Here is a 224,704-nt window from a genome sequence, read left to right on the forward strand (position 1 = left end):
CCCACGCCGCTCGGGCCCACGAGCAGGAACACGCCGACCGGCTTGCCCGGATCGTCCAGGTCGGCGCGGAACGTGCGCACGCGGCGCGCAATCGCGTCGAGCGCTTCGTTCTGGCCCACCACGCGTTCGGCCAGTTTGTCCTGCAGATAGAGCACCGTGTGCAGTTCGTCGGCGAGCATGCGGCCCACGGGGATACCGGTCCAGCCCGAGATCACTTTCGCGACGGTGGCCGAATCCACGCAAACGGGCACCATCGGCTCGTCGTTCTGCACCGCTTCCAGACCTTTCTCGAGACGCGAGAGGTTCGCGCCCAGCGATTCGGCGTCTTCGCCTTCGGCGGCGCTGGCCGCATCGGCAAGATAGCCGCGGATCTTCTTGCGCCACACGAGTATCTCGTCCACGGCGCGCTTTTCGGTGCCGAGCTTGTCCGAAAGCCGCGCGTGCTGCGCGCGCTCGTCTTCCAGCTGCTTCGTGAGCGCGGCGATGGCGTCGGTGCGGTCGGTGCCCGTAGCGGCCTCGTGGCGCAAGATGCGCAACTGGTTCTCCGCACTTTCGATGGAGCGGCCAAGCGCTTCGATCTCTTCGGGCACGCCGTTCTGGCCGATCGCCACGCGTGCGCATGCGGTGTCGAGCACGCTGATCGCCTTGTCCGGCAACTGGCGCCCCGAGATGTAGCGATGCGAGAGCTTCACCGCGTCGCGCACGGCTTCGTCGAGAATTTCGACACCGTGATGCTCTTCGAGCTTCTGCACCATGCCGCGCAGCATGTCGATGGCAACGGCCTCCACCGGCTCTTCGACCTTCACCACCTGAAAGCGCCGGGCAAGCGCCGGGTCGCGCTCCACGTACTTCTTGTATTCGGCCCACGTCGTGGCGGCGATGGTGCGCAGCTCGCCGCGCGCGAGTGCGGGCTTGAGCAGGTTCGCGGCGTCGCCCTGGCCTTCGCTGCCGCCCGCGCCGATCAGTTGATGCGCTTCGTCGATGAAGAGGATCACGGGAACGGGCGACGCCTTGACCTCGGCGATCACCGATTTCAGCCGGTTCTCGAACTCGCCCTTCACGCCCGCGCCGGCCTGGAGCAGCGCGAGGTCGAGCGAGCGCACCGAGACGTTGACGAGCGCAGGCGGCACGTCCCCCTGCACGATGCGCTGCGCGAAGCCTTCCACCACCGCCGTCTTGCCCACGCCCGCTTCGCCCGTGAGGATCGGATTGTTCTGGCGGCGGCGCAGCAGCACATCGATCAACTGGCGGATTTCGGCATCGCGGCCGCGAATGGGGTCGATCCGGCCTTCGCGCGCGAGGCCCGTCATATCGACGGTGTACTGCTCCAGCGCGGACTGGCGGCCGCTCGCGCCCACAGCGCCCGCCGTCATGCTGGGCATGGCCGCCGCACCTGGCGCAGAGGACGGCGCGGCGGCGGGCATGCCCGTGGACATTCCCGAGCCCGGCCCGCCGGACCGACCCGCATCAGAGCCAACACCCTGGCCGCGCATTTGCGAGCCGCCCGCATCTTCGGACGACCCCGCGAGAATCGCCGCGAGCCGTTCGCGCAGCGCCGCACGCGGAATATTGAGCAGCGCAGGCGCGGATTCGAGCAACAGGCCGCGCAGGCTATCCACTTCGAGCAGCGCGAGCGCGAGCGTGCCCGAGCGGATCTGCTGCTCGCCGAGCAGCATCGAACTGAGCAGCCACGCCTCCTGGAAGAGCGGCGAAAAATTCGGCGAAAGCGCGGGCGTACGGCCATTGCCGCGCTTGAACGAATCCACGGCCTTTTGCAACTGCGCCGTGAGCGTGTCGGCCTTGATACCGAAGTGCGAAAGAATGGCACCCAGGTCGGGCGCGTCGGATTCGAGCAGCGTGAGCAGCAGATGCTCGACATCAACGTTGTAGTGCGTCTGCCGCACGCACAGCTGCGCGGCCTGCTCCATGGCGAGCTTGCATTCGGGGTTGAGACGGCTCAACAGCGTGCGGATATCGATGTCCATGCGCAACGTCCTTAGTGATGCTTCGGCGCGGGCACGGCGGCCTCGCGCATCGCGAGGCGCACGGGTGCCGGCGCGTGAGTGAGGTGACGCGAACCGCCCAGCCAGGTGGTCCAACCAAGCTTCGCCGCTTGCGCACCGCCGGCTGCGCAGACCGTGGCCTGCGGTGCAGGATCGGGCGCAAGATGCAGCACGAACTGCACGTCGAAATCCTGTTGCAGATAGGTGCGAACGAGCCACGCGGCGCGCGCGTGATCCGCGCCGCCAGGCAGAAGCGCCTCGAAACGCGCCTTCGAAAGACGCGGAAATTCGAGGCGAATGCCGCTCGCTTCGTCCCATGTGCGTCGCCCGAGCACCGCCACACCGGTGAGTCGTGTTGCACCGGAATCTGTTTCTGAAGCAGTTGCTAAACCGATGCCGGCGAGACGCAGCGAATCGGCGCGATTGATCTCACGCCAGCCGCCCACGAATTGCACGCCGCGTACTTCGATTCCGAGCCGGTCCGCAAGCACCGCGACGAGACCCGTCATCGAGCGCGGCGCGGCGCTCAGGAGCCCTGCGTGGCGCAGCCACAGACGGGCGTCTTGCGGGCCGCGTTCATCCGCGCGCAGACCCAGATTGCTGAGCGCGTCGAGCGAAGTTGCAATCGCGCTCGCATGCGGCGAACGCCAGTTCAGCGCCGGCGCGTGCTTCTTGCGGCTGCGATACAGGAACGACAGAAAGCGGTGATTGAAAATGTCGAGCAGGTCTGTTGTCGCCGTATCGCGTTGCGCACGGCGCTCCAGCACCAGTTCGGTGTAGGCCCTCGGCAACGGGCCGTTGGCGCCCGCGAGCGTGAGCAGAGGCGTGGACAGCGTCCACGTGGGTCGCTGTGCGTAAGAGACGCCGGGCGCGCTGTCGTGATCGGCCGCAGTGTTTTCGCGCACGCTGTGGATGTCGCTCGGCTGGAACGCGAGCGAGACGTGGCCCGTCAGACGCACCGCCTCGGCAAGCCCGTTGCCGCGCCCGAGCGGACGCGCCCACGGCGCCGACCGTTCCAGCAGACTGATAGCCTGGAACAGATCGAAGCGCTGCGGATTCGCCCGGAGACGGGCGATCAGAGCAGCTGCTGGCAGCCTGTCATCGGCTCCCATTGCTTCCATATCTCGTCTCCACGGCGCACCACGAGCCGTACAAAGGAATTGACCGACGTGTACATCGCGAAGAAGCGCGCGAGCACGGCGCCCAGCAGCAGCGGCGAGCCGCCTACGAAGGTGTCGGGATCGAACTCGACGCAGACCTCGGTGCCGCGGCAATAGCCGCGCCACGCATCGCCGCCCACATGTGCCGTCGCGCTGCGCGCGTCCACACTGCGAATGCCTCGAATCTGGTCCTGTTCGCGCGTGCTGTCCGATGCGAAGAGACGCAACATCTCCTGCAACTGTGCGCGGCCCGTCGCGCCGCTCACGAGCGAGTGATAGTTGAGCGTGAGCAACGAGATCAGCCGCCACAGCGTCTCGCTGCCGAGTGCCGGGCTGCGCTGTGCGGTGGGTTCGTAAAGGCAGCGCACGCGCGCGTTCTGCGAAACTTTCTCGACCAGCATGCGCGCGCCCACCGGCACACGCTCGGCGAGCCGCCGGTTCGTGCAAAGCACGTTCGCGTAGATCACGGGCGCACCAGGATCGGCGAGCGTGTTGGCCGCGTCGACGAAACTCAGGAACATGTCGGTGCCTTGCACGTGCTCGCGCAGGCTGCGCTCGCGGCGCGCCGACCAGAACACGGTGTCGCCTTCGGCCGCTACGTGGTCGATGGCCGAGAAGCACGGCACCGCGGACTCGCGCCCGAGCGTCGGGTGCGACGCCACAACGGAATCGATGGAATGGATTTCCGTAATCGACTCGCGCCGCTGGTCGGCAACGAGCCGGTATTCGTAGTGGCGATGATCGATGACGATCGGCTCGCTCGTCTGCGAAAACAGGTTGATGACGGGCGTGCAGCCAAGCTGGAAATGCCCGGGGTTGAGCATGCCGAGGCCACGCGGCGTGCGCTTCAGATGCAGCACGATCTCGCAGCGGCGGCCCTTGCCGAGACGCCCTTCGAGATGGTGCAGATCGAAGAAATGAAACTTGCGCGGAAACGCAAAGTACTCCTGCATCAACGCGTAGGCAGGCTGCGCGTTCGGCGGCCGCGGCAGCACGTCGTCCGCTTCGCCGTAGCCCACTTCGCGCCAGGCGCGCGCGGGCAGCAGAGCCGGTACACGGCCTTCGGGCTGCACCGAGACGTCCCTCACGCCCGATACGAGCAACTCGTAGAGCGGCATCGTCACCATCCAGTCGCCGTACAGATGCAGGCGCAGTTGCCTGATCTCCAGTTCGGAGAAGTCCACACCGTCCGCGCACTCCAGCGTGAGGCGCAGCGTGGCGTCTTCGCCGAACGCGGCGTGGACAATGGAAAGCGGCCACAACACCGTCTCCCACGCCGTGCGGAAGCGGCATGCGTCGCCCGTTTCCGTGCGTGCCTGCAGGCCTGTGTGACGCGGCACGGCGAAGCCTGCCGTGACCTTGCCTTGTGCGGGATCGAGTTCGAACCGCGCAACCGTCATCGAAGGCACGGGTTGAACGAGCGACGGACAAACGTTGTCGAGCAGGGCCGACGCGACCTGCGGAAACTCCTGGTCGAGATCGCGATGCACGCGCGCAGCGAGAAACGCCGTGGCCTCGATAAGACGCTCGGTGTGCGGGTCGAGCGATTCCGTGCCGTGCAGGGCGAGACGCGACGCGATCTTCGGATAGCTGCGCGCAAACTCCGCACCTTGCAGACGCAGGTACGAAAGCTCGCGTTTGTAGTACTGAAGGATGTCGTCGGTCGCCATGTCAGCCCCGGTTCGCGCCTCGCGCATCGGCGAACGTATGTCCGTTGGCCGCAAGTTCGAACGCCACGTGCGTGACGCCCAGGCCCGCGCGCATCTGCCCCGCAATGGTCAACGTCGCGTGCTGCGCGTGACCTGCGGGAAAGGCGAACGTCACCGTTGCATCGGCGAGGCGCGGCTCGAACAGCGATACCGCGCGCACGATGACAGCGGCAATCGCGTCACGGTCCGGTCCGGATTGCAGCGAGCGCTCCGAAAAATCCGGCACGCCGTAGTCGAGCACGGTCCCCTCGCAACCGGCGAATTCGCCGAACGTCAGGTGCGAGCGCGTATTGAGCAGTCTCATGAGGTCGCGCGCGATCGAGTCCCGCAGCGCATCGGCGCTGGAAAGCTGCGCCTCGCCGCTGGCGGCGAGGCGGTCGAACAGGGGCATCGGTGAACCGCTGACGATTGCCGGCATGGCACGAAAACTCCAGATAGTGCGGACTGCCGATCTCCAGCATCCGACAGCGGCGCGCAGCCGATGCTCAGGCCGGTGCCTCGGCCTTGTTTGCGGCCAGATCCCAGCCGAACGAAGCCGTGCCCTTCTTCGTCGAGTCCACGTTTTGCTGCGTATAAACGGTCGTGATCTTCGAGAAGCTGATCGTCACGCTGTCGGTCGATTCGCCGCCGCCCGACGTATTGATCGAAGAGATCATGGCGTCGCTCAAGGTGTACTCCAGCAGCGGCATGAACTTGCTGCCCTCGTTGCGCCCGATCGAGATCTTGGCGTCGCCGAGCTTCGTACCGCCGGCACAGGCACCGTAGAGTGCCGGCGTGGACTGGTCGGACGCCTTCGTGACGACGAAGTCCTGGAAGTTCGGGCGGCCGAGCGTACGCTCCGTGCGGCCCACGTCGTGATTCATCGGCATCGCCACGCCCAGTGAGTACGAATACAGCACGATGTGGTCAGTCGCGCCTTCCAGCGTCGAATTGCCCTTGATGTCCTTGAAATGCAGCAGAACGGTATCCATGACTGTCTCTTGTCGAAAGGTGACTCAAAAGATGAAAAGCGAAGTTGCGGCGTGCGGCCGGTGCCGCACGCGGGGACGTCACGCCGCGGCGGCCGGCAGTTCGGCCACGAGCCGGATCGACGCCGTCAGTTCTTCCATCTGGAAATGCGGCTTCAGGAAACACGTTGCGCGGTATGCGCCCGGCTTGCCCGGCACTTCGGTCACATCCACGCGGGCTTCGCCCAGCGGGAAACGCGCCTTCTGCGCATGCGAGGCCGACGGGTTGATCAGCACGTAGTCCGCAATCCAGTTGTTGAGAAACGCCTCGATGTCGCTGCGCGCCTGGAAGCTGCCCACCTTGTCGCGCATGATCACCTTCAGGTAATGCGCAAAACGCGATGCCGCGAGCACATAGGGAAGACGTGCCGAAAGCTGCGCATTGGCATTGGCCGCGTCCTTGTTATAGACCTTGGGACGATTGGTCGTCTGGCCGCCGAAGAACGTTGCGAAGTTCGAACCCTTCGAGTTGACGAGCGCGATGAAGCCCAGATCGTTCAGTTCCTTCTCGCGGCGGTCGGTAATCGTCACTTCGGTGGGGCACTTGAGCACGACGTCGCCCTCGCCCGTCTTGTACGCGTGCGCCACCATGTTTTCGACCTTGCCACCGCCTTCCACGCCGCGAATAGCCGTGGCCCAGCTGAACTTCGCGAACGAATCGGTAATGCGCAGGCCGAGTTGATAAGCCGAGTTGGCCCACAGGTACTTGCTGTGATCGGTGCCGTCCACGTCTTCTTCGAAGTTGAAGCTCTCCACCGGCTTCGTCTTCGCGCCGTAGGGCAGGCGCGCCGCGTAAGACGGCAGCACGAGCGAGACGTAGCGCGAGTCTTCCGAGTCGCGGAAGCTGCGCCATGCGGCCAGCTCGGCGCTCTCGAAGGTCTTGGACAGATCGCGCGTCACGCCGAGATCCGTGAACGACTTGAGGTCGAAGAGGCTCGGCGCAGCGGAGGCGACGAACGGCGCGTGGGCAGCGGCCGCCACCTTCGAAATGCGCTCGAGCAGTGCGAAGTCCTGCGGATGACGACCGAACGAGTAGTCGCCGATCAACATCGAGTACGGCTGGCCGCCGAACGTGCCGAACTCTTCTTCGTAGATCTTCTTGAAGAGCGTGCTCATGTCGTGATCGACGGCGGTTTCGAGGTCTTTGAGCAACTCTTTCTTCGTCACGTTCATGAGGCGAAGCTTGAGTTGCGGGCCCGTTTCCGTGCCGAACACCATGTCGTGCAGACCCGTCCACGACGCTTCGAGCGCCTGGAATGCTTCGTCATGCATGATTGCGTTCAGTTGATCGGTGAGCAGCCGGTCGATCTCGGCCACGCGCTCGTTGATCATCGCGACGACGCTCTTGTCCGGGCTCGTACGCATGCCCTCGTCGAGAATCTGCGATGCGAGCTGGCCGATCAGCTTCTTCGCATAGCTGTTCTGCGAAGGCTCGACTGCCATGTTCCCTTCCTGAACGATTTGCTCGAGCAGGCTCAATTCGCCGCTTGTCGCGTCGAGAGCCGTGGTTTCGCGCGCGGCCGCGCCGGCCGCCTGATTGCTTGCCATTCCGATCACCTCAGAAAATTCGTTGCGCCCCGGTCAGAGGCAGATTGAGCAGTCTTTCGCGATGCGTCACGCTGCCGGAGCGTCTTCTGCGGGCGCAGCCGGCTCGGCCGATGCTGTCGCCGGGGCATCGCTCGATTGCGCCTGGCTCTGAACCTCTTTCAGCGCCTCACTGTTCTGCACGATGCGTTCGAGAATCGAATCCAGCTCGTCATTGCCATCGAGCTTGGCAAGCAGATCGCGCAACTGCTGGCGCGCTTCGAGCAGCTTCGCGAGGCGCGGCACCTGGTTGACGATGCTTTCGGGGTGAAAGTCTTCGAACTTGCGGAAATTCAGTTCGATCTTGAGATTGCCCTCACCCTTCGCCGTGTCGGGCACGGAGAGGTCGAGACGCGGGGCGATCTTGCCCATGATCTCGTCGAAGTTGTCGCGGTCGATCTCGACGAAGCGACGTTCCTTGAACTTGGGCAGCGGCGTAGCCGGCTGTCCGGACAGGTCTGCAAGCAGACCGACCACGAGCGGAAGCTCGCGTTTTTCCACGGCATCGCCCACTTCGACGTCGTAGGTGATCTGGACACGCGGCGGACGGTTGCGCCCTACCCACTTCTGCAAACTGTTCGACATGGATCTCTCCGAAAACGCTCAGCTATTTAGTGTTACTAAGTGAATGCCACGCTCGCCGCGAGGCAGGCAGTACGAAGCGAAATGGTTGGTCGAAGCGCGCGGAAGTCCGTTTGCGACAGCGAGGCGGCAGGCCGCTGGCGCAATGCCGCTAACGTGAGCGCTTTTCTTCAGACTCCTGCGAACCAGGGCACTCACACACGGCGGTGGCGAACCTTGCGCGGATGGCAGGCTGCCGTATCGAACGCCGGGGTCATGTCGGCGCTCGTCCCCGCGATTCTTCCGGGCCGTGAACGTCACCCTGGTCAGGGGTATGGCTGCACCGGAAAGAACCGTGACATCTATGAGTTGATTTGAGCCGGAGCACGATCGGCGCTCAGCCTCAGGTTTGTAGTGTCTCCAAATTCAGGCGGCATTTAACCATAGACTTTTTGCGTCGTACTGCCTGGTTCAGCGAAAATCGGACCGCGCAAAACAACGTATCAGGGTGTCTCAAATACTTGTCGTTCTGTCTCACTCGCGGCGGCCGTCGACGTGGTGGCGGACTCTGCCCGAATGCATACGTCAATACGCCTTACTCAATGTGACATCAGGATGACACTCGACGAGTGCGGCACCCCTCTGCCCTTTGCCGCACGCCGGTAGATCTGCCGCTCTAAAGTATTGGGCCGCGCGGCCGTTAGCCCTGTTAGCCCGGCGAGGTATCTCACGTTCAGCTCCTGCCATGCCCGCCCGGGACGTACAACGATCCAGTCCAGAACGCAGCCGGAACCCACGTGGACCATGAACCCAACGCCGAACGCTCTGCCTCATTCTCACTTCGATACCAGCGGCCTGCCGCGCGCCCAGCAGTTCGCGGCCTGGCGCGAAGCGGTCAACGTCATCTTCGACACCGAAACCTCCGAGTCGCGCGACGCCGGCTTCAAGACCCGCGTGAACGGATATCAGTATGGGGACGTGGTGCTGGGATCGATACAGACCGGGACGCAGCGCTACAACCGCTCCAATGCGAAGATCGGGCGTGATGGTCTGGACCACTATGTTCTGCAGTTCTATCTGGACGGCAGTTGCCGCGCCCGCGACGGCGGCCCGGAGTCGTGTACCCGGCCAGGCGACCTCTTTATCGTGGATGCGGCCCAGCCGCTCGCAACCGAAACCACGCAAAGCAACTTTCTCAATCTGGCCGTACCTCGCCGTCTGCTGTCGCCGCTGCTGGACGCGCCGGACCAATACAGCATGCGGGTGCTTCGCGGCACCGATCCCACTGTGTCTCTGCTTCGCGAACATCTGACGTCGCTATACAAGCACGGCCCCGAGATGACGATCGCAAGCGCGAAAGCCGTACTGCCGGCCACGTTGCAGCTTGCCGCTTCGGTCATGAATGCGAGCGTGAAACCGGAACATGCGGCCGCCGTTCAGCAGTGCGTGTTCGTATCGATTTGCCGCCACCTGGAAGAGCGGCTGAACGATCCGCAATTGAGTGCGGAGCAAGTGGCCTTCGCTTACGGCATATCGCGCGCTACGCTCTATCGGTTATTCGAGAAGGAAGGCGGTTTCGCGACATACATTCGCGAACGACGCTTGCGCCGCTGCCGCGAGATGCTTGCGGACCCAGCACGACGTGGCATATCGATTGCCGACATCGCTGCCGAGCATGGATTTTCGAACGCGGCGAACTTTGCCCGCGCGTTCCGCCGGTCGATTGGCTTGTCTCCGCGCGCGGTGCGCATGCTGGCGTTGAGCGGCGACGCCGCGCGAGTGCAAACGGCGAGTGCCGACGATTGGCACGACTGGATTGCGCGGATGCGGTGAGGTAGGCGTCGCAGACAGGCACATGGGTCCGCCGGGCTCGAACCAGCGGGCCGTCATCCTGGAAGCGTCCAACACACGCGTCACTTCTTGCGTCGCGTACGTCGCATATGTCGCATATGTCGCATATGTCGCATATGTCGCGTACGTCGCGTATGTCACATATCGCGGCGCGGCTCCGGCTCAACTGCGCGTGCGAATGAGCACCTTGCCGCACGCATGCCCCGTCGCGAGCTTTTCGAGCGCTGCGCGCACTTCCTCCAGCGGGAAGACACCCGTCGTAGCCAAAAAGGAAGCAGTCAGGTAAGCCAGGCGATATCCATCACGTAATCCGGCAACCAGGATCAGACCGTCGCCAAAACCAGACGCGTGGGCGCCACACCGATATTCAGCCCGTCCGTGCGGTTGGCGAGATAACGCTGGTTCAACTCGTCTGGGGTCCAGGTTTCGCTGCTGCTGAACCCCAGCGTGCCGAGCATCCCGGCGAGCGCGGCAGGTTCGAAGAAGCTCTTCCATGGCTCGCCGCGCTGCGCGAATTGCGCCGTCAATTGCTCCATGGCGATGCGCATCATGGTGGGCATGCTCGACAGCGGCAGTGCGTATTCGAACAGCACCGCGCTGCCTTTGGCGCAGCCGGCGATGAAACGTAGAGTCTCGGCAACTGCCGCTTCGTCGAGATACATGGTCACGCCGAGCCAACTGAAAACGGCCGGCGCGTCGGCATCGAAACCCGCGCGCGCCAGGCCCTCGGCAAGTCCCACGCTCTCGAAGTCGACCGGCACGAAGCGAAGCGATGGCGGCACCGCAATGCCGGCCTCGCGCAAGCGCGTCTGCTTCCATGTCTGCGTGGCGGGCAGGTCGACTTCGAAGAGTCGACCGGGCGCATCGGGATGCCTGTACGCAGTCGTATCAAGCCCCGCGCCGAGCACGACGTACTGGCGCACGCCGCGTTCGATCGCGGCGGCCCACACGTCATCGGCCAGCCGGCTGCGCACGACCACCGAACTTCGCATCCCTAAAGACGTTGGTTGACGGAACGTTTCGAGGTTGTCGCGAAGCGCCTGTATTTCTTCTGCGTCCAGGATAGTCAACGCGACAGGATCGTCCAGCACGAGCGGTCGGTCCAGCAGTTGATGTGCAGCCCGCTGCACGGCCACCTTCAACGCGCTGGGCTTGGGCGCTGCCTGAACCGGCACCGCCGTGTCGTTGCCGACGAGGTGTGCCTTGTGCAGATAGGCCAGCAGCGCATCGTCCAGACCCACGCCCAGTTGCAGATCGGGTTCCTGCATCAAGGCATTGCGAATACGCGCCTCCAGGGCCGCATCGTCTCCGCAGAAGCTATCGCGAAACAGCTGCTGCCAGCGCCTGACGATGGCCTGTACCGGCTCGGCGCCTGGGTCGACGCCCGCCTGCATGTGCGTTCTCAGTTCGATCACCAGTGCCGGCCATGCCTGCCGGTTCGTGGCGGCGAACTGACGCCGCCGCACTTCCTCGGTCTGCGGCGCGCTGAGATGCTTCGCGAACAACGCGCAGCGCGCGTGCGTGAATGCTTCGTCGATCCACGCCAACATCTGCGCTGTAATGCCGACGATCTGCTGGGCGCGCGGTTCGCCGAGCTGCATCAGCATCAACCTCGTGGCCAGTGCCGGATTGTTGCGGGTCATTCGCACCACCTGCCGGATCCAGCGCCAGGCCAACGCCTGCGCGGCGCTGCTTTCGGCCGGCAGCGATTGCTCCACGGCGCGCCGCACCTCGTCGATGAGTTCGGTCCATGACGGGTCAGTTGGCGCAACCGTATCCGGCCCGGATGCGAGCAGCGTGTCGAGTTCGTCGTCGTTCAGGTGTTTGCGGTACATGTCCATCAGCTCCAGAGCGTCCAGCCAGTCGATCGCCGTGGTCTCGCTGCCGGCGGCGATCATGTCGACCAGGTGCTGCAAATGGCGGCCAAGGCGTTGCGCGCGCAGTGCCTGCGCATCGAGTTCCGCGATCTGCCGCTGCAGAATGTGCAGCGGTGCGTCAGCCAACGGGCCGTCGAGGCTGGACATGATGTCGGCAAGCGAATAGCCGTACCGTTTCAACGCCTCGATACGGTGAAGCCGGATCAGGTCGTCGCGCCCGTACAGGCGCGCGCCGCCGTCCGTGCGCTGCGACGGTGACAGCAAGCCGATTGCGTCGTAGTGATGCAGGGTCCGAATGCTCAACCCCACCTTCTTCGCCAGTTCGCCGATTTTTAGTTGCATGGCCTTCCCAGTCGTCGGGCTAACCATAAAAGGTAACGTAACGTCAGGTGCAAGCGAAACGCCACGCGTTTCAGCTTTCGTGCGGCGACTGGCGCGATGGTCGCGCGGCCCCGCCGCTCGCACTGCCCCGCTGCTCCTGCAACAAATCAATAAACGCACGCAATCCGGCGGGAATATGCCGGTTGCCGGGAAAATACAGAAACAGCCCCGGAATCGCCGGGCACCAGTCGCTCAGCACCGCGACGAGCCGCTTTTTTGCCAGCGCCTCGCGCGCATAGGGCTCCGGCACGTAGGCGATGCCGAGTCCGTCCAGTGCCGCTTCGACCATCAGCGTGTTGCTGTCGAGCGTCAACGCACCTGGCGGATCGATCGTGATCGCCTCGCCATGACGCGCGAATTCCCAGCGATAACGCCTGCCGCCCGGCAGCCGTTGCCGGATGCAACGATGCGCCTGCAACTCCTCGGGCACGGCAGGCCGCCCGTGTTTGCGCAGATAGCGCGGCGACGCGACGGCCAGAAAACGGAAATCCTCGCTGACACGAACCGCGATCATGTCCTTGTGCACTGCTTCGCCCAGCCTGATGCCGGCATCGAAACCTTCCGCGACGATGTCGACGAACCGCCCTTCGGACACGAGATCCAGCTCCATCTGCGGATACATCGCCAGAAAACGCGGCACGACGGTCTGCAGCAGTTGCCGGATCGCGCCATCGCTGCCGTTGATGCGCAGGGTTCCGCGCAACGCCTTGTCGTCGCGCGCAACGTCGTCCAGCACGTGATCGAGGTCGCTGAGCACGGGGCGCAGCCGCGCGAGCAGACGCTCGCCCGCTTCCGTCAGTGACACGCTGCGGGTAGTCCGATGCAGCAGGCGCACGGCCAGATCGTCTTCGAGGCCGCGCATGGCATGGCTCAGCGCCGAGCGCGACAAGCCCAGTTCGCCGGCCGCCTGCACGAAGCTGCGCCGCGCGGCGACCACCATGAAAGCCTGCAGATCGGCGAGCGTCGGTTTGCCCATTGGTGAATTTCCTTCAACACGTGATGCGGATTGGCGGCACTTCTGCGGCGAATCATACCGCTCTAGCATGAACGCTCAAACCTTCAACGGAGCGGGAGCATGGCGAAGAACTGGCTGATAACGGGCGCGTCGAGCGGTCTGGGGCGCGCAATGGCAGAACAGCTGCTTGCGCGGGGTGACAGCGTCGTGGCGACGCTGCGCACGCCGGGCAGCCTGGACGATCTGCGCGAACAATACGGCGACCGGCTGCATGTCGCGCAATGCGATCTGACGCGCGTCGATACGATCCGCACCACCGTCGCACAGGCGTTTGCTGCGCTTGGGCACATCCACGTCGTCGTCAGCAACGCGGGCTATGGGCTCTTCGGCGCGGCCGAGGAACTCGACGACGCGCAGATCGAACGGCAGATCGCGACCAATCTGACCGGCTCGATCCAGCTGATTCGCGCAGTCGTGCCGCGTCTGCGGCAGCAAGGCGGCGGACGCATCGTGCAGGTGTCGTCGGAAGGCGGGCGCGTCGGCTACCCGGCCTTCAGCGCGTACCACGCGACGAAATGGGGCATCGAGGGCTTCATCGAAGCTGTTGCGAAGGAGGTTCTGCCGTTCGGCATCGATTTCGTGATCGTGGAACCCGGCGCCACGCGCACCCACTTCGGCGCCGGCCTCGACCGCGCACAACCGATGCCGGTGTACGACGCGACGCCCGTGGGCGACATCCGGCGTGCGCTCGAAAACGGCTACTTCGAATTTGCAGACGCGGAAAAGACGGTGGACGCGATGATCGCGACGATCGACAACCCATCTGCCCCGTTGCGGCTGACGCTAGGCAGGTTCGCATACGAATCGATCCGCACGTCGCTGATGAAACAGCTCGAGATCCTGGAGGCGCAAAAGGAGATCGCCTTTTCGGTGATGGGAGATGCCTAGACCACTATCAGGCACTGCGGTCGACACGCGCCTGCGCAAGCGCGAGGTACGTGTCGATTGCCTTCAGGTCGTTGGCGCGCGGCGGCGAGTCGGCAATGACGTCCTCGAAGTCCGCGAGATGGAAGGTGCCGTCGCGACCGATCAGAAACTGAATGTCGGGAATCCGAACCTTGCGCTCAATCATCCAGTTTTTGATCGCAGTGAGACTCTCGACCGATCACTGCGTCAGGAGCTTCACGTCGTACACCTGCCTCGAGTGATCTCCCAGAACCGTCGTTCCCGTGATGGACCGGGTCGCAGCGCTGTACGTGTCCATTACGAGCGCTTCATTGCCGTAGATGTGCGTGATCCCATGGATCTTCGCAACATAGGGTGCGCCGAGCGCTTCGACTTGTTTCGTTTTTTCCATCATGTCGAGTGGATGGTCGACCGCGGTTGGTTCCTCGTCTTCGTCCTCCGTCACTTCACGCAGATCGCGGTAGACCACGACTGTCAGTTGTCCCAGATGAAATGCGGTCTTGTAGCCGCCGTACCCGGCCATCCCGCCCAGATGGGCTTCGGGATCAATGTGCCGCCGGACACCGTCCGCGCCGGAGACGTGAAACGCGCCTGTCTGCGCATCGAATTCAACCTCTCATAGGCGGGCCGTCTCGCGCGGCGTTGCGCTCGAAGTTTCCAAGTCCCGCAAGCACGCCGTACACAGGGCTGCGCTTCTGCATGAGTTCGGGGGCACCGCTGCGCTCGCCCGCGACGTGTTCCCCGCTCGGCGGGCTGACAGGTATTCCTTGCGAAGTTCGGAAAATGGACGGCGGCGACATGTGACGATCGGCATCCGTTACAGGAGAGATCGCACCACGTATAGCGGTTGAGCGCCGCTGCGATCACGCCGGGCGCGAAGTGGCGATCGGTACGCCGAAGCGGTCGCTGTGTGATCCTAACGAGCCGCCACCATCAACACGAAAAGCGCGTTATTGAGGGCATGGAACGCTATTGGCATCGCCAATCCTTTCGTTTTCCTCGCGAGCCACCCTGCAATCAAGCCAAACGCAGCAAGGTAGACGAAGTGCTGGCCGTCGTGGTGCAAGCCCGCAAACAGGAGCGCTTGCAGGATATTGGCCCAGCCGAAGCTCAGGTGGCGTGAAAGCCCGCCCAGCAGGCAGCCGCGAAAGACCAGTTCCTCCATGATGGGCACCCAGACCGACATGATCGCCAGCGCAAGCGGTATGCCGCCGAGCGACTGCGCGCCATGGACGAGCGCAACCGACCAGGTGGCGTCGGACCAGACAGGCGGCATGGCAGCGCGGTGCCGCAACCACTGATAGGCGGCCACCCCGAGCAGCGCCGCCGGAAGCAGAAACCACCGCTTGTTCCACTGGCCGCTGCCGGTCCATTCACGCCACGAAAGCAGCCTGCCGACCGGAATGAGCGCGATGGAGCAAAACAACAGCGTCCACAGATGCGACACCGCGACGCGCTTCGGCCACCCCATGCGGCCAACACCGCTTCCCGAAGGCGATATCGATGTGTGGCCTCCGAAACGGAGCATCGCCACCGCGTAGAGCGCGAGCAACAAGATCGCAAGCGCGAGCCATGCATGCCGCAATCCGATGCGCTCGAACAGCGGCACGCAGGGCTTACCGATGCGTTGCCGAACGGTGCCGCGATAGTGGACCGGAAAAACCAGCAGCGCCGGAGCCGCGACAAAGGCGAACAGACAGCCGGCAAGCGCCCACGCGAGCGGAATGAGATCCGCGCGCGCGGCAAGTGACGGATCGAGCCGAAGCAGACGGGCGTACGCCGAAACGAGGTGGCCTGCATCTTTCGTTGCCGCGTACTGATCGCTGATGACGTCGGCGGCGGCTTTCGCGTCGGCGGCAGCGAAGGCCACGTCGAGGCGGAATTGCCGGTCCTGAGGTGTGCCGATCTTGCGTGACGCCTTGTCGGCGCTCAGCAGAGCGTCCGCGCCGGCGGCGTCTCCGGTACGCTCCAGGGCACGCGCCGCCGTATAGGAATCGATCTTCAACCCGGCGCGCTGCGCGCGATGCAATTCATCGATTGCGGCATTTCCGGGAAGAATCTCCGTCGCCGTGCGGATCCGCGATGTTTCCGCCCACGCGAACTTCGGCAACGGCGCCGCTTCGAGCAACCGGGTCGCCGCGGCGGGGTCGCCCTTCTTGACGAGATAGCGCATGGCGGGAACGAGTTGCACGCTGGCGGGATCCAGCTGCGTGGCGAGAACGGCCTCCTGGCCCGCGCGTTCGTCGTTCTTCACGTAGGCGTAGGCGCGTGCAAGCGCGGCATGCAAACGTGCCTGCTGCGATGAAGACCAGTTCCGGGCGCGCGGCACGAGCGGCTCACCGAACGCAATCGCCGGCTCGCCGAACTTGTGTTCGAGCAGGAACAACTCGACTTCCACATCCGACGCATGCTGTCTTTCGAGGGTTTCCCGGCAGGCATCGAAGTCTTTTCCCGCCGCGTCGGCCCAGGTCAATTCTTCCGACATGCCGAAATGCTCACTGAATTGGCATGCCGACAATGCCAGCGCGGCATCGGCCGGGTGTTCAAGCATCGCTCGCCGATACGATGCCAGCGTGTGGTCGTATGCGGCCTTCTCGCTGTTCTCCACGACGCGGGCTGCCTCGCTCGACGCGCGGAGTTCGTCGACCCGCATATCCGTACCTTCCGAAGCGGCGGCGCTGCCAATCGATAACGCAGCGAAAGCGCAAAGCGCCATGAATCTGGATGTTGTTTTACGCATGATCGACGAACCCTATGCGATGAACCCTATGAGCCATCTGCCATTAACGGCATCCGGCAGGCAATCTTGAGCGGGGAAATCTCGCACGGCGTTATCGACTCCGCGCCCTGAAAAACGATGCGAATCGGATTGCAGGGCAGCAGCGAAGCTCATCCGGCGATTGATAATCAAATCACATCAATCGTTCCGAAAATCGCACTTATCGTTTTTCCGGCTTCGGGCGAACATTGCCCAAAACACAAACACCCAGACCCCCGCGCATTTTCCGGATTTCAGGAGACACCTCGATGCACCCCTCGTCTAGCCTTCCGACTGGACATCCGAAGGCCGCCACGGTCTTTCGCGTCACGGCCGGCAATTTCCTCGAGCAGTTCGACTTCTTCCTGTTCGGCTTCTACGCCACGCAGATCTCCAAAGTCTTCTTTCCCGCCGAGAGCGAGTTCGCCTCGTTGATGATGACGTTCGCCGTCTTCGGCGCCGGCTTCCTGATGCGCCCGCTAGGCGCAATCGTGCTGGGCGCCTACATTGACGAAGCCGGCCGCCGCAAGGGCCTCATCGTCACGCTCTCCATCATGGCGAGCGGCACCATCCTCATCGCGTTCATCCCCGGTTACGCCACGATCGGACTTCTCGCGCCGGCGCTCGTACTGCTCGGTCGGCTGCTGCAGGGCTTTTCGGCAGGTGCCGAGCTGGGTGGCGTGTCGGTCTATCTGGCCGAAATGGCCACGCCTGGCCGCAAGGGCTTCTTCACGAGCTGGCAGTCCGCGAGCCAGCAGGTCGCGATCGTCATCGCAGCGGGCCTCGGCTTCGCGCTCAATCAATGGCTGAGCGTCGCGGCTATCGCCGCGTGGGGCTGGCGCGTACCGTTTTTCGTCGGCTGCATGATCGTGCCGTTCATCTTCATGCTGCGCCGCAATCTGGCAGAAACGCAGGAATTCAAGATGCGCCAGCATCGCCCCGGCATGAAGGAAGTGTTCGGCACGTTGCTGCAAAACTGGGGCGTCGTGATCGCCGGCATGTTGCTGGTGGCGATGACCACCACGAGCTTCTACCTCATCACGGTCTATGCGCCCACCTTCGGCAAGACAGTGCTGCACCTGAGCACCGCAGACAGCCTGCTCGTCACGCTGTGTGTCGGCGTGTCGAACTTCGTGTGGTTGCCGGTGGGCGGTGCGCTCTCCGACAAGATCGGCCGCCGGCCGCTCCTCGTCGGCATGACGGTGCTGACCATCGCCACGGCTTATCCGGCGCTCTCGCTGCTCGCTCACGCGCCGTCGTTCGTCAACATGCTGCTCGTGCTCCTCTGGCTCTCGTTCATGTACGGCATCTACAACGGCGCGATGGTCGTGGCGCTCACGGAAGTGATGCCGGTCCAGGTGCGCGTTGCCGGCTTCTCGCTGGCCTACAGCCTCGCGACAGCCGTGTTCGGCGGCTTCACGCCGGCCATCTCGACGGCGCTCATCCACATGACCGGCGACAAGGCTGCCCCTGGCTACTGGATGAGCCTCGCCGCGGCGTGCGCCCTCTGCGCAACGTTCGCGCTCTATCGCCGCCGCGCGGCGACGCTGACGCCGGCACACTAATGCCGACGCACTGATGCCCAGACCGTCCGTATCCTCGCGAACCACACACACGACACCCCCCACCTCAACCATGAAAAATCTGCTTCTGAAACTCGGCACGGCCGCGCTCGTTGCCACCTCCGCAGCGGCGGCGAACGTGCAGGCCGCCGACCTGCACGTCATGAGTTCGGGCGGCTTCACCGCCGCCTACAAGGTGCTCGGCCCACGCTTCGCCGCCCAGACGGGCGACACGCTGGAAACCGCGCTCGGCCCGTCGATGGGCAAATCGCCCGAAGCGATTCCGAACAGGCTCGCGCGTGGCGAGCCCGCTGACGCCGTCATCATGGTCGGCTACGCGCTCGACGATCTGATCAAGCAAGGCAAAGTCATTCCCGGATCGCGGGTCGAGCTGGCCGATTCGCGCATCGGCATGGTCGTGCGCGAGGGCGCGGCGAAACCCGACATCAGCTCGCCCGAAGCGCTCAAGCAAACGCTGCTGCATGCGAAGTCGATTGCCTACTCGGACAGCGCGAGCGGCGTCTATATCGAGCGGGAGCTGTTCAAGAAACTCGGTATCGAGGACGAAGTGAAATCGAAGGCAAAGATGATTCCGCGAATTCCCGTGGCGTCGGTGGTCGCGAACGGAGATGATGAAATCGGCTTCCAGCAGGTGAGCGAGTTGCTGCCCGTGCAGGGCGCGACCTTCGTCGGCAAGATTCCGGAGTCTCTGCAGTCGGTCACGCGCTTCGCCGCGGGCATCCCCGTCGGGGCGCAACATCCGAAGGAAGCGAAGGCGCTGCTCGACTATCTCGCCTCACCCGGCGTGCAGCCCGAAGTGAAAGCGACCGGTCTCGATTCCGTTTCCGCACATTGAGACAAGACCGCGGGAAGGCTTGCGTCAGCCGGCTTTTCCGTCACGCCGGGCGGGGGTTGCGGCGGGGGTTGCGGCGGGGGTTGCGGCGGGGGTTGCGGCCGGGGTTACAGCCTGGGTCACAGCCTCATCACCGGCATCATCGCCGCCGCCCGAGCCGCCCGGCGCGGCCCCGCTGAGCCTCTGCTCAAGCCGCGTACGATCGCACGCGCCTTCCCACAACGACACGAAGATCACCGCGCAGGCATTGCTGATCACGCTCGTCAGGGCGCGCGCTTCGGACATGAAGCGATCGATGCCCACGAGAAGCGCTACCCCGGCAACGGGCAGATCGGGAATCACCGCGAGCGTAGCGACGAGCGCAATCAACCCGCTGCCGGACACGCCCGCTGCGCCCTTGGACGTGAGCAGCATGACGGCGAGCATCGTCGCGATCTGCGTCGCCGAAAGCGGCACGTCGCACGCCTGCGCAATGAACAACGAGGCGAGCGTCAGATAGATCGCGGTGCCGTCCAGGTTGAACGAGTAGCCCGCGGGCAGCACGAGCCCCACAACGCCCTTGTCGCAGCCCAGCGACTCCAGCTTGACGATCAGGCGCGGCAATACCGGCTCCGTAGACGACGTCGCGAGAACGATGAGCAACTCCTCGCGCAGGTAGCGCAGGAGCCGCCAGAGCGAGAAACCGTGCAGTCGCGCGAGCGACGCCAGCACCAGCGCCACGAAGAGCCCGCATGCCACGTAGAACGACACCATCAGCATGGCGAGCGAGCCGACCGAGCCAATGCCGAAGCGGCCCACCGTGAACGCCATCGCCCCGAACGCGCCCAGCGGCGCGAGCCGCATGATCATCGCGAGAATGCGAAACACGATCTCGGCGATGCCGTCGATCAGCGCCAGCACGGGCCGACCGGCCTGCGGATGTGCGTTCAGCGCGAAGCCGAACAGCACCGAGAGCAGCAACACAGGCAGCACGTCACCCTTCGCGAAGGCGGCGAACATCGTGTCCGGGATCACGCTCAGCGCGAAGTCCACGAGCCCGTGCGCCTGCGCATGCTTCGTATAGGGCGCGAGGATGCTCGAATCCAGACGATGCACATCGATGTGCATGTCGGCACCAGGCCGCAGCACGAATGCGGTGACGAGCCCCAACAGGAGCGCTGCCGCAGTCAGGAGATAGAAGAGCGCCAGCGCCCGCACGATCGTGCGTCCGATCGCCTTGCCGTTGGCCAGCGACGCGATGCCCGAAACGATCGTGCAAAAGACGACCGGCGCGATCATCATCCGCACGAGGCCAACGAATGCATCGCTGAGCGGCTTGAACATCGCGCCCGCAGTCGGCCAGAAATGGCCGACGGTCACGCCAAGCACCATGGCCACGAGGACCTGCACGTACAACGAACCCGGCGGTCTTGCCCACCTCACGATGCTGTCTTCCTTCCAGTCTTTTCTATCGTCGTCGCGTTCATGCAGCGCTGCGGGCCATGCCGCCGCGCTTCGCTTCGATGATCGCCCGGTGAAATTCCTCTGCGGCCGGCGTGAGCGGCCGTCCGCGCCGCTTCACGATGCCCACGCGCCGTTTCACTGCCGGTTCGACGAGCGGCACGCTCGTGAGAACAGGGTGATCCTGTCCGGGCATGGCCATCGACGGCACCGCAGCCACGCCGAGCCCCGCTTCCACCAACCCGAGCATCGTGGTGACGTGCCGCGTCTCGCACACGCTCGGCGCACGCGGCGCCACGGCCGAAAGCGCCTGGTCGAGCAACAGGCGGTTGCCTGAAGTCTTGTCCACCGACACGTACTCGTGCTCGTAAAGCTCGTTCCACGTGACGCGCTTCTTGCGCGCGAGGGGATGGTCGCGGCGACAGGCCACGACAAAGCGCTCCTGCAGCAACAGCTTGAACTCGATGTCGGACTCCTGGCTGCCCATGAAACTCACGCCGAAGTCGGCCTCGCCGCTGATAACAGCGCCCAGCACTTCGTTCGCGCTCGAATCCAGCAGCTTGACCCTGATGCGTGGAAAGCGGCGATGATAGTTCGCGATGACGTTCGGCAGGAAATAGTAGGCCACCGAAGGCACGCACGCGATGGTCACGTGGCCCAGGCGGCTCGACGAAACATCGCGGATGCCGAGCAGCGCGACGTCGAGATCGTCGAGCAGCTGTTCGGCGCTGCGGGCAAATACGCGGCCCACGGTGGTGAGCGTGACGCTGCGCGTGGTGCGCTCGATGAGACGCACGCCGAGCGCTTCTTCGAGTTTGTCGATCCGACGGCTCAAGGCCGGCTGGGAAATGCTGACCGCCTCGGCGGCCTTGCGGAAGCTTCCCAACTCCACCACGGCGCGAAACGCCTGCAAGTCCGTCAAATCAAAGTTAATCGCCACGGGGCCAGTCTCCGCATCCTGGATCCCGGGTATTTTGCCCGATTGAGCCGGACGCACCGCGCCGAGGGGTCTTTCGTCTGCGCGCAGTGCTGAACCCGTCGATGGCTTGCGTCGATGTGTCTGTCTCGTCGCGATCAGCCGGGTGGGTCCGCCATGGCGCACTGGCCGTCGGCTGCCGGATTCGCGCCGTCAGGCGCGGCGTCCGGCACCCGCCCAAACAGCGCCGCCCTGCCGCACGGCGATGCGTACATGCGGGTGCTGCTATGTCCAACGCCTGGCACCTCGAGAACGCGCTGGCCGAGATGCCCGCCGCTTTGGGTGCGCAGCCAGGCGACGTAGTCGAGCCCGCGTGCAAAGCGCGTAGGGCCCTGTGCCTCGGCGGCGCATGAACGGTCCAGTTCCTTGTGGTTCGGATCGATGTCTGCCGTACCGAGGAGATACACGATGTCCTGCGCCAAGTAATGCGCTTCGACGGCGGACACGGAGACGGGTTGCTGGACATAGGGCGGCAGACCGCCATCGAGCCCATATTCCCAGCGGTTCAGGCGCGGGCACGACGCGGCTGACGTAGCAACGGGCCGCGCCTCGCCGAAATACAGATACGACGACGGATTGGCCACCACGTAGCGGATCGCGATGCCTTGCGCGAGCAGCGGCGCCTGCCCGCGGCCCACTGCCGCATAGCGCTGCACGTACTGTCCGCCGGCCGAGTGCCCGGCGAGCACGACCTGTTCGAGCGACGGAAAGAGCCGCCGGTCGGCAAGGCGCGCGAAGATGGTGTCGACCACGCTGAACGAACTGATGGGCGCGGGCCCGTGGGCGTCGTAGCCCGTCTTCCAGCCGTCCCGGCCCCAGCGCAGCATGTCGCCGGGCAGGTGATGCGCCTCGATGTCCGCGGCGATGAGGAACTGCGGCGTGATGATGACCGTGTGCTGCGCAGCCGGCCCCGCCTCGACCGCCGCCCGCTCCGCCGACGTCAGGTCTCGCCGCGGCCAGCCGTGAATGACCACAACAGCACGCGTCACGTCGGGCTGCGGCACCGACCAGTCGCGCGTCACGTGAATCGGGACAACGCCCCGGCCCGCCGGCGTCGCGACCTCGAGCCGGCCGTCCTGCACGACCGGCACTGGCGTGAGCACCAGCGGATCGGTCCTCGGCTGCGCGGGCGCGGCCGCTTCGACAGACGCCGCCTGCCCGGCGCATCCCGACGCAACCTGCAGCAAGAGTCCGAGGGCGGCAGCAGCCAGCACGCGTGAGCAGGGGGTGGAGCGCATGTTCGTCCTTTCCGTTATCCGGGCATGAATTCCTTTAACGCACGCGGCGGGCGAATCCGTCGCGGGCCGCCGTAACTTCCTCTGGCCCCCTGCTCGCGGTCAAGCCCGGTCTATCGGCGCAGTCACCCGATCTCGAACTGCCGGTTGCGGTACCGCCGATCCGCTGGGGCGCTCCTCTTCCTGTCGTTTCTCGATATGCGTCAAGTGGCGCCTGGAAGCCCTGCGGACAAAGACATTCCGCGCGATTCGCTGTTTCAGCGAATGCTCCATTGCGCTGCTTGCCCGCCTTTGAGTTACGGAGCCTTTCTTCAGGAAATGCGTCGCAAAAAAACGCACGTGCGTGCGACCTTTCGGTCGTTTGCCTGGAGCAAACCCTGAAGCAAACGATTTGCGCGCGCATTGCGATTTAGGAAATGCGCGACGGCGACGAAATAGCAAGACAAGAGATCGTTCAATGCGAACCACAGGAGGACACGCGTATGAACTTCAAGGAAATGACGGTGCGAGCCAAACTCACCGTGACCTTCGGCCTGCTGGCGTCCCTCGTTCTTCTCGTTTCGGGGATCGCGCTGCGTGCGCTTGGCGACGCGAACGAACGGTTTTCGGACTACGTGAGCGGAATCAGCGCCCGCGCGGAACTGGCCGAACAGGTTCGCACCGCAGTGGATCGGCGCGCGATTGCCGCGCGCAACCTCGTGCTCGTGACCAAACCCAGCGACATCGAAATCGAAAAGGCGGCCGTCACGCAAGCCCACGAAGATGTGCAGGCGCGGCTTCGCCAGTTGAAGGAAGCGGTGGCGAACAGCGCGAGCGCAACTCAGCAGGCGCGCGAACTCGTGGCCGGCATCGACCGCGTCGAAACGCAGTACGGCCCTGTCGCGCTTGCCATCGTCGACGCCGCCCTGCACAACCAGCACGATCATTCCATCGCGATGATGAACGACCAGTGCCGCCCGCTGCTTGCCGAACTCATCAAGGCAACGAACGCCTATAGCCATTACACGCGTAGCCGCGCGCAGCAGATGATGCAGGAGTCCGCCGAACACTATGCGAGCCAGCGTGTCCTGCTGATCGGCATCTGTCTCGCCGCCCTTGCGGCTGCTGTGGTCGCGGCGCTGCTCATCACGCGCGGCCTCACGCGCTCGCTTGGCGCAGAGCCGTCCACGCTCAGCGACATCACGCGCCGCGTGGCCGCAGGCGATCTGAGCACGGTTGCCGGCGCCCAAAGTGCGCCGAAGGGCAGCGTGCTCGCCTCGATGAGCGAGATGCAGGCAAGCCTCGTGCGGCTGATCGCCCTGGTTCGCACTGCCGCCGACGGCATCGCCACAGGCTCCAGCGAAATTGCTTCGGGCAACCAGGATTTGTCATCGCGTACGGAACAGCAGGCGTCTTCGCTGCAGGAAACGGCTTCGAGCATGGAAGAACTCACCTCCACCGTGCGTCAGAACGCAGAGAACGCGCAGCAGGCGAGCACACTGGCCGGCAATGCGTCCGAGGTCGCGCACAAAGGCAGCACCGTGGTGGGCCAGGTCGTGGAGACCATGACCGACATCAGCCACAGCTCGTCGAAGATTGCGGAGATCACCGGCATCATCGAAGGCATCGCGTTCCAGACCAACATCCTCGCACTCAACGCCGCCGTGGAAGCGGCGCGCGCCGGCGAGCAGGGCCGCGGCTTCGCCGTGGTGGCCAGCGAAGTGCGCAGCCTTGCGCAACGCTCCTCGAGCGCGGCGAAGGAAATCAAGGATCTGATTGCCGCCTCCGTGCAGAAAATCCAGGAAGGGTCCCGTCTTGCCGACGACGCGGGCAGCACCATGGTCGAAGTCACCCAGGCCGTGGCGCGCGTGACCGACATCATGGGCGAGATCGCGGCGGCCTCCACCGAACAGAGTCGCGGCATCGAGCAGGTCAACGTCGCGATCACGCAGATGGACGAAGTCACGCAGCAGAACGCGGCGCTCGTGGAAGAAGCAGCGGCGGCTTCGAGGTCGCTTGAAGACCAGGGGCATCAGTTGACCGAGGCCGTGTCGTTCTTCCGTCTGGGTTCGAACGAGGAAGCCCGGTATGGCCGGCTCGCGGTGGCCCCGGCCGCGCCAGCCGCAACGGCCGCAACGGCACGCAAGCCGGCAGCAAAGCGCAGTGCGGCTGACCGGCCTGCGGTTTCGAGCCGCACGCCGGTGGCGGCGCCCGCGTCCGCTCCCGCCCTTGCGAGCGCGAATGCCGCTCGCGACTGGGAAACCTTTTGACGCTCGCATGCCGCTTCATCACGGGAGAATGCAATGAACGCAGTCATGGAGTCCGCGCGGCTCGCGGGCGCCGGGCGTATTGGGTGAGGCTGCGCAAGCTCACGCTTTCGGCTCTCCACGTTGCGTTGCGCGGCCCGCTTCGACAGGCGCGCAACGATCAGGTATCGCGGGCAGCCCCGTCTGCCCGCGAGCCATACGGGTTCCAGTGAGAACACCTGGCATGCCGCGGCGATGCGGCAATCTCGGGCCCAGGTCCAATTCTGTTGATGTCCATCCCGCCTGGTTCCGCCAACGGGCGAGCAGTGACAAGGCGAGTTGCAGACGCCTTCGGCACGCCGCCAGGGATTACCCCACCTATAACCGCACGGAATAGCCCACGCCAATCCCGGTCTTTGACAGTCGAATTTGACGGTCCTACCGTAGGGCCACCCATAACGATGCGTTCTAAACAACGCATTTCGACTCAAGAACGGACTACATGAACAGTCGACTCTTCCCCTTGCTTCTCGGCATGCTGGCTGCGGCGGGTGCCGTGTATCCGTTCGCCGCTCACGCGCAGGCCGATTCGCGCCCGGTGATTCGTGCGGCCTCCGGCGCCGAGGACATCGCGACGCTCGACCCTGACCGCGCCACGTCGACGAACGACGTCACCGTCGTTGCCGAGATATTCAATGGCCTCGCGCGTTTCGCCCCCGGCAGCGCGGATCCGAAATCGCTCGAAGCGGATCTTGCCGAAAGCTGGCAAGCCTCGAGCGACAGCAAGGTCTGGACGTTTCATCTGCGTCACGGCGTCCAGTTCCAGGGCGGCTGGGGCGAGTTGACCTCCGCAGATGTCGTCTACTCGCTCAAGCGCGCCGCAGACCCCAAGCGTTCGAGCTTCGCCGCGAGCTTTGCCGAAATCGACGGCGTCGAAGCCGTTGACCCCTATACCGTGCGCGTCACGTTGAAGTACCCGGACGCCAATTTTCCCGGGCGCGTGTCGAACTATCACGGCGGTTATATCGTCAGCATGAAAGCAGCCGAAAAATACGGCAGTCAATTCGGCAATCATCCGGTCGGCACCGGCCCGTTCGCATTTGGCGAGCACGTCACGCAGCAGTACGTGAAACTGGTCGCGAACGACCAGTACTTCCGCGGCAAGCCGAAGCTCGCGGGCATCACCTGGCGGATGATTCCCTCAGACAGCGATCGCGAGCTGGCCTTCGCTTCCGGCGAACTCGACGTCATTTACGGCAAGCGCGAGCAGCGCTGGGTAGAACGCGAGCGCAAGCGCAACGGGGCGCACGTCGACATCTTCCAGCCGGCGGAATTCCGCACGCTGTTCATCAACCGCACCATCAAGCCGCTCGACAACCTCAAGGTGCGTGAAGCGATTGCCGAGTCGATCAACATCGACGAGATCATGCATTACGTGGGCGCCGACGTAGCCGTCAAGGGATGCTCGGCCGTTCCGCCGGGCTACCTCGGAGAAGACTGCTCGAGCGGCGGCTACGCGTACAACGTCGAGAACGCGCGCAAGTTGCTGGCGCAGGCCGGCTATCCGAACGGAGTCACGATCAAATCGATCGTGTCGAACATCTCGGCGCAGCGGCCCATCATGGAAATCATCCAGGCACAGCTGGCCAAAGCCGGAATCAAGCTGGACATGCAGATCGTCGATCACTCGACTTACCAGGCGCAAAGCCGGAAAGATCTGAGCGCGCTCGTCTTCTACGGCGCGGCGCGTTATCCGGATGCCGATATCTGGCTAAGCGAGTTCTACGATTCGGCTGCCTCGGTGAATACGCCGACAGCGATGTCCAACTTCTCGCATTGTTCGGTGGCCGACGCCGATATCCGCGCGGCGCGCGTCGAGCCGGATCTCAACAGAAAGCTCGCGTCTTGGAAAAGCGCGCAGCAGAAGATTCACGACGACGTGTGCTCCGTGCCGCTCTTCGGTCTGCTCCAGGTCTGGGTGCACAGCGACAAGGTGCAGTATGGCTACGACCTGAAAGGCTCGCTGAACCTCGCCCCGCTCATTACCGAAAAGACCACGCTGGCTGCTCACTGAAACCGGTAATGCGTCGAACTGTTTCATTCATCGCGTACGCTCATGAAACCAGTTAGTGATCCAGAATATAAACGCGATGCGCAATCCAGCGATGCCATCGTGGTGGGCGCGGGCGTAGTCGGAACCGCCATTGCTTACGGCCTCGCCCGGCAGGGTTGGCGGGTGCTCGTGCTCGACGGCGCAGATGGCGACTTGCGCGCGGCCAAAGCGAATTTCGGTCTCGTATGGGTGCAGGGAAAGGGCTTCGGTCAGCCGGCCTATCAACAGCTTTCGCGTCGGAGCGCCGCATTGTGGGCCACCTTCGCGCAGGAATTGACGGCGGACAGCGGCATCGAAATCGACTACCGGGCGAATGGCGGCATTCACTTCTGCGTCGGTCAGACGCAATGGGAACAGCGGGCCGAGAAGCTCGCGCGCTGGCACGAGCAACTGCCAGGGCAAGCAAGCTGTACGGAGATGCTCGATCGCGCGCAGCTGCAGCGCCTGTTCCCAAAGGCGCAATTCGGGCCGGAAGTGAGCGGCGCAAGTTATGGACGCATGGACGGCCACGTCAATCCGCTGCGTTTGCTCGCCGCTTTACAGCGCGGGCTGCAAGTACACGGTGGCACATTGCGGACCAACAGTCCGGTCTCGCGCATTGCGCCGCTCGCCGGTGGCGGCTTCTCGGTTCATGTCGGCGCACAGCGTTTCGAAGCGCCTCGGGTCGTCGTCGCTGCGGGTCTGGGTTCGTCGGCGCTCGGTCCCATGGTCGGGCTGGACGTTCCGTTGCGGCCGCAGCGCGGTCAGCTGCTTGTCACCGAGCGCCTGGCGCCCATCCTGCCGCTGCCCGCGAGCGGCCTGCGGCAGACGGCGGAAGGGACCGTGATGATCGGCGTCACGCAGGAAAACGTCGGCTATGACCTGAGTACGACGACGACTGCCGCAGCCCGCATGAGCCGCCAGGCCGGCCGGATATTGCCCGCGCTCCGGCAGGCGCAACTGGTGCGGCACTGGTCGTGTCTGCGCGTGATGACGCCGGATGGTTGCCCGGTTTATGCCGAGTCTGCCCACTACCCTGGCGCCTGGGTCGCGCTGTGCCACTCCGGCATCACGCTCGCCGCATTTCATGCCGGACCGCTTGCCGCCGCGGTGGCGCAAGCACGGATTCCAGACGAACTACAGATCTTTCACCATGGACGTTTCAATGTTCCGCAAACTGCATGACCCCGGGGAGCAGGCCCCCGTCATGACCTTGACGGTCGATGGACAGACGGTCAGCGCAGAGCCGGGCGAAAGCGTGGCCGCCGTATTGTTGCGGCTCGCTTCTCCGATCTCGCGCACAACGCCGGTGAACGGCAGCCCGCGCACGCCGTATTGCATGATGGGCGTATGTTTCGAGTGCCTCGCGAACGTGGACGGCGTGGCTTCGGTTCAGACCTGCCTCGTCCAGGTACGCGACGGCATGCGCGTGGAGCGCCAGCACGGTCGGCGGGTACTCGCCGCGACCGTGCGCGACGATGCGGTGGCCGGCGCTGTCGCCTCTCCCGGCGCGACGGCGCAAGGAGCGCCGCGATGAGCCGCTCAGTCGACCTGTTGATTGTGGGAGCCGGGCCAGCAGGCATGAGCGCCGCGCTGCGCGCGCGCAGCCTGGATCTCAGCGTGATCGTCGTCGACGAACAGCAGGCGCCGGGCGGCCAGATCTGGCGCGCGGTCGAAGCACGGGCCGGCACCCGGACCGGCGACCTGCTGGGTGACGAATACGCCGCGGGTCTGCCGCTTGTCCGCGCATTTCGCGCGAGCGGTGCGCTCTACGAGCCGGGCACGCAGGTCTGGCAGATCGAACCCGGCTGGCAAGTCTTCATGAGCCGTGGCCAGCAGGCGGAGTGCGTGCACGCGGCCAACGTGTTGCTGGCCACGGGCGCGCAGGAACGCCCCGCCCCGTTCCCGGGCTGGACCTTGCCTGGCGTGTTGACGGTTGGGGCCGCGCAGATTCTTCTGAAGACCGCGCGTGAGATTCCACAACCGGCACCGTGGATCGCGGGCAGCGGTCCCCTGGTGTTGCTGTACATGGTGCAACTGCTGCGAGCCGGCGGCCGGATTGCGGGATGGCTCGATACGTCCCCTGCCGGCGGCTGGCGGCGCGCCCTGCCACACATGGCGCAGGCGTTGCCTGCGTGGAAAGACCTGCTCAAAGGCCTCGGCTGGACGCGCGAGTTGCGGCGTGCCGGCTTTCCCATTGTCCGCGGCGTGACGCAGTTACGCGGCGAAGGACAAGAGCGCCTCGCGCACCTCGTCTATCGCACCGCCGACGGACAATCGCGGCGGCTCGACCTGGATCTGCTGCTCGTACACGAAGGGGTGGTGCCTTCCATACACATGACCCAGGCGCTGGGCTGCCAACATGCGTGGCGCGCCGACCAACGATGCCTCGCGCCGGAACTCGACCCGTGGGGACAGACGAGCAAACCAGGGATATTTTCAGCCGGCGACGGCTCCGGCATCGGCGGGGCGCGCGCAGCGTGCACACGTGGCGAACTGGCCGCGCTCGGCATCGCGCTGCGGGCCGGCAAGCTGACCGACGAGGCGGCGCAGCGCATGGCGGCGCCGTTGCGGCGAACCCTGGCTGCACAACTGTCGATGCGAGGCATGCTGGACGCGCTGTATCCGCCGCGTGCGGAACTCTTCGCACCGGACGACGACACGGTCGTGTGCCGTTGCGAGGAACTGACCGCCGGCCAGATCCGTGCGGCGGCCCGCATCGGCCAGCCCGGCCCGAATCAGATCAAGGCCTTCACGCGCGCAGGCATGGGGCCGTGCCAGGGTCGCCAGTGCGGCTATACCGTTGCGCATATCCTGGCCGCGGCACACGGCAAGAGCGTCGAGCAGATCGGTTTCTATCGCATCAGGCCGCCTTTGAAGCCGTTGACGCTCGGAGAACTGGCATCGCTCGACACCGGGAGCGACACGTGACGAGCCAGGCCGTATTCGACGTTGCTGTGATCGGGAGCGGGTTGCACGGCCTGTCGGCGGCGTTGCACCTGGCGCGCGCGGGCAGGCGCGTCGTCGTGCTCGAACGCGCGTGGGTCGGCAGGCATGCCTCGGGGGCGTCGGCTGCGGGCGTGCGCACGCTGAATCGCGACCTGCGCGAACTGGATCTCTCGCTCGAAGCCATGGAGATGTGGCATCGCATCGCATCGCTCGTCGGCGACGATTGCGGCTTTCACGCGCATGGCCAGATTTGCGTCGCGGAAGATGCCGCGAGCTTGTCGAAGCTCGAGGCACACGTCGCCGACCTCAACGCCAGGGGATATACGCACGAGGCGATCATCGATGCCAAAGAACTGCGCCGACGGGTTCCCGTGATCAGCCCGCATTGCGTCGGCGCCTCGATTGCGGCGGACAACGGAGCGGCGGATCCGCATCGCACGCTGGCTGCGTTTCGGCGCAGCGCGCAAGCGGCCGGCGTCGTGATTCGCGAAGGCTGCGGCGTGCGCGGTATTGCGCGGTGCGGGTCGGACTGGGCCATCGACATGGACCACACAGCGGATGGCGCCAACCAGCAAGCCGGCACGCTCGTCGTGCCGGCCGTCGTCAACACGGCGGGCGCGTGGGGCGCGCGCATCGCGGCGATGGTCGGCGACACGATTGCACTCGGCACGAAAGCCTCCATGATGATCGTCTCCGAACGCATTGCCGCCATGATCGAACCGGTCGTTTCGATCATGGGGCGCCCGCTGTCCTTCAAGCAGTCGGATCAGGGTACGCTCGTGATCGGCGGGGGCCTGCAAGGCGTGCCCGATCTGGACCGCGAGACCGCGGAGGTGCGCATGGGTGTTCTGTGCAAAGGCGCCCGCGCGGCAACCGACCTGTTCCCCTGCGTACGCGACGTTCGGATCGTGCGCGTCTGGTCCGGTCTCGAAGCGAGGACAGTGGACATGCTCCCCGTGATCGGGCCTGCGAAGAACGCGCCGGGCGTGTTCCACGCCTTCGGGTATTCGGGCCACGGCTTTCAGCTCGCGCCCGTGGTGGGCGCCGCGCTGGCGGACCTGATCGTCCATGGTTCGACGCGCCGCGCCATCGCGGCGCTCAGTGCTCACCGCTTGATGGTTGTCCCGCCTTCGGAGGTCTGCGCATGATCCGATACACCCTCAAGCGCCTGTTGCTTGCGGTCCCCACCCTGCTCGCCATGCTCACCGCGGTGTTCGTGCTCGTTCGGCTCGTGCCGGGCGACCCGGCCGCCGCCATGCTCGGCGACCAGGCGAGCGCACAGGCGCTGGCAGCCCTGCGCAATCAACTCGGTTTGAACCTGCCGCTGCACACGCAATATCTGCACTTCCTCGCCGACGTGCTGAGCGGCAATCTGGGCCGCTCGCTTGCGAACGGCCACAGCGTGTTGCGCGAAGTAGCGGCCGTGCTGCCATGGACGTTGCAGCTCACCGTCGCCGCGATCGTGATCGGCATCGGGCTCGGCTTGCCGCTCGGAATCTGGGCCGCACTCCGGCGCAATGCCTGGCCCGACTACGTCACGCGTCTGCTTTCGTTGGCCGGCCTGTCGTTTCCGGCGTTCGTCTCGGGCATCCTGATGCTGCTCGCGTTCGCGATCGAACTCGACTGGTTTCCCGTCATCGGCAGTTCGACCTCGGGCAACCCATGGGGCCAATGGCGCGGTCTGGTGTTACCGGCCTTCAACCTCGGGCTGATCATGACGGCCTATGTGACGCGCGTCACCCGCTCCTCGATGCTGAGCGTGCTGGGCGAGGACTACATCCGCACGGCCCGGGCCAAAGGGCTGCGACCGGCCCAATTGATCCTGCGGCACGCCTTGCGCAACGCGCTGATTCCTATCTTGACGGTGGTAGGCCTCTATTTCGGCACGCTGATCGGCAACTCGGTGCTGACCGAAATCGTCTTCAACCGGCCCGGTATCGGAAAACTGATTCTGGGCGCCTTGAATTCGCGCGATTACACGCTGCTGCAAGGCCTGATGATCGTGTTCGCCTGTTGCGTCATCGTCGTCAATCTGGTGACCGACCTCGCCTACGCGTGGGTCGACCCTCGGGTGAAATTCAAATGAGCACTGTGGCCACTTCGTCTCCTCCCGCCACGCCCGCCGCCCGTTCTGGCGGGCTGTGGCGAACGCTGCTAGGCAATCGCATCGCATGGATCGGTCTGATCGTGCTCGCGACAGTCACGCTCGCGGCGGTATTCGCACCCTGGATCGCACCGCACGACCCCATCAGCCAGCACATCGCCTATCGGCTGGACCCGCCTTCGGCGCAGTACTGGCTAGGTACCGACAGCTATGGCCGCGATGTCCTGTCGCGGCTCATCTACGGCGCGCGCATTTCGCTGCTGGTGGGTTTTCTCGCCGTGTTGATCGCGATGGTGGTGGGCCTCGTGCTCGGCATCCTGGCGGGGTATCTCGGCGGCTGGGTCGATCAGCTCGTGATGGGGCTCGTCGATGTGCTGCTTTCGTTTCCCGCGCTGCTGCTGGGCCTCATGGTGGCGGCCATGCTCGGCGCCAACCTGCAGAACCTGATCGTGGCGATCGCCATTACGGAGATTGCGCCCTTCGTGCGCGTAGCGCGCGCACCAACGATCGCGCTCAAGCAGCGCGACTTCATCGAGGCCGGCCGGGCCCTGGGCTACGGGCCGATTCGCCTGATGGCCGTGCATATCCTGCCCAACATGATTTCGGAAGTGATCGTACTGGGATCCATGTGGATGGCCACGGCGATCCGTACCGAAGCCTCGCTCAGCTTCATCGGGCTCGGCGTGCCGCCTCCCATCGCGACATGGGGCGGCATGATCCGCGATGGCTTCGACAACATTCTCGACGCCTGGTGGCTGATCGTCTTTCCCTGTCTCGCCATTCTTGTCACGGTGCTCGCCTTGAACCTGCTGGGCGACGCCCTGCGCGACGTGCTCGACCCCAAACTTCGCGGAGAGAACAGATGACGCAGCCTTCGCCCGTTCTGGAACTTCGCGCGTTGCGCACCGAATTCCGCATCCGCCGGCAATGGCGCGCCGCCGTGCGCGATGTGTCGCTCTGCGTGGCGCGCAACGAAACGGTGGCGCTCGTCGGCGAGTCGGGTAGCGGCAAAAGCGTGACCGCGCTATCCATCCTGCGGCTGTTGCCGACAGCGGCGGCACGTCACGGCGGCGGTCAGATCCTGTTCGAGGGGCGCGACCTTTCAGCGTTGTCCGAGGCGGAGCTTACCCAAGTGCGCGGCAATCAGATCGCCATGATCTTCCAAGACCCCATGACGTCGTTGAACCCGACGATGAAGGTGGGCGATCAGATCGTCGAAGCGATCCGCCAGCATCACGACGTTCCGTATGCCGACGCGCGCCGCCAGGCGCTCGCGGCTTTGCGCGAGGTGGGCATCCCGGGTGCTGAGAATCGCATCGACGACTATCCGCATCAGTTTTCAGGCGGCATGCGTCAACGCGCCATGATCGCGATGGCGCTCGCGTGCAAGCCGGCGCTGCTCGTGGCCGACGAACCCACCACCGCGCTCGACGTCACCATCCAGGCGCAAATCCTGGCGCTGCTGGCGCAGCTCAAGGCCGCGCATGGCATGTCGGTGCTGTTCATCACGCACAACCTGGGCGTCGTTGCGCAAATCGCCGACCGCGTGGCGGTCATGTACGCGGGCGAGATCGTCGAGCTGGCGGATGTCGACGCGCTGTTTGCACGGCCCACGCATCCCTACACGCAGGCCTTGCTGCGCGCGATGCCGCGCGTCGATCTCGACATCGACGCCTTCCAGGGCATTCCGGGGCAGGCACCTACGCTCTCGACGATGCCCTCCGGCTGCGCGTTCGCGGCACGCTGTCCGCACAGGCAGGCTCGGTGCGAACACGAGCATCCCGACTTGCTGCCGGTGCCGGGCGGCGCCCGCGATCATGTCGCGCGCTGCCCGGTGGCGCTGACACCGTTACGAACGAAGGGGGAGACGTCGCTATGAGCGAACTGCTGCGTGTAGACCGTCTGGTCAAGCATTTCGTGAGCGGCGGCGGGCGCTTTGGCGCACCACGCCAGGTCGTGCGGGCCGTGAACGAGGTTTCCTTCACGCTGGAGCGAGGCGGCTCGATGGGGCTCGTGGGCGAATCCGGCTGCGGAAAGTCGACGGTTGCGCGCACGTTGCTGCGCCTCATCGAACCCGACTCCGGCTCCATCGTGTTCGACGGAATCGATCTGAGGCAGGCGAGCGCCGTGCAAATGCGCGCGTTGCGCCAGCGCATCCAGATCGTGTTCCAGGACCCCTACGCGTCGCTCAACCCTCGCCGCACGGTACGCCAGACGCTCGAAGAACCGTTGTACGTTCACCGCCGGGGCAATGCCCGCACGATCGCGGAGAAGGTGGCGAAGACCTTGCTCGACGTCGGGCTGCCGCTCGACGCGCTCGACCGCTATCCGCACGAATTCTCCGGCGGCCAGCGCCAGCGTGTCGGGATCGCGCGTGCACTCGTGCTCGACCCCGAACTCATCATTGCCGACGAGCCCGTGTCGGCCCTCGACGTCTCGGTGCAGGCGCAGATCCTTCAACTGCTTGCGAGCTTGCGCAAAGAGCGTGGGCTGTCGTTCGTTTTCGTCTCGCACGACCTCGGCGTCGTCCGGCAATTCTGCGACACCGTGAGCGTCATGTACCTCGGCCGCATTGTCGAAAGCGGTCCAACCCGCTCGCTGCTCGATACGCCGGCGCATCCGTACAGCGGCGTGCTCAGGGATTCGTCGCCGGTGCCTGACCCGAGGGAACGGCTGCACCTGGCGAAGATCGAGGGTGAAATTCCATCGCCTACCCGGCTGCCTGCCGGCTGCGCTTTCCATCCGCGTTGTCCGCGCGCCAGCGGGCCTTGCATGGAGAAGACCCCGAATCTCGACGCGGTGGCGGCCGGGCGCAGCGCGGCCTGCCATTTTCCGTTGACGGCGCACGAGTGCGCGTAGCGATACTCAACGAATCGGTTCCGCACATCATGGTTGCATCAAGTGAACATTCTCAGGCGGCCGCCCAACCCGGGCAAGCAGCCTCGGACGCCGCCCGCGCACACGGAATGACGACGCACATTGCGCAGTACGTCGTAACGGCCCGCGAGCAGCGCGCGAACGAGCCTGCAAGGCAAGCCGCCTTCCGCTGCATCCTCGACCTGTTGAGCGCGGCTGCGGCGGGTCTTCACGAGCGAGGCGTCGTGGCGGTGCGCGGCATGGCGCTCGACACCTTCGGCGCGGGGCGATCGTCGATCTGGTTCGCGGGACTGGCCGGGTCCGCTATCGGCGCGGCGTGGGCCAATAGCGCCGCGGCGTCCGTGCTCGACCTCGACGACGGCCACCGTCTCGCACGCGGCCATCCTGGCGCAGCCGTGATCCCGACCGCCTTCGCCGTTGCCGAGGAAACCGGCGCCACCCTGGAAGAACTCATTAGCGCCATCGTCATCGGCTACGAGGTCGGCGTGACGATCGGCGCGGCACGCCTCACGTATGGGAACACGGGCACGTGGTCCGCCTACGCTGTCGTTGCCACGGCCGCGGCGTTGCGCAAGACGCCGCGTGCCGTACTCGAGCATGCACTCGCCATTGCGGGAGAAAGCGCGCCAAACCAGGCGTTCGCGAGTGCCCCTGCGCCTCGCACGACGAACCCGGAGGGAAGCGACGTCAAGGAGGGCATCCCCTGGTCGGTGGTCACCGGTCTCATGGCGCTCGGCTTGGCCCAGGCCGGACATACCGGGCCGCGCAATATTCTCGACAGCGCCCGTCATTTCCGCTTTCCCGACGCGTTCCGTGCGGGCGAGGCCGCGCACATCCGCAACGTCTACTTCAAGCTCTATGCGTGCTGCCGCCACGTGCATGCACCGGTCGATGCCCTGTTGGCGCTGATCAGCCGACACGGCCTCGACATGCGCAGCGTCGACGCCATCGAGGTCGCGACTCATAGCGGCGCGCTGCGCATCCTGAATACGCCACGTCCGGCGAATCTCGTCGAAATTCAATACAGCATTCCCTACTGCCTCGCCATCGCGGCGATAGCGGGCCCGTCGGCATTGCTGCCTCTCACGCACGAGCAGCTGTTTCGGGAGGACATCAGCGCGTTGGCGGAAAAGGTGACGCTGCGCCTCGCCCCCGAACTCGATGCCTGCTTTCCGGCGCAGACGTTGGCTCGCGTCACGGTGACGAGCGCAGGGCGACGCGTCACCTCCGATGTCACCGCCCCGCGCGGGGAAGCGACGAAAGCCCTCACCTGGGCCGAGCTGGAGGCCAAATTCCGCGCAGCGACAAGACTGATCTCCACCGAAGAACAGCAAAGCCGGCTGCTCGATGCCGTCGATGCGCTGGCTTCCGGCGACCTGGACGGCCTGCTGGCGTGCCTCGGTACGTTGGTGTTCGACCATGCGCCATCGGACGCACCGACGGATGCCCCGGCAGCTGGCGCCCGGTAGGCTGCGAAGCGACCGCGCCGTCCCTTCATCACCCCTTCATCGCCCACCGTGCGGTGAACGGCAAGGGTGCGGAATCTCGCGTTGCAGGCGCCGTCGCCTTCGATGCATCATCCTGAACTTCAGCACTGGCTGCGATAAATCGATCCCATAGGGTGATGGCATGAAGCGTCAGGTGAATCTGCGACAGATCGAAGCGTTCAAGGCGGTCATCGAACAGGGCACAGTCAGCCGCGCCGCCGAGATTCTCTATATCTCCCAACCCGCAGTCAGCAAGATGCTGACCCACCTGGAAGACGACTCCGGCCTGACCTTGTTCGATCGCGTACGCGGCAAGCTCGCGCCGACGCGCCAGGGAATGCGTTTGTACGGCGAGATCGACCGCATCTTCGCCGGCCTGCGGCAGCTCGAGCAGGCTATCGACTCGATTCGCCGCGACGAGCAGCGCCATTTGACCGTGGGCACCCTGCCCGCGCTGGCCGGCTCGTTCATACGCCGGGTCTCGCTCAATTTCCTGAAAACGCACCCGGACGTCACGTTGGCCATCCACTCGCGCAGCTCGCAGATCGTGACCGAATGGCTCGTGACCCGCCAGCTCGATCTTGGCCTCGTGAACGGTCTGGTGGACAACACCTACATCGCGCGTGAACCACTGATGGAACATGCGCTCGTCTGTGCGCTGCCACCCTCGCATCCGCTGTGCAAAAAGAAGGTGATTCGCCCGCGCGATCTGGACAACGTCCCGTTCGTCACGTTCTTTTTCATGAGCCAGACGCGCCAGCTGGTGGAAACGGTTTTCGAGGAGCACAACGTCCACCTGAACGTCGTGCTCGAAACCGACAATGCGCCGAGCGTATGCGAGTTCGTCGCCTCCGGCCTTGGCGTCTCATTGATTCATCCGCTGTTCGGCGGCGGCATGCAGGACCGCATCGTGCTGCGCCGCTTCGAACCGGAGGTGCATTTTCGTTTCCAGCTGTGCCGCATGCCGGCGTCGCAGAATTCGAGTCTGGTCGAGGCGTTCTTCCACGAAGTACGGCAGGTGGCCGACGAAGTCTTTCACGAGACGTTGAATGCGTGAGTCCTGCGGCAACCGCGCCGTCACGAATTCGCAGGCTTGGCGAGGCCAAGCTTTTCCATCGCCTCGTGCGCATCGATCACCATCGTCGCAATCTCGCCCACGGTGATGCGCAGGCTCGTGGCACGCGCGCGCATATGTTCGTACGCTTCGTTTTCGCCGAGCCGTTGCGAATCCATCAGCAGGCGCACGGCCTTCTCGATGTGCCGGCGAGCCTTGATGGCTTCCTCCAGCTTGCCGATCTTGCTGTGCAGCCGCTGCTGGTAGCCCGACGAGGCGCGTGCGAGCACCAGCGTGCTGAGAATGCCGGTGGAGCGATACGGTTTCGTGATGACGCCATGCGCCTGGGTGTCCACCAGCATCTTCAGCGCGGTCGGGTTCTCGTAGTCCGACAGCGCGACGAGCGTCGCGCTGCTATCCGCCGCGCACCAGTTGCCCGCACTGCGAAGCTCGGGACCGACGAGAAAGAAGATGACGTCCGTATCGGCCGGCAGGCGCGCGGGGAACGGCCAGATCACGCGCACCGGGCAGCCGATGCGGCGCAGTTGCTCTTCCAGCACGCTGCGGTCGTCCCCCGGTGGATGAATGACCGTGACCCGCAGCGAACGCAGGTCGTCGAACAGGCGCCGTGCGCTGCCGCTCATGCCGTTTCCCCATCGAGCCAGAATTCGCCGAAGCCGTAGGCGGTCAGATACGGGTCGGGCTTGACCACGCCACGGCTTTCCCACACCACGTCGAACGCGCCGTCCGGCCGGCAGACGGCGATGCGCGGCGTCAGGATCGCATGGTTGTTGGCGGGGTCGATCTTCAACGGACCTTCCGGCGAGTCGAATTCCACCTCATGAATCGCTTCGACCAGCTTTGCCGTGTCGAGGCTGCGGGTCTGTTTCAAGGCCGCCGCGAAGAGCTGCACCTGGTTGTACGCCATCTCCGACCACATGCTGGCGGGCCGGTCGCCGAAGCGCGCTCGCCACGACGTCAAGAAACGCCGGTTACTGTCGTTGTCGAGCGTGTTCAGATAAGTGGCCGAGACGATGTGGCCACCGCACAGCGCGGGGCCGATCATGCGCGTTTCGCCCTCGGTCATCGTCAGGCTCGCAATCGGCATGCGCGCGGGGTCGAGCCCGTGCTCGCGGTACAGCGCGTAGAACGCCCGCGCCGAGCGGCCGATCAGCGTGGAGAAGACCACGTCCGGTTCGACCGCCCGAATGTCGCGCAGCACGCGTTCGAGCGAGGCGGCATCCGCGTCGCTCGGCAGATAGATCTCTTCGACAATTTCGCCGCCGTGATCTTCCACGATGTCGCGCATGATCCGGTTCGACTCGCGCGGATAGATGTAGTCCGCGCCGATCAGGAAGAAACGCCGGCCCACGTGGCGCAGCAGCCACGCGGCAAGCTGCATGCTGTTCTGGTTCGGCACCGCGCCGGTATAGATGACGTTCGGCGAATACTCGAACCCTTCGTAGATCGAGCAATACCAGAGCAGCGCGTTATTGCGCTCGATCACCGGCAGCACCGCCTTGCGGCTCGACGACGTGGAGCAGCCGAAGATCACGTTGACGTCGTCCTCCTGCAGCATGCGGGTGGCGAGCCGGCGGTATTCGTCGGCGTCGCTCTTCGGGTCGTACACGACCGGGTCGAGCAGCCGCCCGTCGATGCCGCCCGTCGCGTTGATCTCTTCGATGGCGAGCGCGGTGCCGAAAAAGTGCTCGGACTCCGTCGCTGCGGTGATGCCGGTTCGCGAATAGAGCACGCCGATGCGCCAGCTTTCGTCGTGGCCTGCCCGCGGCGGCTCGCCGCCCGATGGGTCCGGCGCATGCTTCGCCGCGTCGTCGCGTGTGACCGCCCCGCGGGCGGCGCCGATGGAAGCACTCACGGCGCCACCTTGCCCGCGCTCGCCATCGCCTGCTCGACGAAGGCCGCTGCGGCGAGCGTCTGCGCGTCGTCCCACGGCCGGCCGATCACCTGCACACCGACCGGTGCGCCGTTGCTGCCACGCAGACCCGGCACGTTCACGCACGGACACCCGAGCAGCGTCCAGTTGCGGTTGAACGCGGGGTCGCCGGTCGTGCCCAGGCCCTCGGGCGCTTCGTCGGGCGCGCTCGGCGTGAGGAGTGCCGTCACGCCGTCGAACAGGTCGTCGAGCCGGCCCTGCGCCCGGTGCATCTGCGCGCGGGCGTTCGAGTAAGCCACGACGTCCACCGTGCCGGCACGCTCCAGAAACTCGCCGAGCAGCGCGGAGAGCGCAGCGCGATGGTGGTCGTACTCATAGCCGAGCGTCTGCCATGCTTCATAGCTCTGGATCACGCCGTGCGCGGCCACCAGTTCCGCCATCCACGCCTCGAAGCGCACTGGCCTGACACTGCCGCCTGCCTGCTCGACCGCGCGGATCGCGGTGTCCATGGCCGCCACAGCGTTCGCCGACGGCGCGGTCCACGGGTAGTCGACAGGCACGCCGAACACGGGCCGCTGCGGCCCGGCCGCGACCGACAGCTCGCGCCCGGACAGCGCCTGCCCAAGAAACGCGACGTCGCGTACGCCGGCCGCGAACAGCCCCACCGTATCGAACGACCACGAGAAGCACTTCATGCCCACGGTGGGCAGCATGCCGAAGGTCGGCTTGTAGCCGGCGATGCCGCAGAAGGAGGCCGGCCGGATGGTGGAGCCACCGGTTTGCGAGCCGATGGCGAATGGCGCGATGCCGGCCGCCACCGCCGCCGCGGAGCCCGACGACGAACCGCCCGGCGTGCGCGCGAGGTCGGCTGGATTGCGCGTATCGGTGGGCGCCATGTACGCGAATTCGGTGGTCGCGGCCTTGCCGAGCACCACGGCGCCAGCGCGGCGCAGCAAGGTCACGATCACCGCGTCCGCAGCCGGCCGATGGCCTGCGTAGATCGGCGAACCGTAACTTGTCGGCAGATCGGCGGTGTCGAAGATGTCTTTCACCACGACCGGCAGGCCGGCCAGCGGCCCGCGCGCAGCCGCCGCGCAGGCCAGCGCCTCTTCGCGGCCGAGCACGGCGGTCATCGCGCGCAGGTCGGCGTCCACCGCTTCGATGCGCGCGAGCGCTTCCAGCACCGCACCGCCCCGTTCTTCCGGTGTGTCGCCGCTGCGCTCGCGCAGCGCAAGGCCGGACACCGGCCGATAAAGCATGTCTGCATTCATGTTCGAAGCACTCTCCTGGGTGTCGCTCATACGCGCAGATGATCGAAGATCGATGCCGCGGCGGCGGCATCTTTCGCGTCGCCGTGGTCGATAATCTCGCCCTGCTTGAGGATCGCATAGCGGTCCGCGACCCGCAACGCGAAGGGCACGTGCTGCTCGATCAGCAGCACCGTCGTGCCATGGCGGCTACGCTCCCACAACAGCGCTTCGGCAACGCGGTCGATTACCGAAGGCTGCAGGCCCTCCGTAATCTCGTCGAGCAGCATCATCGACGGTCGCGTCATCAGCGCCCGCGCCACCAGCAGCATCTTTTGCTCGCCGCCGGACAGCGTGCCGGCATGCTGCTTCAGGCGGCTCTTGAACACGGGAAACAGCGGTTCGAGGTCCGCGAAGCGTTCGTCGAACACGGAGACGTCCGGCAGCCCCAGCCGCAGGTTGTCGCGAATCGACAGATCCTGAAACAGGGCATGCTCCTGCGGCGCATACGCGATGCCCGCGCGCGCGATGCGGTGCGGCGGCAGTCGCGTGACGTCGAGACCGTTCACGTGGATGGAGCCGCCCTGCTTCGGCAGGTAGCCCATGATGGTCTTCAGCAGCGTGGTCTTGCCCATGCCGTTCTTGCCGAGCAGCGCAACCGCCTCGCCGGCCGCCACGCTCATCGACAGACCGCGCAGTACGACGGACGCCTTGTACCCGCTCGTCACGCCGCGCAGCTCCAATGCGTTTGCGCTCATGCTGCCTCCCCGCCCGCGGCGGCGATGCCGTCCGCCTGTGGCTGCGCCGTACCGGCATAGATGGTGCGCACCAGCTCCGAATGCACGACTTCGTCGAAGCTGCCTTCCATCACGATGCGCCCCTGGTGCAGCACGACGATGCGCGTGGCGATCTCCGCGACGAAATCCAGGTCGTGTTCGACCAGCAGACAGCACAACCGGTACCGATGCGCCAGCGCGGCAAGCACGTTGCCGATCTGCGTGCGTTCGGTCTTGGTGAGACCCGCCGTGGGTTCGTCGAGCAACACGATGCGCGGCTCCAGCGCGAGCACCATCGCCAGTTCCAGCGCCTGTTGCTCGCCGTGCGAGAGGTCTTTCGCCACGGCCGCCAGTTTCTGGTCGAGGCCCGTGGCGCGCACCACGTCGAGCGCGTAAGGCGGCAGCGCCAGCGAGTCCGACACGCGCAGCAGCGAAGGCCGCTCGAGCAGCGTGCCCGCGATCCGCAGGCATTCGGCGACCGTCAGCGTGTCGAAGATGTTCGCGTTCTGGAATTTGCGGCCCAGGCCGAAACGCACGCAGCGGTCCGCAGGCAAGCGCCGGATGTCATGGCCGCACAGCGCGACTTCGCCTGCCGAGCGCTCCGCGCCGTCGCTCATGCAGCGCATCAGCGTGGTCTTGCCCGCACCGTTCGGCCCGATCAGCCCGACCAGCTCGCCTGCCTGTGCGCTCAGATCGATGCCCTGCAGAACCTTGAGGCTGCCGAAATGCCGCGCCACGCCCTGCATGCGCAAGGCCATGCCGGACTCGTCCCGCGTGCCGGCATCGTCGCGCACGGGCCGCTCGACCAGGGTGGGCACCCGGCGCGTGGTGGCGAAGCCGCGCAACGGACGCATCAGCAACGGCACGAGCCCTTGCGGCAGCAGCACGATCACCGTGACGAACGCCGCACCCAGGATCAATTGCCACGCGAACGGCAGACTGCCGCTGAGATAGGACGTCACAACGTTGATCAAGAGCGCGCCGGCCACCGGCCCCCACAACGTGCCGCGCCCACCCAGCGCCACCCAGATGATCAGTTGCGTGCCGAGCACGAAGCCGGTCAGCTCGGGCGCAACGACGCCGCTGAACGAGCCGTAGCCGAAGCCTGCCATGCCCGCGACCACCGCCGTCACGATCAGCAGCACGATCTTGACGCGCGACGTGTCGATGCCGAGATACGAGCAGCGCGATTCGTTGTCGCGAATCGCCATGAGCACCCGGCCGCCGTCGCTGCGCACGAACACCCACCCGACCGTCGCCACGATGGCGAGACCCGCGCCCGCGATCCAGTACCAGGCCTGCAGCGAGAGGTCGAAGGTCTGATAGCCCGTCAGGCCGGAACTCGAGCCGGTCCATTGGCCGCCCGACAGCACGAGTTGCGACAGCACGATCGGCAGCACCAGCGACATGACGGTTGCGAAAAACGGCGACGCGCCCCGGTAGAACGAGAGCCAGCCGAGCAGCGCTGCCACCGTCGCGCTGGCCGCCACGGCCACCAGCAGCGCGAGCAGCACAAAGCCGGGCGAGAAGCCGCCATGCGTGAACACCACGCCGGCGGCATACGCGCCAATGCCGAAGAACGCCGACTGCCCGAACGTCAGATAACCCGTGTAGCCCCAGAGAATGTCCACCGTCACCGCGACGATCGAAAAGAAGAACGCCTGGATCAGCACATTCAGCAGATACGTGCCGAACACCAGCGGACCCGCCGCGAGCAGCACCAGCGCCACCGCGGCCAACGGCAGCGCGCGGCGCACCAGCGGCATGCCCAACCCCACCGGCCGGAGCGGACGCGGCATCGCGTCGTGGCCGGCGCGGCGCTGCGAAAGATTGCCCTTAGCCATGCGAGAACCCCCTCGGCCGGATACGCAGCGTGAACGCCGCCAGCACGGCGATGGTCAGTCCGCCGAGCACCGGACTCACGAAGGTGCTGACGAGCACCTGGCACGCACCGAACACCAGACAGGTGAGCAGCAGGCTCGTCATCGAATAGCCGGACACCATCACGAGCATGAACGCGTTGACGAGATACGGCAGCCCCATATCGGGATCGACGCTGGACAGCGGTGTAATCAGCATGCCCGCGAGCGAGCCGAGCGCCGCGCCAAGACTGAAGGTAATGAAGCGGATGCGGCCGGAATGAATGCCGAGGCCGCGCGCCAGATCCTCGTTCATGATGACCGCGCGCGTCTTCACGCCGAAGCGGGTGCCCGACAGCAACGCGACGAGCGCCGCGCAGAGCGCGAGCGCCACCGGCACCAGCAGCAGGCGATACGCCGAATAGTCCGTGCCCGCCACGGACACGGCCCCTTTCAGCGGCGACTCGACGAACTGCACCTCGCGCCCGAAACCCATCACGATGAGCTGGCCGATCACGATGCCGAGCCCCCACGTCGCGAGAATCGCATCGAGCGGGCGCCTGTAAAGCGGCCGCACGATCACCCGTTCAACGAGCATGCCGGCCGCGACCCCGACGACGAGCGCAAGCGGCACGCCAAGCCAGGGGTTTAGCTTGAGTTGCGTGACGACGAAGCTCGCATATGCGCCCATCGTCAGCAGCGCGCCGTGCGCGAAATTGACGATCTTCATCACGCCGAAAATCACCATCAACCCGGCCGTCACGATGAACAGCACCGCTGCCGTGGTCAGGATATCGAGTACCAGAACCATGCCTGCCTCCGCTCGCACGCGTGCGCCTGCCGTTGCAACGGCGGGCGCACGGAGCGCGTTGAATCGCTACTTGATGTTCGGGCACTGCTCTTGCGGATCGACGCTCGGGAAGGTCTGCAGGATCTTCACCGACCCGTCGGGCTGAATCTGGCCGAGACGCATCGCGAGCGGCGTATGGCGGCTGCGGTTCATGCTCACCGGCCCGCGCGGTCCGTCGAACGACACGGTGCCGAGCGCCGCGATCACCTTCGAGGCGTCGGTCGAGCCCGCCTTTTCGACCGCGCTCTTGTACAGATAGAACGCCTCGTATTGCGGTTCGGACAGCTCGTTCGGCGTCTTCATGTCGTTGCCGAAGCGCTTGTGCAGCGCGGCCATGAACTTCTTGTTGCCCGGGTTATCGATACCCGTCAGGTACGAAGCCGACATGTAGATGCCCGTGGCCACATCGCCCATGCTCTTCGCCGTGCCCTCGTCGATTGCCAGGTTGCCGTACGGCAGATCCAGCCCCGAGCCCTTCAACTGCTTCGCGAGCGACACGTTCGGCGCGCCGCCCGCCGTTGCGCTGATGAGCGCATCGGGATGCGCTGCGCGGATCTTCGAGAGGATCGGCGTCCAGTCGGTGCCGTCGATGGGCAGGAACTCCTCGCCGATCACCTTGCCGCCGTGCTGCACGATGTACTTCGAGGTGAAGTCGAGCATACCGCGGCCGAAAGCGTAGTCGTTGCCCACGAGGAAGAAGTTCTTCGCGCCCTTCGTTTTCATGAAGTAGTCGACGACCGGCGCCACCTGCTGGTCGGGCACCCAGCCGTTCACGTACATCCACGGGCTGCACGAGCGGCCTTCGTAGAACGACGTGTAGATGAACGGCTTCTTGCCGCGCGCAACGATGGGCAGCGCCGCGTTGCGCGCCGCGCTCGTTTCCATCGAGATCACGGCGTCGACGTTCTTCTGGAACACCAGCGTGTCGTAGGCCTTTTGCGCACCGACGGCGCCGGACGCGTCGTCGGCAATATCGAGTTCGACCTTGCGCCCGAGGATGCCGCCCGCGGCATTGATCTCGTCGACGGCAAGCTGCGACGACTGCACCACGGCAGGCGCCACCACGCTGTTCGCGCCGGACAGACCGACGGCAACGCCGATCTTGATGGGCTCGGCGGCCCACGCGCCGGCACAGACGATGGAAGCGACGGCCGCCAGAACGGCTCCGGCCGCCATGCGATGCTTAAATGGGTTCATGCGATCTCCTTCAGGTGTGGTCGAGGTACTGCAAAAGGGAATTGCAAAAGGCAATTGCGGAAGGGAACGGCGAAAGGAACGACGCAACGGCACGGGCATTGCCGGCTCAGCCCGCATCGCGCGGTGGCGAGCCGGTGCCGGCAACCAGCTCATACACGTCGGTGCGGCGGTCGCGCAGCACGTGATTGAGCGGGCCGAGCGAACGTCCGGCGCGAATGCGCTCGAGATCGATCGGCGCGTAGAGGATCGCTTCGCGGTCGTGGCTCGCGGGGCCCGCGAGCGGCAAGCCGTTGCCGCCCACGATCAGGCTCTGGCCGAGGAATGGCTGTCCGCGCTCGGTGCCGATCCGGTCCGCGCACGCAATCATCAGCCCGTTGCTGTGCGCGGCGGCCATCGCGAGGGTTGTGGCGAGGGCGGGCTCGTCGGGCCGCTGCCCCGGCATCGGCACCCAGTTGGTCGGCACGCAGACCAGATCGACGCCCTGCGCGGACGCTAGCCGGTAGACCTCCGGAAACCAGCCGTCATAGCAGATCGCGATGGCAAGCCTCCCGAAGGGAGTGTCGAACACCGGCAAGCCGAGGTTGCCGGGCTCGAAGAAGCGCTTCTCGTCGTTCCACAGATGCAGCTTGCGATAGCGGCCGATCAGGCCGGCCGGTCCGACGAACACAGCGGAGTTGTAGAGATGCTCGCCTTCGCGCTCGGCAATCCCGGCGACGAGATAGATGCCGAGGCGCCGCGCGGCGTCGCACCAGAGGCGCAGCGTGTCGCTCTCGTCGAAGGCTTCGGCGAGCGCCGCCGCTTCGGCGCGATCGGCAAAGACATAGCCGGTGTTGACGAGTTCGGGCAGCACCATGAGCGACGCCCCGTGCGCGGCGGCGGTTTCCATCCGCTCGACGGTGCGCGCAACGTTGTCGCGCTTCTCGCCGACGCGAGGTTCCATCTGGATGCAAGCCACGACCGGCAGGCCGGGACGTGCATCCGGGGTGTTGCGTGAGTCGATTGCCAAGTTCGTTCTCCAAAAGCAAAAAGCCCCCGAACTGGCGTTGAACGCAAGTTCGGGGGCTACGTAGCCGTCCATGTGTCGCGCGGCATCGTTGCCGCGGGTTGCCGCCGCTAAGGGCCCGCAACCAGTGATGCGAATTTAGGAAGCCAGTTTTCTGCTGTCAACCTATTTTCAAAATACCGGGAAAAACACGAAGCAACCCGGCACCGAATCCCCGCGCCGGATTCGCCCCGCCAGACCGATCAGCTGCGATGCGTGCCCTGAACGACGCGATCCTTCTGGCCTGCCCGGCGGCTCAGGCAAACCCGACGGGGGCGTGCTCGCGCTGCGCGCCGTCGGCCAGCCTGAATATCGCCACGACCTGCTTCAGGCCGGCTGCCTGTTCCCTGAGCGACTGCGCAGCGGCAGCGGCCTGCTCGACGAGGGCCGCGTTCTGTTGCGTGACCGTGTCCATTTCGTTGACGGCCAGATTGACCTGTTCGATGCCTCGCGCCTGTTCCTCGGATGCGCTCGCAATCTCGCTGACAATGTCCGAGACCCGCTTGATCGCCTCCTTGACCTGCCCGATGGTCTCGCCCACGTCTTCCGCCTGCTTTTCGCCGGCCTGAATCATCGCGACCGAGGTGCCGATCAGTTCCTTGATCTCCCTCGCCGCATTGGCCGACCGTTGGGCGAGGCTGCGTACCTCGCTTGCCACCACGGCGAATCCACGGCCCTGCTCGCCTGCGCGCGCCGCTTCGACAGCCGCATTCAAGGCCAGAATGTTGGTCTGGAATGCGATGCCTTCAATCACGCCGGTGATCTCGGAAATCTTGCTGGAGCTGCCGCTGATACGGGAAATCGTTCGAACCATGCCGAGCACCGCATCGTTGCCGGCGTTGGCCACCTCTGAAGCGCTCGCGGCCAGCACGTTGGCCTGCCGGGCGTTGTCCGTGTTCTGCCTCACGGTCTCGGTCAACTGCGTCATGCTCGCCGCCGTTTCCTCCAGCGAACTGGCCTGTTCCTCCGTGCGCGAAGACAGATCGTCGTTGCCGGCGGCTATCTCGTCGGACGCCGTTGCGATATTGTCGGTGCTGGTTCTGACCTGGGCCACGATGCGCGACAGACTCCGGTTCATGGTTTCCAGACTTCGCATCAGACGGCCCGTCTCGTCCGTGGACGCCACTTCCATGCGCGCCGTCAGATCGCCCTGAGCCACGCATGTCGCAAGCGACACGGCGCGTTGCAGCGGACGCGAAACAGCGCGTGCAAGCCAGGTTCCCGCGAAGATGGCCGCCATCAGGGCAAGCGCCGACGTCACGAATATCGTCACGTACATTTTCGTACGCAGCGATTCGAGTTCCCCCTGACGCGTCTTCATCAGCGCCCGCTCATAAGCATCCAGCCTGTCGATAGACGCGATCAGTTTCTCCGTGCCCAGGTAAGCGCCGAATCCTTCTGTCATGTCCGAAAGATCGCTTACGTTGGTCGCGAACTCATCCACCTTCTTTCGCATGGCCACAAGGGGATTGACGACGGTCTGCAACCACGCGTCGTATTGTTCCTGGCACGCCGCAGCAAGCGTCGCACCCTGCGCCGAGCCGTCTATGGCGCGCAGCGCAGCGAGCCTCGTGCCGAAATCGCCGCCGTGCTTGACGATCCATTCCCGGTGCCCCGCTTTACCGTTCAGGTTGTTCGCCAGAACGGCCCATACGATGTTCAGGTAATCCGCAGTGCCATCCTTGAGCAGGAGAAGAATCGCCTCTGATTTCGCGATCTCCTTTTGCCTGAGGTCGATCGACCGGATACTGGAAATGCAGACCAGCGCGCTGATACCAAACATCAGGACGATGCTCGCAAACGCGACACCAATCTTTCCGGCAATGGGGAGGTTCTTGATTGTTCTCATGATGGTCATCGTAAAGACGCGCCATACAGCCCCACGGAAGACCGTATAGCGGCGTGCAGAAAGCGGCAGCGCGGCGCGCCCTACACCGCACCGCGCACGTGTTCCCCGGCCTGGGCCCGTTCGTGGGCCTGCTGCAAAAGCCGCCCGGCAATCGCGGCGACGCGCGCCACGTGCGCCGTTGCCGCATCGCGGGCGCGTATCGCGTCGCGGCAACGAATTGCGTCGAGTATCTGGTTCATCTCTTCCACGGCTTGACGGCCGCGGTCGTCAGAGGCAATGGTCATCGCGCGCAAACGGTTGACGCGCGCATTCAAGGTCTGGGCAATTTCCCAGGCGACCTTCTTGCCGCCGCCCTCGAACATCTGCTCGTAGAAACGCGTCGTGAGTTCGCGGACCGCCGCATGCTCGTGCGCCTCGAATGCCCGCTGGATGTCTGCGATGCAGGCGGCCAGACGCGACACCACGCCGTCGTCCGCGGACCGTGCGCACGCCATCGCCGCGTCGCCCTCCAGCAGTGCGCGGATCTCGTAGATCTGGGCGGCTGTTTGCGCATCGAGCACCGCGACGATCGGCCCCTGGTTCGGAATCGAGTCCACGAGCCCTTCCGCCTCCAGGTGCCGCAACACCTCTCGCACCACGGTCCGGCTCACGCCCAGTTCCTCGCACAACGTGCGCTCGACAAGCCGCTCGCCTGGCGCGAAATGCGCATCGAGAATCGCCGTGCGCATCTTGTCCAGCGCGAGCTCACGCAACGTTGTCGTATTGCGTTCGACCTTCAGCGAGACAAGCGTGCCGCTCATCGTCGTCATGCCTGCGCAAAGAGGCGCACGTCGCGCGCATCCCAATCGACCAGCGCTTCGGTCCCGATCACGAGGCCGCTGTCGTGGCGATGGGCCGCCGGCATGCGAATGGAAATCTCCTGCTGCCAGGGCGTCGCGACCGCGTAATGCATGGCGTCGCCCAGATAGGTGATGTCGCGCACCGTGACGGGCAGCCCCGCCGTGCCATGGGCTTCCTGCAGCGCGCGAATGCGCATCTGCTCCGGCCGGATCATCAGCGTGCCGTCGTCCCCGGCCGCCAGCACCGAAGCGAGGTGCGCAGCCGTCACCGCATGGCCATTCGGAAACACGCCGTTCATGCCGCGTTCGTTGTTGGACATCACGCGCACCGGCAGGAAATTCGAGTTGCCGATGAAGCTCGCAACGAAGCGCGAAGCAGGGTTCGCATAGAGCTCTTCGCCTGTACCGACCTGCTCGATGCGCCCTTTGTTGAACACTGCAATGCGATCCGACAGACGCAACGCCTCTTCCTGGTCGTGCGTCACGTAGAGAATCGTGACGCCGGTCTCCTGATGGATGCGGCGCAGTTCGAGCTGAATTTCCTCGCGCAGCTTCTTGTCGAGCGCCGAAAGCGGCTCGTCCATCAGCAGCACGGGCGGGTCGTAGGCCAGCGCGCGCGCAATCGCGACGCGCTGCTGCTGGCCGCCCGAGAGTTGCGCCGGCATGCGGTCGCGGCAGTCGGAAAGATGCACGAGCTTGAGCATCTGCTCGACCTTCGCCTGCACCTCGCGGTCGGAACGGCGGCGCACGCGCAGCGGAAACGCCACGTTCTCGCCCACCGTGAGATGCGGAAACAGCGTGTAGCGCTGGAACACCATGCCGATGTTGCGCTTGTTCGGCGCCACCGAAAGCAGCGGCTTGCCGTCGAGCAGCACGCGTCCCTCGCTCGGCTCCTGAAAGCCCGCCACGATGTACAGCGTCGTGCTCTTGCCCGAACCCGACGGCCCGAGGAACGTCATGAATTCGCCCTTGCGAACGTCCAGTGACACATGGTCGATGGCGACGACGTCGTCGTACGTTTTACGCAAGCGCTGGATTTGCAGGAATGCGGCAGTCATGGCTCATGCACCTCCTTATCGGGCGCGGCGCAATACTGCGCCCGCCAACATCAATACGGTCGTCAAGCCGACGAGCAACGAAGACGCTGCCGCGACGACAGGCGTCAAATCTTGCCGCAGCGTGGTCCAGATTCGCACCGGCAGCGTCTGCAACGTGGGGCTCGCCATGAAGATCGAGATGACCACTTCGTCCCACGACGCGAGGAACGAGAAGATCGCGGCAGCAAAAAGCCCGAGCCTGATGGCGGGCAGCGTCACGCGCAGCTTCACTTCGAGCGGCGACGCGCCGCAAATCAGCGCGGCGTCTTCCAGCGCGGTGTCGAAGCTCACGAGCGAATTGCTGATGGAAATGATCGAGAACGGCAACGCGATGATGAGATGGCCGATCACGAAGCCCACCATCGTGCCGTTCAGGCCGATACGCAGCGTGAACGCATACAGCGCGACAGCCAGCACGACGACGGGCAGCACCATCGGCGTGAGGAAAAACGCCTGTACGGCGCCGCGCCCGCGAAACTTGCCGCGCACGAGAGCGAGCGAAGCAAGAAAACCGATCACGACGGAAAGCACCGTCACGATTGCCGCAAGCTGCGCGCTCGTCAGCAGCGAGTTGAGCCAGCCGGCGTCGGTGAAGAGCTGCCGATACCATTGCAGCGTCCAGCCAGGCGGCGGAAAGATCAGCCATTGCGAATCGCCGAACGACAACGCGACGATAAACACAATAGGCAGCAGCAGGAACACGGCGACGGCAGCGCCCACCGCCAGCAGCAGCCAGCGCACTGCGCCGAGGCGATCGAAGTCGAGCAACATGTCAGCGCCCTCCCGGATTCGTGCGCCCACCGCTCGTGAAGCGCAGCTGCAACGCGTACAGCGAAAGGGTCACGGCGAGCAGCACGAATGCGGCGGCGCCCGCGAGCCCCCAGTTCAAGAGTTCCTGCACGAGCTGCGCGATCAGTTCGGCCAGCATCATGTACGACGGTCCGCCGAGCAGCGCCGGCGTGACGAAGTAGCCGAGCGCCATGACGAACACCATCAACGCACCGGACGCGACGCCCGGCAGCGCGAGAGGCACCAGCACGCGCCAGAACGCCTGCCAGCGGCTTGCGCCGCAAATCGCCGCCGCGCGCAGCGTGGACGGATCGATGCTGCGCAGCGTCGCATGCAGCGGCATGACGAGAAACGGCAGCATGATGTACGTCATGCCGATCGTCACGCCGACGAGGTTGTTCACCAGGGCGAGCGGCTCGCGGATCAACCCGAGCGCCATGAGCACACGGTTGATGGGACCTGTGGCCTGCAGCAGCACCATCCATGCGAACGTGCGCGCAAGCAGATTGGTCCACATCGAGAGCAGCAGGATCGCGAACAGCACGGAGCTGAGCTTGCGCGGCGCGACGGCCAGCAACCACGCAGTGGGGAAGCCGATTGCAACGGTGGCCACCGTCACGACGGTCGCCACGAGGAACGTATTGCCGAACACCCGCAGATACGTCGTGGATCCGAGCAGCTGCGTGTAGTTGTGCAGACCCGGCGTCGGTTCGAGCACGCTGCGCAGCAGCAGCGAAAGCACCGGCAGCAGAAAGAAAACCGCGAGCAGCAGCAAGGCCGGCGCGAGCAGGCGAAAGCTGCGCCAATCGCGCCGCCGGCGCGAAGACGTTGCGGGCGGCTGGGCGACGGTACTCAAGACGTTAGGCATGGTGACTCCCAATCACACTGTGCGGCGCCCGCTGCGGGGCGCCGGGGTCATGCTTGCTTCATGCTTGCTTCATGCTCACTTCGACTGCCACGCATACCAGCGCTTCGCGATCTCGTCGCGATGCTCGGCCCAATACTTCATGTCGAGGTCGATCTGCGACGACTTGTACTGGTCGGGAAGCGTCTTCGCGACCGCAGCGGGCATCAGTGCCGGCGCTTTCACGTTGATCGGCGCATAGCCCGTATCCGCGGCAAATTTCGCCTGCGCCTGGGCGCTCGTTGCGGCGGCGAGATACTTCATTGCCTCGTCGCGATGTTTCGCGCCCTTCGGGATCACCAGCAAGTCGGCCGCGGTCAGGTTCTGATTCCACGAAATGCCCACCGGTACGCCGGTCTGTTCGAGCGCATGCAGTCGACCGTTCCAGAACATGCCGATGGGCGCCTCGCCCGATGCAAGCAGCTGCTGCGATTGCGCGCCGCCGCTCCACCAGACGATGTCGCTCTTGATGGTGTCGAGCTTCTTGAATGCACGGTCGAGATCGAGCGGATAGAGTTTGTTGGCCGGCACGCCGTCGGCGAGCAGCGCCAGTTCGAGCACGCCCGGCGCGGACCACTTGTACAGCGTGCGCTTGCCGGGGAAACGCTTCGTGTCGAACAGGTCGGTCCATGTCGAGGGTTGCGCACCCGTGTACTTCGCCTTGTTGTAGCCGAGCACGAACGAGTAGTAGAAGCTGCCCACGGCGGCAGGCGACGTGAAGCGCGGATCGAGTTCGTCCTTCTTGACGACGGAGAAGTCGATCGGCTCGATCAACCCCGCCTTCTGTGCGGCGTACGCGAAGTCGCCTTCCACGTCGACGACGTCCCAGGTCACGTTGCCGCTTTCGACCATGGCCTTCAACTTGCCGTAGTCGGTCGGGCCGTCCATCAGCACGTTGATGCCCGTTGCCTTGGTGAAGGGCTGCGCCCAGTCCTTGTCCTGCGAAGACTGCGTCGTGCCGCCCCAGCTCGTGAATACGATCGGCTCGGCCGCCGTAGCGCTTGCGGTTGCGAAGGCGGCCGCGCATGCCGTGATCAGCGCTGCCGTTTGAAAGACGTTCCTGCTGTTCATGTTGGTCTCCTGCCTCAGGCAGTTATCAATCGTGGAGTGGGGACATCCGTGAATTACGTGGCCTTCATCCGAGCGGCGAGAAAGGCGCGGGCTTCATGATCTTGCTTTCCATTTCTTCCATCAGCGCCTGAATCTTCGGCGCAAAGGACTGCCAGGCCGGGTCTGCGGCAAGTTGCGCGCGGCGCCGTTCGCGCTCGTCCAGACTCGGGTAAGCCCAGATGTGAACGATCTGGTTCAGCGGACCGATTTCCGAATAGAAATAGCCGATCAACTGGCCCAGATACCGCTTCTGCAACCCAATGCCCTCTTCCTCCACGAGCTTCAGATACGCGGGCACGGCGCCCGTCTTGATGCGATAGGTGCGGACTTCGTAGAACATGGCGGCTCTCTCTTGAACGCTTGAATGCTTCAACGCATGACGAACGGGTCTGCAATAGGCTCGTCCGACGTGCGAATCCATACCGACTTCGTGCGCGTGTAGTCGAGCACCGCTTCGAGGCCGCCTTCGCGCCCGAGGCCGCTCAGACCATAGCCGCCGAACGGCACGATCGGCGACACGGCGCGATACGTGTTGACCCACACGATGCCCGCGCGCAATGCACGCGTGAGCCGATGCGCGCGCGTGAGGTCCCGCGTGAACACGCCTGAGGCGAGGCCATAACGAGTGTCGTTCGCAAGCGCAATGGCGTCGGCCTCGGTGTCGAATGCGACGACGCTGAGCACCGGGCCAAATAGCTCCTCCGTCACACACGGCACGTGCGCGTGCGGACAATCGACGATGGTCGGCAGGAAGTAGTGGCCGGTAGTCATGCCGTCCGGCTGCGCGCCGCCCGCCACGACGCGGCCGCCGGCTTCCACGCTCGCGCCCAGTACCTGCCGGATGTGGTCGAGCTGACGGCGGGTGGCGAGCGGCCCCATCTCCGTGGCCTCGTCCTGCGGGTCACCAATGCGGATGGCGCCCGCCCGCGCGATCAGACGCTCGACCAGCACGTCGTGAATGCCGCGCTGCACGAGCAGCCTGGAACCGGCCACACAGCTTTGCCCCGTGGCCGCGAAGATGCCGGCCACCACGGCGTTACATGCGCTGTCGAGATCGGCGTCGTCGAACACGAGCACGGGCGACTTGCCGCCCAGTTCGAGCGACGTCGCAGCGAGGTTCTCCGCGGAATTGCGCACCACGTGTCGCGCGGTGTGCGGACCACCCGTGAACGCGATGCGCGAGACGAGCGGATGGCTCGTCAGCGTGCGTCCGCATTCGTTGCCGAAGCCCGTCACGATATTGACCACGCCCTGCGGAAAACCGGCTTCGTGAACGAGTCGCGCGAATTCCAGCAGCGGCGCCGGGCCGTCTTCGGAAGCCTTGAGCACCACAGTGCAGCCGGCCGCGAGCGCCGGCCCGATTTTCACCGCCGACAGGAACAGCTGCGAGTTCCACGGAACGACCGCGGCGACGACACCCACCGGCTCGCGTCGCAGCGTCACTTCCATGTCCGGTTTGTCGACGGGCAGCCACGCCCCCTGGATCTTGTCGGCCACGCCCGCGTAATAGCGGTAGTACTCGGCGACGTAGCCAATCTGGCTGCGCGTCTCGCGAATGATCTTGCCGGTGTCCCGGGTTTCCAGTTCGGCAAGACGCGGCGCATGCTGCTCGATCAAGCCGGCGAGCCGGTACAGGAGCTTGCCGCGCGCGCTCGCGGTGAGATCGGCCCATGCGGAGCCTGTGAGCGCCCGATGCGCCGCGCACACGGCGCGGTCCACGTCCTGCGCACTCGCCGCGGGCATCTGCGCCCATACGCTGCCAGACGACGGATCGATGCTGTCGAAATGCTCTGCGGCGTCTTCGAAGGCGCCGTCGATGTACTGCTGGAACCGTTGCAACATGGTCAAGCCGCTCCATTCATGAAGTTGGCTTAGAGGCTGAGGGGCTCAGGGACTCAGGGACTTCGCGTCAGCGCACGCCGAACGCGGGCATCACCTCGGAGATGAACAGCTCGAGCGACTTGCGCTTGCGCTCGAAGCTCATGTGGCTGTCGAGCCAGAAGCTGTACTGGTCGTAGCCCAGTTCCTCGTAGTGCTTGAGCCGCCCGATGACGTCCTTCGGCTCGCCGATCACGAGGTTCTTGCGAATCGCCTCGCGCGAATACTGCGGGAACATCTCGACGTCGGCATCCGTGAGCGGCTCCATGAAGCCCTGCGTGACGGGGCGTTCGTTCTTGAACCACTTGGAGAAGCACCGGTAGAAGTCCGCCAGGTCTTCAACGGCCGCGTCCACCTCGGCTGCATTGGCCCCGACGAACGTGTGCATCAGCATCATCACCTGCGGACGCGGCACGTCCGGATGCGCGGCACAGGCGGCATTGAAGCGCTCCATCAGGCTCACGACTTCGGCGTCGCCCGCGGCGAGCGACGTCACCTGCACGTTGCAGCCGTTGGCCACCGCGAACGCGTGCGAGTTCGGATCGCGTGCGGCGAGCCACATGGGCGGATGCGGCTGCTGGATGGGGCGCGGCACCGGCGTCGTCGCGGGAAACGACCAGAATTCGCCCTGATGCGCGTAGTCGCCCTCGAACAGCTTGCGCAAGGCCGGCACGAGTTCGCGCATGCGAGCGCCGGCGCTCATCGCGTCGAGCCCTGGCAACAGGCGCTCGTACTCGAACGAATACGCGCCGCGTGCCACGCCCAGATCGAGCCGGCCGTTGCTCGCCACGTCGACCATGCCGGCTTCGCCTGCAAGTGCGATGGGATGCCAGAACGGCGCGATGACGGTGCCGGTGCCGAGCCGGATGCGCTCGGTCTTCGCGGCGAGATACGACAGATTCACGAACGGATTGGGCGCGATGGTGAACTCCATCGCGTGGTGCTCGCCGATCCAGGCGGTCTCGAATCCGCCGCGTTCGGCAAGCTGCACGAGTTCGGTCATCTCGTCGAACAGTTCGCGATGCGACGTCTTTGTGTCGTACCGCTCCATGTGCAGGAACAACGAAAATTTCATGATGTTTGGCTCCGACAGGCCGGCTGCCCGGCAGCGTTTCGTGCGCGTCAGCCGCGATGTTTGAATGCGTTCAGTGAGTGGTTGCGAGCGCCTGGACCGTGCCGGCTTCGCTGTCGCCGACATACACGCCGAAGGCGTCCTCGCTGCGCTCGCGCATGTAGCGCTCGAGCATGGAGCGCTCCGCTTCGTCGTGTAACTCACTCCAGGGAATCTGCATCAACGGAACGATGCGGATGGGGCCGCCCGATTGCGGCGCAATGTCGTTCTTCACGCGGCCGCGGTAATAGATCTGCACACCCGGCGTGGGCTGCCTGTCGGACTCGAACACGGCGAACAGGAAGTCCAGATGCGCCTTGATGCCGAGCTTCGCCAATACGCCCGCAAGGCTCGCGGCATCGCTCTGCGGTTCGAGCCGCGCGCCCGTAGGCAATTGCAGGCCTTGCGGCGTATCGAGCAGCACGAGCCCGTCGCGATGTTCGAGAATCGCGCCCACCCGCGCGCGCGTGCCGGCCGCGGCGACTGCGTCGAATGTGAGGCTGAAGTTCACGTAGGCACCCCGGCAGTAGCCGAGCGGCGAAGAAGGCGTATGAACGAAATCGAGCACGCGGCCGATCAGGATGATGTGGTCCCCCGCATCGATCACTTCATGGGTCGCGCAATCGAAGCTTGCCGCGGCGCCTTCCATGACCGGAGCGCCGGTCACCCGGGCGCGCCATGCGACCTGCGAGAACTTGTCGGCGGCCTTCGAGGCAAATACACCGGACACGGCCTTCTGGTCTTCCGCCAGCACGCTCACCGCGAAATGGCGCGTTTGCGAGAACACCGGATAGCTCGATGCCGTCTTCGCGATGCAAACCAGGATCAGCGGCGGATCGAGCGAAACGGAGGTGAACGAATTGGCCGTGAAGCCGCGCGGCGAGCCGTCGGGCTGGATCGTCGTGACCACCGTCACGCCCGTTACGAAAGCGCCGAGCGCACGGCGGAATTCGGCGATATCGATGGTCTGTTCGTGGATCGGCTCAGTCATTGCATTCTCCTGATATCGGACCGCGGCTCGCCGTTCACACCTGCTTTCGACGTGCCGAGCAGGAATTCCAGCAACCGTTCGTTCACTTGCGCCGGATTGGTCACGTTCATCATGTGGCGTTCGTTCGCGATGATCGTGGCGTGGCCGAGCGGCGCGGCCGCCGCCATGGCATGCGACATGGCCGGGTTCGAGTTCGCGTCGCATTCGCCCGTGAGAAACAGTGCGGGCACGGCGAGATCCGCAAGCCTGCCGACATGCGCGTCGTCCGAGCAGGCAAAGAGCTGATAAGTGCGCGCATAGCCGACCGGATCGACGTTCACGAGCAGCGCGCGTATCGCCTGAGCCGCCTGCGCGAGATGCGCGGGAACCGGGTCGCCGAACCAGCGCGCAAGCGTCACGTCGACGCCCGCTTCAATGCCCGCTGCAATGCCCGCTTCAAGCCCGGCTCCAACGCTTCCTTCCGTGCCCGCCTGGCTACTGCGTGCAGGCGGCGTATCACCGAGCATCGCCGCGCGGCTCATCACCGCAGCCCGTTGACGAGGCGTGCGGTTGTACACCGCATTCAACGCCGCCACGCTCAACGCGCGCTCCGGATGCGTCAGCGCGAACTCAAGCGCGACGAGCGCGCCCATCGAATGCCCCACCACATGCACGCGCTGAATCTGCAACGCGTCAAGCAGCGCTTCGAGCTGAGCGGCGTACTCGCCGAGCGTGGGCGCCGGCGTGGGCAAGCCGCTACCGCCGTGTCCCAGCATGTCGTACGCAACAACCTGGTAGTGCTGCGTCAAGGCGTCGATCTGCGGCGCCCACACGCTGTGGTTCATGCCCACGCCGTGAATCAGCACGACCGTCTCGCACGCGAGCGCCCCCTGTGGCGGGTAGACGCTGTAGCTCGTGCCCGCGGCAACGCCGCGCGTCACGGTACGGTCGAGCACAGGGTCAACCTTCATTGGACGCAAGCTCCTGGAGGTCCTTCAGATCCTGATACCGGTCACCGATACGGTGATGCGGCCGGCCGCCCACCGATGCGCCCAGCGCGATCACCAGTTCGTCGGGCGCGGGCGCGTCGGTGATCGAAAATTGCACGGTGAGGTAATGCGAGCGCATCCCTTCGTCATCCTTGTGCATCAGCGGAATCGAGATCGGGCAGTTCGGACCGCCGCGCAGGTTCGTAAAGCTCAGATAGCTCTTTGCGCCCACCGCCTGGCGATAGTGATTGCCGAATCGCAGCGTATGGATCAGCGCGGAAGCGTGCTCGAGTTCGCCCGACGTGCCGACGATCGCCGCCTTGCCATAGCCTTCGACCGCGTCGCCAGACCCCGCCGCGCGCAGGATCTCCGCCGTCAGCAATTCGCCGAGTTGCGGCGCGAGCGCGTGAATTTCGGGCTTCAGGTCTTCCACGAAGCCGCGGCCAGCCCACGGATTGCGCAGCACGGCGGCCACGCTGAACAGCTTCAGCGGCCGGGGCGCAGCCTTGCCGCCTTCAATGAACGTTTCTTCGACGTAGCTGACCAGCTTGCGCACTTCTAGCTTCATAGCGTTCTCCTGACTTGAACGATGCCCTGAATGTCATCGTTGAGATTATGGTATACCAAATTACGGTGCACAAAAATCCATAGATACTATGGAATACCATAGTACGAACTTCATATTTTGGGCACGATCCTTGCCGGGAGTTCAGCTGACTGCAAGAAGTGGCGGCATAACGGTCGCGTGCGGGCGTAGAAGATCGGCGATAATACGGAATACCACGTGCCGGACGTCCGAGCCAACCGTACAAAAAACCTGTCTTCCTTTTCTACGCCATGCCCGACCTGAAAATAAATCGAACGGCCAAGACTCTGAGAGAACTCGCGCTCGACAAGCTGCGCGGCGCCATCGTGCAGGGCTATTTCAAGCCGGGCACCCGCCTTGTCGAGCGCACCCTTTGCGACGAACTGGGCGTGAGCCGCACGGTGGTGCGCGAAGTGCTCCGGCATCTGGAAACCGAAGGTCTCGTCGAGACCGTGGCGCGGCAAGGCCCGATCGTTGCGCGCCTCGATCCGAGCCAGGTGGGCGAGATCTATGAATTGCGCAGCCTGCTCGAAGCCAACGCCGCAAGCGCCTGCGCCACGAGTGCGACGCCGGAGCTGGTTGCGCGCCTGCGCGGCATCCGCCGCATGATCGAAGCAGCCTTCGCCGCGGGCGACGCGTCACGCGTACTCGAGCACACGGAACAGTTCTACGACGCCATGTTCGAGGGCGCGGGCAAGGTCGTCTCGCTGGGTGTCGTCAAGTCGCTGAACGCGCGGATCAACCGGCTGCGCGCGCTGACCATCGCCACGCCGGGCCGCAGCGACGAATCGAACCGCGAGATGAACGCGTTGCTCGACGCAATCGAACGCGGCGACGGGCAAGCAGCGGCAGAGGCTTCGTGCACCCACATCAAGCGCGTGTCCGAGCTTGCGCTGCGCGCGCTCGCCGAACAAGGCGAGGCGAGCGGCAGCACGTGAGTCGCGCGCACTGCCGGCCAGCCGCCCGCCCTCGCCCTTGACGCGCTCACGGGTGGTAAGCCGTCTCGCCGTGCGAGCTGACGTCGAGCCCTTCGCGCTCGCCGTCCGTATCCACACGCAGCCCGATCGTGAGGTCGACCAGCTTGAACGCAATGATCGAGACGACCGCCGACCACACGAGCGACGTGCCCACGCCCCAGCACTGCGCGATCAGTTGATCGGCGATGTGATAGTCGGCCACCTTGTTCGCGGTGTAGTCGTAGATGCCGGTGCCACCCAGCGACGGCGACGCGAACACGCCGGTCAAGAGCGCGCCGGCAATGCCGCCGATGCAGTGCACGCCGAAGACGTCCAGTGAATCGTCCACGCCGATCAGGCGCTTGAGTCCGTTCACGCCCCAGTAGCACAGCGCGCCGGCCACGCCGCCCATCACGAGGGCGCCCATCGGACCGACGAAGCCGCACGCGGGCGTGATGACGACGAGGCCGGCAATGGCGCCCGACACCGCGCCGAGCATCGAGGGCTTCTTCTTCAGCATCCATTCGACGCCGGTCCACGACACCGTGGCCGCACACGTGGCGAGCAGCGTCGTGACGAACGCGAGCGTAGCCGCACCGCTCGCCTCCAGCGCTGAGCCCACGTTGAAGCCGAACCAGCCCACCCACAACAGCGAGCCGCCGATCATCGTCATGGTCAGGCTGTGCGGCGCCATGGACTCGCGACCAAAGCCCACGCGCTTGCCGATCATCACAGCGCCGACGAGCGCCGCGATGCCCGCGTTGATGTGGACGACGGTTCCGCCCGCGAAGTCGATGGCACCCTTCTGGAACAGGAAGCCGGCCGTCGCATTGGCCTTGTCGGCCGCGGCGGCGCTCGTGTACGCATCCGGGCCCGGCCAGTACCAGACCATGTGCGCGATCGGCAGGTACGAAAAGGTGAACCAGAGCACCATGAACATGAGCACAGCGGAAAACTTCGCGCGCTCCGCGATGCCGCCCACGATCAGCGCCGGAGTGATCGCCGCGAACGTCAGCTGGAACGAGACGTAGATGAATTCGGGAATCACCACGCCCTTGCTGAACGTGGCAGCGACCGAGTCCGGCGTGATGCCCGCGAGAAACGCCTTGCTGAGTCCGCCGAAGAACGCATTGCCTTCGGTGAACGCGATGCTGTAGCCGTAAAGCGCCCACAGCACGCCGAGCAGGCAAAAGACCACCAGCGTCTGCATCAGGATGGACAGCATGTTCTTGGCGCGCACCATGCCGCCGTAAAAGAGCCCCAGCCCCGGGGCCGCCATCATCACCACGAGAAGGGTCGCGACGATCATCCACGCCGTATCCCCCTTGTTCGGCACGGGGACAGCCGGGCCGGTCTGGGCCCAGGCGGGCATCGCGAGGACGAGCGTCCCGATCAATGCAAGCAAACCGATCATTCTTTTCATTTGCCGATACCTTGAACAAAAGGGGAGCCGGCGGTCCCCCGCAGGGGCCGCGCCGAAGCAAACACATGCCAAAAGGAATGTTCCTGTAGCCGGGGCCGCCTCGACGTTAGTCGAGGCAACGGGCGCTAGTCGCGAACGCCCGGAATCCACGACGTGCCGGCGAGCGGCACGCGCGCCATGGCGGCCGCTTCGACCGTGAGCGCAACCAGATCCTCCCGTTCGAGGTGATGCACGTTCTGCTTGCCGCACGCCCGCGCGATGGTGGCCAGTTCCATGTTCAGCGTCTTCAGGTAGTTCCGCACACGACGCGCGCCTTCCTCCGGCTCGAGACGCCGCTCGAGCAGGGCGTCCTGGGTCGTCACGCCAACCGGGCACTTGCCGGTGTGGCAGTGATGACAGAAGCCGGGCGACGTATGCAGCGCCGCGTAATCGGCCACGGCCGAATGCAGCATGCCGTCCTGGAAGTACGTTTCGCCGTTGCAGCCGAGCGCCATCAACACGCCCTGCCCGATCGCGACGGCGTCCGCGCCAAGCGCCAGCGCCTTCGCCACGTCCGCACCGGTGCGAATGCCGCCCGACACGATCAGTTGCACCTGGCCCTTCATGTTCAGGTCTTCGAGCGCGTCCACCGCCTGACGGACCGCAGCGAGCGTCGGAATGCCGACGTTCTCGATGAAGCAGGTCTGCGTAGCCGCCGTGCCGCCCTGCATGCCGTCGACCACCACGACATCCGCGCCCGCATGCACGGCGAGCTTCACGTCGTTGAAGGTGCGCGTGGCGCCCACCTTCACGTAGATCGGCTTTTCCCAGTCGGTAATCTCGCGCAGTTCCTGAATCTTGATCGCGAGATCGTCAGGGCCGGTCCAATCCGGGTGGCGGCTCGCCGAACGTTGATCCACGCCGGCCGGCAGCGTGCGCATGGCGGCCACGCGCGGGTTCACCTTCTGCCCGAGCAGCATGCCGCCGCCGCCCGGCTTCGCGCCCTGCCCGATCACGACCTCGATCGCGTCGGCACGGCGCACGTCGTCGGGGTTGAACCCATAGCGCGAAGGCAGGCACTGGTAGACGAGCGTCTTCGACGAAAGGCGCTCCTCCTGCGTCATGCCGCCGTCGCCGGTCGTGGTGGACGTGCCGGCGGCCGTCGCTGCGCGACCGAGCGCCTCCTTCACGTTCGCCGACAGCGCGCCGAAGCTCATCCCTGCCACGGTGATCGGGATGTCGAGCACGATGGGCTTTTTCGCGAAGCGCGTGCCGAGCACGGTCTGCGTCGAGCACTTCTCGCGATAGCCTTCCAGCGGGTAACGCGACAACGACGCGCCGAGAAACAGCAGGTCGTCGAAATGCGGCACGTGGCGCTTCGCGCCCAGACCGCGAATCTCGTAAAGACCGCGCTGTGCGGCCGTGTGGATGTAGTCGATCGTCTTGCGGTCGTAGCCGTACGACTCTTCCTGCTGCAAGCGTGCGAAATGAACGGGTTTGACTTCCATGGCGTCTTCTCGGTGGAGCGTGGATTCAATATTCCTGGTCCGCATCGGCGTTCCAGTGGTAGAGCGTGCGCGCCGACGCAATGCGCTTGAACGCACGCGGATCGTGGTCCAGTCCGGCTGCGTCGAGCAACGCCGCAACGGCACTCACGTCGGCGTCGGTCATCGGTTCGAACTGCGCATCGGCGCCGAGCGACTTCACGTCGCCCTTCACGTAGAGCACGGCCTCGTACAACGAATCGCCCAGCGCGTCACCGGCGTCGCCGCAGATCACCATGCGCCCGGCCTGCGCCATGAAGGCGGAGAAGCTGCCCACCGAGCCGCCCACCACGATGTCGCCACCCTTCAGCGAGATGCCGCAACGCAGCCCCGCGTCGCCCTCGATCACGAGCAACCCGCCGTGCGCGGACGCCCCCGCGCCGTTCGACGCAAAGCCTTTCACGTGCACCTTGCCGCTCATCATGTTTTCCGCGACGCCGGTGCCCGCGCTGCCTTCGATGACGATGGTCGCGTGCTTGTTCATGCCGCCGGCGTAATAGCCGGCGTGGCCTTCGATGGTCACCGTCACGTCGGCATCCACGCCCACTGCGATGTTGTGCGCGCCGTTGGGCGAGGTCACGACGATGGCCTCGCCGCGCAGCGTGTCGGCGCCGCCGTGCAGATACTGGTTGACCTCCCGGACGGTGGTGCGCTCAAGGTCGAATGTCATGCGTTCCATACGTACATCTCCTCGGGTGCGGGTTCGAAGACCTTCGCGTTCTTGATGTCGGGCAGATGCGCGAGCGAGCGGAACTCGGACGCGATTGCCACGTAGTCGTCGTTCTCCGCCACGACGGCGGGCTTGCACGCGAACGGGTCACGAATCAGCGCGAGTTCGGTGGGCGTGCCCATCAGGAAGGTGTAGAAGCCGTCCAGCTCCTCGAAGCCCCGTTGCAGCGCGACGGGCAACGTGTCGCCTTCGCGCAGGCGCCATTCGAGGAAGCGGCACGCGGCCTCGGTGTCGTTGTCGGTATCGAAGTGGATGCCCTTGGGTTCAAGCTTGCGGCGCACGCCGTATGGATTCGAGAGCGAGCCGTTGTGCACGAGGCAAAAATCTTCGCCGGCCGTAAACGGATGCGCGCGATCAGGCGTCACCGCCGACTCGGTGGCCATGCGCGTGTGGCCGACCAGGTGCGATCCCTTGAGCTCGCTGAACGCGTAGCGCGCGGCAATGTCTGCGGGCAGACCAATGTCTTTGTACAGATCGATGGACCGCCCCGCGGACAAGACGTAGAGGCGCGGGTAATGCTCGTTCAGCCATTTCCTCGCCATGTCGGCCTGGGCGTGCACCGTGAGCACCGCATGATTCTGTTTGGCCTCGACGTGCGCGCCCGCATCGACGGACGCCTTCACGCGGTCGAGCAGCACGTCCCACGGGAAATGCTCGCCTTCGTCCGTAAAGCCCGAGTACAGGCTGAGCTTGCGCTGGTCCGCATCCACGGCATCCGCGAACACCGCGAGGCCGGCCGAATCCGGGCCCCGTTCGGTCATGCCGATCAGCATCGGCACCATCAGTTCGCCAAGCCGGTCGCGCAATGCCGGTGTCTTGACCAGCAATCCCACGATTCCGCACATGTTGCTTTCTCCTCAGAAAAATTCGACGTACTGCCTGATTTCCCAATCCGACACGTGGCGCATGTATTCGAGCCACTCCATTCGCTTGAGCTTGATGAATTCGCCTACCACCGGCCCGAGCGCATCGCAGAGGGTCTGGTCGGCTTCGAGTGCGTCGAGCGCTTCGCCCAGGTTCTGCGGCAGCACGCCGATGCCATGCTCACGCAGTTTTTGGGGCGACCATTCGTACAGGTTCTCGTTGGCGGGCGTGCCGGGCGAAAGACCACGGTCGATGCCGTCGAGGCCGGCAGCGATCACGGCCGCCGTCGCGAGATAGGGGTTGCATGCGCCGTCGGGCAAACGCAGTTCGATGCGCCCGCCCGGCATGCGCACCATGGTCGAGCGGTTGTTGTCGCCATAGCTGATATAAGCGGGCGCCCAGGTCGCGCCCGTCAGCGAACGGCCCACGACAAGCCGCTTGTACGAGTTCACCGTGGGGTTGCACAGGGCCGTCAGTGCGGGCGCATGGGCGAGCAGGCCAGCCGTGAACTGGTAGCCGAGCGCCGAGAGGCCCATGCCGAGCGCGTCCGCCTTGTCGGCAAAGAGGTTGCGCTCGCCGTCGCCAATCGACATATGCATGTGCATGCCGTTGCCAGGCCGGTTCGCAAACGGCTTCGGCATGAACGAGCAGATCATGCCGAGTTCGTTGGCGATTTCCGATGCGGCCATCTTGAAGAACACGTAGTGGTCGCACGACGTCAGGCAATCGGTGTACGTGTAATTGATTTCGAACTGGCCGTTCGCGTCCTCGTGATCGATCTGGTAGACGTCGATGCCGACCGCCCGCAGCGATTCGGTGAGCCGCTCCAGAAACACGCGCGTGCGCGACAGCCCCTTGTAGTCGTAGCAGGGCTTGGCAAGCGTGTCGCTCGCGTCGCAAGGCTCGAGCACGCCCGACGCGCTGCGCTTCAACAGCGAAAACTCGGGTTCGAGGCCCGTGTAGAGCGTCCAGCCGCGTTCGGCAACACGCGCCACCTGCTTCTTCAGCGTCACGCGCGAATCGAACGCCCACGGCGCGCCGCTCACGTGACCGTCGCAGACGATCCGCGCGAGGCCCGCCTGCCACGGCACCGGCGTGAGCGTCGCAAGGTCGCCGACCGCCATGTAATCCGGCCCGTTCGGCTCGATGCCCACGCCCCAGATCGCAAAACCCGCGAAGCCCGCGCCCGCCTCCAGCACGCTGCGCAGATGCGCGAGCGGCACGGACTTCGCCTTGGCCACGCCGTGAATGTCGACGAATTGCGCCAGCACGTACTTCACGCCGTGTTGCGCGAGGTATGCCTGGGCTTCTTCCGCACTACCAAAGCGGGGCACGCTTCCGAGCGCGTTGACGGGCAACTGGCTCGCATCGTTCAGGTTCATCGCCACTCCTTCCTGTTGCATGGTTCGCTGATTTGAGGAAGCCGCCCGGCAGACGAGCGGCCCGACTTCGCGACATGGACAGGTACCGCGCACGGCACGCTTGAACCACATCTTCAGTATGTGGAGGAATTTATTGTCATGCAACAATTATTCCCTCCATGAAACTTTCGGCGTACACGCCGGCGTCAAGGGCAGCCGCCTGCGCGAATACCGCAATCTGCTACTCTTGCCGATTTACCGAGGTCGACGATGCCCACCGCAGACGACAGCAAGACACCGCTCGAACGCTATCTCGGGGCCACCATCCGCGAGCTGCGCCAGAGCCACGACCTGACCATCGCGCAGGTCGCCGAACAGGCCGGCATCAGCCGCGGCATGCTCTCGAAGATCGAGAACGCGCAGACCTCGGCCGGACTCGACGTGCTCAACCGGATCGCCCAGGCGCTCGGCGTGTCCATGTCCACGCTATTCCGCAACTTCGACGTCCCCCAGGGCGGCGCCCAGCTCGTGAAGAAAGGCGCGGGCATGGAAGTGGTTCGCAAAGGCACGAAAAGCGGCCACACCTATCACCTGCTCGCTTACGACCAGGGGCCGCGCAAAACTTTCGAGCCGTTCCTGATCACGATGGAAGACAAGGCCGAACGCTTCCCGGTGTTCGAGCACCCCGGCACCGAGTTCATCCACATGCTCAGGGGCGTGATCGAATACCGGCACGGACAGCAGACCTACGTCCTGCATCCGGGCGACACCCTGACGTTCCGCGGCGATGTTCCGCACGGCCCGGAACGTCTCATCAAAACCCCCATCCAGTTCCTGTCGATCTTCGTCTACGGACAGCCCACCGAAGAGTGAGTCGCCCGCCCGCCAATACAGTGCAAGCTTCATGCCATGTTTATTGATGGGAACCAAAGATTCCCATGGATAAACACTCTGGGCGGCAATGCTGCGGGTCGTCATCGAAGGTTTGGGCTGTTTCTGCGAGTTGAGGGTGCGCTGGAGCAACGATTCCGGTGCAGCGCCGCACTATTACGGAAAGCGCGGTTACGAAGGTGTATCACCCTTCCTTATGCTGCAACCCGGCCAACGCAGCCAGCGCCGCATCGACCATGGCGCGCACCGTGCCCTGTACCGCCGCCGCTCGCGCCGGCTCGTAGGCGAACGGATGGGTCTCGTTCATGTACGTCGACTGACACATCTCGAGCTGCACCGCGTGCACACCGTCCGAAGGGTTGCCGAACGCGCGCGTGATATAGCCGCCCTTGAAGCGGCCGTTCGCCACCCACGTATGCGGGCTGGCGGCCGCTTCGCGCTCGATGGCAAGTTGCACGGAGGGCGCGACCGTCCGGCCGTCCTGCGTGCCGATATTGAGGTCCGGCAGCTTGCCGTCGAATAGCCGCGGCAGCACGCTCGCAATCGAATGCGCTTCCCAGAGCAGCACGTGCGCGTGGCGCTCGCGCAGCCGGGCCAGTTCGGCCGCGAGTGCCGCGTGATAGGGCCGCCAGTATTCGGCCACCCGCCGGCGCTTCTCCTGCTCGTCCGGTTGGCAACCGTCGCGATAGAGCGGCTCGCCGCGAAATGTCTCGGCTGGGCACAGGCCGGTGGTGGTTTGGCCCGGGTACAGGCTTTCGTCGTTCGGCGGCCGATTGAGGTCGATGACGTAGCGCGACACCGTCGCGCCCAGCACCGTTGCACCGAGTGACTCAGCGAACGCGTACAGGCGGTCGAGATGCCAGTCGGTATCGGCGAGCGTCAAGGCGGTGTCGGTATAGCGGCTGCGCAGCGGTGCGGGAATCGCCGTTCCCAGGTGCGGGATCGAAATCAGCAACGGCGCGTTGCCGCGTTCGAGCGTGTAGAGGTCGCTCATGCAGGGCTCCTGGTGGATCAAAGCAATGCGTCGTCGGCAAGTTGCGGCAACGCGCGGGCGAGCGCAGGCCGGATCGAGTGGTCGAGCACGGATCGCGTCAGTTCCACGATCTCCCTGACGAAGTCTTCCCACTCGCCTTGCCTGTGCAGCAGAAAGAAATCGCGCCGCCCAAGGCGGCCGGACGGCAACGGCAGGATCGCGATCTCACCGAGGTAGTGCCGCGCCTGCCACAGACACAGCGGCGTCGAGATGGCGAAGCCCACCCGCGCGGCAACGAGGCTCAGCAGCGGGTCGGTCGCGTCGAATTCGAAACGCCTTGGGCTGTCGATACCCAGATGGCGCGCAAGCCGTTCCACCTGCTGGCCGATCACCGAACGCGCCGTGTAGCGGATCAGCGGCAGTTCGGCCGCGAGCGCGCGCCAGTCCACGTTCGGGCGTCCGGCCAGATGGCTGCGTGCGACGACGGCGACGAAGGCCTCCGAGAAAAGCGGCACCTCCACGATGCGCGCATCGCTCAGCGCGGTTTGCGTGCACACGGCGACGTCCAGTTCGCGGTCGTGCAATTGCTTGCTCAAACCCGGCGTAATGCCGGACCACATCGAAATCTGCCGCGACGTGCCGGACACCGCGCGGATCAGTTCGGGGCCCACGGTCGCCGCGAACGAATCGACACAGCCGAGGCGCACCGGCAGGCGTCCCGAATCCGATGCGTCGCCCACGCGCGTGCTGACCATTTGCGCGTGCTCGAGCAACGGCCCGGCGAGTTCGAGCAGCGCGCGGCCGGCAATGTTGGGCCGCGGCGGGCGGCTGTCGCGATCGAACAGCACGGCGCCCTGCTCGCGTTCGAGTGCCGAAACGGCCTGGCTGATCGCGCTCTGGCTCACGCCGATACGCTTCGCCGCAGCGGTCATCGACCCGGTCTCGCACACGGCAACGAAAGCCTGCAGCGCGCGCAGGTCGATTGGCGGTGGGGTGCGTCGCATCTTCTCTCCAGTTGCCGTCGCATACGGCCGTTCCGGCAAGGTGGCAGGAATGATGCGCCGGTTCGGTCGGCCCGCGCTCTGGATGAGCACTTCCGGGCGAGCTTCATAAGTTTGCCTAATACAAAATTCGGCAGGGCCCCCGCTGCCTAGAATCGGCTCACCGTCTACCCAGAGGACCCTGAGGGGAACCATGAGCCACTTCGACTTCATCGTGATCGGCGCCGGCGTGATCGGCACGTCGGTCGCGCACCACCTTGCCTCGCTCGGTGCCCACAGCGTGCTCGTCGTCGAGCGCGGCATGATCGGCGCCGGCACCACGTCGCAATCGTCCGGCCTGTTGCGCACGCATTACTCGGTGCGCCAGAACGTCGAGCTGGCGCGCGCGTCGTGGTGGGCATTCAACAATTTCGCCGACTACGTGGGCGACGACGAAGCGTCGTGCGGGCTCGTCAAGTGCGGCTACATGATCTGCGCGCCCGACGGCCCGAAGCTCGATCCACTGCGCGCCTCGCTCAACGCCCAGCGCGCGATGGACATCGAAGTCCAACTGCTCGAACGGGACGAGGCACGCGAGCGCCTGCCCATCGCGCAGTTCGACGACGCGGCGCTGATCGGCTTCGAGCCGGAAGCCGGCTTTGCCGATGCGTACCTCGTCGCGACGAGCTTCGCCAAATCGGCACGGCGGCGCGGCGTCAAGATTCTCGAAGGCACAACGGTTACGGGACTCGTGCGCGAAGGCCGCCGCGTGGTTGGCATCGAGACGAGCGCGGGCCGCTTCACCTGCGCCACGCTCATCAGCACCCAAAACATCTGGACGCCTGAACTGTCGGGCTGGATCGGCGTGCCGCTGCCCGTCGCGCCCGAACGGCACACCGTGCTGGCGCTCGAATGCGACGAGGCCCGGTACTCGTATCTGATGCCGGCCTTCAAGGACCTCGGTTCGGCCGGCATGCTCTACTACCGCAGCTACGGCGGCAGCCAGATGCTGGTGTCCGAGGGCGTGGTGGGCGAAACGCTGAACGCGCCTGAAACCGAGCAGGGCGACATCTCGCTCGATTACGTCGCCGAAGTAGGCGCGCAGGTCGCCGAGCGCTTTCCCGCCTACGAAACAGCGGGGCTGGCATCGTCGTGGACCGGGGTCTACGACGTGACGCCGGACTGGAATCCGGTGCTCGGCAAGGTGGGCGACATCGAAGGGCTCGTGGTGGGCTTCGGCTTCTCGGGCCACGGCTTCAAGCTCTCCCCCGCCATCGGCAAGCTGCTCGCCCAGCACGCGCTCGGTCAGCCGACCGACGTGTCGCTCGCGCCCTACGCGCTCGAACGCTTTGCGACCGGCGCGCTGCTGACCGGCAAGTACGGCCTGGGTGCTGTGTCCTGATTGTCCTGATTGTCCTGACTGCCCCCCGCTTACCCTCCATTCCGTTTCAGACAGACATCCATGTCCCTCAAAATTCTGGTGCCGGTCAAGCGCGTCGTCGATCCGAACGTGCGCGTGCGCGTCGGTTCGACCGGCAGCGTCGAGACCGCTGGCCTCAAGATGTCCCTCAATCCGTTCGACGAATGCGCGCTCGAAATGGCGCTGCGCCTGCGCGAAGCCGGCCACGCCTCGCATGTGACAGTCATCACGTGCGGCCTGCCGGTCTGCCAGGACGTGCTGCGCACGGGCCTCGCGATGGGCGCCGACGACGCGGTCCTGATCGATACGGGCGATGCCGCGCTGGACCCGGTTGGCGTCGCCCGCCTGCTGCACGCCTGGCTCGACACGTCGCCCTACGATCTCGTGCTCTGCGGCAAGCAGGCCATCGACGACGACACAGGAGGCGTCGCGCCGATGCTCGCCGGCCTGCTCGGCTGGCCGCAAGGGCTCGACGCCACGGCGCTCGCACCCGAAGCTGACGGCTGGCGCGTGGTGTGCGGCGACGACAGCGGCACCGCAACGTGGCTGCTCGCCGGGCGCGCCGTCATCAGCGCCGACCTGCGTCTTGCCGAACCGCGGCGCGTCACGCTGCCCGGCATCGTCAAGGCGAAACAGAAGCCGCTTGCCGTCGTCGACGCGAGCCGGTTCGCCGTGGATCTCGCACCCGCATCGCGCACTGTGCGGCTCGATGAACCGTCCGTGCAGCGCGCCGGCCATCGTGTCGCCGATGTCGATGCACTGCTCACCGCGCTCGCCGCACACCACGTCTTTGCCCGTTCAGGAGCCAGCGCATGAGAACGCTCGTCGTCGCAGAACCGACTGCCGACCACACGCTGCCGGAGGCCGTTCGCCGCCTCGTGAGCGCGGCACATGTGCGCCGCGGTCCGGTCGATGTGCTTGCCCTCGATCCCGCCATGGCCGCACAGGCCGCGCTGATCGATGGCGTGGACTGCGTCATCCAGCCGGATACGCCGGCCTCCGCCAACGCGGCATTGCCCAACGACATCGCGCCGGAAAGTCTTGCCGCACAGCTCGCCGGCCTGGCCCCGCGCTATTCGCTCATCGTGGCCGCCCATCGCACGCTGGGCCGCAATGCGTTGCCGCGCGCCGCCGCGCTCGCCAACGCCGCGTTCGTGGCCGACGTGACCGCCCTCACCGACGACGGTCACTTCGTGCGCGGGCTCTACGCGGGGAGCATCGTCGCGACGGTGGCCAGCACGCGGGAGACGACCTTCGCGACCGTTCGTACGTCGTCGTTCGCGGTAGCGGGAGATCGCTCCGAACCCGCGCCGATCGCCTCGCTCGAAGCACCGCCTGCATTCGCCGCGACGACCTTGCTCGAACGCAACGGTGCAGAGGCCACCGGAATCGACCTCGCGAATGCGCCGATCGTGGTGTCGGGCGGTCGCGGTCTCGCATCCGGCGAAAACATGGCGCGGCTTGGCGCACTCGCCTCGCGGCTCGGCGCGGCCCTGGGCGCCTCGCGTGCGGCAGTCGATGCAGGCTACGCGCCGAACGCCATCCAGGTGGGGCAAACCGGCAAGACCGTGGCACCCGACGCCTATCTCGCATTCGGCATTTCCGGCGCCATTCAGCATCTGGCCGGGATGAAAGACTCGAAGCTGATCGTCGCCATCAACAAAGATCCCGATGCGCCGATCTTCTCGTTTGCGGATGTGGGCTTCGTTGGTGACCTGTTCGATGTGGTGAGCGCGCTCGAGCGCCACGTCGGGGCCGGAGACGGCGCATGACGCACGCGAGCTACGAAGGCGGCGCGTCGTTGCACGGCGCAGCAGTTGCGCCTGCCGCCCGCGCGACGAACAGCGTGCCGGCATCGCGCTATCCGTGCGTCCGGTTCGTCGATTGCGCGCAGATTCCACCTGAAGCGTGGGCCAACGGCGCGGGCGTCACGCGCACGATCGCGAGCCGCACCGGCCCTCACGGCGAGGTCGACTGGCGCATCAGTCTTGCCACGCTAGAGGGCTCGGCCGCGTTTTCGCGCTTTGCGGGCATGGACCGCGTGCTCGTGCCGATGGACAACACGAGCGTCGAACTGCACGCACAGGACGGACACCTGATCGCAAGCCCCATTGCGCCCGCGCACTTTCCGGGCGATTTGCCGGTGTGGGCGCGCGACATCGTCCGGCCAACACACGTGCTCAACGTCATGACGCGGCGTGGCGCCTGCGAGACCACCGTCGTGGTGGCAACGCATTCGCATCGCGTCACACCGGCGCCCACGCAGATGCTGATCTGCGCGTCGGGTCACTGGCGCGTGGGCAGTACGCTGACAGGCGCCCACGACCTGCACCCCATGCACGGGCTGTGGCTCGACGGCCGCAGCGAAGAACTCGACCTGACACCCATCGCGCCCGAATCCCGGCTGATCTCGATCGCCATCGCTGCAGGTTCAGCCGGACGCTAACCCTTCTCTCTCGCATCCGCTCATGTCTCATGCCTCGCTGATCGAACCCGGCGAATCGTACATTTCGCACGTTTCGCGCGATTCGATGGAATACGACGTGGTGATTGTCGGCGGCGGGCCCGCCGGGCTCTCCGCGGCGATCAGGCTCAAGCAACTCGCCGCCCGCACGGACGCCGCGATAAGCGTGTGTGTGCTCGAAAAGGGTTCGGAAATCGGCGCGCACATTCTTTCCGGCGCCGTGATGGACCCGCGCGCGCTCACCGAACTGATTCCCGACTGGAAGGAACGCGGCGCGCCGCTTACCGTCGAGGTCACCGAAGACCGCTTCCTGTTCCTGTCCGAAACGCGCGCGCGACAGACGCCGCACTGGGCGTTGCCCGCCAACTTCCGCAACCATGGCAACTACGTGGTGAGCCTCGGCAACGTCACGCGCTGGCTCGGCCAGCAGGCCGAAGCGCTGGGCGTCGAAATCTTTGCGGGTTTCCCGGCGGCGGAAGTGCTGTACCACGCCGACGGTTCGGTGAAAGGCGTCGCGACGGGCAACATGGGCGTGGGCAAGGACGGCCAGCCAACCGAAAATTTCCAGGCCGGCATGGAACTGCACGCGAAGTACACGCTGTTCGCCGAAGGCTGCCGGGGCCACCTCGGGCGCCAGCTGATTGCGAAGTTCAGGCTGGACGCGGGCCGCGACCCACAGGCGTACGGAATCGGCATCAAGGAACTGTGGGAAATCGATCCCGCGAAGCACCAGCCGGGGCTCGTGATTCACACGGCCGGCTGGCCGCTGAAGGCCGACACGTACGGCGGCTCGTTCCTGTACCACCTGGACGGCAACCAGGTCGTGGTCGGCTTCGTGGTGGGTCTCGGTTACACGAACCCGTACCTGTCGCCGTTCGAGGAATTTCAGCGCTACAAGACACATCCGTCGATCCGCGCGTTTCTCGAAGGCGGCAAGCGCCTCTCGTACGGCGCGCGCGCCATGACGGCGGGCGGACTCATGTCGCTGCCGAAAACGGTGTTTCCGGGCGGCGCGCTGATCGGCGACGACGCGGGCTTCCTGAACGCCGCGCGCATCAAAGGCAGCCACGCAGCCATCAAGACCGGAATGCTTGCTGCCGAAGCGGCGTTTGACGCCGTGCAAGCCGGCCGCCGCGCCGACGAACTCAGCGCGTACACGCAGGCATTCGAGCAGTCGTGGCTTTACACGGAGTTGCACCGTGCGCGCAACTTCAAGCAGTGGATGTCGAAGGGACTGTATCTCGGCACGCTGATGGTCGGCATCGAGCAGAAGATCATGGGCGGCAACGTGCCGTGGACGCTGCATCACCGGCACGCGGATCACGAAACGCTGAAGCCCGCATCGCAATGCAAGCCGATCGAGTATCCGAAACCGGACGGCGCGCTCGCTTTCGACCGGCTTTCTTCCGTGTTCATTTCCAATACGAACCACGAAGAGAATCAGCCCGCGCATTTGACGCTGAAGGACGCTCAGGTTCCTGTCGACGTGAACCTGCGCACCTACGCGGGGCCGGAGGCGCGTTTCTGCCCGGCGGCGGTGTATGAGTTCGTGAAGAACGACGACGGCACCCACAGGCTGCAAATCAACGCGCAGAACTGCCTGCACTGCAAGACCTGCGACATCAAGGATCCGACACAGAACATCGTCTGGGTGGCCCCGGAAGGCGGCGGCGGGCCCAATTACGCCGGGATGTGACCGCCCCGCCGAATGCCCGGTTCAATGCCCCGCATAGCAGATGTACCGCTACTCCGTTAGGGGTATATCTTCGTGAAGGTTGATTTCGATTTATTGGTTGACGATCTTCAACGTGTGCAAGCTAGTTTGCATATCGTCGGAGACACTACATGAGTTCAATCAACGATGGGGCGCAGACGAATCTATCTGGACTCCAGACTGAAATTTCGGGCCTGCATCGAAAGATAGGTTGGGCAGGCGCCTTCTGGGTAGCGAGCGGTGTTCCTGCGCTCGTACTTTTCTCGATCGGTTCGATCGCGGCGACTGTCGGCAAGCCGTCGTGGATCGTCTGGATGCTCTCGATCGGATTCGGCTTCATCCAGGCCTTCTCTTATGCAGAAATCGCGGGGCTCTTTCCGCACAAGTCGGGCGGCGCCTCCGTCTACGGCGCCATCGCCTGGGTCCGCTACAGCAAGCTGCTCGCACCGCTCTCGGTCTGGTGCAACTGGTTCGCATGGTCGCCGGTGCTGGCCATCGGCTCCGGCATGGGCGCAGGCTACGTGCTGAACATGCTGTTCCCGGCCACGGCCGCCATCAACACCTGGCAGATCACCCTGCTCGATCTCGGCTGGCTCGCGAGCGGCCTGACGCTGCGTATCAACGCGACCTTCCTCATCGGCGCCGTCATTCTGCTTGCGGCGTTCGCCATTCAGCACCGCGGCATTCTGCAGGCCGCGAAGCTCCAGATGATCCTCGCCATCGCCGCGCTGCTTCCGCTCTTGATCGTAGGCGTCTATCCGATCCTGAGCGGCGATCTGCCGAAAGATCATCTGCTGCCGCTCTATCCGCTCGCGAAGGATGCAGCCGGGCGCGTCATCGACGGCACGTGGAACGCGGGTGGGTTGCAGCTGATGGCGGGCGGGCTCTTCATCGCCGCATGGTCCACGTACGGCTTCGAAACGGCCGTCTGCTACACGCGCGAATTCCGCGACCCGCGCCGCGACACCGTCAAGGCGATTCTCTACTCCGGCCTGCTGTGCATCGTGTTCTTCACGATGGTGCCGCTCGCCTTCCAGGGCGCGCTGGGTCTCGGCCAGCTCGTCACGCCGGAAGTACGGGATGCCGCCGGCAACGTCACGCAGGCGGCCGTCTACGACGGCGTGCTGTCGCCGGGCATCTACAGCGGCATGGGCGTTGCCGAGGCCATGGCAAAGATCACGCACGTCGGCTCGTGGGGCGAATACATTCTCAAGCCCATGCTCGTCTTCGCACTCGTGCTCGCCATCATGACCTCGATGGCCGGTTCGTCGCGCACGCTGTACCAGGCCTCGGTGGACGGCTGGCTGCCGAAATATCTTTCGCACGTCAACGAAAACGGCGCACCGACCCGCGCGATGTGGACGGACCTCGTGTTCAACCTGTTCCTGCTGATGATGTCGGACTACACGGTCGTGCTCGCGATGTCGAACGTGGGCTACATCATCTTCAACTTCCTGAACCTGAACTCGGCGTGGATTCACCGCATCGACCGCGCGTCCTGGAGCCGGCCGTTCCGCGCGCCGACCTGGCTGATCGCGGCGGGCACGCTGCTGTCCTTCGTCAACCTTGCGCTGATGGGGTTCGGTGCGGACGTGTGGGGCAAAGGAACGCTCGTCTCCGGACTGGTCTTCGCCGCACTGATCATTCCCGTCTTCGTCTGGCGCCACTACGTGACCGACAAAGGGCGCTTTCCCGACCAGATGCTGGAGGACATGGAGCTGTCCCGCAGCCAGCCCTCGCGCAAGGCGGGCTACCTGCCTTACGCAGTGCTGGCGCTCGGCGTCGCCGTGGTCGTCGTGACCCACCTGCTTGCCCCCTGACGCCGGGCTCGCCCGCTTCGATTCACCCCGTAGTGACTCCGTAGTTCACGCCGTTATTCGCCCCGACCCGTCTCGGGGAACAACCCACAGGAATGCGTATCAACCGCCAGCCCCGCCGATGCGCGCGGAGCCGGCGGCTGGCGCACGCCCGTCACGCTACACGATCAACCATTCACTCTATTTTTCGGAGAACCAGGTGAAATACATTGCCCTGCCCTCGCTGTCGTTGACCATGTTCGCCATGAGCGCCGCCATGCTCGCCGCCAGCGGCGTCGCTCATGCGCAAAGCAGCGTCACGCTGTACGGCGTCATCGACGAATCGCTCGAATACGTGAGCAACGCCGGCGGTCCCGGCGCCGCGGGCGCGCAGCGCCGCTACGGGCTCGACAACAGCGCGGTCGGCGTCAGCCTCTGGGGTCTCAAGGGCAAGGAAGATCTCGGCGGAGGCCTCGCCGCGCTGTTCCAGCTCGAAAGCGGCTTCAACACGACCAACGGTTCGGTCAGCGGCCAGCAGCCCGCCGCCTCGCTCTTCAGCCGCGATGCGTTCGTCGGCCTGTCGTCGGAGCGTTTCGGCACGCTGACCTTCGGCCGCCAGTACGACGCCGTGACCGACATGGTGCAGCCCTTGACCGGCGACATGTGGGGCGCGTCGGCATTCGCGACGCCGGGCGACGTCGACAACAACGACGACGGCACGGTGGTCAACAACGCGGTGAAGTACGTGTCGCCGGTGTTCGCCGGGCTGCAGATGGAAGGCGAATACGCGTTCGGCGGCGTGGCGGGCGCGACGGGCGCGGGCCAGTCGTGGTCGGTCGCGGCGACCGGCACCACCGGCGGCCTGACCGTGGCGGCCGGCTACTTTCGCGCGAGCTACAACCAACTGACCGGCAACTGGTCGAGCGCCACCGCCCAGCCGCTGCTCGGCGGCGCGCTCGGTTACGATCCGGCCTCGTATCGCTCGGCCGGCATCGCGCAGGCCGCCGTGCAGTACGCGACGGGCCCGTACACCGTCAGCGTGCGCTACAGCAACGCGCAGTATCACGGCGCAAACGGTGCGCCGTCGGTGCACTTCAACGTGGGCGCCGCGCTGTTCCAGTACCAGGCGACGCAGGCGTGGACGCTCGGGCTCGGCTATGCCTACGTGCACGGCAGCGCGCCGGCGGCCGTGCAAGGCGTCGATCCATCCGCGACAGCGGCCTCGATCCATCAGATTTCGGCGGGCGCGCAGTACGCCCTGTCGAAGCGCACGACGCTCTATGCGGTGGGCGCGTACCAGCACGCGAGCGGCGCGCTCGCATCGGCCGGCGACATGTACTACACGTCGAGCAACGGCGCGCAGGTCATCGCCAACCTCGGCATCCTGCACCGGTTCTGAAAAGTCCGGCGATACCGCTGCGTCCGCTCACGGGGCGTCGGGTGTCCATGCCTGCCGCCCCGAGAAAGGCAAAGCCCGGCCGCCTGGCCGGGCTTTCGCTATCCGGACTCAGCACGTGCTATCGCGATAGCCCGGCCGCACCTCGAAGATCACGCCCTCCACGCCCAGCACTTCGCCGCTCGCCGAATAAATGCCGACGCCGGTTTCCCACACGCGCTTGATCTGTCCATCTGCGCAGCAGATGCGATAGCGCAGTTCGAACACGCCTCGCACCGCCAGCGCTTCCTGCACGCTGCCCCACACGTAGTCGGCGTCGTCGGGCACGATCAGCTTGCCGAAGGTATGTTCCTGGCTGTCGAGAAACCACTGACGGGAATAGCCGGTCACGTTCTCGCAGCCCGCGCTGACGAACTCCATTGTCCAGAGCCGGTTGTTGCGGCCGCGATAGACCATTCCCGGAATGTTGTCGAGCAGGCCCAGCGCGCTACGCAGATGCGCCTGCGCCGACGTCTCGCGCCGCCGGTCCGCGGTAATGTCCGACAGCGCGACGAAGAAACGGTCATCGGCCACACGCACGGAAACGTCGTACCACAGCAGCCCGCCGTCCGGATGAACCAGTCTCAGCCGCTCCCGTGCCGTGCCGGCGACGCCGGCCTTCGAACGCTGCAGCATGGCGCACCAGACGCACCGGTCTTCCGGATGAACGTAATCGGTCATCAGCGTATCCGCGGCCGGTGCCTCTATCGCTTCCACCCATGCCGGATTGCAGCCCTCAATCCGGCCCTCAGCCGACACGCGGATCAGCGAGACCGGAAACACGTCCGCATCGAGTCTCTCGCCGCGCAGGCGTTCCATGATTTCGCTCTCACGACTCATCGCCACTCTTCCCCAACTGCGGCCCCATCCCGCTTCGATGCACCGATGCAGCAAGTTCGAGCCGGCTTCTCACACCCAGCTTGCGCAGCAGGTTTTTCACGTACACCTTCACTGTTCCCTCGCTAATACCCAGTTCGCGCGCGATCTGCTTGTTGCTCATGCCCTCTGCGATCAGCGCGAGCGTCTGTCCTTCACGGCCGGTCAGGTCCGACACCCGGAGCGGCTCCGCGTCGTCGCCCGCTGCGCGCGTCTGCGCGAGCAGACGCACCAGCTCGTCGTCGAACACCACCACGCCCTGCATGCAACTGCGCACGTACGCGAGCAGCGCCTCGGGCTCCGACTCCTTCAGCATGTAGCCGTTCGCCCCGAGGCGAATGGCGCCGATCAGTTCGTCCCGGCTCATCTCCGCGCTCAACAGCACCTTCACGCAATCCAGTTCCAGTTGCTGCAACTCGTCGAGCACCTGCAACCCGTTCAGGCCCGGCATGTGCAGATCGATCAGCACCAGCGCGGGCCTCAGCTCGCATGCCAGCGAGACGCCCTGACGCCCGCTCGATGCGTCGCCCACGACGCGGAACTCGCCGGTCGAATTGAAGAATTCCGCCAGCCCTCGACGAAACAGCGGGTGATCGTCGATCAGCAGCATGGTCGTCGGGCTCATCAACGAACCTCCTTCGCAGACAAGCTGCCGGGCACGAACAGATTCACGCAGGTTCCTCCGTCCGTGCCGCTGCCGAACTCGAGCGTGGCGCCGATCGCCTGTGCGCGTTCGCGCAGGATGGTCAGCCCATAGTGATTCTCTGCAACCGAGGCACAGCCGAGGCCGACGCCGTCGTCCATCACGGACACGTGGAACCCTCCCTCACCGTCGCGCAGCACGACCCACGCATGATTGGCCTGAGCATGGCGAACGACATTGGACAACGCCTCGCGGACGATCTGCAGGATGTGCAGTTCGACCCCAGGTTCGAGACGCAGATGCGGCAGGCGATTGTCCAGTTCCAGCACCACGCCGCACCGGCGCGAAAACTCCACGATCGAATCGGCCAGCGCCTGCTGGAGAGAACGTCCGTCGAGCGTCAGTCTCGCGCTCGTGATGAGTTCGCGTACCTGGCGTTGCAGCCGCGTCGTGAGCGCGCGAATCTCCACCAGAAGCGGATCGTGGCGCGCGCCCTGTTGCGGCAGGCGGGCCACCAGCAGCGACAGGAAGCCGAGCTGCTGCGCAACCGAATCGTGCAGTTCGCGCGTCAACGCCTCCGCCTCGCCGACACCGCGGCCTGCTGTGCCCACTGTGCCCGCCGTCCTGCCTGCCGCGAGTTCGAGCGCACGCTCGACCATGTTCACGACGCGATCGATATCGTCCAGCACCCCGGGCTCGGCAGGAGCCGGCACGTCCAGCACCAGCACGACATCGGCGAGCTTACGTACGGCCCTCATGAAACCGGTCGACGGGCTGCAATCGGGACACCATCCGGCTGGCGCGCGCGCGGCCTTGCTGAACTGGCAGTGCGCCCCCTGCGTGCAGCACGCCGCCGCATCCTGCGTCGATTCATGGCGATCGCGTCCGCTTCCCGCCAGCTCGATACGGCTTCCCGGCAAGACGTTCCTCAAACCACAAGCCAGAACCTGCAACGCCGTGGCCTGTCCGGAATCGCTCAACAACTCCGCGAGGCACGCCAGCAATACGTCACGGAAACGCGCCGCTACCGGCGTGTTTCCGGCAGCCGGACAAGCATCACCGACCAGACTGGCATCCGCGATCACAGGGCATCCGCTTCGGATTGAAAAAACGGCTGCATCAAGCAAGTTTCGCGCCTTTGTCCGCTTGCGACGGACATTTACCTCTTTCTGGATACCTCGTCTTCCGGATTGATGGCTGATTACTGTCGAGAAACCATGTTTCCCAACAAGAAATGAGCACGTGCGCTCAGCAGGCCGTCCGCAGAGCGCCCACGAATGAATACGCGTGCTCGTTCATGGGACAGGCGATGCACTTTTTTTGAACCTGGCCGGCCACGCGTGCACCGCGGCGCGCGGCATCCACCCTTGCGAGACATGTCATGTCGATCAGCCCTCTGGATCATCCGCATAGCGTTCCGCGCTATGCCGCCTTGCAGCTCGATGCATCGGGAACAGCCCATCTGCTGGTGGCGCAGGCTGAAGCGTTGAGCGAGCAGGCGGCATTCGCTGCGCAACTGTCCGGCAACGCGCAGGCGAGCGCGCTCGTGCTGGGCGCATCCGCTGAACCAGGCGAACCAGGCAAACCAGGCGCTCAGGTCGGCGTCACGGCGCAATACGTCCGGCAGCAGGACGAACTCGAAGATGCCGTTCGCCAGACACTGGCCGCCGCCTCGGTCGGCACGCGCCTTTACCTGTGCGGTACCGAAGCCTTCATCTGGCGCGTGCGCCGGATCGCCGCCGCAGCCGGCATGCGTGCGGAAGAGATGCGCGCATCGGTGCATGGGGCGTCTCGAAACGTCTATTGCGTGCACTGCGGCGAGACGCACGGCTATCCATCGAACGACGAAGTGATCTGCGCCGGCTGCGGCCTGCGCCTCGCCGTGCGCCAGCATTTTTCGCAGGCACTCGGCGCGTACTTCGGCGCGTGCGCAAATCCCGATCATCCCTACGCGGAGAACCAACCATGAATACGCTCGATGTTCGCGTCTGCGCGATCCGCTCGCTGACACCCGTGATCCGCGAACTGACGCTCGAGCCGGTCCACGCCGGGTTGCCGCCCTTCTCGGCGGGCAGTCACATCCAGCTCTGGATGAACGACGGCACGCGCACCATCCGCAATGCCTACTCGCTGCTCGGCGACCCGATGGACCGCCGGACCTGGCGCATTGCCGTGCGTCGGCAGGAACGCTCGCGCGGCGGCTCCGCCTTCGTGCACGAACGCATTCATGCCGGCATGACGCTGCGCGTGACGGCGCCGGCCAATCTGTTCGCGCTCAATGCGACGTGCCGGACTCACATTCTTGTCGCAGGCGGAATCGGCATCACGCCGTTCCTCGCGCACATTGCCGAACTCGAACGCAGCGGCGCCGACTTTGAACTGCACTACGCCTGTCGCCCCGGCCTGACCGATGCCTATCTCGCCGATCTGTCGGCGCGACTCGGCACGCGCCTGCACAGCTACGACGGCAGCGAGCGCGTATTCGACGCGCGGCGCGTACTCGCCGGCCGGCCGCTCGGTGCGCACGTCTATGTCTGCGGCCCCGAACGCCTGCTGGCCGACGTGCGCAACACTGCACGCGCGCTCGGCTGGCCCGAAAGCCGGGTGCACTGGGAAGCGTTCGTGGCCGCCGCCCCGGGCACACCCTTTACCGCGCAACTCGGGCGCAGCGCACGCAGCATCGACGTCGCGTCGGACCAGAGCCTGCTCGAAGCGCTCGAAAGCGCCGGCCTCCATGTTCCGAACCTGTGCCGCGGCGGCGTATGCGGCCAGTGCGCGACACGGTACACCGACGGCGAGGTCGAGCACCGCGACGCGTATCTCACAACAGAGGAACGCGCGACCCATCTGATGCCCTGCGTCTCGCGTGCGTGTGGCCGAACCCTGACACTCGATCTCTGAGAGCCGAACCATGAGCCTGCCCATCGAATCCGTCGAAACGTATCGCGACGACTTCACGTTTCGCAACAGCGAACGGGCCATTGCCCGCTTTCCCTTCCCGTTTCCCGAGGACAACTACATGTACTCGGTCAACATCGAGCCGGCTGTCTCGCGCAACCCCGGTTCGGTCTTCGAGCATAACTTCGACATCGACGAACACTACCGCGCGGAAGTGGCCGAACGCGCCATCGTGCTCGAACAGGACCCGCGCCGGTGCATCGTGATGCCGCATATGGAAACGGCCTCGTGGGACGCGCTCGACATGATCATGCATCACCTCGCGGCCGACTACCCCGCGTGGTTCGCGCTCGAATGCGACGGGGACCGCTGGCACTGGACCAACCGTCCACTGAACATTCAGCAAACCTTCACGTTCGGCGACGCAGCGACGCTGCCCTGCCCGCCGCTCGAATACATCATGCGGCAGACCCAGGGCGACATGGCGCTGCTCGATCAGCGCGACGGCGATCTGTTCATGGATGCCGGCGTGATTACCGGCCCGGCGGACTGGTCGCTCGCGTTCGATGCCGGCATGAGCTTCAGGCAGTGGCACTCGCCGGTTCCGCTCGCGCACCAGGCCGGCATCTTCGAGCGGGCGCTCAAATACCTGCTCGCGATCCAGCCCGGCAGCCCGGTGCGCCGGCTGAACTGGACGCTCACCATCCATCCGCGCCTCGATACCTCGTCGGAAACCTCGCACCTGTGGGGCAGCGAGCGCGGCCACGTCACGCCGGAAAACGTAGGCGACATCGTGCACCTGCGCGTCGAGCTGCAGTTCATGGCCCGCCTGCCGCGCAGCCATGCGCTGATGTTCGGCATCCGCACCTTTCTATGCAGCATGGCCGACCTCGCGACCAACCCCGAGTGGGCGCGCCGCCTGCACCGCGTGATGCGCGACCTGCCCGACCCGATCGCCGAATACAAGGGCATATCGCGGTACCGCACAACGTTGGTGGACTGGCTGAGCCAGTTCGACAGGTAAGCACCGTGCAGGACATTCAACCCATCATCTTCTTGTCGGAGCATTCAGCATGGCAACTTCCTGGCGCATTTCCGCACTCGCCGACCGTCACCGCGCACTCGGCTCGAACCTCGAAGACTGGAACGGCATGGGAACGGCGTGGACCTACTCCAGCGATCTCGCCGACCACCACGAGGCCATCCGCACCCGCGCGGGACTGATGGACGTCTCGGGCCTGAAGAAGGTCCACTACGTCGGCCCGCACGCGCAAAGCCTGCTGGACTGGGCGACCACGCGCGACATCGGCAAGCTCTATCCGGGCAAGTCGGTCTACGCCGCTATCCTCAACGAGGAAGGCAGGTTCATCGACGACTGCATCGTCTATCGCACGGGTCCCAATGCGTTCATGGTCGTGCACGGTTCGGGAACGGGCTATGAACGCCTCGTCCGTTCTGCTTACGGACGGCAGGTTGCCGTGTTGTTCGACGACGATCTGCACGATCTGTCGCTGCAAGGCCCGGCAGCAGTCGACTTCCTTGCCGAATACGTCCCCGGCATTCGCGACCTGCCGTACTTCCACCACGTGCAGACCCGCCTGTTCGGGCGGCCGGTGACGATCTCCCGCACGGGCTATACCGGCGAGCGCGGCTACGAAATCTTCTGCAAGGCTGCGGATGCCCCGCTGATCTGGGACACCATCCTGGAAAAAGGCCAGCCGCTCGGCATCATCCCGTGCGCGTTCACGGCACTCGACTGGTTGCGTGTCGAAAGCTACCTGCTGTTCTATCCGTACGACAACTCGGAAATGTATCCCTTCGCCGACGAAAAGGCCGGCGACACGCTGTGGGAACTCGGCCTCGACTTCACTGTTTCGCCGGGCAAGACCGAATTCTGCGGCGCGACCGAACACTTCCGTCTCCAGGGGCGCGAGCGCTTCCGGATTTTCGGCATCGAGATCGACTCGCAAAAAGCCAGCGCGGGAGGCGACACGCTCTGGCACGACGGCAGGCAGGTCGGCGTCGTGACCTGCGGGATGTACTCGCGTCTGACCGGGCGCTCTCTCGCGATCGCGCGGCTCGACGTCCCGCAGGCGGTACCGGGCACGCCGCTCGTGGTGAGGGGCAGCATCGAAGCCACGGCCCGCGCCGCGGCGCTGCCGTTCGACGATCCGGAAAAGAAGAAACGCACCGCGATCGGCTAGGCGATTGCCCGCGTGCAAAAGACGCGCCCGGCCAGGCCGCGCGCGCCGCCCGGTTTTCCCTTCACATGGACTCAAGGACTCAGCGTGAGCCAGAACTACATTTTGACGGTGAGCTGCCCCGCCACATCCGGCATCGTGGCAGCGGTCACCTCTTACCTTGCCGCGTCGCACTGCTATATCGGCGAACTCGCCCAGTTTGACGACGAGACCAGCGGCACGTTTTTCATGCGGGCGGTATTTCGCTTCAACGAAGGCGCCAAGAGCGACATCGATCGCGTGCGTCATGAATTCTCCAGCATTGCGAACGATTTCTCGATGCAATGGAAACTGACGAATGCCTCGGAGCCCATGAAGGTTCTCTTGATGGTCAGCAAGTTCGACCATTGCCTCGCCGACCTGCTTTATCGGCTGCACAAGGGCGAACTGCGCATACGCATCACCGCGGTTGTCTCCAACCATCTGGACCTGCGCCCGATGGTGGAGCGCGAAGGCATCCGCTTCGTCTATCTGCCCGTCACGCCGGAAACGAAGGCCCGCCAGGAAGCCGATCTGCTGCACATCGTCGAGGAAACCGGCACGGAGCTGGTCGTGCTGGCCCGCTACATGCAGATTCTCTCCAACGATCTCTGCTCGAAGCTGGCCGGCCGCGCCATCAACATTCACCACTCGTTCCTGCCAGGCTTCAAGGGGGCGAGGCCGTATCACCAGGCGTTCGACCGCGGCGTCAAGCTGATCGGCGCCACGGCCCACTACGTGACGTCCGATCTCGACGAAGGGCCGATCATCGAACAGGAAGTGCAGCGCGTGGACCACGTGCTCAAGCCCGACGATCTGGTAGCGATCGGCCGTGACACCGAAACCGTTGCCCTCTCGCGCGCCGTGAAATACCACACGGAGCACCGCGTATTCCTGAACCAGCACCGCACGGTGATCTTCCGATGAGCGCGGCACACGTGATCGACGGCAAGGCCGAGGCCGCACGTCTGCTCGACGCGCTGCGCGCAGACGTATCGCGTCTGCGCGCGCAGGGCGTGACGCCGCGCCTCGCCGTCGTGCTGGTGGGCAACGATCCGGCCAGCGAGGTCTACGTGCGCAACAAAGTGCTGCGCGCTCGCGAAACCGGTATCGAATCGCTCGAATACCGGTTGCCGGCCAACACCGACGAGCCCGCGTTGCTCAGCCTGATCGCGAAGCTCAACGCCGATCCCGCCGTCCACGGCATTCTCGTGCAGATGCCGCTGCCCGCAGGGCTCAACGAAAGCGCCGTGATCGACGCGATCGCCCCCGGCAAGGACGTGGACGGGTTCCACCGCGAAAACGTCGGTCGGCTCGTGCTCGGCGAACCGGGTCTGGCGCCCTGCACACCGGGCGGCTGCCTGCATCTGCTGCGCCTGGTCGCGCAAGACCTGAGCGGCAAGCACGCGGTGGTGGTGGGCCGCTCGAACATCGTCGGCAAACCCGTGGCGACACTGCTGCTCCAGGCGAACTGCTCGCTCACCGTCGTGCATTCGCGCAGCGTCAATGCGGCGCAACTGTGCCGGCAGGCCGACATCGTGATCGCCGCGGTCGGCAAGCCGCAACTGATCGACGCGAACTGGGTCAAGCCAGGCGCAATCGTCATCGACGTGGGCATCAACCGCATCGAAGTGGACGGCAAACCGAAACTCGTCGGCGACGTGGACTACGACAGCGTATCGCGCGTCGCCAGTGCGATCACGCCCGTGCCGGGCGGCGTCGGGCCGATGACCATTGCTTTCCTGATGAAAAACACGATTGCCGCCGCAGCCACGCAGCATGGCCTGCGGCAGCAGGCTCCCGCGAGCAGCCTGATCACTGCCTGATTTCTTTCCAGCAAGGTGAACACTATGAACAAACGCGTTGCAATCATCGGCGCCGGTCCTTCCGGTCTCGCGCAACTTCGCGCATTCCAGTCGGCCGCGGCGAAGGGCACGGAAATTCCGGATCTCGTCTGCTTCGAAAAGCAGGCCGACTGGGGCGGCATGTGGAACTACACGTGGCGCACCGGCACGGACGAGCACGGCGAGCCGGTACACGGCAGCATGTACCGCTACCTGTGGTCGAACGGTCCGAAGGAATGCCTGGAATTTGCCGACTACACGTTCGAGGAACACTTCGGCAAGCCCATTGCCTCGTACCCGCCGCGCGAAGTCCTGTGGGACTACATCAAGGGCCGCGTCGAAAAAGCAGGGGTGCGTTCCCACATCCGCTTCAACACGGTCGTGCGCAACGTAAGCTTCGACGATGCGACCCGCCAGTTCACCGTCACGGTTCACGACTTCGACCGGGACGTCACGTACAGCGAGACCTTCGATTACGTGGTCAACGCGTGCGGACACTTCTCGACTCCCGACGCCCCGACGTTCCCCGGCTTCGATTCGTTCAAAGGCCGCATCCTGCACGCACACGATTTCCGCGACGCGATGGAATTCCGCGGCAAGGACATTCTGCTGATCGGCAGCAGCTACTCTGCCGAAGATATCGGTTCGCAATGCTACAAATACGGCGCCCGCAGCATCACGAGCTGCTACCGCACCCAGCCGATGGGCTACCAGTGGCCGCCCAGCTGGGAAGAAAAGCCGCTGCTCAAGTACGTGAACGGCAACACAGCCTTCTTCGCGGACGGCTCCACGCGCAAGATCGACGCGATCATTCTCTGCACCGGCTACAAGCATCATTTCCCGTTCCTGCCGGACAGCCTGCGCCTGCGCACCAACAACCGCCTGTGGCCGCTGAACCTCTACAAGGGCGTGTTCTGGGAAGCCAACCCGCAGATGATCTATCTCGGAATGCAGGACCTCTGGTACTCGTTCAACATGTTCGACGCCCAGGCCTGGTACGTGCGCGACGTGATTCTCGGCCGGATTGCCCTGCCCTCGCGCGAAGCGATGCACGCGGAAGATCTCGCGTGGCGAGCCCGCGAAGAGAAGCTCGTCACGAATCAGGAGATGTTCGAGTTCCAGGGCAGCTACATCCAGGAGCTGATCGACGCGACGGATTACCCGAGCTTCGACATTGCCGGCGTCAACCGCACGTTTCTCGAATGGAAGCACGACAAGCACGAGAACATCATGGCTTATCGCAACAAGTCGTATCGTTCGCTGATGACCGGCACCCAGTCCCCGCCGCATCACACGCCGTGGATCAAGGCGCTGGATGACTCGATGGAGGCCTACCTCGGCGAGCCGGCACCCATCGCCAAAGCCGGTTGAAACGCGGATCCCGCTCATGACGATTCGCGCACCTTCCGTCTCCCGCCCGCACGAGCCGGCTCTCGCCGGCCATTACGACGGATGCGAACGATACCGCGTGGCTGGCGGCGGCCTGAGCGTCGTCGAGCTGCAACGTGGCGACACGTTGCAGGTCATCGACATCGAAGGGCTCCAGCCGGCGGAACTGCTCGCCGTGCATGCCGGAGACGGCCGCTGCGCGCTGGCCGCCCTCGGCCTGCGGGCGGACGCGCGCGCGACCTTCATTGCCGGTTCGCTCGGGCAGGCAACGCAGCACAACGTCAAGATATCGGCCATCCTCGCCCGCCGTGGGCTCGATGTCCGGCGAGCGCAGGCCGCCTTGCTGTGGCCGCCCGGCACGGCCGCCGGTCATGCCTGCACCATGACGGCGAGCGAGCCCGTGGTCGTGTTCGTGGCCGCGCCGGGCAGACCGGGCACGCCCGACGAGATCGGACAGCAGGCGACGGAGCTTCGGCTCGTCGTGCGCCGAGCCCATCCCCCGTTGGTGCGCCAGCCGCAAGAGAGCGTGCCGCTGGCCGACGCGCTCGACGACTTCCTGATCCGCCCCGGTACGGCGCGGGCCTATACCGTGCAGGCCGGCGAGTACGTGCAGATACTCGACGTGGCAGGACGGCAATGCGCAGACTTCGTCGCGTTCGATCTCGCCGCGCTCGAGCAAGGCGACGTGCTCGATCTCGACCCGACCGTCACCCGTACCCTGAACGGCAGCGCCTGGCCTGCACCGGGCCTGTTCTCCCGCTTCTACGATCGCAACATGCGACCGATGCTGGAGGTGGTGCGCGATACGGCAGGCCGGCATGACTCGTTCTCGCTCGCCTGCACGGCGCGGTATTACGAGTCGCAAGGCTACCCCGGTCACCCGAATTGCAGCGACAACATCAGTGCCGCCCTCGCGAATTTCGGCGTACCGGCGCGCCCCGGCTGGCCGGCCATCAACTTCTTTTTCAACACGAGCATCGACGCCCGTCAGCAGATCACGATCGACGAACCGTGGTCGCGGCCCGGCGACTACGTGCTGTTGCGCGCGCAAAGGGATCTCGTCTGCGTCAGCACGTCGTGCCCCGACGACATCGACCCGGCCAACGGCTGGAATCCGACCGATATCCAGGTTCGCACCTATTCGAGCAAGGAGCGCATTTCCGTGTCCATGGCCATCCGATCCACGCCCGACGCCCCGGCGGTTCTCACGCAGGAATCCGGCTTTCATCCGCGCACTTCCGCGCTGACGCGCCGCTTCACGCAATACCGCGGCTGGTGGCTGCCCTCGCAGTTCGACGGCTACGGCGCAATCGACGAATACTACGGCTGCCGGGAACGTGCCGCGATCATGGACCTCTCCGCGCTACGCAAATTCGACATCCTCGGGCCCGATGCCGAAGCGCTGCTCCAGTATTGCCTCACGCGCGACGTGCGCAGGCTCGCGGTCGGGCAAGTGGTGTATGCCGCCATGTGCTACCCGCACGGCGGCATACTCGACGACGGCACGCTGCTGCGCTTCGGCCCGGACAACTTCCGCTGGATCTGCGGCGAGGATTACGCCGGCATCTGGCTGCGTGAACAGGCCGAAAAACTCGGTATGAAGGTCTGGGTCAAATCGGCCTCTTCGCAGATTCACAACATCGCCGTGCAGGGACCGCAGAGCCGCGCGATCCTGCAACAGATCGTCTGGACACCGGGAACCCAGCCTACGCTTGCTGGTCTTGGCTGGTTCCGCTTTCTGGTCGGCCGCATCGGCGGGTACGACGGGCTGCCGGTCTGTGTCAGCCGCACGGGCTACACCGGCGAGCTTGGCTACGAAATCTGGTGTCATCCCGATCATGCGGCAGCCGTGTGGGATAGCGTGTGGTCGGCGGGAGAGCCGTTCGGACTCGTACCGCTCGGCTTCGATGCGCTCGACATGTTGCGCGTGGAAGCCGGGCTCGCGTTTTCAGGCCACGAATTCAGCGATGAAATCGATCCTTTCGAAGCCGGCATAGGCTTTTGCGTGCCGCTGAAAACCAAGAGCGACGATTTCATCGGGCGCGAAGCGCTGCTGCGCCGTAGCGCGCATCCGCAACGCAAGCTCGTCGGGCTCGAACTCGCCGGCAACGAGCCCGCCGCGCATGGTGATTGCGTGCACACAGGACGGGCCCAGACAGGCGTCGTGACAAGCGCGACCCGCTCGCCGGCCACGGGCCGCAACGTCGCGCTCTGCCGGTTGGACGTGGCTTACGCCGAACCGGGCACTGTCGTGCAGATCGGCAAACTCGACGGCCAGCAGAAGCGCATCGACGCCACGGTCGTGGCGCCGATTTTCTACGATCCGGAGAAGTCCCGCGTGCGGAGCTGACAGCCGGCTAGCGCTGCAATTGCGTCGACGACGCCGACCATGAGCAACCCTGCATCTGACGCTCACGCCGGCGCGTCGGCTGGTGGCTGCTTTCCGCTCGGTGATTGACCCGCGCCGAGGCCTTCACGAAGACGTGCTTCACGCTGGCCAGCTGCGGCACCTCGGCTCTTGCCGCCGGATAGCTGTGCAGCCGGTCGGTGACAATCTTCCGGGGCACCGGGTATCAGCGCAGCCTCTTTCCGAAGAAGCGCCTTGCCGCAGTTTTGTCGCGGCGCTTCTGCAGCAGCACGTACGGCTTACCGCGCAGTTTGACGAACAGCTCATCGAGATGCCGCGTCGTGCCCGGCCGCGGCTGGGCCGCTTTCACCTGGCAGGCATACATCGCGCCGAACCGGTCGCACCCGTTGCGCACCGACTCGTAGCTGACCACGACGCCGCGCTCGAGCAGCAATTCCTCGATGTCATCCCCCAACTCTACCCAGCGCGGCCTTCACGTTGACATTGCCGGATGGAGTGATCTCCGCCCGTGCGAAAACTCAGGCCGCTTTGTGGCAAACCACTTCGATGTTGTGCCCGTCCGGACCAATGACGAACGCGGCAAAGTAGTTCGCATGGTAGTGCGGGCGCAGACCCGGTGCGCCATTGTCTTTGCCGCCTGCGGCGAGCGCTGCGCGATAGAAATCTTCGACTTGCTGGCGAGTCTCGGCCACGAACGCCAGGTGAAGATGCGCCGGCTTTTCCCCGGTCTGGTACAGACACAACGACGCCTTGCCCGGCGGGCTCAGCTCGACACCGTACGTCGGCACCCCCTCCCCGACAACCGCTACGCCGAGCGGTTCGAGTGCCTTGAGGAAGAACGCTTTGCTGGCTGCATAGTCGCTGACGCCGAATTTGACGTGGTCGAACATGGGTTCTCCTGGAGTGTGGGACCTGCGCGAGGCCGGACGCGATCAAGCGCTCACCGCGATGTTGCCACACGTCGCCGACAGCGCTATGCCGCCGGGCAGCCGCCCCCATCGAGCTGCGCGCAATCGGGCGGTACGACTGGGAAAGCCGTGCGCTTGCACGGTATGCGGTGCCACCGGGGGATCAGAACAGCGAGCCGGTTTTCGTGCCGCGACGCAGGGCGACAGCGGAAGACGACGGATGGTTGCTGTGTTGCGTGTACCGCCACGCGACGGATACCAGCGACGTTGTCGTGCTCGATGCGCGCGATCTTGCCCGGCCAAAACGCAAAGCCGTGCACAATACCGCCCATGCCAGCCCCCGACCTCGAACGCCTTGTCACCCTCGCCATGCCCTTTGGTAAATACAAAGGTCGGCTCATTGCCGACCTGCCCGGGCATTACCTCAACTGGCTGGCCCGCGAAGGGTTCCCGCGCGGCGAGATCGGGCGGCTGCTCGCGCTGATGCACGAGATGGACCATAACGGCCTGAGGGGCCTGCTCGATCCGCTGCGCAAGCGCGAATAGCGCAATCGCGTCGATGCGGCCCGTCGGCGTTCATCACGCATCCGGCAAGCTCTCGACAGATGCGCTCCCCGCCGCTCAACGCGCCGCGTGCACGTGCAGCAGTTCCCGTACGCGGTGTGCGCGCGCATCGAGCGGTTCTGCGCCACGCCCCGGCAGCAGCGCGCGCGTCGTCATGGCGCGCGACTCGCCGCTTCGCACATCCACTTCGCGAATCACGCGGCCGCTCTCCACGATGAACGCAACGTCGGCCAAGGCCAGCACGTCGTCGATGTCGTGCGTGATCATCACCACCGGCATCTGCCAGCGCGCGAACACGTCGCCCAGTTGCCCACGCAACTCGTCACGCAGCAGCGGGTTCAGCGCTGCAAACGGCTCGTCGAGCAGCAACAGACGCGGTCTGCACGCCAGTGCGCGTGCCAGCGCGACGCGTTGCTGCTGCCCGCCCGAGAGCGTGGCGGGACGGCTCGACGCCAGTGCCGCGAGCCCGAACGTCTCCAGCAGTTCGTCCACGTGCCGGGCGTCGTCGTGCGAAAGCCTGCGCCGTTGCCACGTCGTCAAGCCAAACGCAATGTTGTCGCGCACGTTCAGGTGCGGAAACAGCGCGTAGTGTTGAAACAGATAGCCGACGCTGCGTTGCTCGGGCGGCAGGTCGATGCCCTGTCGCGAATCGAACAGCACGCGCGCGCCGATGCGCACATGCCCATGCTGCGGTTTCAGCAGCCCCGCCATGGCCTGCAGCGTCATCGACTTGCCACCGCCCGAGGGGCCATAGAGCGCGACCACCTGCGCATCCGAGATGAACCGCGTGGCGAGCGTGAAACGCCGTGCGCCGTCGCAAACGGTGGCATCAAGATCGATATCGATCATCGCGTGCAGGCAGTCACGGCTGCGAGAAGCCGTGGCGCTTCAGGATGTCCTGCGCGGCGGGACTCAGCAGGTAGTCGATGAACGCCTTCGCAAGTGCCTGCTCGTGGCTCGCGCTCACGGCGACCACGGGATACGTCACGGGGTCGTGCCCGCCCACGGTCTGCACGATCTCCACCTTGCCGGGCATCAGCACGGCGTCGGTGCGATAGACGAAGCCGGCTTCGGCTTCGCCGCGCGAGACGTAATCGAGCACTTGTCGCACGCTGTCGGCCTGCACGAATTTCGGTGCGAGCGCATTCCAGAGCATCGCTTTTTCAAGCGCCTGTTGCGTGTAGCGGCCCACCGGCACCGTCGACGTCTTGCCGATCGCGATGCGCCGCACGGCCGGGTTCGAAAGATCAGCCACGCTCTTCACGGGCGAGCCCTGCGCCGCAGGCACGATCAGCACGAGTGCGTTTGCGGCGAAGTCGCGCCGCGTGGAGGCATCGAACAAGCCGGCTTGCACGCCGCGCGTCACCGTCTGCTCGTCTGCGCTTGCAAACACATCGACAGGCGCGCCCTCGCGAATCTGCTGAAGCAGCACGCCGGAGGCCGCGAAATTGAAGCGCACGGTCACGTCCGGATGCAACGCCTGGAATTTCGCGCCCACCTCGTTGAACGCTTCGGTCAGACTGGCCGCAGCCGAAACGGTGAGCTGCTGCGCGAGCGCGGCAGAGGGCAGCGCGACACAAGACAGCACTGCAATCAGGATGGCGAACAAAACAGCGCGAAGACGGTTCACAAATCACCTCAAGAAGTCAGCGAAGAGAGAGAAAGCGGCCGGACAACACCAGCACTGCGATAGAAAGCATCGACGTGACAAACACCAGCAGCAAGGCAGCGTGATCGCGGCCGTCCTGCATGGCGTCGTAGATCGCCATGGAAAGCGTTTGCGTCTGGTGGGGAATGTCGCCGGCCACCATCAGCGTCGCGCCGAACTCGCCCATGGCGCGCGCAAAGGCCAGCAGCGTGCCGGCGAGGATGCCGGGCCACGCGAGCGGCAGCGTGACGCGCACAAACACGGACCAAGGCGACTGGCGCAGCGTGCGCGCCGCGGCTTCGAGCGAGCGATCCACACCAGCGAACGCAGCGTTCGCGGACTTCAGCACGAGCGGCAACGCGACGATGGCCGACGCGAGCACGGCCCCGTGCCAGTTGAAGACGACCGTGTAGCCCACCTGCCGATACAGCCAGCCGCCCACCACGCTGCGCCGACCAGCCGCGACCAGCAACCCGTAGCCGATCACCGTGGGCGGCAACACGAGCGGCAGCATGAAGACCGCCTCCAGCATCGCGCTGCCCGGAAAGCGCCGGCGCGCGAACAGCCAGCCCAACGCAATGCCCGCCACGAGCGCGAGCACCGTCGCGATGCCCGCCACGCGCAGCGAAAGCCAGAATGGCGACCAGTCCATCGAATGTAGGGAATCCGACATTTCCGACAATCCGTGTGAAGAATCGGGCGATGCGTGAGGCAGTGCAAGATGCAAGCCATGCACGGCGGCCATCGTCGTGTCGCGCGATCACGTTCAGCCCAGCCCGGCCGCACGCGCGAACAGCGCGAGCGACATGCGCGCCTTCGCCGCGTCGTGTGTCGCGGGCTTGAGCAGCAGCCGATGCGGACCGAGCCGCTCGCTCATCGACTTCACACGCGCAATGCACTGCTCGGGGTCGCCGATGATCGCGTTCGCAAGAATCACGTCGTTGGGCGCATCGGGCGCGAACATCGGCGGCAGCTTGCCTGGCGGAAAATGCACGCCCATCAGCCGCGGGTACGCGCGCACGGCTTCAATGCCGTGCTCCACGGCGCGACGCCCGTCTTCGTCGCAATGAAAGAAGCGCGCAATCGCGAACGGAAAAGCGCCGCGTCGCTCACGCTCAGCCGCCACCTGCTTTGCGACCTGATCGAGATCCGCAGAAGGTGCGGCCATCAGGCCATAGCCGTGTTCCGCGGCAATCTGCGGCGACGCTCCGCTCAGGCTCGCCAGCCACACCGGCACCGGCTGCTGCAACGGACGTGGATAGACCGCCACGCTTTCGTAGCGAAAGAAGCGCCCTTCGAAGTGCGTTTCGGGTTCGGCCCACAACCGTTCGATCAATGCGAGCGCCTCATGCATGCGCTCGCGTGCAACGTCCCCGGACGCAATTCCAGACGGACGATACTGCGCAGGAAACGGCCCACCCCGCGCAACGCCGAACTCGATACGCCCGCCGCTCAGTAGATCGAGCGAGGCGATGTCTTCCGCCACGCGCAGCGGGTCGTTCAAGGCGAGCAATGATGCGCCCGTGCCGAGCCGGATGGCCGACGTGCCCGCCGCAATCTGCGAAAGCAGCACCGTGAGCGCACTGCCGACCGCGAACGGACTGTAGTGATGCTCGGCCACCCACACATCGTGAAAGCCCATCTGCTCCGCCGCCACGCCGGTGCGAACGGTCTGCTGCAGGGCATCGCGCGCATCGCCGTGGGGATTTTCGACGTTGAGAAACACGCCGTATCGTGGTGGGAAATCCGACATGGCTCAGGTCCTGCGATTCAGGTCTCGGCAAGGCGTCGCAAACCAGCTGCGCACCGTGTCGTAGGCATAGCGCGTGAGCCCATCGTGACGCGCGCGCGGCGCGAGCAGATGAACCGAAAGCGGCTCGGCCCAGCCCCAGAAGTCGGCGCGCAGCGCAGCCGGAAAATCCACGTCGTCGAACGCATGCCACAACTGCACGAGCCATAACTCGCGCCCTTCTTCATCGAGCAATAGCGGCAGGCCCGCGCCCGCCTGCAAATGCGCATGACGCTGGCTGTAATAGAGCGGGCCGCCGCACGCTTCCACGACATAGTCGGCCACACGCTCGGTCACGCAGTCGAAGCAGTCGCCCGCATGAATGAAGAGCGGCGTGGTTCTGAGGCGGTGCATGTGCTGCCGCACGAGTTCGCGCAAACCCGCTTCCTCGCAGATGGCGAGCAGACGATGCGGCGGCGCCGGCATCGGCGGACAAATGGTGTGCCCGCCGTGCAACGCGTGATCGCGCGACGATTGCGCAACGGGCCAGCGCAAGGTCCGGTAGCAGGCGCGCGTGCACGGTGTCCAGCGCGCACGCGGCGTGGCCGCAGAAGTGGGTTTCATGAGCGTGTCGGATGTCTTGTCCAGTTTGTTGGCTATATATCGCGATACATAACGGTGGGCACGACAAAGCGAGTACCAGGCCGGAACCGGCCGGCCACCTACTCGGGCCCGAAGCAGTGCGCGTAGTCCGTGCACACGCCGCAACTCGGCGCCTTGCAGACGAACAGTCCTTCACGCTCGCACAGTTGCTTGTAAAAGAACTTCTTCCACTTCATGTCGTGGACGTTCTTTGCGGCGAGCCGCGGATACCAGTACCCCATCAGCGCGGAAAGCTCACGCCGCGACGGCAATCGCAGGTCCTGCCAGAGATGATTGGCACCCAGGCACGCGCACGCCAGCGCATGCGCCACACAGGTGGCTTCCTCGCGCGTGCCCGCACGCGGATCGACGTGATCAGCGAACAGCGTCACGAGGTCTTCCACTTCGTCGTAGCGCGAGCCGCACTGCGATACGTGCTCCGATACCTGAACAGAAACCGCGGCCCACGCAGGCGCAAGCGCCGCCTCTGCGCCGGGAAACCAGCGGGCGAGCAGCCATTGCGTTTGCTGCACATCGAGACCGCGAATGGGCAGTACGTGCACGCCGTCCCGCTCGAACGCGGACGCGAGCACCCCGGCAAGCGCCAGCACCGTCGGGTTGTCGGTGCTAACCGCGTGGCGCATCAGCGTGGCGTGGAAGTTCATGATGCGATGCGCTCAGATCTGCGCGGCCGCGTGCGTATAGCACTTCTTCGGGCAGATCTTCGCGCACGCCGTGCAGCCGATGCACAGCTCGCGATGCGCGATCGTCATGACCTTCTTTTCGTACTCGTCGTCTTCGTCGTCGCCGTCGAGGCGAATGTGCGCGCCTTCGTCGTCGAGCCCCACGAGTTCGAGCACGCCACGCGGGCACACGCGAAAGCACCGTCCGCAGCCGATGCATTTTTCCTCGTCGAGCGTCGACACGAAGGTCGGCGTCCAGGTCTCGCCGCTTGGCAGCGTCACGCTGAAGGTATCGCTCATGGTCGCCTCTATGGTGGTTTCGGCCGGCTCACGCCGAGGCCGCGGCTGCGGCCTTGCGTGCATCCATGAGCGCCGCGTGCGCGTCGTGGCAGCGCTGCGCGACGGCGAGAATCTGTTCCCAGTTCGTCGGTAGTTCCTCGGAAAGATCGTGCAGGTCCATCTTCGCCTGCGTGGCCTGCGCGTTGAGCTTTTTCAGGCGCGCCTTCAGTTCGTCGGCATCGGTCATCGTGTTCTCCCCTTTCACGCGCCGTATTGCGCGACAGCCGGATACGTGCGGATCATTTCCACCGCTTCATTGAGAAACTTGCCGCCCGCCTCGGCCAGCTTCGCGAGCGACGGAAACCCGAAGCGATGCACGTCGCGCAGCTGCTTGTTGACCACCACGAGCCGCCCCGCAATCAGCACCATGCGGCCGAATCCTTCGTGGCTCATCTTCATCATCGGCGACACCATCTGCCCCGTTTCGCGCTCGATCGCCACCGCGATCGCGTTGTAGAACAGCTCCAGATGCCAGAGCGTTTCGGGGTCCGGGTCGCCCATGATCGGAATCGCACGGCGTTCCTCGGGCGTGAGGATGTACCGCTTCAGCAGTTGCAGATCGCTCTTGCCTTCCCACGTGCCGTGCGTGTCCTGCGCGCGCAACTGGCGGATGAGCTGCTGGACGAACGGCGTGGCCAGCAGCAGCGCGTCGTCTTCCGTGTCGGCGCGCGTTTCATTGGTGATGGCTTCAGCCATGAGATACCTCGTCGTTCTCTTCGAAATCGTATGAGCGTGCCCCGTCTTTCGCGAGCGCCTTGCGCAGCCACGGCGGCGGCGTGCCTTTCAGCACGTCGCGCAGCTTCACGAGAATGGCTTCGATAGGCTCCGGCTGCGGCACCTTGATGGGATGAATCTTCAGCGCCACCACGCGCGCCGCGCCGGAGCCGCCAATCGCGGCAACGTACAGAATCGCGCAGTCCTTGACCGCTTCGAGCTTGGGTGCGAGCTTGTCTTCGTCGCCGTCTTCTTCCAGCTTGCCGCCGAAGTCGAACGTTTCGACGAACGTGTGGCCGTCCGCCGTTACGTCGTAAGTGACGATGCTTTTGGCCCAGCCGAAGTGCGCATCGACGTGCACCTTGTCCTGGGTCGCAAATGCGATTTTCATGAGTGGGGCTCCTCGTGCCGTTGGTTCACGCACCGGCCGCAACGACCGGAATCTTCACTTCACGCGCGGGGTCGCGCGCGGCCAGATCCACCGACGCCTGCGGCAGCGGCCAGTCGCCGGGATGGTGATGGGCAATCTGTTCGATCATGAGATTCGCGACTTCGAAGATCAGGTTCATCGTGCCGCGATAACCCACCTGGCAGCGGTGTGCATTGCCCACGCGGTCGAACACCGGAAAGCCCACGCGCATGAGCGGCTTGCCGAGCCGCTCCGCCATCTGCCGGCCGTGCGAATGCGTGATGAGCAGATCGCAGTCGCGTGCGGCGCGTTCCATGTCTTCCAGGTCGCCCAGCACCACTTCGCTCGCCGGTAGCTGTTCGTGCGAAGGCGACGCCGTGGTGCTGATGCAGACGGCAAGCTCCGCGCCCATTTCATGCAGCAACGCGCCGAGCGCGAGCAGCAGGTCCGGCTCCGCGCCAATCGCAACCTTGATGCCGCCCGTGTAGAAGTGGCCGTCGAGCATCGCATCGAGCAACTGGCTGCGCTGCCTGCGGTATTTCGCGGGCACCGGCCGCCCCGACAGTTGCGCGAGGCGCTGAAGCAGGCGGTCGTTAGGTTCGAGCCCGGTCAGGCGCCCGAATATCTCGAACGGCGTGCCCGCCACGTCCTGCAACGCCTGCGCGCCTTCGCGCGTTTGCTCGCCCACACCGATCGTGAACGCCGACGCCCCGGCCGCACGAATCTGTTCGAGCGTCGTGCCGCCCAGTGTGGTGCCGCGCCAGTCCGGCGCAATGTGGCCATCGAGCGAGCCCGAGAGATCGGGCAGCACGATGACGTCGAGCCCGAATGCGGTAACGATCTCGCGCAGTTCGTCGATATCGGCCGGCGAAAGATGACTGCCGGGCAGCAACGTGATCTGCCTCGCGGCCACGGGCAACGGCTTGACCAGCGCCTTCACGATGGCCGTAACGGCGTGCCGGTAGCCGTCTTCGAAACCACCCACGTAGTCAGGCGTGGACACGTAGACCAGTTCCGTATCGTCCAGCTCGGGCTTGCGCTTGCGCACTGTCGTGAGATAGCCCTCCACGTCGTCGCCCTTCGTTTCGGTGAGACCCGTGGAACAGATCGCGATGATCTTCGGCGCCGCGCGCTTGCGGATGTTGAGCAGCGCCGTCTCCACGTTTTCGTAGCCGCCCAGAATCGTGGTGACCTCGTTCATCGCCGTGGTCTGTAGCGGAATGGCTTCCTTGAAGTGCCGCACCAGCAGCACGAGACCGAACGACGTGCAGCCCTGCGAGCCGTGCATGACCGGCATGCACGCGTCGAGCCCCATGAACGCGTAGCTCGCGCCAAGCGGCTGGCTCATCTTGAGCGGATTGACCGCACAGGCTTTCTTCGATTCGACGACCACGGCCATGATTCTCAGCTCCCCTTGCGCTCGCTTGCATTCAGGCCGGCACGCCGGGCTCGAGTCCCATCGCCCATGCGCGCACACCGGCAAAAGCGGCGGGCTCGACAGCCGCAACAGGCGCACGTACAGCGTTCAGCGTTTCACCGTCGTCACCCCAGGGCGCGGGAATGCGCACCTGCTGCCACACGGGGTTGTGAATCGCGCGGTCGATCTCGTGCACGAGTTCCACCATCCCCTCGTACGCCCCATACGGGTGATGCCGCTCCTGGTTGATGTCGAGCCACGGCATGCGCGCCTTCAGCGCGACGAATTGCGAGCGCCCGCCGGACAGCATGATGTCCGCCTTCGCATCGCGCAGCATGGTGTACATCTCGCGCGGCGTCATGTCGTCGATCATGTGGGCGTCGTCACCCATGATCTCCTTGATCTTCTCCTTGTCCTCTTTCGTGCTCTTCTTGACGCTCGTGCCCACAATTTCGAGCCCGGCTTCCTGCAGCGCGGCGACCACCGACCACGATTTCACGCCGCCCGTAATGAGCAGCACACGCTTGCCTTTCAGCCGCTCGCGATAGCGCGCAATGCGTGCCCACGCGCGCGCCTCTTCGGCGGCAATCAAACGTTCCGTGCGTTCCAGCAGGGCTTCCGGCGCGCCCTGCTGCACCAGCAGCTTCGCGATCTGCCGCAACGTATCGCTCATGTCGCCAATGCCGTAAAACGAGCCCTCGAAATATGGAATGCCGTAGCGCTGCTGCATCTTCGTCGCGATGTTGATCATCGACTTCGAGCAGACCATCATGTTGACCTTCGCACGATGCGAGCCGGCAATCTCGTTGTAGCGGCCATCGCCCGAAATACACGAGAGAATGCGGACGCCCAGCGCGTCGAGCAGCGGCTTGGTCTGCCACAGTTCGCCCGAGAGGTTGTATTCGCCGATGATGTTGATGTCGTACGGCGTCGTATATTCCGGCTCGCGCGTGCCGATCACGTAGTCGAGCAGCGCCTCGCCTCCCAGCTTGTTGCCCAGATTCTTCGGTCCCGCGAAGCCCGGTGAATTGACGGGAATGACGGGCTTGCCGAACTTCTCCGATGCGCGTTTGCAGACCGCTTCGATGTCGTCGCCAATGAGCGCCGTCACGCAGGTCTGATAGACGAACACGGCAGGCGGATCGTATTTCTCGATGATCTCGCGCACGCTTCTGAAAAGCCGCTTCTCGCCGCCGTACACCACGTCGAGTTCGTTGATGTCCGTCGTAAAGCCCGTGCGGTAAAGCGTGGAACCCGACGACGCTGCATGGCGGTTGTCCCACGAATTGCCTTCGCATGCGATAGGCCCATGCACGAGATGCGCAACATCCACCACGGGCTGCAACGCGATCTTTGCACCGTCGAATGCGCAGCCGCCCGCGGCCGCGCCAGGCGAGAGTTGCTTCGTGCAGCCCTTCTTGCGCTCCTTTTCGCTTTTGCCCTGGTTCTTGTCGCAACCGGGCTCGTCGAAGACTTCGGCAATCTTGGCCTTGAGCGAAGCGGACATGACGGGCTCCTGACGATGTGGGGTGAATCGAAACTGGCAAGTTCCGTACCACGGGTTGATTGCCTGCAACGCGCGCTACGGCCGTGCTTGCGGCGAGAGACGTGCATGCCGATTGTCGTCATCGAAACGCAGATTGGCCGCTTTGAAGGAATTGCGACAGACAGTGGACCGACTACTCCGCCCCTTCCGCCGCACTCTTCGCCCACACCGCGAAACGGATGCGCTGTGTAATGCCGGCCGGGCTCGCATCGAACGCACGTTGTGACGCGGCCATGGCCCCCTGCGCAATGGCCGCTTCGGCGTGGTTCAACGGCAACCGTCCCGCCACGTGCGTGGCGCCCGGCACGTTGCGCGTAATCGCCTGGCGGTTCGGATGCTCGATAACCGGCACCAGATGGTCCGCTTCACGCACGCCAGCCAGGCAGACCCAGCCGTCGATCACCTCGACCTTGCGGCCGTCCCGCGTAACCTTGACGAGTACCGGGTCTGCCATTGCTGCGCCCCTTCAGCGAATGATGTCGTAGCTGTAGTCGGTCTTCGCGGGCACGATGGTGTTCGCATCGAGCGTCTCGAAGAACTCGTCCAGCAGCATGACCAGCACGCGCAGCGCACCGTCGTAGCCCCACGTCGGGTAGCGATGGTAGTGATGGCGGTCGAAGATCGGGAACACCATGCGAATGAGCGGCGTCTTCGTATCGCGCTCCAGATACTTGCCGTAGGTGTTGCCGATCAGGAAGTCCACCGGTTCCGTGTACAGCAGCGAACGCATGTGCCACAGGTCGCGCTTCGGGTACACCTTGCAGCCTGCGCCGTAAGGCGAGGCGTCGAAGAGCGCCTGCACTTTCGCGGCCCAATCGTCGTTGCCGTTGGTCGCCAGCACGTGCGCCGGTTCCGCGCCCAGTTCGAGCAGGAACTGCGTGTAGCCGAGCATCTGGTCCGGGTCGCCGTACAGCGCGAAACGCTTGCCGTGCAGGTGGGCCTGGCTGTCCGCCATCGCATCCACCAGTTGGCCGCGCTCCTTTTCGAGTTGCGCGGGAATGGGCTTGCCCGTCACACGCGAAATTTCCATCAGGAAGCGGTCGGTGCCCGCCACGCCAACCGGCGCGTTGAGCACCACGACTTCCTGCCCGTGTTCCGCGATGAACTTCGCGGTCTTCTCGCAGCAGTATTCCTGGAACACGAAAGTGGCCTTCGCGTGCAGCGCGCGCTCCACCTCCTCCTTCGTCGTGCCGCCCTCGTACATGCGGAATTCGCCGTCGGTGGGCGTATTCCACGTTTCCGACGGGTCGCAGATCACGTTCACCTGCACGCCGAACAGTTCGAAGATGCGGCGAATTTCCTTCATGTTGCCCACGACGAAGCCGTCGAAGCCGCCGATGAAGTTCACGCTCTCGTCCGGCACGCGCACGAGCGGCGCAGTGGTGCCGGCCTTGCCGCCCCAGAAGTGCTTAAGAATGCCGAGCAACGCGTTGTCGTAGCCCGTCACGTGGCTGCCCACAAAGGCCGGCGTGTGGGCGAACGGCACGTCGTAGTCTTCCGGCACGCTGCCCTTCTGCTTGCTGTTCTTGATGAAAGCGTCAAGGTCGTCGCCGATCACCTCCGCCATGCACGTGGTCGAAACAGCGATCATCTCGGGCTTGTAGAGGTTGTACGCGTTCGCGAGGCCGTCGATCATGTTGTTGAGGCCGCCGAACACTGCGGCGTCTTCCGTCATCGAAGAACTCACGCACGACGTGGGCTCCTTGAAGTGCCGCGAGAAATGCGAGCGGTAGTACGCCACGCAGCCCTGCGAGCCGTGCACGAACGAAAGCGTCTTGTGAAAGCCGTTGGCCACGTAGACCGCGCCGAGCGGCTGGCATGCCTTGGCGGGGTTCACCGTGAGCGAATCGCGGGCGAAGTTCTTCTGCTTGTAGTCTTCGGTCTTGGTCCATTCGACGATCTGCTTGACTGTCTCGTCGGGATGGTTGAACTCGAAGTTCTCTTTCTTGGTACGGAATATTTCCTGATACTCCGGCTCGCGGAACAGCAGCTCGTGATCGAGAATCCTGTCGGCGGATTGGGGCATGACGTCACTCCTGAATCGGTATCGATGAGGTCGGCGACCGAAGCGGCGGCCTCGCCGGCCGCCGACCGCTTGCGCCTGAAAACTGCTGTTTTATGCCGCGTTTTTCCAGGGCGCCTTCGCAAGTCCCCACACGGGGCTCGAAATCGCCATGTCCATGTCGCGCGCGAAGATCGCGAAACCGTCGTAGCCGTGGTACGGGCCCGAATAGTCCCAGCTGTGCATCTGGCGGAACGGCACGCCCATCTTCTGGAACACGTACTTTTCCTTGATGCCCGAGCCCACCAGGTCCGGCTGCACCTGCTCGACGAACTTCTCGAACTCGTAGCCCGTCACGTCGTCGTAAATCAGCGTGCCGTCTTTCACGTAGTGCGTGGTGCGCTGATAGTCGTCGTTGTGGCCGAACTCGTAGCCCGTGCCCACCACGTCCATGCCGAGGTCTTCATACGCGCCGATCACGTGGCGCGGACGCAGCCCGCCCACGAACAGCATCACCTTCTTGCTCTGCAGACGCGGCTTGAACTTCGCAATCACGGCGTCCACCAGCGGGCGGTACTTCGCGATCACGCGTTCCGCGTTCGCCTTGATGGTGTCGTCGAAATGGCTCGCAATCTCGCGCAGGCTCTTCTCGATCATCGAAGGGCCGAAGAAGTTGTATTCGACCCACGGAATGCCGTACTTCTCTTCCATGTGCCGGCTGATGTAGTTCATCGACCGGTAGCAGTGCAGCACGTTGAGCTTGGCCTTCGGCGTGTTCTCCAGTTCTGCGAGGGAGCCGTCGCCGGACCATTGCGCGATTACGCGCAGGCCGATTTCTTCGAGCAGGATGCGGCTCGACCACGCATCGCCGCCAATGTTGTAGTCGCCGATAATCGCCACGTCGTACGGCGTGGATTCGAACTCGGGGCGCTTGGCCGCATCCGTCTTGTCGAATACCCAATCGCGAATGGCGTCGTTCGCCAGATGGTGGCCAAGCGACTGGCTCACGCCGCGAAAGCCTTCGCAACGCACGGGCACAATCGTGTGGCCTTCGTACTGCTTGCTCTTCTTCTTCGACACGGCCTCGATGTCGTCGCCGATCAGCCCGATCGGACATTCGCTCTGAATCGAGATGCCCTTGTTGAGCGGGAACAGTTCCTGAATCTCGTCGATGATCTTGTCGAGCTTCTTGTCGCCACCGAACACGATGTCCTTCTCCTGGAAGTCGGACGTGAACTGCATGGTGACGAACGTGTCGATTCCCGTGGTGCCGATGTAGTAGTTGCGGCGCGCGGCCCACGAGTACTGGCCGCAGCCCACCGGGCCGTGGCTGATGTGAATCATGTCCTTGATCGGCCCCCAGACCACGCCTTTCGAACCCGCGTAGGCGCAGCCGCGAATGGTCATCACGCCGGGCAGCGATTTGATGTTGGACTTCACGCCACAGTCGGGCTTGCCCTCTTCGAAGGTTCCCAAATGCTTGGCGCGCCGCTTGGCCATTTTCTCGGGATAGGCCTTTAGCACTTCGTCGATCAGGGCCTTGTTCGCGGCCTTGCGCTCTTCAACCGTGGCGGTCATGGAATGCTCCAGATGTGAAAATTGTGCGTCGCTGCGTGACGGCCCGCGCGCGGTGCGCAACGCGCGGGCGGCCGTCTCTGCGGGTTCAGGCGACCAGTTCGTCGGCCGTCTTGCCAACCTGCGATTCGTCGATCGCCTTCATGATGCCGTGCTCCATCAGCAGATCTTCGAGCTGATCCATCGTGATCGGCGTCGGGATCGTGCCGTTGCCGGCGTTGTTGTGGATCTTGCTCGCAAGCTGGCGGTACTCGTTCGCCTGATTCGAATCCGGCGCGAACTCGATCACCGTCATGCGGCGCAGTTCCGCGTGCTGCACGATGTTGTCGCGCGGCACGAAGTGGATGAGCCGCGAACCGAGCATGCCCGCGAGCGCTTCGGCCAGCTCCAGTTCCTTGTCGGTCTGGCGCTCGTTGCAGACGAGGCCGCCCAGGCGCACGCCGCCGCTGTTCGCATACTTGAGAATGCCCTTGGAGATGTTGTTGGCCGCATACATGGCCATCATCTCGCCCGACATCACGATGTAGATTTCCTGCGCCTTGTTTTCGCGAATGGGCATGGCGAAGCCGCCGCACACCACGTCGCCCAGCACGTCGTACGACACGTAGTCCACGCCGTCGTACGCGCCGTTTTCTTCGAGGAAGTTGATCGACGTAATCACGCCGCGGCCGGCGCAACCGACGCCCGGTTCCGGACCGCCCGATTCGACGCAGCGAATGTCCTTGTAGCCGATCTTCATCACGTCATCGAGTTCGAGGTCTTCCACCGAACCCGCTTCTGCCGCGAGCGAGAGGATGGTGTCCTGTGCTTTCGCGTGCAGGATCAGACGCGTCGAGTCGGCCTTCGGGTCGCAGCCGACGATGAGGATCTTCTGGCCGAGGTCGGTGAGCGCCGCGAGCGTGTTCTGCGACGTGGTGGACTTGCCGATGCCACCTTTGCCATAAAAGGCGATTTGCCGAAGTTGAGACATTCACATTCTCCAGTTCAGGAATAGGTTGAAACGAGGGGTGCGTACCAAAGCCGAAAAGCAGAGCTGCCAGGCAGACTGCAAAGCTGCGACCAGGTCCTCAGCCGGTGGTGTCCGTATGGTCTTCTTCTCTCGATTCACGCATGGGCCGGAGTGTGTCCGCGGACGGCTCCAGTGCAGCTTCCGTGCCATCTTTCGTGCGATCTGCCGAAAAACTTCGGAATCCCCGCTATAGCGGGCTTTGGGCGCGGTTCAGGGCATTCGCGCTGCGGCGTTGTAGCGCGTGCGACGCGACAGTCGCGCTGTCGGCTTCCCGACAAAAGCGTGGGCGTTTCGTCGCAAACAACACCGTGTGCGAAAGCCCTGGCGCATGCGCTCATGCGTGAGTGGCGTGTTTTGTCGCTGGTACGGTTGTTGCACCGCAGCCGGCCATGAACCCGCTCACCGTTCCTGTTGTGGATGCCAGCCACGCTTCACCGCATTTCGAAGCGATAGGCGGCGAGCCCGCGGTCACACGCCTCGTGGATGCGTTCTACCGGCAGATGGACACGCGGCCCGACGCACGCATCATTCGCGCGATGCATGGCCCCGACCTCGCGCCTGTGAAAACCGTGCTCGTGCGGTATCTCTGCGAATGGCTGGGCGGGCCGAAGCGCTATTCGGAAGAACGCGGCCACCCGCGGCTGCGCATGCGTCACGCTGCGTTTCCCATCGGCACGGCCGAGCGCGACGCATGGCTTGCCTGCATGCGCGCCGCACTCGACGAGACCGGCACGGATGCGGCGCTGCGCGACAAGCTGATGCTCGCGTTCTTCAAGATCGCGGACTGGATGCGCAACAACGGCAGCTGAAAAAGCAGGCGTTGTGCCGACGAAGTAATGAACGAAATGAAGCAAAACGAAGCGGCAATCTGCGACGCAGCCGCCCTCGAAGCTATGTAGCCAAGGAATCCGTCATGACCGACACGCTCATCCGCAAGGAACTCGACAACACCGCCTTCGCCCGGCTGGAACAGGAAGGCCGCTTGCTCAACCCGGTCTTCAAGGGGCTCACGAACACGTTCGGCCGCGTGGGCTTTCGCGGCGAACTCGCGCTGCGTTTCGCACCGAAGCTGGCCGACGAGGCTCGCCCGCCCGAGCTTTCGTGCGAGCAGGTGATGGCCATCGCGAAAACCGGCGAGCCGCAGCTGCCGTTCTTCGCCGGCTGGCTGCTGAGCTTCGAGCATCTGAAAGACGTGGCCGAAGTGCTGGGCGAAGCATTGTCCGCGGGCGGCAAGTACTTTCTGTTCTGCGACAACATCGACCTCAGCAAGCGCTACCAGGTGCCGTACAAGGGCGCGATGTTCTACGTGCTGCCCATCCTCGAATCCACGGTCTACAACGAGATGCTCGAACTGCTTTACCTCGAGAAGAACGACCTCAAGAAGAAGGACACGGCGGGCAAGCTCGACGCGATTGCCGACGCCGCGCTCCGCTTCGACGTGACCTTCGACACGATCACCTACGCGGAAGGCCTCGAATTGATGGGCCCTGTGCGCGACCCCAGCGAGAACCGGCCGGTCTGAAGACCGGTTGAACGTATTCGTGCCCTGCTCGTGGTGCACCGCTTTGCCGATGCGCCACGACGTACCCACCCTGACAGCACCCCGAACCGGAGCGCGCTCATGTCACTGCACACCGACATCGTCCCCGTCGTGCACGAAAGCGCCGGCCGCCGCGTTGTACCGTCCGTTGATACGAGCACACAAAGCAACGTACCTACAGCGCTCGCAACGTGGCTCTCGATTCGCGACTTCCCCGACTTTCATTCACGCAGCTACGAAGGCGTCACGCCGCTCATGCTGGCGTCGCTGCATGGCGAGGACAACGTCGTCGCCGCGCTGCTCGAAGCAGGCGTGCACGTCGACGCGCTCGACGACGAGGGCAACAACGCCCTGTGGTACGCGTGCCTGGGCGGTGCGCCCGCCACGCTTCTGCGCCTTGTTGAAGCGGGCATCGAGATCGACCACGCGAACGACAGCGACATCACCTGCCTCATGCAGGCCGCGGCGAGCGGGCGCGTCGAGGTGATGCAACTGCTGCTCTCGCTCGGCGCGAGCGAAGGGCTCTATGCGCCGGACGGCCGCAACGCACTCGACATGGCCGCCGACCGCGGCTTCGAACTGCTGCGCACGGCGCGCCGTCTGGACAACGACAAACGCAACGGGTCTTCGCACCATGCGTACACGGCCCTTCAGATCATCGACGCCGCGCACCCCGCCAACGCGGCGGAGGTATTTGCGCTCGTCTCAGACAAGGCCGCTTGAGCCGCAGCACACCACCGCGGCCACACGAGGAGCAACGCACATGGCTCACATCACGTTCTACGAGAAGCCCGGTTGCGGCGGCAATGCGAAGCAGCAAGCGCTGCTTGTGGCTGCGGGTCATACGCTGGAGGTGCGCAACCTGTTGCGTTGGCCATGGACACCGCGCACGCTGCTCGTGTTCCTGGATCCGCTGCCCGTGCCCGAGTGGTTCAACCGCGCGGCGCCCGACATCAAGTCCGGCCGCATCGTGCCCGAGTCGCTCAACGCCGGCAACGCGCTCGCGCTGCTGCTGGCTCATCCGCTGCTGATTCGCCGCCCGCTGATGGAGGTGGGCGACACGCGCATGGTGGGCTTCGACATGGCCCGCGTGCATGCATGGATAGGCCTTGGACACGAGACCGCTATCGCCCGCATGCCGCCGTCTCTCGAGGGCTGCGCCGCCGCGACGAGCGGCTGCGATGCCCCGTCCCATTGAACAGGAGTCTTGCGATGCCGCTTTACGACTATCACTGCCGTGATTGCCAGTTGCAGTTCGAAACGCTGGTGCGCGCCGGCACCACGCCCGTCTGTCCGCGCTGCGGCAGCGTCGTGCTCGACAAGCAGGTTAGCGCGCCCGTGCCGCCGGGGCGCAGCAAGGCCATCATCGCGTCGGCACGCCGTCAGGCCGCGCGCGAAGGGCACATGAGCCACTATTCCGCGGCCGAACGCAGCAAGCTGCTGCGTCAGCGCTGAAGGCGGAGCCTGGATCACACAACCTAGATCGTCATCCGAAACAACGCGCCCTGGCGCTGACGATGCACGCGCAGCCACAGCAGCGTTGCAGGCACCAGGGACTCGCACGCGAACCACAACGCGTCGTCATGCTCAGCGCCGGGCGGCAGCGCGAGCCGTGCACGCACGCGCTGCCAGCCGATCCAGTCGATCTCGGGCATCGCCGCGCATATCGGTTCGCTAAGACCGAGTGCGCCGTCCGCCAGCCTCAGCAACTGGCGATGCACCTCCGTGCGCGTGAGCCGCGAGCGCAACAGTTCGTCGCGCCCGATCCCTTCGGCCAGCGTCATCACCACGATGCCCGCCTGCTCGACGATGGACAGCCTGGCGCTGTCCTCGATCGCGCGCGCTCCGTTCATGGTGCCGTTCCGCTCAAACAAAGCTAAGCAGTTCGACCGTTACGGCTTCGTCGCCCAGCACCGCCTGGCACGCGAGGCGCGATTTCGAGCCCACGCCCACAATCGTGTCGAGCTTCTCGTTCTCGGTGCGCTGAATTTTCGAAAGGCTCTTGCGCCCTTCCTGCACGAACAGATGGCACGATCCGCATTCGGCCTTGCCGTCGCATTTGTGCGCAATGTTTTCGCCCGCATCGCGCAGTGCCTGGAGCAGCGTGGTGCCGGCCGTCACGTCGTAGGTCTTGCCCGAAGGCAGTACGGTCAAAGTCGTCATGATGTGATGTGTAACGTGGAGAGTGGGAAGGTAATGAAAGGCGCCGGCTCAGGCCGCCAGCGCAGGTTGCAACGCGCTCACCAGTTCGTCGGCGAACGTCGCGAGCGGCATGGCGATGCGGGTGATCTGCTGCTCGGCGAGAAAGCGTGCCTCCATGCGCGTGGGCTCGTCGGGCAGCACTGCCCAGTGCGTGCCCGACGAACGCTTCATGATCTGCCGTGCGAAGCTGCGCGCCAGTTGGTCGTCGAAGCGGCAGCCCAGAAACAGGAAGCTGCGGCCGCTGCGCCATGTCTGCACGGCGGGAGGAATCGGCGTCTGGATGTCGATCTCGGTCAGCACCTCCACATAGTCGCTGTCCGACACGAGATAGTTGCCCGCCGGCGCATGCGAGCCGATGGGCTTGTAGAGCAGTGCGCCGGCCGCCGGCACGTCTTCGAGCGGCGCGCCCACTGCATCGTATGCACCAAACCACTGGCCGAAGTGCTCCGCCTGCGAAAGCCCCTGCACCTGCGCCCACTGGCCTGCGGGCCGCGCGTCGGCCAGTGCGGTGGCGAACGTGTCGTCGTACCAGCTATCGACGTACAGGCCCGCCCCACTCGCCGCAAGCGCGCGGTGCAGCGCCGAAGGCACGGGCGTTACGCCGAACGCCTCGTTCATGAGGCTCACCACCGACTTGCGATGCTTGAAGTTCTCGATGAACTGCGCGGCCTGCGTGAGCCGGTTGCGGATCTTGTGGGGCACGGAAACGCGGGCGGTCATGATCTGCGCGAGCGCCCCGGCAGTGGCCGGCACCCGGACGTCGTCGCACAGCGCGAGCATGCCGGGCCCCAGATACGGCACCACGTTGCCGTCTTCGATCTGGCGGGCAATGTGCTCGATTGAAACGGGAAGGCTCATGAATGCGGTCCCTCAGAGGTAAATGGCGGCGCCCGCGCCCACGTTCGTCGCAGTGTCCTTCAGCGTCTTCACGATGTAGCGCACCTGGTCCGCGTCGAGTTGCGTGTGCAGCGGCAGCGCAAGCGCGCGGTCGCCGATGCGTTCGGTGTCGGGCAGCGTGCCGCGTTTGCGGCCGATGGCATCGCCCGAATTCATGTAGTGGAACTGCTCGTGCAGCGGGTGGCTGTAGGCCGCTGTTTCCACGCCGCACGCTTTCATGTCGTCGATCATCTGTGTGCGCGCACTCTGCGTGAAGCGCTTGCCGAGGTGCACGACGTAAAGCATCCAGTGCACTTCCTCGACGTCTTCCGCGAGATAGGGCGGCTTGATGCCTTCGAAGCTCTGCATCGCTTCGTGATACCAGGCTTCCACCTGCTTGCGCCGTGCAAGCCGTTCGTCCAGCCCCGCCAGTTGCGCGAGACCGAGTGCCGCCGTGAGTTCGCTCATGCCGGCCTGCAACGGCACGCGCGCGCCGACCGAGACCGACTCGCGGTCCGCGAGACGCCGCTGGCGCAGGTAGCGCAGTTCGTGCGCAAGGCGCTCGTCGTCGGTTACGAGCATGCCGCCTTCGCCGGTGCACAGCGCCGAAGGTGCGGAGAAATCGAACACCGATACATCGCCGAACGTTCCGACGTTGCGGCCCATGTAGCGCGAGCCGAGAGCCTCGGTGCTGTCTTCGATCAGCGTCAGGCCGTGCGTTCGAGCGAGTTCGCGCAATGGCCCCCACGCCGCGGGATGCCCGTTGGTGTTGCCGGCCAGAATGGCGCGCGTGCGCGGACCGATCTTCTGCTGCGCCTTCGCTGCACTCAGGCAGCCGCTCCAGTAGTCGATGTCTGCGAAGACCGGCGTTGCGCCCGCGAGCGTCACGGCCTGCGCCACCTGGTGCCACGTGTGCGACGCGCAGATCACCTCGTCGCCTGCGCCCAGACCGAGCGCGCGCAGCGCGATCCACGTGCCCAGCGTGCCGCTCGCCACGGCCACGGCGTGCGCGCGACCACACCAGCCGGCAAACGCCGTCTCGAACGATTCGAGCAGCGGGCCATCGCTCCAGCGCGATGACTGCAACACCGCGTTGACGAGTTCAATCTCGCGCGGGCCGCACATGGGCTCGCTGAGCGCAATTTCATCGAGTTCCATGCGCGGCTCCGTCTTCGGCAAAGATCACCATGTTGGCTTCGCCGGCCTCGCGCGTGACGGACACGCACATGCCGTCCGACCTCGCGAAGTACGCGCGGCGCGCGCCGCATTCGAGCGCCGGCGTTTCGTCGCGCATCTCGTCGGCGCCGATGCGCAGCGTGCGCACGCTGGGATAGCGCTCGCGCCAACTCGCGGCTGCATCGAACAGGGTGGGCGCCGTACGCAGCACTTCGGCAATCGCCTGCACCTGGGTCGTGTCGAGCGCCATGTCAGTCCTCCACGTCGGCCAAACGCCGCGCTTCCACGGTAATGGGCAGCGTGGTGTCGGCCGCCATCTCGGGCAGCTCGAGCCGCCAGCCGTTCGCGAGCGTGACGAGGCCGCCCCACATCTGCGGGCTCGCCATCGAAACGATGGGCTCCTCGAGATCCTTCTTGGGCACGTAAGCGGTCAGCGTGCCCTTGCTGTCCTTGCGGATCATGACTTTCACGACGGAAGCTCCTGGGTTCGAGGGGAATTCATGCGGCGTGCGCGGCATCGCTCTGGACCGACGGCGCAAGGCCCGGGTCAAGCAGCGGAGCAAGCAGCGGCGGCAACGCCGCCAGCAGGTATTCGATGTCGCGCGCGGACGTTGTTTCGCCGAGCGACAGGCGCACGGCAGCCAGCGCCTCGTCGCGCGAGACGCCCATTGCGGTCAGCACGTGCGAGGGTTCGCTGCCCCCCGACGAACACGCAGCACCCGACGACGCACACACGCCGAGCTGATCGAAGCGCTGCAACACGACATCGGCGGACACCATGCCGAAGCGCAGATAACTCGTAGAAGCGACGCGCGGCGCGCCGGTCGAAAACACGTGCATGCCGGGCACCGCTTCCTGCAGCCCGCGTTCGAGCGCATCGCGCAGTTGCGCCACGCGTGCGGCCTTTGCCTCGACATCGCCCAGCGCATCAAGCGCCGCCGCGAACCCCGCAATGGCCGGCAAATTTTCGGTGCCGCCACGACGATGCCGCTCCTGGCTGCCCTGCATCTGCGGCAGCAACGTCACGCCCTGGCGCAGCAGCAATGCACCGATGCCTTTCGGTCCGCCGATCTTGTGTGCCGACAGCGACACGGCGTCGGCGCCGAACGTGGCGAAATCGAACGGCACCTTGCCCACGAACTGCGTCGCATCCACGTGCATGCGGGCGCCCGCAGCCCGCGCCAGTGCGTACACGTCCTGCACGGGCATCAGCACGCCGGTCTCGTTGTTCGCCGCCATCAGCGAAACGAGCGCGACGTCGGGGCCGATCAGGCGCGCTGCGTGGTCCAGGTCGAGCGTGCCGTCCGCATGCACGCCGATGAAGTCCACCGGCACGCCCTGCGCAATCAGCGCTCGCGCAAGCGCGAGGTGTCCCGCATGTTCGACGGCGCTGAACACGATGCGGCGACGCCCCGTGCCCTGCGCTGCCGCGTGAAGGCCCAGCACCGCGAGGTGGTTCGCTTCGGTCGCGCCGCTCGTGAAGATCACTTCCGCAGGCTTGCAACCGAGCGCGCTCGCCACGCGCGCCCGCGCCGCCCCGAGCGCGCGCTTCGCCTGCTGCCCCTGCCGATGTTGCGACGACGCGTTGCCCCACACGTCCGTCATCGTGGCCAGCACGGCCTGCACGACGCCCGGCGTGGGCGGCGTCGTCGCGTTGTGGTCGAGGTAGATCATGGTGGGCTCCGTCGGTCGCGCTGGAACGTCAAGCTTCAAGACCGCGCTTCATGGCCAGAACACGCGCGCGGCGTCCACGCACAGCATGTCGAGCAGCGCTGTCAGATCGAGGCTCGCGCACTGCTCGTCCCATTCGTGCATGACGTGATTGCGTGCATGCAGATGCCACATGCCGTCCGCGTCGCGCGTGAGCCAGGCAATGTCGATCACGCCGCCGTCGCGGTCCACGTTGCGCGAACAGCACGGGCTTTCAATGCGATACCCGTCCGCCTCATGCGCCACGCGGGGGCGCACGTAGCGGTACCGCACGCGGTTGCGCAAGGCGCGCTCGATCTGGTGTTGCGTGAAGTCCGCCACGGGGCCGCTGTCGGGCCACACTCGGCGTGACGCCTTCGAGCCACCACCGCCTCGCACGGTGCGCGCAATCATGGGCGCACCTCGTCTTCAGGTTGCAGCCCTGCGGGCGCCGGTGCGATCTCGTCTTCCGTGCAGCCCACTACCTGCCTGCCGAACTCGACGAGGTACACCGGCTCGCCGCTCTCCACCACGTGCCCTACGTTGACGATCTCGCCCAGCGTGCCCGCCGTGACGAGGCATTCGTCCTGCGCACGCTCGGGGTAGCTGCCGTCGTTGCGGAGGTCGTCCAGCGCGACCACGCGCATGCCCCAGGCGTAGGCCGGCTCGATGGGTACGATGTTCATCGCGTGCAGTCCTCCGCTTCGTCATGCGCCTCGCCGTCGGCATGCATGTCCTCGTCTTCGGCATGGCCCTCGCCGCGGCGCCCCAGCGCCGCAAGTGCCGCCGCGCGTTCGCCCAGCCGTTCGAGCACGTCGTCGGGCAGGTTGTCGAGCGTGCACAACTCTTTCGCGCGCATGCCGACGCGGTGGCCGCTTTCCACGAAGTCCACCGCGTAGATGTAGAACTGCTGCAGGAACGTGTCGATACGCGTGACGTAGCCGATATCGCCCTTGCTCACGAGCACGTCGCCGATATCTTTGCCCGTATAGGTGCCGTCGTTGCGCACCACGGTGCGGGCAATCACGCGCTCGCCGAAGGCAAAGCGCGGCGGAAAGGCAATCTCGATGGCGTCGTCGTCGCGGTTGATGTCAGCCATGGTGTGCTCCGGCCTGGGCTTCTCTGTAGCACCGCTCTTCGTCCTTGCGTGCCACCGCGACGCACGGGGCATCGCCGCACAGCGCGTCGATGCGTTGGCGCGCAACGGCGCGCACCTCGTCGTCCGGGTCGGCCAGCAACGGCGTCAAGGCCTGCGGCTGCGCGCGTTGTGCGGCCTCCCAGCGCACGCGCCAGTCCACGTCGTCGAAGAGACGCGTGACGAGCGCGGCAGGCAGGCGCGCCGCGACGATGCGGCGCACTTCGGGTTCCGGGTCGTCGGCCATGCGCAGCAGCGCGGGCATGTCGATGCGTTCGGCCACGCGCATTCTCACCACGCGGTCGGCGTCGCGGGCCATCAGCGGCAGCAGCGCAGAAGGCAGGCGCCTTGCGACCCATTCGCGCACGCCGTAGTCCGGGTCCGTGCGCAGATGGGCCAGCGCCTCGGGCGCGAGCCGCTGCGCAACGCGAATGCGCACCTCGCGGTGCGGGTCGCCCGCCATGCGCGCGAGTTGCGCCTGCGGCAGACGCACCGCAATTTGCAGGCGCACGGTTTCGTCGGGATCGTCAATCAGTGCAGGCAGACGGAACACGTCGGCATGGCGCGCCGCGATGGCACGCACCTCGAAATAAGGGTGATCGAGATGCGCGTTGCCCAGTTCGGAATGCCAACGAAAGAAGCGGTCGATGCGACGCGCGTAGGCGTCTTGCATGCAGGCGTGGCCCGGCTCGCAGCCTGCTTCGTCGGGCAACGCACGCAATGCCTGATGCGGGCACGCTGCGCAGTTCACCGGTCCACCCTGCCAGTGACGCGGCGGAATGTCTGCGGAAGGGGCGCGGCGCGTGTTCATGGTTGTGCCGCCCAGCCGCGTGCGGGGTATGCGTGCCGTGTCGCGAAGCCGTCGGCATCCGCATCGGCGTCTGCCGCTTCTTCGTGGCGCGTCAGCACATGCAGCAGCAACGCGCTGCCCACCTGGTCGTCGGGATCGAGGCGCCGCAGTTCGCCGAGGCACCTACGCGCTGCCTCAAGCTCACCCAGCCGCATATGCAGATACGCGAGCCCCTTCAACGTGAACAGATAGAAGCGAACCGCCGCGTCGTAGCGCACGGCGTCGTGCGACGGCGGTACTGCATCGAAGCGCGTGCCGAGCGCCGCGCGTGCCACGGCAAGCGCCGCTTCGCCTACGTTGCGCGCCTCGGCCAGCCGATGCCCATAGAAGTAGAAGCGATACAGCGCAATGAGCGGCGCCGGGTGATCGGGCGCCATCGCGCGAGCCCGTTCGAGGCACGCCAGCGCCTCGTCGGGGCGGTCGCGCAGCCGGCTCGCTTCGGCCACAAGCTGTTCGGCTTCAGGCGCGAGCCCGCCACCCAGCGCGGACAGCGCGAAGCGCGCCATCGCGTCGTCAACGCCCAGCCCTTCGGCTGCTTCGAACGTGAGCGGCTGCGTCATGGCATGGGCCTGCGTCAGGACGCCTGCGGCGGCAACGGCGGACGACCCCGCCCAATCGCGCCCACGTCGATGCGCGCCACGCCCGGCTCGCTCGCGCCCGTGCTGCTGCACGCGCACGGCGCCTGGTTCTGGCTCACGAACGTGAGGCCCGACTGCGTCGGCGTATCGACGAAGTCGATCGTCACGCCGTCCAGCAGCAGCCGGCTCTCGGCGGGCAGGAAGAGCAGCAGGTCGCCCACCTCCAGCGCCTGCTCGCCTTCCTTGAGCGCCGCCTCGGCGCTGAACTCGGCCTGATAGCCGGAGCAGCCGCCCGGGCTCACGAGCAGACGAAAGCCTGCGCCTGCGGGCAAGCCCGAAAAGCGCACGATGCGGCGCATGAATTTCTCCGCGGCGGGAGTGACGGTAACGTGGGGCAGCATGGTGCAGGTAGTCTCCAGTTAAGGCAGTCGAACGGTCAGGCAACGGCGCGGCGTGTGCCGGCGCTCACGCCTGAACGATGCAGCCGTCCACGGGGCACACCGCGACACACTGCGGGCTGTCGAAGTGGCCGTCGCACTCCGTGCACTTCTTCGGGTCGATCGTGAATACGCCGCCTTTCTCGCTGATCGCGACGTTGGGGCACTCCGGCTCGCATGCCGAGCAGCCGGTGCAAGTCGAGCCAATGATCTTCAGGGCCATGGGGACACTCCTTTGAATGGTGATTCGTGTAACTGATGCTGAACGGGCCGCGTGTCATGCGGCCCGCTCGCGTGGTCCGCTTATGCACTGGCGAATAAATGCCGCTACGCCGCCGCCCCCGCGGCCGAGCCCGTGAACGCGCCCTGCCGGATGGCCGCGTCGCCGCGGTCTTCGTGCACGATGGCGCCGCTCGCGATGCGTTCGCGGTAGCCGTTGAACCAGGCCAGCGCGGCTTTTTCGATGAACTCGCCCACGTACTGATCCACGGGTTCGATGCCCGCCTGCGCGAGTTCATCGCGCGGGCAAGCGCCAATCTTCGCGACCAGTACCGCATGGCAGTCGTTGATGGCGCGCACGACAGACGGCAGTTGTTCGTCGTCGCCGTAGCCGCCCTGGCAGTACAGGTCCACGCGGCGATGGCCCACGAACAGCGCTTCGGTCGCGCTCACCTCGAAGATCTGGAATTCGGTGACGTGGCCGAAGTGCTCGTTCACGCGTCCACCGCCCTTCGTGGCGACCGCCACCAGCACCTTGAGGTCGTCGGCTACGTCGATGGCCTGCGCGGCGGCCAGCGCTTCCTGCTTCGCTGCATGCTGCGCCTCGCGTTCCGCCTCCACGCGGCTCTGGTATTCGCGGCGACGGTCGAGGTCGTAGACCACTTCCATCTGCTCGATCTTGTCGAGCGTGAATTCCTCGCTGCGGTCTTCGCCCAGCAGGCCCACCGCGTCCGCACGGCACTGGCGGCAATGGCGCATCAGGTTCGCACCGCCCATGCAGGCGTCCTGCACGGCCTTCAGTTCCTGGGCCGTCGGCCCGCGCTGACCTGTGAGGCCGAAATGCGTGCCGTGCTCCGCTTCGGAAATGAGCGGCATGATGTTGTGCAGGAACGCGCCGCGCTTTTTCACCTCGCGGTTCACGTCGATCAGATGCGTGTCGTTGATGCCCGGAATCAGCACGGAATTGATCTTCGTGAGCACGCCGCGCGCCGTGAGCATTTCGAGCCCCTTCATCTGCCGCTCGTGCAGAATCTGCGCGGCTTCGTAGCCGGTTACGCGCCGGTGGTCCCAGAAGATCCACGGGTAGATCTTCGCGCCCACGGCAGGGTCCACCATGTTGATGGTGATGGTGACGTGGTCGATGTTGTACTGGCAGATCTCGTCCACGAGGTCCGGCAGTGCGAGGCCGTTCGTGGAGAGACAGAGCTTGATGTCGGGCGCCTGCTCTTGAAGCATGCGGAACGTGTCGAAGGTTTTCTTCGGATTCGCAAGCGAATCGCCTGGGCCCGCAATGCCGAGCACGGTCATCTGCGGAATCTCGCTCGCTACGGCGACCACCTTCTTCACGGCTTGTTCGGGCGTGAGCTTCTGCGAGACGACACCGGGCCGCGACTCGTTCGAGCAGTCGTATTTACGGTTGCAGTAGTTGCACTGGATGTTGCACGCGGGCGCGACGGCCACGTGCATGCGTGCGTAATGGTGATGGGCTTCTTCGGAATAGCAGGGGTGATTCTTCACCTTCTCCCATATTTCGGCGGGCATGTCGTCGGGGCCGCCCGACGAACCGCAGCTCGCCTTGCCGTCGCCGCCCTGCGAACCGCAGCCGCCGCCAGCTGCGGGCACATCGATGGTCGAGCCGAGCGGCTTGATCTGCCCGATGCCGATATAGGCGGCAGCGGGTAGCGTGCTGGCATTCGCGCGATCTTGCATGGATATCTCCTCGCAACCGTGGGTGGCTACGCGTGGAGATAAAAGCCAGATCCATGCCATTCACGCAGGGCCCGCGAAATCGCGGATGTGGCCTACATGCGTGCGTTTTGTCGTGTGTTTTGTGATGGGTTTGTCGGGCCTCTACGTCACTCAGACCCAACAAGGCCCGGCGTTTCTGTCGCTGTTGCGACAAAGCTCACAACGATGCGTCGTGCTCGGCGCAGTGCTAGAAGCGCCGCACTTCGATGCCGTACTTGTGCAGCGCGTAGCCGATCTGCCGCGGCGTGATTCTGAGCAGACGTGCGGCCTTCGCCTGCACCCAGCCGCAGCGCTCCATGGCCCAGATAAGGCGCTCGCGCTCGCCCTCGGGTTTGCCTTCGTCGGTGTCCGCGGGATGGCAGGCGCCCGAAGGCTCGCCCGTGTTCGGGTCCGTAGAGACGTCGTCGCCGAAATCGTCGGGCAACGCAAACGACGAATCGTGTTCGCGTGCGCCCGTTCCCGCATCGCTCGCGGGCGTGCCGGGAATCTCGCGAATCGGAATGTCCGCGAGACGCGCCGGCCGTACCGCGTCTTCGCGTTCGATGTGATGGAGCACGCGCGTGAGGCACTGGTCTTCCTGGCAGAGAAACGCGAGGCGGTCGATCACGTCGCTATGCGTCATGGTCGCCGTGCGCTCCACGCAGTTCTCCAGTTCGCGCACGTTGCCGGGCCAGTAGCAGCTCGTCAGCACGCGCATGGCGTCGGGGCTAAAACGCAGTTCGCGGCCGTTGTCGCGATTGAAGCGGTCCAGAAAGTACTGCGCCATTTCGGGAATGTCTTCGCGCCGTTCGCGCAGCGGCGGCAACTGGATGCTCACCACGTTGATGCGGTAATAGAGGTCGGCGCGAAACTCGCCCTCTTTCACCATGCGCTCCAGATTGCGGTTGGTGGCAAGAATGAGCCGCACGTCCACCTTCACGGGCGCGGAGCCGCCCACGCGCTCGAATTCGCGTTCCTGCAGCACGCGCAGCAGCTTCGCCTGGAACGACGGCGAGATGTCGCCGATCTCGTCGAGGAACAGCGTGCCGCCGTGCGCCAGTTCGAAGCGCCCCTTGCGCTGCCCCTGCGCGCCCGTGAAGGCGCCTTTCTCGTGGCCGAACAGTTCGCTTTCGAGCAGCGACTCCGTGAGCGCCGCGCAGTTCACTGAAACGAACGCCTGCTCGCCGCGCGGCGAGAGCCGGTGAATGGCGCGCGCAATCACTTCCTTGCCGGTGCCGCTTTCGCCACGCAGCAGCACCGTGGTGCGTGCAGGCGCGACCTGGTGAACCTGTTCGAAGATGCGCCGCATGGGGTCCGAAACGCCCACCACCTGATCGAGCGGCTGAAACGGGCGAATCGCCTTCTGCATGCGCCGTACTTCTTCCTGCATGCGGTCGTGCGCGGCGCTCACGCTGCGATGAAGCAGCAGCGCCTGGCCCATCAGCGTGGAAACGATCTTCATGAGGTGCAGGTCGCCCGCGAACATGCGCGTGCCGCCCGGGTTCATGCAGAACACGGCGAGCACGCCGAGCGTGTGATGCTCCTGGCGCAAAGGCGTGGCGAGCAGCGCGATACGCGCGTCGCCGAATTCGCCGGGCACGTCCGCGCTGCCGGTGCGGTCGAGAAACACCGGTTCGTCGCGCACGTCCGGCACCACCGCAGGCAGGCCGCTCTTGTAGACGCGCCCCACGATGCCTTCGCCCGGATGAAAACGAATGCGCTGATGCTCGTCGCTTGAGAGTCCCGCACTGCATAGCCCGCGCAACTGGCCGCCGGGTTCCGCGACCACGACGAACGCACGCCGCCATTCCAGCGCGTGCAGGAGGTATTGCAGCGACGTGCGGAACGTCTGCGCCACGTCGAGCGACGACACCAGCGTCTTGCTGACTTCATAGACCGCGTCAAGCTCACGACGGGCCTCGCCTGCACCTGGGTTCTGCATGAATCCCTCCGCTCGTGCTGTGGCCCGGTCGAGGCGCCACGGCCCAACAACAGCACGATCCGCCATCAAAGCAAGATTTAGCCCAAGCCGGGACCGGACCGGCATTCGGGCACACAACGAAGCGGGGCGACAAAGCCGACACGAAGGCGACAGGGAGCCGACAAACACAACAAGCCTGAGCCGCGATTCCGCCTCTACACCGTACAAAAAAAACATTGCGTGCCGAGGAAATAACAATACCCGTCAAAAAAAACCGTGGCATGGATGTTGCAAATTTTGGCTGCCTGCCTTGATCCGCTCCATCCGCCTGATTCGCTCGACACGCAAAAAGGGAGTTCGCCATGCCGGACCTTGCCCGTGACCCTGAACGCCGCGCCCAGCCCGTCTATCTGGACTACGCGGCCACCACGCCCGTGGACCCGCGCGTCGCGCGCCGCATGCTGCCCTATATGACGCAGTTGTTCGGCAACCCGGCGAGCCGCTCCCACGCCTACGGCTGGGCGGCCGACGAAGCCGTGGAACTGGCGCGCGAGCAGGTGGCGAGCCTCGTGAACGCCGACCCGCGCGAGATCGTCTGGACCTCGGGCGCGACGGAGTCGAACAACCTTGCGCTGAAAGGCGCCGCGCACTTCTACCGCTCGCGCGGCAACCACCTCGTGACGGTCGCCACCGAGCACAAGGCCGTGCTCGACACCCTGCGCGAACTGGAACGCGAAGGGTTCGAGGTGACGGTGCTGCCCGTGCAGCCCGACGGCCGCGTCGATCCCGCCGCCTTCGAAGCGGCGCTCAAGCCCGGCACCGTGCTGGCGTCGGCCATGTTCGTCAACAACGAAACGGGCGCCATGCACGACATTGGCGCGCTCGGCGCGATCTGCCGCAGCCGCGGCGTGCTGTTCCACGTCGACGCCGCGCAGGCCGCGGGCAAGGTGCCTGTCGATCTGGAAACGTTGCCCGTGGACCTGATGTCGCTTTCCGCGCACAAGATGTACGGCCCGAAAGGCGTTGGCGCGCTCTATGTGCGCCGCAAGCCGCGCGTGCGCCTTGAAGCGCAGATGCACGGCGGTGGCCACGAGCGCGGCATGCGTTCCGGCACGCTGCCTACGCACCAGATCGTCGGCATGGGCGAGGCGTTCTGGCTCGCGCGCGAGAGCATGCAGGCCGACACCGAGCGCATCCGTGCGCTGCGCGACCGGCTCTGGGCGGGTCTCTCGGCCATCGACGCCGTGTGCCTCAACGGCGACCTCGCGCACTGCGCGCCGCATTACCTGAACGTGAGCTTCCGCTACGTGGAGGGCGAATCGCTGCTGATGGGCATCAAGGACATCGCGGTGTCGTCGGGGTCCGCCTGCACGTCGGCGAGCCTCGAACCCAGCTACGTGCTGCGCGCGATGGGGCGCGAAGACGAACTCGCGCACAGCTCCATCCGTTTTTCGCTCGGCCGCTTCACGACGGCGGAAGAAATCGATTTCGCCATTGACCAGGTCACCCAGGTGGTGGGGCGGCTGCGCGAAATGAGCCCGCTGTGGGACATGGCGCGCGCGGGCGTGGACCTGGCTTCTATCCAGTGGGCAGCGCATTGAGGCACTGAACACACATTCCGCCGTTCTCCACGAGGAGCATGCGATGGCTTACAGCAACGAGGTACTGGACCACTACGAAAACCCGCGCAACGTCGGCTCATTCGCGAAAGACGACAGCGCGGTGGGCACCGGCATGGTGGGCGCGCCCGCCTGCGGCGACGTGATGCGGCTGCAGATTCGCGTGAACCGCGACGGCATGATCGAAGACGCACGCTTCAAGACCTACGGCTGCGGCTCGGCCATCGCATCGAGTTCGCTCGTGACCGAATGGGTGAAGGGCAAGACGCTCGACGAGGCCATGACGATCCGCAATACGCAGATCGCGGAGGCGCTCGCCCTGCCGCCCGTGAAGATTCACTGCTCGATCCTGGCCGAGGACGCCATCAAGGCCGCCGTCGCCGATTTCCGCTCGCGCCAGCACACACAAGCGGACGAAGGTAACAGCCTCACGACCGAACAGCCGGCCTGCGCGTCCGGCGCCCAGTGAACGCGCTCATTCGAACGAGGACTCGCACCATGGAAATGCTTGAACCTGTGGCCGCCGCGCCGCAATCCGCGCCGGCCTTTCTCGACTTCACCGCGCGCGCCGCGGCGAAGGTCGCCTCGCTGATCGAAGAAGAAGGCAACCCGCAACTGAAGCTGCGGCTCTACGTGTCGGGCGGCGGCTGCTCCGGCTTTCAATACGGCTTCTCGTTCGACGACCAGGTGGCCGAAGACGACATGCAGGTGGTCACAGACGGCGTCACGCTGCTGATCGACGCCATGAGCCAGCAATATCTGCTCGGCGCGCGCGTGGATTACGAAGACGGGCTCGAAGGCTCGCGCTTCGTGATCCAGAACCCGAATGCGCAGAGCACCTGCGGCTGCGGCAGTTCGTTCTCCGCGTGAGCGAGGTTGCCATGTCCATTTCGCTTACGCCTGCCGCCGCGCGGCACGTCGAACGGTCGCTGCAAAAGCGCGGCAGCGGCGTCGGGCTGCGCCTCGCCGTGAAGACGAGCGGCTGCTCGGGCTTCGCCTACGCACTCGAATTCGTCGACACGCCGAACGCCGAGGACCAGTGCTTCGAAGCGCACGGCGTGACCATCGTCGTGGACCCGCGCAGCCTGCCCATGCTCGACGGCACCGAACTCGATTTCGTTCGCGAAGGCCTGAACGAAGGGTTCAAGTTCCACAACCCGAACGCAAAAGCCAGCTGCGGATGCGGAGAAAGCTTCGCGGTCTGACGCTTCGCCATCCGAACCAACCGACGAGGACTCCGCCCATGGCCCTGCTGCAGATCGCCGAACCCGGCCGTGCGGCCGCCCCGCATCAGCACCGGCTCGCGGCCGGCATCGACCTCGGCACGACGAACTCGCTCGTCGCCACGGTGCAAAGCGCGCTGGCGCGCGTGTTGCCGGATGCGGACGGTGCGCTGCTGATGCCTTCCATCGTCCGCTATCTGCCTTCGGGCGAAATCGAAGTGGGACATGAAGCGCAGGCGCACGTCACCGACGATCCGGCCAACACAATCGTTTCGGTGAAGCGCTTCATGGGGCGGCGCCTCACGGACCTGCCCGATGCGGGCGCGCTGCCCTATCGCTTCGTCGACCGGCCCGGCATGGTGAACGTGGCCACCGTGGCGGGCGAGCGCTCGCCCGTCGAAGTGTCCGCTGAGATTCTGCGAGCGTTGCGCGAGCAGGCCGAAGCGTCGCTGGGCGGCGAACTGACGGGCGTGGTCATCACCGTGCCTGCGTACTTCGACGACGCGCAGCGCCAGGCCACGAAAGACGCCGCGAAACTCGCCGGCCTGACGGTGCTGCGTCTGATGAACGAGCCCACGGCGGCGGCCGTCGCGTATGGGCTCGACCGCGCGGCCGAAGGCACCTTCGCCGTCTACGACCTGGGCGGCGGCACGTTCGACATCTCCATCCTGCGTCTATCCAAGGGCGTGTTCGAAGTGCTCGCCACGGGCGGCGACTCCGCGCTCGGCGGGGACGACTTCGATTACGTCATCGCGCAGTGGCTCTGCGACGCGCATGGCGTGGGCGGCGTAGCGTCGCTCGGGCCGCGCGATCAGCGGGCGGTGCTAGTCGCGGCGCGCGCCGCGAAAGAAGCGCTTTCGCAAACGGACACGGCTGAGGCGGTGGTGGAAATGGCCGACGGCACGGTCTGGCGGCGCACGCTCACGCGCGCCACGTTCGCAGCGCTCGGCGCGCCGCTGATCGAACGCACGCTCGCCGCCACGCGGCGCGCGCTGCGCGACGCCCGCTTGCAGAGCACCGAGTTAGCGGGCGTGGTGCTGGTAGGCGGCTCGACACGCATGCCGCTCGCCCGCGATGCCGTGCGTGCGTTCTTCGGCCGCGAGCCGCTTGCCGACATCGACCCCGATCAGGTGGTCGCGCTCGGCGCCGCGAAGCAGGCCGACGTGCTGGCTGGCAATGGCAATGACAATGGCAACGACGGCGGCTGGCTGCTGCTCGACGTGTGCCCGCTGTCGCTCGGCATCGAAACCATGGGCGGCCTTGTCGAGAAGATCATTCCGCGTAACTCGACGCTGCCGCTCGCACGCGCCCAGGAATTCACGACGTTCAAAGACGGGCAGACCGCCATGTCGATTCACGTGGTGCAAGGCGAACGCGAAGGCGTGGCGGACTGCCGCTCGCTCGCGCGCTTCGAGTTGCGCGGCATTCCGCCCGCCGTCGCGGGTGCGGCGCGCATTCGCGTGACGTTCCAGATCGACGCAGATGGTCTGCTCGCCGTAACCGCACGCGAGCAAACCACGGGCACCGAGGCACACGTGGAAGTAAAGCCGTCGTATGGTTTGAGCGACGCCCAGGTGGCCGCCATGCTGAAAGAGGCTATCGAAACCTCGACCGACGACATGCAGTTGCGCATGCTGCGCGAGGCGCAGATCGACGCGCGGCGCTTGCTGGATGCCACCGAAGCCGCCCTTGCCACCGACGCCGATCTGCTCGGCGACGAAGAACTCGCTGCCATCCGGCAAGCGGGCTTTCGCGTGGCCGACGCCCTGGAAACCGGCGCGCCGCCCGATACGCTCAAGGCGATTGCCGCCGTGCTCTCCGAGGCCACCGAGGAATTCGCCGCGCGCCGCATGAACGCATCGATTCGCGCCGCGCTGACGGGCCGCGAACTCGACAGCCTCGCCTGATTGCATCACTAGTGCATCACGAGGTTCGCGACCATGCCACGCATCCAGGTACTCCCCCATCCCGAGCTATGCCCCGCAGGGCAGACGCTCGACGTCAAACGCGGCACGTCGCTGTGCGAGAGCCTCGTTCAATCGGGCATTGCGCTCGAACACGCCTGCGAAATGGTCGCGGCGTGCGCCACGTGCCACGTCTACGTGCGCGAGGGCGGCGCATCGCTCGCGCCGCCCGAAGACGACGAAAGCGATCAGCTCGATCACGCCTGGGGGCTCGACGCGCAATCGCGTCTGGCCTGCTGCGTGAAGCTGCGCGACGCGGATCTCGTCGTCGAACTGCCGCGCCACACGCGCAACCTCGCGCGCGAACGCTGAGCGCCGTTCAGCGCGCGCTGCGTCACACGTACGACTCCGTTCCCTGGCTGTCTGAAACAGAACATTCGCGACACGGACAACGCAGCCACGAAGGGTTCGGATCTCGACAGATTGCGCGAAAAGCGCTTCCCGCAAGCCCTCTCCGTGTTGCCGCCCTCGCTGGCATAGCCCTTGCAATTCATGTCGCAACCACCAGAGAGGTCACCGATGTCCAACCCGATCATCAACGACACCACGCTGCGCGATGGCGAGCAGACCGCCGGTGTCGCGTTCACGGTCGACGAGAAATGCGCGATTGCCACGGCGCTCTCGCGCGCAGGCGTGCCCGAACTCGAAATCGGCATTCCTGCGATGGGCGAAGAAGAGATTGCGTGCATCAAGGCCATCGTGGACCTGAACCTCGATGCCGGCATGATGGTCTGGGGGCGCCTCACCGACGCCGATCTGGCCGCGGCGCTGCGCTGCAATCCCGACATCGTGCATCTTTCGATTCCCGTTTCGGACATCCACCTTCAGCACAAGCTGCGGCAGCCGCGCAGCTGGGCGCTTGCGCAGGTCACGCGCGTGATTGCCGAAGCGGCGAAGAGCGGGCGTAAGGTGTCGCTCGGTCTCGAAGACGCGTCGCGCGCAGACCCGGCCTTCATTGCCGACATCGCGCAGCGGGCGCAGCAGTGCGGCGCGCAGCGCGTGCGCTTTGCCGACACGCTCGGCGTGCTGGACCCGTTCGCCACCTATGAGGCGATTGCACGCTTGCGCGCCGCCGTCGATATCGAAATCGAAATTCACGCGCACGACGATCTGGGCCTCGCCACGGCCAACACGCTCGCGGCGCTACGCGCGGGAGCTACGCATGCGAATACGACAGTCAACGGTCTGGGCGAGCGCGCGGGCAACGCGGCGCTGGAAGAAGTGGTGATGGGCACGCGCCACCTGCTGGGAAGCGACACGGGCGTGGACACCACGTCGCTGCTCGGCATCTCGCGCCTCGTCGAGCAGGCATCGGGTCGCAACGTGTCGTTCAACAAGAGCATTGTGGGCGGCGGCGTCTTCACGCACGAATCGGGCATACACGCAGACGGCATCGCGAAGCACCCCACCACCTACGAAGGCTTCGATCCGGCCGAACTGGGCCGCGAACGCTCCGTGGTGCTCGGCAAACATTCAGGATCACAAAGCGTGCGTCAGGCGTACGACGCGCTAGGGCTCAATATCGCCGACCAGCTCGTGCCGCTGCTGCTCACGCGCATTCGCCACTTCGCCGTGCGCTACAAGCAGGCGCCGAGCGCGAGCGACCTCTACCGGTTTCTGGTGGAAGCGCGCGGCACGCTGGAAGAGGTGTCGTGAGCGACGTATGGAACGCCATGAAGGAGTCACTGCGATGCAAGGCTTCATCGAACAACTGAAAACGCTCTCGTCCGCCGAAGACTTCCTGTGCTTCTTCGGCATTCCATTCGACCAGAAGGTGGTGGACGTGAGCCGGCTGCATATCCTGAAACGTTTTTTCCAGTACATCCGGCAGCAGGACGCGATAGCTCAGGGCGACGAGGCCGCAATGTACACGGCCTATCACGGCCTGCTCGCGAAGGCCTATGGCGACTTCGTCGTCTCCACGCCCGCCGAGCAGAAAGTGTTCAAGGTCTTTCAGGACGTGGACGGCCGGCAGCACGTTTCGATCGAGAATCTGCGCGCGTCGATGCCCGCGCGCGACGCCGCCTGAGCGAGGAGAGCCGTCATGCACATCGTCGTCTGCATCAAGCAGGTTCCGGATTCCGCGCAGATTCGCGTGCATCCGGTCACCAACACCATCATGCGGCAGGGCGTGCCTGCCATCGTGAATCCGTACGACCTGTTTTCTCTGGAAGAAGCGCTGCGCCTGAAGGACCAGTTCGGCGGCAAGGTCACGGCGCTCTGCATGGGCCCGCCCCAGGCTGAAGAGGCGCTGCGCAAGTGCATCAGCTACGGCGCCGACGACGCGGTACTCGTGACCGACCGCGCCTTCGCCGGCGCGGACACGCTCGCTACCTCGTACGCGCTCGCGGCCGGCATCCGCCAGATCGCGAAAGAACAGGCCGTGGACGTGGTGTTCACCGGCAAGCAGACCATCGACGGCGACACGGCGCAGGTGGGCCCCGGCATCGCCAAACGTCTGGGCCTGCAATTGCTGACCTACGTGTCGCGCATCGTCGAGGTGAATCCGGACGCCCGCACCATTCGCGTAGAGCGCCGCGCCGAAGGCGGCGTGCAGGTGCTGGAAACCGCGCTGCCGTGCCTCGTCACGATGCTCGAAAACACCAACGAACTGCGCTTCGCGACGCTACCCGCCATGATCCACGCGGCCGGCTTTCCGGTGCGCAAATGGAACCGCGAGCAGGCCGGCATCGAAGACGTGAGCAAGATCGGGCTCAAGGGTTCGCCCACGGTGGTAAGCAAGGTGTTCGGCCCCACGCCGCGCAGCGAAAAGGCGGAGATGCTCGTGCTCGACGTGTCGAACCTGCGCGACGTTTCCATGAACCTGCTGCAAAAGATCTTCACCCGCCATCCGACGCTGGAGGCCGACTTGCTCACGAAGGAAGCGCCATGAATACGCCCGCCGCTGGTGTTGGAAACCCCGCCGGAAAACCCGCCGCACCCGTGAAGAAAGCGGCGGGCCGCAACCTCGAACTGCCCGAGCATCTGAAGGCGTACAAGGGCGTCTGGGTGTTCCTCGAACACGACCGCGGCCACGTGCACAGCGTGTCGTGGGAACTGCTGGGCGAGGCGCGCAAGCTGGCCGATACGCTGGGCAGCAACGTGTCCGTCGCGATACTGGGCGGCCCCAACGAGCCGCTCGAACAGTTCGCCGCCGAGGCATTCGCCTATGGCGCGGACAAGGCCTACGTGATGCACGACGCCGCCTTGCTCGGCTACCGCAACGAGCCGTTCACGAAGGGCCTCACCGACCTCGTGAACCGCTACCAGCCCGAAATTCTGCTGCTGGGCGCGACCCCGATGGGCCGCGACCTCGCGGGGTCGGTGGCCACCACGCTCGCCACCGGCCTCACTGCGGACTGCACGGCGCTCAACATCGACCCCACGTCGCGCGCGCTCGCGGCCACGCGGCCCACGTTCGGCGGGTCGCTGCTCTGCACGATCATGACGCTCGCCTACCGTCCGCAGATGGCCACCGTGCGCCCGCGCGTGATGGCGATGCCGCCGTCGCAGCCCGAACGTAGCGGCGAGATCGTGCAGGAAACGCTGGGCATGGTGGAGACGGCGATCGTGACGAAACTGCTCGACTTCATTGCAGATGCGAACAGCAACAAGATCAACCTGCCGTATGCCGACGTGATCGTGAGCGGGGGCAAGGGGCTCAAGCATCCCGACAACTTCCGGCTCGTGTTCGAACTGGCGCGCGTGCTGGGCGGCGAAGTGGGCGCAACTCGGCCGTGCGTGCAGGCGGGCTGGGTGGAGGCCGACCGCCAGGTCGGGCAGACCGGCAAGACGGTGCGGCCTCGGCTCTATATCGCCGCGGGCATTTCAGGCGCGATTCAGCACCGCGTGGGCATGGAAAGCTCCGACGTGATCGTCGCCATCAATACGGACCCGAACGCACCCATCTTCGACTTCGCGCACTACGGGATCGTGGGCAACGCATTGCAGGTGCTGCCGGCGCTCACGCAGGCTTTCGCAGAGCATCTCGCGTTGCGCGGGAAGCAGGCTGCATGAGCAGACTGCATGAGCATGCCCCATGCGCAGACTGCATGCGCTGACGTCCTAAGGAGACGCCGATGAAAAAACCTTCGCAATTCGACGCGATCGTCGTGGGCGCCGGCCCTTCCGGCAACGCCGCCGCCTACGTCATGGCGAAAGCCGGCCTCAAGGTGCTGCAGATCGAGCGCGGCGAATATCCGGGCAGCAAGAACGTGCAGGGCGCGATTCTGTACGCGAAGGCGCTCGAGGAGATCATCCCCGACTTTCGCGACGATGCGCCGCTCGAACGGCACATCATCGAGCAGCGCATGTGGATGCTCGACGACACCTCGTTCGTCGGCACCCACATGCGCAGCGACGACTACAACAAGCCGCCGTACAACCGCTACACGATCATTCGCGCGCAGTTCGACAAATGGTTCTCGTCGAAGGTGCGCGAGGCCGGCGCGCTGCTGATCTGCGAAACCACGGTCAATCAGCTGATCATGGACGGCGACCAGGTGGTGGGCGTGCAGTGCGACCGCGAACAGGGCGACGTGTATGCCGACGTGGTAATTCTCGCGGACGGCGTGAATTCCACGCTGGCGCGCAAGGCCGGCTTTCACGGCGAGATAGAGGCCGGCAACGTGGCGCTCGCCGTGAAGGAAATCCTGTTCATGCCCGAGGAGACCATTCGCCAGCGCTTCAACGTGGGCGAGGAAGAAGGCGTGGTCATCGAAATGGTGGGCCGCATTACGGACGGCATGATGGGCACGGGCTTTCTCTACACCAACAAAGAGTCGCTCACCATCGGCGTGGGCTGCATGCTGGGCGACTTCAAGAAGAACCCCAACCGCACGAGCCCTTACGTGCTGCTCGAACAGATGAAGCGCCACCCTTCCATTGCGCCGCTGATCGAGGGCGGCGAAATGAAAGAGTATTGCGCGCATCTGATTCCCGAAGGCGGCTTTCATGCCGTACCGCAGGTGTACGGCAACGGCTGGATGATCGTGGGCGACTCGGGCGGCTTCGTGAACGCCGCGCATCGCGAAGGCTCGAATCTCGCGATGACCACGGGCCGGCTCGCCGCCGAAACGGTGATCGCAGCGAAGGCCGCGGGCAACGGCTATCGCGCGGGTTCGCTGAAGGCATACAAGGCTGCGCTAGACGAGAGCTTCGTGATGAAAGACCTGCGCAAGTACCGCGACATGCCCGCCGTGCTGCACAACAACCCGCAGTTCTTCACGACGTGGCCCGATCTCGTGGCGCGTGCCGCGCGCACGATGATCACCGTCGACGGCGTCGACAAGAAGAGCAAGGAACGCGAAGTCATGTCGAGCTTCCGCAAGAGCCGGTCGCTGACCGGGCTCGTAGGGGACGCATACAAACTCTGGAGGGCATTCCGATGAACACCGTAACCGTCAACGTCGAGGAAAAGCTGTTCCAGAACCGCTACCGCGTGGACGCGGGGCGGCCTCATATCCGCATCAAGAACGCAGACGTCTGCACCAACCAGTGCGGCTCGAAGAGCTGCACCTTCGTCTGCCCCGCATCGTGCTACAAGGCCGAAGGCAACGGCTCGGTCACGCTGATCACGGACGGGTGCCTCGAATGCGGCAGCTGCCGCATCCTGTGCACGGAACACAACAACGTGGAATGGGAGTACCCGCGCGGCGGGCACGGCATCCTGTTCAAGTTCGGCTGAGGACTCTCGCAATGAGCAAACCGAAACGGCATGTCTTCGTGTGCACGCAGAACCGGCCGCCGCAGCATCCGCGCGGATCGTGCGGCGCCGGCAAGGGCTCCGCTGCCCTGATTCAGGCGTTCTGGGCCGAACAGCAGAAGCGCAACGCCTACGAGACGGTGGCGATCACCTACTCCGGTTGCCTCGGTCCATGCGACCAGGGCGCGAACGTGGTGGTCTATCCGGAAGCCGTGCTGTATCGCGGCGTAACGCCCGCTGATGTCGACGAAATCTTCACGTCGCATCTGGAAGGCGGTGAGCCCGTGGCGCGGCTCGTCGCACCCGAGGCGGTGTGGTGAACATCTTCACGGGCGTTGAGTCATCCGAACTATTCGGCGGCCAGGTGCCGCCGCCCGTGCAGCGCCTGATCGCCACCGCACGCAACGCGCCGCCCGACGAGGCCGGCGCCGCGCTGTGGACCGCCGTGCTCACGTTTCCGCGCTGCCTGCCGCCGTATTACCTGCTCTACAAGTTTCACGCGAGCCGCGGCGAAATGGAGCCGGCGCACGAAGTCGCGCGCAAGGCGCTCGCGGCTGCGGCGTTGCAGGCGCATCTGGCCACGGACTGGCGCGCGGTGCTGCCGGGCGACGCCGATTTTTCGACGCCCGGGCCTGCGCGCTTCTGGCTGTTCACGCTGAAGGCACTGGCGTTCATCAACGTACGACGCGGCGAGCGGGCCGCCGCGCTGGCCCTCGTCACGAAACTGCGCGCGCTCGATCCGGCGGATCGTATCGGGTTCGGCGTGGTGGAAGCGTTGCTCGCGCAGTCGTGATTGTCCGGCTCGGGCAAGGAGTACCGCACGAAACACCGGCCTCGCCGCGAGCCGGAGACGGGGTCTTCTCAGCGCTGTCCCTTGTAATACGCATCCGCCTTGATTACCTCGACGCCGCGCCAGCCCCAGTACACGCGATGGCGGCGAATCAGGCCGTTCTCGATGTCCATCGCCTCGACGAAATCCATCTGCTCGCCATTCGGCGTTGCGCGCGGGTATTCCCAGATCAGCCGGCTTCCGTTCGTGAAGTAGCCCTCGCGATGGAACGACCGCGCATCCGGCTTGCGCGGCGCGGCGCGATCAAGCAGCTCGCCGATGCGCTCGCGCCCGTCGAGCACGCCGTCATGGCCGCCCAGCAAATGAGGAACGAGCGGGCTTTCGAGCACCGCGTTCGGTGCGTACAAGGCGAGCATCGCCTTGAGGTCGTCGGCCGACCATGCACGGTCCCATTCGCGATAGATCCGTTCGACGTCGGCGGCGACGTCGGGCGGCAGGTCGGGTCGATTCAGGTTATCGGTCATCGTCATCTCCGGTGGAGCCGCGGCGGCACGCGTCCTGCGCGGCGCACGGCGTGAAAGATACGCACCGTTCCCGATGGGAGGCGGACGCTACGCGCGCTAACCTGACCACACGGTCTTCTGACGTCGCCACCATTGCCGCGCGTTCAGCCCGAGAGCCGTTCGTGCAACTTCGCAGCGAGATATCGCTCCACCTCTGCGAGATCGGCAAACCCATTGCAGTGCCGCATTCAGTGCCGCATTACGCGTTCCTGGCTGCAATCGCCGGCGCCCTATGGCGCTTCTGCGCGTGCCTCGCCGCTACGTTCAGACGCGCAGCAGGGTTTTGAACATGCGAGAAGAAACGACGCACGGTGCAGGGCCTTGCAGGTCGTGCAAGCGCGCACCTTCAATTCGCGGCCCGTCTGCGTACGTCGCTTACCCGCGCAATCAGATCGTAACGACGCAGTTTTTCGTACAGCGTGCTTTTCGCGATGCCGAGCTGATTCGCGGTTTGCGTGAGATTGCCGGCATTGCGATCGAGCGCACGGCGAATCGTCTCGGCCTCCGCCAGCTTGAGCGAGTCTTCGGCACTTCCCGGCTCCACGGCCGCCGCCTGTTTCGCGACGTATCCGGCAAGCGCTGCCGTCGCGCGAATTTCGGCGGGCAACTTGTCCGCCGTGATGACGGAGCCGCTCGCCAGCAAAAGCGAGCCCTCTATTGCGTTGCGCAATTCGCGCACGTTGCCTGGCCACGGGTACGCCAGCAGACGCGCATAGGCTTCGTCGTCGAACGAGCGGGCCGGCAAGCCGTATGACTGGCACAGGCGCTCCAGCCAGTACGCCATGAGGGCCGGCAGGTCCTCGGTGCGCTCGCGCAGACTCGGAATCGAAATGGTCGTCACAGCGATCCGGTAGAACAGGTCCATTCGGAACGTGCCGCTGGAGATCGCGTCCTTGAGGTTGCGATGGGTCGCCGCCACCAGGCGGAAATTCACCTTGCGCGGCGTATTTTCTCCAAGCCGGTAGATTTCGTTTTCTTCGAGCACGCGCAGCAGATGCGGTTGTATGTCCACCGGCATCTCGCCTATTTCGTCGAGAAACAGCGTGCCGCCGTCGGCGGCCTCGATCTTGCCCGCCGCGCCGGACTTGCGCGCGCCCGTAAAGGCTCCCTCCGCGTAGCCGAAGAGTTCGCTCGCGAGCAGATCTCTCGATAACCCGCCGCAGTTGAGCGCGATGAATGGTCCGTCCGCGCGTTCGCTTGCCTGGTGAATGCCTTGTGCAAAAAGCTCTTTGCCCACGCCTGTTTCGCCGAGCAACAGCACGGGAACCCGCGACCGCGCGAGTTGACGTGCCTTGTCGACGGCGTCCCGCAAGACGCGGCTCTCGCCCACGAGACGCTTGAATGCGCCGGTCGAATCGGGCCGCATATCGCGGCCGCGCGCGATCGGAACCGATCCGCGCACGACTTCGCTGCCCGGTATCACGATCATGAATCCGAGTATCGCGTCGCCTTCGCGCAAGGTCTCCACGTGCGCGTGATGCAGCCACGCCGGCGCATTCGCCGACGGTCCCGCGTCGGCCAGGTGGCTCAAACCGGGCACCGTGAAACTCGCGTCGATCTGCACGTCGAAGCCGAAGCGCCGCAGCGCCGGCACGACCTGCGCATTGGCCTTAACGAGACGTCCGCGTTCGTCGACAATCAATATGGCATCCGAAGCAAGAGAACCGAAACGCGACGCGCAGCGGTCCAGCATGCGCAGGCGGCGCTCCATCGCGTCTTTCGCGATGCGGCTTTCGATGCGGCCCGCGAGCGATACGGTCAACGCGAGGCTATAGCGGTTGTAGGTGTCCGCGAGCCCCGATACGTCGATCACGCCCAGCACCTGCCCGTCCAGCGGGTCGCGAATGACGGTTGCCGAGCAGGTCCAGCGCTTGATGCCTGCGCAAAAATGTTCCGCGCCATGAATCTGCACGGGCTGCCGCAGCGCGAGCGCGGTGCCGATCGCGTTGGTGCCGCAATTGAGTTCGGTCCAGTTGCAGCCCGGCACCAGGCCCACTTCACGCGCCGGGTCGATGATGCGCATGTCGCCTTCGTGCTGAAGGATCATGCCTTCGGGGTCGGCGAGCAGCATGACGGTGCCGGTCTGCGCAAGCAGTTCGCGCGTTTGCTGCATCAGCGGCAAGCTCGCGTTGACGAGCTGCGCATTCCCGGCCAGCCAATGTCTCAGTTGATTTTCGCCGATGGGCGGCGGCGCACGATCCACCGCGGGGTCGACGCGGCCCACAAGGCAGCGTTGCCAGGAATCGTCCACCACGCCGCGCACCTCGGACGAATGCCATTCGCCCCCTCCTACGAGATGCTCCCATGCGGACATGATGCTGCCGTCGCGCTCCGGACTGGAAAACCAGTCCATTGGCGTACCTGTATGTTGCATGCGTGTCTCCTGGCGATTCGCATGGCGCGAATCGCGTAGCCGTATGTTTCGGCCCTCTTTGAGGTGGAGCGTCGCGGCCTTAGCCCGACCACCCCTCTCGCATCGTACTCTGATGCGCGGCTCGAACAAGCAATGTGCACGCCAATTCGGCAGGTACGCGCACACAGGCTTCTTCCCCGCGCAGAGCGCTGCACAAGGGGCTCACGGCCACAAATAGCGCAGGAAAACAGGCACACCGTTCGAAAATCGAACGTCCGAAAAACGAACGCCCCGCTTCGCTTGAGCGAAAGCGGGGCGGGTTGGCACCGTCGCCAACGCCATTCCTCCGGCGCCATTACGCGCCAGCCGGATCAAACGTCGTACTAATCGGCACGTTCAGGCACCGGCAGCTTCAGCCACTCTGCGTAGAAACCCTCGATGTCGGGTTCGAAGTCGTGAACCACCGGATACCACGGCGTGGGCGCCTCGACGTCGTGCATCGCGCCGCAGGTGGGGCAGTAGTACTCGCGATACACCTGCCATTGCGTGTCGGGCGCCATAAGGCGCGGGTAGACCTCGTCCATGGCCTCCTCGGAATCCCGCACGAAAATGCTCGCGTGCAGCTTCCAGTTCTCGCGGTAGTCGCAGAACACGTGACCGCAATCGCATTGCGTGACCCACTTCTTCGACGCCTGCTGCTGGACGATATAGAGGTGCGGGCCGAGCGGCAGGATGATGCGATCTTTCCAGCCCAGCTTGCGTTGCAGGGCGTCGAGGTACATCTCGAAGCGCTCGCCGTCCTTGGGCATCGAGAGCATGCGCAACGTCGTCTCCCAGTCGAGCGTGCCGTCGACCAGGTTCGCGATCTGTTCCTTCGTGTAGGTAGACATCTTCACTTTCTCCGTAGACAGTTTTCAGGACAAGCCGCGCGTCATTCCTCGACCAGTACGACCGTGTTCACGTCGGGCATCTTCGAAAGATCCATGCGGAACTTCGAGCCGTAGGTGGGCACGTCGAGTTCGTCCTCGGTGAGCGTCCACGATTCGGGCAGATCCCAGAACGTCCGGAACTGCGCTTCGAACTTCGTCGAAAGGCCGAAGCTCGTCGCGAACATGTGCTTGACCTGCGTCGAGGCATGCTTGACCAGGATGCGCTCGCGCTCGCTCTTCATCCACTCGCGCGTGGGCTGCGAACGCGCAAGCCGCTGGTTGCGAATCTCGATGCGCAGCAGCGCCGTCTGCTTTGCATCGACATGCCAGATGCCGTGCACGTCCTTCGTTGCGACCGTGCCGTAGACCTTCTGCGCGTACTCGGGCAGCAGCACCGCATTGTTGAGATCGCGCTCGATCGCCTCGATGCCGCGATCGAGCGGATCGCCGAAGCCGGGCCCGCCGCGCAGGTAGTTCAGATACAGGTCGTAGTTGTCGTAGCAGTCTTCCGTCGTCATGCACTGCTGGTCGCGCTTGATGCGTGCGCCCGCGTTCAGATGGTTCTCGTAGTCGGGCACGTCCGGGTTGGTGTCGCCACCCAGCGGCAGGCTCTCGCCCTGTGCAATACGCTGGTCGAGGCCCGTGTGATGCGCCTCGAAGCGGTAGCCCGTGGCCGCCGGGTATCCGCCCATGAGCCCCCAGTCGCTGTTCATGTAGCCGTTGCCCATGAAGAACATCGTCCAGTCCTGGGCTTTCCAGACCATGCGCAGCGTCTCGAAACCGCAGCCGCCGCGGTACTTCCCGTAGCCGCCCGAATTGGCCTTCACGTTGCGGCCCAGATAGAGCAGCGGCTCCGCCATTTCCCAGATCTCGATGTCCCCCATGTCGCCTTCGGGATTCCAGATCGCGGCCGCATGGTTGAGCCCGTCCTTGATCGCGCACGCGCCGGTGCCGCACGACGACGCCTCGAAACTGTTCACCGCGTGAATGTCGCCGTCCTGATTGATGCCGCCGCCTTGCAACCAGTTGGACGTGTTCGCGTTGCCCGCGTTGACTTCTTCGAGATAGCCGCGGCTGAAATAGGCTTGCGAGAGGCCGCGCCACAGCGCGCTCCAGCCCGAGACCAGGAAGTGCCAGGCATACGCGTGGCCCGTGCGGCGGTCGTCGGGATTCATCCATGCGCCCTTCGGCAAATGGAATTCGGTGCCGAAGTACGCGCCGTCGTTGATGCGCTGCGTCGGCACGAGGGTTTGCGTCATCATCACCCAGATACCGCTCGTGAATGCGACCTGGTGCGCGTTATACGAGTGCCAGCCCCAACGGCTCGCGCCTTCGAAGTCGAGCCGCCAGGTGGCGTCGCGCCGGATCTCCATTTCCACGGGCGAATGCATGATGGAGTCGAGCTTCGCGAAGGCCGACGAGGTCTGCACGTCGGGATGGTTGTACGGCACGTCCACGAACGCGACCTTGCGATACTTGCCGGGCAGCGTCATGGCCTTGATGCGCGTCTGTAAACCGCGACGCCCTTCTTCAATCACCTCGTAGGCGAATTTCTCGTAGGCCTCGATGCCTTCGTCCTCGATCACCTCTTCGATCAGGTCGCGAATCATGTGGCAGCCTGCAATGCGCGTGCGCTCGTCGAGAATCCAGTATTTCGGCGTGCGCACGGAACGCTGGCTCTCGTGCAGCCAGTCGCGCAGCGGCGTGTCGTTCACGCCCGTCTTGCGGCACGTGATCATGTAGCCGTCGCCGAAGCGCTGCACCTGCCCCGTCGACATGGAACCCGGCGTCACCGCGCCCGTGTCGATCACGTGCGTGACGCCGCCCACCCACCCCACGAGCTTGCCGTGCGCGAAGATCGGCACGATGGTCGCGATGTCGCACGGGTGCACGTTGCCGATGGAACAGTCGTTGTTCGTGAACATGTCGCCGGGATGAATGCCGGGGTTGGCCTCCCAGTTGTTCTCGATCATGTACTTGATCGCGGCACCCATCGTGCCGACGTGGATGATGATTCCCGTGGACGTGAGCACGCAGTCGCCGGCAGCGTTGTAGAGCGTGAAGCACAGCTCGCCTTCCTGCTCGACGATGGGGCTCGCGGCGATCTTCTTCGCCGTCTCGCGTGCGTGCACGAGGCCGCCGCGCAGCTTCGAAAACATCTTCTCGTAGCGAATGGGGTCGCTCTCCCTGAGTTCGAGCCGGGCGAGACCGTTGTAGTGGCCCGATTGCGCGGTGCGCCCGAGAATGCCGTCGCGGAACTGCTTGAGCGTCTGACCGTTCTTGAGAAGATCGGCGAAGCCGACTTCCTGGTTGGACATCATATTCATGGTGTGTCTCCTTACCGGACTTCTCTGAGATGGAAGAGGCGATGCTTGTCGAGCGTGGTCGCGAAACCCTTCGGAACCACGAAGGTGGTGGCATCCGATTCGATGATCGCGGGGCCCACGATCTCGTTGTCCGGCTTGAGCGCCTCCATGCGCCAGACCACCGCGTCGTGCCACTGCTTGTGGCGATAGAGCTTGCGCGTGCCGACGCGCGCGGTCTGCGGCGGCGTGGGACCGCCCGAGGCGTCCTCGGGCAGCACCGGTTTTTGCGTGAGCACCATGCCGCGCATGATTGCGCCCGTCACCGAAAAGCCCAGTTCGGGAGAGCGCGCCGAGCTGGCGTAGACGCGTCCGTAGGTGTCTTCGAACGCGGTCACGATACGGTCCCAGTCCTGCGCGGTGGCCGCGCTCGCGATGGGCGACTCGATCTCCAGGTCGTTGAGCTGCCCCATGTACTGCATGCGAAAGCCCGGCCGCAGAATCACGTCTTTCTCGCTGAAGCCGTTGATGCGGAATTCCTCGATCACTTTCGCCGTGAGTTCGGCCCACGCCTTCTGGATGGTCTGCGCGGCCGCTGCCTTGTCGGCATCGGACGCCGCCTGGGGCAGCGCAAGATCTACGCTCTTGTCGTAGCGATATTCGAAATCCGCGCATGCGCAGCCGAACGCCGAGAAGCCCGCGGCCCAGGCCGGCACGACGACGTCCTTGAAACCGAGCCCTTCCGTGTAGCCATAGGTGTGCACGGGCCCGGCCCCGCCGTATGAGAAGCAGACGAACTCGGTCGGGTTGTAGCCTTTGGCGCTGACGTTCGAGCGCAGGTACTCGCGAAGCTGCAGATCGAGCAGTTCGATCACGCCGGCCGCGGCGTCTTCGACGGTGAGGTGAAGCGGATCGGCGATCTGCGTCTTGATGTGTTGGCGTGCGCGTTCCACGTCGAGCTTGATCTGACCGCCCAGGAAGTTTGCGGGGTTCAGATAGCCGAGCACGACATGGCAGTCGGACACCGAAACCGTGGTGAGGCCGCTGTCGGGCCAGCAGGTGCCCACGCGATAGCCCGCGCTGTCCGGCCCGAGCTTGATGGAGCCGCTGTACGGGTCGAGCCGCACGAAGCTGCCCGCGCCCGCACCCACCGAGTCCATCGTGACGAGCGGCAGCGAAAGAACGAGGCGCGCCATGTCCGGGTCCGAAGCAATCGCGAAGTTGCCCTTCGTGATGAGCGCCATGTCGAACGACGTGCCGCCGATATCCGAGCACGCGATGTTGTCGTAGCCGAGCGCCTCGCCCAGCAGCTTCGAGCCGATCACGCCGCCAATAGGCCCCGAAACGATCGTGCGCGCAAGCTCCTTCGCCTTCCAGCTGATCGTGCCGCCGTGCGTGGCCATCACTCGCAGGTCGAACTTCGCGCCGTGCTTCTGGAAGCGGTCGCTGACCTTCTTGAGCGTCTGCCGCGAAGGCTCGGCCGCGTAGGCTTCGAGCACCGTCGTGTTCATGCGGTGGCTTTCCTTGCGCTGCGGGTAGTAGTCCACCGAGGCGAACACCGGCACGTCCGCACGAATCGACTTCAGTTCGTCGCGCACGATGTCGCGTGCCTGCCGCTCGCTCGTCGCGTTCTTGTGAGACTGCAGGAAGCAGATCACGATGGCCTTCGCGCCGGCTGCCGCCAGTTCGCGCGTGGCCTGCCGGACCTCCGCTTCGCGCAGCGGGATCACGACGTCGCCCTGCACGTCGGTGCGCTCCGTCACGCCGCGCGTACGCGCGAGCGGCACGAGCGGTTCGTCATAACGATGCGTGTTCAGGTGGATGCGCTCCTCCAGCGCATAGCCGAGGTAGCTCTGGATCGCGCGCCCCATCAGATGCACGTGCTCGAAGCCCTTGTTCACGAGCAAGCCCACGTCGAGCCCCTTGCGCTGCACCACGCGGTTGAGCATGGCCGTGCCGGAATACACGCACGTCACGAGTTCCGGGTAGACCTGATCGACGTCGCGCTGCCAGTGGGCGAGCGCGTCCTGCGACGAATTGAAGATGGCGAGCGACTCGTCTTCGGGATTGCTCTGCGCCTTGCCGACGACGAACCGCCCGTCCGCACGCACGAAAAAGGTATCGGTCATCGTGCCGCCGGCATCGATGCCCAACACCTGGACTTGCGAAAGCCCTTCCATGTTTTCGTCTCCAAAGATTGGTGTCATGTCGTCGCGGCAGCCACCGCGACACGACCACGCCGCATCTGCGACGCCGACGCGCTTTGTGCAACAGGCATGCCATCGCGTGCTGTTCGGCTCGCCGCCGGGCTCGCGAGTCGCTTATGGCAAGGCTTTGGGTGAATGTGGGTCGGGTTCGACGGAAGGCGTGAATCGCCGTTGCGGAGGTCGGACGGACGGAATCCGGACAATCGTGCAGTCCGGAAATCGGTCGTTTTGCGGGCGGGGTAGACTAACGCGATTTCCAACGCGAGCCGTTCACCATGCTGGGCGGCGCACGCTATCAACCCGGTACGCCCGCATTTGACGAATCACATAGCGCTCCTCCCGATCCCACAGACGGCACGGTGCGCCAGAACAGATCGACATAGGCCCGGCGGCACCTCTGCGACGGTTGTGGGATGACCAAGCCGACTAAGAAAGCAGCCGTGCCGCCGCAAGCGCGCACGGATGAAACGCCATTGATGCCGCTGGCGCTGGAAGGCCGGGAGCACGATATCGCCCTGATCAATCATCTGATCGATCAGATCGACCGGGGCGGCTCAACGCTCGTTATCACCGGCGAGCCCGGAATCGGAAAATCCGCGCTGCTCGAAGTCGCGAAACATCGGGCGGCCGAGCGCGGCATTGCCGTGCTGACGATGACCGGCGTGCGGGCCGAAGTCCATTTGCCGTTCGCCGCACTCGAACTTGCGCTACGCCCGCTCATGAAGCGGGCAGCGAGCCTCGTGCCCCGGCAGCGCTCGGCCTTGCTCACGGCCTTCGGCGTCCGCGACGACGTGGGGCCGCCGGACATCTTCCTCGTGGCGCTCGCAACGCTGACGCTGCTGAGCGCCACCAGCAAGCCCGTGCTGCTTGTTGCCGACGACGTGCAATGGCTGGATCAGGAAACCTATGACGTGCTGGCCTTCATCTCGCGCCGATTGAGTGCGGACTCCGTCGTTCTGCTCGTGGCCATGCGCGACGACTTCAACCGTTCCTTTGGGGATGCATCCACGCTGCGGCTGCGGCTTTCAGGACTGAACGAAGCCGATGCGGAGCGGCTGCTGGACAGCCATGCCCCGCACCTTCCGGCCGACCTGCGCAGCCGTTTTCTCCAGGAGGCGGCGGGCAATCCGCTGGCTTTGCTGGAACTGCCTCACGGCGAACGCGCCGGGCCGCTCCAGGACGCGCCCTGGCTGCCGCTGACAGAGCGCCTGGAGCGCGCCTTTTCGAGCCGTTTGTCCGACCTTCCGGATGCGGCGCGAATGCTGCTGTTCGTCGCCGCCGAAAACGACGGCACCTCGCTCCACGAAATCATCTCTGCGGGCGAAGCCGTGCTCGGCAAGCAGTCGGGCTTCGACGCCCTGTCGCCAGCTATTGCCGCCGGGCTGATCCAGATCGACGGAACGGAGGTGCGGTTCCGGCACCCGCTCGTTCGGTCCGCGATGCACCAGGCGGCAGATCCGGCCACGCGCCAAAAGATTCACGCGGCGCTTGCGGCGACCATTCAGGATCAGGTGGACCGTCGGCTGTGGCATCGTGCGGCCGCCACCATCGGAACCGACGACGCACTCGCCGAAGACTACGACCGCATGGCGGCGCGCGCGCTGCGGCGCGGCGCCGTGGCCATGGCGATCGAGGTGCTGGAAAACGCGGCGCGTCTGAGCAGCACGGCGAGCGCGAGGACCGACCGGCTCTTGCGAGCGGCCGAACTCGCAGCCGATCTGAGCCAGCCGGAACTGCTGGAGCGTCTGCTGCGCCAGGCCGACGTGGACACCACCGATCAACTCGCCTCAGCGCGCGTGGGCTGGTGCCGTGAGATCAGTCAGCCTTCCGCGATCAGCGATCCGGCGAAGATACCGGCTCTGATCGACTTCGCGGCTCGGGCCGACGCCGCAGGGGCGAAAGATCTGGCGGGCAATCTGGTGTGGCGCGCCGCGCAACGCTGCTGGTGGAGCGGTGCAAGCGACGAACTGGGCGCGAGGGTTCTGGCTGCGGCAAGCCGGCTAGCGTTGCCGCAGACCGATCCGCGCTCGATCGCCATCTCCGCCTACGTCGAGCCCCTGCACCTGGGCGGCGCCTTGCATGCAAGGCTGCGGCAGCTTGCGGAAACAAGAGATGGCGACCCCGCCGTTGCGCGCATTCTGGGCAGCACGGCCAATGTCATCGGCGCCTTCGACCTTGGCGTCAGTTTTCTCTCGGAGTCGAGTGCCGCACTGCGGGAACAGGGGCGACTCAGCGACCTCGCCCGCGTACTCTTCGCGCAGGCGTGGGCCGAGATGGAGGTGGGCAACTGGACGAGCGCAATGCGCGAAGCCGAGGAAGCCGTCCGCTTTGCCGAAGAGACAGGCGGCACGCCGTGGATCGCCGCGGCCACAATCGTGAAAGCGAGGCTGGCAGGCATGCAGGGCAACGTCGAGCAATCCGAGGCCTTCGCGGCGCAGGCCGAACGCCTCGCGCTCTCCCTAGGCGCCAGCTTCCTGCTCGCGATGTTGCAGGTGGCGCGCGGCATCTCGGCAATCGGAGCGGGCCGGCATTGGGAGGCATACGAACACCTGCGGCGCCTTTTCATCCCTTCAGACCCGGCCTTCAACTCCGGTCTGCAGTTCTTTGGACTCGCGGACTTCGTGGAAGCCGGCGTTTTTTCCGGCAACGCGGACGCCGCGCGCCGCGCAATTGAAGAAGCGGAACGTATCTCGGCCCCGATGCCCGTGCCGTGGGTCAAGACCATGCTGAATTACGGCAAGGCGCTGCTCGCGGCGCCCGCCGACGCCGAGCCGTTCTTCCTGGAAGGTCTCGGGCCGGGCGCGAAGAACTGGCCGTTCCTGCGTGGACGGCTGCTGCTCGCGTACGGCGAATGGCTGCGTCGCCAGCGCAGGTCGGCGAAGGCAAGAGCGCCGCTGCGAGAAGCGCGCGACATCTTCGATGCGCTCGGTGCCTCGCCTTGGTGCAATCGCGCGCGCGAGGAACTGCGAGCCTCGGGCGAAACCAGCCGCCGGCGAACGGAGCGCGCATGGGAGACGCTCACCCCGCAAGAGCTTCACATCGCGCAACTCGCGGCCGATGGACTGTCGAACAAGGAGATCGGCGTCAGGCTGTATCTGTCTCACCGCACTGTCGGCTATCACCTTCGCCAGATTTTTGCGAAGACTGGAATCACGTCACGGTCTTCGCTGGGCTCCATTGTTGCCAAGGTCGAGAACCCGGCTGGGTGACGGCCTATCCGTCATCGGACTGGTCATTTGACAGAAGCGAGGGTCGGCTGCGCCGAGCACACTAGGTCACTCCAACCCGGAGACTTATGACCATGAAGCTCGTGTTCTCACTCGCAGCACTGACCCTCGGAGCAGCCCTCATGACGCAAACCGCCTTTGCGGCGCCGGACGCAGCCACCGACCCCCGGATCGACCCACAGGTTCGCGCCTTTCTGCGGGACATCAACAAGGACACGAGCCCGTTCTGGGAACTCCCTCAGCCGAAGCCGCAGGACATCCTGACCGCGCTGCAGAACAAGACGCCGGTCGATATGTCCGGGGTGAGCACAACCGAACAGACCATCACGCAGGATGGTCAAACCGTGAAGATCTACATCATGAAGCCGGAGCAGGTGGCCGGTAAGCCGGGCGTGCTGCTGTTCATCCACGGCGGCGTGTGGATCGTCGGCAACTTCCAGAACCATCAGCGTCTGTTGCGGGACCTGGTGGTCAACTCCGGGCAGATCGGCGTATTCGTCGAATACACCTCCTTGCCTGCGGCGCGCTTTCCTACCCAGCTCGATCAGTCCTATGCCGTACTGAAGTGGGTAGCGGCCCATGCCGAAGAATTCGGCGCGGACGGCAGCCGCATTGCCGTGGCGGGCAATTCCGTGGGCGGCAACATGACCGCGGCGCTCACGCTCATGGCCAAAGACCGCGGCGGCCCGAAGATCAGCTATCAGGTGCTGATGATCCCCGCGACGGATGCGAGCGTGGACACCGCGTCCTACCACGAATACGGAACCGGGCGGTTCCTTGCCCGCGCGTTCATGAAGTACGGCTGGGATCTGTACGCACCGGGCGCCGCCGAGCGCAACAACCCGTATGTCTCGCCGCTGCGCGCGAGCCTGCAGCAGTTGCGCGGACTTCCGCCCGCGCTCGTCATCACCGCGGAAAACGACCCGTTGCGCGACGAAGGCGAGGCCTACGCCCGCAAGCTCAAGGAGGCCGGCGTTTCGGTGATCGCTACGCGCTACAACGGGATGATTCACGACTTCGTCCTGTTGAACGGCATTCAAAGCGACCCGGAGCCGCAGGCCGCCATCCACCAGATGTCGGCGCAGATCAAGGCGCATCTCGCGCCCTGAGCGGGTCTGTCCAGCCATGAAGTGCCTGCTCGCCATGCTCCCGGTGACGATTGCCGGTATCGTCAACCGCAGACGAAACAGCGGGTCGCCGTGCAAGGCGGCGCGCGTCACGACCTGTGGCGAGATGGCCGCCATGGTTGCGCACGAACTGGGGCAGCCGCTTGCTGCAATCGGCGCAGAAAGCGCCGCGGCGCTGAACTGGCTGGGCAGGGATTCGCCCGACATCGGCAACACGTTGTCGTGTCTGCAGCGTATTACGGCCGAATGCCAGCGCGCCGCCGAGATCATCCGGCACCTGCGCGCGCTGACCATGCGCACGCCGCCGCACGTCACGCCGCTCTTCATCAACGACGTCGTCGAAGACGTCGTCCCGCTCGTGCGGCGCGAACTCCTGAATCACGACGTTACGCTCAAGACAAAGCTCGATCCCGACTTGGGCCCGGCCCTGGGCGACCGTATTCAGCTTGCGCAGGTGATCGTGAATCTCGTGATGAACGGCATTCAGGCAATGGATCGAGCGGCCGGTCCCGCACGCGAGCTTGTCATCGAATCGCGCTGCGACCATCGCGGCCACGTCGTCGCCGTGCGCGATTCGGGATCAGGCATCCACGCCGAAAACGCCGAGAGGCTTTTCGAGCCGTTCTTTACGACGAAGCCCGACGGCCTGGGCCTGGGGTTGTCGATCTGCCGAACCATCATTCAATCGCTGGGGGGCGAAATTTCGATGAAGAACAATGACGGGCCTGGCGCCACCGTGGAATTCAGCGTGCCCGCGGCAAACGCCATGCCTTGCGAGTTCGACAGACGGAGCACGGCATGACGGGAACGCCAGGCGGCGCGAACGAGCCGACCGTCTTCGTGATAGACGACGACAGCGCGATGCGTCAGGCCGTCGAATCGCTGCTCGACTCGGTGGGTTTGAACGTGAAGCTGTTCGCCACGGCGCAAGCGTTCCTCGCGCTCGAGTTGCCCGACGCACCAGGCTGCGTCGTGCTCGACGTTCGGCTCAGGGGGCAAAGCGGACTGGCGGTGCAGCGGCAGATTGCGCACAGACTGCGCCTTCCCGTAATCCTGATGACGGCGCATGGCGACATTGCCATGTCGGTTGAGGCCATGAAGGCGGGAGCCATCGACTTCCTGACGAAACCGTTCCGGGCTCAGGACATGATCGATGCGGTCACCCGCGCGCTGGAGACCGACCGCAAGCGGCGCGCCGCCGAACGGTCCGCGGCCATCCTGCGTGCATGCTACGAACTGCTGACGCCGCGGGAGCGCACCATCATGACGATGGTGGCGAACGGCTTGCTGAACAGGCAGATCGCAGACGAATTGAATCTGAGCGAGATCACGGTGAAACTGCATCGCGGCCAGGCGATGAGGAAAATGAAGTCGCCGTCGCTCGCCGATTTCGTGCTGAAGGCCGACGCGCTGGGCCTCGTCGATCGCGAGAGGCGGCAGGCGGAGAATGGTTGAAGGCGCGGTTGAATGTGCGACTGAATACGCGCCAACGAGCGAGTCTCGCTGAAGGCAACCGCCATCATGCGACAAGCAGATTCAACTGCTCCGAACCTTCGCCGCCGCAGCGGCTTCCCCCGGCTGATTGATGCCCAGTGCCTCTGCCTTGCGTACGAAGTCGGCCAATGAACGCGATTCCATCTTCCTCATGGCCTGGCCGCGGTGAATCTTCACGGTGATTTCGCTCAGGTTCATTTCAGCTGCAATCTGCTTGTTCATCAGACCGCTCGCCACAAAGGCCATCACTTCGCGTTCGCGTGCCGACAACGTCGCGTAACGGCGACGAAGCTCTGCAAGCGACCGGTGCTCGCTTCTCCACTGCTCGTCCCGCGCAAGCGCAGCGGTCACGGCGTCCAGCATGTCCTGCTCGCGAAACGGCTTGGCGAGAAAATCCATTGCGCCCGCCTTCATCGCCTTCACCGACATCGCGATGTCGCCATACGCGGTCATGAAAATGACCGGCAGATGCAGGTCCGCAGCCGCGATCTGCTCCTGAACCGCGAGACCGCTCTGGCCTTTCAGGCGCACGTCGAGAATGAGGCAGCTCGGCACGTCCGGTTTGTCGAACGCGAGAAATTCCTGCGCCGACGCAAACGCCTCCACGCGCAATCCCACCGACCGAAGCAGCATGTCGACCGCCGTTCGCATCGACTCGTCGTCGTCGACGACATAGACGATGGATTGCCCGGCTGGATCTTCCGCGTCAGTGCTCATGACACATTTCCTCGTCGAGTGGCAACACGAACTGCATGACCGCACCCGGATGCTCGCGGAACTCGGCCCAGATACGGCCGCCATGGGCTTCCACGATGGACCGGCAAATCGAGAGTCCCATGCCCATGCCGTCCTCTTTCGTCGTGAAGAACGCGCTGAAGAGCCGATCGAAATCCGCCTCGCGAATTCCCGTGCCGGTGTCTTCCACGACCACTTGTGCGTGGCGGTGGTCGAATGTACGCGTGCGGATCAGCAGGCGGCGCGCGCCGGGCTTGACGCCCGACATCGCCTGCACCGCGTTCAGCATGAGATTGACGACCACCTGCTGCAACTGCACGCGGTCGCCGCGTACGCGCTGGGGTGAGCCCGAATAGTCGGTTTCGACGTCGATCTTCTGGCTCTCCAGCTCGCGCCGAACGAGGTCGAGCGATTCTCTCACAACCATATTCAGATCGAGCACCGCCTCGTCCGGCGCGCGTTTGCGCGCCATACCGCGGATGCGGCGAATCACGTCGGTCGAGCGCTTCGCGTCGCGAATCATCTGCTCGATGGATTGCCGCGCTTCCGCCACATCGGGCTGCGGGCGGTCGAGCCAGCGCAACGCCGCGTCGCCCGCCGTCACGATGGCTGCAAGCGGCTGCGTCACTTCGTGCGCAATCGAGGCGGCCAGTTCGCCCAGCATCGTCACCCGCGTGGCATGCGCAAGCTCGGCCATCGAACGTTCGAGCGCGTCCTGCGCGACCACACGCTCGGTAATGTCCATCAGCGCGCCGACATATTCGGCTTCGGCCTGCTGAGCCACCAGATGCGCGACATAGTGGACGTGCTTCACACGGGCATCGGGCATCAGCAGACGAAACTGGATATCGACGTACGGCTCGCCCGTCATCACGCGGTGCTGCGCCTCGCCCACGGCGGCCGCGTCGTCGGGATGAACGCGCGCCACGATCTGGTCGATGCCGGGCGCCACGTCAACGGGGAGTTCGACAATCCGGTACGTTTCTTCCGACCACCACATGGCCCCGTCGGCGAGACGCGTGGCAATGCTGCCCGTGTGGCTGAGACGCTGCGCGTCCGAGAGAAAGGCCTCGCTGCGCCGCAGCGCGTGCTCCACCTGCTTGCGGTCCGTGATGTCGTTGTTGGTGGCCAGAATGGCGATGGGCTGGCCGCGCAGGTCGCGCCACAGCGCCCATCGGCTGGAGATCATCACGATCTCGCCGTCTTTGCGCACGCGCTGCACCTCGCCATGCCATGCCCCGGAGCGCAGTACTTCGCGGCGAATGTCTTCGAGCGAGCTGGTGGCGTGCGTTTGCGTCAGTTCGTGAATGGGCTGGCCGATGGCCTGCGCGGCCGTCCAGCCGTAGAGTTTTTCCGCGCCCTGATTCCAGAACGTGATCCGGTCGTTCATGTCGTACACGACGATGGCATCGTGCGTGAGATCGAGCAGTTCGAGCCGTTCGCGCAGGATCGCCGTATTGGCCTGATCGCGCAGCGCGAGCATTGCCGTTATCACGATGGCGAGCACGCTGACCGCGCAGCGCGCCACCGCGCCGCCCGAATAGTGTTCGTCGTGCGACAGCGCAAACGCGATCAGCGTCAGCGCCACGCAGCCGTATGCAACGGCGGCGGTGGTCCGGCGCGATCCGGCGGAGGCCACCAGCAGCACGACGACTACGTACAGCACAGCAATCGCGATATCGAGCGACGTGAACGCGTCGATCGTAAAAACGGTCAGCGCAACAGCGCCCGCAACGGCATACGGCAAGCCCGCGTTCTCCCGCCAGAGTCTGGTCGATCCTGGATTCAACGCCATCGCCATCCGGCGGCATGCCGCCCCGAGAAAGAGAAAAACGGCGCGCCGGCGCGTTTAACGAGCCGCATTCGCGCCACCGGCCTTCACCGTTTCCAGATGACGCGAAACCTCGGCGGCATCGACAGGCTTGCTCAGCACGCACAGCGCGCCGATGTCGAGGGCTTGCCGGCGCACGAGGTCCGACGCGAAGGCCGAAATGAAAATGACAGGCAACCGGACGCCGCTGTCGAGAAGACGCCGATACATCTCCAGCCCCGAAATGCCCGGCATCTGCACGTCGGAGATGATGCAGGTCACGCCGTCCACCTCGTCGCTCGCGAGGAACTGCTCGGCGGATGCGTAGAGCCTCGCGCCCCAGCCGAGCGAGCGCACGAGGCTCGATGTCGCGACGCGCACCGACTCGTCGTCGTCGATAATCGAAACGATCAGATTCATGTGCAAACGACGGGTCCTCGGCCGAAATGACACTGTGAGCGGGCGGGACTGCCCGCTACGTCGAACGGATCTTAATGAAAACGCCCGGCCGCGAAAATCATATGTAGGTATAGGAGCGGTTGCATCGCGGAAAAAGTCGTCGCCGGCCGGTTCGCGAATGCAAGCGCCTTTGCTCTGCCGCCCGTCAAGCCTCGATGAACGCGAGCAGGTCGGCGTTCACCTGGTCGGCGTGCGTCGTGCACATACCGTGCGGCGCGCCCGGATAGACCTTCAGACGGCCATCGGGAACGATCTCGACCGAAAGCCGGCCGGAATCGTCGATCGGAACGATCTGGTCGTCGTCGCCCTGCAAAACGAGCGTGGCTACGTTCATCTTCTTCAGGTCGTCGGTGAAGTCGGTTTCCGAGAATGCCTTGATGCAGTCGTACGCGCCCTTGATCGAGCATTGCATGCCCGCGTACCAGAACGCATCCACCGTGCCCTGCGACGGGCTCGCGCCTGCCCGGTTGAAGCCGTAGAACGGCGTGGCCAGATCTTTGAAGAATTGCGAGCGGTTTTGCATGACGTTCTTGCGAATGTCGTCGAAGACGGATAGCGGCAAGCCGCCGGGATTGGCGGGCGTCTTCAGCATGAGCGGCGGAACGGCTGCGATCAGCACCGCCTTCGCGACGCGGCCCGTGCCGTGCCGGCCGATGTAGCGGGCCACCTCGCCGCCGCCCGTGGAGTGCCCGACCAGCACCGCGTCCTTCAGATCGAGGCAGTCGATCAATTCGGCCAGGTCGTCGGCGTAACGGTTCATCTCGTTGCCCGCCCACGGCTGGCTGGAGCGCCCGTGGCCGCGGCGGTCGTGCGCGATCACCCGATAACCGCGCGCGGCGAGATACATCATCTGCGCATCCCACGCGTCGGCGTTCAGCGGCCAGCCGTGCGAGAACACGACGGGGCGCCCGCTGCCCCAGTCTTTGTAGAAGAGTTCCGCGCCGTCCTTCAATACAAGCGTTGCCATCGTTCATGCTCCCGGTCGATGCCGCTTTCGCAGCGCTGCACGAGGCAGGCCGCAAACGGCGATTCGCGCGACGCCCGTCCCGCTCGTGTCTTGCAGGCAGCCTGGTCGCGCACCGGCATCAGTATCGAAGCGCACAGGCGCAAACCTTTTCAATCCGAACCGGCGTTTTCTGTTCTGCACGGTCACAGCGCCCAGTCTTCGCTGCTTCGTGGCACCTGCCGCCGGCCGCCGTGCGAATTGTCTGCACGGCGGGCGAATTCGAAAGCCGCGCGGCGCGTGAGCCGTCAAGATCGGCTCACGATTTTGCCGCTCGGCCCTTGCTGCTCATCTCTTACCGCGACGTCGGCGCCCCACGAAATGATCGTCAGAAACCATGAAAACTGGCTTCGTATGCTTTTCGTCTGGAAGGGCTCAGTCCTTCGCACGATCATTCCGCAGCTCGCCCTGCTGCTGCTCGTCGCGTTGTTCGCGCTCTTCAGCAACGGCACGATCTTTGGCGAAAAAATCCTGCCCGACACCACGCCGTTTACGCTGATCGGGCTGACGCTTGCGATCTTTCTCGCGTTTCGCAACAACGCGAGCTACCAATGCTACGTGGAGGCGCGGGCGCTGTGGGGCCAGGCACTCGTCGCATCGCGTGCATTCGCGTCGCACCTGCTGTGCTTCGCGCCCGCCGTCTCCCACGAAGACAGGATCGAACTCGTGAAGCGCATCATCGCGTTCTCGCATGCGCTGAAGTCGCAGTTGCGCCCCGTGCCCGTCGAGGGCGGGCAACGCGCGGACTCGCTGCCGGTGGCTACCACCGCCACGACGAAGGCCTACCCCGCCGCGGAGATACTCCACGAGATGCGCGGTCGCATTGCCGCGCTCGCGACGACCAACGACGTGCGCGACACGTCGCTATACGTCTGGAACCAGCACATCGACGAGCTGCACGCCGTGGCGGGCGGATGCGAACGCATCGCGTCGACGCCCATGCCGTTTCCGTACGCCGTGCTTGTTCATCGCACGGTCTACACATACTGCCTGCTGCTGCCATTCGGGCTCGTCAATTCCGTCGGCATCTTTACGCCGCTCATGTCGGTGTTTCTTTCGTACACGCTGCTCGCGCTGGAAGCCATCGCGGCGGAGATGTCCCAGCCGTTCGGCACAACGCAGAACAGCCTTGCGCTCGACTCGATCGTCCGGCACATCGAGCGAACACTGCTCGAAATGTGCGGCGCGCCCCTACCGCCTCCCCTTCCCACCCGCGACGGCTATGAGCTGACCTGACCGCCGCCGCGCCCTGCATGGCGGGCACCCCGCGCGCCCCGTCATCCATATTCATCGAAAGGAGTCTCACCATGTCAGACGCCACACATGCCACGCACGCCACTCACGCCGCCGACACGCGATTGCCCGCCGGCTTCGACGAGCGCGCCATCGGCGAAATCTCCGATGCACTGAACCCGCTGCTCGCCGACGTGTTCGCGCTCTATCTGAAAACGAAGAACTTTCACTGGCACATGCTGGGTTCGCATTTTCGCGACTACCACCTGATGCTCGACGAGCAAGGCGCACAGATCTTCGCCATTGCCGACGACATCGCCGAGCGCGTGCGCAAGATTGGCGGCACGACGCTGCGTTCGATCGGCGACGTGGCGCGACGTCAGCGCATCGCCGACAACGACGCGACCCACCTGAGCCCCGAAGCAATGCTTAGCGAGCTGCGCCACGACAACCTCCAGCTTGCCGCCTTCATGCTGGCCGCACATGAAGTGTGCGAACGCCACCGGGATGTCGCGACGGCGAGCCTGATCGAGAACTGGATCGACGAGGCGCAGCGGCGCGCCTGGTTTCTCGCCGAAGCAAGCCGCTAACGCAAGCAGCCAACTTTCGAACGCTCGTCCCACGCCGGCATGCACCGGCGGCTTCGGCGGCCCTGCGGCGCCGGCAGACGGGTTGGCGATTCGTGTCGCACGGAGTGTTACCCATGAAGCCGATCGCCGTGAGATCCGTGAAGCCGTTTCGCCTGATCGCGCTGGCAGCGGTGACCGCGGGCGTGACCCATGTCGTCGGGTTGCCCGCGTTCGTCGACGCGGTCATGTCCGTCGGCGCCGACATGCAGCTGCCGCTGGAACGCATGGCAAGCGACGCCCCGGACGCGCTGGAAACGCTAAACGCACCGCAAGCCGCACATGCTGCGCGTCGTCAGGGAACGCCCGCGTCCGCGGCGAATGCGACGCGATTGACCGACTCGAAGAACGCGCTGCGCCCGCGCGCGGCGCCTCGCCCGTTCGGTCTCGCTCCGGGCTACCGGCAGTCGATTACCGACTCGAAACACTGGACCTGAGCGACGCCATGGCTGCGCGCAACGCCTCTCACAGCGGTAGCGGCAACGGCAACGCTAAACCCAGCGTGCGAATTCAAAACGCGCACGGCGATGCCTCAATCCCATCCGGCGCCGATCAGCGAGGATCGAGTCGAACGGAACAAGGAATCTGACATGGCCCGCAAGAAAGTCGTACGGATCTACAGCGAACCCGCCGGCGGATGGGGCGCGCTCAAGGCGACGGGCGAGGCGCTCGCGGTGCAGGGCATCGCCGTGTCCGGTGCAAAGACGCTGCTGCACATGAACCAGCCTGAAGGATTCGACTGCCCCGGCTGCGCGTGGCCCGACCCCAAACACTCGTCGTCGTTCGAGTTTTGCGAGAACGGCGCCAAGGCCGTGGCCTGGGAAGCCACGGCGAAGCGTTGCACGCCGGCATTTTTCGCCGCGCACAGCGTGGCGGAACTCGAAACCTGGGACGACTACGATCTCGAAATGGCCGGGCGCCTCACGCACCCGATGGTCTACGACAGAGCCTCGGACCGCTACGTGCCCATCGAATGGGACGCCGCCTACGCGCTGATCGGCAAGCACCTGAATGCGCTCGACCACCCCGATCAGGCCGACTTCTACACCTCTGGGCGCGCCTCCAACGAAGCCGCATTCCTTTATCAGCTCTTCGTGCGCGAGTTCGGCACGAACAATTTTCCCGACTGCTCGAACATGTGCCACGAGGCGACGAGCGTGGGACTGCCGCAATCCATCGGCGTCGGCAAGGGCACCGTGCTGCTCGAAGACTTCGAGCACGCGGACGCCATCTTCATCTTCGGGCAAAACCCCGGCACGAACAGCCCGCGCATGATGAGCGATCTGCACGCGGCTTCGCGCCGGGGCGCGAAGATCGTCTCGTTCAATCCGTTTCGCGAGCGCGCGCTCGAACGCTTCGCCGCACCGCAAGACCCGTTCGAAATGGCGACGCTCGGCTCCACGCCGATCAGCACGTTCCTGTACCAGGTGCGGGTGGGCGGCGACGTCGCCGTGCTCAAGGGCATGATGAAGGCGATCGTGGAAGCGGACGATGCCGCACTCGCCGCAAGCGCACCACGCATTCTCGACACCACGTTCATCGCCGGGCATACGGCGGGCATCGACGCGTTACTCGCAGACCTGCGCGCCACGCCGTGGGACGCGATAGAACGCTGCTCCGGGCTCTCGCAAGCCGACATCACGAACGCCGCGCAGGTCTACATGAATGCGCAAAACGCGATTCTGGTCTACGGCATGGGGCTCACGCAACATCGGCGCGGTACGGAGAACGTGCAGCAGATCGCGAATCTCGCGCTGTTGCGCGGCAATGTGGGCCGCCAGGGCGCGGGCATCTGCCCTGTTCGCGGACACTCGAACGTGCAGGGCAACCGCACGGTCGGCATCACCGAAAAGCCCTCGCCGGCGCTGATCGACGGCATCGAACGCGCCTTCGGCTTTCGTGCGCCCGCCGCGCACGGCCACGACGTGCTGGCCTCCATCGACTCGATGATGAGCGGCTACGCGCGCGTCTTCATTGCGCTCGGCGGCAACTTCGCGGCGGCCGTGCCCGACTGGATCCGCGTGCAGGCCGCGATGCGGCGACTCGACCTCACCGTGCATGTGGCGACCAAGCTCAACCGCAGCCATCTCGTGCACGGCTGGCAAGCGCTCATCCTGCCGTGCCTTGGCCGCACCGAAATCGACGTGCAGGCTGAAGGGCCGCAATCCATCACCGTGGAAGATTCGATGTCGATGGTCCACGCGTCGGCGGGCCGCAACGCGCCGGCTTCGGACCATCTTCGCAGCGAACCCGCCATCGTTGCCGGCATCGCGCGCGCGACGCTGGGCCACGCGTCGCGCGTGCCCTGGGAGCAACTGGTTGCGAACTATGATCGCATTCGCGACGCCATCGAAACCGTGTTTCCGATCTTCCAGGCCTACAACGAACGCATTCGCGTGCCGGGCGGCTTCCATCTGGCTTCCACGGCGCGCGAACGCGTGTGGGCCACGCCGAGCGGCCGCGCGAACTTTCTCGTGTTCAGCGGTCTGGACGAAGACCTACATCACGACGACCCCGACGCGCTACGCCTCACGACCATGCGCAGCCACGACCAGTACAACACGACGCTCTACTCGCACTCGGACCGCTATCGCGGCGTGTTCGGGCAGCGCGACGTGGTGTTCATGAATCCGCGCGAATTGAGCCGGCGCAACCTGCACCCGGGCGAGCGCGTCGATATCGTGGCGCTTTCGGACGACGGCATCGAGCGCATCGTGCGCGGCTTCAAGGTGATCGAATACTCGCTGCCCGACGGCTGCTGCGGCGCCTACTACCCGGAAGTGAACCCGCTCGTGCCGCTCGACGCCTTCGATCCGCAGAGCCGCACGCCGTCGTACAAGTCGGTGCCGGTCAAGGTGATTCGCGCCGCCGCCGTGGGGCCCGACTCCGCTGCGTTCGCCGTGGCGTTCAACGCCGGGGAGCACGGCCATGCTCAGTGATGTCGTCGGCCTCTCGCGTGCGCAGTTCGCCCTGACCGCGATCTTCCACATTCTGTGGCCCATCCTCACCATCAGCCTCTCCGCGTTTCTGCTGCTGGTCGAAGCGCTGTGGGTTCGCACCGGCGACGCGCTCTACTACCGCCATGCGCGCTTCTGGAGCCGGCTGCTCGTGCTCAACTTCGCCGTGGGCGTGGTGAGCGGCATTCCCATGGAGTTCCAGTTCGGCACCAACTGGGCCGGGTTCGCGCAATTCAGCGGCTCGTTCTTCGGCAACATCCTGGGCTTCGAAGGCGCGATGGCGTTCATGCTCGAAGCGGGATTCGTCGGCGTGATGATGCTCGGCTGGAACCGCGTGTCGCCCAGGGTTCATCTGTTCGCCACGTCGATGGTCGCGCTGGGCTCCACGCTCTCCGCGTTCTGGATCATGGTGGCCAACTCGTGGATGCAAACCCCGGCCGGCGTGACGGTGGTGAACGGCAAACTGATGGTGACAGACTACGTGGCCGCCATCTTCAATCCGGACATGGTGTGGGGCGTTTCGCACATGTGGGCAGCCGCCATCGAAACGGGCATGGTGGTGATTGCCGGTATCTCTGCCTGGCAGTTGCTGCGCCGCCGGCAGCCCGCGTTTTTTGCGCGTTCGTTCAAGCTTGCTCTCGCGATGCTCGTTGTGGTCGCGCCGCTGCAGATCTGGCTGGGCGACTCCAGCGGCGTCAGCGTATTCGCGACGCAGCCCGCGAAAGGCGCCGCCATCGAAGGCCACTGGACCACCAACGCGCCCGGCACCGGCGCCCCGTGGTCGCTGCTGGCCTGGCCCGATCAACCGCAACAGCGCAACGACTGGTCGATCGAGATCCCGGGGCTGTTGAGCGTCATCGGCACGCATTCGCTGCACGGGCAGGTGAAAGGTCTCGCCGACTTCCCGCGCGCCGACCAGCCGCCGATGATCCCGCTCATCTATTACGCCTTCCGCGCCATGGCCGGCATCGGCTTCGTGCTGGCGCTGCTCGCGGTGTGGACGATGTACGCCCTGTACCACGCGCGAGGCGACCTGGCCCGGCTGCTCGCGCGGCGCAGGCTGTTGACGGCATGGGTGCTCTGCATTCCGCTGCCCTACGTCGCCGTGGAAGCCGGCTGGATCGTGCGCGAGGTGGGGCGGCAACCGTGGGTGATCTACGGGCTGCTGCGCACGAGCGACGCCGCATCGGCGGTGCCGCCTGCCTCGGTGACGGGAAGCCTCGCGATGTTCGCCGCGTTCTACGCGGTGCTGCTCGTCACGTTCTTCGCGCTCGCGCGTCGCTGGTTGAAGAGCGGCCCGGACCTCGCCGCTCCGCTGCCCCGTCCCTTCGCCATCCGCGAGCAGGCCACGACCGCGGACTATTGACCTCTTTGCGCGCCCCCGCGGGCGAAATGCCGATGAACACTTCCGCTCATTCCATGCTGGCCTTCACGTGGTTCGCCCTGATCGGCCTGATGCTCGTTTTCTACGTAGTGACCGACGGCTTCGATCTGGGCGTGGGCATGCTCACGTTGCTCAAAAGCGGCCGCGCCGAGCGCGACGTGATGGTCGAGTCGATCGGCCATGTGTGGGACGCGAACGAGACCTGGCTCGTCGTGGTGGGAGGCGCCCTGTTCGGCGCCTTTCCGGCCGCCTACGCGCTGCTGATGCAGAGCCTCTACGTGCCCGTGATGACGATGATCGCCGGACTCATCATGCGCGGCGCGGCCATCGAGTTTCGTCACGGCGGCCGGCATGGGCCGGCGTGGGATGCCGTGTTCGGCGTGGGCAGCCTGGTGGCCGCGCTCTCGCAGGGCATCGTGCTGGGCCGCATCGTCACGGGGCTCGCGCCCGGCGCGTTCGGCGTGGCGTTTTCCGTCGTCGCGGCAATCGGCGTGGTGACGGGTTATACGTTGCTCGGTGCAACTTACCTCGCGAAGAAAACGGTGGGCGCACTCGAACAGTGGGCGCGGCGCATTGCGTTGCTGAGCGCCGTGCTGACCGTTGCCGCCGCGGCCCTGCTGACGGCGGCCACGTGGGCCGGCAGCGCAGCAGGACGCGAACGGTGGCTCGAGCCCGGCGTGTTTCCGCTGCTTGCCGTGCTGGCCGCGTGCGCGGCGCTTTCGTTCGCGTGGCTCGTCGGGTCGCTCTATCTGGGCAGCGTGCGCGGACCGTTTCGCGCCGCCATCGTGCTGTTCGTCGCCTCGTTCACGGGTCTTGCCGTCAGCCTCTATCCCGACTTCGTGCCGGGCAGGCTGGGCATCCTTCAAGCCTCATCCGACACGGCCACGCTCGTGTTCATGCTGATCGGCATCGGCTTCGTGTTTCCGGTGATGATCGGCTACAACCTCTATCAGTACTCGGTCTTCCGCGGCAAGGTAATGGGTACAGCGCGAGCGGGCGAGTGACCCGCCCGGCTTTCGCGCGATGACCGTTCACCCTGCGTCCACTTCGCACAGCACCGAGGCAAGAATCATTGCGCCGTCGTTGAGCGGCTTGGGGCGGCTGCGCCGCGGATGGTAGACGAGGTCGCCACGCCGGATCGCGCGCCCGCTCATGGCGCAGATGCCGCTTCTGCGTGCGCGTGCCACGTGCCACAGCTGGTCGCCGTACGAGCAGTGCGTCGCATCGCGCCACGCGATGGTCACGGTGGTCGAAGTGGGACGCTCGATCACGCTCAGCGAGACCGAGCGGCGCATCGCACTGCCCGGTTGCGCAGGCGCGGATGACGTCCCCGCGGATGCTGCTGCGGAACCGGCCATGCGCGCGGCCTGCGCCTCGCGTCCACGCGCCGCAGGCCGGGTGTCGCCGCCACACAGTTGGGAAAGCAGGCCGAGTGTCTGCGTCCACGGGTCTACGGTGGTCATGTTCGTCGCGAAGTCCATTGCTGTCCTCGTTGTGTCGATAGATTGGATCGTTCAGACGCGCCGCGCGCCGAACGTGTCGTCGCTCTCGGTGCGCGTCGCCCAGTTGGCGTCGTGTGCGCGCAAGCCGCAGCACGGCATCCGCACTTCCGGAAAGGGACCGGCCGCGAGCCACGCATGCCTGGCCGGCAAAGCACTGCCGGCGGCACGAAAAAAAGCCTCGCTGATCGCGAGGAACATGGGGATCTGCTCATCGATCGACATGGGCCTTCATCCTCCAGCAGTAAGGGGTTTCGCCGACAAAGCGTTTGAACACCGTCGTGAAATGCGCCTGCGAGCGAAAGCCGCAGCTAAGCGCGACATCGAGTACGCCGTGGCGCGTTTCGAGCAGCAACTGCTGCGCGTGCTCGATACGCCGCCGCATCAGATATTCGTGCGGCCGCAAGCCGGTTGCGCGACGAAACTGCGCCGCGAAATGCATGCGCGTGAGGCCCGCGCTCTGCGCCATGTCGGCGAGGCCAATGGAATCGGCCAGGTGTGCGTCGATGTATTCGACGGTGCGGCGCATGCGCCACGGCGGCAGCGCCGCTGCGCCCCGCGTATCGCGTGCGTCGCGCCCGTCGGCTGCGAAGTGCCGCGCGACGATGCGCGACACGATCGCAAGGCTCACGCTGTCGGCGAAGACCTTGCCGAGCGTGGCGTCCTGCGTATGCGAGACGGCAAGCGCCTGGCCCAGCCGTTCGAGCGCGGGGTCGCGCACGAGGCGCGGGTCGTCGATCACGATATCGCCCGCATACGGATGACCGAACAGGTCCTCGTAGCATTCCGCGAACACCGCTTGCGACGCGAACAGATGCAGCACGTCGCTCGGCGCGTCGAAGGCCGCGCGGCACGCCACGCCGGGCGCCGTGATCTGCGCGGCCCCGGCCGTCACGCGCCCTTGCACGAGCGTGCGCCCGGCATGCGAGAACGTCAGCGTGGTGCACTTCAGGTTGATGCCGATGCAATGCCAGCGCGGACTACCGTTGTTGACCACTTCGAGCGGTTGCGCCGCGTTGCGGGTCCAGCGCGAGAGCGCGATGTGGGCATCACAGGCAGCGGCGCCGGGATCGCGCCACGCATGCTCGGCACTGATCGGACTGGACACCGGCCGCGAGCCGGCAAGCGCCACGGCATCGGAGGCCGAGGCGGCGGATTCGGAAAGTTTCGGTGACAAGAGAATCATGGCTGGCTACCTGGGATCGTGAAGCATTGCGCGCGGGGTCTGCGGCGCGGTGAACACAAGGTATCGAAACGCGGTGCGCCCAACCAGCCGTACAAAGGCGTTGTCCGAAGCCATGAAAGGGTGGCTCAGGCCCGCCGATGGTTTGATCGCGTCATATGAAGGTTTAGTCGGGCACTGCAGCGTCGTGCATAGAGCACGGCGTGTGGACGGCCCACGGCCCGCACAGTGGAGACGCGCCGCTTCTTGCGGCTGCGTGGCTGCAAAGCGGCGCGCGGCTCGCGCACGAACCCAGGCGCATGCGAACGCTGCGTCGGCAATTGGATGGGACGTTCTATACGTCCGTATAGGTGGGCTTCGCCATGCGATGCGCGGTCTCGCCGCCGCCATCGTGCGAATCTCAAAGACCGCGGCTCGACGTGAAAACAGGCAGGCAGAGAGAGCCCGCATGCTGGTGACATCGCGTGCCGCCTGACCATCGACGCGCACGCGATACCAAAAAGGTATGCCAGCAATGACGAATTTGAATATTACAAGCGCGATAGCGCTACCTATACTCGCTCTCGCCGTAGCGCCCTGTCTCAGACCGTAGCCGCATCCGTTCGCCCCTCTCCCGACGCACACCATCGAGTCCTTGCCGCTCGAGGGGGACGCTTTACGCGCTCACGCCGCGCATTCATCTCAACGAGGAGCTTTGTCGACATGAACTTTACGATTGGCACGCTGCTCGCGCTGTCGTTTCTGATTTCCGTGCTTGGCCTCTTCCTGTTCCTCTGGGCGCAAATGAACGGGCTGATGCGGGCCGGCCCCGATGCGGCCGAGGTGATCTTCGCCGAAGGGGAAGTGGGACAGACCGAAGACCCGGCGCTGTCCGCATCGCGTCGCGAAGCCCTCCAGCAGGCCGCGGCGCACGCGGCCCCAGGCGCACGCTCCGGCCCGACAGGCGATTCGCCCGCCTTGATCCGGGAACTCCAGGAACGCGCGCAGCAGGACGCGTCGAGCCGGGGGCCGGCCTTCGTCTTTCTGTGCTCCTCGGTGTTCTGGCTGTTGCTGGGTTCCGTGGCGGGCCTGATCGCTTCGCAGAAGCTCACCTCGCCGGACTTTCTCACGCAGTCCGCCTGGCTCACGTTCGGCCGCGTGCGCACCGCGCATCTGAACATGGTGGTGTACGGGTGGGCCTCCATGGCAGGCATCGGCATCTCCCTCTGGATGCTGCCGCGCCTGCTGAAGACACAACTCGCGGGCGAACGTTTCGCGATTGCCGGCGCCTGGCTCTGGAATGCCGGCCTCGCCGCGGGCATCGCCGCCATTCTCTCGGGATGGACCGACGGCCTGCAATGGCTCGAGATTCCCTGGCAGATCGGCATCCTGCTCGCCGTGGGCGGCGCGCTCGTGGCGGTGCCGCTCCTCATGACCATCGCACGGCGCACCACGCACCACCTCTACGTTTCCGTGTGGTATCTCGCCGCCGCGCTGCTGTGGTTTCCCATTCTCTACGTCGTCGCGAAAGTGCCGGGCGTGCACTTCGGCGTGGAACAGGCCATCGTCAACTGGTGGTTCGCGCACAACGTGCTCGGCCTGTGGCTCACGCCGATCGGACTTGCCGCCGCCTACTACTTCATCGCGAAGGTGCTCGGGCGGCCCATCTATTCGTACGCGCTCTCGCTTGTCGGCTTCTGGGCGCTCGCGATGTTCTACAGCCAGGCCGGCATTCATCACCTGCTGGGCGGCCCGGTGCCGCAATGGCTGCAAAGCGTTTCTGTCGTGCAGAGCGTGATGATGATTGTCCCCGTGCTGGCCGTGGGCGTGAACCATCACATGACGGTGGCGGGCCACTTCGGCGCGCTGAAGCATTCGCCCACGCTGCGCTTCGTCGTGCTGGGCGCCGCGCTGTACACGCTCGTGTCGTTGCAGGGGTCGCTGGAGGCCTTGCCGTTCTTCAACCGGCTCGTGCACTTCACGCAGTACAAGGTGGCGCACGCGCACCTCGGTCTCTACGGGTTCTTCTCGATGATCATGTTCGGCTCGATCTACTTCGCGATGCCGCGCGTGCTCGAACGCGAATGGCCTTACCCGAAACTCATCTGGCTGCACTTCTGGCTCGCGGCCATCGGCTTTGCCATCTACTTCGTTTCGCTCACGATCGGCGGCGTGCTGCAAGGCATCGCGCTGCTCGACCCCGCACGTCCGTTCATGGCATCCGTGGAAGTTCTCACGCCGTATCTGGAGGCTCGCACGCTGGGCGGCGCGCTCATGACGGCCGGCCACTTCGTGTTCGCGTATCACTTCTTCGCGCTCATCTTCGGCCGGCAGAGCGCGCGTTCCGACGCGGCGCCGGCTCGCCACGCGATCTCGATGGGAGGCTGACATGAACCGCATGCTCACCGTCGTAATCGGCTCTCTCATCATGCTGGCCATGGCGACGCTCGTGCTCGTCGCGCTTCCGTACCGGCAACTGCGCGACGAAGCGCCGCCCGAGCCGCTCAAGCCCTACACCCTCGCGCAACTGCGCGGGCGCGCCACCTACGTGAACATGGGCTGCGTCTACTGCCATTCGCAGCAGCCGCGCGCCTCGTCGCTCGGGCCGGACGAACTGCGCGGATGGGGACGCCCCTCCGTGCCCGCGGACTATGTCTATGACTATCCGCACCTGCTCGGCGTATCGCGCACGGGGCCCGATCTCTTCAACATCGGCGTCCGCCAGCCGAGCGACGCATGGCACCTCGCGCACCTCTATCAACCGCGTGCCGTGACGCCAGGCAGCGTGATGCCGGCCTATCCGTTCCTGTTCAAGGTGGTGGATCACACGAAGCCGGGTGACGTGGTCGTGCAACTGCCGCCGAAATTCGCGCCGACCAACGGCAGGCAGGTCGTGGCGTCGCAGGACGCGCTCGATCTCGTCGCCTATCTCACGGCCCTCAATCACACCTATCCGGCTCCGGCCGATCCGTCGGGAGCAATGAAATGAGCGAGCAAGACAACGCCAATGCCGTCCGCGCGCGCGAGCATGCGGAACCGGTCGAGCGCAGCAACCCGGTGCCCTGGCTGCTCGGCCTCGTGGCCGCCGCGCTGGCGGTCTGGGGCGTGAGCTACTTCCTGCTGAATCCCGCGCTCGGTTCGAGTTCGACCGCAGAGCCCAGTGCCACGCCAGGCGCCGCAGGCACCGTTGCCGCGGCTCAAGGCGCGCCCAACGGCGCCCTGATCTTCGCGAGCCGCTGCGCCTCGTGTCACCAGGCCACGGGCGCGGGTCTGCCGGGCGTCTTCCCTCCGCTTGCGGGTTCGGAGTGGATAAACGGCGATCCCAAGCTCGTGGCCCGCATCCTGCTGCTCGGCGTCACGGGCAAGATCACGGTTGCGGGCAGCACCTTCAACGGATCGATGCCGGCTTTCGGCACCACGCTGAGCAACGAGGAGATTGCGGCCGTCGCGTCGCATGTGCGCTCGAGCTTCGGCAATCACTCGCCGGCGTTGAGCGCGGACGTCGTGAAAGCCGAGCGGACGGCCATCGGCAACCGCACGACACCGTGGGCCGGCGAAGACGAGCTGAAGCGGCCATGAGTGAGCCCGCCGCCATGGCACCCGTTGCACGCGACGCGTCGGCTGCGCCCGACAGCGCAACGCTCGACGTACGTGGCATGTGGTGCACGAGCTGTGCGAATGCACTCGAACGCGTGCTGCAACGCCAGCCCGGCACGCTCGATGCGCGGGTGAGCTTCGCCTCCGAATCCGCGACGCTCGAATGGGACCCGCGCCGCACCTCGCTCGACCAGTTGCTCGCCGCCGCGGCGAAGCTCGGCTACGAATGCGTGCCCGAAAGCGAAACGCCGGACCGGCGTGCGCATACGGCCGCGCTGCTCGATGACCTCACCGTCCGCCTCGTCATCGCCGCTTTTTGCTCGATGTGGGTGATGACGGCGCAAACCACGCTTTACTTCACCACGGCTGCCACGGTGCCCGAACGCGTGCGCTATGGGCTCGCCGTACTCGCCGGCGTCGCCACGCTGCCCGTCGTTGGTTATTGCGCGCAGCCTTTTTTCAAGGCCGCGTGGCGAACCTTGCGGGCGCGCGTGCCCGGCATGGACTGCCTCGTCTCAATGGGGACGAGCGCGTCGTTCCTGCTGTCCGTCTGGCGCGTGGCGCGCGGCGAATCGGTGGTCTATTTCGATTCGGCGGCCATGATCGTCACCTTCCTGCTGGCTGGCCGCTGGCTCGAACTGCGCGTGCGCAGCCGCATGTCGGACGCCGTTCGCACCCTGATCGATCTGCCTGCGCAAACCGCACGCGTGCTGGCGGCCGACGGCGCACAAACCGTGGTGCTCGCGAAGCGCGTCGCGCGCGGCAGCGTCATTCGCGTGCTGCCGGGCGAGCGTCTGCCGCTCGACGGCATCGTCACGGGCGGCCAGTCTTCGCTCGATCGTTCGCTGCTCACGGGCGAAAGCGAACTCGTCGGCGTGGGGCGCGGCAGCTTCGTGGAGGCAGGCGCCCTCAACGCCGACGGCGAACTGCTGGTGTGCGTGAAATACGGATGGGGCGAGCGGCGCGTGGATGCGATCGCGAAAAGCGTACGCGCGATGCTCGCCCGCAAGACGGCCTCGCAAGCCATCGCCGAGCGCGTCACGCGCCGCCTCGTTCCGGCCATCGCCATGGTCGCGTTGCTGGTGTTCCTCGCCGGCGGTCTGCTGGGCATGGGGTGGGCAGACGCGCTCGCGCGTGCCGTCGCGGTGCTCGTCATCACCTGCCCGTGCGCGCTCGGCATGGCCGTGCCGCTCGCGCTGAGCGCGGGCGTGGGACGCGCGGCGCGCGAAGGCATTCTGTTTCGTGACGTCGAGGCCATCGAAAAGGCCGGCAAACTCTCCACGTTCTTCCTCGACAAAACCGGCACGCTGACCGAGGGCAAGCCCCGGCTCGTCCGTGCGCTTGCCGCGCGCGACGTTCGCGAAGCGGATCTCATCGAGGAAGCGGCGCGCGCCGAACGCGGCAGCGAGCATCCGATCGCAGCCGCCATTCGCGCGCTCGTCGCGCCTGACAGGCTCGCCTGCGCCGTGGACGCCCCGCCCGGCACCTCGCGCGCGGTGCCCGGCGCCGGCGTGATCTGGCAAGGCGCCGACGGCGAGCGCATTCTGGCCGGCTCCGCCACATTCCTGCGTAACCACGACGTGCCGGTACCCGATATCGACGATGCGAACACCGCCGTCCATGTTGCCCGCGACGGCCACTGGCGCGGCATGCTCGGCTTCGCCGACCGCCCGCGCGAGGGCGCCCGACACGCCGTCGATTCGCTGCGCGCACACGGCGCAACGGTGGCCATGCTGACGGGCGACCGGCCGAACGTTGCGCACGCCGTCGCGCAAGCCGTGGGCATGGGCGACGCGCCCCTCTTCGCGGCGCAGTCTCCTGAACAGAAAGCCGCGCACATCGTTGCGGCCCAGGCTGCGGGGCAGGGAACGAGGCGCGGTGCGGTCGCCTTCGTCGGCGACGGGCTCAACGACGCGCCGGCGCTGGCCGCCGCCGACGTCGGCATCGCCGTGGGTAGCGCTTCGCCTGCTTCGATGGCCGCGGCGTCGATCGTGCTGGTTGACGCGGGCGTGGAAAAACTCGGCCTTGCCTTGCGGCTCGCGCGCCGTACCGCGCGCGCCATGCATCAGAACCTCGCGGCCGCGGTGGTCTACAACGCGCTCGCAATTCCGGCCGCCGTCTTCGGTTTCGTTTCACCCGCCACAGCAGCCGCGCTGATGGTGGCGAGCTCGGTGTCCGTCACCCTGAACGCCGCCCGCCTCGCGGCCCGCACCGACGTACCGTCGCCTGTATCGCCTCCTACACGCGCTTTGCCCATCGAACAGACCTGGAGCCCCTCATGAGCCAACACGATCACGATCCCTTCTCGCTGCACCGGCGCCGACTGCTGAGCGGCCTTGGCGCGCTCGGTGCCGCGGCGTTCATGACGCCCATGCTCGCGCGCGGCGCGCAGAGCGGCGCCATCGAGTTGCCGTTCGAAAACGGCAACCGTCCGCTCACCTCGGACCTGCCGCAGAAATCCGGCGTGATCCTGCAGCGCACGCGCCCGCCGCTGCTCGAAACACCGTTCGACGTTTTCGATCAGGGCGTCTTCACGCCGAACGACCGCTTCTACGTGCGCTGGCACCTCGCCAGCATTCCCACTTCCATCGATCCGGCCACCTACCGCGTCGCCGTTCATGGCGCGGTCAAGCGAACCTTGAATCTTTCACTCGACGACCTGATGCGCAGGTTCCCGCGCTACGAGATCGCCGCGGTCAATCAATGCTCGGGCAATTCGCGCGGCTTCTTCAGCCCGCGCGTGCCGGGCGGCCAGTGGGCCAACGGCGCGATGGGCAATGCGCTATGGAAAGGCGTTCGCCTGAAGGACGTGCTGGACCATGCGGGCGTGCGCGGCAGTGCGGTCTGCGTGCGCTTCAACGGCCTCGATTCGGGCGTGATTCCGCAAACGCCGAAGTTCCTCAAGTCCCTCGACATCGACCACGCGCGGGACGGCGAAGTCATGCTCGCCTATGCGATGAACGGCGAGCCGTTGCCGCTGCTCAACGGCTATCCACTGCGGCTCGTCGTGCCCGGCTGGTACGCCACGTACTGGGTGAAGATGGTGACCGACATCGACGTGCTCGACACGCCCGACGACAACTTCTGGACGGCCAAGGCGTACAAGGTTCCGGCCAATCACTTCGCCAATGTGCGGCCCGGCGAGACCGACGTGCCGCAGATTCCCATCAACCGCATGCTGCCGCGCTCGTTCTTCACCAACCTCAAGACGGGCGACAAGGTGGGCACAGGGCAATCGGCGCTCGTGCGCGGCATTGCGTTCGGCGGCATCAATGCGCTGGCGCGCGTGCAGTTGTCCGTGGATGGCGGGCACAGCTGGGCCGATACGCAGCTGGGACACGACTACGGCAAGTACAGCTTCCGCCAGTGGCAGACCAACGTACGCTTCACGCAGCGCGGCCCGCAGACGCTGATGGTGCGCGCCATCGACTCGACGGGGCAGGCTCAGCCCGCCACCCCGAACTGGAACGGCGGCGGCTTCATGCGCAACGTGATCGAATCGATTCAGCTCGACGTGGCCTGACAAGGAGCAAGAACATGAACGCAAGACTGAAGCGTATGGCGGTGACGCTCGCGGTGCCCGTTGCTCTGGGGGCGCTGCTCGGCGTGGCGGGCCGGCACTACCTTCCTGAATCCATCGCAGCGCAGGCTGCGCGCCAGGACGCTATCGCACCGCCGGTGCACCTGAGCGCCCTCAACGTGACGTTGCCGCCCGGACAATCGACGTTTCCGCCGGGCCCTGGAGTGGACATCGCAAACTCGAACTGCGTGATGTGCCATTCCACGGGCATGGTGCTGCGGCAACCGCCGCTCACCACCGGCGAATGGAAGGTGGAAATCAACAAGATGCGCAGTGCCTTCGGCGCGCCCATTACGCCGGACCAGATCGACGCGCTGGCGCATTACCTCAACACCGTCAATGGCCGCAAGCCGCAGGCGGGGCCTTCGGGCGTCGACAATCAGGCGAGCTGAGCGCCATAACGGCGTGTCATGGCGAGCATCGAAACAATGCATTTTTCGCAGGCGCGTTGCTCCACTAACCTTCATTCATCGACTCGCAACCCATAGCCGCACCGGCGAAAACCGGCTCAGTCGAACGGCGCAACGTCTGCCGCACCACGCAGGGAATAAGTTGGACCCGCAGGTGTAAACAGAAGTGACACGAGCAGTGATACGCCGCAAACGTGGGCATGAAAGCGCCGCCCACACTTCGGCGAGCCGTGCGGTACTGGTCACCAGCGATCGGTCAATAGCGAAACGTGTTTCGCGCTCAACCCAACTGAAGGAGTCTCATCATGAAAACGCTTGCCTGCCTCGCCCTCGTTATCGGCACCCTTGCCACGCCCGCGCTGAGCTTCGCTCAAAGCACGACGCCCATCACGCGTGCGCAAGTGCGCGCCGACCTGATCCGCGTCGAGCAAGCGGGCTATAACCCGGCGACCGCGAACGACCCGCAGTACCCCGCAGACATTCAGGCTGCCGAAGCAAAGGTCGCCGCCGAGCAGCAACAGGCGGCCGGCGATGTGGGCGGCACTCCGATGAACGGCACCGCCGCAAGCGGCATGCACCCTCACGCGGCCACGCGCGCATCCGCCTCCTGCGTCGGCCCCGTAAGCTTCTGCAATCTCTACTTCGGTAGCTGAGCGCTTATGCTGCACACTGTTTGCATTGTCCAGCCAACCCGTCCAATGGCCGGCCGCGCTGGGCAAGCACAGTCCCTTGTCTTTGAGCCCCTATGAACTTCACTCATCTGCTCGCCTTTTACGAAGTGGCTCGTGCGGGCAGCATCAGCGCCGGTGCGGAGCGACTGCATGTGAGCCAGCCGGCCGTGACGCGCGAGATTCGGGAGCTGGAAGATCGACTCGGCATGATGCTCTTCGATCGCCTGCCGCGCGGTGTCGCCCTGACCGAAGGCGGCAAGCTGCTCTACGAGTACGCGAGCCGCATCTTCACGCTGGCGGACGCCGCTGAAAAGGAACTGGCCGAACTCGCCGGCCTCGGGTCGGGGCACATGAAGATCGGCGCAAGCGGCACGCTTGGCGTGTACTTCGTTCCCGACGCGATCGCACAGTTCAACGCGCGCCATCCTCAGGTTGCCATCGACCTGACGGTCACGAACACCGAACGCGTGGAAGCCGGGCTGCGGGATCTGACGTTCACGATCGGCTTCATCGAGGGGCCTTTCGACAACTCCATTCTTCACGCGCGGCGCATCGGCTCCGACGAGATCGCCGTAATCGCGGCGCCGGGGCATCCATGCGCGGGCACGAAGCTGCGCGCGCGGGAACTCGTGGATCAGGCCGTCATCATGCGCGAGCCCGGCTCGGGCACACGCGCCATCATCGAAGAAGCGTATCGCCGCGCGGGGCTCGACATCGAGCCGCTGATGTCCGTGAGCGACACGGAAGCAATCAAGCGGATGCTGCTTTCCCAGCACGCGCTCGCCTATATCTCGACGCTCAGCGTGACGGAGGAATTGCGGCGCGGCGAGCTGACCATCATCGAAGTGGAAGACCTGCACATCGTGCGGCCGCTGCACATGGTATGGGCGAAGGGACGGTCGCTGTCGCCCAGCAGCCAGGCGCTGTTCGATCTCGTGGCAAGCGGCACGCTCAATGCAACGGCTGCGGAAGCAGACGCAGCCGGCGCTTCCGAAGCCGTTGGCTCCGAAAGCGCCCGTAGTGTCAGGCAAAACCGCCGTTGACGTACACGATCTGGCCGTTCACCCATTCGCCGTCGTCGCCCACCAGAAATGCCACGGTTCCCGCAATGTCGTTCGGCTCGCCAAGCCGCTCGAGCGGCGCGAGATGCGCGAGGTGCTCGATCTGTTCCTCGGTCTTGCCCTTCAGGAAGAGTTCGGTCGCCACGGGGCCGGGCGCGATGGCGTTCACGGTAATGTGCCTGCCGCGCAGTTCGTTGGCGAGCACACGCACCATTCCGTCGACGCCCGCCTTCGAGGCGATATAGGCGCCATAGCCCGGAAACGACTTGGCGATGACACTGCTGGAAAACGCGACGATGCGCCCGCCTTCGCCCAGATGCGAGAGTGCATGAGCCATGATCAGATAGCTGCCTCTCAGGTTCACGCGAATGGTGCGGTCGAACACGTCGAGTCCTTCCGGCACGATCGGCGAGAGCGGCATGATGCCGGCGCAATGGACGACGGCATCGAGGCGGCCGAACGTGTCCATCGTGCGGCGGTAGAGGGCATCGACGTCCGCGGCTTCGCTCACGTCGCCTTTGACGGCGACGGCCTCGCCGCCGCGCCCGACGATTTCCGTGACGAGCGCATCGGCTCCGGCGGGATTGCCCGCATAGTGGCCGACCACAGCGAATCCGTCCGCTGCCAGACGCAAAGCCACGGCCTTGCCAATGCCGCCCGAGGCGCCCGTGACGAGGGCGACTTTCGACGCTTTCGACATTTCTGCTCCTTTCAGTGTGGTGAGGCACCGGCCTGCCCGGTGCGTGTCCCAATATGCGCGCCGCACCGACACGATGTTTTTCGATTTGCACGCTCTGCAAGCAGACAAACGCAGACACTGCGAAAATCCGCGTCACGAACGAATGCGATGTGCCCGCAAAGGCGCTGCAAAAAGCATTTCAAGACTGTTTTCGCAGCATTTTGGTTTTGTATAATCGCCGCAACTTTCTTGTCGCGACTTCCCGCCGCCGCAGTTCAGGGAAAGTTGTCCACACGCCCGTATCGGGACCTGCCGCATGAATCAGCCAAATGCCGAGGCGATAGCCGCGCCGACACAGAAACCGTTGAATGCGTCCGCGCACGTTGCGAACGAGGCGCTTGTCGAAACAGACGGGCTGTTCCGCGATGCGCCCATTCCGATTCTGATCGAGGACTGGTCAGGTATCAAAGCGTGGGTCGACTCGCTCAGAACGAGTGGCGTAGACGATCTCGAGTCCTACATCGATCGGCACCCCGAGGTGATCGACAAGCTGCGTGAACTGCACACGTTCGTCGATGCCAACGACGCGACGCTCGCGCTCTTCGATGCGGCGTCGAAGGAAGTTTTTTTCGAATGGTCGCGCGAGTTGCTGCCGGCGAACCGGTTCAGCAACTCGCAGGTGCTGCGCGCGATGTTCGAAGGCGACGCATCGTGCCAGGGTGAGCGTGTTCTCACCACGCTCACCGGCCGAAGAGTGCCTATCGTCTGGCGCTGTTCGCTGCCGAAGGACATCGCTCAATATACGCACCTGCATTTCTACGCGTTCGACGTCACCGAGCACAAGGAAAACGCCGACCGGCTGCAGACGCTGCGCGCGCAGATGGCGCGCAACGCGCGCGTCTCGATGGTCGGGCAGCTCGTGGCATCCATCACGCACGAGATCGGCCAGCCGCTCGGCGCGGTCCGCACGGGGCTCGACGCCGCGGTGCGCTGGCTGGATCGGCCCGAACCCAACGTGGCCGAAGCACTCGCCGCGTTCCGCCATGCGTCGCAGTGGACCGACGACATCGCGGGCATTTGCCGGCGTTTGCGCGGCTTTCTTGCGGGCGCGCCAGTGGAGGCGGTCGAACTCGACTGCGCCGAGATCGTGGATTCCGCGATGCTGCTGATCGCATCGGAAGCGAACGCAAACGCGATCACGCTGGCAAAGGAGATCGAGCCCGCAGTAACCGCCTACGCGGACCGCATCCAGCTGCAGCAGGTGCTGACCAATCTCCTGATCAACGGCATCCACGCGATTGCCGCCGCGAGCGCCGCCGGCCGCGAGCCGCTGCTGACCGTGCGGGCACGCCGCTATAACGACTCGCAGACGCTTTTCGAAGTGGTGGATACGGGTAACGGCATCCAGGCCTTGCAGCCCGACGCGATCTTTCAACCGCTTTCCAGCACCAAGAGCGACGGCATGGGCATGGGCCTGCCCATCTCGAAGTCGATTGTCGAAGCGCATGGCGGCGCAATATGGGTGGCGGACACGGGCGACGCCGGCACGCGGTTCTGCTTCACGCTGCCCCGTTCGGCTCGCGCGCACGGCACCGGCAGACCCGTCGCGCACGCCACGCGTGCGGCCGTGCCCGGCAACGACGGTTCGCGCTGAAGCAGCGCAATGCGCATGCACAATTCCCCGGGCTACAGCCACGCCGACGCAACGGCTTCGCACCGTCTAGCGCCGGCAACGTTGGCCACCATCGTGCTCGCGAATGCGATCGAGTTCTTCGACTACTTCTGCTACACGGTCTTCGCCGCCTTCATTGCGCGCACGTTCTTTCCGCATGCCGTAGGCGCATACGGACCGCTGCTCTCGCTCGGCACGTTCGCGGCGGGATTCCTGTCGCGGCCTGTCGGTGCACTCGTCATCGGTACGCAGGCGGACACGGCTGGGCGCAAGCCGGCGCTGTTGCTGACGGCGGCACTCGTCACCGCGGGCTCGCTCGGCGTGGCGCTCACGCCTGGCTATACGACGCTCGGCGTATTCGCACCGATAGCGGTATTGCTCTGCCGGATCCTGCAAGGCGTGGCGGTGGGCGGGGAAATGGGCTCGTCGGGGGCCCTGCTGATCGAGCATTGCCCGACCGGAGGAAAGAGTCTGTACGCCGGCTGGCTGATGGCGGGGCAAGGGCTCGCGCTCGTCGCGGCAGGCGTTTGCGGCATCGCGCTGCACGATCTCCTCACCGCGGAGCAGATCTGGCGATGGGGTTGGCGCGTGCCGTTCGCGCTCGCCGCCGCGCTCATTCCCGTGCAGATCTACCTGCGCCGTCATATTGCCGAGACGTGGCAGCCGCCGCACGAGGCGCAGCCGTTTCGCGGCATGCTGGCCCGCTTGCGCGGGCAATGGCTGCTCGCCATCGTGCTGATCTTCGGCGGCACCGTGCCCACCTATGTAGCCACTTACGCGACCACGTTCGGCGTGGCGGGCGCGTCGCCGTCCGCCTACGCCTCGTTCATGACGACGGCGGCAGTGGGCATGGTCACGCTGGCGCTCTCGGTAGCAGGGGGTCGGCTCGCGGACCGCATCGGCCGCGTGCGAACCATCGCAGTCGCCCGCGCGCTGACGATGTTCGCCGTAGTGCCCGCGTTCCACTACGCGGCTAGGCATCCGCAACCCATCGCGCTCTTTTGCGTCGTCGCGCTGTTTGCGGGGCTGTCCGCACTCGCGGGCGGACCGACCATCGTCGTGATCCTCGAAATGTTTCCGGTACGCGGGCGTGCCCTCGCCATGTCCTTCGTCTATGCCACGGGCGTCGCGCTGTTCGGGGGCACGACGCCGTTCGTCGTTGCCTCCGTCGCCGCATGGAGCGGCTCGCACGCGGCCGCCGGGTGGTACGTGTTCGTGTCCGCCGCCGTCACGTTGATCGCCCTTCTCCTGTTGCGCGCCTCGAACGCCGCGGGCGCGCAAGGCCCCGCCGCCAACGCGTAGCGAGGCGCGTTAGTCGCACGTTAGTCGCCTGCAAGCATGGCATCGTCGCCGTGCGAATCGGCAACGCCCTCACGTTTGCCGACAGCGCGTGCCCCGCTCGCCCGCCACACTCCTTTCCGTCGTCCAGCGCAATGCGCGGCAACCGGCGCGCGCGATGCGGCGCCGCCCCATCGTCGTTGACCCTACGGAAAGGATCGAACCATGTCTCACCATCTCGACTCCCCGCTCGCCCGTCAGGACGTGCGCCTCGATATCACGGATCTGTACTGCTTTCGCGGCGAAACGGGCACTGCGTTCGTGATCAACGTCTGCCACTCGATAGCGGGGGAAGGACGCACGCCCGGCTACCATCCCGAAGGCTTCTATGAATTCAAGATCGATCTGGATCACGACGCCGTCGAGGACCTGACTTATCGCATCACGTTCGACGAACGCGACGCACAAGGCAAACAGCGCTTCGTCGTGCGCCGCATTGCCGGCGCCGACGCAACGGACCCGCACGCGCAGGGCGAAGTGGTGGCGCGCGGCGGCACGGACGAAACGGTGACGGCGCCTTCCGGCCTGCGCGTGTGGGCGGGCCGCGCGGGAGACCCGTTCTGGATCGAACCCGACGTTCTGCATGCGGTGGGCCACGCATTCCAGGACGGCACGCCGCTCGACCTCGGCAACTGGCAACCCGCCGACGCACGCAACCTCTTCGCGGGCCACACGGTGTACTCGATCGTACTGGAGGTGCCCGACGCCGACCTGCTCGCCACAGCCGGCGCCAACCGCAACATCGGCGTATGGGCGGTCGCGACACTCGCCACGGACGCAGGCGGCTGGCGCTCCATCAACCGCGTGGGCCTGCCCATGATTCACCCGCTCTTCACACAGTACAACGAAGTCCTCGGCGACCGCCTGAATGCAGGCCGTCCCGCCGACGACTTCGAGACGTACGGCGCGCAGCTCATCCGCTCCATTGCCGGCGCCGTGCGGGCCAACGGCACGACCGAAGACCCCGAGGGCTATGCCACAGCCGTCGCACATCGCTTTCTGCCCAACATGCTGCCGTACAAGGTGGGCACGCCGGCCGTGTTCGGCGTCGCGCTCTGGAACGGCCGGACCATGACGGACAACGCGCCCGACCTGATGTTCACGATGGCCGCGAACACGCCGATCAGCCTCGGCATCGGCAAGGAGTCGGTCACGTCGAAGCCTTCTTCCACGTTTCCGTACGTGCCCAAAGCCGCCGCATAACGCGGGTGCGCTCCGCCGCGCGAGCCGTGCGCGGCGAGGCGTGCCGCCCTCGCCTTCTCTCTATTGACCGGGTCGCCATGTCTACACGTCCTGTCGCCGCGATGGGCGGTTTCATCGCGCTCCTCCACCTTGTCGGTTGGGGCACGCTGCTCGCGCTCGTCGCGCCGCTGCATCGCGGCGGGGGCTCCACGGCATTGGGCATCGGCGCGGGCATCGCCGCATACGCGCTCGGCATGCGCCATGCGTTCGACGCCGACCATATCGCCGCCATCGACAACACCACACGCAAGCTCGTGGGCGAAGGCAAGCCTTCGTTGTCGGTGGGCTTCTGGTTTTCGTTCGGGCATTCGAGCATCGTGTTCGGACTCTCACTGCTGATCGCGGTAGGCATGCGTTCGGTGTCGAGCCATCTGGCCGATAGCGGCTCCACGTTTCGCACGCTGACGGGCGTGCTGGGCGCCGTCATTTCGAGCGGCTTTCTCTTTGTGATCGCGTTGCTGAACGTGGCTGCGTTCCGTGACATCTATCAGGTCTTCCGGCACATGAAGACCGGCCGCTACGACGACGCGTATCTGACGCAGCGCCTCGAAGCGCGCGGCCTCGTGACCCGCGTGCTCGCGCCGCTCATGCGCATCGTGCGCAAGCCCGCACAGATGTATTTCGTCGGCCTGCTCTTCGGCCTGGGCTTCGATACCGCCACGGAAATCGCGTTGCTCGTGCTGACAGGTTCGGGCGCGGCATCGGGGCTGCCGTGGTACGCCATTCTCTGCCTGCCCGTGCTGTTCGCGGCGGGCATGCTGCTGTTCGACACGATCGACGGCTCGTTCATGAGCTATGCCTACGGATGGGCGCTCGACAAGCCCGTGCGCAAGATCTACTACAACCTCGTCGTGACCGGCCTTTCCACCAGCGTCGCGGTGGGCATTGCCACCATCGAAGTGCTGGGCCTGCTCGATGCCGCGCTCGGCGCAGCGGGCAAGCACGGCGTCCTTGCGGCATGGACCTCAAGCGTGAATCTCAACCAGGCCGGCTACGCCATCGTCGGGCTCTTCGTCGCGACATGGGCCATTTCGGCCGCGATATGGAAGTTCGGACGCATCGAAGAGCGATGGTCCGCCGTCCCCGAACGCATTGTCCACGACGCACACGACGCATGACTTCATGGGTTGTCCCATTGACCCGCGTTTCACGCCATCCAACCGTTCAAGGAGATTCGATCATGAACCAAGTCGTCCTCATCACCGGCGCCTCCAGCGGCTTCGGGCGCCTGACTGCCGAAGCGCTGGCGAAAGCCGGCTACACCGTCTATGCGTCGATGCGCGACACGCGCGGCCACAATGCGGCGGTCGCTGAAGAGATGGCGGCCCTCGCGCGTGAGACCGGTACGGACCTGCGCACGGTAGAGCTCGATGTGTCGTCCGAAGCATCGGTGGAGGCGGCGGTCGCGAAAGTGATCGCCGACGCCGGCCGCATCGACGTGCTGGCCCACAACGCTGGCCACATGGCATTCGGTCCGGCCGAAGCGTTCACGCCGGAACAGTACGCGCAACTCTACGACGTCAACGTGGTGAGCACGCAGCGCATGAACCGCGCGGTGCTGCCGCACCTGCGCGGCCAGAAGCGAGGGCTCGTAGTGTGGGTATCGAGCAGCAGCGCGGCCGGTGGTACGCCGCCGTACCTTGCGCCCTACTTCGGCGCGAAGGCCGCAATGGACGCCATCGCCGTGCTCTACGCGCGCGAGCTGTCGCGCTGGGGCATCGAAACGTCAATCATCGTGCCGGGTGCTTTCACGCGCGGCACCAACCACTTCCCGCACGCGGGGCTGCCCGCTGATCAGGCTCGCGCCGCCGAGTACGAAAAAGGACCGTACGCCGGCTTCGGCAAGGAGGTTCAGGAAGCGTTCGCCGCCATCGTGCCGCCGGACGCCGACGCGAGCCTCGTCGCCGACGCCATCGTGAAGGTGGTGGACGCACCGTTCGGCAAGCGGCCGTTTCGCGTGCACATCGATCCCACCGAAGACGGTGCGAATGTGGGCTTCACCGTTCTGGACCGGCTGCGAGCCGAGATGCTGCATCGGGTGGGGCTAGGCGAGCTGCTCGTGCCGCAGGTCTACACCGCGGCCTGAGCGGGCACGCTGCATCGGCGCGTGCTCGCGTCGTCGGCGCAGCGCGATGCCCTTTCGATGCGAGCCATCCACTCAACCGTCCGGGGCCGGTCGACGAGCGTCGTACAACGCTCGCCGGCCGCGACCGGACACTTATCTCAAGGAGCGCGGTATGTCCTCATCATCCGGCAAGGTTGCCATTGTTACCGGTTCGTCGCGCGGCATTGGCGCCGATATCGCCATTCGCCTCGCGCAAGACGGATTTCGCGTCGTCGTCAACTACGCGAGCCATGCAGGTCCCGCAGAGGAAGTCGCCGCGAAGATTCGCGAGGCGGGTGGCGACGCCTTGCTCCTCAAAGCGGACATTGCCGATCCGGCAGCCACCATCGCCCTGTTCGACGCAGCCCAAAAGGCGTACGGCGGCATCGACGTCGTCGTCAACAGCGCCGGCGTCATGAATCAGGCAAAGATCGTGGATTTCGATGACGCCACGTTCGATCGAACCGTGGCCATCAATTTCAAGGGTGCGTTCAACGTGTCGCGCGAAGCCGCACGCCGGATGCGTGACGGCGGACGCATCGTGAACCTGACGACGAGCGTGACCGGCGTGCGTCTGCCGACGTATGCGGTCTATATCGCCACGAAATGCGCCGTCGAAGGTCTCACACAGGTTCTCGCGCAGGAAATGCGCGGGCGCGGCATCACCGTGAACGCCGTGGCACCCGGGCCCGTTGCCACCGATCTGTTCCTCGCGGGCAAGAGCCCCGAACTTATCGACCGCATGGCGAAAATGAATCCGCTGGAACGGCTCGGGCAGACCGAAGACATCGCGAGCGTGGTCGCCTTCCTGGTGGGCCCGCAAGGCGGCTGGATCAACGGCCAGGTCGTGCGCGCGAACGGCGGCATGTGCTGAATCACGGATGAAACGCATGGGAACGGACACAGGCGTGTCCGTTCCCATGCGTCCATCAACGTTCACCGCGATGCGCCGAGAGCACGGCCTCGACGGCGAGCGATTCCTCCACCAGTTCCTGTACCGACGCACCGATCTTCGCGCGAGCGAACTCGTCAATCTCGAGCCCCGCAACGCTCTCGAACGTGCCGTCGCGACAGATCACAGGCACGCCGAACATGAGCCCTTCGGGCACACCGTACGAGCCATCGGACGGCACGCTCATCGACACCCAGCCGTCGGCGCTGCCATGAATCCAGTCGCGCATCTGGTCGATGGCGGCATTCGCGGCCGAGGCCGCGGAAGAGGCCCCGCGCGCTTCGATGATCGCCGTGCCGCGACGCGCAACTTCCGGAATGAAGACCTCGCGGTTCCACTGCTCGTCGGCCACGCGTGCCGGCGCCGGCTGCCCGTCGATCAGCGCGAAGCGATAGTCCGGGTACATCGTCGGCGAATGATTGCCCCACACGATCATGCGGCTGACGGCGTCCACCGCGACGCCGCAGCGCGCGGCAAGCTTCGAGACGGCGCGATTGTGGTCGAGACGGATCATGGCCGAGATCGCGTCGGCCGGCAGGTCCGGGGCATAGCGGCGGGCCACCCATGCATTCGTATTGGCGGGATTGCCGACCACGAGCACCTTGATCTCGCGGCTCGCTACCTCGTTGAGCGCCTGGCCCTGCGTGCGGAAGATCGCGCCGTTGGCAGCCAGCAGGTCGCGCCGCTCCATGCCTTTGCCGCGCGGACGCGAGCCCACGAGCATCGCGTAATCGGCGTCGCGAAACGCCACGCGCGGGTCGTCGCTGATTTCGATGGAATGCAGCAATGGGAACGCGCAGTCTTCGAGTTCCATCACGACACCACGCAGCGCCTCGAGCGCTTGCGGCAATTCGAGCAACTGGAGGATGACGGGCTGATCTTCGCCGAGCAGATCGCCGCGTGCGATGCGGAACAACAGCGAATACGCGATCTGGCCGGCGGCGCCGGTTACGGCCACACGTCGTGCGGTTTTCGACATCATGAGATTTCTCCAAGGGAGGGGAACGTAAGGGCACAGGGATCGCCGGGATTCCCACGCCCATTCGATACGCCACGCGTTTCGCACACTTCGTGGACCGACGTGGCGTGAGAGCGATCGGATCAGACCAGCGCTGATCGCGAGGGAGCAACGAGGCACGGGGCATGGAACAGTTCGCCACGCGCAAGACCGCGCAACGTACGCGACAGCACGACCACCCAGAAGGCGCCCAGCATCGTCGCGAGCACGCCACCGAACACGGCAAACACAGCGAAGCCTGTCGCGCGATACAGCCCGAAGGTCGCAACGGTGTAGACGCCGAGGGGGAACGTGAACCCCCACCATCCAAGATTGAAGGGCAGGCCTTCGCGGGAATAGCGCACGGTGAAGAGCACGGCCGTGGCCAGCCACCAGAGGCCCACGCCCCACAGCAGCAAGCCGCCGATCAAACCGATTTCTCGCGCGACCAGCGCTGTGGCGGCGAGCGGCGTGCCGGCATACGCAGCGGGCGCGGCGAGGCCGAGGGTCACCAGACCGAGCGCGCCGGTGCCGATTGGACCCAGCGTGAGCCAGCTCGACGGGCCGAGGTCGCGATGCGGAAGCTTGTGAATGACGAGCCGAAAGAAGACGACGGTGAGCACGCTAAACGCGAGCGGCACCGAAAGCGCCCAGAGCACGTAGCCGGCGGCCACGAGGAAGCGGGCCGTTTGCGCATCGACATGCGGCGCCAGCACGGCGGCGCTGGCCGCAGCGACTTCGGGCGCGACGATGGGCAGCAACAGCACCGCCGTGATGCGCTCGAACGCATGGCTTTGGGCCGTGAACATCATGTACGGCACGCCGATGGCCACTGCGATCGCGAGTAGCGCGTCGAGGCACCACAGCTTATAGGCGAGCTGATAGGCGCCGTCGCCCAGATGCGGGCCGGCAAAGAGGACGACTCCGTTGATGATCGGGGCCAGCCCCATTGGCACCGCGCCGAGGAACATCGACTGCAGCGGGTGGTGCAGCATCGGCCGGATCGTCTCGGGATAGAAGATCCCGCGCCCGAGCAGCATCGCCGTGAAGACGGCATAAAGCGCGATGCTGACGGCCCAGAGCGTCTGGGCCAACGTCGTCTGCCCCGCGAAATGCCACGGCAGTCCGGCCAGCACGAGATACACGATCCCGTTGCCCATCGTCATGGCGAACCAGTTCGGCGTGAATTGCCGCACTCTTTCCGCCCATCCTTGCCGACGGTGCGTCGGTAATGCGCCATACGTTTTCGCGTTCATCGCAGTGTCCCTCTTCAAAGGCATCGGATGAATGCAATGTAGAGCGCGGGCTGCCATACGAAAAATACATGTTTGGTATCTGCGGGATACCCGATTGGCATGGCACGCCTGGCATGATCAGCCCCGGGTGAAGAGGCTCGATACCTCCACCAGTTGCGACAACGGACGCTTAATGTGGCCGTCCGCCTTCAGCATGACAAGCCCATGCAGTTGAGCCCAGACCAGATGGGCTTCGTCGTCGACGCGATCTGCGGGAGTCGTAGCGGACAAGGCTTCACGCAAGCGGTTGAAGGCGCCCACGGCGGCGGCTTCCAGCGCGCTTCCCGAGCCCGCCTTGGGCACGAGGTGCGACGCGAACATCAGCCGATAGAGTTCGACATTCGCTTCGCCGAATGCGACATAGGCAAGCGCCATCGCTTTCAGCGCGCCGCCTGCCTCTCCAGCCGATGCGGCGGCGGCCAGCGTCGCCGAGAACTCGTCGAACCCTTCCGTCGTGACCGCCTCGAGCAATGCGTCGCGGTCCGCAAAATGCCGATAAGGGGCCGGCTGGCTAACGCCGGCAAGCCGCGCAAGCGAGGCCAGCGACACCGCATGGGCACCGCTCTGCGCAATCTCTTCCCGTGCGATTCGCACCAGCGTCCGCCGAAGGTCGCCGTGATGGTAGCCGGCCCGCGCGGAGGTTTTTCCGTTTGAATTTTTCGTCATGTGATTATCTATAACATTTTGCTTGACGGCCAGTCAAGCCGCCGCTATGTTATATATCATCACATCGACGCCTGAGCCCAGACTTCGATGTAACCGAGGCAATCGAGCCAACCGTCTCCATCGAAAGGACTCTCGCCATGAGCCAAATTCTGCTGCCGCTTCCCAGCCGCGATTTCGATCCCTCCGAAGTCGCAGTGAGCTGGAAAATCCTGACCCAGCGCGGCCATCAGGTCGTCTTCGCAACGCCGGACGGCAAACCGGGCGCCTGCGACCCGATCATGCTCTCTGGTATCGGGCTAGACCCCTGGAGCGGCATCCCGGTGCTTCGCAATGTCCGCGTCCTGGGCCGCCTGTTGGGTGCCAACGCGGACGCCCGGCGCGCCTATGCCGAAATGCAGCGTGACGCGAACTTTGCGAACCCCATCCGCTGGGACCAGATCGGACACAAGGACTTCGACGGCCTGCTGTTGGGCGGCGGACACTGGGCGCGCGGCATGCGCGAGTACCTCGAAAGTTCTCACCTTCAGCGCGTCACCACCGACTTCTTTGCCGAGGAAAAACCGGTGGCCGCGATCTGTCATGGCGTGCTGCTGGCCGCCCGCAGCACGCGGGCCGATGGCCTCTCCGTGCTATACGGAAGAAAGACCACGGCGCTCACCTGGGCGCTCGAACGCAAGGCAAGTGTGCTGGCCCATGTCGGGCGCTTCTGGGATCGCAACTATTACCGCACCTATACGGAGGCCGCGGGGCAACCGGCCGGGTACATGTCCGTACAGCAAGAAGTCACGCGCGCCCTCGCCAGCGCCGGGGACTTCGTCGACGTTCCCGCAGGCGACCCCGATTTCCGACGCAAGACGAGCGGTACAGCCCGCGATACCGCGACGGACACTCGTCCCGCCTGGGTGGTGCGCGACCGCAACTACGTGTCCGCGCGCTGGCCGGGAGACGTCCACACCTTTGCCCGCATGTTTGCCGCAGTGCTCGACGCTGCGGCAGTCGAGCGGTCACGATGCGCGGGCGGTGACTCTGGCTCCGGGCAACCGGCCGCACAAACCGCTACCGCTCGCGCCTGACCACACTAACGCCTGCAGAATCGCCAGCAATACGCACTTTACTTCGCATTCCCTATGAATCAGGAAATCATGGTTACTCAAGACGCAGTCGACTATACGCAACACTGGTGGCCCAGTCACAAACCGGCTTTCATGTCGTTGACGAACGGCGGCCCTCAGGTCCGCTATCTGCGCGCGGGCCACGGTCCGGCGCTGGTTTTGCTGCACTCCCTTCGTACCCAGCTGGACCTGTTTCAGCGCGTCATCCCGAAGCTCGTCGGTCGCTTCACCGTGTATGCGTTCGATTACCCCGGCTTTGGGTGGTCGGAAATCGTGCCGGGCGCCGACTATCAAGAGCCGGCAATGCGCACACATGTCGTGAACTTCATCGAACGGCTCGATCTGCGCGACGTCACCCTGGTGGGCGAGTCGCTAGGCGCCACGTTGGCATTGACCGCGGCAGCCGTACTCCGCGATCGCGTGAAACAAGTCGTTGCCTTCAACCCGTACGACTATCTTCCGGGTGTGGAGCGGGCAAATCTGCTCGCGTCCCTCGTCGTCAAGAGCGTGCGCGCGCCCGTTATCGGGCCGGCTTTCGCGGCCATGGAAAGCCGGTCCACACTCGCCGGCATCCTCAAAGGCGGCCTTCACGACCCGCGCAACCTGCCGCCGGACTTCATCGACGAATTGCTGAAAAGCGGAAAACGCCCGGGCTACTCACAGCTCGCGCGCGCCATGTACAGAGCCTTGCCGAGCTACGTTTCGGCAAGACAGGGCTACACAAGGATCGACGCCCCCGTCACGCTGGTCTACGGCGATCGCGATTGGTCGCGTCCGGTCGAACGCGAAGCGAACGTGAAGCTGATCAGGAATGCAAAGACGATCGTTCTGAATGACGCCGGTCACATCGTTTCGCTCGACAAGCCGGACGACTTTGCCCGCTTCGTTCTGGACACCCAATCAACCCTCCGCCCCGCCGTCTGAAATGCTCCTGGATGGCCTGCCCCCCTAGGCACACGCTGCGCGCTCCAACGGCTGGCAGCGTACTCAAACTCACGTTCTATCAAGGACCCACACCGCATGTCGAACACCATTCTTGTTACCGGTGCCACCGGCACCGTAGGCCGCGAACTCGTCAACGCGCTTAAAGCGGCCGGAGCGAACCTCGTGGCCATGTCGTCCACCGGCAAAGCCGTTGAAGGCATCGAAACCCGCCATGCCGATCTCGCGAACCCCGCGAGCCTCGTGCCCGCGTTGCGCGGCATCCACACCCTGTTCCTGCTGCTTCCGCTGCAGGCCGACATGGTCGAGCTGGCCCGCAATGCCCTCGACGCGGCCAGAATGGCCGGCGTCAAGCACATCGTTCGCTCGTCGGGGGCCGAAGCCGTGTCCGCAAACCCTTCTGCGGTGGGTCTCGTCCAGAGGCAGATCGACGAGTTGGTGAAGCAGTCCGGTATGGCGTACACGCTGACGCTGCCAAATTGCTTCATGCAGAACTATCTGACGTTCTACGGCGATGCGATCCGCGCAGGGACGCTTTATCTGCCACAGGGCGAGGGAAAGGTCTCGTTCGTCGACGTGCGCGACATAGCGGCCGTCAACGCTTCGATTCTCCGGCAACCTGCCGCGCACGCCGGCAAGACGTACACGCTGACCGGCCGTGAGGCGTTGTCCAACGACGACGTCGTTGAGCGCATTGGCGCAGCGCTGGGACGCAGCATCGGCTACGTGGCCGTGCCGGATGAAGCAGCGATCGCCTCCATGCGGGAAGCGCAGCTGGACGCGTGGTCGATCGAAACCGTCATGAGCTTGAATCGCGCTATCGCGGCCGGCCACGCGGCGGCAGTGAGCCCCGATGTCGAGACGCTGCTCGCGCAGCCCCCGCGCACCTTCGAGCAGTTCGTAACGGATCACGCGGCAAGCTGGGGTGGGAAAGCAGCGCGCTGACGCTGACCGTCCCGGCTGGTACAGTAGGTGCCGCCAGCCGGGACGCAGGACTCGCTTGAAGCCTCCGCTCAATGCGGCAACGTCGGAATCATCCAGCTCAGCACGTGCTGCTGCAGGAACACGAGCACGCCGAGTACCAGCGTCAGGAACACGCTGTGCCAGAAGGTCCGCACGAACACCACGCCCTCCTTGCCTTTGAGGTCCGTGGTGGCCACCCCGGTCGCGATGTTTTGCGGCGAGATCATCTTGCCCATCACACCGCCCGACGAGTTGGTCGCCGCCATCAGCACCGGATCCAGCCCAAGCTGCTTCGCGGCCACCACCTGCAGGTTGCCGAACAGCGCGTTGCCCGACGTGTCGCTACCCGAAAGAAACACGGCGATCCAGCCCAGCGTGGCCGAAACGAGCGGGAACAACACACCCGTGGATGCGACGCCCATGCCGAGCGTATAGCTCATGCCCGAGTAATTGAGCAGGTAGGCCAGCGCCACGATCATCATCACGGTGATGATGGCGATGCGCGTCTGCTTCCAGGTCTGCGCGACGCAGGCAAGGAAGCCGCCGAATCCCACGCGGGTCCACAGCGCCGTTATCACCGCGGCAAGCAGAATCGCCGTGCCGGTTCCGAGCGGCTGAAACGACCAGACCGCCGCATAGGACTTGTGATAGAGCGTCATGTAGACGGCGTTGTGCAGGCCGGGCCACTTCACGTTCGCCTGGCCGATCGACGCGATGCCCGCATGCACCCAGAAGATCACGACCACCGAAACGATGATCCACGGCAGCCAGCCGCCGTAGCCGATACGGTCTGCGTGGTTCTTCGCGCGCGCCGCATTGCTCCCTGCATCGCGTGCGATTGCGAACGCCGGATCGGGCTCCGGCTTCCAGACCTTGAGGAAGCTGATCGTGACGATCAGCGAGGTGAGCGACGCGAGCACGTCCGTCAGCTCGTAGCCGAGGAAGTTCGAGGTGACGAACTGCGCGAGCGCGAAGCTGCCGCCCGACACCACGAGCGCCGGCCACAGCTTGCGGATGGAACGCACGCCGCCGTACATGCCCACCACGTAGAACGGCAGCAGGAACGCGAAGAACGGCAACTGGCGGCCCACCATCGCGCCGAGCGTCTGCGGATGCAGCGACGTCACGGCGCCCAGCACCGTGATGGGCACACCGAGCGCGCCGAATGCAACCGGAGCCGTGTTGAAGATCAGCGTGAAGGTGAGCGCTTCGACGGCGGGAAAGCCGAGTCCGACCAGCAGCGCGCTCGTGATCGCCACCGGCGTGCCGAAGCCCGAGATGCCTTCCAGCAGACAGCCGAACGAGAACGCCACGACGAGCAGCACGAGGCGCCGGTCGTCGGGAAGATGGTCGAGCATCCATTGACGGAACTGGTCGAAGCGTCCCGACTTGACCGCGATGTTGTAGAGCAGCAGCGCGTTGACGACGATCCACATGACCGGCATCAGCGCGAGCGTCATGCCGGCGCCTACGGCGTCGAGCGCGAGGCCGGTGGGCATGCCCCACACGCCGATCGCGATCACGAGGCCCGACACCAGCCCCGCGAGCGAGGCCTGCCAGGCGGGCCGGCGCAGAATGCCGAGCATGGCGAGCGCAACCGCGATCGGAACGAGGGCGACGAGAAACGACAGCGCAAGCGAGTTGCCGACGGGTGTCAGCGGCTGCGCGAACAGGGTTCCTGCGGGTAATGCCGAAGCGGCCAAAACGGGATTCACTATGTCTCCAATGTCCCGTGGACGGGACTTTTATCGATATGCTGCCGCGCTCGCAATGAAGCGCTGCTTCGGGATGCGGCGCTGCCCGAAGCAGACGAAAAAAACGGGCGCCGAAGCGCCCGCCCCGTTGCTCAGTCCACCCGTTCCTGACGCTTGAACGCAAGCCGATAGCGATGCAGCAGCGGCTCGGTATAGCCGGCCGGCTGGTCCTTGCCTTGCAGCGCGAGCGCGCACGCGGCCTTGAAGGCATACGACGCGTCGAAGTTCGGCGCCATCGGGCGATAGTGCGCGTCGCCTGCGTTCTGCGTGTCGACCACGGCCGCCATGCGGCGGAATACGTCGAGCACGAAGTCGCGCGACACGACGCCGTGCCGCAGCCAGTTCGCAATGTGCTGACTGGAGATGCGCAGCGTGGCGCGGTCTTCCATCAGGCCGACGTTGTTGATGTCCGGCACCTTCGAGCAGCCCACGCCCTGCTCCACCCAACGCACGACATAACCGAGAATGCCCTGCGCGTTGTTCTCGACTTCGCGGCGGATGTCTTCGTCGCTCCATTGCGCGCGCTCCACGACAGGCACCGTGAGCAGCCCGTCGAGCAACGCGTCGCGCTCGCTGCGGTAGTCGATGCGCTCCATGTCCTGCTGAACGGCCTGCACGTCCACGTCGTGATAGTGCAAGGCGTGCAGGGTGGCGGCCGTGGGCGACGGCACCCACGCCGTGTTGGCGCCCGCGCGCGGATGCGCGATCTTCTGCTCCAGCATGGCGTGCATCAGGTCCGGCATCGCCCACATGCCCTTGCCGATCTGCGCGCGCCCGCGCAGCCCCGCGGCCAGACCCGCGAGCACGTTGTTGCGCTCATAGGCCGTGATCCACGCCGTGGACTTCATGTCGCCCTTGCGCAGCATCGGGCCCGCTTCCATGGCCGTATGCATTTCGTCGCCGGTGCGGTCGAGGAAGCCCGTGTTGATGAACGCGACGCGCGAAGACGCGGCCGCAATGCACGCGGAGAGGTTCACGCTGGTGCGGCGCTCCTCGTCCATGATGCCCATCTTGATCGTGGCGCGCGGCAGGCCAAGCAGGTCTTCCACGCGTGCGAACAGCGTGTCGGCGAAGGCCACTTCGCTCGGGCCGTGCATCTTCGGCTTCACGATGTAGATGGAACCCGTGCGCGAGTTGCGCTTCGACTTCAGGTCGTGCATCGCGCACAGCGTCGTCACGACGCCGTCCAGAATGCCTTCCGGAATCTCGTTGCCGTCGCGGTCCAGCACGGCGCCCGTCGTCATCAGGTGGCCCACGTTGCGCACGAACAGCAGCGAGCGGCCGTGCAGCGTCAGCGCCGAGCCGTTCGGCGCGCGGTACGCGCGGTCGGCGTTCAGGGCGCGCGTGAAGGTGCGCCCGCCCTTTGCGACCGTCTCCGTCAGCGTGCCCTGCATCAGGCCCAGCCAGTTGCGGTAGAGCGCAACCTTGTCTTCGGCGTCCACAGCCGCCACCGAATCTTCGCAATCGATGATCGTGGAGACGGCCGCCTCCAGCAGCAGGTCCTTCACGTGAGCCGGATCGGTCGCGCCCACGGGCGTGGAAGCGTCGATCTGGATCTCGATGTGCAGGCCGTGATGCTTCAGAAGAACGGCGGTGGGCGCGGCAGCGTCGCCCTGGTAGCCGACCAGTTGCGACGGGTCGGCGAGCGCCAGCGTGCCCTGTGCGGTCTTGACCGCGAGTGCACCCGCCTCAACCACGTAGCCGGTCGCATAGCGATGCGAGCCGCCGGCGAGCGGCGCGGCGCGGTCGAGGAAGGCCCGCGCGAAGGCGACCACCTGAGCGCCGCGCACGGGGTTGTACGCGCCCTCGCGCGTGGCGCCGCCGTCTTCGGGCAGTGCGTCGGTGCCGTAGAGCGCGTCATACAGGCTGCCCCAGCGCGCATTGGCGGCGTTCAGCGCGTAGCGCGCGTTCGAAAGCGGCACGACGAGTTGCGGACCGGCTTGCGAGGCGATCTCGCTGTCCACGTTCGCCGTGGTCGCCGCAACCTGCGCGGGCGCGGGCACGAGATAGCCGATCTGCGAGAGGAAGGCGCGGTAGGCAGCCAGATCGCGCACCGGGCCGGGATGCGCGCGGTGCCAGCCGTCCAGTTCGTTCTGCAGGCGCTCGCGCTCGGCGAGCAATGCGCGGTTCTGCGGCGTCAACTCATGGACGAGCGTGGCAAAGCCTTGCCAGAACGCATCGGCTGCTACGCCCGTGCCGGGCAGCGCTTCTGTTTCGATGAAGCGGGCAAGCCCTTCGTCGACCTGAAGTCCGTGGTGTTCGATCATTTCGCTTCCTTCCTTCGTCGGCTGATTCTTTAACTCTGATACACGCTCAGGCGGCGACGCTCTTCGCGCCCGCGCTGGCAACCTGTGCGTCCTGGTCGGACTTCACGCCCGACACGCCGACGGCGCCCACGACCACTGCGTCGACGACCACCGGCACGCCGCCCTCCAGTGTCGCGCAGAGTGGCGCGCTAAGAAAGGCGGTGCGACCGCCATTGATCATCTCTTCGTAGGCTTTCGTCTCGCGGCGACCGAGTGCCGCGGTGCGCGCCTTCTCCTGGGCGATGTAGGCGCTGATGGGCGCCGCGCCGTCAAGGCGTGCGAACGCGAGCGGGTGCCCGCCGTCGTCCACCACGGCAATGGCCACGGCCCAGCCGTTGCGCTCGGCTTCAGTACGGGCGGCTTCGAGAATACGGTGTGCCTCGGCGGCGCCGAGCACGGGTTTGGTCTGCATGTCAGAGCTTCTGTTGGGGGTTGGGGGAAAGCAGGGAATCCACGAGTTCGATCCAGTGGCTGACGGGCGTGCGGCCTGCACCGTTCAGGTGCGTCTGGCAGCCCACGTTGGCCGTGACGATGGCCTCGGGCTGGCCGGCTTCGAGCGCATCGAGCTTGTTGTCGCGCAATTGCTTCGCGATCTCGGGTTGCGTAAGCGAGTACGTTCCGGCCGAGCCGCAGCACAGATGACCGTTCGCCACGCTCGTCAGATCGAAGCCCAGCCGCGTGAGCACACCCTCCACCGCGCCGCCCAGGCGCTGCGCATGCTGCAGCGTGCACGGGCAATGGACGGCGATGCGCTTGCCCGCCACGGGCGCGAACGCGTCGAGCGGCTCCGCCGCAATGACCTCAACCAGGTCGCGGGCCAGCGCACTCACGCGCCGCGCCTTGTCCGCATAGGCCGGATCGAAGCGCAGCAGGTCGCCGTACTCCTTCACGAAGGCGCCGCAGCCGCTTGCCGAGATGACGATCGCCTCGGCGCCCGCTTCGATGGCGGGCCACCAGGCGTCGATGTTGCGGCGCGCACGCGCGAGCCCCGCCTCCTGGGCGTTCAGGTGGTATTCGTTGGCGCCGCAGCAGCCGGCCCGGGGCGCAGGCGTCACGCTGATGCCGAGGCGGTCGAGCACGCGCGCCGCAGCCGCGTTCGTGTTGGGCGTAAGCGTGGGCTGCACGCAGCCTTCCAGCATCAGCACGCGACGCGCGTGGCGCGCGGGCGGCCGCGGGCTGGGGCGCGCAGTGGGCGCGTGCGCGGGAATTTTCTCGCGCACCACTTCGGGCAGCAGCGCGCGCGCGGCGCGGCCCGCACCGAGCAGCCCTGCAAACACACCGGGCCGCGACACGCTGTGACGCAGGCCGGCCCGCAGCCAGCGCTCGCGTGCAGGCCGTACCGTGCGCCGTTCGACCTCGGCGCGACCGATGTCCAGCAGCGCGTGATAGCGCACGCCGGAAGGACACGTCGTCTCGCAGTTTCGGCAGCTAAGGCAACGGTCGAGGTGCAGGCGCGTCTTTTCCGTCACAGGCTGCCCTTCGAGCACCTGCTTGATCAGATAAATGCGCCCGCGCGGCCCGTCGAGTTCGTTGCCCAGCAACTGGTAGGTGGGGCAGGTGGCGTTGCAGAAGCCGCAGTGCACGCAGGCGCGCAGGATGGATTCCGCCTCTTCGGCGCGCGCAAGCGACTGCGCGGCTTCGCTCAGATTGGTTTGCATCGTGAGGCACCCAGCGTCAAAGGTCCGCGTACAGGCGGCCCGGATTGAAAATTCCCTGCGGGTCGAGTTGTGCCTTCAGGCGCCGGTGCAGTTGCATCAGGGCGTCGGGCAGCGGCTGGAACGGCGAGTCGGTCACGCCTTGCGTGAACGCCGTTGCGTGGCCGCCAAGCTCGCGCGCGAGGCTGCGGATGTCGTCGGCGCCGGCGGTGGTCTTGAGCCAGCGCTGCGCGCCGCCCCAGTCGAGCAGCGCATCGCCCGGCAGCGCCACGAGCGGCGCCCCTGCGGGCAGCGACAGGCGCCAGAGCGGCCGTTCGTCTGCGAAGAACGGCAGCGTGAAGTCGCGCAGTTGGGCCCAGAAGGCGGCGTCGGCATCGGCGCCGCCGATCGCCTCGCGCGCGGCCCGCACGGAGCCGGTGCCGCCCTCCAGCCGCAGTTGCAGCACGCCCTGGGCGTAGCAGGCGCCCGTGACGGGCAACGCGTCGCGGCGCCAGCCGAAGAGCCGCTCACGCGCCTGCTGCGCCGTGAGTTCCAGCGCGAGGTGGCGCGTGGCGCGCGGCTGCGGCAGCACCTTGAACGACACCTCGGTGACGAGCCCGAGGCAGCCGAAGCTGCCCGCCATCAGCCGCGAGACGTCGTAGCCGGCTACGTTCTTCATCACCTCGCCGCCAAAGCGCAGGTGCCGCGCGTGTCCCGTGATTACCCGGCAGCCCAGCACGTAGTCGCGCACCGCGCCCACCCACGGACGCCGCGCGCCCGAGAGCCCCGCCGCGAGCATGCCGCCCACGGTGGCCGCGCCGCCGAAGAGCGGCGCCTCGAACGGCAGCATCTGCCCCGCTTCGTTCAGCACGGCCTCCACGTCCGCGAGCGGCGTGCCGGTGCGCACCGTCATGACGAGTTCGGTCGGGTCGTAGTGGACGATGCCGTGATGGCCGCGCGTGTCGATCTCGCGCACCTCATGCACCTCATGCACGTGCGGCGCACCGAGCGTGCGCCCGAGCCATGCCTTGCTGTTGCCGCCGCGTATGCGCACCGGCGTGCGCGCGGCAAGCGCCGCTTCCACCTGGGCGATCAGCGCGGCGCTGTTGTCCATCGAATCCAGTTCGCGCCGCATCAGAACCGCTCCAGTTCGGGAAAGGGCAGGCCGCCGCGGTGCACGTGCATGGCGCCGAATTCGGCGCAGCGGTGCAGCGTGGGGATGTTCTTGCCGGGATTGAGCAGGCCTGACGGGTCGAACGCCGCCTTCACGGCGTGGAAATATTCGATCTCGTCGCGCTTGAATTGCACGCACATCTGGTTGATCTTCTCGCGGCCCACGCCGTGCTCGCCCGTGATGCTGCCGCCCACTTCGACGCACAGCTCCAGAATGCGGCCGCCCAGCGCCTCGGCGCGGTCCATTTCGCCGGGCTGGTTCGCATCGAACAAGATCAGCGGATGCATGTTGCCGTCGCCCGCATGAAACACGTTCGCGACCTTGAGCCCGTAGTGCTCCGACAATGCGGCGATGCCCTTGAGCACGCGTGGCAGTTCGCGCCGCGGGATGGTGCCGTCCATGCAGTAGTAGTCCGGCGAGATGCGCCCCACCGCCGGGAACGCGTTCTTGCGGCCGGCCCAGAAGCGCTGCCGCTCGGCCTCGTCGCGCGCCACGCGCAGGTCGCTCGCGCCGGCCTCGCGCAGCAGCGCGCCCACCAGTTCGGCGTCTTCCTCCACGTCGTCGCACGCGCCGTCGAGTTCGCACAGCAGGATTGCCTCGGCGTCCACGGGATAGTCCGCGTGAATGAAGTCTTCGGCTGCGCGGATGGCGAGGTTGTCCATCATCTCGAGGCCGCCCGGGATCACCCCCGCGCCGATGATCTTCGCCACCGCGCCGCCCGCGCGTTCGACGTCGTCGAAACTGGCCATCAAGACCTTCACGCTCTGCGGCTTCGGCAACAGCTTCACGGTGACTTCCACCACCACGCCGAGCATGCCCTCCGAGCCGGTGAAGAGCGCGAGCAGGTCGAAGCCGGGGCTGTCGAGCGCCTCGGAGCCGAGCGTGACCAGTTCGCCGTCGATAGTCAGCACGTCGACCTTCAGGATGTTGTGAACCGTGAGACCGTACTTGAGACAGTGCACGCCGCCGGCGTTCTCGGCGACGTTGCCGCCGATCGAGCAGGCAATCTGCGACGACGGATCGGGCGCGTAGTAGAGGCCATGCGGCGCGGCGGCCTGCGAGATGGCGAGATTGCGCACGCCCGGCTGCACGCGCGCGGTGCCCGCGTCGGCGTCGATATCCAGAATGCGGTTGAACTTCGCCATCACGAGCAGGATGCCTTTTTCGAGCGGCATCGCGCCGCCCGAAAGACCGGTGCCCGCGCCGCGCGCCACCACGGGCACGCCGCGCGCCGTGGCCTCCATGAGCACCGCGCGCACTTCCTCGATGGTGGACGGCAGCGCGACGAGCAGCGGCACCGTCCGATAGGCGGCAAGGCCGTCGCATTCGAAGGGCCGCAGATCTTCGCGGTCAGTCAGGATTTCCAGCGCGGGCGCGCGGGCGCGAAGCGCCGCGGCGAGTTCGGCGCGGTCCACCGTCGGCAGCGGGCCGTCGATCGCCTCGTCGTAGGTAAAGCTCATTGCATTGTCTCCATCGCGGGTGCCTCCCCTTGCCGCACCCCGGCGTCTCGAATGCCCGCGATTCTTGGGGCTGGGCGCGCCGCTGTCTACCCCCTTCCGCACTGGTCACACCAGTTCTTTTTCAAGCGCCCTGACAGGGGCTCCATGATTTCCATCTATTCCAATAAATTCATGCACTTATGAGATAATCAGGCTATCCCTTAAAAAGTGGTCATACCAGCATGAATAGCAAGGAACAGACGGCCGGCGCCCGGCGCGTTGCCGACGTGGTGGCCGAGCGCATCGAGAAACTGATCGTGGACGGCGTGCTCAAGGTGGGCCAGGCGCTGCCCTCGGAGCGCCGCCTCACGGAAAAGCTGGGGGTCTCGCGCACCGCGCTGCGCGAAGGCATGAAGGTGCTGCGCGCACGCGGCATCATCGAAACGCAGCACGGCAAGGGGTCGTTCGTCGCCAACCTCACGCCGCAGGAGCACATCACGCCGATGATGCACCTGCTCGCGTCGCAGCCACGCACGCTCTACGACCTGTTCGAGGTGCGCGGCATGCTGGAGGCCGAAGCCGCCAGACTGGCGGCGCTGCGCGGCACGGAAGCGGACTTCATCCTCATCACGAGGCGCTATGAGGAAATGAACGCGCCTGAGGCTCAGAATCTACCGCCCGCCGAACGGGCCAGGCTCGATCACGCGTTTCACCGGGCGATCTACGAGGCGTCGCACAACCCCGTTCTCGTCAATACGTTGCAGTCGCTTACCGACCTGCTGCTGAGTTCGGTGTTCGCGTCGGTCAACAACCTCTACCACCGGGAGCCGCTGAAGAAGCAGATCGACCGACAGCACGCGCGCTTCTATAACGCCGTAACGGGACGGTTGCCCGAGCAGGCGCGCCGGGCGGCGAGCGAGCACATCCGCAACGTCGTTGATTATCTTCACGAGATTGAGAACGAAGAGCAGAGGCTCGTGCGGGCAACGCTGCGGCTTGAGGGGTGGACTTGAGGGGTGGTGGGTCTTGTCGTGAGGCCGGTCGTTTTGGGAGTGCTGCGCGTTCCGAAGTAAACAATCTGCGCTCACGCCCCCGGTTTCAACGTACGCCCCTCGCCGCATCCCATAGATCTCGATCGCCCAGACCCGCATGCCATGTTTCAAACTGGGAGCGCCATTGTTCAAAGGGAGCCGTAAGTGGGCGCCGCGGGTCGCCGCTCAAGGAGTACGCCATGCCTTCGATCAGCCACCTTGGCTTGGTTGCGACGGCCAGATTTCCCATTGATTCCGCTTGCCGGTAGTGGATCAGCTCGTGTGCGAGATAAAACGCCTTCCAGCCACGAGGCGCGATAACCAGTCTCAAATTCCCTACGGCTTCTGCCGCGCGCTGCCCCAGTCCAAATAAATCGGCACAGGATGAGGTCGTACAAAACACGACCTGGGGCACCTGCCGAAACGGACCGACCGCAGCCGCTGCGGTAGAGATTCCGCTTTCGTACAGTTGTTGCGCGTCTTCAAGTCGAGCAACGCTGTCGGTGCAGATGTTCGGACGCGGACACGATATCCCCGGCATGAGCGATGGCACGACAACGCGAAGTGGTTTCACAAAAGCGAGAGCAGCAAGCGGCAGCATCAGCACTGCAAGCATCGACACAAGAAACACGCGTTTCAGATTCATCTCGTATGCCGTCCTGGTTGAATCATTGAATAGCCTTTCCAGCCATCACCACGCGTCGGACGCGTAAGCGTCACCCATGAGACCGCCCGAAGTTGGCCAAACCCGCCCCACACTCACCCGGCGAGAACGGGATCGATCTCATTGCGTGTCAGACCGAATTTCGACATGCGCGCGCGATGGTCTGGCGAACCCAGATATGCCCGAAGCTGCGCGTTTACCGCATTGAGCAAATCGCTGTTTCCTCGATTAAACGAGAACGCTCCGAACGGAAGCGCCCGTTGCGTGCCATTCGTGCCCGGCTCGTGCTCCACGGCCTCGAGCATCGAACGGCCCATACGCTGCGCCACGATGCGATTTCCCAAGGCTGTGCTCGCATACGCGTCGATCTCCCCCGAGCGAACGGCAGCAATAGCATCGGCCTGATGCTCGAAGACGACTATCTGATCTTCGCTTACACCCGACGCTCTCGCCGAGTCATGTTGCACCTGCCCCGCAATGATGCCCAGGCGCGCATCGTCGCGTTGGGCGAGTGACGCATAGCTGTCGAGCGCTTTCGGATTTCCCGCCCGAACCAGAAACCCGTCCCCTATCGCCCATACCGGCACGCTGAAGGCGACCAGATTGGCACGTTCGGGTGTCACAAACAGCGGAACATTCATATCCCAGCGGCCGGCTTCAACGCCGGGCAACAGTTCACTGAACGTCGTCAGGCGATACTCTATGCGGGTCACTCCGATTGCCCGAAGAATCACTTCGGCCAGGTCAATGTCCGCGCCCGTTGCGGCACGGTCTGCTTTCGTCCACCCGAACGGCGGTTCTTCGATATACGCAATCGTTACCTTCATCGCTGTTTCTCGCGAAATGGAAGCGGCCATCACATCAGCCGATGGTCGACAATTTTATTTGCCTGCGCGGACGTCGCTTTTCCTGCCTTTGCCTGAGACGGCGCGCCGGCTGGCATCCTTCGCCAAGCGCTGAGGATCGGCAAGCAGTTCGACCAGCCGTGTCTCGCATCCGGAAAACGAGTACCCGCGCCGCTGCGAGACCATGAATGTGAGCGCGCGCATGTGCCATGCACGCCGTCGGAGTTCGACAAGTGTTCCACTCGCAAGGTCGTCCGCAACCATATGACGCGGCATGTGCCCCCAGCACAAGCCGCCCCTGAGCAGATCGTGCTTCGCGCCGAGATCATTCACCCACCACTGGCGTTCGCTGGCGACCCCTTGTTGTGTCTTTTCCGCATCGGGCTGATTGTCGGTGACGACGAGCTGGATGTGCCGCCCAAATTCCTCCCGAGGGATGGACCCCGCGATTGCGGCCAGCGGATGCGATGGCGCGCAGACGGTCACCATTTGTGCGTCACATAAATGCTGCCGTTCCATGGTGCCTGGGCTCAGTTCCGGCACGTCCATGATCGTCACCGCCAATGCACACGTGCCGTCGAGAACCAGACGCTCGCCGCCCTGCATGGTCGTCATGCGCAGATTGATGGCAACCGTCGGAAAGTCCGCCTGCACGGTACGCAGGCATTCAATCAGGTGCGCGCGCGGGAAATAGGTATCCACGGCAATCGAGACCTGGGGGACGCCGGCTTCGGCAATCGCCACCGCGCGCATCTTCATTTCCTCGGTGCGTGAGATCACCCCGCGAGCATCGGGCAGAAGACTGCGGCCCGCAGCCGTAAGCGTCGCTTTGCGCGTGTTGCGCTCGAACAGCATCACATCGAAGGCACGCTCGAGCGCGTGGATCGCGTGACTGATCGCCGACTGCGCTCGCCTCAGCGCCCGCGCAGCCCCGGAAAAGCTTCCCTCATCACACACGGCGACGAAGGCCCGAAGTTGATTGATGGTGACGTTGTCGAGCATGGGTATCCAAAAAGTAGATGACAGCTATAGATATTTAGTCAATTGGCTTCATGAATCAAGAGCGCCAGAATCGTGTTTCCCGCTGTTGTTTCGAAGGATGCATGACATGAACAGACTGAATGGAAAGACCGCTGTGATCACCGGCGGCGCAACCGGCATCGGCCACGCCGCAGCAAAGCGCTTCATCGAGGAAGGCGCGTTCGTCTTCATTTTCGGCCGCCGGCAGGACGCGCTCGATGCTGCTGTCGCCGAACTCGGGCCCCATGCCCGCGCGGTGAAAGGCTCGGTCTCCGATCTGGCCGACCTCGACCGGCTCTACGCGGCAGTGAAGGCCGAGCGCGGAACCCTCGACATCGTCTTCGCCAATGCCGGGACGGGAAGCCCGCTTCCGCTCGGCCAGATCACCGCCGAACACATCGACGAGACTTTCGACACCAACGTGAAGGGCACGATCTTCACGGTCCAGAAGGCGCTGCCGCTGATGGGCCAGGGCGGTTCGATCATCCTGACCGGATCGAGTGCGGGCACCACGGGCGCCCCAGGATTCACGGCCTACAGCGCGAGCAAGGCAGCGGTGCGCAACCTCGCGCGAACCTGGGCGGAGGACCTGAAGGGCACCGGTATCCGGGTGAACGTGCTGTCGCCCGGAGCAACGGCGACCGAACTGGCGAAGGAGGCGCTAGGGGAAGAGGGCCAGAAGGCCTACGGTGCAATGACGCCGCTCCAGCGTATGGCCGATCCCGCGGAGATCGGCGCGGTGGCCGCCTTTCTTGCGTCGTCGGACAGCAGCTTCATGACTGCCAGCGAGGTCGCCGTCGACGGTGGCCTGGCACAACTCTGAGGAGAAGAAATCAAATGACGCAATCGCTAGAAGGCAAAACAGCGCTCGTTACCGGGGCATCACGGGGCATTGGCCGCGCCATCGCCGAACGTCTTGCAAAGGACGGTGCAATGGTCGCGCTAACCTACAACGCCAGCAAATCCAGCGCAGACGAGACGATCGCCGCCATAGAGAAAGCGGGAGGCACCGCGTTCGCGATCCATGCGGATCTTGTTGATGCGGCGACCATCCCGGCTTTGTTCGAGACACTCGACGGCGAGTTCACCAGGCGCAACGGCAGCAAAACGCTCGACATTCTGGTCAACAACGCGAGCAATTCCGGCTGGGTTGGCTTCAAGGACGCGACGCCGGAAAGCTGGGATACCCTGATGGCGGTCTACGCCCGCGCGCCCTTCTTCATCATTCAGGCCGCTCTCGATCGTCTCGCCGATGGTGGACGCATCATCAACATTTCTTCCGCTGCCGCCACGAAGCCCGTGACGGCCGCGCCCGTCTACTCGATGGCGAAGGCGGCCATCAACACCCTGACCCATACGCTCGCAATCGAGCTGGGGCCACGTGGCATCACGGCGAACGCCGTAGCGCCAGGCTACACGCGAACGGATGCGAACGCGGAGTTTCGGAAGCGTCCGGAACTCGTCAAAGCAGTCGAGGCGCAAATCGCGCTGGGCCGCTTTGGCGAGCCTTCGGAAATCGCTGCCGTCGTGGCGTTCCTGGCCTCCGATGAAGGCCACTGGGTGACCGGCCAGACGATCGAAGCGAGCGGTGGTTACAAGCTCTGAGCGCGCCGGGAAACGAAGGAGAAACAGATGAGTTATGCAATCGTTGGCTTCGGCAAGATCGGCCACGCACTGGCCAGAGCGTTCGCCCGCAAGGGCATCGAAGTATCCGTTGCAACCACGCGCGACCCGGCAAGTTTTGCGTCCGATGCAGCAGCCATCGGACCTACGATCATTCCCCAAACCCTGGCGCAAGCCGTCAAGGCGGACGTCATCTTTCTGGCAATCCGTTTCGAATCGCACCCGGAGGTCGCGAAGGCGCTGCCCAGCTGGAAAGAAAAGACCATCATCGACGCGATGAACACGTTCGCGCCGCCGGAAGAACTGGACGGTCTTCCGTCCTCAGCTTTCGTCGCGAAAGCGTTCAACGGAGCCAGGCTCGTGAAGGGCTTCAACCATCTGGGCGCCTCTGTCCTTTCCCAGGATCCGGCCGTACACGGTGGCAGGCGAGTCGTGTTCCTCGCGAGCGATGACGACGGCGCCGCAGCGGAGGTTGGCGCGCTCGCGGAAGACCTGGGCTTCGCGCCGGTCAAGCTTGGCGGGCTGTCGGAAGGTGGACTGCTTGTACACGCGCGCGGAGAGAGCTGGGGTCACCTGATCTTCAAGGACCTGATCAAGTTCGACTGATGAAGAGAGGCGTCGACGCCTGGCGCCGCCGGCGGTCGTGACGGGATTCGATGCCCCCAACAACGGCAACGGCGGCACTCGCCCCACCCGCAAGACACCGTCTACCGCCACGCCTGCGTAAACTCTTCGATCACACGCGCAAGATGGGCCTGCATCGCCGTGCGCGCGCCGGTCGCATCGCGCGCCAGAATGGCCGAAAAAATACGCTGATGGTCGTCCTGCGAAGCCGCGCGCAGCGCAGGCGTATGGAAATGCTCCTCGATCTTTTGCCACAGAGGGTCTGCGCGCGAGTTGTCCCACATCGCCGTCACCACGCCTTGCAGCATGCCGTTGCCTGTTGCCCGCGCAATCGCGAGATGGAACTCGCGATCCGCAGCCTCGTTCGCGGCCTTGTCGTCCATGTTCTCGCGCATTGCCCGCATGGCGGCGAAGAGCCGGTCCAGATCGGCATCCCTGCGCTCGGTGGCGGCGAGCGCCGCGATTTCGCTTTCGATCACCGCGCGTGCTCGCAGCGTCTCTATGGGACCCGATCCGCGCGGCAGTTCGAACCCGATCGATCGCGCTTGCGCCGCCTCGGCCACATAGATGCCCGAGCCCACGCGCACCTCGACCACGCCCTGCACTTCCAGCGCGATGATCGCTTCGCGCACCTGCGTGCGGCTCACGCCGAAGCGCTCGGCCAGCGTGCGCTCAGAAGGCAGACGCGCGCGCGGCCCCACGTCGCCGGCCACGATCAGATCGTAGATCTGGCTCGCCAGCCCGACGTACGAACGGTCGGCCGCTTCCGCATCGGCGACGCGGCCGTTTGGCGTTTGCGAAACATCGGCCATCCAGTCTTCCCGTAGTCATGGGTGCCGCCAGGCCGGCAGCACAAGTTCGTCAAAATGGTATACCACTTCCCGCGGCACGCCGAGTCCGTCAGCCCGCGCGGCGGCGATCCGCAAGGCATGGCATCACCGCGCCGGCAGTGGCCCGAAAGGAGGCGCCGGGCGCCGTGGTAAACCACTATCGCGCCTGGATTGGTATGCCAGTGACAATCCGTTGTGTCAGATGGGGAGGCGTTTGCGCAGGCCCTTCTAGTCGCTTCGAGGGAACGCCTTTGAAGAATCCTTTTCGCCGGTTCGGTGCATCCGATCCGGTCCCGCTGTAGCACTTCCGCAAGATTCCCTGCATCACGCACACCGTCCCGGCCATCCGGGCAAGCCGTGCGCCCGCAACCGGTCAACAGGTTCAATCCAACAAACTGGAGACAACATGCTTTCAGGAATCCACGTGCTACGCGCGGCAGCGACCGCGGCATTGGCGCTGTACGCAGGCGCGTCTTTCGCGCAGGCATCCATCGTGTCCGGGCCGTCCAGCGACCCCACCTGCATGGTCCCCTGGAAGAGCGACACGAAGTTCGTCAAGTATCCGAAGAAGAACGGGCCCTACCGGGTCGCGCTGGTGAACGGTTATATCGCGAACACCTGGCGTATCCAGATGATCAAGACGGCGAAGGCCTATACAGCGCAACCGGCCGTCGCCTCCAAGCTCAAGGAATTCAAGGTGGTGTCGACCGGCGAGGACGTGCCCGCGCAGATCTCGGCGGTCAATAACTTCATCGACGCCGGCTACGACGCGATCATTGTGGACGCGCAGAATCCCGCGTCGTTCGGCCCGGCGATCCGCCGTGCGAAGAAGGCGGGCGTCGTGCTGGTCGCCTTCGACAACACGCTCGACAGCGAAGACGCGATCAACGTGGACGTCGATCAGTACGGCCTCGGCGTGCTGTGGGCGAAGTGGCTCGCCGGGCACCTGCCGAACGGCGGCAAGGTGCTCGAAGTGCGCGGCGTGGCGGGCACCTCAGTGGATACCGACCGGCACAACGGCTTCCAGAAAACGCTCGACGCCACCGGCAAGAAGTGGAACGTGGTGCAGGTCTACGGCAAATGGGACGACGGCGTCGCGCAGAAAGCCACCGCCGACGCGATTGCCGTGCAGGGCCATTTCGACGGCATTTCGGCGCAAGGCGGCGACACGGGCGTCGTGCGCGCGATGATCGACGCGAAGCATCCGTTCGTGCCGTTCGGCGGCGAAACGGAAAACGGCTTTCGCAAGTTCTGCGCGCAATACGGCGCCCAGGGGCTGAAGTGCACGTCCGCCGGCAGCGGTCCCGCGCAGGTCGCGGTGGCGATCAAGACGGCGCTCGCCGCGCTCGATGGCCAGACCATTCCCGTGGCGATCAAGCTGCCGCTCGACGTGACCGACGACTCGAAGCTCAAGGCGGGCGTCAACTATTTCCCGAACGAGTCCGACAACTTCTTTGTCGGCAATTCGTTTCCCACGTGCGGCATCAATTTCTCCGCGCAGGAAATCATGAAGCAGAGCCAGGGCAACCAGTAATCCGGTTGGCCCACGACATGACGGGAGACGCAGCATGCCGCAGGATGCGCAGCAGCGGGAGCGACTGGAACGACAGGAACAATCGGAGCAGCCCGAGCAGTTGCTCTTTCAGATGTCGGGCGTGTCGAAGAGCTACGGCGGCGCCGTTGCGCTGGACCATGCGCAACTCGCCGTGCGTCGCGGACGCATCCACGCGATTCTCGGCGAGAACGGCGCGGGCAAGTCCACGCTGCTGAAGGTGATGTCCGGCGTCGTGCAGCCGGACGAAGGCACCATGCGGCTCGACGGCCGCGAAGTCGCGTTCGGCTCGCCTGCCGAGGCGAACGCGGCCGGCATCGTCTGCGTGTATCAGGAGCTTTCGCTGATCCCCGACCTGAGCGTGGCGGACAACATCTTCGCGTCGAACCCGCCGCGCCGCTTCGGCATGATCGACCGCAAGGCTCAACGTCGCCAGGCCGAGGCCGCGCTCGCGCGTGCCGGCGCGCCGGACATCAACCCGCTCGCCAAAGTGCGCGACCTGCCGCTCTCGCGCCAGCAGATGGTCGAACTCGCGAAAGGGCTCGCGCACGAACCGCGCATCCTGATTCTCGACGAGGCCACGTCGGCGCTGACCGCCGCCGACGTGGCGCGCGTGATCGAAGTGCTCAAACGCCTGCGTGACGAAGGGCTCGCGCTGCTCTTCATCTCGCACCGCATGCACGAGGTGAAGGCGCTCGCGGACGAATGCACGGTCTATCGCAACGGTCGTCACGTGATGAGCTTCGAAGCCGGCACGCGCACCGACAACGAGGTTGTCGAAATGATGATCGGCAGGACGTATCAGCATGCTTTCCCGGCCAAACCTGCGAATCACGCTGGCGGTGAAGCCGCCGACGAACCAGCGGAGCCTGGACAGCGCCAAACCGCGGCCCCGGTGCTGGCCTGCCGCGACCTCTCGTGGAGCGACACGCTGCGAGGCATCAGCTTCTCGCTCACGCGCGGCGAAATTCTGGGTCTGGGCGGCCTCGACGGACAAGGCCAGCGCGAACTGCTGCTCGCGCTGTTCGGCGTGTTGCGCGGTTGCGCCGGCACGATCGAGATCGACGGCAAGGCCGTGTCGATCGGCAGCCCGATGGCCGCGCGCGCGAAAGGCATCGGCATGGCGCTGATTCCCGAAGACCGCAAGACCGAAGGCCTGATGCTGCCCATGTCGGTGCGCGAAAATCTGTCGTTCGCCGCGCTCGACCGCATGTCCATCGCGGGCGTGATCGACCGCGAGCGCCAGCAGGCGCTGGTCGACCAGATGACCACGCTGCTCGCCATCAAATCGGCAAGCGTCGACGCGGCCGTGGGGTCGCTCTCAGGCGGCAACCAGCAGAAAGTGGTGATCGCCAAGTGGCTCGCGCGCAAGCCGCGCATCCTGCTGCTGAGCGACCCCACGCGCGGCATCGACGTCGGCACCAAGCAGGAAATCTATCAACTGCTGCGGCGCCTTGCCGACGAAGGCGCGGCCATCCTGTTCTATTCGACCGACTACGACGAGCTGATCGGCTGCTGCGACCGCGTGCTCGTGCTGTACGAAGGCCGCATCAAGAAAGAACTCGTCGGGCCGGAGATCACCGAGCAGAACCTGATCGCGAGCGCGCTCGACCTGCCGGTCGGGCAGCTCTCGCCTTCCACGGGAGTTGCATCATGAGCGGTCTGCGTTACTGGTATGCGGAAAATCGCGGCACGAGCTTCGCGTTCGGCCTGTTCGTGCTGATGTTCGCGATCTATCTGTTCAACTATCCGTCCGCGCTTTCGGCGAACGTGTTCCAGACGGCGGCGAACAAGGCCGTGCTGCTCGCGCTCGTTTCGATGGCCCAGGCGCTCGTGGTACTGACGGCCGGCATCGATCTTTCCGTGGGCATGATTCTGGTGCTGACGAACTGCATCGGCTCGTGGCTCGTCGTGGGCGACGCGTTGCACAGCGCGCTCGGCATTGCCGGCGTGCTTGCGGCCGGCGCGCTGTGCGGCGCGCTCAACGGCGTGATCATCATCTTCGGCCGGCTGCAGCCCATCGTCACGACCATCGCGACGGGCGCGCTGTACTACGGCTTCGCGCTGCTGCTGCGCCCGGTTCCAGGCGGCACGATCAACGACGATCTCGGCGACGCACTGACCGGCAAGGTAGCCGCCGTGATGCCGGCGAGCCTGCTGATTCTGCTCGCCGCGGTGGTCATCATCTGGATTCCTTTCAAACGCTCGACCATCGGACGTGCAGCGTATGCGACCGGCTCGTCCGAAGCCGCGGCTTTCCTCTCCGGCATGCCGATTCGCCGCGCGAAATTCGCGAGCTATACGCTTGCTGGCCTGCTCGCCGCGATCGGCGGACTCTTCCTCACCTTCTTCACGGACACCGGCGAAGCAAGCCTTGGCAGTGCCAACTCGTACACGCTGTTCTCGATCGCCGCCGTGGTGATCGGCGGCGTGTCGCTGCTCGGCGGCAAGGGCAGCGCGATCGGCGCGATCTTCGGCGCGTTCGCGTTCCGCTCGATCGGCGACCTGCTGTTCGTATTCAATGTCGATGCTCTGTGGCAACCGCTGTTCCAGGGCGTGATCCTGTTGCTCGCCGTCGCGATCGGGGCATGCGGGCTGTTCAGGGTGCGCAATCGTCTGGAGTGGTTCCAATGACCGACGTTTCCGCAAGCAGCCGGGCCACGCTGGTGTCGAAACTCACGCGCAGGGTCGACAAGCCGATCCTCATCTCGTTCGCGTGCATCGTCGCGCTGTTGCTCGTGGGCGGCATGTTCTCGCGCAGCTTCACGTCGCCCGAATACATCCTGCTGCAATTGAAGGTGGGCGCGTTCCTCGGCATCATCGCGACCGGTCTGATGATGGTGATCCTGCTCGGTCACATCGACCTCTCGCTGCCGTGGACCATCACCGTCGGCGCAATGATGGCGTGCGCCGTCGCGGGGCATGGCGAACTGGGGCGCGTGCTCGCCATTCCGGCAGGAATCGGCTGCGGCGTGCTGATCGGCGTAGTCAACGGCATTCTCGTCGCGCTGCTGCGCATTCCCTCGATGATCGCGACGCTCGCGACCAACGCCGTCGCGCAGGGCATCATGATCGTCTACACCGGCGGGTCGTCGCCGCAGGACTCCGCGCCGGAAGTGATGCGCTGGCTCGCGGCGGGCTGGCTCGTGCCGGGCGTGCCGAACGCGGTCGCACTCTGGGTGGTGATCGGCGGCGCCACGATATTCCTGCTGTCGCGCACGACGTTCGGCCGCACGCTGTATGCGATCGGCAACACCGAGCGCGCGGCGTATCTCTCGGGTATCAACACGCGGCTCGTGACCGTGGCCGCGTTCGCGGTGTGCAGCGCGTTCGCCGCGTTCGGCGGCGTGCTGCTTGCCGGTTACGCATCGAAGGCGGCGCAGTCGATGGGCGACGCCTACCTGCTGCCGGCGATTGCGGCAGTCGTGCTGGGCGGCACGTCGATCCTGGGCGGCCGGGGTTCGTACCTCGGCACCGTGGCCGGCGCGATCCTGATCACGCTGCTGCAGTCGATTCTCTCCGTTGCGCAAATGCCGGAGGCGGGGCGGCAGATCATCTACGGCGTGGTGATCGCCGCCATGCTGCTGCTTTACGGGCGAAGCAAGCGGGAGCGCTAGGTCGCGACCTGTTCTCAGTCGACAATGAACAGCTTCGCACCGGTCCTGGTGTAGGACTGGTGCGGCTCCGCGTTGTCGCCCACCTGGTAGCTCATGCCGGCCGTCAAAACGAACTTGCGCCCGTCTTCAAGCGTCGTTTCCAGTTCGCCTTCCAGGCAAAAAAGAATATGGCCTTTCTGGCACCAGTGATCGGCGAGGTAACCGGGCGTGTATTCGACCATCCGCACGCGGATTTGATTCGGCGCCTCACCAAAAAACCGGGTGCACCAATAAGCCATGCCGGTTTCGCCGCGGTGCTCCGTTCTTTCAACCTCTGCCCAGTGGGTCGTGCCGAAGGCGAATGCGTCCATTTTCATTCTGTCTCTTCCTTTATGAGTTCCCTTTGCGTCCGCGCAGCGGGGGATGTTCGAATGGTCTCGCTTGCGAGTGTCCTCAACTGGACACGATATAGCCCGCAGAGCCGCATTGCCCGGGTCGCGAGAATTTTCCCGTTGAGAAACAGAGGTAGTTTGGGCTGATGCTGCCTGGCACGGAAGGCAACTGGCTATTCCGGTATGGCTTGTAACAGGCTTCGCCGCGCTCGGCGGCGAGAGCAATTTCGGCCGCCCACTATCGCAACGGCTACGCAGTTTGCAGAACAGACTCGCGCCGCCGTCCAGCCGCGCAGCGGTACGGGCCGTCGTCGCACGCGCATCGTTCGCGGAGCCATGCGGCATCCGCGAACGTTCGTGGGGATTAGAAGTGATGCAGCAGCGCGAGACGCACGACGTACTGATTCGGGCCCGATGAGATATCCGCCCCGCCCGGAACGTACGCGTAGTCAAAGTCGGTTCCGGTGTGCGCGTTTATTGCATGCTGATACACGCCTTCCAGGAACACCGACGTGCGTTTCGACATGTCGTAATTGAACTTCGTACTCAGTTGGTGCCACTTGGGATTGAACGCACCAACTGTAGAAGACACGCGCGCCTGCGTGTACGTGTACGCCGCACCCACGTAAAACGCAGGCGTGAGGTGATAGAGCCCGTTCACCTCGAAGTTGTCGAATTTCCACGCTTTCCATGTGCCGCCAGCCGGTTGCGTCGTTCCGGTGAAGTACGCATTCGCCGTAGGATCGTAGACGTCGACATGCGAATACGCGAAGCCGATGAGGGCATTCGCGAACGCGTAATTCACGCCGATACCAATGTTCTGCTGCGACGACGCGTCGAACGTGTTGTCGCCGGTAATCGCGCCAGTGGAACCGGCATTGCGTGCGTTGTTGATCTTCACATACGACGCGCCTACGGTCAGCCCACCCTGCTGGTATTGCAGCGCCGCGCTATACAGGCGGTTGTTCGCGAAGCCGCCCGCCTGGTTGCTGAATGCGTACATGGCCTCTGCGGTCACGCCGTGCCACACCGGCGAAACGTACTTCACCGAGTTGTTCACGCGGAACGAGTAGTCGGTGTTGTCGTTGTCATACGGATGCGCGAACAGATAGCCGGTCCAGTTCCCGTTTGCGGTGAGCGGGGAGAAGATGTCGACGCTCGGATCGTACTGGCGTCCGATCGTGAACGTACCGTAACGATCGGACGCGATGCCAATGAACGCCTGGCGGCCGAACTCCCGACCGCCCTGGCTCATCTTTCCGTTGTTGACGTCGAAGCCGCTCTCGAGGGCGAAAATCGTCTGGTAACCTCCGCCCAGATCCTCGGCGCCTTTGATGCCCCAGCGGCTGCCGTAATCGTAGCCGCTTTGCAGTTGCACGGTGCCGTGGCCGCGTGCATTGCTCGTGTAGTTGATGCCGTCTTCAATCTTGCCGTACAGCGTCACGCTGCTTTGCGCATGCGCGGCGGCAGCAAGCATGGCCGCCGGCACGACGATCCCCCAACGCTTGTTCATTACGATTTCCCCCAAGCCGTTCGTTTTCCGGTCGCAGCGCGTGCGCGCTGCGTATATGTGTCGCGCGTGCCGCGTCGAGGTTTCCCAGCGATGCGACCGGGGGGAGTGTAATGAGCCGATTTTCTGCTTTTAGTCCCTCTCAGTGAAAAGGTGCTCTCTAAAATCCGGGCTATTTACCGGGCCAGGAAACGGATAGCACCCATGCTTGCCCTCACTCATTCCACGCACCTGAAAGAAGCTGCCCGATTCACGTCGCCACCTTCGTAGCGAGGCCATTTCGGGTAATCGCATAGCGGCCTCGTACGTCCTGGGACGCCAGCGGTGTCCGTAGTCACCTGGCCGACCGGCGCCCGTCCTTGCTCGCGCCACTGCTCGAGCGCCGACAACGAATCCCATGTCGCGTTGAAGGTGCTGCTTGCGGCATGCCCCATGCCGGGAATTTCATAGAACCGCACGAACGAATTGACCTGATCCACGCCGAACTGTGCTTGCAGCCGCCGATAGTATTGTTCCGTCGCGCGCGTGCTGACCAGAACATCGACCAGGCCGTGAACGAGCAGCAGTTTCCCGCCGCGTGCCTTAAACGCAGAGATGTCGGTGCTGGCATCGAGTTGCGAACTCAGGTCGCTGATGCGGTTGGCCCAGACACCCGGCTGCTCCGGATCGAGCGACAGGGAATCGAAGTTGGGGTCGCGCGTGACCGAGTACTTGATCCACTGGTCGGTCAGGACGCTGATGTACGGTGCCGTCGAGGGCATCGGACTCGCCGGCTGGGAAGTGCCGAACGCGAGGAACGTGACGATGGGCTCCACCGGCGAGGTGCGGCTCGTGATACCCAGATCGGCACCCCACACGTTGTAACCCGGATACTGCGTCTCGCCACTCGCCAGCCGGAAGCGAAAGTGCGATGACGTATTGATCGTCTTCAACGCTTCAATCTGTGCGTCCGAGAGGCAACTGTCCCCGGTGTCCGCGCCCTTCGCGCAGCGCAACGGCGCGCCGTTCAACGTGGCCGTGGACGGATCGAATCGCGCATTGCATTGCCGCTGATCGCTGATCAGGCCATCTACCACGCCGTCGAGTGCGTCGCAGGCCTGCATCGCCGCGTCATACACGGCTTTCCGTTTTCCGACCGAAAGATAGGCGTCAGGCCTCGCGAGCGCACGGTTCATGCGGTGACCGCCGAGCAGCGCTGCCGCATCGTCCCATGCCGGATACCAGGCAATGGCGCCGTCCCAATCGGACGGCCAGCGCTGGATCGCGGTGACGGCTTCGCGTCCGCCTGTCGAGCCGCCGGCGAAATACGCCTTGCGTGGCAAGTGCGCATAGCGGGCCTCGATGATGGCGAGCACAGCGTCGTGCGTTTTCTTCAACGCGTCTCCGCCAAAGTTCCTTACCGCCTCGTCGTTGAGCCCGAAGCGCCCGTCCTGAGAGGCGAGCGCGTTAGCCTGGTGGCCGGAGTCGCTCGCGAACGTCGCATAGCCGCGGCCAAGCGGTACGGGTTTGTCGACTGGCCCATTCGGTACATTGCCCGTCACATCCGGAATGGTGCCGTCGAAACCTCCGCCGCCGAACATGACGACTTTATCGTTCCATTGCGCGGGTAGCGCGGCCTTGAACTGGATGTCGGGTGCCGATCTGTCGACGGGGGCAATCTTGCCCGTAATCGCGCAGTAGTCGGGTAGCGCGCTGGCCCCGCTCCCGCTCGCAGCAATCGGCTTCGCCGCGGTGACGATCGCGCCTGATGTGGGCAATGCGATCTCCGAAGCGGGCACGATAAAGCCCTGGAGGCGCTCGCATGCGGCCACGTGTGCGGCAGGCAACGTCGCGGCGAGGCCGGATGCGCACGCTGCCGAAGTGGTGAGGAGGATGATCGCGCGTGCAACGTTGAACCTGCGGGGGTGAGCTGGTTTCATGATGTCTCCGTTATGACCGACCTTTGCATCGCGCGATTCGCTCGCGTCTTCTGGCGCATTTCGTCAGGCACCCGTCTCTTGCCTCACTGATCACTGATATTAGTGAGGCAAGAGACGCGATGTAAGGTCATTAACGGACAAGCTGGTGTCCCCGCAGAACACCGTCACCGGCGGCACATATGGCGCGCTCAATGCTTCCCGCCGGCTCGACTTCAATCAGGTTGGCTGCCTAGTTCAGCCGCTTGAGTTCGCCGTCGTCCGCGTACCAGTCGACCGTCTTGCCCGTCGTGTTGATGGTGACTGCACGTGGTTCGCTGAACTGATCGAACGACTCGATGCCCGTTTCGCGCCCTACCCCGCTGTTCTTGAATCCTCCCCAAGGCGAAGCCGGGTCCAGACGATGATGGTCGTTCACCCACACCATGCCGAATTCCAGCTTGCCCGCCACCCGATGCGCGCGCGCAACGTCCTGCGTCCAGATGGAAGCGGCGAGGCCAAACTGCGTGCCGTTGGCAATGCGGATGGCGTCCGCTTCGTCTTCGAACGGCATGACGACCGTCACGGGTCCGAACACTTCGTCCTGGCCGATCTCCGAATGCGGATCAGCGTCGTAGATCACGGTCGGTTCGAGAAAGTAGCCCGACTTCAATGCAGGCGGCACGCGTGCGCCTGTCAGCACTTTCGCACCCGCCGCCTGCGCGCGTTCGAGCATGGCGAGAATGCGCTGCCGCGAGCGATCGGAAATCACAGGGCCAAGCTGAGTCTTTGCATCGGTCGGGTCGCCCACGCGAATACGCTCGGCCTTCGCGCGGAAACGTTCGAGGAACGCCGCATACATCGACTTCTGCACGAGGATGCGCGCGCCGCACACGCAGGTTTGCCCGGCCCCGATGAAAGCGGCGAACGCCGCGCCATTCACCGCACGCTCCATATCGAAGTCGTCGAACAGGATCACCGCGCCCTTGCCGCCCAGTTCCAGCGTAGTCAGCGCGAAATTGCGCGCGGCGGCCTCGCCGATCGAGCGGCCCACCTCGGTGCCGCCCGTGAATACGACCTTGCGGATTAGCGGATGCCGCGCGAGTGCCGCGCCCGCTTCGCGCCCTTCTCCGTTCACGACGTTGACGACGCCTCTGGGCACGCCCGCTTCCTGCAGCAGTTTCACGAGCCGCACGGTGGTGAGCGGCGTCTGTTCCGATGCCTTGATGACCACGCTGTTGCCCGTTGCGAGCGCAGGCGCGAGGCTCTTCGAAAGAATCATCAACGGATGATTGAACGACGTCATCAACGCGACCACGCCGAGCGGCACGCGCTGCGTGTAGCAGAGGTAAGGCCCTTCAATCGGAATCACGTCGCTGCGGCGCGTGAGCGCAAGCGCCGCGAAGTAGCGGTAGAACTGTGGCAGCCGCGAAATTTGCGCGCGCGTCTCCGAAATGGGGCGGCCGTTGTTCAGCGTTTCCAGCTTGTAGAACTGTTCGAGATCCGCTTCGAACAGATCGGCGAAGCGATTCATGATGCGTGCGCGTTGCTGGATCGACATATCGCGCCACGCCCCGCCTTCGAATGCGCGATGTCCCGCTTGCACCGCGCGATCCACATCGCTGGCCGAAGCCGATGCGAGTGCGCCAATCACTTCGCCCGTCGCCGGATTCAGAATATCGAGCGTGCGGCCTTCTTCAGCATCGGTCCATTCGCCATCGATCAACAACGGTGCGTCGTAGTGCTGTGTGTTGGTTGTGTCCATTGCGTTATTCCTGTCAGTTCATCTACTTGAGAGGCGAGGCGTGCGCATCGGCATGAAGCGCGTCGCGCGCAAGCGTGTCTTCCGGCTGAAGGTCTTCGAGTCGCTGTCCCGACGGCTCGACGCCCAGCCATGCAACCACGACGATCTGCACGGCGAGCAAGCCGATCATCATCGCGAGCACGCCGACGATGCCGTATTGCGCGAAAAGCGATACCACGATGAAAGGCGTGACGATGGTGGCGCCGCGTCCCAGCGTGTTGCAGACGCCGGAGGCGCGCAGCCGCACTTCGGTCGGAAAGAGTTCGGGCACATACACGGCGAACAGCAGCGCGACCAGCACGTAGATGGGAACGGTCAGCAGCAGTCCGACGACAGGCAGAATCACGGGGCTCGAGATGAACGGATACATCGCACCGAACACGATCGCAGCAAACGACGAGCCAATGATGGTCCGCTTGCGTCCCCACACGTCGGCCGTGAGCGCGCCGATGGCGGAACCGATAGGCGCGCCCAGCGACATCACGAGCGCAAACCCGAACGACTTCGCAATGCTGAAGCCCTGATGCACGAAGAACGTGGGCAGCCAGGTCACGAACCCATACAGCAGCGTGTTGATGACGACGAGCGTCACGCAGCCGACGATCATCCGTTGCAGCATCGCGCCGCTGAACAGCGAACCGAACGACAGCGCCTGCGGCGCCGCCGCGCCGGGTTTCGTGGACGCGGGCGCAGGCAGCGGCTTGCCGCCTCGCGCAGCCGTGACTTCGGTTTCGATCCGGCTCAGAATCGCGTCGGCTTCCTCATGCCGTCCGACGGAATCGAGCCAGCGCGGCGACTCCGGCAACGACTTGCGCGCATACCAGACGCCGAGTGCACCCACGCCACCGAGCACGAACATCGCTCGCCAGCCGAACGACGGGATCAGCAGCAGTCCGATCAATCCCGCGACAGGCAAACCCGAGACCACGAAAACCGCCATTAACCCTTGCAGCCTGCCGCGCTTTTGCGGCGGCACGAATTCAGTCAGCGTCGAGTAGCCGACCACGTTTTCCGCGCCGAGGCCGAGTCCCATGACGAACCGGCACGCAATCAGCACGCTCATGTTCGGCGCGAGTGCGGCGCCGAGCGATGCCAGACCGAACACGGCCAGATTCGCCTGATACGTGAAGCGGCGGCCGAAGCGGTCGCCGAGAAAACCGGTGCCGAGCGAGCCGAGCATCATGCCGAGAAAAGTCAGCGACACGAACAGCGCGTTCTGCCCAAGCGTGGAGAAGCCCGATTTCAGCGTCGCACCGAGCACCGTCGATGCGACGTAGATATCGAAACCATCGAAAAACATGCCAATGCCGATCAACCACATGATGCGCCGGTGAAATCCCGACATCGGCAAGCGGTCGAGCCTGGGCCCTGCGTTGACGTTCATGTCTGTCTCCTGTCGACGCGGCGGTGCGTAGCGTTCAACGCTTATCGGCGCGCACGTCGTGTTGTATCGAGCTAGCGAAGCACGGCAACGCTCAGCGGGCCTGCATCAATCGCAATGCGTTGACGGTCAGCATGTCGGTCGCGGCGCGGAAGTTCTGTTCCACGCTGCCTTCCTGCGCCGCGAGAAAGAACGCCTTGCACTGCTTCGCGCCGGCTTCGTCGAGCGAGAGAATGCGTGCGGCAAGCGCGTCCGCTTCGGCGTGCAGGCTCGCACGCTCGCATACGCGCGTGACGAGCCCGGCCTGCAAGGCTGCTTCCGGCGCAATGACGTCGCCGAACAGGACCATCGGGAACACGGCTTTGGGCAACGCGTAGCCGCCCAGATACGCCATGATCGCGGCGGGCGGCAGACCTGCCCGCATCTCCGGGAACGCAATCCGCGCCGACGACGCGACGAGCGTGAAGTCGCACAGAATCGCGAGCCCGAAGCCGAAGCCGAACGCATCGCCCTGCACCTGTGCAATCGAGATCAACGACGTGCTGCGCACGAGCCGCTTGAGTTCGATCAGACGCGCAACTTCGGCGCGAATCGAGACGGCGTCCCGCCCCGCGCGTTCACGGCCTGCGCAAAACACGTCGCCATTCGCGCGGATGCGCAGCACGCGTGCTCGCGGCTGCACGGCTTCGCTGCGCAACGCGTCCGACATCGCGTCGAACATCGCGCCCGACACCTCGTTGCCGGCCTCCGGGCGGTTCAGCGTGAAGGTGAGCGTGTCGCCGGTATGTTCGATCAGAACGGGGGCCTGCAATGGACTGCGATCCATGTCGTCTCCTGTTGTATAATCTGTATACAGCGTATTCATAGAATTTCGAGGTGTCAATGCCCGCCGCAAAAACTGCTTCCTCAAAGGCCACGACGACCCAAACGCGCGAGGCGCCCAGCCTGGAATCGATCGCCACGCGATACCACGCGCAACTGCGCACGCTGGACTCCACGGGCGATTCGTTGAGCGACGGCGTCGTCGTGCCCGCGTTGCGCGAGGCGATCGTGGAGGGCGTGCTCGCGCCGGGTAGCCGTTTGTCCGAGGTCCAGGTCGCGAAACAGCTGAACGTCAGTCGCACGCCCATGCGTGAGGCGTTCGCGCAACTCGAGCGCGAAGGGCTGGTGACCATCCTGCCGCGGGTGGGCGCCTACGTGCGGTCAGTCACACTGCGCGACGTGGAAGAGATCTATACGGTGCGTGCCGCGCTCGAATGTCTCGCGGTGCAGCTCGCATCCGAGCGCATGACTGCGCTCGGTACTGCGCAACTGGACGACGTGATCGAGGCGATGCGGACAAGCGTCGATGCGAACGACGTGGCAGCCTATGTCGATGCATTGGACCGCTTTTATACGATCGTCATGACGATTGCCGACAACCGCACGTTGCAGCAGAGCCATGCGTCGCTCATCGGCCCCGTGCGTCGACTGCGCCGCATCGCGATGGCGCGAGGCGGACGCATGCGCGCGTCGTTCGAACAGGCCGTACGAATTCGCGATGCCATCGTCAACGGCACGAAAGACGTGCAGCAACTGATGCGGGAACAGCTGCAGGGCGCGTGCGCCGCCGCAGTCGATGTACTGAAAAATGCCGGGAAATAGACAGAGAGACAGAGGCAGGCAGGCGCCACGTTCACGCACCCTGCCTGCGTCATGAAGCCCGGCGTGAAACAGCGCGTTGCCGCTACCGTCGGGGCGTACGTTCAGCAAACCAGATTGCGATCGACATGACGGCGATGCCGGTCAGTTGCAGGTAGCTCAAATGCTGACCGAGAAATAGGCGGTCGATCAGGATCGCGACCGCCGGATACACGAACTGGAACAACGCGATGCGGCTGGTGTTCAGGCGCGCCATGCCGCTGTATATCAACGTGTAGGCCAGACCGGTGTGAATGGTGCCGAGTCCGGCAAGCCACAGCCACGACGTGCCCAGCGCAGGCCAGCCGTGCTGCGCCGGCCAGATCCACACTGTCAGCGTGCCGATCGCGCACTGCCACCACGCGAGGATGCCCGCAGGCAGGTTGCGCAGACGCTTCGCGATGATCGTGACGCATGCCATGCAGAACGCCCCGACGAGGCACAGCACGACACCGAGCCAGTAACCTTGCCCAACGTCGCCCGCTGCCGGACGTTCGGCCATTCCCGTCGCCAGCACGAGGCCAGACATCGCCAGCGAGACCGCGCCAATGCGCCGCCTGCCGATCGATTCCTTCAGGCACAGGGCGCCCAGCACCAGCACCCACATCGGCTGAACGTGAAAGAGCACGATGGCGACCCCGGTCGGCATTCGCGCGATGGCGGTAAAGAACAATGCCCAGCTCAAGACCATCAGGGAGCCGGCGGTAAGCACCCACGGGCCGGTGGTTCGCGTCAGTCGCAAGAATCGCGTCTGGCGACGCAACGCCACCCAGAGCGTGAGACCGATCAGGCCGAGCGCACAGCGAAACCACGTTGCCGTCAGCGGATCGGCGTGCGCTTCCTTCACAAAGATGCCGATCGTGCCGAGCAGCGCGCAACCGAGAACAAACGGCCATACGCCGGTGGAAGGGCCGGCCGCGGCCAGGCCGGCGGGCGCGTCGCGAAGGTGCGGGTTCGTATTCATGCGCCCAGTGTGGATTTCCTTCACTCGAACGAAAAGCGCATAATTCGAAGCCTATCCATTCGAAATTCGAAAGCGGCGGAAACCATGAAACAGCGCGACGTACAGACAGACTGGCTGAGATGCTTCGTCGCCGTGGTCGATGCAAGATCGCTGTCGAGTGCGGCAGGCGAGGTGCATCGGTCACAGTCGGCGGTGAGCATGCAGCTCAAGAAGCTTGAAAGCGCGCTGGGGCTGCGGCTCGTCGAGCGCGGCCCACGCTCGCTCGAACTCACGCCCGACGGCCAGACACTGCTCGGCTACGCCCGCCGAATCCTGGACCTGCACGCACAAGCCCAGATTGCGCTGAAAGGCGAGCAGCTTACCGGCCGCGTACGGCTCGGCGTGCCCGACGACTATGCCGCGAAATACCTGACACCGGTGCTCAAACGGTTCGCGCCGCGGCATAGCGGCGTCGAAATCGAACTGATCTGCGAGCAATCGACATCGCTCATTCCACGCGTGGCGAACGGTGAACTGGACATCGCGCTGGTGTCGCGCGATCACGCGCGGCGCGGCACGCTCCTGTTTCACGAGCCGATGGTCTGGGTTGGCGCAGCGCAGTTCGAGTTGTGGCGACGCGATCCGATTCCCATCGCCGTCTACGAGAGCGAGAGTCTCGCCCGACGCAGTGCGATCCATTCACTGGCGCAGCAAGGGCGGCGCTACAAGGTGGTCTACAACAGTTCCAGTCTTGCCGGGCAGATCGCGGCAGTCGAAAGCGGGTTGGCTGTGGCGGCGCTGACGCAATGTAGCGCGCCCGAGCATCTGCGCATTCTTGGCCCCGACGAGGGTTTGGGGCCGCTCGAACCGATGGAGGTGGCCGTCTACCGAAGCCGCGATTCGCGCGGCTCGAAAGCCGTGGACACCCTGCACGGCTTGCTGGTCAAGACGCTACGCCAGTCGGCTTCGGCTTGATACGTATCAAACGGTCGCCAGCGGACGCTCCGTACATTGGCGGCATGGCGAACGAACGACGAACCGGACGGTGGGGCTTGCTGGCCCTCGCACTTGCCGCGGCCGCATTGGCGGCGGGCGGCTATGCGCTGTTGCGTTGGCCCGCGTTGTTCGGGCGCGGCAACGCGCCTTCCCAAATCGTGGTGTCGGGCAATGTCGAGGCACACGAGAGCGTTCTGAGCGTCACGCAGGTGCAGGCGCCCATCGTTTTCCTCCCGTTCGACGAGGGCGCACGGGTGCCTCGCGGCACCGTGCTTGCGCGCGTGGACGATCATCTCTACCGGCGCCAGGTGGAAATCGATCGCGCCAACCTCGACGTGCAGACGGCGCAAGTGGCCGCCAACCGCAGCACGCTGGAGGCCGCCCAGCAAAGCGTGTCGAGCGACCGGTTCGACCTCGCCGAGAAGAAGCACGACTACGAGCGCGCCGAGACGCTCGCCGGTCACGCTGCCGTGTCGCAGCAGGCCCGCGACCTGGCGCTGACGGCGTTCAGGCAGTCGGCCGCCACGCTCGCCCACGACGAAGCGCTCGTCGCCGCCGCGCGCAATAACGTCGCGCTTGCGCTCGCCAATGTGGAGGCCGCGCAGGCACGGCTCAAACTCGACGAAACGACGCTTGCCTACACGGAATTGCGCGCGCCGTTCGACGGCGTCATCGCGGTGCGCGAAGCCGAACTGGGCCAGCTTGCGGGCCCCGGCGTGGCCGTCGTCACGCTCGATGAACTCGACCACGTGTGGCTGCGCGCGTACGTGAACGAGCCCGACATCGGCAAGATTCGGCTGGGCGAGGCGGTCACCGTCCGTACCGACGCCTACCCGGCGAGAGACTATCGCGGCCGCATCAGCTTCATCTCGCCGCAAGCCGAGTTCACGCCGAAGACGGTGGAAACGCACGCGCAACGCGTCACGCTCGTCTATCGCATTCGCATCGACATCGACAACCCGACGCACGAGTTGCTGCCCGGCATGCCGGCCGACGCGACGATTCCCACGCGCGCGAGCGGACAATGAGCACGCCGGCAGGCACGCCCGCCATCGTGGTGGAAAACCTGGTGCGGCGCTTCGATGCGAACGAAGCCGTGCGAGGCGTTTCGTTGCAGGTGGAGCGCGGCGAAGTCTTTGGGCTCGTCGGTCCCGACGGCGCCGGCAAGACCACGCTGATGCGCATGCTGGCTGGCGTGCTGCGACCCGACGCGGGCCGCGTGGTGGTCGAAGGCATCGACGTCGCTGCCGACCCCGAGCGCGCAAAGACCGTGCTGAGCTACATGCCGCAGCGTTTCGGTCTTTACGAAGACCTGACGGTCAACGAGAACATCTTCTTTTACGGCGAACTGTTCGAGGTGCCGCGCGCCGAATACCGGCCGCGCGTGGACGAACTGCTTCACGCCGCCGGTCTCGGCCCGTTCAGGCGGCGGCTGGCGGGTCAGCTTTCGGGCGGCATGAAGCAGAAACTCGGGCTGATCTGCGCCCTCGTGCACCGTCCGGCCGTCGTGCTGCTTGACGAGCCCACGACAGGCGTGGACCCGGTCTCGCGACGCGACTTCTGGGCCATCCTCTACCGGCTGCGCGAGGAAGGCGTGACGATCGTGATGTCCACCGCCTACATGGACGAAGCCCAGCGCTGCTCGCGGCTCGCGTTGCTCCATGCCGGGGAGGTGCGCCGTTGCGATACGCCCGAACGCCTGAAGCAGACCATGGCCGGCGCGCTGCTTTCCATTGCGGGCGACGATCCACGTGCGCTGGAGGCGCAGATCGAGGGCACGCCAGGTGTGCTGGGCGTGCTGCTGATGGGCGACCGGATTCACGTGCGCGTGGATGACGGCGCACGGCGCGCGCCGGAACTCGAAGCGCGGCTTGCCGCGTGCGGACTGTCGCACGCGCCGGTCGAAGCGGTCGAGCCCGGCATAGAAGACGTGTTCGTCGCGCTCGTGGGAGACACGGCATGACGGCGCCCGAGGCCGAGGCCGCACCCGCGGGCGCCGCACCGCCCATCGTGCTCGCGCGTGGGCTCACGAAACGCTTCGGCAAATTCACCGCCGTGGACGCGCTCGATCTTTCGATCGCGAAAGGCGAAGTAGTCGGATTCGTTGGCCCGAACGGCGCCGGCAAGTCAACGACGATCCGCATGCTCTGCGGCCTGCTGACCCCGAGCGGCGGCAACGCCTGGGTGGCGGGCTTCGACGTGGGCCGCGACCCCGAATCCGTGCGCGCCCACATCGGCTATATGTCGCAGAAGTTCTCGCTCTACGCCGACCTGACCTGCCGCGAAAATCTGCGCTTCTTCGCCGGCATCTATCGCGTGCCGCGGGCAGTGCTCGACGAGCGCCTGCGCTTTGCGATCGAGATGGCCGGCATCGTGGGCCGCGAAGACATGCTCGTGCGCACGCTCGCAGGCGGCTGGCGCCAGCGGCTCGCGCTCGGTTGCGCGATCCTTCACCGGCCGCCGGTGCTTTTCCTCGACGAACCGACTTCGGGTGTCGAACCGCAGGCTCGCCGGCAGTTCTGGAATCTCATCCACCGGTTTGCGGCGGACGGGGTCGCTGTGCTCGTATCCACGCACTACATGGACGAGGCCGAATACTGCAATCGCATCGCCCTCATCGACGCGGGGCGGCTCGCGACGGTCGGCAGCCCGGGCGCGTTGCGGGAGAAAGCACTCGGCGGCACGCTTTTCGAGCTGGCCGCCGCTTCGCTGGGCGAAGCCGTGCAGGCGCTGCGCGCGACGCCCGGCGTGCTCGACGCAGCGATCTTCGGCGACAAACTGCACGTGCTCGTCTGCGACACGCCCGGCGCACCGGCTGCGGCCCTCGCCGCCGGCCTGCCGGCGCGGCTGGCGGCGGCCGGCATCGCCGCATCGGCGCCGCGAGCGATCCGGCCGAGCCTCGAAGACGTATTCGTGCGGCTCGTGGAACGCCCCGCGCAGCAGGAGGCGTCATGAGGCCGCGCCGCCTCTTCGCCATCGCCTTCAAGGAGACGCTGCAGATATGGCGCGATCCGCGCAGCCTCGCCATTGCGCTCTTGATGCCGTTCATGCAGATGCTGCTGCTCGGCTACGGCGTGAGTCTCGACATCCGCCACGTGCCGCTTTGCGTGCACGACGAAGCGCGCACGCAGACGAGCCGCGAGCTCGTTGAACGTTTCGTGTCGTCCGGCTGGTTCTCGGCGGTTCATACGCTCGACAGCGAGCGCGCCGTGCGCGAGGCGATCGATCGCGGCCAATGCAGCGGCGCCGTGACGATTCCCGTGGACTTCACGCGCACGCTGACCACGACCGGCGTCGCGCCCGTGCAAACCGTCTTCGATGCGACGGACACCAACACGACCAACATCGCCACGGGTTACGCGCAGGGTGTGGTGGCGCAGATCACGACGGCCTTCGCTGCGCGCTGGGCATCGGACCACGGGCTGCGAACGTCGACGGTCGGCACGGTCGATCTCGAATCGCGCGTTTGGTACAACGAGGGGCTCGACAGCCGCAACTTCATCATTCCCGGCGTGGTGGCCGTCATCCTCGCGCTGGTGGGCGCGCAGCTCACCTCGCTCACCATTGCGCGCGAGTGGGAACGCGGCACGATGGAGCAACTCATCTCCACGCCCGTCACGCCGCTCGAAGTGCTGGTGGGCAAGCTCATGCCGTACTTCGCCGTCGGGTTCGTCGATGCCGTCTTCTGTCTCGTGGGCGCCGTCTTCTGGTTTCACGTGCCGTTTCGCGGCAGCCTGCTCACGCTCGCCACCACCACCGCGCTCTTTACGCTCGTCGTGCTCGGCATCGGTTATCTGGTCTCGGTGCGCATTCGCAGTCAGCTTGGCGCAAGTCAGGTGGCGCTGCTGCTGACGATGCTGCCCACCACGATGCTGTCGGGCTACACGTTCGCCATCGAGCAGATGCCGGCCCCGGTTCGCGCCGTGACCTATATCGTCTATGCGCGCTACTACGTGGCGATTCTGCGCGCCGTGTTCCTGAAGGGCAGCACGCTGGCCGAACTCGCCGCGCCGCTCGCGGCGCTCACGTTGTATGCCTTCATGATCGGCTGGTTCAGCGTGCGCGCGTTTCGCAAGCATCTGGACTGAAGCGGGGCGACACCATGTTCGAACGCATCACCGCGATGCTCGTCAAGGAGTTCCTGGAACTGAAGCGCGACCGCTGGGCGCTCTTCCGGATCGTTGTGCCGCTGATCGTGCAGGTGATCGTCTACGGCTATGCGGCAACGTTTACGGTCAACCACGTCGCGACGGCCGTGCTCGATCTCGACGGCAGCGAGGCGAGCCGCGACCTCACTTCCCGCTTCGTCGCCACAGGCCGCTTCGACATTGTCGACGTCGCCCACACGCAGAAGGACATCACGCACGACCTCGACGGCGGCCGCGCCGATCTCGCACTCGTCATGCAGGCGGGCTTCGGGCAGCATCTGCTGGATGGGCAACGCGCGCCGCTGCAAATCCTCGTAGACGGGACAAACTCGAACACCGCCCTCATTGCCCTTGGCTACGCCAGCCAGATCGTGGCCGCGTTTCAAGCCGACTCACAGCGCGCGGCCTGGCCGACGTCCGCGGGCGCGGCACAGCCATCGGTTTCCGTCGCGCTCGTCGCGCGCCCCTGGTTCAACGAAGGGCTGGAGGACCGCTGGTTCTTCATTCCCGGCGTGGTTGCCACGCTCACGCTGCTGCAGGTCATGACCTTGACCGCATTTGCGGTCGTACGCGAACGCGAGGTGGGCACGCTCGAGCAGATCATGGTGAGCCCCATCCGGCCCGTCGAATTCATTCTCGGCAAGACGGTGCCGGCGTTCCTGATCGGGCTCGCCGACGTGGCGATCGTGACCACGCTCGGCATTGCCTGGTTCGACGTGCCCTTCGTGGGCAGCTGGCTCGTCATGCTGGTAGGTGTCGTGCTGTTTCTGTTTGCCGTGCTCGGCATGGGCCTGCTCATGTCGACGTTCTCGCGCACGCAGCAGCAAGCGTTCGCGTTGAACTTCTTTTTCGTCAATCCGCTGTTCATCCTCTCGGGATTCGCGTTTCCGATCTCGGCCATGCCGCCGGTGCTTCAATGGCTGACGTTTCTCAATCCGCTGCGTTATTTCCTCGTCGTGCTGCGCGCCGTGTTCCTCAAAGGCGCGGGAATGGGCGTGCTCTGGCCGCAGTTCGCGGCCATGGCCGCACTCGGCGTCGTGATGCTGACGTTCAGCGTGCTGCGTTTCAGTAAATCGCTCGATTGAATTCGCGCTTGGCGCGTGGCCCTTCGCGCTTGCCCTTCGCCGTTGCCGTGAACAATCGAACACAACGCACGTGCGGACCCGGGCACTGGCATGAACGCGGGTCAGGTTTCTGCCGAGGCGTCAGCACTTCGTCCGCGAGTGGCTTCAGCCTGCCGCGATCACGAACGTACCGGCCGCCACGAGCGCACCACGCCAGAGCCAGTCGAAGTTGATCCAGCCACGACGCAATAGCTCGAGCCCGAGATACTCGTAGGCGGCGAGCGCGATAAGCGCGGTCGCGCCAAGCGTCGCGAGCGTATGAAGCACCGTGAATTGCAGCGAAACTTCGAGCGGATCAAGCACGCCATGAAGCGCACCGCATGTCGGCAGCAATGCCGGCATCAGCATGAGCCCCGCGCCATGCAGTGTCGCCATCAGCGAAGACCACGCCACGAGCCCGACGAAGCCAGCCGTCATGCCGACGCGCACGCGATGCCGGTGGCCGTACACCTGCTGCCACGCCGCCCAGCCGATCAGCACGGCACCGAGCATCCAGTGCAGGCGGGAAAGCGGCAGCCACGCATCGAGCACGGCCGCCGAACTCGTGAACAGCAGGATCGAGGCTGCATGGCCCAGTGCGATGGGCGGCAGCGCCATGAGCAACGCACGACGACTGCCGCGCTGCAGCCCCAGCGCCGTCGCGAAGAGCCACCCCATCGCGGGATTCACGCCATGAAAGACCCCGCTGCCGATCACGGCAGCCCAGATGGTCCAGTTCGCGTCGAACAGGCCGCTCATCGCGCACCCGGCACGTTCACAGCGGTTCAGGGGTAGCAGTACGAATCGGACGAACAGTCACCGCCCTCCAGCCGGATCTGGTGCGGCCGGTGCGACTTCGGCCACTCGAGCAGGAAGCGCTCGTCGAACGCGATGCCGCCTTCGGCTGCCGCGTCGAGCTTGACCATCCAGCCGTCGATGCCGTCGGGATAGAACTGTTCGTCGATCGCGCCGTAGAGCGAATTCGTGAAGTACACGCGACGGCCGTCGCGGCTCACTTCGATCATCTGCGGACCGCCGTTGAGCGCACGGTCCCGCGCACGCGGATGCGCCGCGCGCGAAACAATGCCACCGACGCGCACACTACCCGTGAGGCGCGCATTTTCCGGATCGGACACATCGTACTGGCGCAGGTCGCCGGTGCCCCAGCACGCGACATACAGGAAGCGGTCGTCGAGCGAAAGGGCGATATCCGTGACGAGGGGCGGCACGGCCGCAAAGCTCTTGAGCATGGGCGGAAGCCGTTCAGGGTCGGCCGGCTCGGCGGGAATCTCGATGATCTTGCGCGCCGCCCAGCGATCGCCGTCCAGATACCACTGCCAGATCGACGCAGAGAGGTCCTTCAAACTGATGACGGAGTTCACGAAGCCATAGGGCCGCGTGGGGTTGTGCGCGGGACGCAGTTCGAACACAAGCTGGTTTTCCGCGCCGAAATCGAGCACCTGCTTGTGCTGCCGCGTATGCAGATCCCAGAAATGCAGGCGGTGGCCGTACTGGCCGCCGAGCAGCACCTCGGGAACAAGACCGTTTTCGAAGCTCGCCGGCAGACCCCATTCGCTCGACACGAGCGTGTCGTAGCCAAGGTGCCACCAGCCGTCATAGGCAAGCTGTTGCGGTCCACGATCGATTTCCCACTGCCCCAGGATGTCGAAGCTCTCGTGGTCCATCAGGAAGATGCCGCCCGGCGCGTCCCCGTTCGCATTCGCGAGCGCGGTGACATAGATGCCCTCTGGGCCGCAATGCACGGTGTGCGGCCGCGTGTAACCCGCGCGTTGCGCAACGGTGTCGGGTTCATGCACGCGCACGATTTGGGGCCGCCGCGGATCGGGCTTCGTATCGACGATATGAATGCGCGACGAACGCAGCCCCGGCACGACGAGATAACGCCGTTCCGAATGCGGATGTGGCGCGTTGGGACAAAGACACGAACTGCAGGCGTTCCAGCCGAAGTGATGGAGTTCGTCGCCGACGTTGGGCATGGGCAGTCTATGCACGATCTGTGCGAACTGCGCCGAGCCGGGGTCGAGATCGACCACGTCGAGCGTGTCGGGTACGGTGCGCGTGGGATCGAAACTTGCGACGTACGCGAGTGTTTCCTTTGGAGCGTCGCCTGCCATGCGGGCGGATGGATAGAACGTCGGGTCCGGCTTCCAGGTTGCCATGTCTGCCCCCTCCTCAGTGAGCCCTCATGATGCACCCGCATGCGGCGCAATGCCATGGACTCGCCCCTTATTCCACGCAGCGAAATGCATATCAGCGAAGGTGGAAGTACGCGGTGCGAGTACAGGCGTGACATCGCCCCTCCATTTCATGCTCGCCCGCGGTTCGTGTTCCTGCATTCAACCAACGCACCACCATCACTGCGCCCTGCGGCTCGAAACCACCACGCTGGAAGTCCGCCGAATTCAACTTCACACCTACGCCGAAGCCTGGTGCGATGTCGACCATCGAACTTCGTGGTCTAGGGATGAATGGTTTCGCCGCGATTCAGCATGCCGATGAACTCCTCGATCTTGCGCGCCCGTGTTGCCGGCTTTTTGGCGTTTTGTATCCGGAACAGAATGGCGTAGCGGTTTCGGCTATTCAGCGTCGCAAAGAACGCGCTGGCCTTGGGATTGGCATCCAGCGCGGCCTGCAGGTCGTCCGGTACGACCGAGTTGCTGGCTGACGTATAGGCGGCCTCCCAGCGGCCATCCTCTTTGGCCTTTCCGATTTCCCGCATGCCCGAGGGAAGCATTCGGCCTGCGGCGATCAGCGCTTCGGCCCGGTCTCTGTTGAGCCGAGACCAGATGCTTTTCGCGGAGCGCCGGGTGAAGCGTTGCAGCCAGTATTCTTCGCTTTCCGCCTGTTTCTGACCGTCGATCCAGCCATGACAAAGCGCACTCTCTAGCGCCTGTTCGTAAGTCAAGGCAGGCTGCCCGGCGCCCTTTTTGGCGAGGCGCAGCCATATCCCGGTCGAGGTACTGCCGTTTTGCGTCAACCAGTTTTCCCATTCATTCTGATCGAGAAATGTCAGCCGAGGCTCAGTCATGGAAGATCCCAAGGTTGCATTCAGGCAGCGAGGCTTTTCGTTCACCGAAACCTCGCAGATTACCGATTTGCGCAGATTTGGGAATACCCGAGTCATCGAGCCGTCAGCGCATATCCATCGGAATGATTCGCTCAGGCACGCGAATGCCGATGACATTCGGAATGAAAGCAATCGTTCAGTCGCAGTCGACCTCTCAAGCTTCGCGCCTAGCTGCCGGAGAGCCGCATGAGGCTTTCAGCCGTGGCAACGATGGCCTCTTCCCGCGGGCGGGGCGACCAGCCCAGCCGGCGCATGGCCTTTTCGCCGGTGGCATTCAGATTCAAGCCCAGCAGCGGCAGCGACCCTCTCAACGCTGGATCCCTAAGTGCGCCAAGGCGCACCAGCCAGTTAGGCAGTACCCGTGTGGATACCTTGCCGGCAGCCGGCCCCATGCGCGCTTTCAGCACTTTAGCCACGTCCGCGAGCCACATGCTTTCGCCGGCAATGGCAAGAAAGCGCTCGCCGCTGGCGGCTTCATGAGTCATGGCTCGCAGATGCAGATCCGCAACGTCCCGCACGTCGACAAAACCCGAATTGATTTTCGGGTTTCCCGGCTGGCCGTCCAGCATGTTCTTGATCAACCGGATGGAGTGCGAATAGTCGGCGCCAAGCACAGGTCCGAGCACCGTGACGGGGTTAATGGCAGACAACTCCAGACCCCGCCCTTCCCGGGCGATAAAGTCCCAGGCCGCGCGTTCCGACAGCGTCTTCGACTTCTGATAGGGCCAGACATTCGTGCTCGTCAGGTCGCTCCAGTCGGTCTCATTGAAAGGCCGCGTCATGGGTCCATGTCCCGCACAAATCGCCCCGAAAGCGGAGGTCAGCACCACGCGCCGGGCACCAGCATCGCGCGCGGCGCGCAGCACCCGCAAATTGCCATCAACCGCGGGCCTGATCCAGTCCTCTTCGCTTGCCTGAGTGCCGGTGGGTGTCGGTGACGCCCCGTGTATCACGTAGGCACAGCCGGCTGCAGCCTCAGTCCAGCCTTCGTCCGAACACAGATCGGCAGCGACGAATGACAGGCGATCGCCAGGTTCGGCCCCGCCTCTGCCGAGGTTTTCGCGCACCTCGGCTTCGCGCGTCAGCGAACGAACCGTGGTCCGCACGCGATAACCCTCGTTCAGCAGCACCAGAATGCAGTGCTGCGCAATGAATCCGGTTCCTCCCGTGACGAGAACCCCTGTGTCGTTGCTTTTGCTGGTCATGTGGATTTCCATGATGGCCGTCCGCCGGCAGGCGTTTGATGGCATCGCCTTGAATGTCCCGGGACGAAGAACCGGAAGATTAAGGCGCAACCTCCGCACTGTTAATGCTCTATAGTCCGACTTGCTTGCGCGACAGTACGATCATGAGTGCCGATCCCTTCTCCGACATCCTCAAATTCACGAACGCCGAATCGCTGGTGACAGGTGGCTTCACGGCCGGCGGCACCTGGGCCATCCGTTTTCCGGTACCGGAAAAGATCAAGTTCTTCGCCGTGGTGAAGGGTGCCTGCTGGGTTTGCATCGACGGCGAGACGGAGCCCATTCGCTTCGGAACCGGGGACGTCGGCCTGCTGACGGCGAAGCGCGCTTTCGTGCTCGCCAGTGACCCGGGCGTCGCGCCCATGGACGCGATGAGCGTGTTTTCCGGTGCGGGAAGATCGACCGCCATGCTGGGCGACGGCAGCGACTTCGCCTACATCGGCGGCCATGTTCTGCTTGACCCGGCAAGCGGGCAGTTGCTGTCGGACGTCCTGCCGCCGTGGATTCACGTGCCGGCGGCTTCACCGCAGGCCACGTCCTTCCGGTGGCTTCTCGACCAGCTCGTGGAGGAACGTGCGGGCGACCTGCCCGGCGCAGCGCTCGTCTCGGCGCAACTCTCGCAACTGCTCTTCATCCAGATTCTGCGCGCCCACCTGAAAACATCTGCGCCCATGTCGGGGTGGCTGCGCGCGTTGGGCAACCCGCGCATCGCGCCCGCGCTCCGCTTGATGCACGACGACCCTGCGCGCTCGTGGCATCTCGATGAGCTGGCAAGCGCATGCGCGATGTCCCGCACCACGTTCGCTTTCCACTTCAGGACGAGCGCGGGTGTCGCGCCGCTGACCTATCTCGCGCAGTGGCGCATGCGCCTTGCCGAACGCACGCTGCGCGACGAGAACACGCCGGTGGCCGCGGTTGCGCAGTCGCTCGGTTACTCGTCCGAAAGTGCCTTCAGCAACGCCTTCAAGCGCATGACCGGCCATTCGCCGAAGGCGTACCGCCATCTCGCGCGGGCTGCCGCGTCCCGCACCGCTGAAAGCGGGACCCGCGGCGCTCGCGAGGAAGAAGCCTGAACCACGACCCATGTGTTGAACCGGCTGGCGCAAGGTCACGCGCCTGCGCCGCTGTGCCCAGTTCAGCATCGACTACAGCCTGCCGAAACGCACCGCCGTCTATATCTTCGACACGTTCCAACGGAAGTCCGGGCCCCATGCCGTTGCCGACGTGTACCTGTATGCGCCGTTCACCAGCAGCACACAGAACGTCGTAGTCGCCGGAATCAGGCACCGCTTGAAATGGGACGACCGCGAGACAACGTTCTGGCGGTCCTGTCATCGAGCACAGAGGGCATCAATGACGATGCGCACGCGAGGCCGGGCGCGACAGGCGCGGCACCGACACGAAGCATGGCGTCCCGCAACAATTACAGCGCGCGCACAATCCCGCCATCCACACGGATGTTCTGGCCGGTGATGTAGCCGGCGCCCTCAGACAGCAGGAATGCGACGGTCTTTGCGATTTCTTCGGTCTTGCCGAAACGGCCGGCCGGGATTCGCGCAACGATTTCGGGCGTCTCCGGCCAGCTATCGATGAAACCGGGCAGCACGGAGTTGATACGAATGTTCTCCTTCGCGTAACGATCCGCATACAGGCGCGTGAACGAACTGAGTGCCGCACGAAGCGCGGACGATACCGGCATCGCCTGCTCGGGCGCATCCGCCGCGAAGCTGGAAATATTGACCACCGCCCCGCCGCCTTGAGCCTGAAAGACCGGCGTCACGCGGCGCAGCACACGTGCCACGTTAAGCACGATCAGATCGAGGCCGGCGTGCCACTGCTCGTCTTCGATGGATAGCAGGTCGCCCTTGGGCGGGTGGCCCGTGTTGTTCACGACCGCATCGATACGACCATACTTCTCGAGCGTTTCGCGCACCAGACGGTCAATATCGGCCACCTCGGTCACCGACCCCGACATTCCGAAACCGCCCAGTTCCCTTGCCAGTTCGATAGCGCTGCCCGACGGCGACATCAGCGCGACCCTATAGCCGGTGGCTGCAAGTTCCCTTGCTATCGCCGCGCCCATGCCCTTGCCTGCTGCCGTCACGATCGCTACTTTTTCTACAGCCATGATGTTCTCCGGATGGATGGGTCGACCACTGGAAGCAGGCGCCTTTTTGCTGCTTTTCGCCGCAATATAGGACGATACAATGTCAATGTCGAATGATGATTTCTCCGGTCTGCCAGTAGATTTTCTGCACCATGGATACGCGAAAAACACCCGCCTTACCTCCGCTCAATGCCCTGCGCGCATTCGAGGCGGCGGCACGCAATCTCCATTTCAGGCTGGCCGCCGAAGAAATCGGCGTCACCCAAGGGGCCGTCGCGCAGCAGGTTCGCCATCTCGAAAATGCTTTGTCGCTTCGGCTTTTCGAACGGCTGCCGCGAGGGCTCGCGCTTACAACGGAGGGCCTTGCGTATTTTTCCGCGGTCCAACGCGCGCTGAACATCATCCAGGACGCTACGGAAGCCCTCAATCGCCGGTCATCGTCGCTCACGATCAGCACGCCCCCGTCTTTCGCGTCGAAATGGCTTATTCCCAGACTGTCCGAATTCAGTGAATCCCATCCGGCAGTCGAAGTGCGCATCATCGCCGACGAAAAGCTATGCACGTTCAAGGCCGATGGCGTCGACATCGCCATTCGCCTCAGCAAGTCGCCTTTCGGCAAAGGGCTTGTCGGCGAGTTGCTGTTTCCTCTCGAGATTTTCGCGGTAGGCAGTCCGTCGCTGCTCGACGGTCCCAAGCCGCTGACCAAACCATCGGATTTGGCGAGGCACGTGCTGCTCCACGACGCACACGACTTATGGCCGGAATTTATCGCTGCGCTGAAGCAGGGAAGTCGAGTCGACCCCACCAAAGGACCACGCTTCAATCAATCGGCACTCGCTATCGATGCGGCCGCCGCCGGCCAGGGCATCGCATTGACCAGCGAACCCCTCGTCGAGCGAGACATTGCGGCAGGCAGGCTGCGCCGGATTTTCGATTTTTCGCTCGCTCTTTCACTCGGCTACTACGTCGTGTATCCCGAAGGTTTATCGGATTCGGGCGCGAAGCGAGCCATGCGGGATTGGCTCCTCGCGCAGCGAAACAAGGACGGGCAACACAGCGCCATCAACTCGCTTCACCCCTGATCGACTGTTCACTGCGCGGGCCGAATGCGTGAAGCGCGCGACACCGACGCGGCGGCACGTCTTCGTTCACGAGCATCAGGCGCATCACGTACGGAGCACGTTGCCTTATCCCCGTCGGCTGCCGAAACCGGTAAAGAAAGCCTCGGCATTCGCCGCGAGCGTCCCGAGGTGATAGCCGCCTTCCTGCACGATCACCGATGGCAGTTGCAACGCACCGACCGTCTCGCCCAGTCTCGCAAACCCTTCGGTCGTGACAGCCACCTTCGATTGCGGATCTTCCCGATAGATGTCGAAGCCAAGCGCAAGGACCAGCACATCGGGCTGAAAGCGGTTCAGCACACGCAACGCAGCGTCCACCCGCTCGAAAAAGACGGCTTCGGACGAACCATGCGGCATCGGCAGGTTCACATTGAAGCCTTGTCCTGCGTCGGCGCCAGTCTCTTCTTCATATCCCGCTACGACCGGATAGAAATTGGTCGGGTCGCCGTGAATGGATACGTAGAGCACGTCGGCACGCCCGTAGAAAATTTCCTGCACGCCCTGACCGTGATGCATGTCGGTATCGAGAATCGCGACGCGCTCGAAGCGGCTGCGCAGCGCCTGTGCCGCGATGGCCGCGTTGTTCAGATAG

Annotated in this window: 214 protein-coding genes and 4 pseudogenes (2 of these 218 only partly in view); 99 read left to right on the forward strand and 119 right to left on the reverse strand. The window is 65.1% G+C overall.

Translation table 11 applies throughout. From position 1 onward, the window contains the following. The 7 genes from tssH to tssB all read right to left on the reverse strand — a co-directional run. On the reverse strand, positions 1-1,985 hold the 5' portion of the coding sequence (gene tssH, locus PKKP23_RS04295; protein ID WP_126875931.1) for a type VI secretion system ATPase TssH. 781 nt of this gene lie to the left of the window's left edge; the window shows 1,985 of its 2,766 coding nt (coding positions 1-1,985); its start codon is at positions 1,983-1,985; the stop codon falls past the left edge of the window. A gap of 11 nt (positions 1,986-1,996) precedes the next feature. After that, positions 1,997-3,124: a type VI secretion system baseplate subunit TssG gene (gene tssG, locus PKKP23_RS04300; RefSeq protein WP_240658737.1), complete on the reverse strand. Its 1,128-nt coding sequence runs from the start codon at positions 3,122-3,124 to the stop codon at positions 1,997-1,999. Next, positions 3,079-4,833, reverse strand: coding sequence for a type VI secretion system baseplate subunit TssF (gene tssF, locus PKKP23_RS04305; protein ID WP_126875932.1), 1,755 nt, complete (start codon positions 4,831-4,833; stop codon positions 3,079-3,081). Before tssF ends, tssG begins: the two co-directional genes overlap by 46 nt. Position 4,834: 1 nt before the next feature. Continuing rightward, on the reverse strand, positions 4,835-5,290 hold the full coding sequence (tssE, locus tag PKKP23_RS04310) for a type VI secretion system baseplate subunit TssE (RefSeq protein ID WP_126875933.1): 456 nt from the start codon (positions 5,288-5,290) through the stop codon (positions 4,835-4,837). Positions 5,291-5,357: 67 nt separating this feature from the next. Further along, complete coding sequence (locus PKKP23_RS04315) at positions 5,358-5,843, reverse strand: Hcp family type VI secretion system effector (protein WP_017773549.1); 486 nt, start codon at positions 5,841-5,843, stop codon at positions 5,358-5,360. Positions 5,844-5,921: 78 nt separating this feature from the next. After that, entirely contained in the window at positions 5,922-7,427 is a 1,506-nt protein-coding gene (gene tssC / locus PKKP23_RS04320) for a type VI secretion system contractile sheath large subunit (RefSeq protein ID WP_017773548.1), read from the reverse strand. A gap of 66 nt (positions 7,428-7,493) precedes the next feature. Then, positions 7,494-8,048 (reverse strand): type VI secretion system contractile sheath small subunit, encoded by a 555-nt coding sequence (gene tssB, locus PKKP23_RS04325; RefSeq protein WP_017773547.1) that lies wholly within the window; start codon positions 8,046-8,048, stop codon positions 7,494-7,496. A 780-nt stretch (positions 8,049-8,828) separates the two neighbouring features. On the opposite strand from tssB, the gene PKKP23_RS04330 reads away from it, so the two are divergent. Beyond that, positions 8,829-9,857: an AraC-like ligand-binding domain-containing protein gene (locus PKKP23_RS04330; RefSeq protein WP_017773546.1), complete on the forward strand. Its 1,029-nt coding sequence runs from the start codon at positions 8,829-8,831 to the stop codon at positions 9,855-9,857. A gap of 341 nt (positions 9,858-10,198) precedes the next feature. On the opposite strand, the gene PKKP23_RS04335 is transcribed toward PKKP23_RS04330, so the two are convergent. Continuing rightward, positions 10,199-12,094 carry an SAM-dependent methyltransferase gene (locus PKKP23_RS04335; protein ID WP_126875934.1) on the reverse strand — a complete coding sequence of 632 codons (1,896 nt, stop codon included), beginning with the start codon at positions 12,092-12,094 and terminating at the stop codon, positions 10,199-10,201. A gap of 70 nt (positions 12,095-12,164) precedes the next feature. Beyond that, on the reverse strand, positions 12,165-13,109 hold the full coding sequence (locus PKKP23_RS04340; RefSeq protein ID WP_126875935.1) for a LysR family transcriptional regulator: 945 nt from the start codon (positions 13,107-13,109) through the stop codon (positions 12,165-12,167). A 99-nt stretch (positions 13,110-13,208) separates the two neighbouring features. Between PKKP23_RS04340 and PKKP23_RS04345 the strand changes: the two genes are divergently transcribed. Further along, a complete protein-coding gene (locus tag PKKP23_RS04345) occupies positions 13,209-14,036 on the forward strand; it encodes an SDR family oxidoreductase (protein WP_126875936.1) in 828 nt (275 codons plus the stop codon). A 7-nt stretch (positions 14,037-14,043) separates the two neighbouring features. Here PKKP23_RS04345 and PKKP23_RS33720 read toward each other — a convergent pair. The 3 genes and pseudogenes from PKKP23_RS33720 to PKKP23_RS04355 form a co-directional block, all read right to left on the reverse strand. Continuing rightward, positions 14,044-14,241 (reverse strand): annotated as a pseudogene (locus PKKP23_RS33720) (hypothetical protein); the annotation flags it as partial. Positions 14,242-14,253: 12 nt separating this feature from the next. Next, on the reverse strand, positions 14,254-14,577 hold the full coding sequence (locus tag PKKP23_RS04350; protein ID WP_126875937.1) for a hypothetical protein: 324 nt from the start codon (positions 14,575-14,577) through the stop codon (positions 14,254-14,256). Positions 14,578-14,970: 393 nt separating this feature from the next. Further along, a complete protein-coding gene (locus tag PKKP23_RS04355; RefSeq protein ID WP_161978072.1) occupies positions 14,971-16,539 on the reverse strand; it encodes a CPBP family intramembrane glutamic endopeptidase in 1,569 nt (522 codons plus the stop codon). Here PKKP23_RS04355 and PKKP23_RS33725 point away from each other — a divergent pair. From PKKP23_RS33725 to PKKP23_RS04365, 3 genes are all read left to right on the forward strand, one after another. Continuing rightward, positions 16,538-16,864: a hypothetical protein gene (locus PKKP23_RS33725; protein ID WP_161978073.1), complete on the forward strand. Its 327-nt coding sequence runs from the start codon at positions 16,538-16,540 to the stop codon at positions 16,862-16,864. The two genes, PKKP23_RS04355 and PKKP23_RS33725, sit on opposite strands and share 2 nt — an antisense overlap. 217 nt (positions 16,865-17,081) lie before the next feature. Continuing rightward, positions 17,082-18,377, forward strand: a complete 1,296-nt coding sequence (gene tcuC, locus PKKP23_RS04360; RefSeq protein WP_126875939.1) for an MFS transporter — start codon at positions 17,082-17,084, stop codon at positions 18,375-18,377. A gap of 70 nt (positions 18,378-18,447) precedes the next feature. Continuing rightward, complete coding sequence (locus PKKP23_RS04365; RefSeq protein ID WP_126875940.1) at positions 18,448-19,230, forward strand: substrate-binding domain-containing protein; 783 nt, start codon at positions 18,448-18,450, stop codon at positions 19,228-19,230. 24 nt (positions 19,231-19,254) lie between these two features. Here the strand turns inward: PKKP23_RS04365 and dctA are convergent, their stop codons facing one another. The 3 genes from dctA to PKKP23_RS04380 all read right to left on the reverse strand — a co-directional run bounded on the left by dctA (position 19,255) and on the right by PKKP23_RS04380 (position 22,881). After that, entirely contained in the window at positions 19,255-20,649 is a 1,395-nt protein-coding gene (dctA, locus tag PKKP23_RS04370; protein WP_240658739.1) for a C4-dicarboxylate transporter DctA, read from the reverse strand. A 40-nt stretch (positions 20,650-20,689) separates the two neighbouring features. Further along, positions 20,690-21,607, reverse strand: coding sequence for a LysR family transcriptional regulator (locus tag PKKP23_RS04375; protein WP_026121190.1), 918 nt, complete (start codon positions 21,605-21,607; stop codon positions 20,690-20,692). 134 nt (positions 21,608-21,741) lie between these two features. Then, on the reverse strand, positions 21,742-22,881 hold the full coding sequence (locus PKKP23_RS04380; RefSeq protein ID WP_126875941.1) for an alpha/beta hydrolase: 1,140 nt from the start codon (positions 22,879-22,881) through the stop codon (positions 21,742-21,744). A gap of 479 nt (positions 22,882-23,360) precedes the next feature. Here PKKP23_RS04380 and PKKP23_RS04385 point away from each other — a divergent pair, with 479 nt between their 5' ends. The 12 genes and pseudogenes from PKKP23_RS04385 to PKKP23_RS04440 all read left to right on the forward strand — a co-directional run bounded on the left by PKKP23_RS04385 (position 23,361) and on the right by PKKP23_RS04440 (position 37,669). Beyond that, complete coding sequence (locus tag PKKP23_RS04385) at positions 23,361-25,127, forward strand: methyl-accepting chemotaxis protein (RefSeq protein WP_126875942.1); 1,767 nt, start codon at positions 23,361-23,363, stop codon at positions 25,125-25,127. Positions 25,128-25,605: 478 nt separating this feature from the next. Then, positions 25,606-27,177, forward strand: coding sequence for an ABC transporter substrate-binding protein (locus PKKP23_RS04390; RefSeq protein ID WP_240658741.1), 1,572 nt, complete (start codon positions 25,606-25,608; stop codon positions 27,175-27,177). 99 nt (positions 27,178-27,276) lie between these two features. Continuing rightward, positions 27,277-28,380, forward strand: a complete 1,104-nt coding sequence (locus PKKP23_RS04395; RefSeq protein ID WP_126875943.1) for an NAD(P)/FAD-dependent oxidoreductase — start codon at positions 27,277-27,279, stop codon at positions 28,378-28,380. Further along, positions 28,361-28,648: pseudogene (locus PKKP23_RS04400) on the forward strand ((2Fe-2S)-binding protein); the annotation flags it as partial. The gene PKKP23_RS04395 and the pseudogene PKKP23_RS04400, both read left to right, overlap by 20 nt. An 80-nt stretch (positions 28,649-28,728) precedes the next feature. Further along, positions 28,729-30,126 carry an FAD/NAD(P)-dependent oxidoreductase gene (locus PKKP23_RS04405; RefSeq protein WP_126875945.1) on the forward strand — a complete coding sequence of 466 codons (1,398 nt, stop codon included), beginning with the start codon at positions 28,729-28,731 and terminating at the stop codon, positions 30,124-30,126. Continuing rightward, complete coding sequence (locus tag PKKP23_RS04410; RefSeq protein ID WP_126875946.1) at positions 30,123-31,292, forward strand: NAD(P)/FAD-dependent oxidoreductase; 1,170 nt, start codon at positions 30,123-30,125, stop codon at positions 31,290-31,292. The genes PKKP23_RS04405 and PKKP23_RS04410 overlap by 4 nt, the downstream gene beginning before the upstream one ends. Further along, positions 31,289-32,230, forward strand: coding sequence for an ABC transporter permease (locus PKKP23_RS04415; RefSeq protein WP_126875947.1), 942 nt, complete (start codon positions 31,289-31,291; stop codon positions 32,228-32,230). Before PKKP23_RS04410 ends, PKKP23_RS04415 begins: the two co-directional genes overlap by 4 nt. Continuing rightward, positions 32,227-33,114 (forward strand): ABC transporter permease, encoded by an 888-nt coding sequence (locus PKKP23_RS04420; RefSeq protein ID WP_126875948.1) that lies wholly within the window; start codon positions 32,227-32,229, stop codon positions 33,112-33,114. The genes PKKP23_RS04415 and PKKP23_RS04420 overlap by 4 nt, the downstream gene beginning before the upstream one ends. Then, on the forward strand, positions 33,111-34,127 hold the full coding sequence (locus PKKP23_RS04425; protein ID WP_126875949.1) for an ABC transporter ATP-binding protein: 1,017 nt from the start codon (positions 33,111-33,113) through the stop codon (positions 34,125-34,127). Before PKKP23_RS04420 ends, PKKP23_RS04425 begins: the two co-directional genes overlap by 4 nt. Beyond that, on the forward strand, positions 34,124-35,107 hold the full coding sequence (locus PKKP23_RS04430) for an ABC transporter ATP-binding protein (protein WP_126875950.1): 984 nt from the start codon (positions 34,124-34,126) through the stop codon (positions 35,105-35,107). The genes PKKP23_RS04425 and PKKP23_RS04430 overlap by 4 nt, the downstream gene beginning before the upstream one ends. Before the next feature lie 107 nt (positions 35,108-35,214). Further along, positions 35,215-36,594 carry an MmgE/PrpD family protein gene (locus tag PKKP23_RS04435; protein WP_126875951.1) on the forward strand — a complete coding sequence of 460 codons (1,380 nt, stop codon included), beginning with the start codon at positions 35,215-35,217 and terminating at the stop codon, positions 36,592-36,594. 160 nt (positions 36,595-36,754) lie between these two features. After that, entirely contained in the window at positions 36,755-37,669 is a 915-nt protein-coding gene (locus PKKP23_RS04440) for a LysR substrate-binding domain-containing protein (RefSeq protein WP_126875952.1), read from the forward strand. 20 nt (positions 37,670-37,689) lie between these two features. Here the strand turns inward: PKKP23_RS04440 and PKKP23_RS04445 are convergent, their stop codons facing one another. From PKKP23_RS04445 to PKKP23_RS04540, 20 genes are all read right to left on the reverse strand, one after another. Further along, positions 37,690-38,310: an ANTAR domain-containing response regulator gene (locus PKKP23_RS04445; protein WP_126875953.1), complete on the reverse strand. Its 621-nt coding sequence runs from the start codon at positions 38,308-38,310 to the stop codon at positions 37,690-37,692. After that, on the reverse strand, positions 38,307-39,425 hold the full coding sequence (locus tag PKKP23_RS04450; protein WP_126876115.1) for a transporter substrate-binding domain-containing protein: 1,119 nt from the start codon (positions 39,423-39,425) through the stop codon (positions 38,307-38,309). Before PKKP23_RS04450 ends, PKKP23_RS04445 begins: the two co-directional genes overlap by 4 nt. 113 nt (positions 39,426-39,538) lie before the next feature. Then, a complete protein-coding gene (locus tag PKKP23_RS04455) occupies positions 39,539-40,831 on the reverse strand; it encodes an amidase (protein ID WP_126875954.1) in 1,293 nt (430 codons plus the stop codon). Positions 40,832-40,857: 26 nt separating this feature from the next. Further along, complete coding sequence (locus PKKP23_RS04460; RefSeq protein ID WP_017773530.1) at positions 40,858-41,565, reverse strand: branched-chain amino acid ABC transporter ATP-binding protein; 708 nt, start codon at positions 41,563-41,565, stop codon at positions 40,858-40,860. Then, a complete protein-coding gene (locus tag PKKP23_RS04465) occupies positions 41,562-43,427 on the reverse strand; it encodes an ABC transporter permease subunit (RefSeq protein WP_126875955.1) in 1,866 nt (621 codons plus the stop codon). Before PKKP23_RS04465 ends, PKKP23_RS04460 begins: the two co-directional genes overlap by 4 nt. Then, positions 43,420-44,253 carry a branched-chain amino acid ABC transporter permease gene (locus PKKP23_RS04470; protein ID WP_017773528.1) on the reverse strand — a complete coding sequence of 278 codons (834 nt, stop codon included), beginning with the start codon at positions 44,251-44,253 and terminating at the stop codon, positions 43,420-43,422. The genes PKKP23_RS04465 and PKKP23_RS04470 overlap by 8 nt, the downstream gene beginning before the upstream one ends. A 66-nt stretch (positions 44,254-44,319) precedes the next feature. After that, positions 44,320-45,489 (reverse strand): substrate-binding protein, encoded by a 1,170-nt coding sequence (locus tag PKKP23_RS04475; RefSeq protein ID WP_017773527.1) that lies wholly within the window; start codon positions 45,487-45,489, stop codon positions 44,320-44,322. Positions 45,490-45,595: 106 nt separating this feature from the next. Further along, positions 45,596-46,567 carry a nitrilase family protein gene (locus tag PKKP23_RS04480; protein ID WP_275094555.1) on the reverse strand — a complete coding sequence of 324 codons (972 nt, stop codon included), beginning with the start codon at positions 46,565-46,567 and terminating at the stop codon, positions 45,596-45,598. 220 nt (positions 46,568-46,787) lie between these two features. After that, positions 46,788-48,380, reverse strand: a complete 1,593-nt coding sequence (locus PKKP23_RS34805; protein WP_275094556.1) for a methyl-accepting chemotaxis protein — start codon at positions 48,378-48,380, stop codon at positions 46,788-46,790. An 80-nt stretch (positions 48,381-48,460) separates the two neighbouring features. After that, on the reverse strand, positions 48,461-49,180 hold the full coding sequence (locus PKKP23_RS04490) for a GntR family transcriptional regulator (RefSeq protein WP_126875956.1): 720 nt from the start codon (positions 49,178-49,180) through the stop codon (positions 48,461-48,463). Positions 49,181-49,185: 5 nt separating this feature from the next. Beyond that, on the reverse strand, positions 49,186-50,277 hold the full coding sequence (locus PKKP23_RS04495; protein WP_126875957.1) for an ABC transporter ATP-binding protein: 1,092 nt from the start codon (positions 50,275-50,277) through the stop codon (positions 49,186-49,188). Positions 50,278-50,292: 15 nt separating this feature from the next. Beyond that, the gene (locus PKKP23_RS04500; RefSeq protein ID WP_017773522.1) at positions 50,293-51,087 is read right to left on the reverse strand and encodes an ABC transporter permease; all 795 of its coding nucleotides are present in this window, start codon (positions 51,085-51,087) and stop codon (positions 50,293-50,295) included. 1 nt (position 51,088) lies between these two features. Further along, a complete protein-coding gene (locus PKKP23_RS04505) occupies positions 51,089-51,973 on the reverse strand; it encodes an ABC transporter permease (protein ID WP_126875958.1) in 885 nt (294 codons plus the stop codon). Positions 51,974-52,048: 75 nt separating this feature from the next. Next, positions 52,049-53,080 (reverse strand): ABC transporter substrate-binding protein, encoded by a 1,032-nt coding sequence (locus PKKP23_RS04510; protein WP_126875959.1) that lies wholly within the window; start codon positions 53,078-53,080, stop codon positions 52,049-52,051. Positions 53,081-53,144: 64 nt separating this feature from the next. After that, positions 53,145-53,459 (reverse strand): NIPSNAP family protein, encoded by a 315-nt coding sequence (locus PKKP23_RS04515; RefSeq protein WP_017773519.1) that lies wholly within the window; start codon positions 53,457-53,459, stop codon positions 53,145-53,147. A gap of 29 nt (positions 53,460-53,488) precedes the next feature. Next, a complete protein-coding gene (locus PKKP23_RS04520; RefSeq protein ID WP_126875960.1) occupies positions 53,489-54,961 on the reverse strand; it encodes an aldehyde dehydrogenase in 1,473 nt (490 codons plus the stop codon). A gap of 67 nt (positions 54,962-55,028) precedes the next feature. Next, positions 55,029-56,072 carry an LLM class flavin-dependent oxidoreductase gene (locus tag PKKP23_RS04525; RefSeq protein WP_126875961.1) on the reverse strand — a complete coding sequence of 348 codons (1,044 nt, stop codon included), beginning with the start codon at positions 56,070-56,072 and terminating at the stop codon, positions 55,029-55,031. 70 nt (positions 56,073-56,142) lie between these two features. Beyond that, positions 56,143-57,099 carry a flavin reductase family protein gene (locus PKKP23_RS04530; protein ID WP_126875962.1) on the reverse strand — a complete coding sequence of 319 codons (957 nt, stop codon included), beginning with the start codon at positions 57,097-57,099 and terminating at the stop codon, positions 56,143-56,145. Next, on the reverse strand, positions 57,096-58,049 hold the full coding sequence (locus PKKP23_RS04535) for an alpha/beta fold hydrolase (protein ID WP_126875963.1): 954 nt from the start codon (positions 58,047-58,049) through the stop codon (positions 57,096-57,098). The genes PKKP23_RS04530 and PKKP23_RS04535 overlap by 4 nt, the downstream gene beginning before the upstream one ends. Then, positions 58,039-58,635, reverse strand: coding sequence for an amino acid synthesis family protein (locus PKKP23_RS04540; RefSeq protein ID WP_126875964.1), 597 nt, complete (start codon positions 58,633-58,635; stop codon positions 58,039-58,041). The genes PKKP23_RS04535 and PKKP23_RS04540 overlap by 11 nt, the downstream gene beginning before the upstream one ends. A gap of 269 nt (positions 58,636-58,904) precedes the next feature. On the opposite strand from PKKP23_RS04540, the gene PKKP23_RS04545 reads away from it, so the two are divergent. After that, positions 58,905-59,591, forward strand: a complete 687-nt coding sequence (locus PKKP23_RS04545; RefSeq protein ID WP_017773513.1) for a GntR family transcriptional regulator — start codon at positions 58,905-58,907, stop codon at positions 59,589-59,591. A gap of 46 nt (positions 59,592-59,637) precedes the next feature. Here the strand turns inward: PKKP23_RS04545 and PKKP23_RS04550 are convergent, their stop codons facing one another. Genes PKKP23_RS04550 through glnT form a run of 5 tightly spaced genes read right to left on the reverse strand, consistent with a single transcriptional unit; the run spans position 59,638 to position 65,531 of the window. Beyond that, a complete protein-coding gene (locus PKKP23_RS04550; protein WP_411828998.1) occupies positions 59,638-61,104 on the reverse strand; it encodes an ammonium transporter in 1,467 nt (488 codons plus the stop codon). A gap of 53 nt (positions 61,105-61,157) precedes the next feature. Further along, the gene (locus PKKP23_RS04555; RefSeq protein ID WP_126875965.1) at positions 61,158-62,519 is read right to left on the reverse strand and encodes an FMN-binding glutamate synthase family protein; all 1,362 of its coding nucleotides are present in this window, start codon (positions 62,517-62,519) and stop codon (positions 61,158-61,160) included. Between the two features lie 25 nt (positions 62,520-62,544). Continuing rightward, a complete protein-coding gene (locus PKKP23_RS04560) occupies positions 62,545-63,234 on the reverse strand; it encodes a GltB/FmdC/FwdC-like GXGXG domain-containing protein (protein ID WP_126875966.1) in 690 nt (229 codons plus the stop codon). After that, on the reverse strand, positions 63,222-64,130 hold the full coding sequence (locus PKKP23_RS04565; protein ID WP_017773509.1) for a class II glutamine amidotransferase domain-containing protein: 909 nt from the start codon (positions 64,128-64,130) through the stop codon (positions 63,222-63,224). The genes PKKP23_RS04560 and PKKP23_RS04565 overlap by 13 nt, the downstream gene beginning before the upstream one ends. A 12-nt stretch (positions 64,131-64,142) precedes the next feature. Continuing rightward, positions 64,143-65,531 carry a type III glutamate--ammonia ligase gene (gene glnT / locus PKKP23_RS04570; RefSeq protein WP_174447276.1) on the reverse strand — a complete coding sequence of 463 codons (1,389 nt, stop codon included), beginning with the start codon at positions 65,529-65,531 and terminating at the stop codon, positions 64,143-64,145. Between the two features lie 249 nt (positions 65,532-65,780). On the opposite strand from glnT, the gene PKKP23_RS04575 reads away from it, so the two are divergent. Further along, the gene (locus PKKP23_RS04575; protein WP_126875967.1) at positions 65,781-66,383 is read left to right on the forward strand and encodes a helix-turn-helix domain-containing protein; all 603 of its coding nucleotides are present in this window, start codon (positions 65,781-65,783) and stop codon (positions 66,381-66,383) included. 202 nt (positions 66,384-66,585) lie between these two features. Here the strand turns inward: PKKP23_RS04575 and hutG are convergent, their stop codons facing one another. After that, positions 66,586-67,395 carry an N-formylglutamate deformylase gene (gene hutG, locus PKKP23_RS04580; RefSeq protein ID WP_126875968.1) on the reverse strand — a complete coding sequence of 270 codons (810 nt, stop codon included), beginning with the start codon at positions 67,393-67,395 and terminating at the stop codon, positions 66,586-66,588. A gap of 17 nt (positions 67,396-67,412) precedes the next feature. Beyond that, on the reverse strand, positions 67,413-68,378 hold the full coding sequence (locus PKKP23_RS04585; RefSeq protein WP_126875969.1) for a LysR family transcriptional regulator: 966 nt from the start codon (positions 68,376-68,378) through the stop codon (positions 67,413-67,415). 190 nt (positions 68,379-68,568) lie between these two features. Here PKKP23_RS04585 and PKKP23_RS04590 point away from each other — a divergent pair, with 190 nt between their 5' ends. From PKKP23_RS04590 to PKKP23_RS04620, 7 genes are all read left to right on the forward strand, one after another. Further along, the gene (locus PKKP23_RS04590) at positions 68,569-69,756 is read left to right on the forward strand and encodes an NAD(P)/FAD-dependent oxidoreductase (RefSeq protein WP_126875970.1); all 1,188 of its coding nucleotides are present in this window, start codon (positions 68,569-68,571) and stop codon (positions 69,754-69,756) included. Between the two features lie 60 nt (positions 69,757-69,816). Then, the gene (locus tag PKKP23_RS04595) at positions 69,817-70,590 is read left to right on the forward strand and encodes an electron transfer flavoprotein subunit beta/FixA family protein (protein ID WP_126875971.1); all 774 of its coding nucleotides are present in this window, start codon (positions 69,817-69,819) and stop codon (positions 70,588-70,590) included. After that, complete coding sequence (locus PKKP23_RS04600) at positions 70,587-71,546, forward strand: electron transfer flavoprotein subunit alpha/FixB family protein (RefSeq protein ID WP_126875972.1); 960 nt, start codon at positions 70,587-70,589, stop codon at positions 71,544-71,546. Before PKKP23_RS04595 ends, PKKP23_RS04600 begins: the two co-directional genes overlap by 4 nt. Then, positions 71,543-72,220 carry a HutD/Ves family protein gene (locus PKKP23_RS04605; RefSeq protein ID WP_126875973.1) on the forward strand — a complete coding sequence of 226 codons (678 nt, stop codon included), beginning with the start codon at positions 71,543-71,545 and terminating at the stop codon, positions 72,218-72,220. Before PKKP23_RS04600 ends, PKKP23_RS04605 begins: the two co-directional genes overlap by 4 nt. A 22-nt stretch (positions 72,221-72,242) precedes the next feature. Beyond that, positions 72,243-73,934: an electron transfer flavoprotein-ubiquinone oxidoreductase gene (locus tag PKKP23_RS04610; protein WP_126875974.1), complete on the forward strand. Its 1,692-nt coding sequence runs from the start codon at positions 72,243-72,245 to the stop codon at positions 73,932-73,934. A 149-nt stretch (positions 73,935-74,083) separates the two neighbouring features. Further along, a complete protein-coding gene (locus PKKP23_RS04615) occupies positions 74,084-75,772 on the forward strand; it encodes an APC family permease (protein ID WP_126875975.1) in 1,689 nt (562 codons plus the stop codon). A 196-nt stretch (positions 75,773-75,968) separates the two neighbouring features. Continuing rightward, complete coding sequence (locus PKKP23_RS04620) at positions 75,969-77,147, forward strand: porin (protein ID WP_240658743.1); 1,179 nt, start codon at positions 75,969-75,971, stop codon at positions 77,145-77,147. Positions 77,148-77,255: 108 nt separating this feature from the next. On the opposite strand, the gene PKKP23_RS04625 is transcribed toward PKKP23_RS04620, so the two are convergent. Genes PKKP23_RS04625 through PKKP23_RS04635 form a run of 3 tightly spaced genes read right to left on the reverse strand, consistent with a single transcriptional unit; the run spans position 77,256 to position 79,787 of the window. Next, positions 77,256-78,023 (reverse strand): PAS domain-containing protein, encoded by a 768-nt coding sequence (locus tag PKKP23_RS04625; RefSeq protein ID WP_126875976.1) that lies wholly within the window; start codon positions 78,021-78,023, stop codon positions 77,256-77,258. Next, the gene (locus PKKP23_RS04630; protein WP_126875977.1) at positions 78,013-78,684 is read right to left on the reverse strand and encodes a response regulator; all 672 of its coding nucleotides are present in this window, start codon (positions 78,682-78,684) and stop codon (positions 78,013-78,015) included. The genes PKKP23_RS04625 and PKKP23_RS04630 overlap by 11 nt, the downstream gene beginning before the upstream one ends. Continuing rightward, positions 78,684-79,787, reverse strand: coding sequence for a sensor histidine kinase (locus PKKP23_RS04635; RefSeq protein WP_205702994.1), 1,104 nt, complete (start codon positions 79,785-79,787; stop codon positions 78,684-78,686). Before PKKP23_RS04635 ends, PKKP23_RS04630 begins: the two co-directional genes overlap by 1 nt. A 296-nt stretch (positions 79,788-80,083) precedes the next feature. Here PKKP23_RS04635 and PKKP23_RS04640 point away from each other — a divergent pair, with 296 nt between their 5' ends. From PKKP23_RS04640 to PKKP23_RS04675, 8 genes are all read left to right on the forward strand, one after another. Beyond that, on the forward strand, positions 80,084-80,671 hold the full coding sequence (locus PKKP23_RS04640; RefSeq protein ID WP_126875978.1) for a dimethylamine monooxygenase subunit DmmA family protein: 588 nt from the start codon (positions 80,084-80,086) through the stop codon (positions 80,669-80,671). Then, a complete protein-coding gene (locus PKKP23_RS04645) occupies positions 80,668-81,603 on the forward strand; it encodes a PDR/VanB family oxidoreductase (RefSeq protein WP_126875979.1) in 936 nt (311 codons plus the stop codon). The genes PKKP23_RS04640 and PKKP23_RS04645 overlap by 4 nt, the downstream gene beginning before the upstream one ends. Before the next feature lie 10 nt (positions 81,604-81,613). After that, a complete protein-coding gene (locus PKKP23_RS04650; protein ID WP_126875980.1) occupies positions 81,614-82,624 on the forward strand; it encodes a heme-dependent oxidative N-demethylase family protein in 1,011 nt (336 codons plus the stop codon). A 49-nt stretch (positions 82,625-82,673) separates the two neighbouring features. Continuing rightward, positions 82,674-83,804, forward strand: a complete 1,131-nt coding sequence (locus PKKP23_RS04655) for an aminomethyl transferase family protein (protein WP_126875981.1) — start codon at positions 82,674-82,676, stop codon at positions 83,802-83,804. Between the two features lie 84 nt (positions 83,805-83,888). Next, positions 83,889-84,746: a formyltetrahydrofolate deformylase gene (purU, locus tag PKKP23_RS04660; RefSeq protein WP_017773490.1), complete on the forward strand. Its 858-nt coding sequence runs from the start codon at positions 83,889-83,891 to the stop codon at positions 84,744-84,746. After that, on the forward strand, positions 84,743-85,645 hold the full coding sequence (gene folD, locus PKKP23_RS04665; RefSeq protein ID WP_126875983.1) for a bifunctional methylenetetrahydrofolate dehydrogenase/methenyltetrahydrofolate cyclohydrolase FolD: 903 nt from the start codon (positions 84,743-84,745) through the stop codon (positions 85,643-85,645). The genes purU and folD overlap by 4 nt, the downstream gene beginning before the upstream one ends. A gap of 24 nt (positions 85,646-85,669) precedes the next feature. Then, positions 85,670-87,034 carry an NAD(P)-binding domain-containing protein gene (locus PKKP23_RS04670; protein ID WP_126875984.1) on the forward strand — a complete coding sequence of 455 codons (1,365 nt, stop codon included), beginning with the start codon at positions 85,670-85,672 and terminating at the stop codon, positions 87,032-87,034. Between the two features lie 16 nt (positions 87,035-87,050). Continuing rightward, positions 87,051-89,402, forward strand: a complete 2,352-nt coding sequence (locus tag PKKP23_RS04675) for a trimethylamine N-oxide demethylase (RefSeq protein WP_240658745.1) — start codon at positions 87,051-87,053, stop codon at positions 89,400-89,402. A 46-nt stretch (positions 89,403-89,448) separates the two neighbouring features. Here the strand turns inward: PKKP23_RS04675 and PKKP23_RS04680 are convergent. Beyond that, a pseudogene (locus tag PKKP23_RS04680) lies at positions 89,449-89,865 on the reverse strand (DDE-type integrase/transposase/recombinase); the annotation flags it as partial. A gap of 73 nt (positions 89,866-89,938) precedes the next feature. Continuing rightward, positions 89,939-90,310 carry a VOC family protein gene (locus PKKP23_RS04685; protein ID WP_017773486.1) on the reverse strand — a complete coding sequence of 124 codons (372 nt, stop codon included), beginning with the start codon at positions 90,308-90,310 and terminating at the stop codon, positions 89,939-89,941. 54 nt (positions 90,311-90,364) lie between these two features. Here PKKP23_RS04685 and PKKP23_RS04690 point away from each other — a divergent pair. Both PKKP23_RS04690 and PKKP23_RS04695 read left to right on the forward strand, forming a co-directional pair. Continuing rightward, positions 90,365-90,711 (forward strand): annotated as a pseudogene (locus PKKP23_RS04690) (carotenoid oxygenase family protein); the annotation flags it as partial. Beyond that, on the forward strand, positions 90,659-90,874 hold the full coding sequence (locus tag PKKP23_RS04695; protein WP_026121182.1) for a DUF3820 family protein: 216 nt from the start codon (positions 90,659-90,661) through the stop codon (positions 90,872-90,874). The pseudogene PKKP23_RS04690 and the gene PKKP23_RS04695, both read left to right, overlap by 53 nt. 75 nt (positions 90,875-90,949) lie before the next feature. On the opposite strand, the gene PKKP23_RS04700 is transcribed toward PKKP23_RS04695, so the two are convergent. The 16 genes from PKKP23_RS04700 to nifH all read right to left on the reverse strand — a co-directional run bounded on the left by PKKP23_RS04700 (position 90,950) and on the right by nifH (position 104,566). Beyond that, complete coding sequence (locus PKKP23_RS04700; protein WP_126875985.1) at positions 90,950-91,741, reverse strand: ATP-binding cassette domain-containing protein; 792 nt, start codon at positions 91,739-91,741, stop codon at positions 90,950-90,952. Positions 91,742-91,754: 13 nt separating this feature from the next. Further along, entirely contained in the window at positions 91,755-92,522 is a 768-nt protein-coding gene (gene modA / locus PKKP23_RS04705) for a molybdate ABC transporter substrate-binding protein (RefSeq protein WP_240658747.1), read from the reverse strand. A 16-nt stretch (positions 92,523-92,538) separates the two neighbouring features. Further along, entirely contained in the window at positions 92,539-93,213 is a 675-nt protein-coding gene (modB, locus tag PKKP23_RS04710) for a molybdate ABC transporter permease subunit (RefSeq protein WP_126875986.1), read from the reverse strand. Between the two features lie 93 nt (positions 93,214-93,306). Continuing rightward, complete coding sequence (locus PKKP23_RS04715; RefSeq protein WP_126875987.1) at positions 93,307-94,293, reverse strand: LLM class flavin-dependent oxidoreductase; 987 nt, start codon at positions 94,291-94,293, stop codon at positions 93,307-93,309. Between the two features lie 3 nt (positions 94,294-94,296). Further along, positions 94,297-94,893 (reverse strand): globin family protein, encoded by a 597-nt coding sequence (locus tag PKKP23_RS04720; protein ID WP_176048869.1) that lies wholly within the window; start codon positions 94,891-94,893, stop codon positions 94,297-94,299. 98 nt (positions 94,894-94,991) lie between these two features. Then, positions 94,992-95,576 (reverse strand): nitrogen fixation protein NifQ, encoded by a 585-nt coding sequence (locus tag PKKP23_RS04725; RefSeq protein ID WP_126875988.1) that lies wholly within the window; start codon positions 95,574-95,576, stop codon positions 94,992-94,994. Positions 95,577-95,588: 12 nt separating this feature from the next. Further along, positions 95,589-95,894 carry a ferredoxin III, nif-specific gene (gene fdxB, locus PKKP23_RS04730; protein ID WP_017773478.1) on the reverse strand — a complete coding sequence of 102 codons (306 nt, stop codon included), beginning with the start codon at positions 95,892-95,894 and terminating at the stop codon, positions 95,589-95,591. 28 nt (positions 95,895-95,922) lie between these two features. Further along, entirely contained in the window at positions 95,923-96,120 is a 198-nt protein-coding gene (locus PKKP23_RS04735) for a CCE_0567 family metalloprotein (RefSeq protein WP_042302366.1), read from the reverse strand. 14 nt (positions 96,121-96,134) lie between these two features. After that, on the reverse strand, positions 96,135-96,629 hold the full coding sequence (locus tag PKKP23_RS04740; protein ID WP_126875989.1) for a NifX-associated nitrogen fixation protein: 495 nt from the start codon (positions 96,627-96,629) through the stop codon (positions 96,135-96,137). Then, positions 96,622-97,038, reverse strand: a complete 417-nt coding sequence (nifX, locus tag PKKP23_RS04745) for a nitrogen fixation protein NifX (RefSeq protein ID WP_017773475.1) — start codon at positions 97,036-97,038, stop codon at positions 96,622-96,624. Before nifX ends, PKKP23_RS04740 begins: the two co-directional genes overlap by 8 nt. Positions 97,039-97,063: 25 nt before the next feature. Beyond that, the gene (gene nifN / locus PKKP23_RS04750; protein ID WP_126875990.1) at positions 97,064-98,455 is read right to left on the reverse strand and encodes a nitrogenase iron-molybdenum cofactor biosynthesis protein NifN; all 1,392 of its coding nucleotides are present in this window, start codon (positions 98,453-98,455) and stop codon (positions 97,064-97,066) included. 31 nt (positions 98,456-98,486) lie between these two features. Next, a complete protein-coding gene (gene nifE / locus PKKP23_RS04755; protein ID WP_126875991.1) occupies positions 98,487-99,980 on the reverse strand; it encodes a nitrogenase iron-molybdenum cofactor biosynthesis protein NifE in 1,494 nt (497 codons plus the stop codon). A gap of 172 nt (positions 99,981-100,152) precedes the next feature. Further along, complete coding sequence (locus PKKP23_RS04760; protein WP_126875992.1) at positions 100,153-100,473, reverse strand: hypothetical protein; 321 nt, start codon at positions 100,471-100,473, stop codon at positions 100,153-100,155. Between the two features lie 12 nt (positions 100,474-100,485). Next, positions 100,486-102,045: a nitrogenase molybdenum-iron protein subunit beta gene (gene nifK, locus PKKP23_RS04765; protein WP_017773471.1), complete on the reverse strand. Its 1,560-nt coding sequence runs from the start codon at positions 102,043-102,045 to the stop codon at positions 100,486-100,488. A 90-nt stretch (positions 102,046-102,135) separates the two neighbouring features. Further along, complete coding sequence (gene nifD / locus PKKP23_RS04770; RefSeq protein ID WP_017773470.1) at positions 102,136-103,599, reverse strand: nitrogenase molybdenum-iron protein alpha chain; 1,464 nt, start codon at positions 103,597-103,599, stop codon at positions 102,136-102,138. 85 nt (positions 103,600-103,684) lie between these two features. After that, on the reverse strand, positions 103,685-104,566 hold the full coding sequence (nifH, locus tag PKKP23_RS04775) for a nitrogenase iron protein (protein WP_017773469.1): 882 nt from the start codon (positions 104,564-104,566) through the stop codon (positions 103,685-103,687). 428 nt (positions 104,567-104,994) lie between these two features. On the opposite strand from nifH, the gene PKKP23_RS04780 reads away from it, so the two are divergent. The 5 genes from PKKP23_RS04780 (at position 104,995) to PKKP23_RS04800 (ending at position 107,600) form a co-directional block, all read left to right on the forward strand. Then, complete coding sequence (locus tag PKKP23_RS04780; RefSeq protein WP_126875993.1) at positions 104,995-105,414, forward strand: group II truncated hemoglobin; 420 nt, start codon at positions 104,995-104,997, stop codon at positions 105,412-105,414. Positions 105,415-105,518: 104 nt separating this feature from the next. Further along, entirely contained in the window at positions 105,519-106,127 is a 609-nt protein-coding gene (locus tag PKKP23_RS04785; RefSeq protein WP_126875994.1) for a hypothetical protein, read from the forward strand. 99 nt (positions 106,128-106,226) lie between these two features. Then, the gene (locus PKKP23_RS04790; protein WP_126875995.1) at positions 106,227-106,868 is read left to right on the forward strand and encodes an ankyrin repeat domain-containing protein; all 642 of its coding nucleotides are present in this window, start codon (positions 106,227-106,229) and stop codon (positions 106,866-106,868) included. Between the two features lie 40 nt (positions 106,869-106,908). Beyond that, positions 106,909-107,343, forward strand: coding sequence for an ArsC/Spx/MgsR family protein (locus tag PKKP23_RS04795; protein WP_126875996.1), 435 nt, complete (start codon positions 106,909-106,911; stop codon positions 107,341-107,343). A gap of 14 nt (positions 107,344-107,357) precedes the next feature. After that, positions 107,358-107,600: an FmdB family zinc ribbon protein gene (locus PKKP23_RS04800; RefSeq protein WP_126875997.1), complete on the forward strand. Its 243-nt coding sequence runs from the start codon at positions 107,358-107,360 to the stop codon at positions 107,598-107,600. Positions 107,601-107,623: 23 nt separating this feature from the next. Here PKKP23_RS04800 and PKKP23_RS04805 read toward each other — a convergent pair whose 3' ends face one another. The 16 genes from PKKP23_RS04805 to nifA form a co-directional block, all read right to left on the reverse strand. Beyond that, the gene (locus PKKP23_RS04805; RefSeq protein WP_042302354.1) at positions 107,624-107,998 is read right to left on the reverse strand and encodes a hypothetical protein; all 375 of its coding nucleotides are present in this window, start codon (positions 107,996-107,998) and stop codon (positions 107,624-107,626) included. 13 nt (positions 107,999-108,011) lie between these two features. Then, the gene (locus PKKP23_RS04810) at positions 108,012-108,308 is read right to left on the reverse strand and encodes a 2Fe-2S iron-sulfur cluster-binding protein (protein ID WP_026121177.1); all 297 of its coding nucleotides are present in this window, start codon (positions 108,306-108,308) and stop codon (positions 108,012-108,014) included. Between the two features lie 48 nt (positions 108,309-108,356). Further along, the gene (locus PKKP23_RS04815) at positions 108,357-109,205 is read right to left on the reverse strand and encodes an SIR2 family NAD-dependent protein deacylase (RefSeq protein ID WP_126875998.1); all 849 of its coding nucleotides are present in this window, start codon (positions 109,203-109,205) and stop codon (positions 108,357-108,359) included. A gap of 12 nt (positions 109,206-109,217) precedes the next feature. Then, entirely contained in the window at positions 109,218-110,381 is a 1,164-nt protein-coding gene (locus tag PKKP23_RS04820; RefSeq protein ID WP_126875999.1) for a DegT/DnrJ/EryC1/StrS family aminotransferase, read from the reverse strand. Then, positions 110,368-110,649, reverse strand: a complete 282-nt coding sequence (locus tag PKKP23_RS04825) for a hypothetical protein (protein ID WP_126876000.1) — start codon at positions 110,647-110,649, stop codon at positions 110,368-110,370. The genes PKKP23_RS04820 and PKKP23_RS04825 overlap by 14 nt, the downstream gene beginning before the upstream one ends. A gap of 1 nt (position 110,650) precedes the next feature. Next, a complete protein-coding gene (gene nifT / locus PKKP23_RS04830; RefSeq protein ID WP_026121175.1) occupies positions 110,651-110,869 on the reverse strand; it encodes a putative nitrogen fixation protein NifT in 219 nt (72 codons plus the stop codon). Positions 110,870-110,897: 28 nt separating this feature from the next. Next, positions 110,898-112,073: a cysteine desulfurase family protein gene (locus PKKP23_RS04835; RefSeq protein WP_126876001.1), complete on the reverse strand. Its 1,176-nt coding sequence runs from the start codon at positions 112,071-112,073 to the stop codon at positions 110,898-110,900. A gap of 48 nt (positions 112,074-112,121) precedes the next feature. Beyond that, the gene (locus PKKP23_RS04840; protein WP_017773456.1) at positions 112,122-112,502 is read right to left on the reverse strand and encodes a DUF3024 domain-containing protein; all 381 of its coding nucleotides are present in this window, start codon (positions 112,500-112,502) and stop codon (positions 112,122-112,124) included. Beyond that, entirely contained in the window at positions 112,499-112,774 is a 276-nt protein-coding gene (locus PKKP23_RS04845) for a nitrogen fixation protein NifZ (protein ID WP_126876002.1), read from the reverse strand. The genes PKKP23_RS04840 and PKKP23_RS04845 overlap by 4 nt, the downstream gene beginning before the upstream one ends. Beyond that, a complete protein-coding gene (locus PKKP23_RS04850; RefSeq protein ID WP_126876003.1) occupies positions 112,771-113,187 on the reverse strand; it encodes a nitrogen fixation protein NifZ in 417 nt (138 codons plus the stop codon). Before PKKP23_RS04850 ends, PKKP23_RS04845 begins: the two co-directional genes overlap by 4 nt. Next, positions 113,180-114,034 carry a 4Fe4S-binding leucine-rich repeat protein gene (locus PKKP23_RS04855; RefSeq protein WP_126876004.1) on the reverse strand — a complete coding sequence of 285 codons (855 nt, stop codon included), beginning with the start codon at positions 114,032-114,034 and terminating at the stop codon, positions 113,180-113,182. Before PKKP23_RS04855 ends, PKKP23_RS04850 begins: the two co-directional genes overlap by 8 nt. Beyond that, positions 114,031-114,633 carry a tetratricopeptide repeat protein gene (locus PKKP23_RS04860; protein WP_126876005.1) on the reverse strand — a complete coding sequence of 201 codons (603 nt, stop codon included), beginning with the start codon at positions 114,631-114,633 and terminating at the stop codon, positions 114,031-114,033. The genes PKKP23_RS04855 and PKKP23_RS04860 overlap by 4 nt, the downstream gene beginning before the upstream one ends. Before the next feature lie 14 nt (positions 114,634-114,647). Further along, positions 114,648-115,052, reverse strand: coding sequence for a HesB/IscA family protein (locus tag PKKP23_RS04865; protein WP_126876006.1), 405 nt, complete (start codon positions 115,050-115,052; stop codon positions 114,648-114,650). A 64-nt stretch (positions 115,053-115,116) separates the two neighbouring features. Beyond that, on the reverse strand, positions 115,117-115,311 hold the full coding sequence (locus PKKP23_RS04870) for a 4Fe-4S binding protein (protein WP_017773450.1): 195 nt from the start codon (positions 115,309-115,311) through the stop codon (positions 115,117-115,119). Between the two features lie 104 nt (positions 115,312-115,415). Then, the gene (nifB, locus tag PKKP23_RS04875; protein WP_017773449.1) at positions 115,416-117,017 is read right to left on the reverse strand and encodes a nitrogenase cofactor biosynthesis protein NifB; all 1,602 of its coding nucleotides are present in this window, start codon (positions 117,015-117,017) and stop codon (positions 115,416-115,418) included. 226 nt (positions 117,018-117,243) lie between these two features. Next, positions 117,244-118,977 carry a nif-specific transcriptional activator NifA gene (gene nifA, locus PKKP23_RS04880; protein WP_126876007.1) on the reverse strand — a complete coding sequence of 578 codons (1,734 nt, stop codon included), beginning with the start codon at positions 118,975-118,977 and terminating at the stop codon, positions 117,244-117,246. 341 nt (positions 118,978-119,318) lie between these two features. On the opposite strand from nifA, the gene PKKP23_RS04885 reads away from it, so the two are divergent. The 14 genes from PKKP23_RS04885 to PKKP23_RS04950 all read left to right on the forward strand — a co-directional run bounded on the left by PKKP23_RS04885 (position 119,319) and on the right by PKKP23_RS04950 (position 130,259). Beyond that, positions 119,319-120,557 carry an IscS subfamily cysteine desulfurase gene (locus PKKP23_RS04885; RefSeq protein WP_126876008.1) on the forward strand — a complete coding sequence of 413 codons (1,239 nt, stop codon included), beginning with the start codon at positions 119,319-119,321 and terminating at the stop codon, positions 120,555-120,557. 43 nt (positions 120,558-120,600) lie between these two features. After that, positions 120,601-121,044, forward strand: a complete 444-nt coding sequence (gene iscU / locus PKKP23_RS04890; protein ID WP_126876009.1) for a Fe-S cluster assembly scaffold IscU — start codon at positions 120,601-120,603, stop codon at positions 121,042-121,044. 29 nt (positions 121,045-121,073) lie between these two features. Beyond that, entirely contained in the window at positions 121,074-121,445 is a 372-nt protein-coding gene (gene erpA, locus PKKP23_RS04895) for an iron-sulfur cluster insertion protein ErpA (RefSeq protein WP_017773445.1), read from the forward strand. Between the two features lie 11 nt (positions 121,446-121,456). After that, positions 121,457-121,780 (forward strand): iron-sulfur cluster assembly protein IscA, encoded by a 324-nt coding sequence (gene iscA, locus PKKP23_RS04900; protein ID WP_026121171.1) that lies wholly within the window; start codon positions 121,457-121,459, stop codon positions 121,778-121,780. A 38-nt stretch (positions 121,781-121,818) separates the two neighbouring features. After that, positions 121,819-123,705, forward strand: coding sequence for a Fe-S protein assembly chaperone HscA (gene hscA / locus PKKP23_RS04905; protein ID WP_126876010.1), 1,887 nt, complete (start codon positions 121,819-121,821; stop codon positions 123,703-123,705). 33 nt (positions 123,706-123,738) lie between these two features. Then, a complete protein-coding gene (locus tag PKKP23_RS04910; protein ID WP_017773442.1) occupies positions 123,739-124,074 on the forward strand; it encodes a 2Fe-2S iron-sulfur cluster-binding protein in 336 nt (111 codons plus the stop codon). Positions 124,075-124,281: 207 nt separating this feature from the next. After that, a complete protein-coding gene (gene nifV / locus PKKP23_RS04915) occupies positions 124,282-125,418 on the forward strand; it encodes a homocitrate synthase (RefSeq protein ID WP_126876011.1) in 1,137 nt (378 codons plus the stop codon). Positions 125,419-125,452: 34 nt separating this feature from the next. Then, positions 125,453-125,791 carry a nitrogenase stabilizing/protective protein NifW gene (nifW, locus tag PKKP23_RS04920; RefSeq protein WP_017773440.1) on the forward strand — a complete coding sequence of 113 codons (339 nt, stop codon included), beginning with the start codon at positions 125,453-125,455 and terminating at the stop codon, positions 125,789-125,791. A 15-nt stretch (positions 125,792-125,806) separates the two neighbouring features. Continuing rightward, on the forward strand, positions 125,807-126,655 hold the full coding sequence (locus PKKP23_RS04925) for an electron transfer flavoprotein subunit beta/FixA family protein (RefSeq protein WP_017773439.1): 849 nt from the start codon (positions 125,807-125,809) through the stop codon (positions 126,653-126,655). Next, positions 126,652-127,779 carry an electron transfer flavoprotein subunit alpha/FixB family protein gene (locus PKKP23_RS04930; protein ID WP_126876012.1) on the forward strand — a complete coding sequence of 376 codons (1,128 nt, stop codon included), beginning with the start codon at positions 126,652-126,654 and terminating at the stop codon, positions 127,777-127,779. The genes PKKP23_RS04925 and PKKP23_RS04930 overlap by 4 nt, the downstream gene beginning before the upstream one ends. A 62-nt stretch (positions 127,780-127,841) precedes the next feature. Further along, complete coding sequence (locus tag PKKP23_RS04935; RefSeq protein ID WP_126876013.1) at positions 127,842-129,152, forward strand: FAD-dependent monooxygenase; 1,311 nt, start codon at positions 127,842-127,844, stop codon at positions 129,150-129,152. After that, positions 129,149-129,448, forward strand: a complete 300-nt coding sequence (locus PKKP23_RS04940; protein WP_017773436.1) for a ferredoxin family protein — start codon at positions 129,149-129,151, stop codon at positions 129,446-129,448. Before PKKP23_RS04935 ends, PKKP23_RS04940 begins: the two co-directional genes overlap by 4 nt. An 11-nt stretch (positions 129,449-129,459) precedes the next feature. Further along, positions 129,460-129,786, forward strand: a complete 327-nt coding sequence (locus tag PKKP23_RS04945) for a (2Fe-2S) ferredoxin domain-containing protein (RefSeq protein ID WP_126876014.1) — start codon at positions 129,460-129,462, stop codon at positions 129,784-129,786. Further along, the gene (locus PKKP23_RS04950; protein WP_126876015.1) at positions 129,783-130,259 is read left to right on the forward strand and encodes a hypothetical protein; all 477 of its coding nucleotides are present in this window, start codon (positions 129,783-129,785) and stop codon (positions 130,257-130,259) included. Before PKKP23_RS04945 ends, PKKP23_RS04950 begins: the two co-directional genes overlap by 4 nt. A gap of 68 nt (positions 130,260-130,327) precedes the next feature. Here PKKP23_RS04950 and PKKP23_RS04955 read toward each other — a convergent pair whose 3' ends face one another. The 5 genes from PKKP23_RS04955 to PKKP23_RS04975 all read right to left on the reverse strand — a co-directional run bounded on the left by PKKP23_RS04955 (position 130,328) and on the right by PKKP23_RS04975 (position 138,584). Then, positions 130,328-130,780 (reverse strand): nuclear transport factor 2 family protein, encoded by a 453-nt coding sequence (locus PKKP23_RS04955; protein WP_126876016.1) that lies wholly within the window; start codon positions 130,778-130,780, stop codon positions 130,328-130,330. Positions 130,781-131,165: 385 nt separating this feature from the next. Continuing rightward, on the reverse strand, positions 131,166-133,193 hold the full coding sequence (locus PKKP23_RS34425) for a sigma-54-dependent Fis family transcriptional regulator (protein WP_420873189.1): 2,028 nt from the start codon (positions 133,191-133,193) through the stop codon (positions 131,166-131,168). A gap of 362 nt (positions 133,194-133,555) precedes the next feature. Beyond that, positions 133,556-134,062: an acetone carboxylase subunit gamma gene (locus PKKP23_RS04965; RefSeq protein WP_017773431.1), complete on the reverse strand. Its 507-nt coding sequence runs from the start codon at positions 134,060-134,062 to the stop codon at positions 133,556-133,558. Positions 134,063-134,103: 41 nt separating this feature from the next. Then, the gene (locus tag PKKP23_RS04970; protein WP_126876017.1) at positions 134,104-136,428 is read right to left on the reverse strand and encodes a hydantoinase B/oxoprolinase family protein; all 2,325 of its coding nucleotides are present in this window, start codon (positions 136,426-136,428) and stop codon (positions 134,104-134,106) included. A gap of 11 nt (positions 136,429-136,439) precedes the next feature. Then, the gene (locus PKKP23_RS04975) at positions 136,440-138,584 is read right to left on the reverse strand and encodes a hydantoinase/oxoprolinase family protein (protein ID WP_042302332.1); all 2,145 of its coding nucleotides are present in this window, start codon (positions 138,582-138,584) and stop codon (positions 136,440-136,442) included. Positions 138,585-139,024: 440 nt separating this feature from the next. Between PKKP23_RS04975 and PKKP23_RS04980 the strand changes: the two genes are divergently transcribed. From PKKP23_RS04980 to PKKP23_RS04995, 4 genes are all read left to right on the forward strand, one after another. Then, on the forward strand, positions 139,025-141,820 hold the full coding sequence (locus PKKP23_RS04980) for a helix-turn-helix transcriptional regulator (RefSeq protein ID WP_126876018.1): 2,796 nt from the start codon (positions 139,025-139,027) through the stop codon (positions 141,818-141,820). 92 nt (positions 141,821-141,912) lie between these two features. After that, positions 141,913-142,947, forward strand: coding sequence for an alpha/beta hydrolase (locus tag PKKP23_RS04985; protein ID WP_126876124.1), 1,035 nt, complete (start codon positions 141,913-141,915; stop codon positions 142,945-142,947). A gap of 16 nt (positions 142,948-142,963) precedes the next feature. Then, the gene (locus tag PKKP23_RS04990; RefSeq protein WP_126876019.1) at positions 142,964-143,767 is read left to right on the forward strand and encodes a sensor histidine kinase; all 804 of its coding nucleotides are present in this window, start codon (positions 142,964-142,966) and stop codon (positions 143,765-143,767) included. After that, positions 143,764-144,420 (forward strand): response regulator transcription factor, encoded by a 657-nt coding sequence (locus PKKP23_RS04995; protein WP_126876020.1) that lies wholly within the window; start codon positions 143,764-143,766, stop codon positions 144,418-144,420. Before PKKP23_RS04990 ends, PKKP23_RS04995 begins: the two co-directional genes overlap by 4 nt. A gap of 81 nt (positions 144,421-144,501) precedes the next feature. Here the strand turns inward: PKKP23_RS04995 and PKKP23_RS05000 are convergent, their stop codons facing one another. The 4 genes from PKKP23_RS05000 to PKKP23_RS05015 form a co-directional block, all read right to left on the reverse strand. After that, on the reverse strand, positions 144,502-145,176 hold the full coding sequence (locus PKKP23_RS05000; RefSeq protein ID WP_126876021.1) for a response regulator transcription factor: 675 nt from the start codon (positions 145,174-145,176) through the stop codon (positions 144,502-144,504). Further along, on the reverse strand, positions 145,166-146,989 hold the full coding sequence (locus tag PKKP23_RS05005) for a PAS domain-containing sensor histidine kinase (protein WP_176048871.1): 1,824 nt from the start codon (positions 146,987-146,989) through the stop codon (positions 145,166-145,168). Before PKKP23_RS05005 ends, PKKP23_RS05000 begins: the two co-directional genes overlap by 11 nt. 54 nt (positions 146,990-147,043) lie before the next feature. After that, positions 147,044-147,424 (reverse strand): response regulator transcription factor, encoded by a 381-nt coding sequence (locus tag PKKP23_RS05010; RefSeq protein ID WP_413214079.1) that lies wholly within the window; start codon positions 147,422-147,424, stop codon positions 147,044-147,046. Positions 147,425-147,608: 184 nt separating this feature from the next. After that, entirely contained in the window at positions 147,609-148,430 is an 822-nt protein-coding gene (locus PKKP23_RS05015; RefSeq protein ID WP_126876023.1) for an alpha/beta fold hydrolase, read from the reverse strand. 357 nt (positions 148,431-148,787) lie between these two features. Here PKKP23_RS05015 and PKKP23_RS05020 point away from each other — a divergent pair, with 357 nt between their 5' ends. The 6 genes from PKKP23_RS05020 (at position 148,788) to PKKP23_RS05045 (ending at position 155,670) form a co-directional block, all read left to right on the forward strand. After that, positions 148,788-149,702 (forward strand): bestrophin family protein, encoded by a 915-nt coding sequence (locus PKKP23_RS05020; RefSeq protein ID WP_126876024.1) that lies wholly within the window; start codon positions 148,788-148,790, stop codon positions 149,700-149,702. 71 nt (positions 149,703-149,773) lie between these two features. After that, positions 149,774-150,289 carry a Dps family protein gene (locus PKKP23_RS05025; RefSeq protein ID WP_126876025.1) on the forward strand — a complete coding sequence of 172 codons (516 nt, stop codon included), beginning with the start codon at positions 149,774-149,776 and terminating at the stop codon, positions 150,287-150,289. A 113-nt stretch (positions 150,290-150,402) separates the two neighbouring features. Then, complete coding sequence (locus PKKP23_RS05030; protein ID WP_126876026.1) at positions 150,403-150,762, forward strand: hypothetical protein; 360 nt, start codon at positions 150,403-150,405, stop codon at positions 150,760-150,762. Positions 150,763-150,915: 153 nt separating this feature from the next. Continuing rightward, positions 150,916-153,264 (forward strand): FdhF/YdeP family oxidoreductase, encoded by a 2,349-nt coding sequence (locus tag PKKP23_RS05035; protein WP_126876027.1) that lies wholly within the window; start codon positions 150,916-150,918, stop codon positions 153,262-153,264. Next, complete coding sequence (locus PKKP23_RS05040) at positions 153,254-154,648, forward strand: cytochrome ubiquinol oxidase subunit I (RefSeq protein ID WP_126876028.1); 1,395 nt, start codon at positions 153,254-153,256, stop codon at positions 154,646-154,648. The genes PKKP23_RS05035 and PKKP23_RS05040 overlap by 11 nt, the downstream gene beginning before the upstream one ends. 32 nt (positions 154,649-154,680) lie before the next feature. Next, positions 154,681-155,670 carry a cytochrome d ubiquinol oxidase subunit II gene (locus PKKP23_RS05045; protein ID WP_126876029.1) on the forward strand — a complete coding sequence of 330 codons (990 nt, stop codon included), beginning with the start codon at positions 154,681-154,683 and terminating at the stop codon, positions 155,668-155,670. Positions 155,671-155,697: 27 nt separating this feature from the next. Here the strand turns inward: PKKP23_RS05045 and PKKP23_RS05050 are convergent, their stop codons facing one another. Genes PKKP23_RS05050 through PKKP23_RS05060 form a run of 3 tightly spaced genes read right to left on the reverse strand, consistent with a single transcriptional unit; the run spans position 155,698 to position 157,351 of the window. Next, positions 155,698-156,147, reverse strand: a complete 450-nt coding sequence (locus tag PKKP23_RS05050; RefSeq protein ID WP_126876030.1) for a DUF3331 domain-containing protein — start codon at positions 156,145-156,147, stop codon at positions 155,698-155,700. A 33-nt stretch (positions 156,148-156,180) separates the two neighbouring features. Then, entirely contained in the window at positions 156,181-156,366 is a 186-nt protein-coding gene (locus tag PKKP23_RS05055) for a hypothetical protein (RefSeq protein ID WP_126876031.1), read from the reverse strand. Positions 156,367-156,376: 10 nt separating this feature from the next. Beyond that, entirely contained in the window at positions 156,377-157,351 is a 975-nt protein-coding gene (locus tag PKKP23_RS05060; RefSeq protein WP_126876032.1) for a helix-turn-helix domain-containing protein, read from the reverse strand. 699 nt (positions 157,352-158,050) lie between these two features. Between PKKP23_RS05060 and PKKP23_RS05065 the strand changes: the two genes are divergently transcribed. The 8 genes from PKKP23_RS05065 (at position 158,051) to PKKP23_RS05100 (ending at position 166,628) form a co-directional block, all read left to right on the forward strand. Beyond that, positions 158,051-159,715, forward strand: coding sequence for a cbb3-type cytochrome c oxidase subunit I (locus tag PKKP23_RS05065; RefSeq protein ID WP_126876033.1), 1,665 nt, complete (start codon positions 158,051-158,053; stop codon positions 159,713-159,715). Position 159,716: 1 nt separating this feature from the next. Continuing rightward, the gene (locus tag PKKP23_RS05070; protein ID WP_126876034.1) at positions 159,717-160,316 is read left to right on the forward strand and encodes a cbb3-type cytochrome c oxidase subunit II; all 600 of its coding nucleotides are present in this window, start codon (positions 159,717-159,719) and stop codon (positions 160,314-160,316) included. After that, positions 160,313-160,906, forward strand: a complete 594-nt coding sequence (locus PKKP23_RS05075) for a c-type cytochrome (protein WP_126876035.1) — start codon at positions 160,313-160,315, stop codon at positions 160,904-160,906. Before PKKP23_RS05070 ends, PKKP23_RS05075 begins: the two co-directional genes overlap by 4 nt. Next, entirely contained in the window at positions 160,903-163,206 is a 2,304-nt protein-coding gene (locus tag PKKP23_RS05080; RefSeq protein WP_240658751.1) for a heavy metal translocating P-type ATPase, read from the forward strand. Before PKKP23_RS05075 ends, PKKP23_RS05080 begins: the two co-directional genes overlap by 4 nt. Then, positions 163,203-164,447, forward strand: a complete 1,245-nt coding sequence (locus PKKP23_RS05085; RefSeq protein WP_126876036.1) for a molybdopterin-dependent oxidoreductase — start codon at positions 163,203-163,205, stop codon at positions 164,445-164,447. The genes PKKP23_RS05080 and PKKP23_RS05085 overlap by 4 nt, the downstream gene beginning before the upstream one ends. 14 nt (positions 164,448-164,461) lie before the next feature. Beyond that, on the forward strand, positions 164,462-164,896 hold the full coding sequence (locus PKKP23_RS05090; RefSeq protein WP_126876037.1) for a c-type cytochrome: 435 nt from the start codon (positions 164,462-164,464) through the stop codon (positions 164,894-164,896). Positions 164,897-165,219: 323 nt separating this feature from the next. Continuing rightward, complete coding sequence (locus PKKP23_RS05095; RefSeq protein ID WP_126876038.1) at positions 165,220-165,567, forward strand: DUF4148 domain-containing protein; 348 nt, start codon at positions 165,220-165,222, stop codon at positions 165,565-165,567. 92 nt (positions 165,568-165,659) lie between these two features. Next, a complete protein-coding gene (locus PKKP23_RS05100) occupies positions 165,660-166,628 on the forward strand; it encodes a LysR family transcriptional regulator (RefSeq protein WP_126876039.1) in 969 nt (322 codons plus the stop codon). On the opposite strand, the gene PKKP23_RS05105 is transcribed toward PKKP23_RS05100, so the two are convergent. Continuing rightward, complete coding sequence (locus PKKP23_RS05105; protein ID WP_126876040.1) at positions 166,609-167,346, reverse strand: SDR family oxidoreductase; 738 nt, start codon at positions 167,344-167,346, stop codon at positions 166,609-166,611. The two genes, PKKP23_RS05100 and PKKP23_RS05105, sit on opposite strands and share 20 nt — an antisense overlap. Before the next feature lie 295 nt (positions 167,347-167,641). Between PKKP23_RS05105 and PKKP23_RS05110 the strand changes: the two genes are divergently transcribed. From PKKP23_RS05110 to PKKP23_RS05135, 6 genes are all read left to right on the forward strand, one after another. After that, positions 167,642-168,979 (forward strand): sensor histidine kinase, encoded by a 1,338-nt coding sequence (locus PKKP23_RS05110; protein WP_126876041.1) that lies wholly within the window; start codon positions 167,642-167,644, stop codon positions 168,977-168,979. Positions 168,980-168,994: 15 nt separating this feature from the next. Further along, on the forward strand, positions 168,995-170,299 hold the full coding sequence (locus tag PKKP23_RS05115) for an MFS transporter (protein ID WP_126876042.1): 1,305 nt from the start codon (positions 168,995-168,997) through the stop codon (positions 170,297-170,299). A 201-nt stretch (positions 170,300-170,500) separates the two neighbouring features. Further along, entirely contained in the window at positions 170,501-171,538 is a 1,038-nt protein-coding gene (locus PKKP23_RS05120) for a DUF4331 family protein (RefSeq protein ID WP_126876043.1), read from the forward strand. A gap of 77 nt (positions 171,539-171,615) precedes the next feature. Further along, on the forward strand, positions 171,616-172,695 hold the full coding sequence (gene nicT / locus PKKP23_RS05125; protein ID WP_126876044.1) for a Nickel transporter NicT: 1,080 nt from the start codon (positions 171,616-171,618) through the stop codon (positions 172,693-172,695). A gap of 62 nt (positions 172,696-172,757) precedes the next feature. Further along, a complete protein-coding gene (locus PKKP23_RS05130) occupies positions 172,758-173,663 on the forward strand; it encodes an SDR family oxidoreductase (RefSeq protein WP_126876045.1) in 906 nt (301 codons plus the stop codon). A 151-nt stretch (positions 173,664-173,814) separates the two neighbouring features. Next, positions 173,815-174,555, forward strand: coding sequence for an SDR family oxidoreductase (locus PKKP23_RS05135; protein WP_126876046.1), 741 nt, complete (start codon positions 173,815-173,817; stop codon positions 174,553-174,555). A gap of 55 nt (positions 174,556-174,610) precedes the next feature. Here PKKP23_RS05135 and PKKP23_RS05140 read toward each other — a convergent pair whose 3' ends face one another. The 3 genes from PKKP23_RS05140 to PKKP23_RS05150 all read right to left on the reverse strand — a co-directional run bounded on the left by PKKP23_RS05140 (position 174,611) and on the right by PKKP23_RS05150 (position 177,591). Continuing rightward, positions 174,611-175,612 (reverse strand): malate dehydrogenase, encoded by a 1,002-nt coding sequence (locus tag PKKP23_RS05140; RefSeq protein WP_126876127.1) that lies wholly within the window; start codon positions 175,610-175,612, stop codon positions 174,611-174,613. 122 nt (positions 175,613-175,734) lie between these two features. Then, a complete protein-coding gene (locus tag PKKP23_RS05145) occupies positions 175,735-176,886 on the reverse strand; it encodes a TDT family transporter (protein WP_126876047.1) in 1,152 nt (383 codons plus the stop codon). A gap of 117 nt (positions 176,887-177,003) precedes the next feature. Continuing rightward, positions 177,004-177,591, reverse strand: coding sequence for a TetR/AcrR family transcriptional regulator (locus PKKP23_RS05150; protein ID WP_240658752.1), 588 nt, complete (start codon positions 177,589-177,591; stop codon positions 177,004-177,006). Positions 177,592-177,728: 137 nt separating this feature from the next. On the opposite strand from PKKP23_RS05150, the gene PKKP23_RS05155 reads away from it, so the two are divergent. The 3 genes from PKKP23_RS05155 to PKKP23_RS05165 all read left to right on the forward strand — a co-directional run bounded on the left by PKKP23_RS05155 (position 177,729) and on the right by PKKP23_RS05165 (position 180,590). Continuing rightward, a complete protein-coding gene (locus tag PKKP23_RS05155) occupies positions 177,729-178,664 on the forward strand; it encodes a type 1 glutamine amidotransferase domain-containing protein (RefSeq protein ID WP_126876048.1) in 936 nt (311 codons plus the stop codon). Positions 178,665-178,718: 54 nt separating this feature from the next. Beyond that, positions 178,719-179,627: an alpha/beta fold hydrolase gene (locus tag PKKP23_RS05160; RefSeq protein WP_240658754.1), complete on the forward strand. Its 909-nt coding sequence runs from the start codon at positions 178,719-178,721 to the stop codon at positions 179,625-179,627. A 96-nt stretch (positions 179,628-179,723) separates the two neighbouring features. Next, the gene (locus tag PKKP23_RS05165) at positions 179,724-180,590 is read left to right on the forward strand and encodes an SDR family oxidoreductase (RefSeq protein ID WP_126876049.1); all 867 of its coding nucleotides are present in this window, start codon (positions 179,724-179,726) and stop codon (positions 180,588-180,590) included. Between the two features lie 68 nt (positions 180,591-180,658). On the opposite strand, the gene PKKP23_RS05170 is transcribed toward PKKP23_RS05165, so the two are convergent. The 6 genes from PKKP23_RS05170 to glcD all read right to left on the reverse strand — a co-directional run bounded on the left by PKKP23_RS05170 (position 180,659) and on the right by glcD (position 188,936). Beyond that, complete coding sequence (locus PKKP23_RS05170) at positions 180,659-182,311, reverse strand: L-lactate permease (protein ID WP_420873190.1); 1,653 nt, start codon at positions 182,309-182,311, stop codon at positions 180,659-180,661. 143 nt (positions 182,312-182,454) lie between these two features. Then, the gene (locus PKKP23_RS05175) at positions 182,455-184,629 is read right to left on the reverse strand and encodes a malate synthase G (RefSeq protein ID WP_126876051.1); all 2,175 of its coding nucleotides are present in this window, start codon (positions 184,627-184,629) and stop codon (positions 182,455-182,457) included. Between the two features lie 46 nt (positions 184,630-184,675). Next, positions 184,676-185,080: a heme-binding protein gene (locus PKKP23_RS05180; RefSeq protein ID WP_017773417.1), complete on the reverse strand. Its 405-nt coding sequence runs from the start codon at positions 185,078-185,080 to the stop codon at positions 184,676-184,678. Position 185,081: 1 nt separating this feature from the next. Next, positions 185,082-186,326, reverse strand: coding sequence for a glycolate oxidase subunit GlcF (glcF, locus tag PKKP23_RS05185; RefSeq protein ID WP_126876052.1), 1,245 nt, complete (start codon positions 186,324-186,326; stop codon positions 185,082-185,084). Positions 186,327-186,342: 16 nt separating this feature from the next. After that, on the reverse strand, positions 186,343-187,437 hold the full coding sequence (glcE, locus tag PKKP23_RS05190) for a glycolate oxidase subunit GlcE (protein WP_126876053.1): 1,095 nt from the start codon (positions 187,435-187,437) through the stop codon (positions 186,343-186,345). Then, positions 187,437-188,936, reverse strand: a complete 1,500-nt coding sequence (glcD, locus tag PKKP23_RS05195; protein ID WP_126876054.1) for a glycolate oxidase subunit GlcD — start codon at positions 188,934-188,936, stop codon at positions 187,437-187,439. The genes glcE and glcD overlap by 1 nt, the downstream gene beginning before the upstream one ends. A 221-nt stretch (positions 188,937-189,157) precedes the next feature. Between glcD and glcC the strand changes: the two genes are divergently transcribed. Further along, the gene (gene glcC / locus PKKP23_RS05200; RefSeq protein ID WP_126876055.1) at positions 189,158-189,928 is read left to right on the forward strand and encodes a transcriptional regulator GlcC; all 771 of its coding nucleotides are present in this window, start codon (positions 189,158-189,160) and stop codon (positions 189,926-189,928) included. An 85-nt stretch (positions 189,929-190,013) separates the two neighbouring features. Here the strand turns inward: glcC and PKKP23_RS05205 are convergent, their stop codons facing one another. The 3 genes from PKKP23_RS05205 to PKKP23_RS05215 form a co-directional block, all read right to left on the reverse strand. Next, positions 190,014-190,592: a hypothetical protein gene (locus tag PKKP23_RS05205; protein ID WP_126876056.1), complete on the reverse strand. Its 579-nt coding sequence runs from the start codon at positions 190,590-190,592 to the stop codon at positions 190,014-190,016. 113 nt (positions 190,593-190,705) lie between these two features. Then, positions 190,706-191,437: a transporter substrate-binding domain-containing protein gene (locus tag PKKP23_RS05210; protein ID WP_126876130.1), complete on the reverse strand. Its 732-nt coding sequence runs from the start codon at positions 191,435-191,437 to the stop codon at positions 190,706-190,708. A gap of 54 nt (positions 191,438-191,491) precedes the next feature. After that, the gene (locus tag PKKP23_RS05215) at positions 191,492-192,457 is read right to left on the reverse strand and encodes a LysR family transcriptional regulator (protein WP_126876057.1); all 966 of its coding nucleotides are present in this window, start codon (positions 192,455-192,457) and stop codon (positions 191,492-191,494) included. 106 nt (positions 192,458-192,563) lie between these two features. Here PKKP23_RS05215 and PKKP23_RS05220 point away from each other — a divergent pair, with 106 nt between their 5' ends. Genes PKKP23_RS05220 through PKKP23_RS05230 form a run of 3 tightly spaced genes read left to right on the forward strand, consistent with a single transcriptional unit; the run spans position 192,564 to position 194,704 of the window. Then, positions 192,564-193,298, forward strand: coding sequence for an SDR family NAD(P)-dependent oxidoreductase (locus tag PKKP23_RS05220; protein ID WP_126876131.1), 735 nt, complete (start codon positions 192,564-192,566; stop codon positions 193,296-193,298). Between the two features lie 14 nt (positions 193,299-193,312). Next, positions 193,313-194,080, forward strand: coding sequence for an SDR family NAD(P)-dependent oxidoreductase (locus tag PKKP23_RS05225; protein WP_126876058.1), 768 nt, complete (start codon positions 193,313-193,315; stop codon positions 194,078-194,080). Positions 194,081-194,107: 27 nt separating this feature from the next. Then, entirely contained in the window at positions 194,108-194,704 is a 597-nt protein-coding gene (locus tag PKKP23_RS05230; protein ID WP_126876059.1) for an NADPH-dependent F420 reductase, read from the forward strand. A gap of 101 nt (positions 194,705-194,805) precedes the next feature. Here PKKP23_RS05230 and PKKP23_RS05235 read toward each other — a convergent pair whose 3' ends face one another. Further along, a complete protein-coding gene (locus PKKP23_RS05235; RefSeq protein WP_126876060.1) occupies positions 194,806-195,534 on the reverse strand; it encodes a FadR/GntR family transcriptional regulator in 729 nt (242 codons plus the stop codon). A 424-nt stretch (positions 195,535-195,958) separates the two neighbouring features. On the opposite strand from PKKP23_RS05235, the gene PKKP23_RS05240 reads away from it, so the two are divergent. From PKKP23_RS05240 to PKKP23_RS05255, 4 genes are all read left to right on the forward strand, one after another. Further along, on the forward strand, positions 195,959-197,086 hold the full coding sequence (locus tag PKKP23_RS05240) for a sugar ABC transporter substrate-binding protein (RefSeq protein WP_026121165.1): 1,128 nt from the start codon (positions 195,959-195,961) through the stop codon (positions 197,084-197,086). Positions 197,087-197,198: 112 nt separating this feature from the next. Next, positions 197,199-198,761, forward strand: a complete 1,563-nt coding sequence (locus PKKP23_RS05245) for a sugar ABC transporter ATP-binding protein (RefSeq protein WP_126876132.1) — start codon at positions 197,199-197,201, stop codon at positions 198,759-198,761. Then, positions 198,758-199,738: an ABC transporter permease gene (locus PKKP23_RS05250; RefSeq protein WP_017773404.1), complete on the forward strand. Its 981-nt coding sequence runs from the start codon at positions 198,758-198,760 to the stop codon at positions 199,736-199,738. Before PKKP23_RS05245 ends, PKKP23_RS05250 begins: the two co-directional genes overlap by 4 nt. Then, complete coding sequence (locus PKKP23_RS05255) at positions 199,735-200,721, forward strand: ABC transporter permease (protein ID WP_126876061.1); 987 nt, start codon at positions 199,735-199,737, stop codon at positions 200,719-200,721. Before PKKP23_RS05250 ends, PKKP23_RS05255 begins: the two co-directional genes overlap by 4 nt. A 14-nt stretch (positions 200,722-200,735) precedes the next feature. Here PKKP23_RS05255 and PKKP23_RS05260 read toward each other — a convergent pair whose 3' ends face one another. The 6 genes from PKKP23_RS05260 to PKKP23_RS05285 form a co-directional block, all read right to left on the reverse strand. Further along, positions 200,736-201,077: a DHCW motif cupin fold protein gene (locus PKKP23_RS05260; protein ID WP_126876062.1), complete on the reverse strand. Its 342-nt coding sequence runs from the start codon at positions 201,075-201,077 to the stop codon at positions 200,736-200,738. Positions 201,078-201,456: 379 nt separating this feature from the next. Beyond that, positions 201,457-202,605 carry a porin gene (locus tag PKKP23_RS05265; RefSeq protein ID WP_017773401.1) on the reverse strand — a complete coding sequence of 383 codons (1,149 nt, stop codon included), beginning with the start codon at positions 202,603-202,605 and terminating at the stop codon, positions 201,457-201,459. A 215-nt stretch (positions 202,606-202,820) separates the two neighbouring features. Beyond that, positions 202,821-204,521, reverse strand: a complete 1,701-nt coding sequence (locus tag PKKP23_RS05270; RefSeq protein ID WP_126876063.1) for a tannase/feruloyl esterase family alpha/beta hydrolase — start codon at positions 204,519-204,521, stop codon at positions 202,821-202,823. Between the two features lie 229 nt (positions 204,522-204,750). Beyond that, positions 204,751-206,262: an aldehyde dehydrogenase gene (locus PKKP23_RS05275; RefSeq protein WP_126876064.1), complete on the reverse strand. Its 1,512-nt coding sequence runs from the start codon at positions 206,260-206,262 to the stop codon at positions 204,751-204,753. 22 nt (positions 206,263-206,284) lie between these two features. After that, the gene (locus tag PKKP23_RS05280; protein ID WP_126876065.1) at positions 206,285-207,685 is read right to left on the reverse strand and encodes an MFS transporter; all 1,401 of its coding nucleotides are present in this window, start codon (positions 207,683-207,685) and stop codon (positions 206,285-206,287) included. Positions 207,686-207,776: 91 nt separating this feature from the next. Then, complete coding sequence (locus PKKP23_RS05285; RefSeq protein WP_126876066.1) at positions 207,777-208,508, reverse strand: enoyl-CoA hydratase/isomerase family protein; 732 nt, start codon at positions 208,506-208,508, stop codon at positions 207,777-207,779. A gap of 56 nt (positions 208,509-208,564) precedes the next feature. Between PKKP23_RS05285 and PKKP23_RS05290 the strand changes: the two genes are divergently transcribed. Continuing rightward, the gene (locus PKKP23_RS05290) at positions 208,565-209,326 is read left to right on the forward strand and encodes a GntR family transcriptional regulator (RefSeq protein ID WP_126876067.1); all 762 of its coding nucleotides are present in this window, start codon (positions 208,565-208,567) and stop codon (positions 209,324-209,326) included. A gap of 82 nt (positions 209,327-209,408) precedes the next feature. On the opposite strand, the gene PKKP23_RS05295 is transcribed toward PKKP23_RS05290, so the two are convergent. After that, a complete protein-coding gene (locus tag PKKP23_RS05295) occupies positions 209,409-210,326 on the reverse strand; it encodes a DMT family transporter (protein ID WP_176048873.1) in 918 nt (305 codons plus the stop codon). Positions 210,327-210,410: 84 nt separating this feature from the next. On the opposite strand from PKKP23_RS05295, the gene PKKP23_RS05300 reads away from it, so the two are divergent. The 6 genes from PKKP23_RS05300 to PKKP23_RS05325 are packed head-to-tail and all read left to right on the forward strand — an operon-like array spanning position 210,411 to position 216,534. Then, positions 210,411-211,280: a LysR family transcriptional regulator gene (locus PKKP23_RS05300; RefSeq protein WP_126876068.1), complete on the forward strand. Its 870-nt coding sequence runs from the start codon at positions 210,411-210,413 to the stop codon at positions 211,278-211,280. 44 nt (positions 211,281-211,324) lie between these two features. Further along, on the forward strand, positions 211,325-212,329 hold the full coding sequence (locus PKKP23_RS05305; protein ID WP_126876069.1) for an HlyD family secretion protein: 1,005 nt from the start codon (positions 211,325-211,327) through the stop codon (positions 212,327-212,329). Further along, positions 212,326-213,264, forward strand: coding sequence for an ABC transporter ATP-binding protein (locus PKKP23_RS05310; protein WP_126876070.1), 939 nt, complete (start codon positions 212,326-212,328; stop codon positions 213,262-213,264). Before PKKP23_RS05305 ends, PKKP23_RS05310 begins: the two co-directional genes overlap by 4 nt. Beyond that, the gene (locus PKKP23_RS05315) at positions 213,261-214,256 is read left to right on the forward strand and encodes an ABC transporter ATP-binding protein (protein ID WP_126876071.1); all 996 of its coding nucleotides are present in this window, start codon (positions 213,261-213,263) and stop codon (positions 214,254-214,256) included. Before PKKP23_RS05310 ends, PKKP23_RS05315 begins: the two co-directional genes overlap by 4 nt. Next, entirely contained in the window at positions 214,253-215,389 is a 1,137-nt protein-coding gene (locus tag PKKP23_RS05320) for an ABC transporter permease (protein ID WP_126876072.1), read from the forward strand. The genes PKKP23_RS05315 and PKKP23_RS05320 overlap by 4 nt, the downstream gene beginning before the upstream one ends. Before the next feature lie 14 nt (positions 215,390-215,403). Then, positions 215,404-216,534, forward strand: coding sequence for an ABC transporter permease (locus PKKP23_RS05325; protein WP_126876073.1), 1,131 nt, complete (start codon positions 215,404-215,406; stop codon positions 216,532-216,534). Positions 216,535-216,678: 144 nt separating this feature from the next. Here the strand turns inward: PKKP23_RS05325 and PKKP23_RS05330 are convergent, their stop codons facing one another. The 5 genes from PKKP23_RS05330 to PKKP23_RS05350 form a co-directional block, all read right to left on the reverse strand. Further along, positions 216,679-217,311, reverse strand: a complete 633-nt coding sequence (locus PKKP23_RS05330) for a hypothetical protein (RefSeq protein ID WP_126876074.1) — start codon at positions 217,309-217,311, stop codon at positions 216,679-216,681. 26 nt (positions 217,312-217,337) lie between these two features. Further along, positions 217,338-218,732: a selenium-binding family protein gene (locus PKKP23_RS05335; RefSeq protein WP_126876075.1), complete on the reverse strand. Its 1,395-nt coding sequence runs from the start codon at positions 218,730-218,732 to the stop codon at positions 217,338-217,340. Between the two features lie 91 nt (positions 218,733-218,823). Beyond that, a complete protein-coding gene (locus tag PKKP23_RS34005; protein ID WP_126876076.1) occupies positions 218,824-219,018 on the reverse strand; it encodes a hypothetical protein in 195 nt (64 codons plus the stop codon). Positions 219,019-219,031: 13 nt separating this feature from the next. Further along, positions 219,032-219,601: a YdeI/OmpD-associated family protein gene (locus tag PKKP23_RS05345; protein WP_126876134.1), complete on the reverse strand. Its 570-nt coding sequence runs from the start codon at positions 219,599-219,601 to the stop codon at positions 219,032-219,034. Between the two features lie 206 nt (positions 219,602-219,807). Continuing rightward, complete coding sequence (locus PKKP23_RS05350) at positions 219,808-220,845, reverse strand: SDR family oxidoreductase (RefSeq protein WP_126876135.1); 1,038 nt, start codon at positions 220,843-220,845, stop codon at positions 219,808-219,810. A 104-nt stretch (positions 220,846-220,949) separates the two neighbouring features. On the opposite strand from PKKP23_RS05350, the gene PKKP23_RS05355 reads away from it, so the two are divergent. Then, positions 220,950-221,957: an AraC family transcriptional regulator gene (locus PKKP23_RS05355; RefSeq protein ID WP_126876077.1), complete on the forward strand. Its 1,008-nt coding sequence runs from the start codon at positions 220,950-220,952 to the stop codon at positions 221,955-221,957. 350 nt (positions 221,958-222,307) lie between these two features. On the opposite strand, the gene PKKP23_RS05360 is transcribed toward PKKP23_RS05355, so the two are convergent. Further along, positions 222,308-223,012, reverse strand: a complete 705-nt coding sequence (locus tag PKKP23_RS05360) for an SDR family oxidoreductase (protein ID WP_126876136.1) — start codon at positions 223,010-223,012, stop codon at positions 222,308-222,310. Positions 223,013-223,143: 131 nt separating this feature from the next. Here PKKP23_RS05360 and gcvA point away from each other — a divergent pair, with 131 nt between their 5' ends. Next, positions 223,144-224,073, forward strand: coding sequence for a transcriptional regulator GcvA (gene gcvA / locus PKKP23_RS05365; RefSeq protein WP_126876078.1), 930 nt, complete (start codon positions 223,144-223,146; stop codon positions 224,071-224,073). Positions 224,074-224,178: 105 nt separating this feature from the next. Here the strand turns inward: gcvA and PKKP23_RS05370 are convergent, their stop codons facing one another. After that, positions 224,179-224,704, reverse strand: the 3' portion of a protein-coding gene (locus PKKP23_RS05370) for a histone deacetylase family protein (protein ID WP_126876079.1). It continues 500 nt past the right edge of the window; 526 of the gene's 1,026 nt are visible here — the last part of the coding sequence; its start codon lies off the right edge, out of view; the stop codon is at positions 224,179-224,181.

Origin of the sequence: Paraburkholderia kururiensis JCM 10599 = LMG 19447 (assembly GCF_003986935.1) — a bacterium.
Taxonomy (GTDB): Bacteria; Pseudomonadota; Gammaproteobacteria; order Burkholderiales; family Burkholderiaceae; genus Paraburkholderia; species Paraburkholderia kururiensis.

Excerpts from the sequence above, each read along its gene's own strand:
- tssG (WP_240658737.1), bottom strand. The coding sequence starts at position 3,124 with ATGGAAGCAATGGGAGCCGATGACAGGCTGCCAGCAGCTGCTCTGATC.
- tssF (WP_126875932.1), bottom strand. The coding sequence starts at position 4,833 with ATGGCGACCGACGACATCCTTCAGTACTACAAACGCGAGCTTTCGTAC.
- tssE (WP_126875933.1), bottom strand. The coding sequence starts at position 5,290 with ATGCCGGCAATCGTCAGCGGTTCACCGATGCCCCTGTTCGACCGCCTC.
- PKKP23_RS04315 (WP_017773549.1), bottom strand. The coding sequence starts at position 5,843 with ATGGATACCGTTCTGCTGCATTTCAAGGACATCAAGGGCAATTCGACG.
- tssC (WP_017773548.1), bottom strand. The coding sequence starts at position 7,427 with ATGGCAAGCAATCAGGCGGCCGGCGCGGCCGCGCGCGAAACCACGGCT.
- tssB (WP_017773547.1), bottom strand. The coding sequence starts at position 8,048 with ATGTCGAACAGTTTGCAGAAGTGGGTAGGGCGCAACCGTCCGCCGCGT.
- PKKP23_RS04330 (WP_017773546.1), top strand. The coding sequence starts at position 8,829 with ATGAACCCAACGCCGAACGCTCTGCCTCATTCTCACTTCGATACCAGC.
- PKKP23_RS04335 (WP_126875934.1), bottom strand. The coding sequence starts at position 12,094 with ATGCAACTAAAAATCGGCGAACTGGCGAAGAAGGTGGGGTTGAGCATT.
- PKKP23_RS04340 (WP_126875935.1), bottom strand. The coding sequence starts at position 13,109 with ATGGGCAAACCGACGCTCGCCGATCTGCAGGCTTTCATGGTGGTCGCC.
- PKKP23_RS04345 (WP_126875936.1), top strand. The coding sequence starts at position 13,209 with ATGGCGAAGAACTGGCTGATAACGGGCGCGTCGAGCGGTCTGGGGCGC.
- PKKP23_RS04350 (WP_126875937.1), bottom strand. The coding sequence starts at position 14,577 with ATGGCCGGGTACGGCGGCTACAAGACCGCATTTCATCTGGGACAACTG.
- PKKP23_RS33725 (WP_161978073.1), top strand. The coding sequence starts at position 16,538 with ATGCCGAAATGCTCACTGAATTGGCATGCCGACAATGCCAGCGCGGCA.
- PKKP23_RS04355 (WP_161978072.1), bottom strand. The coding sequence starts at position 16,539 with ATGTCGGAAGAATTGACCTGGGCCGACGCGGCGGGAAAAGACTTCGAT.
- tcuC (WP_126875939.1), top strand. The coding sequence starts at position 17,082 with ATGCACCCCTCGTCTAGCCTTCCGACTGGACATCCGAAGGCCGCCACG.
- PKKP23_RS04365 (WP_126875940.1), top strand. The coding sequence starts at position 18,448 with ATGAAAAATCTGCTTCTGAAACTCGGCACGGCCGCGCTCGTTGCCACC.
- PKKP23_RS04380 (WP_126875941.1), bottom strand. The coding sequence starts at position 22,881 with ATGCGCTCCACCCCCTGCTCACGCGTGCTGGCTGCTGCCGCCCTCGGA.
- PKKP23_RS04385 (WP_126875942.1), top strand. The coding sequence starts at position 23,361 with ATGAACTTCAAGGAAATGACGGTGCGAGCCAAACTCACCGTGACCTTC.
- PKKP23_RS04390 (WP_240658741.1), top strand. The coding sequence starts at position 25,606 with ATGAACAGTCGACTCTTCCCCTTGCTTCTCGGCATGCTGGCTGCGGCG.
- PKKP23_RS04405 (WP_126875945.1), top strand. The coding sequence starts at position 28,729 with ATGAGCCGCTCAGTCGACCTGTTGATTGTGGGAGCCGGGCCAGCAGGC.
- PKKP23_RS04415 (WP_126875947.1), top strand. The coding sequence starts at position 31,289 with ATGATCCGATACACCCTCAAGCGCCTGTTGCTTGCGGTCCCCACCCTG.
- PKKP23_RS04420 (WP_126875948.1), top strand. The coding sequence starts at position 32,227 with ATGAGCACTGTGGCCACTTCGTCTCCTCCCGCCACGCCCGCCGCCCGT.
- PKKP23_RS04425 (WP_126875949.1), top strand. The coding sequence starts at position 33,111 with ATGACGCAGCCTTCGCCCGTTCTGGAACTTCGCGCGTTGCGCACCGAA.
- PKKP23_RS04430 (WP_126875950.1), top strand. The coding sequence starts at position 34,124 with ATGAGCGAACTGCTGCGTGTAGACCGTCTGGTCAAGCATTTCGTGAGC.
- PKKP23_RS04435 (WP_126875951.1), top strand. The coding sequence starts at position 35,215 with ATGACGACGCACATTGCGCAGTACGTCGTAACGGCCCGCGAGCAGCGC.
- PKKP23_RS04440 (WP_126875952.1), top strand. The coding sequence starts at position 36,755 with ATGAAGCGTCAGGTGAATCTGCGACAGATCGAAGCGTTCAAGGCGGTC.
- PKKP23_RS04445 (WP_126875953.1), bottom strand. The coding sequence starts at position 38,310 with ATGAGCGGCAGCGCACGGCGCCTGTTCGACGACCTGCGTTCGCTGCGG.
- PKKP23_RS04455 (WP_126875954.1), bottom strand. The coding sequence starts at position 40,831 with ATGAATGCAGACATGCTTTATCGGCCGGTGTCCGGCCTTGCGCTGCGC.
- PKKP23_RS04460 (WP_017773530.1), bottom strand. The coding sequence starts at position 41,565 with ATGAGCGCAAACGCATTGGAGCTGCGCGGCGTGACGAGCGGGTACAAG.
- PKKP23_RS04465 (WP_126875955.1), bottom strand. The coding sequence starts at position 43,427 with ATGGCTAAGGGCAATCTTTCGCAGCGCCGCGCCGGCCACGACGCGATG.
- PKKP23_RS04470 (WP_017773528.1), bottom strand. The coding sequence starts at position 44,253 with ATGGTTCTGGTACTCGATATCCTGACCACGGCAGCGGTGCTGTTCATC.
- PKKP23_RS04475 (WP_017773527.1), bottom strand. The coding sequence starts at position 45,489 with ATGAACCCATTTAAGCATCGCATGGCGGCCGGAGCCGTTCTGGCGGCC.
- PKKP23_RS04480 (WP_275094555.1), bottom strand. The coding sequence starts at position 46,567 with ATGGACGGCTACGTAGCCCCCGAACTTGCGTTCAACGCCAGTTCGGGG.
- PKKP23_RS34805 (WP_275094556.1), bottom strand. The coding sequence starts at position 48,380 with ATGAGAACAATCAAGAACCTCCCCATTGCCGGAAAGATTGGTGTCGCG.
- PKKP23_RS04490 (WP_126875956.1), bottom strand. The coding sequence starts at position 49,180 with ATGAGCGGCACGCTTGTCTCGCTGAAGGTCGAACGCAATACGACAACG.
- PKKP23_RS04495 (WP_126875957.1), bottom strand. The coding sequence starts at position 50,277 with ATGACTGCCGCATTCCTGCAAATCCAGCGCTTGCGTAAAACGTACGAC.
- PKKP23_RS04500 (WP_017773522.1), bottom strand. The coding sequence starts at position 51,087 with ATGTTGCTCGACTTCGATCGCCTCGGCGCAGTGCGCTGGCTGCTGCTG.
- PKKP23_RS04505 (WP_126875958.1), bottom strand. The coding sequence starts at position 51,973 with ATGCCTAACGTCTTGAGTACCGTCGCCCAGCCGCCCGCAACGTCTTCG.
- PKKP23_RS04510 (WP_126875959.1), bottom strand. The coding sequence starts at position 53,080 with ATGAACAGCAGGAACGTCTTTCAAACGGCAGCGCTGATCACGGCATGC.
- PKKP23_RS04515 (WP_017773519.1), bottom strand. The coding sequence starts at position 53,459 with ATGTTCTACGAAGTCCGCACCTATCGCATCAAGACGGGCGCCGTGCCC.
- PKKP23_RS04520 (WP_126875960.1), bottom strand. The coding sequence starts at position 54,961 with ATGTTGCAACGGTTCCAGCAGTACATCGACGGCGCCTTCGAAGACGCC.
- PKKP23_RS04525 (WP_126875961.1), bottom strand. The coding sequence starts at position 56,072 with ATGAAATTTTCGTTGTTCCTGCACATGGAGCGGTACGACACAAAGACG.
- PKKP23_RS04530 (WP_126875962.1), bottom strand. The coding sequence starts at position 57,099 with ATGACTGAGCCGATCCACGAACAGACCATCGATATCGCCGAATTCCGC.
- PKKP23_RS04535 (WP_126875963.1), bottom strand. The coding sequence starts at position 58,049 with ATGAAGGTTGACCCTGTGCTCGACCGTACCGTGACGCGCGGCGTTGCC.
- PKKP23_RS04540 (WP_126875964.1), bottom strand. The coding sequence starts at position 58,635 with ATGAAGCTAGAAGTGCGCAAGCTGGTCAGCTACGTCGAAGAAACGTTC.
- PKKP23_RS04545 (WP_017773513.1), top strand. The coding sequence starts at position 58,905 with ATGCCCGACCTGAAAATAAATCGAACGGCCAAGACTCTGAGAGAACTC.
- PKKP23_RS04555 (WP_126875965.1), bottom strand. The coding sequence starts at position 62,519 with ATGGAAGTCAAACCCGTTCATTTCGCACGCTTGCAGCAGGAAGAGTCG.
- PKKP23_RS04560 (WP_126875966.1), bottom strand. The coding sequence starts at position 63,234 with ATGGAACGCATGACATTCGACCTTGAGCGCACCACCGTCCGGGAGGTC.
- PKKP23_RS04565 (WP_017773509.1), bottom strand. The coding sequence starts at position 64,130 with ATGTGCGGAATCGTGGGATTGCTGGTCAAGACACCGGCATTGCGCGAC.
- glnT (WP_174447276.1), bottom strand. The coding sequence starts at position 65,531 with ATGAACCTGAACGATGCGAGCCAGTTGCCCGTCAACGCGCTCGGAAGC.
- PKKP23_RS04575 (WP_126875967.1), top strand. The coding sequence starts at position 65,781 with ATGCCCACCGCAGACGACAGCAAGACACCGCTCGAACGCTATCTCGGG.
- hutG (WP_126875968.1), bottom strand. The coding sequence starts at position 67,395 with ATGAGCGACCTCTACACGCTCGAACGCGGCAACGCGCCGTTGCTGATT.
- PKKP23_RS04585 (WP_126875969.1), bottom strand. The coding sequence starts at position 68,378 with ATGCGACGCACCCCACCGCCAATCGACCTGCGCGCGCTGCAGGCTTTC.
- PKKP23_RS04590 (WP_126875970.1), top strand. The coding sequence starts at position 68,569 with ATGAGCCACTTCGACTTCATCGTGATCGGCGCCGGCGTGATCGGCACG.
- PKKP23_RS04595 (WP_126875971.1), top strand. The coding sequence starts at position 69,817 with ATGTCCCTCAAAATTCTGGTGCCGGTCAAGCGCGTCGTCGATCCGAAC.
- PKKP23_RS04600 (WP_126875972.1), top strand. The coding sequence starts at position 70,587 with ATGAGAACGCTCGTCGTCGCAGAACCGACTGCCGACCACACGCTGCCG.
- PKKP23_RS04605 (WP_126875973.1), top strand. The coding sequence starts at position 71,543 with ATGACGCACGCGAGCTACGAAGGCGGCGCGTCGTTGCACGGCGCAGCA.
- PKKP23_RS04610 (WP_126875974.1), top strand. The coding sequence starts at position 72,243 with ATGTCTCATGCCTCGCTGATCGAACCCGGCGAATCGTACATTTCGCAC.
- PKKP23_RS04615 (WP_126875975.1), top strand. The coding sequence starts at position 74,084 with ATGAGTTCAATCAACGATGGGGCGCAGACGAATCTATCTGGACTCCAG.
- PKKP23_RS04625 (WP_126875976.1), bottom strand. The coding sequence starts at position 78,023 with ATGAGTCGTGAGAGCGAAATCATGGAACGCCTGCGCGGCGAGAGACTC.
- PKKP23_RS04630 (WP_126875977.1), bottom strand. The coding sequence starts at position 78,684 with ATGAGCCCGACGACCATGCTGCTGATCGACGATCACCCGCTGTTTCGT.
- PKKP23_RS04640 (WP_126875978.1), top strand. The coding sequence starts at position 80,084 with ATGTCGATCAGCCCTCTGGATCATCCGCATAGCGTTCCGCGCTATGCC.
- PKKP23_RS04645 (WP_126875979.1), top strand. The coding sequence starts at position 80,668 with ATGAATACGCTCGATGTTCGCGTCTGCGCGATCCGCTCGCTGACACCC.
- PKKP23_RS04650 (WP_126875980.1), top strand. The coding sequence starts at position 81,614 with ATGAGCCTGCCCATCGAATCCGTCGAAACGTATCGCGACGACTTCACG.
- PKKP23_RS04655 (WP_126875981.1), top strand. The coding sequence starts at position 82,674 with ATGGCAACTTCCTGGCGCATTTCCGCACTCGCCGACCGTCACCGCGCA.
- folD (WP_126875983.1), top strand. The coding sequence starts at position 84,743 with ATGAGCGCGGCACACGTGATCGACGGCAAGGCCGAGGCCGCACGTCTG.
- PKKP23_RS04670 (WP_126875984.1), top strand. The coding sequence starts at position 85,670 with ATGAACAAACGCGTTGCAATCATCGGCGCCGGTCCTTCCGGTCTCGCG.
- PKKP23_RS04675 (WP_240658745.1), top strand. The coding sequence starts at position 87,051 with ATGACGATTCGCGCACCTTCCGTCTCCCGCCCGCACGAGCCGGCTCTC.
- PKKP23_RS04685 (WP_017773486.1), bottom strand. The coding sequence starts at position 90,310 with ATGTTCGACCACGTCAAATTCGGCGTCAGCGACTATGCAGCCAGCAAA.
- PKKP23_RS04695 (WP_026121182.1), top strand. The coding sequence starts at position 90,659 with ATGCCAGCCCCCGACCTCGAACGCCTTGTCACCCTCGCCATGCCCTTT.
- PKKP23_RS04700 (WP_126875985.1), bottom strand. The coding sequence starts at position 91,741 with ATGATCGATATCGATCTTGATGCCACCGTTTGCGACGGCGCACGGCGT.
- modB (WP_126875986.1), bottom strand. The coding sequence starts at position 93,213 with ATGTCGGATTCCCTACATTCGATGGACTGGTCGCCATTCTGGCTTTCG.
- PKKP23_RS04715 (WP_126875987.1), bottom strand. The coding sequence starts at position 94,293 with ATGTCGGATTTCCCACCACGATACGGCGTGTTTCTCAACGTCGAAAAT.
- PKKP23_RS04720 (WP_176048869.1), bottom strand. The coding sequence starts at position 94,893 with ATGAAACCCACTTCTGCGGCCACGCCGCGTGCGCGCTGGACACCGTGC.
- PKKP23_RS04725 (WP_126875988.1), bottom strand. The coding sequence starts at position 95,576 with ATGAACTTCCACGCCACGCTGATGCGCCACGCGGTTAGCACCGACAAC.
- fdxB (WP_017773478.1), bottom strand. The coding sequence starts at position 95,894 with ATGAGCGATACCTTCAGCGTGACGCTGCCAAGCGGCGAGACCTGGACG.
- PKKP23_RS04735 (WP_042302366.1), bottom strand. The coding sequence starts at position 96,120 with ATGACCGATGCCGACGAACTGAAGGCGCGCCTGAAAAAGCTCAACGCG.
- PKKP23_RS04740 (WP_126875989.1), bottom strand. The coding sequence starts at position 96,629 with ATGGCTGAAGCCATCACCAATGAAACGCGCGCCGACACGGAAGACGAC.
- nifX (WP_017773475.1), bottom strand. The coding sequence starts at position 97,038 with ATGAAAATCGCATTTGCGACCCAGGACAAGGTGCACGTCGATGCGCAC.
- nifN (WP_126875990.1), bottom strand. The coding sequence starts at position 98,455 with ATGGCCGTGGTCGTCGAATCGAAGAAAGCCTGTGCGGTCAATCCGCTC.
- nifE (WP_126875991.1), bottom strand. The coding sequence starts at position 99,980 with ATGTCCGCTTCGCTCAAGGCCAAGATTGCCGAAGTCTTCGACGAGCCC.
- PKKP23_RS04760 (WP_126875992.1), bottom strand. The coding sequence starts at position 100,473 with ATGGCAGACCCGGTACTCGTCAAGGTTACGCGGGACGGCCGCAAGGTC.
- nifK (WP_017773471.1), bottom strand. The coding sequence starts at position 102,045 with ATGCCCCAATCCGCCGACAGGATTCTCGATCACGAGCTGCTGTTCCGC.
- nifD (WP_017773470.1), bottom strand. The coding sequence starts at position 103,599 with ATGACCGCCACGGTTGAAGAGCGCAAGGCCGCGAACAAGGCCCTGATC.
- nifH (WP_017773469.1), bottom strand. The coding sequence starts at position 104,566 with ATGTCTCAACTTCGGCAAATCGCCTTTTATGGCAAAGGTGGCATCGGC.
- PKKP23_RS04780 (WP_126875993.1), top strand. The coding sequence starts at position 104,995 with ATGAACCCGCTCACCGTTCCTGTTGTGGATGCCAGCCACGCTTCACCG.
- PKKP23_RS04785 (WP_126875994.1), top strand. The coding sequence starts at position 105,519 with ATGACCGACACGCTCATCCGCAAGGAACTCGACAACACCGCCTTCGCC.
- PKKP23_RS04790 (WP_126875995.1), top strand. The coding sequence starts at position 106,227 with ATGTCACTGCACACCGACATCGTCCCCGTCGTGCACGAAAGCGCCGGC.
- PKKP23_RS04795 (WP_126875996.1), top strand. The coding sequence starts at position 106,909 with ATGGCTCACATCACGTTCTACGAGAAGCCCGGTTGCGGCGGCAATGCG.
- PKKP23_RS04800 (WP_126875997.1), top strand. The coding sequence starts at position 107,358 with ATGCCGCTTTACGACTATCACTGCCGTGATTGCCAGTTGCAGTTCGAA.
- PKKP23_RS04805 (WP_042302354.1), bottom strand. The coding sequence starts at position 107,998 with ATGAACGGAGCGCGCGCGATCGAGGACAGCGCCAGGCTGTCCATCGTC.
- PKKP23_RS04810 (WP_026121177.1), bottom strand. The coding sequence starts at position 108,308 with ATGACGACTTTGACCGTACTGCCTTCGGGCAAGACCTACGACGTGACG.
- PKKP23_RS04815 (WP_126875998.1), bottom strand. The coding sequence starts at position 109,205 with ATGAGCCTTCCCGTTTCAATCGAGCACATTGCCCGCCAGATCGAAGAC.
- PKKP23_RS04820 (WP_126875999.1), bottom strand. The coding sequence starts at position 110,381 with ATGGAACTCGATGAAATTGCGCTCAGCGAGCCCATGTGCGGCCCGCGC.
- PKKP23_RS04825 (WP_126876000.1), bottom strand. The coding sequence starts at position 110,649 with ATGGCGCTCGACACGACCCAGGTGCAGGCGATTGCCGAAGTGCTGCGT.
- PKKP23_RS04835 (WP_126876001.1), bottom strand. The coding sequence starts at position 112,073 with ATGATCTACCTCGACCACAACGCGACGACGCCGCCCACGCCGGGCGTC.
- PKKP23_RS04840 (WP_017773456.1), bottom strand. The coding sequence starts at position 112,502 with ATGATTGCGCGCACCGTGCGAGGCGGTGGTGGCTCGAAGGCGTCACGC.
- PKKP23_RS04845 (WP_126876002.1), bottom strand. The coding sequence starts at position 112,774 with ATGAACATCGTACCCATCGAGCCGGCCTACGCCTGGGGCATGCGCGTG.
- PKKP23_RS04850 (WP_126876003.1), bottom strand. The coding sequence starts at position 113,187 with ATGGCTGACATCAACCGCGACGACGACGCCATCGAGATTGCCTTTCCG.
- PKKP23_RS04855 (WP_126876004.1), bottom strand. The coding sequence starts at position 114,034 with ATGAACACGCGCCGCGCCCCTTCCGCAGACATTCCGCCGCGTCACTGG.
- PKKP23_RS04860 (WP_126876005.1), bottom strand. The coding sequence starts at position 114,633 with ATGACGCAGCCGCTCACGTTCGAAGCAGCCGAAGGGCTGGGCGTTGAC.
- PKKP23_RS04865 (WP_126876006.1), bottom strand. The coding sequence starts at position 115,052 with ATGCTGCCCCACGTTACCGTCACTCCCGCCGCGGAGAAATTCATGCGC.
- PKKP23_RS04870 (WP_017773450.1), bottom strand. The coding sequence starts at position 115,311 with ATGGCCCTGAAGATCATTGGCTCGACTTGCACCGGCTGCTCGGCATGC.
- nifB (WP_017773449.1), bottom strand. The coding sequence starts at position 117,017 with ATGCAAGATCGCGCGAATGCCAGCACGCTACCCGCTGCCGCCTATATC.
- nifA (WP_126876007.1), bottom strand. The coding sequence starts at position 118,977 with ATGCAGAACCCAGGTGCAGGCGAGGCCCGTCGTGAGCTTGACGCGGTC.
- PKKP23_RS04885 (WP_126876008.1), top strand. The coding sequence starts at position 119,319 with ATGCCGGACCTTGCCCGTGACCCTGAACGCCGCGCCCAGCCCGTCTAT.
- iscU (WP_126876009.1), top strand. The coding sequence starts at position 120,601 with ATGGCTTACAGCAACGAGGTACTGGACCACTACGAAAACCCGCGCAAC.
- erpA (WP_017773445.1), top strand. The coding sequence starts at position 121,074 with ATGGAAATGCTTGAACCTGTGGCCGCCGCGCCGCAATCCGCGCCGGCC.
- iscA (WP_026121171.1), top strand. The coding sequence starts at position 121,457 with ATGTCCATTTCGCTTACGCCTGCCGCCGCGCGGCACGTCGAACGGTCG.
- hscA (WP_126876010.1), top strand. The coding sequence starts at position 121,819 with ATGGCCCTGCTGCAGATCGCCGAACCCGGCCGTGCGGCCGCCCCGCAT.
- PKKP23_RS04910 (WP_017773442.1), top strand. The coding sequence starts at position 123,739 with ATGCCACGCATCCAGGTACTCCCCCATCCCGAGCTATGCCCCGCAGGG.
- nifV (WP_126876011.1), top strand. The coding sequence starts at position 124,282 with ATGTCCAACCCGATCATCAACGACACCACGCTGCGCGATGGCGAGCAG.
- nifW (WP_017773440.1), top strand. The coding sequence starts at position 125,453 with ATGCAAGGCTTCATCGAACAACTGAAAACGCTCTCGTCCGCCGAAGAC.
- PKKP23_RS04925 (WP_017773439.1), top strand. The coding sequence starts at position 125,807 with ATGCACATCGTCGTCTGCATCAAGCAGGTTCCGGATTCCGCGCAGATT.
- PKKP23_RS04930 (WP_126876012.1), top strand. The coding sequence starts at position 126,652 with ATGAATACGCCCGCCGCTGGTGTTGGAAACCCCGCCGGAAAACCCGCC.
- PKKP23_RS04935 (WP_126876013.1), top strand. The coding sequence starts at position 127,842 with ATGAAAAAACCTTCGCAATTCGACGCGATCGTCGTGGGCGCCGGCCCT.
- PKKP23_RS04940 (WP_017773436.1), top strand. The coding sequence starts at position 129,149 with ATGAACACCGTAACCGTCAACGTCGAGGAAAAGCTGTTCCAGAACCGC.
- PKKP23_RS04945 (WP_126876014.1), top strand. The coding sequence starts at position 129,460 with ATGAGCAAACCGAAACGGCATGTCTTCGTGTGCACGCAGAACCGGCCG.
- PKKP23_RS04955 (WP_126876016.1), bottom strand. The coding sequence starts at position 130,780 with ATGACCGATAACCTGAATCGACCCGACCTGCCGCCCGACGTCGCCGCC.
- PKKP23_RS34425 (WP_420873189.1), bottom strand. The coding sequence starts at position 133,193 with ATGCAACATACAGGTACGCCAATGGACTGGTTTTCCAGTCCGGAGCGC.
- PKKP23_RS04965 (WP_017773431.1), bottom strand. The coding sequence starts at position 134,062 with ATGTCTACCTACACGAAGGAACAGATCGCGAACCTGGTCGACGGCACG.
- PKKP23_RS04970 (WP_126876017.1), bottom strand. The coding sequence starts at position 136,428 with ATGAATATGATGTCCAACCAGGAAGTCGGCTTCGCCGATCTTCTCAAG.
- PKKP23_RS04975 (WP_042302332.1), bottom strand. The coding sequence starts at position 138,584 with ATGGAAGGGCTTTCGCAAGTCCAGGTGTTGGGCATCGATGCCGGCGGC.
- PKKP23_RS04980 (WP_126876018.1), top strand. The coding sequence starts at position 139,025 with ATGACCAAGCCGACTAAGAAAGCAGCCGTGCCGCCGCAAGCGCGCACG.
- PKKP23_RS04985 (WP_126876124.1), top strand. The coding sequence starts at position 141,913 with ATGAAGCTCGTGTTCTCACTCGCAGCACTGACCCTCGGAGCAGCCCTC.
- PKKP23_RS04990 (WP_126876019.1), top strand. The coding sequence starts at position 142,964 with ATGAAGTGCCTGCTCGCCATGCTCCCGGTGACGATTGCCGGTATCGTC.
- PKKP23_RS04995 (WP_126876020.1), top strand. The coding sequence starts at position 143,764 with ATGACGGGAACGCCAGGCGGCGCGAACGAGCCGACCGTCTTCGTGATA.
- PKKP23_RS05000 (WP_126876021.1), bottom strand. The coding sequence starts at position 145,176 with ATGAGCACTGACGCGGAAGATCCAGCCGGGCAATCCATCGTCTATGTC.
- PKKP23_RS05005 (WP_176048871.1), bottom strand. The coding sequence starts at position 146,989 with ATGGCGTTGAATCCAGGATCGACCAGACTCTGGCGGGAGAACGCGGGC.
- PKKP23_RS05010 (WP_413214079.1), bottom strand. The coding sequence starts at position 147,424 with ATGAATCTGATCGTTTCGATTATCGACGACGACGAGTCGGTGCGCGTC.
- PKKP23_RS05015 (WP_126876023.1), bottom strand. The coding sequence starts at position 148,430 with ATGGCAACGCTTGTATTGAAGGACGGCGCGGAACTCTTCTACAAAGAC.
- PKKP23_RS05020 (WP_126876024.1), top strand. The coding sequence starts at position 148,788 with ATGATCGTCAGAAACCATGAAAACTGGCTTCGTATGCTTTTCGTCTGG.
- PKKP23_RS05025 (WP_126876025.1), top strand. The coding sequence starts at position 149,774 with ATGTCAGACGCCACACATGCCACGCACGCCACTCACGCCGCCGACACG.
- PKKP23_RS05030 (WP_126876026.1), top strand. The coding sequence starts at position 150,403 with ATGAAGCCGATCGCCGTGAGATCCGTGAAGCCGTTTCGCCTGATCGCG.
- PKKP23_RS05035 (WP_126876027.1), top strand. The coding sequence starts at position 150,916 with ATGGCCCGCAAGAAAGTCGTACGGATCTACAGCGAACCCGCCGGCGGA.
- PKKP23_RS05040 (WP_126876028.1), top strand. The coding sequence starts at position 153,254 with ATGCTCAGTGATGTCGTCGGCCTCTCGCGTGCGCAGTTCGCCCTGACC.
- PKKP23_RS05045 (WP_126876029.1), top strand. The coding sequence starts at position 154,681 with ATGAACACTTCCGCTCATTCCATGCTGGCCTTCACGTGGTTCGCCCTG.
- PKKP23_RS05050 (WP_126876030.1), bottom strand. The coding sequence starts at position 156,147 with ATGGACTTCGCGACGAACATGACCACCGTAGACCCGTGGACGCAGACA.
- PKKP23_RS05055 (WP_126876031.1), bottom strand. The coding sequence starts at position 156,366 with ATGTTCCTCGCGATCAGCGAGGCTTTTTTTCGTGCCGCCGGCAGTGCT.
- PKKP23_RS05060 (WP_126876032.1), bottom strand. The coding sequence starts at position 157,351 with ATGATTCTCTTGTCACCGAAACTTTCCGAATCCGCCGCCTCGGCCTCC.
- PKKP23_RS05065 (WP_126876033.1), top strand. The coding sequence starts at position 158,051 with ATGAACTTTACGATTGGCACGCTGCTCGCGCTGTCGTTTCTGATTTCC.
- PKKP23_RS05070 (WP_126876034.1), top strand. The coding sequence starts at position 159,717 with ATGAACCGCATGCTCACCGTCGTAATCGGCTCTCTCATCATGCTGGCC.
- PKKP23_RS05075 (WP_126876035.1), top strand. The coding sequence starts at position 160,313 with ATGAGCGAGCAAGACAACGCCAATGCCGTCCGCGCGCGCGAGCATGCG.
- PKKP23_RS05080 (WP_240658751.1), top strand. The coding sequence starts at position 160,903 with ATGAGTGAGCCCGCCGCCATGGCACCCGTTGCACGCGACGCGTCGGCT.
- PKKP23_RS05085 (WP_126876036.1), top strand. The coding sequence starts at position 163,203 with ATGAGCCAACACGATCACGATCCCTTCTCGCTGCACCGGCGCCGACTG.
- PKKP23_RS05090 (WP_126876037.1), top strand. The coding sequence starts at position 164,462 with ATGAACGCAAGACTGAAGCGTATGGCGGTGACGCTCGCGGTGCCCGTT.
- PKKP23_RS05095 (WP_126876038.1), top strand. The coding sequence starts at position 165,220 with ATGAAAACGCTTGCCTGCCTCGCCCTCGTTATCGGCACCCTTGCCACG.
- PKKP23_RS05100 (WP_126876039.1), top strand. The coding sequence starts at position 165,660 with ATGAACTTCACTCATCTGCTCGCCTTTTACGAAGTGGCTCGTGCGGGC.
- PKKP23_RS05105 (WP_126876040.1), bottom strand. The coding sequence starts at position 167,346 with ATGTCGAAAGCGTCGAAAGTCGCCCTCGTCACGGGCGCCTCGGGCGGC.
- PKKP23_RS05110 (WP_126876041.1), top strand. The coding sequence starts at position 167,642 with ATGAATCAGCCAAATGCCGAGGCGATAGCCGCGCCGACACAGAAACCG.
- PKKP23_RS05115 (WP_126876042.1), top strand. The coding sequence starts at position 168,995 with ATGCACAATTCCCCGGGCTACAGCCACGCCGACGCAACGGCTTCGCAC.
- PKKP23_RS05120 (WP_126876043.1), top strand. The coding sequence starts at position 170,501 with ATGTCTCACCATCTCGACTCCCCGCTCGCCCGTCAGGACGTGCGCCTC.
- nicT (WP_126876044.1), top strand. The coding sequence starts at position 171,616 with ATGTCTACACGTCCTGTCGCCGCGATGGGCGGTTTCATCGCGCTCCTC.
- PKKP23_RS05130 (WP_126876045.1), top strand. The coding sequence starts at position 172,758 with ATGAACCAAGTCGTCCTCATCACCGGCGCCTCCAGCGGCTTCGGGCGC.
- PKKP23_RS05135 (WP_126876046.1), top strand. The coding sequence starts at position 173,815 with ATGTCCTCATCATCCGGCAAGGTTGCCATTGTTACCGGTTCGTCGCGC.
- PKKP23_RS05140 (WP_126876127.1), bottom strand. The coding sequence starts at position 175,612 with ATGTCGAAAACCGCACGACGTGTGGCCGTAACCGGCGCCGCCGGCCAG.
- PKKP23_RS05145 (WP_126876047.1), bottom strand. The coding sequence starts at position 176,886 with ATGAACGCGAAAACGTATGGCGCATTACCGACGCACCGTCGGCAAGGA.
- PKKP23_RS05150 (WP_240658752.1), bottom strand. The coding sequence starts at position 177,591 with ATGACGAAAAATTCAAACGGAAAAACCTCCGCGCGGGCCGGCTACCAT.
- PKKP23_RS05155 (WP_126876048.1), top strand. The coding sequence starts at position 177,729 with ATGAGCCAAATTCTGCTGCCGCTTCCCAGCCGCGATTTCGATCCCTCC.
- PKKP23_RS05160 (WP_240658754.1), top strand. The coding sequence starts at position 178,719 with ATGAATCAGGAAATCATGGTTACTCAAGACGCAGTCGACTATACGCAA.
- PKKP23_RS05165 (WP_126876049.1), top strand. The coding sequence starts at position 179,724 with ATGTCGAACACCATTCTTGTTACCGGTGCCACCGGCACCGTAGGCCGC.
- PKKP23_RS05175 (WP_126876051.1), bottom strand. The coding sequence starts at position 184,629 with ATGATCGAACACCACGGACTTCAGGTCGACGAAGGGCTTGCCCGCTTC.
- PKKP23_RS05180 (WP_017773417.1), bottom strand. The coding sequence starts at position 185,080 with ATGCAGACCAAACCCGTGCTCGGCGCCGCCGAGGCACACCGTATTCTC.
- glcF (WP_126876052.1), bottom strand. The coding sequence starts at position 186,326 with ATGCAAACCAATCTGAGCGAAGCCGCGCAGTCGCTTGCGCGCGCCGAA.
- glcE (WP_126876053.1), bottom strand. The coding sequence starts at position 187,437 with ATGCGGCGCGAACTGGATTCGATGGACAACAGCGCCGCGCTGATCGCC.
- glcD (WP_126876054.1), bottom strand. The coding sequence starts at position 188,936 with ATGAGCTTTACCTACGACGAGGCGATCGACGGCCCGCTGCCGACGGTG.
- glcC (WP_126876055.1), top strand. The coding sequence starts at position 189,158 with ATGAATAGCAAGGAACAGACGGCCGGCGCCCGGCGCGTTGCCGACGTG.
- PKKP23_RS05205 (WP_126876056.1), bottom strand. The coding sequence starts at position 190,592 with ATGAATCTGAAACGCGTGTTTCTTGTGTCGATGCTTGCAGTGCTGATG.
- PKKP23_RS05210 (WP_126876130.1), bottom strand. The coding sequence starts at position 191,437 with ATGAAGGTAACGATTGCGTATATCGAAGAACCGCCGTTCGGGTGGACG.
- PKKP23_RS05215 (WP_126876057.1), bottom strand. The coding sequence starts at position 192,457 with ATGCTCGACAACGTCACCATCAATCAACTTCGGGCCTTCGTCGCCGTG.
- PKKP23_RS05220 (WP_126876131.1), top strand. The coding sequence starts at position 192,564 with ATGAACAGACTGAATGGAAAGACCGCTGTGATCACCGGCGGCGCAACC.
- PKKP23_RS05225 (WP_126876058.1), top strand. The coding sequence starts at position 193,313 with ATGACGCAATCGCTAGAAGGCAAAACAGCGCTCGTTACCGGGGCATCA.
- PKKP23_RS05230 (WP_126876059.1), top strand. The coding sequence starts at position 194,108 with ATGAGTTATGCAATCGTTGGCTTCGGCAAGATCGGCCACGCACTGGCC.
- PKKP23_RS05235 (WP_126876060.1), bottom strand. The coding sequence starts at position 195,534 with ATGGCCGATGTTTCGCAAACGCCAAACGGCCGCGTCGCCGATGCGGAA.
- PKKP23_RS05240 (WP_026121165.1), top strand. The coding sequence starts at position 195,959 with ATGCTTTCAGGAATCCACGTGCTACGCGCGGCAGCGACCGCGGCATTG.
- PKKP23_RS05245 (WP_126876132.1), top strand. The coding sequence starts at position 197,199 with ATGTCGGGCGTGTCGAAGAGCTACGGCGGCGCCGTTGCGCTGGACCAT.
- PKKP23_RS05250 (WP_017773404.1), top strand. The coding sequence starts at position 198,758 with ATGAGCGGTCTGCGTTACTGGTATGCGGAAAATCGCGGCACGAGCTTC.
- PKKP23_RS05255 (WP_126876061.1), top strand. The coding sequence starts at position 199,735 with ATGACCGACGTTTCCGCAAGCAGCCGGGCCACGCTGGTGTCGAAACTC.
- PKKP23_RS05260 (WP_126876062.1), bottom strand. The coding sequence starts at position 201,077 with ATGAAAATGGACGCATTCGCCTTCGGCACGACCCACTGGGCAGAGGTT.
- PKKP23_RS05265 (WP_017773401.1), bottom strand. The coding sequence starts at position 202,605 with ATGAACAAGCGTTGGGGGATCGTCGTGCCGGCGGCCATGCTTGCTGCC.
- PKKP23_RS05270 (WP_126876063.1), bottom strand. The coding sequence starts at position 204,521 with ATGAAACCAGCTCACCCCCGCAGGTTCAACGTTGCACGCGCGATCATC.
- PKKP23_RS05275 (WP_126876064.1), bottom strand. The coding sequence starts at position 206,262 with ATGGACACAACCAACACACAGCACTACGACGCACCGTTGTTGATCGAT.
- PKKP23_RS05280 (WP_126876065.1), bottom strand. The coding sequence starts at position 207,685 with ATGAACGTCAACGCAGGGCCCAGGCTCGACCGCTTGCCGATGTCGGGA.
- PKKP23_RS05285 (WP_126876066.1), bottom strand. The coding sequence starts at position 208,508 with ATGGATCGCAGTCCATTGCAGGCCCCCGTTCTGATCGAACATACCGGC.
- PKKP23_RS05290 (WP_126876067.1), top strand. The coding sequence starts at position 208,565 with ATGCCCGCCGCAAAAACTGCTTCCTCAAAGGCCACGACGACCCAAACG.
- PKKP23_RS05295 (WP_176048873.1), bottom strand. The coding sequence starts at position 210,326 with ATGAATACGAACCCGCACCTTCGCGACGCGCCCGCCGGCCTGGCCGCG.
- PKKP23_RS05300 (WP_126876068.1), top strand. The coding sequence starts at position 210,411 with ATGAAACAGCGCGACGTACAGACAGACTGGCTGAGATGCTTCGTCGCC.
- PKKP23_RS05305 (WP_126876069.1), top strand. The coding sequence starts at position 211,325 with ATGGCGAACGAACGACGAACCGGACGGTGGGGCTTGCTGGCCCTCGCA.
- PKKP23_RS05310 (WP_126876070.1), top strand. The coding sequence starts at position 212,326 with ATGAGCACGCCGGCAGGCACGCCCGCCATCGTGGTGGAAAACCTGGTG.
- PKKP23_RS05315 (WP_126876071.1), top strand. The coding sequence starts at position 213,261 with ATGACGGCGCCCGAGGCCGAGGCCGCACCCGCGGGCGCCGCACCGCCC.
- PKKP23_RS05320 (WP_126876072.1), top strand. The coding sequence starts at position 214,253 with ATGAGGCCGCGCCGCCTCTTCGCCATCGCCTTCAAGGAGACGCTGCAG.
- PKKP23_RS05325 (WP_126876073.1), top strand. The coding sequence starts at position 215,404 with ATGTTCGAACGCATCACCGCGATGCTCGTCAAGGAGTTCCTGGAACTG.
- PKKP23_RS05330 (WP_126876074.1), bottom strand. The coding sequence starts at position 217,311 with ATGAGCGGCCTGTTCGACGCGAACTGGACCATCTGGGCTGCCGTGATC.
- PKKP23_RS05335 (WP_126876075.1), bottom strand. The coding sequence starts at position 218,732 with ATGGCAACCTGGAAGCCGGACCCGACGTTCTATCCATCCGCCCGCATG.
- PKKP23_RS34005 (WP_126876076.1), bottom strand. The coding sequence starts at position 219,018 with ATGGTCGACATCGCACCAGGCTTCGGCGTAGGTGTGAAGTTGAATTCG.
- PKKP23_RS05345 (WP_126876134.1), bottom strand. The coding sequence starts at position 219,601 with ATGACTGAGCCTCGGCTGACATTTCTCGATCAGAATGAATGGGAAAAC.
- PKKP23_RS05350 (WP_126876135.1), bottom strand. The coding sequence starts at position 220,845 with ATGACCAGCAAAAGCAACGACACAGGGGTTCTCGTCACGGGAGGAACC.
- PKKP23_RS05355 (WP_126876077.1), top strand. The coding sequence starts at position 220,950 with ATGCTCTATAGTCCGACTTGCTTGCGCGACAGTACGATCATGAGTGCC.
- PKKP23_RS05360 (WP_126876136.1), bottom strand. The coding sequence starts at position 223,012 with ATGGCTGTAGAAAAAGTAGCGATCGTGACGGCAGCAGGCAAGGGCATG.
- gcvA (WP_126876078.1), top strand. The coding sequence starts at position 223,144 with ATGGATACGCGAAAAACACCCGCCTTACCTCCGCTCAATGCCCTGCGC.